The sequence below is a fragment of the Micromonospora sp. CNZ295 genome, from assembly GCF_004217535.1.
Genome location: NZ_SHKZ01000001.1, coordinates 3650327 through 3877821 on the forward strand (window position 1 = coordinate 3650327; position 227495 = coordinate 3877821).

General features: G+C 73.3%; 210 protein-coding genes and 5 pseudogenes (2 of these 215 running past the window's edge). 116 read left to right on the top strand and 99 right to left on the bottom strand.

Annotated elements, in window-relative coordinates; all coding sequences use genetic code 11:
* The 8 genes from EV376_RS17215 to EV376_RS17250 form a co-directional block, all read left to right on the top strand.
* Positions 1-576, top strand: partial view of an RNA polymerase sigma factor gene (locus tag EV376_RS17215; RefSeq protein WP_130324489.1) — the 3' portion only. Its footprint begins 45 nt before the window's first position; 576 of the gene's 621 nt are visible here — the last part of the coding sequence; its start codon lies beyond the left edge, outside the window; the stop codon is at positions 574-576.
* A 16-nt stretch (positions 577-592) separates the two neighbouring features.
* On the top strand, positions 593-1438 hold the full coding sequence (locus EV376_RS17220) for a hypothetical protein (RefSeq protein WP_130324491.1): 846 nt from the start codon (positions 593-595) through the stop codon (positions 1436-1438).
* Positions 1439-1579: 141 nt separating this feature from the next.
* Positions 1580-2815, top strand: a complete 1236-nt coding sequence (gene egtA, locus EV376_RS17225; RefSeq protein WP_130324493.1) for an ergothioneine biosynthesis glutamate--cysteine ligase EgtA — start codon at positions 1580-1582, stop codon at positions 2813-2815.
* The gene (egtB, locus tag EV376_RS17230) at positions 2812-4149 is read left to right on the top strand and encodes an ergothioneine biosynthesis protein EgtB (RefSeq protein WP_130324495.1); all 1338 of its coding nucleotides are present in this window, start codon (positions 2812-2814) and stop codon (positions 4147-4149) included. The genes egtA and egtB overlap by 4 nt, the downstream gene beginning before the upstream one ends.
* A gap of 10 nt (positions 4150-4159) precedes the next feature.
* Positions 4160-4906 (top strand): ergothioneine biosynthesis protein EgtC, encoded by a 747-nt coding sequence (egtC, locus tag EV376_RS17235; RefSeq protein ID WP_130324497.1) that lies wholly within the window; start codon positions 4160-4162, stop codon positions 4904-4906.
* 36 nt (positions 4907-4942) lie between these two features.
* Entirely contained in the window at positions 4943-5908 is a 966-nt protein-coding gene (egtD, locus tag EV376_RS17240; RefSeq protein ID WP_130324499.1) for an L-histidine N(alpha)-methyltransferase, read from the top strand.
* A gap of 217 nt (positions 5909-6125) precedes the next feature.
* Entirely contained in the window at positions 6126-6713 is a 588-nt protein-coding gene (locus EV376_RS17245; protein WP_130324501.1) for a TMEM165/GDT1 family protein, read from the top strand.
* A 203-nt stretch (positions 6714-6916) separates the two neighbouring features.
* Positions 6917-7111 (top strand): hypothetical protein, encoded by a 195-nt coding sequence (locus EV376_RS17250; RefSeq protein ID WP_130324503.1) that lies wholly within the window; start codon positions 6917-6919, stop codon positions 7109-7111.
* A gap of 91 nt (positions 7112-7202) precedes the next feature.
* Here the strand turns inward: EV376_RS17250 and nhaA are convergent, their stop codons facing one another.
* Positions 7203-8513 carry a Na+/H+ antiporter NhaA gene (gene nhaA, locus EV376_RS17255; protein WP_130324505.1) on the bottom strand — a complete coding sequence of 437 codons (1311 nt, stop codon included), beginning with the start codon at positions 8511-8513 and terminating at the stop codon, positions 7203-7205.
* Between the two features lie 296 nt (positions 8514-8809).
* Between nhaA and EV376_RS17265 the strand changes: the two genes are divergently transcribed.
* Entirely contained in the window at positions 8810-10273 is a 1464-nt protein-coding gene (locus EV376_RS17265; RefSeq protein ID WP_130324507.1) for a polysaccharide biosynthesis tyrosine autokinase, read from the top strand.
* On the opposite strand, the gene EV376_RS17270 is transcribed toward EV376_RS17265, so the two are convergent.
* Positions 10254-10805 (bottom strand): arsenate reductase/protein-tyrosine-phosphatase family protein, encoded by a 552-nt coding sequence (locus tag EV376_RS17270; protein WP_130324509.1) that lies wholly within the window; start codon positions 10803-10805, stop codon positions 10254-10256. The genes EV376_RS17265 and EV376_RS17270 overlap by 20 nt on opposite strands.
* Before the next feature lie 147 nt (positions 10806-10952).
* Between EV376_RS17270 and EV376_RS17275 the strand changes: the two genes are divergently transcribed.
* From EV376_RS17275 to EV376_RS17285, 3 genes are all read left to right on the top strand, one after another.
* The gene (locus EV376_RS17275; RefSeq protein ID WP_130324511.1) at positions 10953-12164 is read left to right on the top strand and encodes a glycosyltransferase family 4 protein; all 1212 of its coding nucleotides are present in this window, start codon (positions 10953-10955) and stop codon (positions 12162-12164) included.
* Between the two features lie 119 nt (positions 12165-12283).
* Positions 12284-14068: a DUF4012 domain-containing protein gene (locus tag EV376_RS17280; RefSeq protein WP_130324513.1), complete on the top strand. Its 1785-nt coding sequence runs from the start codon at positions 12284-12286 to the stop codon at positions 14066-14068.
* A 13-nt stretch (positions 14069-14081) separates the two neighbouring features.
* On the top strand, positions 14082-14708 hold the full coding sequence (locus EV376_RS17285) for a hypothetical protein (RefSeq protein ID WP_130324515.1): 627 nt from the start codon (positions 14082-14084) through the stop codon (positions 14706-14708).
* A 113-nt stretch (positions 14709-14821) separates the two neighbouring features.
* Here EV376_RS17285 and EV376_RS17290 read toward each other — a convergent pair whose 3' ends face one another.
* Positions 14822-16189: a hypothetical protein gene (locus tag EV376_RS17290; protein ID WP_130324517.1), complete on the bottom strand. Its 1368-nt coding sequence runs from the start codon at positions 16187-16189 to the stop codon at positions 14822-14824.
* Between the two features lie 129 nt (positions 16190-16318).
* Positions 16319-17656, bottom strand: coding sequence for an NADP-specific glutamate dehydrogenase (gene gdhA / locus EV376_RS17295; RefSeq protein WP_130324519.1), 1338 nt, complete (start codon positions 17654-17656; stop codon positions 16319-16321).
* 448 nt (positions 17657-18104) lie between these two features.
* On the opposite strand from gdhA, the gene EV376_RS17300 reads away from it, so the two are divergent.
* Complete coding sequence (locus EV376_RS17300; RefSeq protein ID WP_486482902.1) at positions 18105-19058, top strand: pirin family protein; 954 nt, start codon at positions 18105-18107, stop codon at positions 19056-19058.
* Between the two features lie 119 nt (positions 19059-19177).
* Positions 19178-19837 (top strand): hypothetical protein, encoded by a 660-nt coding sequence (locus tag EV376_RS17305; RefSeq protein WP_130324523.1) that lies wholly within the window; start codon positions 19178-19180, stop codon positions 19835-19837.
* Positions 19838-20159: 322 nt separating this feature from the next.
* Here the strand turns inward: EV376_RS17305 and EV376_RS17310 are convergent, their stop codons facing one another.
* Entirely contained in the window at positions 20160-20432 is a 273-nt protein-coding gene (locus EV376_RS17310) for a DUF2795 domain-containing protein (protein WP_130324525.1), read from the bottom strand.
* Between the two features lie 223 nt (positions 20433-20655).
* On the opposite strand from EV376_RS17310, the gene EV376_RS17315 reads away from it, so the two are divergent.
* Complete coding sequence (locus tag EV376_RS17315; protein ID WP_130324527.1) at positions 20656-21066, top strand: DUF2267 domain-containing protein; 411 nt, start codon at positions 20656-20658, stop codon at positions 21064-21066.
* Positions 21067-21142: 76 nt separating this feature from the next.
* Here the strand turns inward: EV376_RS17315 and EV376_RS17320 are convergent, their stop codons facing one another.
* Positions 21143-22309 (bottom strand): CaiB/BaiF CoA transferase family protein, encoded by a 1167-nt coding sequence (locus tag EV376_RS17320; protein ID WP_130324529.1) that lies wholly within the window; start codon positions 22307-22309, stop codon positions 21143-21145.
* Positions 22310-22383: 74 nt separating this feature from the next.
* On the opposite strand from EV376_RS17320, the gene EV376_RS17325 reads away from it, so the two are divergent.
* The 7 genes from EV376_RS17325 to EV376_RS17355 all read left to right on the top strand — a co-directional run bounded on the left by EV376_RS17325 (position 22384) and on the right by EV376_RS17355 (position 27437).
* Positions 22384-23556, top strand: coding sequence for a glycosyltransferase family 4 protein (locus EV376_RS17325; protein WP_130324531.1), 1173 nt, complete (start codon positions 22384-22386; stop codon positions 23554-23556).
* Positions 23557-23738: 182 nt separating this feature from the next.
* Complete coding sequence (locus EV376_RS17330) at positions 23739-24746, top strand: TerC/Alx family metal homeostasis membrane protein (protein ID WP_130324533.1); 1008 nt, start codon at positions 23739-23741, stop codon at positions 24744-24746.
* A 93-nt stretch (positions 24747-24839) separates the two neighbouring features.
* On the top strand, positions 24840-25430 hold the full coding sequence (locus EV376_RS17335; protein ID WP_207228565.1) for a sulfite oxidase-like oxidoreductase: 591 nt from the start codon (positions 24840-24842) through the stop codon (positions 25428-25430).
* Positions 25430-26188: a ferredoxin reductase gene (locus tag EV376_RS17340; protein ID WP_130324537.1), complete on the top strand. Its 759-nt coding sequence runs from the start codon at positions 25430-25432 to the stop codon at positions 26186-26188. Before EV376_RS17335 ends, EV376_RS17340 begins: the two co-directional genes overlap by 1 nt.
* Positions 26189-26205: 17 nt before the next feature.
* A complete protein-coding gene (locus tag EV376_RS17345) occupies positions 26206-26499 on the top strand; it encodes a DUF6510 family protein (RefSeq protein ID WP_130324539.1) in 294 nt (97 codons plus the stop codon).
* Positions 26499-26864, top strand: a complete 366-nt coding sequence (locus EV376_RS17350; protein ID WP_130324541.1) for a nuclear transport factor 2 family protein — start codon at positions 26499-26501, stop codon at positions 26862-26864. Before EV376_RS17345 ends, EV376_RS17350 begins: the two co-directional genes overlap by 1 nt.
* A gap of 54 nt (positions 26865-26918) precedes the next feature.
* Positions 26919-27437: a GNAT family N-acetyltransferase gene (locus tag EV376_RS17355; protein WP_486482669.1), complete on the top strand. Its 519-nt coding sequence runs from the start codon at positions 26919-26921 to the stop codon at positions 27435-27437.
* 49 nt (positions 27438-27486) lie between these two features.
* On the opposite strand, the gene EV376_RS30215 is transcribed toward EV376_RS17355, so the two are convergent.
* Complete coding sequence (locus EV376_RS30215; protein WP_165437926.1) at positions 27487-27648, bottom strand: hypothetical protein; 162 nt, start codon at positions 27646-27648, stop codon at positions 27487-27489.
* Between the two features lie 78 nt (positions 27649-27726).
* A complete protein-coding gene (locus EV376_RS17360) occupies positions 27727-28812 on the bottom strand; it encodes a hypothetical protein (protein ID WP_130324545.1) in 1086 nt (361 codons plus the stop codon).
* Between the two features lie 184 nt (positions 28813-28996).
* On the opposite strand from EV376_RS17360, the gene EV376_RS17365 reads away from it, so the two are divergent.
* Together EV376_RS17365 and EV376_RS17370 are read left to right on the top strand one after the other, a co-directional pair.
* Positions 28997-31150: a glycogen debranching N-terminal domain-containing protein gene (locus EV376_RS17365; RefSeq protein WP_130324547.1), complete on the top strand. Its 2154-nt coding sequence runs from the start codon at positions 28997-28999 to the stop codon at positions 31148-31150.
* A gap of 52 nt (positions 31151-31202) precedes the next feature.
* Entirely contained in the window at positions 31203-32501 is a 1299-nt protein-coding gene (locus EV376_RS17370; protein ID WP_130324549.1) for an NAD(P)/FAD-dependent oxidoreductase, read from the top strand.
* A gap of 13 nt (positions 32502-32514) precedes the next feature.
* Here the strand turns inward: EV376_RS17370 and EV376_RS17375 are convergent, their stop codons facing one another.
* Positions 32515-33300, bottom strand: a complete 786-nt coding sequence (locus EV376_RS17375) for a fused MFS/spermidine synthase (protein WP_130324551.1) — start codon at positions 33298-33300, stop codon at positions 32515-32517.
* A 119-nt stretch (positions 33301-33419) separates the two neighbouring features.
* Positions 33420-34391, bottom strand: a complete 972-nt coding sequence (locus EV376_RS17380) for a DUF2267 domain-containing protein (RefSeq protein WP_130324553.1) — start codon at positions 34389-34391, stop codon at positions 33420-33422.
* 237 nt (positions 34392-34628) lie between these two features.
* Here EV376_RS17380 and EV376_RS17385 point away from each other — a divergent pair, with 237 nt between their 5' ends.
* The 5 genes from EV376_RS17385 to EV376_RS17405 all read left to right on the top strand — a co-directional run bounded on the left by EV376_RS17385 (position 34629) and on the right by EV376_RS17405 (position 39205).
* Positions 34629-34943, top strand: a complete 315-nt coding sequence (locus EV376_RS17385; protein ID WP_130324555.1) for a hypothetical protein — start codon at positions 34629-34631, stop codon at positions 34941-34943.
* 198 nt (positions 34944-35141) lie between these two features.
* Positions 35142-36884 (top strand): SpoIIE family protein phosphatase, encoded by a 1743-nt coding sequence (locus EV376_RS17390; protein WP_130324557.1) that lies wholly within the window; start codon positions 35142-35144, stop codon positions 36882-36884.
* Positions 36881-37912, top strand: coding sequence for a cobalamin B12-binding domain-containing protein (locus EV376_RS17395; protein WP_130324559.1), 1032 nt, complete (start codon positions 36881-36883; stop codon positions 37910-37912). The genes EV376_RS17390 and EV376_RS17395 overlap by 4 nt, the downstream gene beginning before the upstream one ends.
* Positions 37913-38080: 168 nt before the next feature.
* Entirely contained in the window at positions 38081-38527 is a 447-nt protein-coding gene (locus EV376_RS17400; RefSeq protein ID WP_130324561.1) for a response regulator, read from the top strand.
* 195 nt (positions 38528-38722) lie between these two features.
* A complete protein-coding gene (locus EV376_RS17405; protein WP_130324563.1) occupies positions 38723-39205 on the top strand; it encodes an ATPase in 483 nt (160 codons plus the stop codon).
* A 13-nt stretch (positions 39206-39218) separates the two neighbouring features.
* On the opposite strand, the gene EV376_RS17410 is transcribed toward EV376_RS17405, so the two are convergent.
* The 3 genes from EV376_RS17410 to EV376_RS17420 form a co-directional block, all read right to left on the bottom strand.
* Positions 39219-40070 (bottom strand): hypothetical protein, encoded by an 852-nt coding sequence (locus EV376_RS17410; protein WP_130324566.1) that lies wholly within the window; start codon positions 40068-40070, stop codon positions 39219-39221.
* Between the two features lie 285 nt (positions 40071-40355).
* Positions 40356-40784, bottom strand: a complete 429-nt coding sequence (locus EV376_RS17415) for an OsmC family protein (RefSeq protein ID WP_130324568.1) — start codon at positions 40782-40784, stop codon at positions 40356-40358.
* 81 nt (positions 40785-40865) lie between these two features.
* Positions 40866-41801: a serine/threonine-protein kinase gene (locus EV376_RS17420; protein WP_130324570.1), complete on the bottom strand. Its 936-nt coding sequence runs from the start codon at positions 41799-41801 to the stop codon at positions 40866-40868.
* 157 nt (positions 41802-41958) lie between these two features.
* Between EV376_RS17420 and EV376_RS17425 the strand changes: the two genes are divergently transcribed.
* Both EV376_RS17425 and EV376_RS17430 read left to right on the top strand, forming a co-directional pair.
* Positions 41959-42192: a hypothetical protein gene (locus tag EV376_RS17425; RefSeq protein ID WP_130324572.1), complete on the top strand. Its 234-nt coding sequence runs from the start codon at positions 41959-41961 to the stop codon at positions 42190-42192.
* A gap of 66 nt (positions 42193-42258) precedes the next feature.
* Positions 42259-42900: pseudogene (locus EV376_RS17430) on the top strand (response regulator transcription factor); the annotation flags it as partial.
* A gap of 16 nt (positions 42901-42916) precedes the next feature.
* Here EV376_RS17430 and EV376_RS30220 read toward each other — a convergent pair.
* Positions 42917-43777, bottom strand: coding sequence for an arginase family protein (locus EV376_RS30220; protein ID WP_165438018.1), 861 nt, complete (start codon positions 43775-43777; stop codon positions 42917-42919).
* A 147-nt stretch (positions 43778-43924) separates the two neighbouring features.
* Between EV376_RS30220 and EV376_RS30225 the strand changes: the two genes are divergently transcribed.
* On the top strand, positions 43925-44725 hold the full coding sequence (locus EV376_RS30225; RefSeq protein ID WP_165438153.1) for a helix-turn-helix domain-containing protein: 801 nt from the start codon (positions 43925-43927) through the stop codon (positions 44723-44725).
* Here EV376_RS30225 and EV376_RS17440 read toward each other — a convergent pair.
* Positions 44722-45117, bottom strand: coding sequence for a VOC family protein (locus tag EV376_RS17440; protein ID WP_130324576.1), 396 nt, complete (start codon positions 45115-45117; stop codon positions 44722-44724). The genes EV376_RS30225 and EV376_RS17440 overlap by 4 nt on opposite strands.
* Before the next feature lie 169 nt (positions 45118-45286).
* Between EV376_RS17440 and EV376_RS30230 the strand changes: the two genes are divergently transcribed.
* The 4 genes from EV376_RS30230 to EV376_RS17455 all read left to right on the top strand — a co-directional run bounded on the left by EV376_RS30230 (position 45287) and on the right by EV376_RS17455 (position 50373).
* Positions 45287-45436, top strand: a complete 150-nt coding sequence (locus EV376_RS30230; RefSeq protein ID WP_165438019.1) for a hypothetical protein — start codon at positions 45287-45289, stop codon at positions 45434-45436.
* 6 nt (positions 45437-45442) lie between these two features.
* Positions 45443-46852 carry a class I SAM-dependent methyltransferase gene (locus EV376_RS17445; RefSeq protein ID WP_130324578.1) on the top strand — a complete coding sequence of 470 codons (1410 nt, stop codon included), beginning with the start codon at positions 45443-45445 and terminating at the stop codon, positions 46850-46852.
* Positions 46845-48866 (top strand): alkaline phosphatase family protein, encoded by a 2022-nt coding sequence (locus EV376_RS17450; RefSeq protein WP_486482670.1) that lies wholly within the window; start codon positions 46845-46847, stop codon positions 48864-48866. The genes EV376_RS17445 and EV376_RS17450 overlap by 8 nt, the downstream gene beginning before the upstream one ends.
* 223 nt (positions 48867-49089) lie before the next feature.
* Complete coding sequence (locus EV376_RS17455; protein ID WP_130324582.1) at positions 49090-50373, top strand: citrate synthase; 1284 nt, start codon at positions 49090-49092, stop codon at positions 50371-50373.
* Positions 50374-50637: 264 nt separating this feature from the next.
* Here the strand turns inward: EV376_RS17455 and EV376_RS17460 are convergent, their stop codons facing one another.
* From EV376_RS17460 to EV376_RS17470, 3 genes are all read right to left on the bottom strand, one after another.
* Positions 50638-51336, bottom strand: coding sequence for a fasciclin domain-containing protein (locus tag EV376_RS17460; protein ID WP_130324584.1), 699 nt, complete (start codon positions 51334-51336; stop codon positions 50638-50640).
* A gap of 152 nt (positions 51337-51488) precedes the next feature.
* Positions 51489-53588 (bottom strand): M14 family zinc carboxypeptidase, encoded by a 2100-nt coding sequence (locus tag EV376_RS17465; RefSeq protein ID WP_130324586.1) that lies wholly within the window; start codon positions 53586-53588, stop codon positions 51489-51491.
* Positions 53589-53697: 109 nt separating this feature from the next.
* Positions 53698-54354, bottom strand: a complete 657-nt coding sequence (locus tag EV376_RS17470) for a response regulator transcription factor (protein ID WP_130324588.1) — start codon at positions 54352-54354, stop codon at positions 53698-53700.
* 313 nt (positions 54355-54667) lie between these two features.
* Between EV376_RS17470 and glgX the strand changes: the two genes are divergently transcribed.
* From glgX to EV376_RS17490, 4 genes and pseudogenes are all read left to right on the top strand, one after another.
* Positions 54668-56785 carry a glycogen debranching protein GlgX gene (gene glgX / locus EV376_RS17475; protein ID WP_130324590.1) on the top strand — a complete coding sequence of 706 codons (2118 nt, stop codon included), beginning with the start codon at positions 54668-54670 and terminating at the stop codon, positions 56783-56785.
* A gap of 2 nt (positions 56786-56787) precedes the next feature.
* On the top strand, positions 56788-59136 hold the full coding sequence (gene treY, locus EV376_RS17480) for a malto-oligosyltrehalose synthase (protein WP_130324592.1): 2349 nt from the start codon (positions 56788-56790) through the stop codon (positions 59134-59136).
* Positions 59133-60866: a malto-oligosyltrehalose trehalohydrolase gene (gene treZ, locus EV376_RS17485; protein ID WP_130324594.1), complete on the top strand. Its 1734-nt coding sequence runs from the start codon at positions 59133-59135 to the stop codon at positions 60864-60866. The genes treY and treZ overlap by 4 nt, the downstream gene beginning before the upstream one ends.
* A 338-nt stretch (positions 60867-61204) precedes the next feature.
* A pseudogene (locus EV376_RS17490) lies at positions 61205-61504 on the top strand (transposase); the annotation flags it as partial.
* A gap of 125 nt (positions 61505-61629) precedes the next feature.
* Here the strand turns inward: EV376_RS17490 and EV376_RS17495 are convergent.
* Genes EV376_RS17495 through EV376_RS17505 form a run of 3 tightly spaced genes read right to left on the bottom strand, consistent with a single transcriptional unit; the run spans position 61630 to position 64759 of the window.
* Positions 61630-62619, bottom strand: coding sequence for a tyrosine-type recombinase/integrase (locus EV376_RS17495; protein ID WP_130324599.1), 990 nt, complete (start codon positions 62617-62619; stop codon positions 61630-61632).
* Positions 62616-63566, bottom strand: coding sequence for a tyrosine-type recombinase/integrase (locus EV376_RS17500; protein WP_130324601.1), 951 nt, complete (start codon positions 63564-63566; stop codon positions 62616-62618). Before EV376_RS17500 ends, EV376_RS17495 begins: the two co-directional genes overlap by 4 nt.
* On the bottom strand, positions 63563-64759 hold the full coding sequence (locus EV376_RS17505; RefSeq protein ID WP_165438021.1) for a site-specific integrase: 1197 nt from the start codon (positions 64757-64759) through the stop codon (positions 63563-63565). Before EV376_RS17505 ends, EV376_RS17500 begins: the two co-directional genes overlap by 4 nt.
* A gap of 195 nt (positions 64760-64954) precedes the next feature.
* On the opposite strand from EV376_RS17505, the pseudogene EV376_RS17510 reads away from it, so the two are divergent.
* Positions 64955-65950 (top strand): annotated as a pseudogene (locus EV376_RS17510) (IS701 family transposase); the annotation flags it as partial.
* Positions 65951-66058: 108 nt separating this feature from the next.
* Here the strand turns inward: EV376_RS17510 and EV376_RS17515 are convergent.
* A complete protein-coding gene (locus EV376_RS17515) occupies positions 66059-68674 on the bottom strand; it encodes an NACHT domain-containing protein (protein ID WP_130324607.1) in 2616 nt (871 codons plus the stop codon).
* A 399-nt stretch (positions 68675-69073) separates the two neighbouring features.
* On the opposite strand from EV376_RS17515, the gene EV376_RS17520 reads away from it, so the two are divergent.
* From EV376_RS17520 to EV376_RS17525, 3 genes are all read left to right on the top strand, one after another.
* Entirely contained in the window at positions 69074-70312 is a 1239-nt protein-coding gene (locus EV376_RS17520; RefSeq protein WP_130324609.1) for a helix-turn-helix domain-containing protein, read from the top strand.
* A 189-nt stretch (positions 70313-70501) separates the two neighbouring features.
* Positions 70502-70663 carry a hypothetical protein gene (locus tag EV376_RS30235; RefSeq protein WP_165438023.1) on the top strand — a complete coding sequence of 54 codons (162 nt, stop codon included), beginning with the start codon at positions 70502-70504 and terminating at the stop codon, positions 70661-70663.
* Positions 70650-71789, top strand: a complete 1140-nt coding sequence (locus tag EV376_RS17525) for a helix-turn-helix domain-containing protein (protein WP_130324611.1) — start codon at positions 70650-70652, stop codon at positions 71787-71789. The genes EV376_RS30235 and EV376_RS17525 overlap by 14 nt, the downstream gene beginning before the upstream one ends.
* A gap of 21 nt (positions 71790-71810) precedes the next feature.
* Here EV376_RS17525 and EV376_RS17530 read toward each other — a convergent pair whose 3' ends face one another.
* The 5 genes from EV376_RS17530 to EV376_RS17550 all read right to left on the bottom strand — a co-directional run bounded on the left by EV376_RS17530 (position 71811) and on the right by EV376_RS17550 (position 76935).
* A complete protein-coding gene (locus EV376_RS17530) occupies positions 71811-72350 on the bottom strand; it encodes a hypothetical protein (RefSeq protein WP_130324613.1) in 540 nt (179 codons plus the stop codon).
* Positions 72351-72488: 138 nt separating this feature from the next.
* Entirely contained in the window at positions 72489-73772 is a 1284-nt protein-coding gene (locus EV376_RS17535) for a hypothetical protein (RefSeq protein WP_486482671.1), read from the bottom strand.
* Positions 73718-74596 carry an inositol monophosphatase family protein gene (locus tag EV376_RS17540; protein WP_130324615.1) on the bottom strand — a complete coding sequence of 293 codons (879 nt, stop codon included), beginning with the start codon at positions 74594-74596 and terminating at the stop codon, positions 73718-73720. Before EV376_RS17540 ends, EV376_RS17535 begins: the two co-directional genes overlap by 55 nt.
* Before the next feature lie 132 nt (positions 74597-74728).
* On the bottom strand, positions 74729-76369 hold the full coding sequence (locus tag EV376_RS17545) for a DnaJ C-terminal domain-containing protein (RefSeq protein ID WP_130324617.1): 1641 nt from the start codon (positions 76367-76369) through the stop codon (positions 74729-74731).
* Positions 76370-76530: 161 nt separating this feature from the next.
* Positions 76531-76935 carry a hypothetical protein gene (locus tag EV376_RS17550; RefSeq protein ID WP_130324619.1) on the bottom strand — a complete coding sequence of 135 codons (405 nt, stop codon included), beginning with the start codon at positions 76933-76935 and terminating at the stop codon, positions 76531-76533.
* A 244-nt stretch (positions 76936-77179) separates the two neighbouring features.
* On the opposite strand from EV376_RS17550, the gene EV376_RS17555 reads away from it, so the two are divergent.
* Positions 77180-78355 carry a VOC family protein gene (locus tag EV376_RS17555; protein WP_130324621.1) on the top strand — a complete coding sequence of 392 codons (1176 nt, stop codon included), beginning with the start codon at positions 77180-77182 and terminating at the stop codon, positions 78353-78355.
* 347 nt (positions 78356-78702) lie between these two features.
* A complete protein-coding gene (locus tag EV376_RS17560) occupies positions 78703-80469 on the top strand; it encodes a cellulose binding domain-containing protein (RefSeq protein WP_165438024.1) in 1767 nt (588 codons plus the stop codon).
* 49 nt (positions 80470-80518) lie between these two features.
* Here the strand turns inward: EV376_RS17560 and EV376_RS17565 are convergent, their stop codons facing one another.
* The 12 genes and pseudogenes from EV376_RS17565 to EV376_RS17620 all read right to left on the bottom strand — a co-directional run.
* Positions 80519-81736, bottom strand: a complete 1218-nt coding sequence (locus EV376_RS17565) for a hypothetical protein (protein ID WP_130324623.1) — start codon at positions 81734-81736, stop codon at positions 80519-80521.
* Between the two features lie 161 nt (positions 81737-81897).
* Positions 81898-82437 carry a GNAT family N-acetyltransferase gene (locus EV376_RS17570; RefSeq protein WP_130324625.1) on the bottom strand — a complete coding sequence of 180 codons (540 nt, stop codon included), beginning with the start codon at positions 82435-82437 and terminating at the stop codon, positions 81898-81900.
* Between the two features lie 29 nt (positions 82438-82466).
* Positions 82467-83021, bottom strand: coding sequence for a GNAT family N-acetyltransferase (locus EV376_RS17575; protein WP_130324627.1), 555 nt, complete (start codon positions 83019-83021; stop codon positions 82467-82469).
* Positions 83022-83030: 9 nt separating this feature from the next.
* Positions 83031-83456, bottom strand: coding sequence for a hypothetical protein (locus tag EV376_RS17580; RefSeq protein WP_486482672.1), 426 nt, complete (start codon positions 83454-83456; stop codon positions 83031-83033).
* A gap of 228 nt (positions 83457-83684) precedes the next feature.
* Entirely contained in the window at positions 83685-84662 is a 978-nt protein-coding gene (locus EV376_RS17585) for an NAD(P)-dependent alcohol dehydrogenase (protein WP_130324631.1), read from the bottom strand.
* A complete protein-coding gene (locus tag EV376_RS17590; protein WP_109903460.1) occupies positions 84659-84886 on the bottom strand; it encodes a helix-turn-helix transcriptional regulator in 228 nt (75 codons plus the stop codon). Before EV376_RS17590 ends, EV376_RS17585 begins: the two co-directional genes overlap by 4 nt.
* Entirely contained in the window at positions 84880-85308 is a 429-nt protein-coding gene (locus EV376_RS17595; protein WP_130324633.1) for a hypothetical protein, read from the bottom strand. The genes EV376_RS17590 and EV376_RS17595 overlap by 7 nt, the downstream gene beginning before the upstream one ends.
* A gap of 127 nt (positions 85309-85435) precedes the next feature.
* Positions 85436-86914 carry a radical SAM protein gene (locus EV376_RS17600; protein ID WP_165438025.1) on the bottom strand — a complete coding sequence of 493 codons (1479 nt, stop codon included), beginning with the start codon at positions 86912-86914 and terminating at the stop codon, positions 85436-85438.
* Positions 86915-87048: 134 nt separating this feature from the next.
* On the bottom strand, positions 87049-87699 hold the full coding sequence (locus EV376_RS17605; RefSeq protein WP_130324637.1) for an HAD family hydrolase: 651 nt from the start codon (positions 87697-87699) through the stop codon (positions 87049-87051).
* A 30-nt stretch (positions 87700-87729) separates the two neighbouring features.
* Positions 87730-89850, bottom strand: a complete 2121-nt coding sequence (locus EV376_RS17610; RefSeq protein ID WP_130324639.1) for an NACHT domain-containing protein — start codon at positions 89848-89850, stop codon at positions 87730-87732.
* Positions 89851-90097: 247 nt separating this feature from the next.
* Complete coding sequence (locus tag EV376_RS17615) at positions 90098-90973, bottom strand: transglutaminase domain-containing protein (protein WP_130324641.1); 876 nt, start codon at positions 90971-90973, stop codon at positions 90098-90100.
* A 33-nt stretch (positions 90974-91006) separates the two neighbouring features.
* Positions 91007-91756: pseudogene (locus EV376_RS17620) on the bottom strand (class I SAM-dependent methyltransferase); the annotation flags it as partial.
* Between the two features lie 103 nt (positions 91757-91859).
* Here EV376_RS17620 and EV376_RS17625 point away from each other — a divergent pair.
* Positions 91860-92564 carry a VOC family protein gene (locus EV376_RS17625; protein WP_130324643.1) on the top strand — a complete coding sequence of 235 codons (705 nt, stop codon included), beginning with the start codon at positions 91860-91862 and terminating at the stop codon, positions 92562-92564.
* Between the two features lie 76 nt (positions 92565-92640).
* Here the strand turns inward: EV376_RS17625 and EV376_RS17630 are convergent, their stop codons facing one another.
* Entirely contained in the window at positions 92641-93603 is a 963-nt protein-coding gene (locus tag EV376_RS17630; RefSeq protein ID WP_130324645.1) for a DMT family transporter, read from the bottom strand.
* 82 nt (positions 93604-93685) lie between these two features.
* Between EV376_RS17630 and EV376_RS17635 the strand changes: the two genes are divergently transcribed.
* A complete protein-coding gene (locus EV376_RS17635) occupies positions 93686-94585 on the top strand; it encodes a LysR family transcriptional regulator (protein ID WP_130324647.1) in 900 nt (299 codons plus the stop codon).
* A gap of 12 nt (positions 94586-94597) precedes the next feature.
* Here the strand turns inward: EV376_RS17635 and EV376_RS17640 are convergent, their stop codons facing one another.
* The 3 genes from EV376_RS17640 to EV376_RS17650 all read right to left on the bottom strand — a co-directional run bounded on the left by EV376_RS17640 (position 94598) and on the right by EV376_RS17650 (position 96928).
* Positions 94598-95392, bottom strand: coding sequence for a class F sortase (locus EV376_RS17640; RefSeq protein ID WP_130324649.1), 795 nt, complete (start codon positions 95390-95392; stop codon positions 94598-94600).
* Positions 95376-96011, bottom strand: a complete 636-nt coding sequence (locus tag EV376_RS17645) for a hypothetical protein (RefSeq protein ID WP_130324651.1) — start codon at positions 96009-96011, stop codon at positions 95376-95378. The genes EV376_RS17640 and EV376_RS17645 overlap by 17 nt, the downstream gene beginning before the upstream one ends.
* 266 nt (positions 96012-96277) lie before the next feature.
* Entirely contained in the window at positions 96278-96928 is a 651-nt protein-coding gene (locus EV376_RS17650) for a carboxymuconolactone decarboxylase family protein (RefSeq protein ID WP_130324653.1), read from the bottom strand.
* Positions 96929-97242: 314 nt separating this feature from the next.
* Here EV376_RS17650 and EV376_RS17655 point away from each other — a divergent pair, with 314 nt between their 5' ends.
* Positions 97243-98253, top strand: a complete 1011-nt coding sequence (locus tag EV376_RS17655; RefSeq protein WP_486482673.1) for a trypsin-like serine peptidase — start codon at positions 97243-97245, stop codon at positions 98251-98253.
* A gap of 219 nt (positions 98254-98472) precedes the next feature.
* Here the strand turns inward: EV376_RS17655 and EV376_RS17660 are convergent, their stop codons facing one another.
* The gene (locus EV376_RS17660) at positions 98473-99144 is read right to left on the bottom strand and encodes a GNAT family N-acetyltransferase (protein ID WP_130324655.1); all 672 of its coding nucleotides are present in this window, start codon (positions 99142-99144) and stop codon (positions 98473-98475) included.
* Between the two features lie 199 nt (positions 99145-99343).
* On the opposite strand from EV376_RS17660, the gene EV376_RS17665 reads away from it, so the two are divergent.
* From EV376_RS17665 to EV376_RS17685, 5 genes are all read left to right on the top strand, one after another.
* Complete coding sequence (locus EV376_RS17665; protein WP_130324657.1) at positions 99344-100291, top strand: alpha/beta fold hydrolase; 948 nt, start codon at positions 99344-99346, stop codon at positions 100289-100291.
* A 72-nt stretch (positions 100292-100363) separates the two neighbouring features.
* The gene (locus tag EV376_RS17670; RefSeq protein WP_130324659.1) at positions 100364-101074 is read left to right on the top strand and encodes a DUF1223 domain-containing protein; all 711 of its coding nucleotides are present in this window, start codon (positions 100364-100366) and stop codon (positions 101072-101074) included.
* On the top strand, positions 101071-101967 hold the full coding sequence (locus EV376_RS17675) for a redoxin family protein (protein WP_130324661.1): 897 nt from the start codon (positions 101071-101073) through the stop codon (positions 101965-101967). Before EV376_RS17670 ends, EV376_RS17675 begins: the two co-directional genes overlap by 4 nt.
* Positions 101968-102004: 37 nt before the next feature.
* Entirely contained in the window at positions 102005-102523 is a 519-nt protein-coding gene (msrA, locus tag EV376_RS17680; RefSeq protein WP_130324663.1) for a peptide-methionine (S)-S-oxide reductase MsrA, read from the top strand.
* A 33-nt stretch (positions 102524-102556) separates the two neighbouring features.
* Positions 102557-103780, top strand: coding sequence for an epoxide hydrolase (locus tag EV376_RS17685; protein WP_486482674.1), 1224 nt, complete (start codon positions 102557-102559; stop codon positions 103778-103780).
* A 30-nt stretch (positions 103781-103810) separates the two neighbouring features.
* On the opposite strand, the gene EV376_RS17690 is transcribed toward EV376_RS17685, so the two are convergent.
* From EV376_RS17690 to EV376_RS17705, 4 genes are all read right to left on the bottom strand, one after another.
* Positions 103811-106009 (bottom strand): hypothetical protein, encoded by a 2199-nt coding sequence (locus EV376_RS17690; RefSeq protein WP_130324665.1) that lies wholly within the window; start codon positions 106007-106009, stop codon positions 103811-103813.
* The gene (katG, locus tag EV376_RS17695) at positions 105996-108194 is read right to left on the bottom strand and encodes a catalase/peroxidase HPI (protein ID WP_130324667.1); all 2199 of its coding nucleotides are present in this window, start codon (positions 108192-108194) and stop codon (positions 105996-105998) included. Before katG ends, EV376_RS17690 begins: the two co-directional genes overlap by 14 nt.
* A 30-nt stretch (positions 108195-108224) precedes the next feature.
* Positions 108225-108632 (bottom strand): Fur family transcriptional regulator, encoded by a 408-nt coding sequence (locus tag EV376_RS17700; RefSeq protein ID WP_486482903.1) that lies wholly within the window; start codon positions 108630-108632, stop codon positions 108225-108227.
* A gap of 102 nt (positions 108633-108734) precedes the next feature.
* Positions 108735-109358, bottom strand: coding sequence for a methyltransferase domain-containing protein (locus EV376_RS17705; protein ID WP_130324671.1), 624 nt, complete (start codon positions 109356-109358; stop codon positions 108735-108737).
* 322 nt (positions 109359-109680) lie between these two features.
* Between EV376_RS17705 and EV376_RS17710 the strand changes: the two genes are divergently transcribed.
* Positions 109681-110628, top strand: coding sequence for an SRPBCC family protein (locus EV376_RS17710; protein ID WP_130324673.1), 948 nt, complete (start codon positions 109681-109683; stop codon positions 110626-110628).
* Between the two features lie 18 nt (positions 110629-110646).
* Complete coding sequence (locus EV376_RS17715) at positions 110647-111819, top strand: zinc-dependent alcohol dehydrogenase (protein ID WP_130324675.1); 1173 nt, start codon at positions 110647-110649, stop codon at positions 111817-111819.
* Positions 111820-111825: 6 nt separating this feature from the next.
* On the opposite strand, the gene EV376_RS17720 is transcribed toward EV376_RS17715, so the two are convergent.
* On the bottom strand, positions 111826-113304 hold the full coding sequence (locus EV376_RS17720; protein ID WP_130324677.1) for a glutamate-cysteine ligase family protein: 1479 nt from the start codon (positions 113302-113304) through the stop codon (positions 111826-111828).
* Between the two features lie 183 nt (positions 113305-113487).
* On the opposite strand from EV376_RS17720, the gene EV376_RS17725 reads away from it, so the two are divergent.
* Positions 113488-113820, top strand: coding sequence for a DUF3817 domain-containing protein (locus EV376_RS17725; protein WP_130328712.1), 333 nt, complete (start codon positions 113488-113490; stop codon positions 113818-113820).
* A 97-nt stretch (positions 113821-113917) separates the two neighbouring features.
* On the opposite strand, the gene EV376_RS17730 is transcribed toward EV376_RS17725, so the two are convergent.
* Both EV376_RS17730 and EV376_RS17735 read right to left on the bottom strand, forming a co-directional pair.
* A complete protein-coding gene (locus EV376_RS17730) occupies positions 113918-114790 on the bottom strand; it encodes an alpha/beta fold hydrolase (protein ID WP_130324679.1) in 873 nt (290 codons plus the stop codon).
* Between the two features lie 106 nt (positions 114791-114896).
* Positions 114897-115445: a hypothetical protein gene (locus tag EV376_RS17735; protein ID WP_130324681.1), complete on the bottom strand. Its 549-nt coding sequence runs from the start codon at positions 115443-115445 to the stop codon at positions 114897-114899.
* 143 nt (positions 115446-115588) lie between these two features.
* On the opposite strand from EV376_RS17735, the gene EV376_RS17740 reads away from it, so the two are divergent.
* From EV376_RS17740 to EV376_RS17750, 3 genes are all read left to right on the top strand, one after another.
* Complete coding sequence (locus EV376_RS17740) at positions 115589-116707, top strand: baeRF2 domain-containing protein (protein ID WP_130324683.1); 1119 nt, start codon at positions 115589-115591, stop codon at positions 116705-116707.
* 242 nt (positions 116708-116949) lie between these two features.
* Entirely contained in the window at positions 116950-118362 is a 1413-nt protein-coding gene (locus tag EV376_RS17745) for a hypothetical protein (protein WP_486482675.1), read from the top strand.
* A 223-nt stretch (positions 118363-118585) separates the two neighbouring features.
* Positions 118586-119722 carry a SigB/SigF/SigG family RNA polymerase sigma factor gene (locus EV376_RS17750; protein ID WP_130324685.1) on the top strand — a complete coding sequence of 379 codons (1137 nt, stop codon included), beginning with the start codon at positions 118586-118588 and terminating at the stop codon, positions 119720-119722.
* A gap of 126 nt (positions 119723-119848) precedes the next feature.
* On the opposite strand, the gene ctaD is transcribed toward EV376_RS17750, so the two are convergent.
* The 5 genes from ctaD to EV376_RS17775 form a co-directional block, all read right to left on the bottom strand.
* Positions 119849-121849: an aa3-type cytochrome oxidase subunit I gene (gene ctaD, locus EV376_RS17755; RefSeq protein ID WP_130324687.1), complete on the bottom strand. Its 2001-nt coding sequence runs from the start codon at positions 121847-121849 to the stop codon at positions 119849-119851.
* 105 nt (positions 121850-121954) lie between these two features.
* The gene (locus tag EV376_RS17760; protein WP_130324689.1) at positions 121955-122683 is read right to left on the bottom strand and encodes an ATP-binding protein; all 729 of its coding nucleotides are present in this window, start codon (positions 122681-122683) and stop codon (positions 121955-121957) included.
* 79 nt (positions 122684-122762) lie between these two features.
* The gene (locus EV376_RS17765; RefSeq protein WP_130324691.1) at positions 122763-123239 is read right to left on the bottom strand and encodes a DUF4383 domain-containing protein; all 477 of its coding nucleotides are present in this window, start codon (positions 123237-123239) and stop codon (positions 122763-122765) included.
* Positions 123240-123312: 73 nt separating this feature from the next.
* Positions 123313-124470, bottom strand: coding sequence for a glycosyltransferase (locus EV376_RS17770; RefSeq protein WP_130324693.1), 1158 nt, complete (start codon positions 124468-124470; stop codon positions 123313-123315).
* Positions 124471-124528: 58 nt separating this feature from the next.
* Positions 124529-125512, bottom strand: a complete 984-nt coding sequence (locus tag EV376_RS17775; protein ID WP_486482904.1) for a glucosyl-3-phosphoglycerate synthase — start codon at positions 125510-125512, stop codon at positions 124529-124531.
* A 224-nt stretch (positions 125513-125736) separates the two neighbouring features.
* Here EV376_RS17775 and EV376_RS17780 point away from each other — a divergent pair, with 224 nt between their 5' ends.
* The 6 genes from EV376_RS17780 (at position 125737) to EV376_RS17805 (ending at position 132608) form a co-directional block, all read left to right on the top strand.
* Positions 125737-126738 carry a Gfo/Idh/MocA family protein gene (locus tag EV376_RS17780; protein ID WP_130324695.1) on the top strand — a complete coding sequence of 334 codons (1002 nt, stop codon included), beginning with the start codon at positions 125737-125739 and terminating at the stop codon, positions 126736-126738.
* Entirely contained in the window at positions 126731-127819 is a 1089-nt protein-coding gene (locus EV376_RS17785) for a zinc-dependent alcohol dehydrogenase (RefSeq protein WP_130324697.1), read from the top strand. Before EV376_RS17780 ends, EV376_RS17785 begins: the two co-directional genes overlap by 8 nt.
* A 144-nt stretch (positions 127820-127963) precedes the next feature.
* Entirely contained in the window at positions 127964-130255 is a 2292-nt protein-coding gene (gene secA2, locus EV376_RS17790; RefSeq protein WP_130324699.1) for an accessory Sec system translocase SecA2, read from the top strand.
* Positions 130256-130437: 182 nt separating this feature from the next.
* Positions 130438-131178 carry a GAF domain-containing protein gene (locus EV376_RS17795; protein WP_130324701.1) on the top strand — a complete coding sequence of 247 codons (741 nt, stop codon included), beginning with the start codon at positions 130438-130440 and terminating at the stop codon, positions 131176-131178.
* A 75-nt stretch (positions 131179-131253) separates the two neighbouring features.
* Positions 131254-131757: a DUF2231 domain-containing protein gene (locus tag EV376_RS17800; protein WP_130324703.1), complete on the top strand. Its 504-nt coding sequence runs from the start codon at positions 131254-131256 to the stop codon at positions 131755-131757.
* An 89-nt stretch (positions 131758-131846) separates the two neighbouring features.
* A complete protein-coding gene (locus tag EV376_RS17805) occupies positions 131847-132608 on the top strand; it encodes a class I SAM-dependent methyltransferase (RefSeq protein ID WP_130324705.1) in 762 nt (253 codons plus the stop codon).
* Positions 132609-132614: 6 nt separating this feature from the next.
* Here the strand turns inward: EV376_RS17805 and EV376_RS17810 are convergent, their stop codons facing one another.
* Positions 132615-133562 carry a DUF3500 domain-containing protein gene (locus EV376_RS17810; RefSeq protein ID WP_130324707.1) on the bottom strand — a complete coding sequence of 316 codons (948 nt, stop codon included), beginning with the start codon at positions 133560-133562 and terminating at the stop codon, positions 132615-132617.
* A gap of 442 nt (positions 133563-134004) precedes the next feature.
* On the opposite strand from EV376_RS17810, the gene EV376_RS17815 reads away from it, so the two are divergent.
* The 5 genes from EV376_RS17815 (at position 134005) to EV376_RS17840 (ending at position 137487) form a co-directional block, all read left to right on the top strand.
* Positions 134005-134616 (top strand): winged helix-turn-helix domain-containing protein, encoded by a 612-nt coding sequence (locus EV376_RS17815; RefSeq protein WP_130324709.1) that lies wholly within the window; start codon positions 134005-134007, stop codon positions 134614-134616.
* A 59-nt stretch (positions 134617-134675) separates the two neighbouring features.
* Positions 134676-135305 (top strand): nucleoside/nucleotide kinase family protein, encoded by a 630-nt coding sequence (locus EV376_RS17820; RefSeq protein WP_130324711.1) that lies wholly within the window; start codon positions 134676-134678, stop codon positions 135303-135305.
* A 145-nt stretch (positions 135306-135450) separates the two neighbouring features.
* Positions 135451-135849 carry a TraR/DksA C4-type zinc finger protein gene (locus EV376_RS17825; protein WP_130324713.1) on the top strand — a complete coding sequence of 133 codons (399 nt, stop codon included), beginning with the start codon at positions 135451-135453 and terminating at the stop codon, positions 135847-135849.
* Between the two features lie 46 nt (positions 135850-135895).
* Positions 135896-136765, top strand: a complete 870-nt coding sequence (locus tag EV376_RS17830) for a DUF72 domain-containing protein (RefSeq protein ID WP_130324715.1) — start codon at positions 135896-135898, stop codon at positions 136763-136765.
* A 293-nt stretch (positions 136766-137058) separates the two neighbouring features.
* Complete coding sequence (locus EV376_RS17840; RefSeq protein ID WP_130324719.1) at positions 137059-137487, top strand: DUF2267 domain-containing protein; 429 nt, start codon at positions 137059-137061, stop codon at positions 137485-137487.
* A 54-nt stretch (positions 137488-137541) separates the two neighbouring features.
* Here EV376_RS17840 and EV376_RS17845 read toward each other — a convergent pair whose 3' ends face one another.
* Positions 137542-138315, bottom strand: coding sequence for a DUF72 domain-containing protein (locus EV376_RS17845; protein WP_130324721.1), 774 nt, complete (start codon positions 138313-138315; stop codon positions 137542-137544).
* 9 nt (positions 138316-138324) lie between these two features.
* Positions 138325-139077, bottom strand: a complete 753-nt coding sequence (locus tag EV376_RS17850) for a PIG-L deacetylase family protein (protein WP_130324723.1) — start codon at positions 139075-139077, stop codon at positions 138325-138327.
* A 218-nt stretch (positions 139078-139295) separates the two neighbouring features.
* Here EV376_RS17850 and EV376_RS17855 point away from each other — a divergent pair, with 218 nt between their 5' ends.
* On the top strand, positions 139296-139583 hold the full coding sequence (locus EV376_RS17855) for a hypothetical protein (protein ID WP_130324725.1): 288 nt from the start codon (positions 139296-139298) through the stop codon (positions 139581-139583).
* A gap of 10 nt (positions 139584-139593) precedes the next feature.
* Positions 139594-140865 (top strand): JmjC domain-containing protein, encoded by a 1272-nt coding sequence (locus tag EV376_RS17860; protein WP_130324727.1) that lies wholly within the window; start codon positions 139594-139596, stop codon positions 140863-140865.
* Here the strand turns inward: EV376_RS17860 and EV376_RS17865 are convergent.
* The 5 genes from EV376_RS17865 to EV376_RS17885 all read right to left on the bottom strand — a co-directional run bounded on the left by EV376_RS17865 (position 140862) and on the right by EV376_RS17885 (position 146108).
* On the bottom strand, positions 140862-141527 hold the full coding sequence (locus tag EV376_RS17865) for a hypothetical protein (protein WP_130324729.1): 666 nt from the start codon (positions 141525-141527) through the stop codon (positions 140862-140864). The genes EV376_RS17860 and EV376_RS17865 overlap by 4 nt on opposite strands.
* Positions 141524-144196 (bottom strand): FtsK/SpoIIIE domain-containing protein, encoded by a 2673-nt coding sequence (locus EV376_RS17870; protein WP_130324731.1) that lies wholly within the window; start codon positions 144194-144196, stop codon positions 141524-141526. The genes EV376_RS17865 and EV376_RS17870 overlap by 4 nt, the downstream gene beginning before the upstream one ends.
* Positions 144189-145310, bottom strand: coding sequence for a hypothetical protein (locus tag EV376_RS17875; RefSeq protein WP_486482676.1), 1122 nt, complete (start codon positions 145308-145310; stop codon positions 144189-144191). Before EV376_RS17875 ends, EV376_RS17870 begins: the two co-directional genes overlap by 8 nt.
* A gap of 8 nt (positions 145311-145318) precedes the next feature.
* Positions 145319-145579 carry a hypothetical protein gene (locus tag EV376_RS17880; RefSeq protein WP_130324733.1) on the bottom strand — a complete coding sequence of 87 codons (261 nt, stop codon included), beginning with the start codon at positions 145577-145579 and terminating at the stop codon, positions 145319-145321.
* A 124-nt stretch (positions 145580-145703) separates the two neighbouring features.
* Complete coding sequence (locus EV376_RS17885; RefSeq protein WP_130324735.1) at positions 145704-146108, bottom strand: PIN domain-containing protein; 405 nt, start codon at positions 146106-146108, stop codon at positions 145704-145706.
* A 127-nt stretch (positions 146109-146235) separates the two neighbouring features.
* Between EV376_RS17885 and EV376_RS17890 the strand changes: the two genes are divergently transcribed.
* From EV376_RS17890 to EV376_RS17895, 3 genes are read left to right on the top strand one after another with little or no spacing between them, the layout of a single operon-like run.
* Positions 146236-148791 (top strand): ATP-dependent Clp protease ATP-binding subunit, encoded by a 2556-nt coding sequence (locus EV376_RS17890; RefSeq protein WP_130324737.1) that lies wholly within the window; start codon positions 146236-146238, stop codon positions 148789-148791.
* Positions 148792-148804: 13 nt separating this feature from the next.
* Complete coding sequence (locus tag EV376_RS30240) at positions 148805-148969, top strand: hypothetical protein (protein ID WP_165438026.1); 165 nt, start codon at positions 148805-148807, stop codon at positions 148967-148969.
* Positions 148969-149319: a DUF3140 domain-containing protein gene (locus EV376_RS17895; protein ID WP_130324739.1), complete on the top strand. Its 351-nt coding sequence runs from the start codon at positions 148969-148971 to the stop codon at positions 149317-149319. Before EV376_RS30240 ends, EV376_RS17895 begins: the two co-directional genes overlap by 1 nt.
* Positions 149320-149421: 102 nt before the next feature.
* Here the strand turns inward: EV376_RS17895 and EV376_RS17900 are convergent, their stop codons facing one another.
* The 3 genes from EV376_RS17900 to EV376_RS17910 all read right to left on the bottom strand — a co-directional run bounded on the left by EV376_RS17900 (position 149422) and on the right by EV376_RS17910 (position 151371).
* Complete coding sequence (locus tag EV376_RS17900) at positions 149422-149664, bottom strand: hypothetical protein (RefSeq protein WP_130324741.1); 243 nt, start codon at positions 149662-149664, stop codon at positions 149422-149424.
* A 19-nt stretch (positions 149665-149683) separates the two neighbouring features.
* On the bottom strand, positions 149684-150685 hold the full coding sequence (locus EV376_RS17905) for a LysR family transcriptional regulator (RefSeq protein WP_130324743.1): 1002 nt from the start codon (positions 150683-150685) through the stop codon (positions 149684-149686).
* A gap of 77 nt (positions 150686-150762) precedes the next feature.
* The gene (locus EV376_RS17910; protein WP_130324745.1) at positions 150763-151371 is read right to left on the bottom strand and encodes a hemerythrin domain-containing protein; all 609 of its coding nucleotides are present in this window, start codon (positions 151369-151371) and stop codon (positions 150763-150765) included.
* A gap of 147 nt (positions 151372-151518) precedes the next feature.
* Between EV376_RS17910 and EV376_RS17915 the strand changes: the two genes are divergently transcribed.
* On the top strand, positions 151519-152841 hold the full coding sequence (locus EV376_RS17915) for a M20/M25/M40 family metallo-hydrolase (protein WP_130324747.1): 1323 nt from the start codon (positions 151519-151521) through the stop codon (positions 152839-152841).
* A 52-nt stretch (positions 152842-152893) separates the two neighbouring features.
* A complete protein-coding gene (locus EV376_RS17920; RefSeq protein ID WP_130324749.1) occupies positions 152894-153550 on the top strand; it encodes a periplasmic substrate-binding domain-containing protein in 657 nt (218 codons plus the stop codon).
* 102 nt (positions 153551-153652) lie between these two features.
* Here the strand turns inward: EV376_RS17920 and EV376_RS17925 are convergent, their stop codons facing one another.
* Together EV376_RS17925 and EV376_RS17930 are read right to left on the bottom strand one after the other, a co-directional pair.
* A complete protein-coding gene (locus tag EV376_RS17925) occupies positions 153653-153844 on the bottom strand; it encodes a DUF5703 family protein (RefSeq protein ID WP_039906151.1) in 192 nt (63 codons plus the stop codon).
* 230 nt (positions 153845-154074) lie between these two features.
* Entirely contained in the window at positions 154075-155046 is a 972-nt protein-coding gene (locus tag EV376_RS17930; RefSeq protein ID WP_130324751.1) for an aldo/keto reductase, read from the bottom strand.
* Between the two features lie 191 nt (positions 155047-155237).
* Between EV376_RS17930 and EV376_RS17935 the strand changes: the two genes are divergently transcribed.
* Together EV376_RS17935 and EV376_RS17940 are read left to right on the top strand one after the other, a co-directional pair.
* Positions 155238-156290, top strand: a complete 1053-nt coding sequence (locus EV376_RS17935) for an LLM class F420-dependent oxidoreductase (protein ID WP_130324753.1) — start codon at positions 155238-155240, stop codon at positions 156288-156290.
* Positions 156287-157123 (top strand): undecaprenyl-diphosphate phosphatase, encoded by an 837-nt coding sequence (locus EV376_RS17940; RefSeq protein WP_130324755.1) that lies wholly within the window; start codon positions 156287-156289, stop codon positions 157121-157123. Before EV376_RS17935 ends, EV376_RS17940 begins: the two co-directional genes overlap by 4 nt.
* Positions 157124-157279: 156 nt before the next feature.
* Here the strand turns inward: EV376_RS17940 and EV376_RS17945 are convergent, their stop codons facing one another.
* Positions 157280-157870, bottom strand: a complete 591-nt coding sequence (locus EV376_RS17945) for a hypothetical protein (protein WP_130324757.1) — start codon at positions 157868-157870, stop codon at positions 157280-157282.
* A gap of 614 nt (positions 157871-158484) precedes the next feature.
* Between EV376_RS17945 and EV376_RS17950 the strand changes: the two genes are divergently transcribed.
* From EV376_RS17950 to mshC, 4 genes are all read left to right on the top strand, one after another.
* Entirely contained in the window at positions 158485-159201 is a 717-nt protein-coding gene (locus tag EV376_RS17950) for an MSMEG_4193 family putative phosphomutase (protein WP_130328715.1), read from the top strand.
* A 97-nt stretch (positions 159202-159298) separates the two neighbouring features.
* Positions 159299-159871, top strand: coding sequence for a DUF3090 domain-containing protein (locus tag EV376_RS17955; protein WP_130324759.1), 573 nt, complete (start codon positions 159299-159301; stop codon positions 159869-159871).
* Positions 159868-160686, top strand: a complete 819-nt coding sequence (locus tag EV376_RS17960) for an SCO1664 family protein (protein ID WP_130324761.1) — start codon at positions 159868-159870, stop codon at positions 160684-160686. The genes EV376_RS17955 and EV376_RS17960 overlap by 4 nt, the downstream gene beginning before the upstream one ends.
* A gap of 66 nt (positions 160687-160752) precedes the next feature.
* Complete coding sequence (gene mshC / locus EV376_RS17965; RefSeq protein ID WP_130324763.1) at positions 160753-161991, top strand: cysteine--1-D-myo-inosityl 2-amino-2-deoxy-alpha-D-glucopyranoside ligase; 1239 nt, start codon at positions 160753-160755, stop codon at positions 161989-161991.
* Between the two features lie 28 nt (positions 161992-162019).
* Here mshC and EV376_RS17970 read toward each other — a convergent pair whose 3' ends face one another.
* From EV376_RS17970 to EV376_RS17980, 3 genes are all read right to left on the bottom strand, one after another.
* Positions 162020-163912 (bottom strand): hypothetical protein, encoded by a 1893-nt coding sequence (locus EV376_RS17970; RefSeq protein ID WP_130324765.1) that lies wholly within the window; start codon positions 163910-163912, stop codon positions 162020-162022.
* Positions 163913-164050: 138 nt separating this feature from the next.
* Positions 164051-164842 carry a GntR family transcriptional regulator gene (locus EV376_RS17975; protein ID WP_130324767.1) on the bottom strand — a complete coding sequence of 264 codons (792 nt, stop codon included), beginning with the start codon at positions 164840-164842 and terminating at the stop codon, positions 164051-164053.
* Positions 164843-164976: 134 nt separating this feature from the next.
* A complete protein-coding gene (locus EV376_RS17980) occupies positions 164977-165846 on the bottom strand; it encodes a PAC2 family protein (protein WP_130324769.1) in 870 nt (289 codons plus the stop codon).
* A gap of 339 nt (positions 165847-166185) precedes the next feature.
* Between EV376_RS17980 and metH the strand changes: the two genes are divergently transcribed.
* Positions 166186-169701 (top strand): methionine synthase, encoded by a 3516-nt coding sequence (metH, locus tag EV376_RS17985; protein WP_207228188.1) that lies wholly within the window; start codon positions 166186-166188, stop codon positions 169699-169701.
* Positions 169702-169821: 120 nt separating this feature from the next.
* Here metH and EV376_RS17990 read toward each other — a convergent pair whose 3' ends face one another.
* The gene (locus EV376_RS17990; RefSeq protein WP_130324771.1) at positions 169822-170328 is read right to left on the bottom strand and encodes a GNAT family N-acetyltransferase; all 507 of its coding nucleotides are present in this window, start codon (positions 170326-170328) and stop codon (positions 169822-169824) included.
* Positions 170325-170672: a metalloregulator ArsR/SmtB family transcription factor gene (locus tag EV376_RS17995; RefSeq protein WP_130324773.1), complete on the bottom strand. Its 348-nt coding sequence runs from the start codon at positions 170670-170672 to the stop codon at positions 170325-170327. The genes EV376_RS17990 and EV376_RS17995 overlap by 4 nt, the downstream gene beginning before the upstream one ends.
* A gap of 131 nt (positions 170673-170803) precedes the next feature.
* Here EV376_RS17995 and EV376_RS18000 point away from each other — a divergent pair, with 131 nt between their 5' ends.
* Positions 170804-171232, top strand: coding sequence for an ArsI/CadI family heavy metal resistance metalloenzyme (locus EV376_RS18000; RefSeq protein ID WP_130324775.1), 429 nt, complete (start codon positions 170804-170806; stop codon positions 171230-171232).
* 79 nt (positions 171233-171311) lie between these two features.
* Here EV376_RS18000 and EV376_RS18005 read toward each other — a convergent pair whose 3' ends face one another.
* A complete protein-coding gene (locus EV376_RS18005) occupies positions 171312-172097 on the bottom strand; it encodes an alpha/beta fold hydrolase (RefSeq protein ID WP_130324777.1) in 786 nt (261 codons plus the stop codon).
* Positions 172098-172140: 43 nt separating this feature from the next.
* Positions 172141-173076: a phosphotransferase gene (locus EV376_RS18010; protein WP_486482905.1), complete on the bottom strand. Its 936-nt coding sequence runs from the start codon at positions 173074-173076 to the stop codon at positions 172141-172143.
* 179 nt (positions 173077-173255) lie between these two features.
* Between EV376_RS18010 and EV376_RS18015 the strand changes: the two genes are divergently transcribed.
* Positions 173256-174350 (top strand): calcium:cation antiporter, encoded by a 1095-nt coding sequence (locus EV376_RS18015; protein ID WP_130324781.1) that lies wholly within the window; start codon positions 173256-173258, stop codon positions 174348-174350.
* A 15-nt stretch (positions 174351-174365) separates the two neighbouring features.
* Here EV376_RS18015 and EV376_RS18020 read toward each other — a convergent pair whose 3' ends face one another.
* Positions 174366-174530, bottom strand: a complete 165-nt coding sequence (locus EV376_RS18020; protein ID WP_207228190.1) for a hypothetical protein — start codon at positions 174528-174530, stop codon at positions 174366-174368.
* Positions 174531-174711: 181 nt separating this feature from the next.
* Between EV376_RS18020 and EV376_RS18025 the strand changes: the two genes are divergently transcribed.
* Together EV376_RS18025 and EV376_RS18030 are read left to right on the top strand one after the other, a co-directional pair.
* Positions 174712-175545 (top strand): neutral zinc metallopeptidase, encoded by an 834-nt coding sequence (locus tag EV376_RS18025; protein ID WP_130324783.1) that lies wholly within the window; start codon positions 174712-174714, stop codon positions 175543-175545.
* Between the two features lie 130 nt (positions 175546-175675).
* Entirely contained in the window at positions 175676-176323 is a 648-nt protein-coding gene (locus tag EV376_RS18030) for an HAD family hydrolase (RefSeq protein WP_130324785.1), read from the top strand.
* Between the two features lie 74 nt (positions 176324-176397).
* On the opposite strand, the gene EV376_RS18035 is transcribed toward EV376_RS18030, so the two are convergent.
* From EV376_RS18035 to EV376_RS18050, 4 genes are all read right to left on the bottom strand, one after another.
* The gene (locus tag EV376_RS18035; protein ID WP_130324787.1) at positions 176398-178947 is read right to left on the bottom strand and encodes an FtsX-like permease family protein; all 2550 of its coding nucleotides are present in this window, start codon (positions 178945-178947) and stop codon (positions 176398-176400) included.
* Positions 178947-179714: an ABC transporter ATP-binding protein gene (locus EV376_RS18040; protein WP_130324789.1), complete on the bottom strand. Its 768-nt coding sequence runs from the start codon at positions 179712-179714 to the stop codon at positions 178947-178949. The genes EV376_RS18035 and EV376_RS18040 overlap by 1 nt, the downstream gene beginning before the upstream one ends.
* A 296-nt stretch (positions 179715-180010) precedes the next feature.
* Positions 180011-180688, bottom strand: a complete 678-nt coding sequence (locus EV376_RS18045; RefSeq protein ID WP_130328717.1) for a response regulator transcription factor — start codon at positions 180686-180688, stop codon at positions 180011-180013.
* Positions 180689-180729: 41 nt separating this feature from the next.
* Positions 180730-181644, bottom strand: coding sequence for a PD-(D/E)XK nuclease family protein (locus EV376_RS18050; RefSeq protein ID WP_130324791.1), 915 nt, complete (start codon positions 181642-181644; stop codon positions 180730-180732).
* 82 nt (positions 181645-181726) lie between these two features.
* Here EV376_RS18050 and EV376_RS18055 point away from each other — a divergent pair, with 82 nt between their 5' ends.
* The 3 genes from EV376_RS18055 (at position 181727) to EV376_RS18065 (ending at position 184521) form a co-directional block, all read left to right on the top strand.
* Positions 181727-182881: a site-2 protease family protein gene (locus EV376_RS18055; RefSeq protein ID WP_130324793.1), complete on the top strand. Its 1155-nt coding sequence runs from the start codon at positions 181727-181729 to the stop codon at positions 182879-182881.
* Entirely contained in the window at positions 182878-183870 is a 993-nt protein-coding gene (locus tag EV376_RS18060; RefSeq protein ID WP_130324795.1) for a tRNA (adenine-N1)-methyltransferase, read from the top strand. The genes EV376_RS18055 and EV376_RS18060 overlap by 4 nt, the downstream gene beginning before the upstream one ends.
* 78 nt (positions 183871-183948) lie before the next feature.
* Positions 183949-184521, top strand: coding sequence for a hypothetical protein (locus EV376_RS18065; RefSeq protein ID WP_130324797.1), 573 nt, complete (start codon positions 183949-183951; stop codon positions 184519-184521).
* Positions 184522-184564: 43 nt separating this feature from the next.
* On the opposite strand, the gene EV376_RS18070 is transcribed toward EV376_RS18065, so the two are convergent.
* Positions 184565-184858 (bottom strand): ferredoxin, encoded by a 294-nt coding sequence (locus EV376_RS18070; protein ID WP_130328718.1) that lies wholly within the window; start codon positions 184856-184858, stop codon positions 184565-184567.
* 179 nt (positions 184859-185037) lie between these two features.
* Between EV376_RS18070 and arc the strand changes: the two genes are divergently transcribed.
* The 8 genes from arc to EV376_RS18110 all read left to right on the top strand — a co-directional run bounded on the left by arc (position 185038) and on the right by EV376_RS18110 (position 192997).
* Positions 185038-186819 carry a proteasome ATPase gene (gene arc, locus EV376_RS18075; protein WP_130324799.1) on the top strand — a complete coding sequence of 594 codons (1782 nt, stop codon included), beginning with the start codon at positions 185038-185040 and terminating at the stop codon, positions 186817-186819.
* A 150-nt stretch (positions 186820-186969) separates the two neighbouring features.
* Positions 186970-188487, top strand: a complete 1518-nt coding sequence (gene dop / locus EV376_RS18080; RefSeq protein ID WP_130324801.1) for a depupylase/deamidase Dop — start codon at positions 186970-186972, stop codon at positions 188485-188487.
* A 113-nt stretch (positions 188488-188600) separates the two neighbouring features.
* Complete coding sequence (locus EV376_RS18085; protein ID WP_111133268.1) at positions 188601-188816, top strand: ubiquitin-like protein Pup; 216 nt, start codon at positions 188601-188603, stop codon at positions 188814-188816.
* 168 nt (positions 188817-188984) lie between these two features.
* Positions 188985-189524 carry an endonuclease VII domain-containing protein gene (locus EV376_RS18090; RefSeq protein ID WP_486482677.1) on the top strand — a complete coding sequence of 180 codons (540 nt, stop codon included), beginning with the start codon at positions 188985-188987 and terminating at the stop codon, positions 189522-189524.
* Positions 189443-190282: a proteasome subunit beta gene (prcB, locus tag EV376_RS18095; protein ID WP_207228192.1), complete on the top strand. Its 840-nt coding sequence runs from the start codon at positions 189443-189445 to the stop codon at positions 190280-190282. The genes EV376_RS18090 and prcB overlap by 82 nt, the downstream gene beginning before the upstream one ends.
* A 57-nt stretch (positions 190283-190339) precedes the next feature.
* The gene (prcA, locus tag EV376_RS18100) at positions 190340-191164 is read left to right on the top strand and encodes a proteasome subunit alpha (protein ID WP_130324807.1); all 825 of its coding nucleotides are present in this window, start codon (positions 190340-190342) and stop codon (positions 191162-191164) included.
* Positions 191165-191383: 219 nt separating this feature from the next.
* Positions 191384-192742, top strand: a complete 1359-nt coding sequence (gene pafA / locus EV376_RS18105) for a Pup--protein ligase (protein ID WP_130324809.1) — start codon at positions 191384-191386, stop codon at positions 192740-192742.
* Positions 192743-192811: 69 nt separating this feature from the next.
* Positions 192812-192997, top strand: a complete 186-nt coding sequence (locus EV376_RS18110) for a hypothetical protein (protein WP_130324811.1) — start codon at positions 192812-192814, stop codon at positions 192995-192997.
* 26 nt (positions 192998-193023) lie between these two features.
* Here EV376_RS18110 and EV376_RS18115 read toward each other — a convergent pair whose 3' ends face one another.
* A complete protein-coding gene (locus tag EV376_RS18115) occupies positions 193024-194109 on the bottom strand; it encodes a DUF3866 family protein (protein ID WP_130324813.1) in 1086 nt (361 codons plus the stop codon).
* A 10-nt stretch (positions 194110-194119) separates the two neighbouring features.
* Entirely contained in the window at positions 194120-195064 is a 945-nt protein-coding gene (locus EV376_RS18120) for a cation diffusion facilitator family transporter (protein WP_130324815.1), read from the bottom strand.
* Positions 195065-195165: 101 nt separating this feature from the next.
* Between EV376_RS18120 and EV376_RS18125 the strand changes: the two genes are divergently transcribed.
* The 5 genes from EV376_RS18125 to tatC all read left to right on the top strand — a co-directional run bounded on the left by EV376_RS18125 (position 195166) and on the right by tatC (position 198913).
* On the top strand, positions 195166-196164 hold the full coding sequence (locus EV376_RS18125; protein WP_130324817.1) for a WYL domain-containing protein: 999 nt from the start codon (positions 195166-195168) through the stop codon (positions 196162-196164).
* Positions 196161-197198 carry a helix-turn-helix transcriptional regulator gene (locus EV376_RS18130; protein ID WP_130324819.1) on the top strand — a complete coding sequence of 346 codons (1038 nt, stop codon included), beginning with the start codon at positions 196161-196163 and terminating at the stop codon, positions 197196-197198. The genes EV376_RS18125 and EV376_RS18130 overlap by 4 nt, the downstream gene beginning before the upstream one ends.
* A gap of 10 nt (positions 197199-197208) precedes the next feature.
* The gene (locus tag EV376_RS18135; protein ID WP_130324821.1) at positions 197209-197457 is read left to right on the top strand and encodes a hypothetical protein; all 249 of its coding nucleotides are present in this window, start codon (positions 197209-197211) and stop codon (positions 197455-197457) included.
* A gap of 208 nt (positions 197458-197665) precedes the next feature.
* Positions 197666-197944, top strand: a complete 279-nt coding sequence (gene tatA / locus EV376_RS18140) for a Sec-independent protein translocase subunit TatA (protein ID WP_130324823.1) — start codon at positions 197666-197668, stop codon at positions 197942-197944.
* Between the two features lie 18 nt (positions 197945-197962).
* Positions 197963-198913 carry a twin-arginine translocase subunit TatC gene (gene tatC / locus EV376_RS18145; RefSeq protein ID WP_130324825.1) on the top strand — a complete coding sequence of 317 codons (951 nt, stop codon included), beginning with the start codon at positions 197963-197965 and terminating at the stop codon, positions 198911-198913.
* A gap of 67 nt (positions 198914-198980) precedes the next feature.
* Here the strand turns inward: tatC and EV376_RS18150 are convergent, their stop codons facing one another.
* Positions 198981-199790 (bottom strand): formate/nitrite transporter family protein, encoded by an 810-nt coding sequence (locus tag EV376_RS18150; RefSeq protein ID WP_130324827.1) that lies wholly within the window; start codon positions 199788-199790, stop codon positions 198981-198983.
* A gap of 128 nt (positions 199791-199918) precedes the next feature.
* On the opposite strand from EV376_RS18150, the gene EV376_RS18155 reads away from it, so the two are divergent.
* Entirely contained in the window at positions 199919-200851 is a 933-nt protein-coding gene (locus tag EV376_RS18155) for a diacylglycerol kinase (RefSeq protein ID WP_486482678.1), read from the top strand.
* Here EV376_RS18155 and EV376_RS18160 read toward each other — a convergent pair.
* Both EV376_RS18160 and EV376_RS18165 read right to left on the bottom strand, forming a co-directional pair.
* Positions 200814-201728, bottom strand: coding sequence for an EamA family transporter (locus EV376_RS18160; RefSeq protein ID WP_207228194.1), 915 nt, complete (start codon positions 201726-201728; stop codon positions 200814-200816). The genes EV376_RS18155 and EV376_RS18160 overlap by 38 nt on opposite strands.
* 33 nt (positions 201729-201761) lie before the next feature.
* A complete protein-coding gene (locus EV376_RS18165) occupies positions 201762-202532 on the bottom strand; it encodes an HAD-IA family hydrolase (protein ID WP_207228196.1) in 771 nt (256 codons plus the stop codon).
* A gap of 88 nt (positions 202533-202620) precedes the next feature.
* On the opposite strand from EV376_RS18165, the gene EV376_RS18170 reads away from it, so the two are divergent.
* The 3 genes from EV376_RS18170 (at position 202621) to EV376_RS18180 (ending at position 207022) form a co-directional block, all read left to right on the top strand.
* On the top strand, positions 202621-205389 hold the full coding sequence (locus EV376_RS18170) for a DEAD/DEAH box helicase (RefSeq protein WP_130324833.1): 2769 nt from the start codon (positions 202621-202623) through the stop codon (positions 205387-205389).
* Positions 205390-205555: 166 nt separating this feature from the next.
* The gene (locus EV376_RS18175; RefSeq protein WP_130324835.1) at positions 205556-206434 is read left to right on the top strand and encodes an MHYT domain-containing protein; all 879 of its coding nucleotides are present in this window, start codon (positions 205556-205558) and stop codon (positions 206432-206434) included.
* Positions 206435-206680: 246 nt separating this feature from the next.
* Positions 206681-207022, top strand: a complete 342-nt coding sequence (locus EV376_RS18180) for a hypothetical protein (RefSeq protein WP_130324837.1) — start codon at positions 206681-206683, stop codon at positions 207020-207022.
* A 265-nt stretch (positions 207023-207287) separates the two neighbouring features.
* On the opposite strand, the gene EV376_RS18185 is transcribed toward EV376_RS18180, so the two are convergent.
* From EV376_RS18185 to EV376_RS18195, 3 genes are all read right to left on the bottom strand, one after another.
* Positions 207288-207647 carry a fluoride efflux transporter FluC gene (locus EV376_RS18185; protein WP_130324839.1) on the bottom strand — a complete coding sequence of 120 codons (360 nt, stop codon included), beginning with the start codon at positions 207645-207647 and terminating at the stop codon, positions 207288-207290.
* Positions 207644-208126, bottom strand: coding sequence for a FluC/FEX family fluoride channel (locus EV376_RS18190; protein WP_130324841.1), 483 nt, complete (start codon positions 208124-208126; stop codon positions 207644-207646). The genes EV376_RS18185 and EV376_RS18190 overlap by 4 nt, the downstream gene beginning before the upstream one ends.
* 106 nt (positions 208127-208232) lie before the next feature.
* Positions 208233-208994, bottom strand: a complete 762-nt coding sequence (locus EV376_RS18195; protein WP_130324843.1) for a class I SAM-dependent methyltransferase — start codon at positions 208992-208994, stop codon at positions 208233-208235.
* Positions 208995-209362: 368 nt separating this feature from the next.
* Between EV376_RS18195 and paaK the strand changes: the two genes are divergently transcribed.
* Both paaK and paaI read left to right on the top strand, forming a co-directional pair.
* Entirely contained in the window at positions 209363-210670 is a 1308-nt protein-coding gene (gene paaK, locus EV376_RS18200; RefSeq protein WP_130324845.1) for a phenylacetate--CoA ligase PaaK, read from the top strand.
* Positions 210671-210698: 28 nt separating this feature from the next.
* Positions 210699-211076, top strand: coding sequence for a hydroxyphenylacetyl-CoA thioesterase PaaI (paaI, locus tag EV376_RS18205; protein ID WP_130328720.1), 378 nt, complete (start codon positions 210699-210701; stop codon positions 211074-211076).
* Between the two features lie 135 nt (positions 211077-211211).
* Here paaI and EV376_RS18210 read toward each other — a convergent pair whose 3' ends face one another.
* On the bottom strand, positions 211212-213431 hold the full coding sequence (locus EV376_RS18210; RefSeq protein WP_486482679.1) for an AAA family ATPase: 2220 nt from the start codon (positions 213429-213431) through the stop codon (positions 211212-211214).
* Between the two features lie 302 nt (positions 213432-213733).
* Between EV376_RS18210 and EV376_RS18215 the strand changes: the two genes are divergently transcribed.
* The 4 genes and pseudogenes from EV376_RS18215 (at position 213734) to EV376_RS18230 (ending at position 220331) form a co-directional block, all read left to right on the top strand.
* Entirely contained in the window at positions 213734-216634 is a 2901-nt protein-coding gene (locus EV376_RS18215) for a LuxR family transcriptional regulator (RefSeq protein WP_130324847.1), read from the top strand.
* A 150-nt stretch (positions 216635-216784) separates the two neighbouring features.
* Positions 216785-217555, top strand: a complete 771-nt coding sequence (locus EV376_RS18220) for a DUF5995 family protein (RefSeq protein ID WP_130324849.1) — start codon at positions 216785-216787, stop codon at positions 217553-217555.
* 464 nt (positions 217556-218019) lie between these two features.
* A pseudogene (locus EV376_RS18225) lies at positions 218020-218523 on the top strand (amino acid transporter); the annotation flags it as partial.
* 224 nt (positions 218524-218747) lie between these two features.
* Complete coding sequence (locus EV376_RS18230) at positions 218748-220331, top strand: right-handed parallel beta-helix repeat-containing protein (protein ID WP_130324851.1); 1584 nt, start codon at positions 218748-218750, stop codon at positions 220329-220331.
* Positions 220332-220385: 54 nt separating this feature from the next.
* Here the strand turns inward: EV376_RS18230 and EV376_RS18235 are convergent, their stop codons facing one another.
* Together EV376_RS18235 and EV376_RS18240 are read right to left on the bottom strand one after the other, a co-directional pair.
* Positions 220386-221345 (bottom strand): TIGR03557 family F420-dependent LLM class oxidoreductase, encoded by a 960-nt coding sequence (locus tag EV376_RS18235; protein ID WP_130324853.1) that lies wholly within the window; start codon positions 221343-221345, stop codon positions 220386-220388.
* Between the two features lie 174 nt (positions 221346-221519).
* Positions 221520-221726, bottom strand: coding sequence for a hypothetical protein (locus tag EV376_RS18240; protein WP_130324855.1), 207 nt, complete (start codon positions 221724-221726; stop codon positions 221520-221522).
* 168 nt (positions 221727-221894) lie between these two features.
* On the opposite strand from EV376_RS18240, the gene EV376_RS18245 reads away from it, so the two are divergent.
* Positions 221895-222722 carry an L-threonylcarbamoyladenylate synthase gene (locus EV376_RS18245; RefSeq protein ID WP_130324857.1) on the top strand — a complete coding sequence of 276 codons (828 nt, stop codon included), beginning with the start codon at positions 221895-221897 and terminating at the stop codon, positions 222720-222722.
* Between the two features lie 43 nt (positions 222723-222765).
* Here EV376_RS18245 and EV376_RS18250 read toward each other — a convergent pair whose 3' ends face one another.
* The 5 genes from EV376_RS18250 to EV376_RS18270 form a co-directional block, all read right to left on the bottom strand.
* The gene (locus EV376_RS18250; RefSeq protein WP_486482680.1) at positions 222766-223896 is read right to left on the bottom strand and encodes a low temperature requirement protein A; all 1131 of its coding nucleotides are present in this window, start codon (positions 223894-223896) and stop codon (positions 222766-222768) included.
* Positions 223897-224117: 221 nt separating this feature from the next.
* Positions 224118-224900: a helix-hairpin-helix domain-containing protein gene (locus tag EV376_RS18255; RefSeq protein ID WP_130324861.1), complete on the bottom strand. Its 783-nt coding sequence runs from the start codon at positions 224898-224900 to the stop codon at positions 224118-224120.
* A 214-nt stretch (positions 224901-225114) separates the two neighbouring features.
* The gene (locus EV376_RS18260; protein ID WP_130324863.1) at positions 225115-226464 is read right to left on the bottom strand and encodes an FAD-dependent monooxygenase; all 1350 of its coding nucleotides are present in this window, start codon (positions 226462-226464) and stop codon (positions 225115-225117) included.
* A gap of 12 nt (positions 226465-226476) precedes the next feature.
* Positions 226477-226824: a TcmI family type II polyketide cyclase gene (locus tag EV376_RS18265; RefSeq protein ID WP_130324865.1), complete on the bottom strand. Its 348-nt coding sequence runs from the start codon at positions 226822-226824 to the stop codon at positions 226477-226479.
* Positions 226825-226934: 110 nt separating this feature from the next.
* On the bottom strand, positions 226935-227495 hold the 3' portion of the coding sequence (locus EV376_RS18270) for a BTAD domain-containing putative transcriptional regulator (protein ID WP_130324868.1). It continues 243 nt past the right edge of the window; only the last 561 of its 804 coding nucleotides appear in the window; the start codon falls outside the window, past its right edge; its stop codon occupies positions 226935-226937.

The window sequence follows — 227495 nt, forward strand, 5'->3', positions numbered from 1 at the left end:
GACGAGGAAGCCTTCCGCTTCCTCTACCGCAGCCTGCAGCCCGGCCTCCTGCGCTACCTGACCGCCCTGGTCGGCGCGGACGCCGAGGACGTCGCCTCCGAGACCTGGCTGCAGGTGGCCCGCGACCTGCCCGGCTTCGCCGGCGGGGAGTTCCGCGCCTGGACCGTCACCATCGCCCGGAACCGGGCGATGGACCATCTGCGCCGCCAGCGGCGACGCCCGTCGCTGCCCGTGCCGGTGCAGGCGTTGGCCGAGCTCGCCGGTGACGCCGACACCGCGGAGCGCGCCGGCGAGACCATCGGCACCGAGGCCGCCCTCGCGTTGATCGCCACCCTCCCGCCGCGGGAGGCGGAGGCGGTCCTGCTCCGGGCCGTGGTCGGGCTGGACGCCGAGACGGCGGGACGGGTGCTCGGGCGTCGCCCGGGTGCGGTCCGCACCGCCGCGCACCGCGGCCTGCGGCGGCTCGCCGCGCTGATGGAACGGCGTGCCACCGCCGGCACCGAGGGCACGACCCCACCCCGACCCCGCGAAGCGCGCCGCCGGGCGGCACCGCACGCCGAGCCGGCGGACGGTTGACGTGAGGGGATTCCGGATGATCTTCCGCCGCGCACGGCACGACGGTGCCGGGCTCGACCGGCTGCTGGACGCCACGACCGGTGCCCCACCGGCCGGGGCCGACCCGCTCGCCCGGCTGCTGTCCGCCGCGGCCGCGCCCGCCCGACCCGACGAACTCGCCGGGGAGGAGTCCGCACTCGCCGCCTTCCGCGCCGCCCGTGCCGCTCCGATCCGCGCCGCCGAACCCCCGCGCCGACGTCGGTCGCTGCGCGCCGGCGCCATGGCGTGGGCCGCCGGCATAACGGTCACCGCGACCGCCGGCGTCGCCTTCGCGGCGGCCGCCATCGACCGTCCGATCCTGCCGACCTCGCCGCGGCCGGTCACGCCCGCCCCGGTCACCAGCGACAGTGAACCCGCCGGCCCCGGCGGTGCCGCGACCTCCGGCGCGCCGAGCGCCGACCCGACCTCCGGCCGCCCGACGCCGACCACCGACGCGCCGACGACCGCCGGCCCGTCCCTGTCGCCCGGCGGGCCGGGCAAGCGGCTGGCGGGGCACTGCAAGGCGTACCTCGCGAAGTCGCCGGCCCAGCGGGAGAAGGCCCTCGACACGCCGGGCTTCGCCGACCTCCTGACCGCTGCCGGCGGTCGCGCCCAGGTCACCGGCTACTGCACCGATCTGGTCGGCGAACCCGCCCCCAAGAAGCCCAAGTCCGCGGGGTCCGCGGGGTCCGCGGGGTCCGGCGAGGGCACCGGCGGGAAGCCCCAGCCGGCGGGGTCCGCGGCGGCCGCCGCGGGCGCCGGCGCGAAGAAGTCCAGGTCGGTGCCGTCCGCGGCGGTCGCCGAGGGATCCGCCGCGACGAAGCCGCAGCCCGCGACCTCCTGAGGGCCGGTCGCGTTCGCGCCGGAGGCGCCGTGCCGATCTGCTAGACAGAAGGAAGGCCGGCCGGACGCGCCCGGCGATGTCGGTGGGTCGCGTTACGGTGGCACGGACCGGACGTCGGCTCGGCGAGGGGGGCGGAAACCTGTGGTGACGTCTCCGGAGGTGGACCGGGGCACGATCCTGACCTCCACCGCCGCCGCCGCGCGCCACCTCGCCCGGATCTGCTTCAAGACCGGCCCACCCCGGCACCTCGGGGTCGAGCTCGAATGGACGGTCCACGACGCCGTCCACCCCGCCCGCCCGGTCGAGGCCGACCGGCTGCGGGCCGCGCTGGGGCCGCACAGCCCCCGCACACTTGACCACGCGAGCCCCGCCCAGCAGCTCCGGCACGGCAGTTCCGTGACCGTCGAGCCGGGCGGGCAGGTGGAGATCTCCACCGCGCCACGCACCTCGATCGCCGCCCTCGTCGCCGCCGCCGACGCCGACCTGGCCCAGCTGACGGGCCTCCTGAGCAGCGCCGGCCTGCTCCTCGGCGATGGCGGCATCGACCCGCACCGCCCGCCGATCCCGGTCGTCGAGACTCCCCGCTACCAGGCGATGCGGCGCGTCTTCGACCGGCGCGGGCCGGCCGGTCGCACGATGATGTACAGCACCGCCGGCCTTCAGATCTGCCTGGACGCGGGCGAGCCGGACCAGTTGACCGACCGGTGGGCCGCGGCGCACGCCGTGGGCCCGTCCCTGCTCGCCGCCTTCGCCAACGCCGGCCGGCACGCCGGGCGGCCGACCGGCTGGGCGTCGGCCCGGATGGCGGCGTGGCTCGCCATCGACCCGGCCCGCACCCGGCCGGTGTGGACGCCGGAGCAGGGCGACGCGGACCCGGTCGCGGGCTGGACGGCGTACGCCCTCGCCGCGCCGCTGCTCTGCCTGCGTGGCGCCGGGCCGGACTGGACGCCCCCGGCCGGCGTCACCTTCGCCGACTGGCTCGCCGGCGCACTGCCCCGGCCGCCCACCACCGACGACCTCGACTACCACGTCAGCACGCTCTTCCCGCCGGTGCGGCCCCGTGGCTACCTGGAGCTGCGCTACCTCGACGCGCAGCCGGCGGGCTCCTGGTCCGTACCGGTGGCGGTGCTCGCCGCGCTGTTCGCCGAGCCGGCCACGACCCGGGCCGCGCGGGCGACAGCCGGCGCCCAGGCCCACCGGTGGACGGCCGCCGCGCGGTACGGCCTGCACGACCGCGGCCTCGCGGCGGCGGCGGCCGACCTGCTCGACCTGGCCCTGGCCGCACTGCCCCGGCTGGGGCTGCCGGCCGCGCTGCACGACGAGATCGACGAAGCCGTACGGCGGCGGCGCGACGCCGCCGGGAGGAGGCAGCCGTGACGGGAACGAGGACCGACCGGCCGGACGGGGAGGCACTGCGCAGCCGGATCGCCGCGGAACTGGACCGCACCCGGGCCCGCACCGCGGCGCTGACCGGAGCGGTCGACGACGTCGACCTGATGCGGCAGCACTCGCCGCTGATGTCGCCGCTGGTGTGGGATCTCGCCCACGTCGGCAACCAGGAGGAGCTGTGGCTGGTACGCGACGTCGGCGGCCGGCCGCCGGTCCGCCAGGACATCGACGACCTGTACGACGCCTTCAAGCAGCCCCGCCGGGACCGTCCCGCACTGCCCCTGCTGCCGCCGCCCGAGGCGCGCGCGTACGTGGCGACGGTGCGCGACAAGGTGTACGACCTGCTTGACCGGGTCGACTTCGGGGACCGGCCGCTGGTCGCCGACGGCTTCGCCTTCGGCATGATCGTCCAGCACGAGCAGCAGCACGACGAGACCATGCTCGCCACCCACCAGCTGCGGTCCGGGCCGGCGGTGCTGGACGCGCCGCCCCCGCCGGAGCCCCGGGCCCGGGTGGGCGGGGAGGTGCTGGTGCCGGCGGGCGAGTTCACCATGGGCACCGACACCGACCCGTGGGCGTTGGACAACGAGCGGCCCGCCCACCGGGTGCGGCTGCCGGCGTACGTCATCGACGCGGCGCCGGTCACCAACGGCGCGTACGCGGTGTTCATCGCCGACGGCGGTTACGACGATCCGCGCTGGTGGAGCGCGGCCGGCTGGGCGCACCGGCAGGAGGCGGGGCTGTCCGCCCCGATGCACTGGCGCCGCGACGGCGACGGCTGGGCGTACCGCCGCTTCGGCCGGTGGGCGCCGGTGCGCGACGACGAGCCGGTGGTGCACGTCTGCTGGTACGAGGCGCAGGCGTACGCGGCCTGGGCCGGCAAGCGGCTGCCGACCGAGGCGGAGTGGGAGAAGGCGGCCCGCTGGGACCCGGCGACCGGCCGGTCCCGCCGCTACCCGTGGGGCGACGGTGACCCGGGCGCCGAGCACGCCAACCTCGACCAGCGGCACCTGTGGCCGGCGCCGGTCGGCGCGTACCCGGCGGGCGCGTCGCCGCTCGGCGTCCACCAGCTCATCGGCGACGTGTGGGAGTGGACCTCGACCACCTTCCGCGGTCACCCCGGCTTCACGGCCTTCCCCTACCGGGAGTACTCCGAGGTCTTCTTCGGCGACGACTACCGGGTGCTGCGCGGCGGGTCGTTCGGCACCGACCGGGCCGCCTGCCGGGGCACGTTCCGCAACTGGGACTTCCCGATCCGGCGGCAGATCTTCAGCGGCTTCCGCTGTGCCCGGGACGCCACCCCGGAGGAGACGCACGCGTGAGGGTCGCCTGATGTGCCGCCACCTGGCGTACCTCGGTCCGCCGGTCACGCTGCGGGAGCTGCTGTTCGACCCACCGTGCTCGCTGGTGCGCCAGTCCTGGGCGCCGCGCGACATGCGCGGCGGCGGGACGATCAACGCGGACGGGTTCGGCGTCGGCTGGTACCCGGGCGACGGCGAGCCCGTCCGCTACCGGCGCGCCCAGCCGATCTGGAGCGACCCGACGATCGCGCAGCTGGCCGGCGTCACGTCCGCCGGCGCGGTTCTCGCGGCGGTGCGGTCCGCGACCGTGGGCATGGCGGTGCTCGACTCGGCCGCCGCGCCGTTCGCCGCGGGCCGCTGGCTGTTCAGCCACAACGGGGTGGTGCGGGGCTGGCCCGACAGCATGGTCCCGCTCGCCGGCGCGTTGCCGGTGCGCGACCTGCTCACCCTCGACGCGGCCACCGACTCGGCGCTGCTGTGGGCGCTGGTCCGGCACCGGCTGCGCGCCGGGATCAGGCCGTCCCGCGCGGTCGCCGAGACGGTGGTGGCGGTGGCCCGGGCCGCGCCCGGGTCGCGACTCAACGTGCTGCTCACCGACGGGCACACCGTGGTGGCGAGCGTCGCCGGGCACGCCCTGTCGGTCCGTACGACGCCGGCCTCGGTGCTGCTGGCGTCCGAGCCGCACGACGACGCGCCCGGCTGGCAGGCGGTGCCGGACGGGCAGCTGGTGGAGGCCACCGCGACCGGGGTGCGGATCCGTGCCCTGGCGGAGGTGTGACCACCGGTCCGTACACCTCGACCAGGAAGGGCAGACATGAGCGCGGAGCCGTTGGAGATCCACCTCGAGGAGCAGGACCTGGGACGCGAGCTGCGGGAGGACGTCCGCACCGGGCTGACCGCCGAGGAGAAGTGGCTGCCGCCGAAGTGGTTCTACGACGCCCGGGGCAGCCAGCTCTTCGAGGAGATCACCCGGCTTCCGGAGTACTACCCGACGCGGGCCGAACGCGCGGTGCTGGTCGAGCGGGCCGCCGAGATCGCGGCGGTGACCGGGGCCAAGACCCTGATCGAGCTGGGCTCGGGCTCCTCGGAGAAGACCCGGCTGCTGCTGGACGCGTTCACCCGCCACGGTGACCTGGGCACCTTCGTGCCGTTGGACGTGTCGGTGAGCGCCCTGCGGCAGTCCACCGCGCAGCTCGCCGCCGACTACCCGGGCCTGCGCGTACGCGGGATCGTCGGGGACTTCACCCGGCACCTCGACCGGCTGCCGGCCGGCGGGCGGCGGCTCGTGCTGTTCCTCGGCGGCACGATCGGCAACCTGCTGCCGGCCGAGCGGCGGGAGTTCCTCGCCGCGATGCGCGCCGTCCTGGAGCCGGGGGACTGGCTGCTCATCGGCACGGACCTGGTCAAGGATCCGGCGGTCGTCGTCCCGGCCTACGACGACGCGGCCGGGGTGACCGCCGAGTTCAACCGCAACGTGCTGCGCGTGATCAACCGGGAGCTGGACGCCGACTTCGATCCCGAGGGTTTCGACCACGTCGCGTGCTGGGATCCGGACCGGGAGTGGATCGAGATGCGGCTGCGCGCGCGGCGGCCGATGCGGGTCCGCGTCCTCGATCTCGACGTGGCCTTCGCCGCCGGGGAGGACCTGCGGACGGAGGTCTCGGCGAAGTTCCGGCCGGAGGGGATCGCGGGCGAGCTCGCGGCCGCCCGGTTCGCCGTCCAGGAGTTCTGGACGGACCCGGCCGGCCTGTTCGGCGTCACCCTCGCCCGGGCCGAGTAGGTGATCCGGCCCACCCGGTGCGTCGGCGGCCGTCGTTGATCAGCTAGGGTGGACGGCGCGAAGGGGAGTAGCCCCCAATGTCGTGGTCGACACACTGGTGCGTTCCGCACCCGGCCACGCGGCCCCGTTCCCGGGGCGGGCGAGACCTTCGACCCAGGCTGTACAGCCGGGTCGAGGGCGCCCTGTACCTCCTCCCGGCCCGATCCGGAAGGATGTCATGGAGGGTTTCCTCGTCGCGCTGGTGGTCAGCTTCGGCGTCATCTTCGTCGCCGAGCTGGGGGACAAGTCCCAGCTGATGGCGCTGACCTTCGCCACCCGCTTCAAGCCGCTGCCGGTGCTGATCGGCATCACGGTTGCCACGGCCGTCGTGCATCTGGCCTCGGTGGCGATCGGCCACGGTCTCGGGGCCGCGTTGCCCACCGAGTGGATCTCACTGCTGGCCGGTGTGGCCTTCCTCGGTTTCGGCGCCTGGACGCTGCGCGGCGACAAGCTCACCGAGGAGGAGCGGCGCAAGGCGGAGAGGTCCAGCAAGTCGGCGGTCGTCGCGGTCGGTGTCGCCTTCTTCCTCGCCGAGCTTGGCGACAAGACCATGCTGGCCACCATCACCCTGGCCACCCAGTACGGCTGGTTCGGCACCTGGATCGGCTCGACCATCGGCATGGTGGCCGCCGACGCCCTGGCCATTCTCGTGGGCCGGTTGCTCGGCCGGAAGCTGCCGGAGAAGGCCGTGAAGTACGGCGCCGCGATCCTGTTCGCGATCTGCGGGCTCTGGCTGATCCTGGAGGCGGTCAGCCAGCTCGCCTGACGCGCCGCGCGCCGTGACGCGCCGCGCGCCGCGCGCCCGGACCCGCCGGGTGCCGTGCGCGCCCGGACCGCCGCGCGGCGCGCCGTGACCGGCGGCGCGGCGCACCCGTGAGCCGGCCGGCGAGTATCCCCACCCCGCCCGGGAAGAACGATCACGACGCCGCCGCTGGGCGGCCGAAGCGGACGTTCCGGGAGGTTGACCCCATGAGCAGGCATGACGAGCCGAACGAGTACGGGTTCGCCGGTGGCGCCACGGCGCCCCAGCCGCCGCCGGGCGGCCGGGCGGACGAGCAGGACCGGGCGGAGGAGGTGGCGGTGCCCGGCGACGACCTCCTGGAGCCGGTCAGCGACGCCCTCGCCGACGAGGAGGAGCGCCGCCGCGCCGACGAGCGAGCGTGAGCACGGTGGCGGGCACCGCGGGCCAGGGCCCCCGGTGCCCGCCGTCGTGTCGTCCCCCGCGCGGCGGGCGCGGGATGGGGCGCCGGCCCGGTCAGCCGTCGCGGCGCTGGTAGACGTCGGGGATCCCGTCCCGGTCGGCGTCCACCCGCTCCGCCGCCGCGATCCGCCGGTAGGCGGCGTTGCGGCGGACCAGGACGGTCGAGGCGAGCAGCGCGGCGATCACCGAGCCGCTGAGCACCGCCGCCTTGACGTTGTCGTCGGCGGCGGTCCCGGTGCCGAAGGCGAGTTCGCCGATCAGCAGCGACACGGTGAAGCCGATGCCGGCCAGCAGGGCGACGCCGAGCAGGTCGGTCCAGGTGATGTCCTCGTCGAGCCGGGCGCGGGTGAACCGGGCCAGCAGGAACGTCGAGCCGAAGATGCCGAGCACCTTGCCGAGCACCAGACCGGCGGTGATGCCGACGACGATCGGGTCGGTGGCCACCGCGCCCAGGTCGGCGCCGCGCAGCGACACCCCGGCGGCGAAGAAGGCGAACACCGGGACGGCGAAGCCGGCGGACACCGGCCGCCACCGGTGTTCGAGGCGCTCGGCGAGGCCGTGCCGGTCACCGTCCCGGCCCCCCAGCACCGGGACGGTGAAGCCGAGCAGCACGCCGGCGATCGTGGCGTGCACGCCGGAGGAGTGCACCAGTGTCCAGGCCACGACGGCCAGTGGGATGAGGGCCCACCACCAGGTCCGGCGGCGCTGGACGAGCAGCCCGAAGAGCGCGATCGGCGCCAGCGCGCCGAGCAGCGGGAGAACGCTGAGGTCGTCGGTGTAGAAGACGGCGATGATCGTGATGGCGAGCAGGTCGTCGACCACGGCGAGGGTGAGCAGGAACGCCCGCAGGCCCTGGGGCAGGTGGGAACCGATGACGGCCAGCACCGCCAGCGCGAAGGCGATGTCGGTGGCGGTCGGGATGGCCCAGCCCCGCAGGTTCCCGCCACCCGCGGCGAGGTTGACGCCGAGGTAGATCAGCGCGGGCATCGCCATACCGCCGGCCGCCGCGATGACCGGCAGCGCGGCGCGGCGGGGGTCGCGCAGGTCACCGGCCACGAATTCGCGCTTGAGCTCCAGCCCGACCACGAAGAAGAAGATCGCCAGCAGGCCGTCCGCGGCCCAGGAGGCGAGGCTCAGGTCCAGGTGCAGCCCGGCGCCCCCGGGCCACGGCACCCATCTGGTCAACGCCGTGTACGTGTCGCCCCAGGGTGAGTTCGCCCAGATCAGCGCCAGGACCGCGCCGAGCAGCAGCAGGCCGCCGCCGACGGTCTCGGTCCGCAGCACATCGGCCAGGAAGCGGGCCTCCGGCCAGGAGGTACGCGAGAAGAGGCGGCGGGCGCGGCCCTGGCGGCTGCGGTCGGTCATGGGCGCGTTCCATCCCGGGGTTCGGAGCAGCAGGAATCGACTGCCGACCAGGCTTCCCGGCACACCGGTCTCCACCCTAACCAGGCGGATGACGCACGGCGAGCGGGAACGACGTGACCTCCCCCGCGCCATTCCGTTTGTCCGTTGGGGAAAACGTGCGCCTGTCTGATCGGTGAAATGACATAAGTCCGGACATAAGACGCATGAACCGCTTTAATGGTTTCACGCGATTAGTCGACCTTGGGGGTTTTCGTGAAGCAGATTGGCGTTACCGGCCTGGTTCGGAGGCCCGCCTGATGGACCTGTTCCGCCACCTCCGCCTCGTGCGCCGGCACTGGTGGATCGTTCTCGTCACGCTCATGGTCGCGCTGGGCGTCACCGCCCTGGTCACCGTCCGGGCCCAGCCCCGGTACGTCGCCTCGGTGACCTTCTTCGTCACCACGCCGAGCCAGGGGGTGACCGACGCCTACCAGGGCGGCCTCTTCCTCCAGCAGCGGGTGAAGTCGTACGCCGAACTGCTGACCAGCGACCGCCTGGCGCAGAGCGTGGTCGCCGACAACCAGGTCGGGCTCACCGCCGAGCAGGTGCAGAGTCGCGTCAGCACCTCCACCGAGAACGGCACCGTCCTGCTGCGCGCCTCGGTCACGGACACCGACCAGACCCGGGCGCTGCGCGTCACCGAGGCCCTGTCGGCGAAGTTCGTGGAGCTCGTGCAGAAGGTCGAGACCACGCCCGACGGCAAGGCCGGCCCGATCAAGATCGAGGTGGTCAGCGGGCCGGCGGTCAGCTCGACGCCGGTCTACCCGCAGCCGGTGCGCAACTTCGCCGTCGGGACGCTGCTCGGCCTGCTCGCCGGCGTCGGCCTGGCGATCCTGCGTGGGCTGGCCGACGTCCGGCTGCGGGACGCCGCCGGCCTCCAGCGCGTCACCGGCAGTCCGCTGCTCGGCGAGATCCCCTTCGAGGCCACCGCGAAGGCGTCGCCGCTGATCGTCGGCGAGGCGGCCTCGTCCGCCCGGGCCGAGGCGGTCCGCAAGCTGCGGACCAACCTGCGCTTCGTCGACGTGCACGAGCCCGCCCGGGTCATCGCGGTCACCAGCGCCCTGCAGGGGGAGGGCAAGACCACGCTCTCCTGCAACCTCGCCATCGCCCTCGCCGAGGCCGGCTGGCGGGTGCTGCTGGTCGACGCCGACCTGCGCCGCCCGAAGGTCGGCGACTACCTGGGACTGGACGACGGCGTCGGGCTCACCGACGTGCTCGTGGGCGACGTGCAGGTCGGCGACGTCGTCCAGCGGTGGGGGGACAAGTCGCTGCTGGTGCTGCCCAGCGGCTCGGCGCCGCCCAACCCGAGCGAACTGCTCGGTTCGAAGGCGATGGCGGACCTGCTGCTCGCGCTGCGCGAGTCGGCCGACATCGTCATCATCGACACCGCGCCGCTGCTCGCGGTCACCGACGGCGTGGTGGTGGCCGTCCAGGCCGACGGCGCGCTGCTGGTCACCCAGCAGGGCCGGACCTCCCGCTCGCAGGTGGCCACGGCCGCCCGGTCGCTGCACTCGGTCTCGGTGCGGATGCTGGGCTGCGTGCTGAACATGGCGAAGGTGCCGAAGGCCGAGGCGTACCAGTACGAGGCCTACCGGGTGGTCACCGCGGCCGAGCCGCCGGCCGTGCCGGCCGAGCGGATGTCGGCCCCACGGCACGCCGCCCCGGCCCAGACGGGCGTGGTCAGCGACCGTACGCAGGAACTCACCCGGCTGTCCCGATGAGCGCGGCGAGGGGTCGCAGCGACCGTTCGATCTCCTCGGCGCAGCGTCGGAAGTCGGCGGCACCGCCGCCGATCGGGTCCCGCAGGTCATCCGCGTCGGGGGCGGCTGGTTGCAGCCGCCCCCGGGCGCGGGCGGCGGCCGCCACCGCGGCCCGCAGCGAATCGTCCGCCGCCGGCGCCGGCTCGGCGGCGGCGGCGAGCCGGCCGAACTGGCGCAGCGTGAACGTCCGGTGCAGCACGGCCGGCGCGAGGGAGCTGCACAGCGAGCGCTGGCGCCGGGTCGCCGTCAGCACGAGCGTCGCGCCGACCAGGTGCTCCCGGAGCAGCCGGCGGCTGCGGAACCCGGCCGGGTCCGCGCCGGCCGAGGCGGCGATCTCCGCCGCGTACGGGTGCATGGCCAGGCCCGCCACGGCGTCGGTGCCGGCGCTGGACACCTCCACCGGCCGGCCGGCCAACAGCCGGCGGGCCAGGTACTCGGCCATCGGGGACCGGCACAGGTTGGCGTGGCAGACGAACAGCACCCGGTCGAGCATCGAAACCCCTCTTGCGTACGCGACTGTCGTCCGGCGTGGACGGCCGGACGTTGGGGCCTGTCGGGCAGACCCGGAGGGGCTGCCGGCATCGTACGCGGACAGCGGCCGGCGCCGGCAGGGCGCCGCGCCGAGCACGGGGGAGCGCGGATGAGGATCGGGATCCTGACCTACCACTTCCCGCCGGAGCCGGCCTTCATCCCCGGCAGCCTCGCCGAGGAGCTGGCCCGCCGGGGCCACGAGGTGCGGGTGCTGACCGGGTTCCCGGACTACCCGGGCGGGCACGTCTACCCGGGCTGGCGCCAGCGCTGGCACCACGAGACCCGCAGCGAGCGGCTGACCGTCCGGCGGGTGCCCCGCTACGCCGGAGGGGACGGCTCGATCCGCGGCCGGATCGCCGGCTACCTCTCCTTCGCCGGCAGCGCGTCCCTGGTCGGCCGGCGGTTCCTGGCCGGCGTCGACGCGCTCTACGTCCACCAGCCGCCGGCCACCGCGTTCGCCGCCGCCAGCCTGCTCCGGCTGCTCGGCAAGGTGCCGACCGTCCTGCACGTGCAGGACGTGTGGGCCGAGGAGGAGCCGGCGGCCGGCGAGCACGGCCGGTGGGCAGCCCGGATCGCCGGCGCGATGGCGCGCAGCTACCGGGCCGCCGACCGGATCGCGGTCGCCGCGCCCTCCCTGCGGGAGCTGGTGGTGGCCGCCGGCGCCGATCCGGAGCGGGTCGAGGTCGTCCTCAACTGGACCGATGAGCGGATCTTCCATCCCGCCCGGCCCAGCCCGGCGGCCCGCCGCCTGGTCCGGCGTGACGACCGCTGTGTGGTCATGCACGCCGGCACCATCGGCGCGCGGCAGGGCCTGGAGACCGCGGTACGGGCGGCGGCCACCCTCGATCGCACGATGGACCTGGTGCTGGTCGGGTCGGGTGAGCAGGAGCGGCGGGTGCGGGGGCTCGCCGCCGAGCTGCGGGCCGACAACGTGCGGTTCGTGGAGCGGCGCTCGCCGCTGGACATGCCGGACCTGTACGCGGCCGCCGACTACCAGCTGGTCATGCTCCGCGACCTGCCTGAGCTGCGCAGCACGCTGCCCGGCAAGCTCCAGGCGGCCCTGTCCTGCGCCGCGCCGGTCATCGCCTCGGCCGGCGGCGACACCGCCGAGGTGGTGGAACGCGCCCGCGCCGGGCTGTCCTGCCCGCCGGAGGACTGGGCGACGCTCGCCGACCGGTTCTGGCTGGCCGCCACCATCCCGTCGTCCGCCCGGGACGACATGGGGCGCCGCGGCCGCGAGGCGTACCTGCGGCAGATGTCGATGCCGGCCGGCGTCGAGCGGATCGAACGACTGCTGTACGACGCCGCCGCCGGTCGCTGAGCCGAGGCCCACTCACAATCGGTCAATCCCGTCATAAACCCACAGCTCCGTCGTTACGGTGTTAGAACGACAGAGATATCGACCCGAGTGTCCGATTTCGGGGAACGGAGTGTGGTGGAGTGGCCGAGAGCGAGACGCCGCGCCGACGGCGCGGTTCGTCCCGCCGGCGTCGGCGTGCCCGACTGCGCCGGGCACTGCTCGCCGCCCTGGTGGCCGGCTCGGTGCTGCTGGTCTCGGCCGGCTGGGTCGGGTTCCGCGGCTGGCAGGCCCGGGCCCACCTGGTCAACGCGGCGGGGCTGGCCCGGGATCTGAGCGCGCAGCTGGTCAGCGGGGACACCGAGCGGGCCCACCGCACCCTCGGCGCGCTCCAGGAGCAGGCCGGCGCGGCCCGCCGGGCAACCGACGACCCGGGCTGGTGGCTCGGCCGGCAGGCCCCGTACGCGGGGGACAACCTGGTGGCCGTCCGGCAGATCGCGGTCGCGATCGACGACCTGGCGCGCGACGCGTTCCCGTCGTTGCTCCGGGCGGACCTGAGCACCCTGCTGCCGCAGGGGGGACGCCTCGACGTGCGGCGGCTGCGTGCCCTCTCGACCGACCTCCGGGCCGTCGACGCCACCGTCCAGCAGGCCCGGGGGAGCCTCGCCGACGTGCCCACCGCCGGTCTCGTGGCGCAGGTCCGCGCGGCCCTCACCGATCTGCGCGGGGAGATCGACCGGCTCGCGGACCTGACCGCCGCCGCCGGCCAGGCGACCCGGCTGCTGCCGCCGCTGCTCGGCGTGGACGGCCCGCGCACCTACCTCCTGGCGTTCCAGAACCCGGCCGAGGTACGTGCCACCGGCGGCATGATCGGCGCGTACGCCCTGCTGCACGCCGAGGGCGGGCGGCTCCGGCTGGGCGGCCAGGGCACGAGCGTCGGACTCCGGCCCTTCCTGCCGCCGCTGAAGATCCCCGACGAGGTCCACGCCCTCTGGGGTGACCTGCCCGGGATCTATCCGGCCGACGTCAACCTCAGCCCGCACTTCCCGACCGCGGCCGCCCTCTACCGGGAGATGGTCCGGCGCAAGACCGGGACCACGGTGGACGGGGTGCTCGCTGTCGATCCGGTGGTGCTGTCGTACCTGCTGAAGGCCACCGGGCCGGTCCCGGTGCCCGGCGGTGCGTCACTGGCGTCCGACACCGTGGTGCGCACCCTGCTCAGCGACGTCTACCTCCGGTTCGACCCGCGCGAGCAGGACGACTACTACGCCGCCGCGGCGGCCGCCGCCTTCGAGGCGCTGTTCACGAAGAAGGTCGACTCGCGGACCATTTTGTCCGTATTCGGTCGTTCTGTTACTGAACGTCGGATATTGTTCTGGAGTGCCCGACCGGAAGAACAACGGACGCTCGGCGACAGCCGGATGGCCGGCGTGCTCCCGGAGACGGACACCGTGCCGACGGTCGGCGTGTTCCTCAACGACGGCAGCGGCACGAAGCTCGGCTACTACCTGCGCAACGCGGCGACGCTGACGGTCGGGGACTGCCAACCCGACGGGACCAGGGAACTGCGCCTGCAGGTCACCCTGCGCTCCACCGCGCCGAAGACGGGCCTCAACAGATCCGTCCTCGGGGCCGGCCGGTCGCCCAACCCGTACGCCATCCGGCCACTGGTGTCGGTGTACAGCCCGGCCGGCGGCGGCGTGGTGGGGGCCCGGCTCGACGGAGCCGCCCTCCCGGTCGCCACCGGCACCGAGCGGAAACGGCAGGTGGCCACCGCGCGCGTGGAGCTCCCACCGGGCGCCTCCCGCACGTTGGAGGTGACCGTGCACACCGCGAAGACCGGGAGCGGAACGGCCGAACTCTGGCTAACCCCCACCGCCACCCCATGGACCACCCAAATAAGTACCGCACCAAGCTGTGACCAGTAGGAGGGAACCAAAAATGCGGCTATCCCGCATCATCATGGCGCTCACGGTCGGACTGGCCGTGGCGGCCGTGCCGACCGCGGCGGGGGCGGCGCAGCCGCAGCCGGCGCCAACAGTGACCACACAACCGCCGGTGTACCCGCCGGGCTCCGGGGTCGAGCTGACCGTGGACGATCCCCGGATCGTCCTCGGGGAGACCGTCACCCTGTTCGGCCGGGGCTGGAACCCCAACGAACGCATCCGGATCGAGGTGTCGTCCCGGCCGCTCGCGAACGCGATGTCCGTACGCGGCAGCACCGGCGACCGGGCGGCGATCGTGCCGGTGGCGTACCGGCCGGCCCGCGACGAGCCGGACATCCGGACCTTCAGCGCCCGGGAGGACGGCACGTTCGAGGTGACCTACAAGCCGCGCCGCACCGGCTACTTCACCTTCCGCGCCATCGGCGACTCGGGCCGGACCGCCACCACGCAGGTGACCGTCCAGGGCCGGCGGGGTGGCGACGGCGGGCTGCCGGTCACCGGTGACAGCACCAGCACGCCGATGAAGATCGGTGGTGGCCTCGTCGCCGCCGGTGCCGTCCTGCTGCTCATGACCTTCGCCTGGCGCCAGCGCCACCGCCTCAACGGACGAGGCGCCCGCTGATCGGAGCCGCCCGCCGGGCAGGGCCCGGAAACCGTGTGACAGGCGCCCGCCGGACGTGCTTCCGGCGGGCGCCCACCCGTGCACGGCGGGGCCGTAGCAGAAAGGGCCCCCTGTCAACAGGCCGGGTAGAGGCGGCGGGTGCCGACACCGGCGGCGTACGCGGCCGGGTCGCTGAACCGGCAGCCGTAGTTCGCGGCGGCCACCACCGCCGGGTCCGTGACGGTGTCGCCGGCCGGGCGGTTGCCGGTGCGTACCCAGGAGACCAGGTCGTCCCAGGCGGCGCCGGCCTCGGCCGGGGTGAACTCGCAGTGCTGCACGGCCCGGATGGCGCGCTGGACGATCAGCCGGCCGCGGCCGTGCTTCGCGGCGTCCCGGGCGTACGCCTGCTCCATCGAGAAGGGGACGAACAGGTCACCCAGGTTGTGCAGGCTGAGCACCGGCACGGTGGGGCGACCGGCGATCCGCGGCACCTCGGTCAGCGTCGGGAGGAGCCGCTGCCGCAGGTTCTCCGGCGCGACCCGCCGCACCGCCGCGTTGACGTCGACCGGGCTGTTCGGCGCGTACCGGGTCAGCAGGTTGGTGGCGAGCTGCCCCGGCCGCTCGGCGGGGGAGTCGCCGCCCTCCGTGGCGCTGATGGCGAAGAGGAAGTCCTTCCAGACCGCGAACGTCGCGTCGGCGCCGGGGCGCGGCCCGCCCGAGCGGTTGATGGTGATGTCCCGAAGCTGGCGGCCTCGCTCGTTGGTGATCTCCGGGCTGGTCGGCGTGACCCCGGTCAGGCCCAGCGCGACCTGGATCCGCGGCACCGCGTTCGTCAGGTAGTCCGGCGGCGTCGGGTACGCCGGCACGCCGGCGAGGGCCTGCGCGACCAGGTTGTAGTCGAGGAAGAAGTCCAGCAACGTCTGGTCGCCGAGCACCCCGCACATCGGCAGTCCGCCCGCGTAGTACCCGGGGTACTGCTCCAGCGAGCGGGCGAGGACGTAACCGCCCATCGACACCCCCGCCAGGTACGTCCGGTGCGGGCGCTTGACGACGCGGCGGAAGTGGTCGGCGAGGTCCTTCGTGCTCAGCACCCCGGCCCGGATGTCGAACCCGTTGCGGTAGTACGACGAGGACGCCCACGCGTACCCCTGCTCCAGCAGGCGTTGCCGCAGCCCGAACGCCGGCGGCTCCGGCGACAGGACCGTGCTCTGCCCCCGGTAGCCGTGGGCCCACATCACCAGGTCGCCGTTCCACTTCTTCGGCACCTCGATGAGGTAGCCGGAGTGGCGGTGCACGCCCTGCCGGACGGTGGTCGGTGCGCCGCCCACCACCAGCGGGTCCAGGGGCGGGTTGCTGATCGTGTAGCCGGGCAGCGGCCCCGCGCCGCCGGCGTGGCGGTCGGTGGCGGTGGCGGGTCCGGCGGCGGCGAGCCCGACCGCGAGGGTCAGGGCGACGCCGGCGCCGAGCAGGCGGCGGAGGGTGCGGACGGTGGAGGACGGCATCGGCGCTCCCGCTCGGGACGGTGGCCGCCCGGTGGTGGGCCGGGCAGGTGGCGGCCTACCGATCGGTAGGGATCTGACCGTAGGCCCGCCGTTCCATCGCCGTCAATGGCCGACTGATCGACCGATCAGTCAGACCAGGCCGTGCGCCAGCATCGCCTCCGCCACCCGACGGAACCCGTTGATGTTCGCCCCGGCCACGTAGTCGCCCGGCAACCCGTACTCCTCGGCGGTCGCCCAACAGCGGGCGTGGATGTCCCGCATGGTCTCCCGCAACCGCTGCTCCGACTGGGCGAACGACCACGAGTCGCGGCTGGCGTTCTGCTGCATCTCCAGGGCGCTCACCGCCACCCCGCCCGCGTTCGCCGCCTTTCCCGGCGCGAACCGGACCCCGGCCCGGCCGAGGATCCGCACCGCCTCCGGCGTCGTCGGCATGTTCGCCCCCTCGACCACGGCGACGCAGCCGCCGGCAACCAGCTCCGCGGCCTCCGCGCCGCCGATCTCGTTCTGCGTGGCGCACGGCAGGGCCACGTCGCAGGGCACCTCCCAGACCGTACGGCCCGACACCGCCACCGCGTGCGGCACGTGGCGAACGTAGTCGTCGAGGCGCCCGCGGCGCTCCTCCTTCAGCTCCCGCAGCAGCTCCAGGTCGATGCCCTTCTCGTCGAGGACATAGCCGGTGGAGTCGGAGCAGGCGACCACCTTGCCGCCCAGCTGGTGGACCTTCTCGATCGCGTAGATCGCCACGTTCCCGGAGCCGGAGACCACCACCCGCTTGCCCTCGATGCTGTCCCCGGTCTGCCGCAGCATCTCCTCGGCGAAGAAGACCGCGCCGTACCCGGTCGCCTCGCGGCGCACCTGCGCGCCCCCGTACGCCAGGCCCTTGCCCGTGATGACCCCGGACTCGTAGCGGTTGGTGATCCGCTTGTACTGCCCGAACAGGTAGCCGATCTCCCGGCCACCCACGCCGATGTCCCCGGCCGGCACGTCGGTGTGCTCGCCGATGTGCCGGTACAGCTCCGTCATGAAACTCTGGCAGAAGCGCATCACCTCACGGTCGGAGCGCCCCTTCGGCTCGAAGTCGGCCCCGCCCTTGCCGCCGCCGATGGGCAACCCGGTCAGCGCGTTCTTGAAGATCTGCTCGAAGCCCAGGAACTTGACGATGCCCAGGTAGACCGACGGGTGGAAGCGCAGCCCGCCCTTGAACGGGCCGAGCGCGCTGTTGAACTCCACCCGGAAACCCCGGTTGACCCGCACCCGGCCGTGGTCGTCCTCCCACGGCACCCGGAAGATGATCTGCCGCTCCGGCTCGCAGATGCGCTCGATGATCCGCGCCTCGACGTACTCCGGGTGCCGGGCCAGGGCCGGTCCGATGCTCTCCAGCACCTCCCGGACCGCCTGGTGGAACTCCGGTTCGCCCGGGTTCCGGGAGACCACGCGAGCGAATATCGTCTCGACCGATTCCGGCATCCGAACACGTCCCTTCGATCGCTCGGCGGCCCCGATGCCGCCGGAGTCGGCGCGCCTGCCGCCGAGCGCTTCCGGATACGGGCGGTGACCCCGGTCCGGTTCACGGTTTCCCGGTGCGGTTGCCGCCGTGCCGTTGGTGTTGCGGTAGTGGGTGACACCCGCCTGCCGGCGGGCGGCGTCCCAACGCGGCCACATCGTCGTGGTCCGGATCTGCCCTGTCTCCCAGCGTAGACCCGCTGCGTGCCGATTCTGGCGGCCCCCGGCGCAGCGGCGGCACCAGGCCCCCGGTATCTCCGATACTGAGAGGAATTCGTTTCCTGTCCGGTCGCCCCGCGGGTGCCGGCCGCCGCCGAAAGCCCGTCCGGTTCCGGGCCGGCTGTCCGGATCCGGTCGCCCGGACCTTCGCGGCCCGGCGGCGTACAGTCGGCTCGTGGAGCTAGCCGAGAAGATGCCGGCGGAGACCCGGCCACCGGGCGTGGCGGCGGTCGACCCGGGCAGCGTCCTGCTGCCGGGCCACGACGTGCCGCTCGGGCGGTACACCACCGTGCGCCGGCTGCTGCCGCAGCGCAAGCGGCGGATGGTCGGCGCGTGGTGCTTCGTCGACCACTTCGGGCCGGACGACGTCGCCGAGCGGCCCGGGATGGAGGTGCCGCCGCACCCGCACACCGGCCTGCAGACGGTGACCTGGCTGCTGGACGGGGAGATCCTGCACCGCGACAGCCTCGGCAACGTGCAGCCCATCCGCCCGGGTCAGCTCAACGTGATGACCTCCGGGCACGGCATCGCCCATTCCGAGCGTTCGCCCGAGGTGCACCCGCCGGTCATGCACGGCGTGCAGCTGTGGGTGGCGCTGCCCGATCCGGCGCGGGCCGGCGCGGCGGACTTCACCCACCATCCCGAGCTGCCCCGGTGGCGCGACGACGATCTCGACGTGACCCTGCTGGCCGGCGAACTGGGCGGGGAGCGGTCGCCGGCCGTCGTGCACACGCCGCTGGTCGGTGCGCACCTCGAGTCGGTCGGTCCGGCGCCGGCGACACTGCCGCTGCGCCCCGACTTCGAGTACGGGCTGCTGGCCATGTCCGGCGCCGCAGACATCGACGGGGTGGCCCTGACGCCGGGCGACCTGCTCTACCTGGGCACCGGGCGGGAGCGGCTCACGCTGCGCGGCGAGCCGGGCAGCCAACTGCTGCTGCTCGGCGGCACGCCGTTCGACGAGCCGCTGGTGATGTGGTGGAACTTCGTCGGGCGATCGCACGAGGAGGTCGCCGCGGCCCGGGACGACTGGATGGCGGGGCGCCGCTTCGGCGCCGTCGCGGACGACCCGGCTCCGCCGCTGCCCGCGCCGGCGCTGCCCACCACCCGGCTGAAGGCCCGCGACCGCAGCGGCGGCGTGCACGGCTGAGCCGGCGCCGAAGCTGTCCACCGGGGCGGGGCCGCTCCCGGGGCGGGGCCGCTCCCCGGACGGGCACGGCCGGGCCGGGCGGGAGGAGTGCCGGCGACGGGGACGGGTAGTCGCCGCCCATGCCGACCATCGCCACGATCGAGGACAAGAAGCGCCTGGTCCGCCGGCTCGCCGGCAGTGGGCGCGGCTTCGCCGAGCAGTACGGCTTCCGCGTCGTCAACAACCCGTCGAGCCTGTTCCAGATCCTCTGCCTCGCCGTGCTGCTGTCTCGGCGGGGCGACTTCCGGCGGGCCGTGGACAGCGCGCACGCCCTGTACGCGCAGGGCTGGGACAGCGCCGCCCGGCTGGCCCGCTCACTGCACGCCGACCGGGTCCGGGTGCTGCGCGACAGCGGGCAACGCGGCGACGTCGATGCGCTCGCCACCACCCTCGGTGACCTGGCGCAGACCGTCGTCGACCGGTACCGGGGTGACCTGCGCCGGCTGCGCGCCGTCGCCCACCACGACCCGGCCCGGGAGCGTGCGCTGCTGACCGAGCTGCCCGGCGTGGACGCCACGGTGGTCGACCTCTTCCTGCGCGAGACGCAGGCGCTGTGGCGTGAGGTCGCGCCGGTCGCGGACCGGCGGGCGCTGACCGCGGCACGGAAGCTCGGGCTCGGGCGGTCCGCCGACGACCTGGCGGGCCTCGCCGGCAGCGGCGAGTCGGAACGCCTGGCGTGGCTGGTGGGTGCCCTCGCCCGGGTGGACCTGGAGGGGCAGTACGCCGAGTTGGCCCGCTGAAGGTGCGTGCGACAGGCCACAATCATCCGAAACTTCTACCCGTTCGGGGGATGTCATGCGTATGATGATCGCGGCAGAGATGCCCGCCCGGTTCGGGCGTTAGGCAGCTGCCCGGTGGGCGCGACCCGGTTCGGGTGCGTGCGCCACCCGGGACAGGTGCGCGTGTGGCGCCCCTGGTCGCGGTTCGCGGCCCGGGGCGCCCGCCTGTCTCCGCCCGATTCCCCCCCGGTCCTGGCCGCGCCCCGCCCGCAGAAGGACGCGCGTGCCGACGCCGCCGCGGCCGGGCGGGTCCCGTGCCGGCGGCGGCGTCCCCGACGTCGCCTCAGATGCTGCGCAGGTGCTGCGACACCCGCTGGTGCCGCTTGTCCCGGGCCTGGGCCGCGCGCTGGGCCGCGCCGACCTCCGGGGCCGCCTCGATGCCCGCCGAGCGGGCCACCTCGTTGCCGTTGGCGTAGTCGACCGGCGGCAGGGCGCGCAGGGCGCGCAGCACGTCCGGCGGGGCGCCCTCCCGTTCGGCCTCGCGTACCACGTCGTCCTTCTCGGCCGGGTAGTCCAGGCTCGACAGGTACTGCAGCACATCGGCGTAGGTCGCCATGATGGTGAGCTCCTCGGGCAGTTGGGGCTCGCGCGGACTGGACTGGCGGCTGCGGCGCCGGTTTGCGCGAGCTCATCCGGTCACGACCGGCGGCGGTTACCCACCGGGGCCGGCCTCACGCGCCCGACCGGCCGGTAACCCGGCCCGTTTCCGCCCCGCTGCAGGCCGGTTTCCCGGCTCCGGGCGCGGGTACCCGGCGGGCCCCGGACCGAGGGAGCCCAGCATGGACTACGACACCTTCGTCGACCAGGTCGCGCAGCGGACCCGGACCACCTCCACCCAGGCGGTGGAGCTGACCAGGGCGACGCTGGAGACCCTCGCCGAGCGGCTGACCGGCGGGGAGGTGCTGGACCTGGCCGCGCAACTGCCCCGGCCGTTGCAGCCGGTGCTGAAGCCGGGACCGGACAACGAGGCCGCCCAGCGGCTCGGGGCGGACGAGTTCGTCACCCGGGTCGCCGCCCGTGCCCACGTGGACGAGCCGAGCGCGCGGGACGCCATCCGGGCGGTCTTCACCACCCTGCGGGAGGCGATCAGCGGGGGCGAGTTCGACGACGTGGTGGTGCAGCTGCCCCGCGAGTACCGCGACATGGTGGAGCCGGCGCTGGCGCCCGGCACGACGCTCCGCCGCGCCTGACGGCCGCCCCCGGCCACCCGCCCGGCCAGGGAATCGGGCGCCCTCCGGTGCTGGCGGGGCGCCCTTCCGGGCACCTTCAGGCGACGGCGCCCGCACCGCGCAGGTCGGCGATCCGGCCGGCGTCGAAGCCCACCTCGCCCAGCACCTCGTCGGTGTGCTCGCCGGGCTGGGGCGGGGGGCGGCGCAGCGCCGTCGGGGTCCCGGAGAACCGGGGGGCGGGCGCCGGCTGGGTCACCCCGTTCCGCTCCACGAACGTGCCACGCGCCGCCAGGTGCGGGTGCCGCGGCGCCTCGGTCCAGTCGAGCACCGGCGCCACGCAGGCGTCCGACCCGCCGAGCAGCGCCGTCCACTCGTCGCGGGTACGGGTGCGGAACAGCCGCGCCCAGGACTCCCGCAGGGCCGGCCAGTTCGCCGGATCGGTGCGGTCGAGCGCCTCGTCGCCGGGCAGCGGGAAGCCCGTCCGCCGGACCAGCTCGTCGTAGAAGCGGGGCTCCAACGCGCCAACCGCCAGGTGCCGGCCGTCCGCACACTCGTACGTGTCGTAGAACGGCGCGCCGCCGTCGAGCAGGTTGACCCCGCGCGGGTCCTGCCACATGCCGATCCGGCGCAGCGCATGGATCTGGGTGCTGAGCACGGCGACACCGTCCACGATGGCGGCGTCGACAACCTGCCCGGGAGCGCCGCCCCGTACCGCGTACAGGGCGCTGACCAGGCCCAGGGCGAGCATCATCCCGCCACCGCCGAAGTCGCCGAGCAGGTTCATCGGCGGCACCGGACGCTCGCCGGCCCGCCCGATGCCGTGCAGCGCCCCGGTCAGCGCGATGTAGTCGATGTCGTGTCCCGCGTACGGGGCGGTCGGGCCGTCCTGCCCCCAACCGGTCATCCGCCCGTACACCAGGCGCGGGTTGACCGCGTGGCAGTCGGCCGGGCCGAGGCCCAGCCGCTCGGTCACGCCCGGGCGGAAACCCTCGATCAGCGCGTCCGCGCCGGCCACCAGCGCGAGCACCACCTCACGCCCACCCGGCGACTTGAGGTCCACGCCGATCGAGCGGCGCCCCCGGTTGAGCAGGTCCGGGTGCGGGCTGCCGAACGCGGACGGGTCCACGTCGGTCACCCGGTCCACCCGCACCACGTCGGCGCCCAGGTCAGCCAGCATCATCGCGGTGAACGGCCCCGGCCCGATCCCGGCCAGCTCGATCACCCGTACGCCGGCCAGGGGGCCGGTCGGCAGGTCGTCGGTCACCGGGCCACCATAGGTGCTGCCGGGTTTGTGCGGTACGGGGCCGGGAACGCCACCGGGGAGCACGGGGAGGTGGCGTGGCCGAGGACCGGATCAGGGTGGCCATGCTGCACGGCTCCGGCCGCCCGGACTCCGACGGGCTCAGCGACTATGTGACCCGTCTGGTCGACGCGCTCGGCGGGGTGGGTGTCGAGGCGACGCCGGTGCCCGTGCGGCCCGACGGCGACCGGTGGGGCCGGGCGACCGCCCGGGCCGCCCGCCGGATCCGCGACCTGGCACCCGACCTGGTGCACGTGCAGTTCGCGCCGTCGGCCCACCGGTTCTCCGGACACACCGGCCTGTTGCCGCTACGACTGCCGCGGCGCCTGCCCCTGGTCACCACGCTGCACGAGTACGGCCGGCGGGCCTGGCCGTCCTGGCTGCCCGGCCGGGTGTGGTCAGCGGTGGAGCGGTCGCGGCGCTGGGACCGCGAGTCGGGGCGGCTGGTACCGGCCAGCGCGGCCGTGATCGTCACCGACGGCGGGCACGCGTCGGTGGTCCGCGAGCGCAGCGGACGCGAACCGGCGCACATCCCGATCGTGCCGACGGTCAGCGACGAGGCCGGCGCGGCCACCGCCGGGCGGCGGCTGCGGGACGAGCTGGGGTTGCCGGAGGGCGCGCCGCTGCTGGTCTTCGTCGGCTCCGGGCACCCGGACAAGGGCGTCCGGTACGTCATCGAGGCGCTGCCACAGCTGTGCCGCGCCCATCCGGAGCTGCACCTGCTGGTGCTGGGTGGGTTCACCTCGCCGGCGCTGCCCGAGCCGGCGGCGCGGGCCCACCGGGCCGAGCTGACCGGCCTCGCCGAACGCTCCGGTCTCGCCGACGCCGTCACCGTCACCGGACCCCTCCCCGCCGACCGGGTGTCCGCCGCCCTGCACGCCGCCGACGTGGCGGTGCTGCCCTTCACCGCCGGGGCGAGCACGAGGAGCGGCGCGCTGCTGGCCGTCCTCGCCCACGGCGTGCCGACGGCGGTGACCCGGCCCGACGCGCCCGACGACGAGTTGCAGCGCAGCGGTGCGGTGGCGGTGATCCCGGCCCGCCGGGACAGCGGAGCCGTCGCCGGCACCGTCGGGCGGCTCCTGACCGACCCGGTGCTGCGCCGACGGCTCGCCGAGCGGGGCCGGGCCTTCGCGGCCGCGTACACCTGGCCCCGGGTGGCCGCCGCGCACCGCGACGTCTACCGGCGGATCCTGGCGGGCGCCCGCGCCTGACGCCGCGGCGCGCCCCGCCTGGCGGGCGCACACGGGCTGACCTAACCTTGTCGCGACGAGGGGAGTACTTCCCACGAACCATTCCGGTCAGTACGGCGGGCCCCGGAGCGCGCCTCGGGTGGTTGCCCACGAAAGGTGGGTGAAGGAGACCTCGAGCATGACACCGTGTTCGAGGAGGCTCCATGACCGAGTTGTACCTTGCCGCCGAGCTGCAGTCGGTCGGCACTCCGACGTTGTGGGGCGTCACCATTCTCGGCGTGCTGGCGCTGCTGGCACTCGACTTCCTGGTGACCCGGCGCCCCCATGAGGTGTCGATCCGGGAGGCGCTGGGCTGGTCGGCGTTCTACATCGCGCTGCCGCTCGCGTTCGGCGCGTGGGTGTGGGCCCGGTTCGGCTCGAAGCAGGGCATCGACTATCTCACCGGTTACCTGGTCGAGAAGTCGCTGTCGGTGGACAACCTCTTCGTGTTCATGCTGCTGCTGGCCGCGTTCGCGGTGCCGTCCGTCCTCGCCCAGCGGGTCCTGCTCTTCGGCATCACCGGCGCGCTCGTGCTGCGGGCGGTCTTCATCGCCCTCGGCGCCGCCGCCCTGCAGACGCTCGACTTCGCGTTCCTGCTCTTCGCCGTCATCCTCCTCGTCACCGCTGTGAAGCTGCTGCGCGACGCGATGTCCGGCCACGAGAAGGAGATCGACATCAGCCGGATGCGCTCGGTGCGGCTGCTGCGCAAGTTCATGCCGGTGACCGACGAGTACCAGGGCACGAAGATGGTCGTCCGCGTCGACGGCCGGCGCACGCTCACCCCGCTCGCCCTGGTCGTGGTCGCGGTGCTCGCCACCGACGTGGTCTTCGCGGTCGACTCGGTGCCCGCCGTGTACGGGATCACCGAGGACCCGTACCTGGTCTTCGCCACCAACGCGTTCGCGCTGCTCGGCCTGCGGGCGCTCTACTTCGTCCTGCACGCCGCGCTGAGCCGTCTGGTGCACCTCAGCTACGGCCTGGCGGTCATCCTCGGCTTCATCGGCGTCAAGCTGGCCCTGCACTGGGCACACGGCATCTGGGACGGCGTGCCGGAGATCCCCACGCCGATCTCCCTCGCGGTGATCGTGGTGGTGCTGGTGGTCGTCACGATCACCAGCCTGCGTGCCACCCGCGCCCAGGTGGGCGGCGAGAAGGAGATCGTCCGCGGGTAGCGAAGGGCCCGTCGACGCCTCCGGTAGCGGACGGCTCCCCGGTTACCACCACGTCGCCCCGCCCCGAGGTGGTACGACTGACGGGTGGGAATCGTGTCACCGGGCTTCCAGGGCCGGCCCCGCTCGGCGGAGCCGGCCCTGCCACCCGGCCAGTACCTGACCGAGGACTTCCCCGTGCTGTCGGCCGGGCCGACGCCGAGGGTGCCGCTGGACACCTGGGAGTTCGTCATCACGAGCGAGGCCGGCGCCGAGTACCGGTGGACGTGGGAGGAGATGATGGCCCTCCCGCAGGAGACGCCCATGGTCGACATCCACTGCGTCACCCGCTGGTCCAAGTTCGGCACCAACTGGCAGGGCGTCTCGCTGGACACGTTCCTCGACGGCGTCGACACCGCCGCCCACTACGCGCTGGCCCACTCGTACGGCGGCTACAGCACCAACCTGCCGCTGGCCGACCTGCGGGGCGGGCGGGCGTGGGTGGTGCACACGTACGACGGTGGGCCGCTGCCCGGCGAGCACGGCGGCCCGGCCCGGCTGCTGGTGCCGCACCTCTACTTCTGGAAGTCGGCCAAGTGGGTGCGCGGCATCCGGCTGGGCACCACCGACCAGCCCGGCTTCTGGGAGACCGCCGGCTACCACGACTACGGTGACCCGTGGCGCGAGCAGCGGTACCAGGGCGACTGATGGCCGCGCCGACCGCCGCCGTCCGTGTCCCCCCGCTCAGCTGGCGGGTCGCCCGCCTGGTGCAGCGCCGGGTGGAGACGCCCACCGCGCAGACCCTGGTCCTGGACGTGCCGGGCTGGCCCGGGCACCTCCCGGGGCAGCACGTCGACGTGCGGCTCACCGCCGAGGACGGCTACCAGGCCGCCCGCTCGTACTCCCTGGCGGCGCCCGCCGACGGGGAGCGGATCGAGCTGACCGTGCAGCGGGTGCCCGACGGGGAGGTGTCCCCGTACCTGGTCGGGACCTACGCCGAGGGCGACCCGGTGGAGGTGCGCGGACCGGTCGGCGGGTGGTTCGTGTGGCGACCGGAGGAGACCGCGCCGGTGCTGCTGGTCGGCGGCGGGTCCGGGGTGGTGCCGCTGATGGCGATGGTGCGGGCCCGGCGCGCCGCCGGCAGCCGCGTGCCGTTCCGGCTGCTCTACTCCGTGCGTACGCCGGCCGACGTCATCTACGCCGACGAGCTGCGCCGCCGGTCCCGCGACGACTTCGGCCTGGACGTGGCCTACGTGTACACCCGGGAGGCGCCGGCGGGTTGGCGCGGTGAGCCGCACCGGATCGGCCTGGCCGACGTCAACACCCACGGCTGGCCGCCGGAGCTGGAGCCACACTGCTACGTCTGCGGGCCGACCGGCTTCGTGGAGACCGTCGCCGACCTGCTGGTCGGCCTGGGGCACCCGACCCGTCGGGTGAAGACCGAACGGTTCGGCCCGACCGGCTGACCCGCCGAGGGGGAAACATGACCGACATGTCCTACCTGGACGGCAACATGCTGGACGGCCCGCTGCGCGAGCTGTTCGCCGTCGACCTGAGCACCGCCACCGGCCGGTGCGCCACCTGCGGCCGGCCCGGCCCGGTCGCCGCGCTCCAGGTCTGGTCGCACGCACCCGGCCTGGTGGCGCGCTGCCCCAACTGCAACGGGGTGATGCTGCGCCTGGTGCGGGCTCCCGACCGCGCCTGGCTGGACCTGCGCGGCGCCATGTACCTCCAGGTGCCGCTGCCGCTGGACCAGCCCCACCCGCGCCCGCTGTGATGGGCGGAGAGCTGCGGGCGCGGTCGGCGCGGGAGGTGTTCGAGGACCACCTGCGCCTGGCCGACGGGCACGACTTCGAGGCGGACATCGCGCGCAACGTCGCGCCCGACGTCGTGGTGCTCGAGCGGCGGGGCGTGTTCCGGGGCCACGACGGCGTACGGGAGCTGGCGCGGTTGCTGGAGGAGGAGCTGCCCGGCGGCCGGTACACGTACACGAACAAGCTGGTGGAGGGCCGGATCGCGTTCCTGGAGTGGACCGCGGAGGGCGGCCCGGCCCGGGTCCGCGACGGCGCCGACTCGTTCGTCATCGAGCAGGGCTGGATCGTCGCCCAGACCATCCACTACACCGTCGAACCGGCCGGGTGACGGCGGCCACCACGGGTGGACAGCGGTGAGCCGGCTCGACGAGAGTGGTCGGCCGTGAGGTACCTGCGCACCGACGGGCGGGTCGGCATCCGGCGGCCCCGGCCCACCGACGAGGCCGAGTTCGTCGCCGCCGCCCGCCGCAGCGGGGAGCTGCACCACCCGTGGCTGTCCGCGCCGGCCGACGGCCCGGCGTACGCGGCCTACCTGGCGAAGCTGCGCCGGCGCGACCACTCCGGCTACCTGATCTGCGACCGGGCCGGTGGTGCGATCGCCGGGTACGCCAACATCAGCGCCATCGTCATGGGCGCGCTGCGCGGCGGGTTCCTCGGGTACGCCGCGTTCCTGCCGTTCAGCGGCACCGGGCACGCCTCGGCCGGCGTCGGCCTCGTCGTGCGGCACGCCTTCACCGCGCTGGGCCTGCACCGGCTGGAGGCCAACATCCAACCGGGCAACGAGCCGTCCCGGCGGCTGGCCCGCAGGTTGGGCTTCCGCCTGGCGGGCTTCTCGCCGGACTACCTGTTCATCGACGGGGCCTGGCGCGACCACGAACGCTGGGCCATCACGGCCCCGTGAACGACGGGCGCGGACCCGGCCGCCCGGCCGGGTCCGCGCCCGTCGGCGCTCAGCGGCCGGGACCGCGCGCCCCGGTGCGCTGACCGCCCAGGCGCTCGATGCGGCCCTGCTTGTGCTCGACCCGCCGCCGCTGCCGGGGCGTGAGCTGCTTCCGGCCGCTCTGCCGCAGGTAGATCGGCTGTCGCTGGTCGTTCGACATCGGCACGCTCATCGGTGCTCCCCCTTTCTCGGTGGGTCCACCCTGCGCCCGCCCCGGGTGAGCCGCCCTCACCCGGGACGGGGGAGGCCGTCAGACCCGCGAGGTGAAGGCGACCAGGAAGCGGTGTGGCGTGATGACTCCCGCGCTGTCGAAGCAGACCACGTCGACGCCGGCGTCGAGCGCGGACGACCACGGCTGGGTGAGGTGGCAGTAGTTCGCGCCGGAGCCGACCGCGACCACCTGCGCGTGCGTCTCCCGGAGCCCGAGCTGGGGGAAGGTCGCGAGGTAGCGCCCGGCGGGGGCGAGCGCCGCCACGCTGTTGGCGCCGACGCCGAGCACCGAGTTGTCGTTGGTCGCGCCGCCCGAGGACGCGTCGAGGTGGCCGAAGCGGGTCGGCGGGGCGACCGAGCCGACCACCGACCGGCGCCGGTGGTACGAGAGGGTGAAGTCGCTGTTCGTCGGCGTACCCGTGTGGTCGAAGCAGGAGACGTACGCGACCACGTCGGTGCCGGCGGCGAACCAGCGGTACACCTTGCACCGGCGCGGCAGCGCGTTCGGCTGCACCGCCGTGACCTGCACGTTCCCGGCCAAGGCGCCGGCCAGCCCGACGCCGGGCAGCTTCACCGAGTAAAGCCCGACGCCGAGCGCGCCGGCCCCGTTGAGCGCGCCGGTCGAGTTGTACGACTGGGCCACCGCGGCACCGGCGGTGACCTGCGCGTACCCGTGTGCGGTGCCGGCCGGCAGCACGCCGCTGCTGGTCGTCCAGAGCACCGTGAACGGGCTGTCCTCCCGCGTGCCGCCGGGCTTGTGGCACTGCACGTCCACGATCTGGTCGGTTGCGGACTGGTACCAGCGGACGGCCTCGCAGTAGTGGCCGGTCCGGTTGACCGGCGTCACGTGCGGCACGCCGCGGGAGCCGGTGCCGATCTGCGGGAAGCGGACCAGGAAGCGGCCGGGGCCGACCTTGGCGCCCTCTGCCCAGGCGGCCGGGAACGCCGTCTTCCAACTGCCCCATTGACGGGTGGTGTCCAGCACCGTCCAGGCCGGCACGGTCGGGTCCTTCACGTACGCGAAGCCCCACCGGTCGGCGGTGGCGGCCGTGGCCGGGGCGGGTGGCGCCAGTGCGCCGGCGGCCAGGACGGCGGCCAGCGCGGCGGCGAGGGATCGGAGTCGCATGCGTCCTCCTGTGGGACGGGAAGGGTTGTCGACGCCGAGCGTGCGGTCCGGGCCGCCGCCGTCACTGTCGGCTACCGAACCGGCACGCTGTCCGGAGTGCGCGCTGTCGGCTCTCCAGCACAGACTGGAAATCACCCGGAGCGGGTGATGACCGGCCGGGGCCGGCATTCCTACGTTGGATGCCATGGCCGCCGCGCGACCGACGCCCGCCGACCCGTTCCCCGGCGTGACCGAGCTGACCCGGGAGCCGGGTAACCAGCGCGCCATGCCGCCGGAGCTCGGCGCGGACTCCATCGCGGTGCTCAGCGGCCCCACCTTCATGTACTCCGCGCCCTCCGGGGACGTGCCGCCGGGCAGCATCGGCGGGCTGGTACACCTGGACACCCGCCTGCTCAGCGGCTGGGTGCTCACCGTCAACGGGGGCCGCCTGCTGGTGCTCCGCTCGGAGACGATCGACCACTACTCGGCCCAGTTCGTGCTCACCAATCCAGCGCTGCCCGGGCTGCCGGCGGACACGCTCGGAGTGCGGCGTCTCCGGTACGTGGGCGACGGCTTCCACGAGCGGATCGAGCTGATGTCGTACCGGACGGAGCCGGTCCGGGTCGAGCTGCGCCTGGCGGTCGCCGCCGACTTCGCCGACCTGTTCGAGGTGAAGTCGGGCGTCCGCGACCGGTCCGAGCACATCCGCCGGCTGCACCAGGCCGACGGCACGCGGCTGTGTTTCCAGTACGCGCGCGACGGCTTCGCCGCCTCCGCCGAGGTGTGCTGTTCCGGCCCCGGGGGCCGGTTGGAGGGCGACGACCTGGTCTGGGACGTCGAGCTGCGCTCCGGCGAGGAGTGGCAGGTCGACCTGCACGTTCCGCTGCCGCCCGGGATGAACGTGACCCAGCAGGTGCACGGCGACATCTCCGACGTGCTGCACCACCGGGTCGAGGACCCCACCCGGCAGTGGATGGCGAGCCGGGCGACGCTGGGCAGCGACAACCCGGTGCTGGAACGCGCGATCGCCCGTTCCCGCGCCGACCTCGCCGCGCTCCGGCTCGACCTCGAGATCCGCGGCGAGCGGGTGATGCTCCCGGGCGCCGGGCTGCCGTGGTTCCTCACCGTCTTCGGCCGGGACACGGTGATCGCCGCGTTCCAGACCGTGTCCGCCGGGCCGACCCTCGCCCAGGGGGCCCTGCTCGCCCTGGCGCGTCTGCAGGGGCAGGGCTGCGACGAGTTCACCGACGAGGAGCCCGGCAAGGTCCTGCACGAGGTCCGCAGCGGCGAGCTGACCCGCAACGGCACGAAGCCGTACGCCCCGTACTACGGCACCGCCGACGCGACCCAGCTCTGGCTGGTCCTGCTGTCCGAGTACTGGCGCTGGACCGGCGACGACGACACCGTGCGCCACCTGCGCGACAACGCCCTCGCGGCGCTGCGCTGGATCGACGACTTCGGCGACCGCGACGGCGACGGGTACGTCGAGTACGCGACCCGCTCGCCGGAGGGTCTGGGCAACCAGTGCTGGCGGGACTCCCCGGACGGCATGCAGTTCCACGACGGCCGCATCCCGATGCTGCCCATCGCCAGCTCGGAGGTCCAGGGCTACACGTACGACGCCAAGCTGCGCCTGGCCGAGCTGTGCGACGGGCCGCTCGCCGACCCGGCGCTGGCGCACCGGCTGCGGGACGACGCGCGGCGGCTCTACGACCGGTTCAACCGGGACTTCTGGATACCGGAGCGCGGCGGCTTCTACGCCGTGGGCCTGGACGGCGACAAGCGCCCGATCGACTCGAAGACGTCGAACATGGGGCACCTGCTGTGGAGCGGCATCGTGCCGCCGGACCGGGCGGCGGCGGTCGCGCGGCAGCTGATGGCCCCGCACATGTTCTCCGGCTGGGGCGTGCGCACCCTGTCGACGGAGGAGGCCGGCTACAACGCCCTCGGCTACCACGTGGGCACGGTCTGGCCGCACGACAACTCGATCGCGGTGCTGGGCCTCGCCCGCTACGGCTTCCGCGCCGAGGCGAACCGGATCATCATGGCGATGCTGGAGGCGGCGGAGCAGTTCGGTTACCGACTGCCCGAGGCGCTCAGCGGCGAGGATCGCACGCGCACGATGTTCGCCGTGCCGTACCCGACGGCGTGCAGCCCGCAGGCGTGGGCGTCCGCTGCTCCGGTGGCCTTCGTCCGGGCGATGCTGGGGCTGCGACCGGAGCAGGGCCGGCTGGTCGTCGACCCGGACGTCCCGCGGGAGCTGGGACGGATCACCGTCGACCGCAACCGCGGGTTCGGTCTCTGCTGGTCGGTCGAGGCGGTGGAGCGGACGGGGTATGTGCGGCTGACACCCGACTGAGACCGCGCGAGCCGCCACGTTTGTCCTGGCCGTTGCGGGGAACGGCCCCGGAATGACGAAGCCTCGTGTGGTGATCGTGGGGGCCGGGTTCGCCGGTTACCACGCGGCGAAGACGCTCAGCCGGCTGGCGAAGGACCGGGCCGAGATCGTCGTCCTGAACGCGACCGACTACTTCCTCTACCTGCCGCTGCTGCCCGAGGTGGCCGCCGGTGTCGTGGAACCCACCCGCATCTCCGTGCCGCTGGCCGGCACGCTCGACGGAGTCCGCATCATCGTCGGCGAGGCCGACCATGTCGACCTGCAGAACCGCTGGGTCGGCTTCACGCAGCCGGAGGGCGAGCGGAACCGGATCGCGTACGACCGTCTCATCCTGGCGGTCGGCAGCGTCAACAAGCTGCTGCCGATCCCCGGCGTCACCGAGTACGCCCACGGCTTCCGCAGCCTGCCCGAGGCCCTCTTCCTGCACGACCACGTCGTGCGGCAGATCGAGCTGGCCGAGCAGGCCACCGACCCGGCCGAGCAGCAGGCCCGCGCCACGTTCGTGGTGGTGGGCGCCGGCTACACCGGCACCGAGGTGGCCGCGCACGGGCAGCTGTTCACCGACCGGCTCATGGCCCAACGGCCCCGCCTGACGATCCGGCCCCGGTGGATGCTGCTCGACGTCGCCCCCCGCGCGCTGCCCGAGCTGGACCGGCGGATGTCCGACACCGCCCACCGGGTCCTCGACCGGCGCGGCGTCGACGTACGGATGGGCACCTCGGTGGCGGTCGCCACGGCCGACGGGGTGAAGCTCACCGACGGCGACTTCATTCCGACCTGCTCGCTCGTCTGGTGCGTCGGGGTCCGTCCGGACCCGTTCGTCGCCCAGCTCGGCCTGCGTACCGAGAAGGGCCGGCTGGTGACCGACGAGTACCTCAACGTCCCCGGCTTCCCCGAGGTGTTCGCCTGTGGCGACGCGGCGGCCGTGCCCGACCTGACCCGGCCCGGCCAGGTCTGCACGATGACCGCCCAGCACGCCCAGCGGCAGGGCAAGCTCGCCGCCCACAACATCGCCGCCTCGTACGGGCAGGGCACCCGCAAGCCGTACAAGCACCACGACCTGGGCTGGGTGGTCGACCTGGGCGGCCGGGACGCGGCGGCCAACCCGCTGAAGGTGCCGCTGGCCGGCCTGCCCGCCAAGGCGGTGACCCGCGGCTACCACCTGCTCGCGTTGCCCGGCAACCGGCCCCGGGTCGCCGCCGACTGGCTGCTCGACGCGACGCTGCCCCGGCCGGCGGTCCAGCTGGGCCTGGTGCCCGCGCACGCGGTACCGCTGGAGAGCAGCTCCCCGGAGGTCCCCGTCCGGGTGTAGGACGGGCACCTCGTCAACGATCGTTCTCGTCGCTGCGCGGCCGGGCGCCGGCGATGAACGTGTCGAGCGCCGGTCCGTGCAGCACCCCGCCGGGCAACGGATCGCGCAACGCCCGCGGCACGAGTCGCGCCACCGGCAGCCGTCGCGGCCGCCGTGCCGCGGCGAGCACCACGTTGCCGTACCGTCGGCCGCGCAGCATCCGCCGGTCGGCGACGACGCACACGTCGGCGAACACCGCCCGCAGGGTGGCCGCCTGCACCCGGGTGACGACCAGGGGCGGCAGGTCGGTGACGTTGACCAGGTAGATGCCGTCCGGCCGCAGCACCCGCGCGACCTCGGCGGCGAACCCCACGGTGGCCACGTGCGGCGGCATCCGCGCGGCTCGGTAGATGTCGGCGAGCACCAGGTCGTACGTGCCGTCGGGGGCGTCCGCGACAGCCCGCCGGGCGTCGGCGACCCGCACCTCGACACCGTCCGGGGTGGCTGGCAGGTCGCGCGCCACCAGCTGGACCACCGCCGGATCCCGCTCGACGACCAGCTGCGCGGAGCCGGGCCGGGCCGCGGCGACGTACCGGGGCAGGGTCAGCGCGCCGCCGCCGAGGTGCAGCACGTCCAGCGGGGCACCGGCCGGCGCGGCGAGATCGGTTACGGCGGCCATCCGGCGCACGTACTCGAAGTGCAGGTACGTCGGGTCGGCGACGTCGACGTAGGACTGCTCGACGCCGCCGGCGAGCAGCGTACGCCCGGTGGGCCGGGCCGGGTCGACGACCAGCTCCAGCCGGTCGTCGGGCGCGTCCATGAGAACGCAGGCTAGCCCACCTGGCCCACCCGCCCCGCTTGCGTACCCACCCGCCGCGGGCTGTTGACAAGGGCCCCTCCTCTGCCGCAGGTGTCAAGAAGGGGCCCCTTTCCGTTGACTCAGCCGCTGTTGATGCCGGCGCCGGCCTCGTCGATCGCGGCGTCCACGTCGTGCGCCAGGTCGACGTCCTGCGCGGTCACCGCGCCCGCCTGGCGGGACCGGACGGTCACCACGGCGGTGGTGGCGTCGGGCCGGCCGATCCGCGGCCCGCGGCCGGTGTCCTGGCGGAGCCGGTCGAGGCGGTCGAGCACCCGTTCGAGGTTGTCCGCCGGGAGTTCCACGGTCCGCGAGAGCCCGTCCCGGTCGCCGGACCAGTACGGCAGGCCGGCCAGTGCCTCCCGCAGCTCGGCGTCACCGAGCGGCGGTGTCGACGTGGTGGCGCCCACCACTCCGCCGCCGGGCTCGGGCGGGGCGAGCAGGTCCCGCAGCCCGTCCGGGACGTGCAGCGACTCGACGAGATCGCCGTCCCGGTCGGCCAGCGCGGCGAGCGTGGCCTCGGCCTGGTAGCGGGCCTGTTCCGGGGTACGGCCGCTGAGCCGGCCCACCTCCGCCAGGAAGCCGGGCAGGTCGGCGTGGCTCTCGACGCCGTCGACCGGGGTGACGTCGTGCAGCGACATCGGTACCGCGGACAGCAGCCGGCGGCGTTCCGCCTCACCGAGCGCCCACGCCAGGGCGAGGACGGTGGCTTCCGCGCCCACCTTGGCCGTGCGGAAGTCGACCCCGGCACGGCGACTCACGTCGCCCACCAGATCCTGGTAGCCCAGGGTGGTCACCCCGGCGGCACCGGGGTCCGGTATCGGCCGGGGATTCTCCGGCAGCCCGGCCGGTGGCGGTGCGGGCCCACCGCGCGTGCTGTCCGGTTTGCGGTGGCCGGCCGGCGGTGGCCCGTGTCGCCGCCCCTGGTCGAGGCTGGTCAACTGCTTGGTGGCGCTCAGGCTCGCGCCGGTCTGGCTGGGCTGCCGGCCGCGTTCCCGGGCCTGGCGGGCGAGCGCCCGGCGGCGCTTGTTGTCGCCCTCCATCTGCTTGCGCATGGTGACACCTCGCTTCCGCTGGTGTTCCCTGGCTTCCGCCGGTCGCCTTCCCGCCGCTACCGACCACGAAACGGCACGCCGCTGACCACGGAACGGCACGTCACGGAGCCGCCGCTGGCGGGCCGCCGGGGCCGGTGGCGAGCTTCATCCGGCCGGGGTGAGGGACGCTCACCCGGCCGGACCAGACGATCGCGATGGACCGGAGGACTTCCGAGGTACGCGGAAGGGAAGGTCGTGATGAAGCAGATCGTCGAGATCGTGCCCGCCCGACCCGGCTGGTACGCCCGCTGGCGCCTCGCGCCGGATGACACCCGCTGCTACCCGGTCAGCCTGTGGGCGCTGCTGGAGGAGGCCGACGGCACCGGCCGCGAGGTGATCGGCGTGGACTGTGTGGGGCAGTGGCCGGGAGCGGACGACAACGAGGCGGGTGGGGAATTCGTCCGCTATCTCTTCCAGACCCCGGACACGGGAGCACCGGAGGACGCGGAGCCGCCCGCCACCGTGCCTGAGCGCGCGACCGGCCCGCGGCTGCAGGCGGTGCCGGCGCCCTGAGGCATCACTCCGGCCCCCGGCCCCTGGTCCCAGGGCCGGGGGCCATCCCCGTCCGGACCGACCGCCACCAGGCGCGGCGTCGACCGGCTGGCGTCGGCGTGGGGTGGCGGTACCGGCGCACCGGCGTAGGGTGGGAGCAGAAATCCGACCACGAGCGCCGCGTCCGGCGCTGTGCCGAGAAGGAGTGGGGCTTAGCTGGTGACTGCCGCCGACGTCAGGGATCAGGACCCGGGCGACGGCCGGTCCACGCCAGGCACCCCGCGGGCTCCGGCCCGGCAGGCCGGCTCCCCGGCCCGCCGCCCGGCGCTCGCGCGCGATTCCGCGCCCGCCGGGCCCGACTGGTCCGAGATCGTCGAACATGTCCGGGAGGGCCTCGTCGTCTGCGACGGCGAGGGCATCGTCCGGCACGTCAGCCCGGTCGCCGAGCGGTTGCTGCCCGAGGTCACCCCCGGCGAGCGGCTGGCCGCCGCGGGCGTGCCGGGGCTGGTCGCCGGAGGCGAGTTCACCCACCACGACCGCCGGCTGCGCTCCCGCCGGCTGGCCCTGTCGTCCGGGCGCACCTGCTGGTACGTGGAGGACGTCACCGAGGTGGTCGCCCGGGCCGACGCGCTGCTGGCCGAACGGGCCCGGTCGGCGTTCCTCGCGGTGGTCGGCGAGAAGCTCGGCAACCCGCTGCACCCCGACCGCGCCGCCGCGGCGGTCGCCCGGCTCGCCGTGCCCACCCTCGCCGACGTGGCGGTGCTCGTGCTGGCGCCCCGCCTCGGGCGGGCCCGCTGGTGGCGGGCCCGCCGGGCCGACGACGAGTTCCCGGCCGTCGACCGGGGCGTGCTCGCCGCCACCGACCTGCCGGCGGCCGTGGCGCAGGCGCTGGACGGCGCCGAGCCGCACGCCGTCGACTGGCTGGTCGAGCAGGCCGCAGAGGCCGGCTGGCTGTCGGGTCCCGGCACGGCCGACGCGTCCGCCCGGGTGGTGCCGCTGCCCGGCCGGGACGCGCCGGCCGGTGCCCTGCTGGTCGCCCGTCGGGATGGCCGCTGGTACGACGAGGCCGACGTCGACCTGCTCCGGGCCTTCGCCGCCCGGGCCGGCGCCGCGCTGACCACGGCGGTGCTCTACCGGGACCAGGCCGAGGTGGCCGACACGCTGCAGGCCAGCCTGCTGCCGGTGGAGCCGACCGAGGCGAGCGGCATGCAGTGGGGCACCGCCTACCGGCCGGCCCAGGGCGGGTTGCGGATCGGCGGCGACTTCTACGGCTCGCACCGGCTGCCCGACGGCGGCTCGCTCTTCTTCCTCGGTGACGTGTCCGGCAAGGGGGTCGAGGCGGCGGTGTTCACCGGGCAGGTGCGGCAGTGCCTGCACGCGCTGCACCGGGTCGAGTCGCACCCGGCGCGGCTGCTCAAGCTGCTCAACGACGCGCTCCTGGAAACCATCCAGGCGCACGACCGCGGGCGGTTCGCCACGATGGTGCTCGGGGTGGCCCGCCCGCACCGCGACGGCGGCCTCACCCTGACGATGGCCGGCGGCGGTCACCTCCCGCCGCTGGTGCTGCGCAACTCGGGCGAGATCGAGCAGGTCACGCTGCGCGGGATGCTGGTCGGCGTCGTCCCGGATCCGCGCATCGGCGAGCAGACGGTCCATCTCGCGCCCGGTGAGACCTGCCTGCTGTACAGCGACGGCGTGACCGAGGCGCGGAGTGGTGGCCGCGGGCACGAGCAGTTCGGCACGGACCGCCTGGTCGGCGCTCTCGCCGGGTGCCACCGCATGCCGGCGCCGGCCCTCGCCGAGCGGGTCGAGCAGGTCACCGCTGACTGGCTGGGCGACGGAGACCACGACGACATCGCCGTGCTGGCGCTGCGGGCCACCGGCCCGGGCGTCCGTACGCCCCGGCACCTGCACGCCGTGCCCGACCCGGCGTCGCCCGACGAGAGGCTGTCCCGACCGTGACCACCCTGACCACCGGGGCCGGTCCGGCCGCCGCCTGGTCCCGTTACCTGCACTGCCTCGCGGAGGCCGACGAGTACGCCGCGATCGACGTGGCGACCGGGCTGCTCGACGCCGGCGTGCCGGCCGAGCGGGTGCTGCTCGACCTGGTCGCCCCCGCCCAGGCGGAGGTGGGGGAGCGCTGGGCCCGCAACGAGTGGAGCGTCGCGCAGGAGCACGCCGCCACCCACATCAGCGAGCGGGTCGTGGCGGCCGTGGCCGCGTACGCCGGCTCGCGCCCGACCGGCGGGCGGGTCGTGGTCGCCTGCCTGGACGGCGAGTGGCACGCCCTGCCGCCGCGGCTGGTCGCCGAGGTGCTGCGGCTGCGCGGCTGGCAGGTCACCTTCCTCGGGGCCAGCGTGCCGGCCGCGCACCTGGTGTCGTACCTGCACCGGCACGACGCGCACGCCGTCGCCCTGGCCTGCGCCCTGCCGATGCGGCTGCCGCACGCCCACCGCATGATCGAGGCGTGCCGCCGCTCGGACGTGCCGGTGGTGGTGGGCGGCCGGGGCTTCGGCGCCGACGGGCGGTGGGCCCGCCGGCTCGGCGTCGCCTGGGCGCCGGACGCGCCGGCCGCGGCGGACCTGGTCGCCGACGAGCGGGCGCTGCGCCGGCCGCCGCCGGCGGACCTGTCCCACCTGACCGACGACGAGTACGCCAGTCTCGTGAAGCGACGCGGTGAGCTGGTCGACTCGGCGTTGGCCGACCTGCGGGAGCGGGTCCCGGCCACCCGTGCCTACACGCCCGCGCAGCTCGACTCGACGATCAGCGACCTCGGGCACATCGTGGACTTCCTGGCCGCCGCGCTCTACGTGGACGACGGCTCGCTGTTCACCGAGTTCGTCGCCTGGCTGGTGGACATCCTCGCCAACCGGAACGTGCCGGCCGCCGCGGTCGGGCTGACCCTCGGGCACTACGCGGAGGCGCTGCGGGACTTCCCGCGCGCCGCCCGGTTCCTGACGGCCGGACGGGCGGTCACGACCGCCGGGTGAGCGGCGGGCGACCGCAGCGCGGCCCTGCTCGGGGCCGCGGGTGGGCGGGCGTCACCACCCGAACGCCGGGGCGGTCCGATGTGACGATCCGCCCCCCGATCAGCTAGATTTCCCCGCCAGCACGGTGACCGCGAGGTCCCGCTCCGTTGACAGCAGAAGCAGGTGACCATGGGTCCGACGAGCCCGAGTCCGGTCCGCATCCTGGTGGTGGACGACGACCCCGGTGACGTGCTGATGATCGAGGAGGCGCTCGCCGACTCCGACGTCGACAAGGTGATCGACGTGGTCGGTGACGGGCAGGAGGCGATGGAGTTCCTGCGCCGTACCGGGCGGCACACCGAAGCCGTGCGGCCGGACGTGATCCTGCTGGACCTGAACATGCCGCGGATGGACGGTCGGCAGGTGCTCGGCGAGGTGAAAGGTGACGTGGAGCTGCGGACCATCCCGATCGTCGTGTTGACGACCTCGAACGCCGACACCGACATCGTCGGCAGCTACACGCTGCAGGCGAACGCGTACGTCACCAAGCCGATCGACCTGGATGACTTCAACGACGTGGTGCGCCGTATCGACGAGTTCTTCGGCCGGGTGGTGGTGCTCCCCAAGCGCCCCTGACCAGCGCGCGGGGCGGAGACCGGGCCGGCTCGGCGCATTGTCCGCGCCGGGCGGCCGGTCGACACCCCGCGACGTCCCGGGCGGGGCCCGCCGCTCGCATGCTGAACAATTTTCCCGAACCCCCTCGGCGATCGTCCCCAGCACCGAAGATCCGAAGGTGGGGATGGAAGTACCAGCTGCCTGGGGGGCGACAGTATGAGGTTCTCCGTCGTTGACATCGGCTACGACCAGCGGCAGGTCGATTCCTGCCTGGACGAGTTCGGTATCCGGTTGAGCCGGCTGGCGGCGCGGGCGGAGCGTCTCGCGGCGGCCGGGCGGGAGTGGGACGAGATCCGCGAGGAGGCGGCGAGCCTCTGCGGGCTGCTCCGGCGGCTCGACCTGGGCGACAGCGACGGGCGCCGATGGTACGCCGCCGGGGCGGAGCGCGACGCGGCCGAGCTGCTCGCCCGGGCGCGGCTGGAGCTCGACGCCGCCCGGGAGGAGGCCCGGCAGGTGCGCGAACGGGTGTACGCCGAGGCCGTGCAGGCCCGCCGGGAGTTCGAGGAGGCGTTGCACGCCCGCCGCCGCCGGGAGGCGCGGGTGGACGAGATCCTCGGCGGGCTGACCGAGCCGGTGCCGGCGGACACGCCGACCGCCGCCGCGGCGGTCACGGCGGGCCGCACCCAGGAGGCCGGCTAGCCGCGGCCGGGGCTCAGACCAGCGCGGCGACGATGGTGGTCGCGCGACCCTCGTGCTGGGCGTACGCGTCGGGGAAGGCCGACACCTGCACGGCCTGGGCGGCCCCGGCGACGCTCATCTCCTGCCAGCCGGGGATCTCCCGCAGCGCCTCGTAGAAGGCCCGCGCGGCGTACGACGGGCGCATCAGCTGGGCCACGGTGCCCCAACCGCTGCTGGGGCGCTGCTGGAACAGGCCGACCGAGTCGTGGTCCCAGCCGACGGCCTGGTGCGGGTAGTTCTGCGACTCGGGTACGCCGCCGTTGGCGTAGTTGAGGAGGGTGCTCTCCTGCATGGCGGTGGCGATGGCGACGACGAGGGCGCGGCGCGGCATCTTCATGTCGAGCCCGACGTCCACGATGATCTTCGCGTTGTCCATCTGCGCCTGGTTCAAGCCGGCCACCGGGCGCGGCCGGGCCGGCTTCTTCGGCTTGGGCTTCTTCGCCGGCTTCTTCTTGGTGGCGGTGGGGGAGGGCTTCACGCTGGGGCTCGGGCTGACCGGGACGGGGGAGGCGGCCCGGTCCAGCGAGCGGGAGGCCCGGTCGTCGGTGCTGGCCCGGTCGGCCAGGGCCTCGGCGACCCGGGTCCGGTCGGTGTCGTCGGGGACGCTGTCCGAGCTGGCGACCGCCACGGCGCCGAGACAGCAGGTCAGTCCGGTGGCGAGCGCGACCCGCGCCGGCATCGACGCCAACCGGGCGCGGCCCCGGCGGCGGGTTGGTTCGGGGGCGCGGTGCCGGCCGATCGTCCTTTCGGTGGAGGCGGCATCGGCGGACCGGCTATCCGGTCGCCTCTTGGTCGTCTTCTGGTCGAAGGTGTCGTCGGGGTGCACCCGCCGAGGCTAGAAAGAGAAGCGGCGCTTGCCATCGGTCCGTTTGGTGGCATGCGCCACATTTCGTGGCAATACCTCGGGTGAAGAGCCTGTGGTGAGGAGCAAAGCCGCTATCCGACGCTGTCCGTCATGACGGAAATAGCAACGGAAAACGGCTTAAAGAGCGCAAATTATTGATCTTGCGACACCGCCGACGCCGGACGTCTGTTCCTCGTCCGGACGGGCGAGCGGCGGTCGGTCGGACGGCCGGGCGTCGGGCCGTCCGGAGGTGCCGGTGGGCCGGCGTCAGTGCCGGCCGTTCTCGGTCGGGGCGACGGTGAGGTGGTGCCGGCTGGCGTCACCGCTGGAGAAGGGCCAGAGCCGGTCGGCGTACTCGACCAGCTCGGCGAGCTGCTCCCGGGACAGCCCGGCCGAGGAGATGGAGGCGTGCACGTCCGCCCGGTACCGGCCGTCGTCGTCGCGGCCGAGCTTCGCCTCGGCGCGTACCTGGACGGTGTGCGCCTCGTCGGTGATCTCCCCGGCCGCCTCCACGGCGGCGTGGTGCAGGCACGAGGCGAAGGCGGCGGCGAGCAGCTGCGACGGGCTGAGCCCGGTGCAGTGCGGCGCCAGCGGGGACGCCAGCGTGGTGGAGAGCCCGCCGTCCTCGGTGCGGACGTGGCCGCCCTCCGCCGTCGCGGTGGCAGTCTCGTTCAGCCAGGAACTGTGCTGCGACATCGCGTTCCTCCCGTCACTCACCCGCCCGGCTACCCGGCGTCCGGCCGGTGAAACCGCGCACGCGGCGGCGGGAGGCGCAGGTCAGGCCCAGTCCGGGACGGCGGCGACCTCGGTCGCCTCGGCCGCCGCCCGCTCGGTCCACGGCGACACCACCGCCCTCGGCCGCGGTGCCGCCGGCTGCCGCATCGGCACGTAGACCCGGGCGTCCACCGCCTCGGCGAGCAGCAGCGCGGCCATCAGGCTCGTCGGCCGTCGGGCCGGGTCGTCGGCCAGGCAGCGGGCGCACAGGTCGGCCACGTCCGGCGGCAGCCCGTCGACCGGCGGCAGCGGGTCGGGCGGCCGGCGGCGCCGGATGCCGAACAGCTCCGTCGTCGTCCCCGCCACGTAGGGCAGGCGGCCGGACAGGCAGTAGTACAGCAGCACGCCCAGGGCGTACATGTCGGCCGCCGGCGTGGCCGGCGCGCGGTCGAGCTGCTCGGGTGCCAGGTACGCCGGGGTGCCCACCACCATGCCGTCGGGCGTCGGGTCGGCGGCGCCGGACGGCGTGGCGATGCCGAAGTCGAGCACCTTGACGCCGGCCGGGGTGAGGATCACGTTCGCCGGCTTGACGTCGCGGTGGACGATGCCGTGCGCGTGCGCCGCCGCCAGCGCCGCGCTCACCTCCGCGCAGACCCGTACGGCGATCCGCCAGTCCAGCAGGCCGTGCCGCAGGTGCGCGGCGAGCGTCTCGCCCTCGGCGAGTTCCATCACGAGGTACGGCACCTCGAGGCCCGCGCCCGTCCCGGCCGTGCCGAAGTCGTGGATGCTGGCCACGTTTGGGTGCACCAGACGGGCGGCCGACCGCGCCTCGGCGCGGATGCGTTCCACCCGGTCGTCCTGCTCGTCCGCGCGGGCCGGCGCGATCAGCTTCACCGCGACCGTGCGGTCCAGCACCTCGTCGTGGGCCGACCAGACCTCCGACATCCCGCCGACGCCGATCCGCTGTTCGAGCCGGTACCGCCCGTCCAGCGTCCTCATCCGTGGCTCCTCGTCCTCGTCCGGTGCTTCCGGTGCCGGTACCCGGGCTCCGATCAGGGCAAACCGTCGGCGCAGCGGCCGGCGCGCGGCGTGGTGCGGTAGCTTGCGAGCCGGGGAGGGCGGCGCACCGTCGGCGTACGCGGGATGCGGAGGCGCGATGAGCGAGGTGACCGTACGCTTCGTCGGCGGGCCGGCCCACGACCTGGTGCGGGCGCTGCCGGCCGACCCGGACGGCGCGCCGCCGGCCCGCTGGGTGCTGCGCCACCCGGACGGCGCGGGCCCCGTGTCGGCCGGCGGGCCGGACCACCTCTACGAGCGCGACCGGCCGGACGGCGGCGGGACCTGGACCATGCGGTTCGTCCACAGCTACCCCGTCGGCGTGTCGGAGTAGCCGCGCACAGCGGGCACATAGGAAGCGCACAAGCTGGGCACAGCGGACCCACCGACGATGGGGGCCATGGTGACCAACGAGCAGACCGCGCCGGTCCGGGTCGAGCTGCGCCGCCCGGACGGCCAGCCGGTGCGCGTGCTGGTGGTCGACGACGAGCCCACCCTGACCGACCTGCTCTCGATGGCCCTGCGCTACGAGGGCTGGTAGGTGCGGACCGCCGGCGACGGCACGGCGGCGCTGAGCGCGGCCCGCCAGTTCGGGCCGGACGCGGTCGTGCTCGACGTGATGCTGCCGGACGTGGACGGCTTCGCGGTGCTGCGGCGCCTGCGTGAGGTGGCGCCCACCGTGCCGGTGCTCTTCCTGACCGCCCGCGACGCGGTCGAGGACCGGGTGGCCGGGCTGACCGTCGGCGGCGACGACTACGTGACCAAGCCGTTCAGCCTGGAGGAGGTGATCGCCCGGCTGCGGGGCCTGCTGCGCCGCTCCGGCTTCGCGGTGGCCGCCCGCGAGGAGGCGGTGCTCACCGTCGGCGACCTCACGCTCGACGAGGACAGCCACGAGGTACGCCGGGCCGGCCAGCCGATCACGCTGACCGCCACCGAGTTCGAGCTGCTGCGTTATCTGATGCGCAACCCGCGACGGGTGCTGAGCAAGGCGCAGATCCTGGACCGGGTCTGGAACTACGACTTCGGCGGCCCGTGCGGGGTGGCCGGGTGAGCCGCGCTCAGGCCGCCAGCACCCCCGCGAGGACCTCGACGACGCGCTCCGCGTGCCGTCCGTCCGGGTCCTCGTCGGGGTTGAAGTCCGTGACGCTCATCCCGAGCAGCCGGCCCGAGCGCACCAGGGGCCCGATCAGGGCGGCGACGTCCGCCCAGTCCAGGCCGCCCGGCTCCGGGTAGGTGACCGCGGGCAGCACCAGCGGGTCGAGCACGTCCAGGTCGAGATGGAGCCAGGCCGGCCCGACGCCGTCGGCGGCGAGGTCGCCGCCCACGGCCGCCGCGGCAGGACCGCGCAGCCGCTCCGCCGGCACCGAGTGGATGGCCGGGTCGAGCCGGGTCGCCTCGACGGCCGATTCCGCGTCGTACGGGGGGCGGCAGCCCAGCAGGTGCACCTGGTCGGGGTCGACCAGCGGCCCTTCCCGGTCGAGCAGCCCGGTGGGGCCGTGCTCGGTCACCACCGACAGGTCCATGTCCGCCGCCTCACCGGTGGGGGAGGTGGCGCCGTCGAAGAAGTCCCGGTGCCCGTCGAGGAACCAGAGCGTCAACCCGGACGGCAGCCCCTGCAGGATGCCGGGCAGGATGGCGCAGTCGCCGCCGACGATCAGGGGGCACCGGCCCGCGTCGACCAGTTCGGTCACCCGGGCGGCGATCGCCCGGCCGGCGCGGCGTACCTGGTCGGCGCCGATCACCCCGGTCTCCGGGTCCCGGACCGGGTCGGTGATCACCGCGTCGACCGCGCCGCCGTCCTCGGCGGCCAGCCGGTCGACCAGCCCGGCGGCGCGCAGCGCGACCGGCGCCCGTCGCTCGCCCCGGCCCCGGCCCCGGCCGGAGGAGTCCAACGGCGCGTCCACCACCGTCCATCGCACAGGACCGAGGCTAGTCGGTCCCGGCCCGGCGCCCGGCGGGCACGCGAAGATCGGATGATGCCCAGCCGGTCGACACGCCGGGGCGCGGACCGGCTGACCATCATCCGTACGGCCGGCATGTCCGACCGGGGTGGCAGGCTGGTCGGCGTGTACCGGGAAACTCCCGCCGGGATCGCCGGCGCCGTGCTCTGGACGGCCAGGACGCCGGCCGGGGTCGGGCCCACCCGGGTGCTGCCCGACGGCTGCGTCGACCTGCTCTGGTCGAGCCGGGCGGGGCTGCTGGTGGCCGGCCCGGACCGCCGGGCGTTCCTGAGCCAGGGCCAGCCGGGGGAGCGTTGGGTGGGGCTGCGCCTGCCGCCGGGCACCGGCCCGGCCGTCCTCGGCGTGCCGGCGGTGGAGTTGCGCGACCGGCGGGTGCCCCTCGCCGCACTCTGGGGCGACCGGCCGGCCGCCGCGCTCGCGGCCCGACTCGAAGACAACCCGGCACGGGCCCGGCAAGGCGACCCGGCCCTGGCCGGGCTCGGCGACCCGGCGCGGGCCCGGGCGGAGGGAGGACCCGGCACTGGCCGGGGACGGGACCTGGTCGGGGACGACGTGGCCCGGGTGCTCGTCGGGGTGGTCGCCAGCCGGCTGCGGGAGGCCGGCGGCCCGGACCCGCTGGCCGCCCGGGTGACCGCCGCGCTGGCGGCCGGCGCCCCGGTGGCCGAGGTCGCCGCCCGGGCCGGGCTCGACCCGCGGGCCCTGCACCGCCGCGCCCGCCACCTCTTCGGGTACGGCCCGAAGACCCTCGCCCGGATCCTGCGCCTGCAGCGGGCGTTGGCCCTGGCCCGGGCGGGCACGCCGCTGGCCGAGGTGGCGGCCCGGGCCGGGTACGCCGACCAGGCCCACCTCACCCGGGACACCCGCGACCTGGCCGGGGTGCCGCCGACGGCGCTGCTCGGCCGCTAGCGCGGCAGCGGGGCGAACAGGTCCACCCCGTTGCCTTCCGGGTCGTGCAGCACCGCGTACCGCTGGCCCCAGAAGGCGTCCCAGGGCTCGCGCTCGCCGTGGTAGCCGGCGCCGGTGAGGTCGGCGTACCAGCGGTCGACCTCGGCCGGGTCGGCGCAGCGGAAGGCGAGGCTGATCCGGGGGCTGCCGGTGGGCGGCGTCCAGTCCGGGTCGAACGAGCGGATCATGTCGAGCGCGTCCCAGGCGAGCCGGACGCCGCCGGGCAGGGTCACCTCGACGTGCGGCTCGGTCTCCGCGCCGTCGGGGATGTCGAGGCCGAGCCGGCGGTAGAAGTCGAGGGTGCGGGCCATGTCGGCGGTGACCGTTCCGATCAGGTCGAACTGAGGCGTCATGCCGGCCACGCTAGGGCCGCTCCGCCGTCGCGTCTTGAACGGATCGGCGCGGGCTGCCCGGTCTCGCCCTCGCCGCGCCGGGATTCCGCGTACTGTGTCGGACAAGTCCGGCGTACCGGTCAAATACGAACGGGTGGCGCCGAGAGGTCGAGACGGGAAGGAGCGGTCGGTGAACCATCTGGCCTACCTGGACGCGGGATCGGGCAGCCTGATCGTGCAGGCGGTGGTCGGCGGGGTGGCCGGCGTCGCGGTGGCCGCCAAGCTCTACTGGCGGCGCCTGGTGGACCGGTTCCGCAAGCAGCCCTCCGACCGGCACTGACCGGCGATGGCACCTCCCGACACCGACCTGCGGGCCGAGCCGGCGTCGTTCCGGGACCCGGCGAACCGCGTCTTCCACCACGGCACCGAGGTGCTGCGCGGGCTGGACGAACGGGCCGCCGCCGATTGGCGGGCGCTCGCCGCCAGCGACTTCTTCCCCGCGCTGCTCGACCAGGGCAAGGTCTGCGGCACGGTCGAGGCCGGCCCGGTCCCGAAGGGGTGGGCCGCCGTGCTGCGCCACGAGCGCATCCCGTTCGTCACGCACCCGTACGAGTGGTCCCACGCCATGCTGCGCGACGCGGCCCTGCTGCACCTGGAGATCCTGCGGGCGGCGCTGCCGGCGGGCTTCACCACCAAGGACGGCTCGGCGTACAACCTGCAGTGGCGCGGCGTGGAGCCGGTCTTCATCGACGTCGGCTCGTTCGAGCCGCTCCGCGAGGGCGAACCCTGGGCCGGCTACCGGCAGTTCTGCCAGACGCTGCTCTACCCGCTGCTGCTCGGCGCCCACCTCGGGCTGGACTTCCAGCCGTGGCTGCGCTCCCGCGTCGACGGCATCGAGGCCGACCAGATGCGCCGGGTCTTCACCGGCCGGCGGCGGCTGCTGCCCGGCGTACTCACCCACGTGCACCTGCACGACGCGATGCAGCGGCGCAACTCCCGGTCCAGCACGGCCGAGGTCCGCACCCAGTTGCGCGCCGCCGGCTACTCCCGGGACCTCGCCGTCGCCACCGTACGCGGGCTGCAACGCCTGGTGAGCCGGCTGGACCGGCCCACCCCGGCCAGCCACTGGATCGACTACCAGCGCACCTGCGGCTACACCGCCGAGGACCGGGCCGTGAAGGAGCGCTTCGTCGCCGCCTCGCTGGCCGCCGGGCCCGCCCGCCTCGCGCTCGACCTGGGCGCCAACGACGGCCGGTACGCCCGCCTCGCCGCCAAGTACGCCGACTACGTCGTCGCCGTCGAGCAGGACCCGGGCGTGGTCGACGGGCTGTACCGGGCGTTGCGGGCCGACCGGGAGCTCCGCGTCCTGCCGCTGGTGATGGACCTGGCCGACCCGTCGCCCGGCGGCGGCTGGCGGGGCGTCGAGCGGGCCGCGTTCGCCCAGCGGGCCCGGGCGGACGTCGTGCTCGCCCTGGCCGTGGTCCACCACCTGGCGATCGGGCGCAGCGTGCCGCTGCCCGAGGTGGTCGACTGGCTGGCCGGCTTCGGCACGCCGGGTGCCCGCCTCGTCGTGGAGTTCGTGCACCCGGAGGACCCGATGGCCCGCCGGCTGCTGGCCAACAAGCCGGAGAACCTCTTCCCCGACTACCGGCGCGACGAGTTCGAGCGGCTGCTCGCCGCCCGCTGCCACGTGGTGGACCGCCTCGAGCTGCCCTCGGGCACCCGGACGCTCTTCCGGGCGGTCATTGGTGGCTGATCCGGCCGGCGCGGGTCGGCCGGACCGGGCGCGGCGCGGCTGGCGGGCGGAGGGGGGCCGGCTGCTGGAGGTCGCCGCCCTGGTCGGGCTCGTGGTCACCCAGCCGTTGCTGGACGTGCTCGGCCGCAGCCCGGACTTCTTCCTGTTCCACCGGGCCGACCGGGGCGAGATCCTGCTGCTGGCGGCGGTGATCGCGATCGTCCCGACGGTCGCGGTGGGCCTGCTCGGCGCGGCGTCGTTGCTGGCCGGGCGGAGCACCCGGGCGGTCACCCACACGGTGCTCGTCGGCCTCCTGCTCGCCGCGCTGGCCGTGCAGGCCGGCCGGCACGTGACGCCGCTGCGGGGCGTACCGCTGCTGGTGCTGGCGGTCGCCGCCGGCGCCGCCGGTGCGGCCGCCCACCGACGCTGGCGCGCCCCGGCGCGGGTGCTCCGGGTGGCCGCGGTCGGGCCGCCGGTGTTCGTGGCGCTGTTCCTGCTCGTGTCGCCGACCTCGGCGGTGGTCCTGCCGCGCTCCGACGGCGGCGCCGCCGGGGCGGCGGGCGCCGGCGGGCACCCGCCGGTGGTCATGCTGATCCTCGACGAGCTGCCGCTGGTCTCCCTGCTCGGCGCGGACGGGCAGCTCGACGCGGCCCGGTTCCCGCACTTCGCGGAGCTGGCCGCCGGCTCGACCTGGTACCGCAACGCCACCGGGGTCAGCGGCTGGACGCCGTACGCGCTGCCGGCGATGCTCACCGGCCGCTACCCGGCGACCGGGGCCGCCCCGCACTACTCGCGGTACCCGGACAACCTCTTCACCGCCTTCGGCGGCCTGTACGACATCCGAGCCGAGGAGAGCATCACCCGGCTCTGCCCGCCCAGCCGCTGCGAGACCCCGGTGCAGCCGGAGCGCGGCACCGGGGTGCTGGTGCGGGAGAGCGCCAAGCTGCTGGGCCGGCTCGCCGCGCCGGTGGACAGCCGGGTCGACCCGGAGGACTCGTACCGGGAGCGGACCGCCGCCGAGGCCGGCATCGACGCCGCCGAGCCGGCCCCGGAGGACCCGAAGTTCCGCTGGGACCGGCTGAACGCCAACCAGCCGGCCCGGTTCACCAGCTTCCTCGCCGGGCTGAGGCCGTCCGCCCGGCCCACGCTGCACTTCCTGCACCTGCTGATGCCGCACTCGCCGTGGGCGTACCTGCCGTCGGGGGTGCGCTACGACGCCCCGGAGGACTTCCCGAACGAGGGGGACGGCTGGGTGGAGCTGGCCCGGCAGCGCCACCTGGCGCAGCTCGGCTACACCGACCGGCTGATCGGCGAGACCCTGCGTACGCTGCGCGCCACCGGCCTGTACGACCAGGCGCTGCTGGTGGTCACCGCCGATCACGGCGTGAGCTTCACCAAGGGCGCGCAGGGCCGGGGGATGGGCGCCATCCGGGTCGCCCCGGACGAGGTCGCCTGGGTGCCGCTGTTCGTGAAGTCCCCCGGCCAGCGGGCCGGCCGGGTCGACGACCGCAACTGGCAGCACGTCGACCTGCTGCCCACCGTCGCCGACGAGGCGGGGATCCGGCTGCCCGGACCGGTCGACGGGCGGTCGGCCCGGCAGGGGCCCCGGGCCGAGGCGGGCAAGGTCTTCTACGACCGGCCGGCCCAGCCGACCCCGATCGCCGGCGGGCCGCCCGCCGCCGCGCCACCCCCGGCGGCGCACCCGCTGGTCGGCACCGCGGTGCCGGCCGGGCCGACCGCCGGAACGGCCCGGGTCGGCAACCTGGCCGCCTTCCGGGACGTGGACCCGGACACCGGCCGGCTGCCCGCCGTGGTCTGGGGCGACCTGCCCGACGCCGTGCCCGACGGCACCCCGCTGGCCGTCGCGCTCAACGGCCGGGTCGCCGCCGTCGTGCCGGTCGTGCCGCGCGACGCCGGCGGCCGCCGGTTCGCCGCCCTGATCGCCGACGACCGGCTCTTCCAGGCCGGGACGAACCGCCTCGACCTGCTCCTTCTCGCCGCCGACGGCACGCTCACCCGCCTCGCGCTCTCCTGACCGCAGCTCACCCGGGTTGCCGGCCGGACCGGCACCACGAGTCCCGGCCCGGTCCGGTCCCGCGCCGCTCACGGCCGCACCGGTGGGTTTCCCAGCCGCCTGGTCGGGAATCGGGTGACGCATACCTCACCGGAGAACCACCGCGGGCAGTGTCCCCGGAACCGCGAATACGGTAGAAGCGAAGGCAATTCAACGAAGATCTGCCGGCGAAGCGAGGAACCACATGACGGAAGTCAAGCTCGATCACCCCGGTGGGCAGCTGTCGATGCCGGTGCACGCCGCGGTCGAGGGCCCCGCCGGCATCGGAGTGGGCAAGCTGCTCAAGGAAACCGGGCTGACGACGTACGACCCCGGTTTCGTCAACACGGCAGCCTGCTCGTCGGCGATCACCTACATCGACGGCGACGCGGGGATCCTGCGCTACCGCGGGTACCCGATCGAGCAGCTGGCCGAGAAATCCTCCTTCCTGGAGGTCTCGTACCTGCTGATCTACGGCGAGCTGCCCACCCAGCAGCAGCTCACCGACTTCACCGAGCGGATCCGGCGGCACTCGCTGCTGCACGAGGAGATGCGCCGGTTCTTCGACGGCTTCCCCCGGGACGCGCACCCGATGGCGGTGCTCTCCTCGGCGGTCAGCGCGATCTCGACCTTCTACCAGGACAGCCTGGACCCGTTCGACGCCACCCACGTGGAGATGTCGATGGTCCGGCTGATGGCGAAGGTGCCGACCATCGCGTCGTACGCCTACAAGAAGTCGATCGGCCAGCCGCTGCTGTACCCGGACAACTCGCTCGGTTACGTGGAGAACTTCCTCCGGATGACCTTCGGCGTGCCGGCCGAGCCGTACGAGGTCGACCCGGTGATCGCCCGGGTGCTGGACATGCTGTTCGTCCTGCACGCCGACCACGAGCAGAACTGCTCCACCTCGACCGTCCGGCTGGTCGGGTCCAGCAACGCCAACCTCTTCGCCTCCGTCTCGGCCGGCGTGAACGCCCTGTTCGGCCCGCTGCACGGCGGCGCCAACCAGGCGGTGCTGGAGATGCTGGAGCGGATCCAGGCCGAGGGTGGCGACGCCCGGTCGTTCGTGCAGAAGGTCAAGGACAAGCAGACCGGCGTCAAGCTGATGGGCTTCGGGCACCGGGTCTACAAGAACTACGACCCGCGCGCCGCGATCGTGAAGAAGGCCGCCCAGGACGTGCTCGGCCGGATGGCCAAGCCGGACCCGCTGCTGGACATCGCGATGCAGCTCGAGGAGATCGCGCTCTCCGACGACTTCTTCGTGTCCCGCAAGCTCTACCCGAACGTGGACTTCTACACCGGCCTGATCTACAAGGCCATGGGCTTCCCGACCAAGATGTTCACGGTGCTGTTCGCGCTGGGCCGGCTGCCCGGCTGGATAGCGCAATGGCGCGAGATGATCAACGACCCGGAGACCAAGATCGGCCGCCCGCGGCAGGTCTACACCGGCGCCGCCCAGCGCGACTACGTCGACTTCGACCAGCGCTGACCGCTGATCCGCGCTGACCGCTGATCCGCGCTGACCGCTGATCCGCGCTGACCGCTGATCCGCGCGAAGGGGCCCCGCCACCGGCGGGGCCCCTTCGCGCAGGTGCCGCCGGACGCCCGTTCGCATGGTCACGCTCGATCGCACAAGTAGTGGCCTGGTGCGCGCCCCGAAGCCACTACTTGTGCGATCGAGCACGATCTTCACGCGCGGGGCCGGGGATGGGCGACATGCGCGGTGGAAAGGGCGCCCGCCGGGTGCGGAAGATCAGTGCGCGGCGTGGTCGTCTTCGCCGGCGGTGGTGGGCAGGTCGCCGAGCACCCCGTTGATGACGTGGATCCGCGCTCTGGCCGCCCGGTAGTCGGCGCACACGGTGTCGGCCTGGTCGGCCAGCCGGACGCCCGCCGGGCCGCCGCGCACCGTGAGCTTGCGGCCGGCGAGGGTGGTGACCTGGCCGGCGTCGGCCAGGTCGGCCAGGGACAGCGACCCGGCGACGAGGTGCTCGCGGAGCAGGCCGCGCAGCGTGTCCTTGTCGGAGAGGAGCAGGCGGTCCAGGTCCGCTCCGGAGAACTTCGCCGCGAAGGCGTCGTCGGTGGGGGCGAGGATGGTGACCTCGGATCCGGCGTGCAGGTCGGCCAGCCCGGCCGCCCGGACCGCCGCCTCGAACGTGGTGAGCACGGGAATCCACTGCAGGGCCACGCTCGCCGGTTGGCTGGCCAGCGCCGCCGGGTTGCCGGGCTCGCTGCCCGACGGCAGCGCGTCGCACAGCGGCCCGGTCACCCGGGAGGACGACGCCGCCCCGGCACCGCCGGTGGGGCCGGCACCGCCGGCTCCGCCGCCGCCCGAGCAGGCGGCGAGAAGCAGGGGCACGACAACCCCGAGTACGGCCAGCCGGCCGGCCCGCCGCCGCGAGCGGTACGAGCGCCGCCGGTGTGGCTCCGGCGAGACGGTGAGGAACGGGTCCACGGCGTTCTCCTGGTCCGGTCGCGAGGTCGAACGATTCGGTTCGTGCCGGCCGGCTCGACGGGTGGGAGCCCGTGGTCGCGCCGGCTCAGCAAGGCAGGTCGTGCCGGCAGGCCCGACGGGGTGGGCCTGCCGGCACGACGTTCAGCGGGTCGCTAGGCGGCGCACTGGCCGTACGTCGGACCCGTCACCGAGTTGCCCAGCTGCAGGTCGTCCGGCGCGGCGGCGTTGCCGCTGCAGCTCAGCGGACCGGTCACGGTGTTGGCGGCGACCAGGGGCGCGCCGCCCCGGGTGCCGGACACCTCGACCGGGCCGGTGATCTTCGCGTCGACGACCACCACCGGACCGTCGGTCTGCCCGATCCGGACCGGGCCGACGACCGTGCTGTCGGTCAGCAGGACGCCGGCGGCGCCGCTGGCCTCCACCGGGCCGGTGATCTGGGAGCCGGTCGCGATCAGGGTCGCGCCGGGCCGCACCCGGACCGGGCCGGTCACCGTGGCGTCCCGGAGGCAGGTGACCCCGGTGACCACGAGCTGGCCGGCGTGCTGGCCGGTCACGGTCGGGTACACCCGCTCGCCGCCGACCAGCTCCTCGACGCCCTGCGCGTCGAGCAGGAGCGGGATCAGGCCGCGCTCGGGCTGGTTCAGCGGTACGACGTACCCGTCGGCGACCTTGACCACCTTCCAGCCGTGCGAGGCGAGCCGCTGCGCGACGGTGGTGCGCTGGCCGACGGGGCCGTCGGTGCGCTCGCCGTGGTACTGCTCCTCGGTGAGCTTGTAGGCGCACGGCGGGTTGTCGAGGATCAGCTCCTCGCGCGGGGCGTCGATCGGCGGCGGCGCCTCACCCGGGTGCGGCGACGGGTACGCCGGGATCTGCCGCGAGCCGCGGAAGACGATCCGGCCGGTGTTCGACACCTGGAACTTGATCGAGTCGGCGCGGGCCGTCTTGATCGCCGACAGGTTGGCCCGGTGGTAGTCGAGGAACTGGTTGAACGTCCAGAGCGCGGAGTACGACTTGCGCCGCCGGTTGTTCGCCGTGTTGCCCTCGTCCGGCCGGGTCTGGCCGCCGGAGCTGCGCAGCTCCAGCAGGGAGTTGACGACGTTCTTGAGGCCCGCCGTGTTGCGCAGGATGGTCTCCTCGCTCAGGCCCACGTTGCCGCCGCCGTTGCACCCGTACGGGCAGGCCCACCAGCCGTCCTTGGCGCCCTGGGCGTACATGTGGCCCTCGATCATCTGCCTCGACTCGTCGAAGATCGACTGGGCGACGTTCTGGTGCCGCGGGGGCAGCATCGGCAGGTCACCGGCGCTGGAGTTGCCGTACTCGTGCCCGTCGTAGCTGGCCACCGGACGGTAGTCCCGCAGCATCCGGACGAACGCGGCGTTCTCCGGCTGGCGGATCAGCGAGTAGTCGCGGTTGAGGTCCTGCCCGGTGGAGTTGCCCCGGGTGTTGGCCGCCCGGCCGTCGCCGTTGATCGTCGGGACGATCAGGACGGTGGTGTTCGACAGCAGGTCGATCGTGCGGGCGTCGGTGCCGAACGCGAGCTGCCGCGCCATGATCAGGCAGGCCTCCCGGTCACCCGGCTCGTTGCCGTGCACGTTGCAGTTGATCAGCAGCGGCGAGGTCTTCGCCACCGCCTCCGGCGTGGCCGGCGGGGTCGGGTAGCCGATGACGAACATGTTGATCGGCCGGTTCAGCACCGTCCGGCCGATCTCGGTGACCCGGACCCGGTCGCTCAGCTCGTCGACCGCCGCGGTGTACGCGTACTCGTTGACGTCGCTGGTGTACTGCGCGCCGAGGGTGGTCTCCCACTGGGTCCGCAGGTTCTGACCCGGCACGTTCGGGTCGCCCCACGGCTCGTTGGTCTTGCCGGCGACCGGCTCGGAGTACGGCTGGGCGGTCGTCCCGACGCGGGCGCGTACCCGCCACTGGAACCGGGCGCCCGGGTTGAACCCGGCGTCGGCGAAGGTCGGCTCGGAGTTGTTGACCTGGCGGTTCGGTCGCCACACGCCGGTGATCACCGAGGGTCCGGTGGCCGTGCCGTCGTCGGCGACCGGGGTCCGTTCGATCTGGTAGTCGGTGGCACCCTCGACCGGAGTCCAGGCGAGGGTGGCGAAGCCGTCGCCCTGCCGGACCGTCAGGCCCTGGACCTGGTTCGGCTCGTCCTGGGCCGCCTGCGCGGGCAGCGGCCCGGTGACCACCGCGAGGCTCGCGGCGAGCAGGACGGCTAGGAGGGCGGTCGTCCGTCTGTCTTTCATGGAAGCTCCCGGAAAGATGGGATGACTCAGTCCGGACAGGACACGCCATCCGCGCCGCCGGCGGGCGGCGGGGCAAGATTTATTGAGGAGGATCTGAGGAACCGGCGCGTCAGGCGGGCCGGAGCCGGTAGCCCACCCCGCGTACGGTCTCCACCATGCCGGCGTCGTCGAGCTTGCCGCGCAGGGCCGCCACGTGGACGTCGAGCGTGTGACCGGACTTCCAGGTGGTCTGCCAGATGTCCATCAGCAGCCGCTCCCGGGGCACCACCGTGCCCGGCTGCCGGGCCAGCGCCATCAAGAGGTCGAACTCCTTGCGGGTCAGCGCCACCTCCCGCCCGGCCAGCCAGACCCGCCGGGCGTTCAGGTCGACGCGCAGGTCACCGACCTCCAGCGTCGACTCGGCCCGGGCCGTACGGGCCGCCCGGCGCATCACCGCCTCGATCCGGGCGTGCAGCTCCGCCATCGAGAACGGCTTGACCACGTAGTCGTCGGCGCCGGCCCGTAACCCGGCCACCCGGTCCTGCTCCTCGGAGCGGGCGGTCACCGCGATCACGGCCACGTCCTCGTCCCGCCGGCGGAGCTGGCGGCACAGTTGCAGGCCGTCCCCGTCCGGCAGGTTGAGGTCGAGCAGGACGAGGTCGACCGGCCCGGCGGCGATCGCCTCGGCGGCGTTGGTGGCCGTGATGACCTGGTAGCTGCGCCGGCGCAGCGCGGTGGCGAGTGCGGACGCCACGCGCAGGTCGTCCTCCACCAGCAACACCCGCACCCGCGTCTCCTCGGACCTCGCCCCACCAGGTCAAAGCGAGTCTGTCTCACCGGACCGGTCATGACCAGCCGCGACGAAAGATCATGACCGCACGACGGACGCGCCTCGGCCGTCCCGACGATTGCGGCCCGGGGGCGTCCCGTCACCGGACGGACGGCTCAACCGGGGACCCTTCCGCTACCGGAGGCGTTAATAAGGGGCCCTTCCTTTCCAATCGGGTGGATTGGCGGCGCAGGCTGTGGGGCAATAGGCGCGTGCGCGCCGCCGCCGGATGGTGCGCTCAGGTGCGTTGCGGGGTGGCCGAGGGAGCGACATGCAGGTCTGGCCGGGTGAGCGGTACCCCCTGGGGGCCACCTACGACGGGATGGGCACCAACTTCGCGATCTTCTCCGAGGTCGCGGAGAAAGTCGAGCTGTGCCTGTTCGACGAGTGGGACGTCGGCACCGAGCGCCGCGTCGAGCTGCGCGAGGTCGACGCGTACGTCTGGCACGCCTACCTCCCGGGGGTCGAGCCGGGCCAGCGGTACGGCTACCGCGTCCACGGGCCGTACGACCCGGCGAACGGGCTGCGCTGCAACCCGCACAAGCTGCTGATCGACCCGTACGCGAAGGCCATCGACGGGGACGTGCGGTGGGACCCGGCGGTCTACGACTACGAGCACGGCGACCCGGAGACGATGAGCACCGCCGACTCGGCGCCGTTCATGCCGAAGTCGGTGGTGGTGAACCCGTACTTCGACTGGGGCAACGACGCGCCGCCGCGCACCCCGTACCACCACTCGGTGATCTACGAGGCGCACGTGCGCGGCCTGACCATGCGCCACCCGGACATCCCGGAGGAGCTGCGCGGCACGTACGCCGGCATCGCCTCCCCGCCGATGATCGAGCACCTGCGGACGCTCGGCGTGACCGCGGTCGAGCTGATGCCGGTGCACCAGTTCGTGCACGACCACCGCCTGGCCGACCTGGGGCTGCGCAACTACTGGGGCTACAACACCATCGGCTTCTTCGCCCCGCACCACGGCTACTCCGCGCTCGGCCGGCTCGGCCAGCAGGTGCAGGAGTTCCGGGGCATGGTCAAGGCGCTGCACGCCGCCGGCATCGAGGTCATCCTCGACGTGGTCTACAACCACACCGCCGAGGGCAACCACCTCGGCCCGACGCTGAGCTTCAAGGGCGTCGACAACCCCAGCTACTACCGGCTGAGCGAGGCGGACCGGCGCTACTACGTCGACTACACCGGCACCGGCAACAGCCTCAACGTGCGCAGCCCGCACTCGCTGCAACTGATCATGGATTCGTTGCGCTACTGGGTGACCGAGATGCACGTCGACGGCTTCCGCTTCGACCTCGCCGCCACTTTGGCGCGGGAGTTCTACGAGGTGGACCGGCTCTCCACGTTCTTCGAGGTGGTGCAGCAGGACCCGGTGGTCAGCCAGGTCAAGCTGATCGCCGAGCCGTGGGACGTCGGCCCCGGCGGCTACCAGGTCGGCAACTTCCCGCCGGTGTGGACGGAGTGGAACGGCAAGTACCGGGACACCGTCCGCGACTTCTGGCGCGGCGAGCCGGCCACGCTCGCCGAGTTCGCCTCCCGGATCTCCGGCTCGGCCGATCTCTACCAGGACGACGGGCGCCGCCCGTTCCACAGCATCAACTTCGTCACCTGCCACGACGGGTTCACGCTCAACGACCTGGTGTCGTACAACGACAAGCACAACGAGGCCAACGGCGAGGAGAACCGCGACGGCGAGAGCCACAACCGGTCGTGGAACTGCGGCGTCGAGGGCGACACCGACGACCCCGGCATCCTCGCCCTGCGCGCCCGCCAGCGCCGCAACTTCCTGGCCACGCTGATGCTGTCGCAGGGCGTGCCGATGATCGGCCACGGCGACGAACTGGGCCGCAGCCAGCGCGGCAACAACAACGCGTACTGCCAGGACAGCGAGCTGGCCTGGATCGACTGGGACCACGCCGACGCCGACCTGCTCGACTTCACCCGCAAGCTGGTCGACTTCCGCCGCCGGCACCAGGTGTTCCGGCGCCGCCGGTTCTTCACCGGCCTGCCGGTGCGCTCCCGGCTGGTCGACGAGCCCCTGCCCGACCTCGCCTGGTACACCCCGGACGGGCGGGAGATGACCGGCGAGGACTGGGGCAACGACTTCGGCCGGTCGGTGGCGCTGTTCGTCAACGGCGAGGGCATCCGCGAGCGCGGCCAGTACGGCCAGCGCCACGTCGACAGCTCCTTCCTGCTCTGCTTCAACGCCCACGACGCGCCGCTGGACTTCACCATGCCGCCGGCCGAGTTCGGCCAGCGGTGGGAGCTGGTGATCAGCACCGCGGACCCGGAACCGGAGAAGACGACAGTGGTCGAGGCCGGCGGCTCGCTGACCGTCCCCGACCGTTCCCTGGTGGTCCTGGAGAGGACGGTCTGAGCATGCCCCCTCCACCCGATCCGGTCCGGGCACTGACCAGGGTGACGACGCCGTCGCCGACCCACCGGGTCGGGGCGACCTACCGGCTCCAGGTCCGCCCCGGCTTCGATCTCGACGCCACCGCCGGGCTCGCCGGCTACCTGGCCGACCTCGGCGTCTCCCACCTCTACAGCGCGCCTCTGCTCACCGCCACCCCGGGCTCCCAGCACGGCTACGACGTGGTCGACCACGGCCGGGTCAACCCGGAGCTGGGTGGCGAGCCCGCCCGGCAGCGCCTGCTGAAGGCGCTGCGCACCGCCGGGCTGGGCCTGGTCGTGGACATCGTGCCCAACCACGCCGGGGTGGCCCGCCCGGAGGCCAACCCGGCCTGGTGGGACGTGCTGCGCCGGGGCCGCGACTCGGCGTACGCCCGATGGTTCGACATCGACTGGGCGCGGGGCCGGCTGCTGCTCCCGGTGCTCGCCGACGACCCGGCCGCGCTCGACGACCTGAAGCTCGTCGACGGCGAGCTGCGTTACCACGAGCGCCGCTTCCCGATCGCCGACGGCACCGGCGACGGCACCCCGCGCGAGGTGCACGACCGGCAGCACTACGAGCTGGTCGACTGGCGGCGCGGCGACGCCGAGCTGACGTACCGCCGGTTCTTTGCCGTCTCCGACCTGGCCGGCCTGCGGGTGGAGGACCCGGAGGTCTTCGCCGCCACCCACGAGCTGATCCTGCGCTGGGCGGAGGCCGGGGAGATCGACGGCATCCGCGTCGACCACCCGGACGGGCTGCGCGACCCCGCCGAATACCTGGCCCGGCTGCGGGCCACCGCCGGGCCCGTCTGGCTCATCGTGGAGAAGATCCTGGAGTACGGGGAGGAGCTGCCGGACTGGCCGGTCGACGGCACCACCGGCTACGAGGCGCTCGCGGCGGTCTCCGGTCTCTTCGTCGACCCGGACGCCGAGGCCGACTTCACCGCCCTGGACACCCGGATCGCCGGCCGGCCCACCTCCTGGCCGGATCTCACCCACGACACCAAACTGGAGGCCGCCACCCGCCTGCTGGCGGCGGAGCTGACCCGGCTCGCCGGGCTCGCCCCGGAGACGGCTCCGCACGCCGTGCGCGCGGCCCTGGCCGAGCTCGCCGCCGCGTACGCCGTCTACCGCGGCTACCCGCCCGAGGGCGCCCGCCATCTCGCCGACGCCCGCGCCGAGGCCGGCCGCCGCCGCCCCGAGCTGGCCGGCGTGCTGGACGCGCTCACCCAGCGACTGCGCGACCCCGACGACGAGCTGGCGAAGCGGTTCCCGCAGTTCACCGGCGCGGTCATGGCCAAGGGCGTCGAGGACACCGCCTTCTACCGGTGGAGCCGCTTCGTCGCGCTCAACGAGGTCGGCGGCAGCCCCGCCCACTTCGGCACCCCGCCGGCCGAGTTCCACCGCTTCGCCGCCGCCCGGCACGTGCGCTGGCCGAAGGCGATGACCACGATCTCCACCCACGACACCAAGCGGTCCGAGGACGTCCGCGCCCGCCTGGCCGTCCTGTCCGAGCTGCCGCTGCGGTGGCGCGGCCTGATCCAGGACTGGATGGCACGGTTCCCGCTGCCCGACCCGGAGTTCGCGCACCTGCTGTGGCAGACCGCCGTCGGCGCCTGGCCCGTCGAGCGCGAGCGCCTCCACGCGTACGCGGAGAAGGCGGCCCGGGAGGCGTCGACCGCGACCAGTTGGGCGGACCCGGACCCGGCCTTCGAGGCGGCGATGCACGACCTGGTCGACGCCATGTACGGCCCGTTGCATGCGGAGCTTTCCGCTTTCGTCGAGTCGATCACCCCGGCCGGCTGGTCCAACTCGCTCGGGCAGAAGCTGGTGCAGCTCGCCATGCCCGGCGTGCCGGACACCTACCAGGGCACCGAGCTGTGGGACAACTCCCTGGTCGACCCGGACAACCGGCGGCCGGTCGACTTCGCCGTACGCCGGGAACTGCTGGCCCGGCTCGACGCCGGCTGGCGGCCCCCGGTGGACGAGTCCGGCGCTGCCAAGCTGCTCGTGGTGTCGCGGACCCTGCGGCTGCGCCGGGACCGGCCGGAGCTGTTCACCGGCTACCGGCCGCTGCCGGCGCGCGGACCCGCCGCCCGGCACGTGATCGCCTTCGACCGGGGCAGCGCGATCGCCGTCGCCACCCGGCTGCCGCTGCGGCTGGCCGCCGCCGGCGGCTGGCGCGATACCACGCTGCCGATTTCCGTTCACGCTGTTACGGACATGTTCACCGGACGGGTCTACAGTGGGTCTGAGCTGCTACTTCATGATCTCTTGCGCACCTATCCCGTCGCCCTCCTCGCTCCCGTCGAAACCGTGGAGGCAGCCGCATGACCGAGTTCAGCGTGTGGGCGCCCGAAGCCGCCCGGGTCCGGCTGCGCCTCTTCGGCGGGGCCGACCACGAGATGCGCGCCGCCGCCGGCGGGTGGTGGCGGGCCGAGATGCCCGGCGCCGGCCCCGGCACCGACTACGCCTTCCTCCTCGACGACGACGATTACGCCCTGCCCGACCCGCGCTCGCTGTGGCAGCCCGCCGGGGTCCACGGCCCGAGCCGGGTCTACTCCCACGCGTCGTTCCCCTGGACCGACACTGCCTGGACCGGCCGGCAGCTGCCCGGCAGCATCCTGTACGAGCTGCACGTCGGCACGTTCACCCCGGAGGGCACCTTCGACGCGGCCGCCGGCAAGCTCGACCACCTGGTCGACCTGGGCGTCGACCTGATCGAGCTGCTGCCGGTCAACGCCTTCAACGGCGAACACAACTGGGGGTACGACGGGGTCTGCTGGTTCGCGCCGCACGAGCCCTACGGCGGGCCGGACGGGCTGAAACGCTTCGTCGACGCCGCCCACGCCAAGGGGCTGGGGGTGATCCTCGACGTCGTCTACAACCATTTCGGGCCCTCCGGGGCCTACGCGCCGATGTTCGCGCCGTACCTCAGCGAGCAGTCGAACCCGTGGGGCCGCACGGTCAACCTGGACGGACCGCACTCCGACGGCGTGCGCCGCTACATCATCGACTCGGTGCTGATGTGGCTGCGGGACTACCACGTCGACGGCCTGCGCCTGGACGCCGTACACGCCATGCCCGACTCCCGGGCGGTGCACCTGCTGGAGGAGATCGCGGTCGAGGTCGAGACCCTGTCGACGCACCTGGGCCGGCCGCTGTCGCTGATCGCCGAGTCCGACCTCAACGACCCGCAGCTGGTCACTCCTCGGGAGGCCGGCGGGTACGGCCTGCACGCCCAGTGGAACGACGACGCCCACCATGCCTTGCACACGCTGCTGACGGGGGAGCGGCAGGGCTACTACGGGGACTTCGGTTCGCTGGAGGCGCTGACCGATGTGCTGACCGGCGGGTTCTTCCACGCCGGCACGTGGTCCTCGTTCCGGCAGCGGCATCACGGGCGGCCGGTGGACCGGCAGCGTCTGCCTGGGCACCGGTTGGTTGCGTATCTGCAGAACCATGACCAGATCGGGAACCGGGCGGTTGGTGATCGGCTTTCTTTCTCGCTGTCGCCTGGGTTGTTGCGGGTGGGGGCGGTGCTGCTGCTGACGGCGCCGTTCACGCCGATGCTGTTCATGGGGGAGGAGTGGGGGGCTTCCACGCCGTGGCAGTTCTTCACTTCTCATCCGGAACCTGAACTTGCCGCTGCTGTCGCCTCCGGGCGGCGGCGGGAGTTCGCTGCGCACGGGTGGGCTTCGGCTGACGTGCCGGATCCGCAGGATCCGGAGACGTTCCTGCGGTCGCGGTTGGACTGGGCGGAGCTGGACAAGCCGGAGCACCGGGAGATGTTGGAGTTCTACCGGCGGTTGATCGCGCTGCGTAAGAGCCGGACGGATCTCTCGGATCCGCGGCTGTCTGCGGTGGACGTGCGGCACGGGGATCAGTTCCTGGTGATGCGGCGGGGGGAGTGCCTGGTGGCGGCGAACCTGGCTGGTCGGGGGCAGGGGATCTCGCTGCCGGGGGTGGTGCGGCGCGTGCTGTTGGCAACCGGGGACGGGGTAACGGTGATGCGTGACCGCATCGAGCTGCCAGCGGAGACAGCGGCCATCGTGGCACTTTGACTGATCACGCGCACCGGAACGTGCGGACCGATGATAACGCTCGTAGTTCTGCGGCGAAGCTGGCCAGAATTATGCGACCAAACTGCTCCAGACGCTTGGGCTTGAGAACGGCGTGGAAATCACGCGCAGGCCAAATAGAGTGCGGACGGAGGCGGTCGGATGTTAGTACGGCAGCCCGGGTTCGTTATGTAGATGACCGGCGATGAGTTCAGCTGGGTCGGGGCTGGTGGGCGTGTCTGCGGGCATGGAGGCGGCCGCCGGTTGATCATGCACTGTTTGTGAGGACAAGTGAAGATCGTGCGGCGGCCGCTGGGCACAGCGTAGATGCCGAGGGATGGCTGGCGGAGTTCGACACCGGGTTCGCGTGGATCGCGGGCCGGTTCTTCCGGGTCGAGCCGCGCCGGCAGGCCAGGTCGTTCCTGCTCGGGTTGTTGTCGGATGTGGACAGACGGTCGTGTTGGCAGTTGGCTGAGCAGGCTGGGGATGCGTCGCCGCATGCGATGCAGCGGCTGTTGGGGGAGGCGGTGTGGGACGCCGACGCGGTCCGTGATGACGTACGGGGCTATGTGATCGACGCGTTGGGCGACCCGGGCGGGGTGCTCATCTTGGATGACACCGGTGACCTGAAGAAGGGTGTGTAATGCCGAACTCGGCATTACACACCTTATGGCGAGCCGGCGGTTATGCCGCGGCCGACGGGAATGTCGTGTGGTTGTTCGGGTCCTCACCGTCGGACGCGGCATAACTGCTGGTGGGGGCCAGGTCAGAGTTGTTTGAGGAAGGCGAGTAGGTCCTCGCTGGCCTGGTAGCGGGCGGGGTCGGTGTTCGGCGGGGTGGTCCGGGCGATGGCTTGTTCCTTGAGGGCCAGGTCGGCGTGTAGGTAGATGCGGGTCGTGGCTGGGGATTTGTGGCCGAGCCAGAGCGCGATGACGGTGATGTCGACGCCGGCGTGGAGCAAGTTCATCGCTGCGGTGTGGCGCAGGGTGTGCGGGGTGACGTTCTTGGCCTGCAGCGATGGGCAGGTGCGAGCTGCGGTGGCAGTGTGTTTGGCGACGAGGCCGGCGACGGCGTCATGGGACAGCCGCGTGCCGCGACGGGTGACGAACAGCGGGTCGGTGCCGGCTGGCCGGTGGGCGGTGAGCCAGGTGGTCAGGACGCTGACGGTGTGCGCGGTCAGCGGGGTGCAGCGGTCCTTGCGGCCTTTGCCGTGGCAGTAGACGTGCGCGCCGACGCCGAGTTGGAGGTCGCTGGCGGTGAGCGCGGTCAGTTCCGCGACGCGTAGTCCGGTCTGTGCGGTCAGTGCGAGAAGGGCGTGATCTCGGCGGCCGTGCCAGGTCGTGGTGTCGGGTGCGGCCAGCAGCGCGTCGAGTTCGGTGGGGTTGAGGAAACTCACGATCGTGGTGGTGGCCCGTTTGGTCTGGATGGCCAGGACCCGGCTGATCAGGTCGGCGTGTTCGGGTGCGTGCAGGCTGGCGTAGCGGAACAGGGAGTGGATCGCGGCCAGCCGGTTGTTGCGGGTGGCGACGGCGTTGCCGCGCTTCGTTTCCAGGTGGTGTAGGAACTCGCCGATGGTGACGGCGTCCAGGTCGGTCAGGTCGAGCTGGGCGGGGAGCCTGCCGGTCCGCTGGTGGATGTGGGTGAGCAGCAGCCGCAGCGTGTCGCGGTAGGAAGCGATGGTGTGTGGGCTGGCGCCGTACTGGGTCATCAGCCGGTCGGTGAAGAACGCCTGCAGCAGCGGGGCGAGCGCGGTCACGGCCCGGTCACCTCGCCTCGCTCGGGTGGCGTGTCCTGGTGGACTGCCGCGTCGAGGCGTTGCGCGGCCAGTGCCAGTAGCTGCGGAGTGGCCTGCAGATACCAGTAGGTGGCTTCCGGGCTGCTGTGGCCGAGGAACGTCGACAGCACCGGAAGCCGGGCCGACACGTCGACACCAGCCTCATACCAGGCGATGAGGACGTCGACCGCGAAGGTATGACGTAAGTCGTGGATGCGGGGGCGGCGGCGTCCGGGCGGAGTGTGGATGTCAGCGGCGGCCAGGAGTCTGGCGAAGATCTGGTGAACACCGCGGTGCTGGACTCGCTGGCCGGTGGCAGTCAGGAAGAACCCGGGCGAGACCGGGGTGGGGCAGAGCCGGTCGCGGCGCGCGGCGTAGCCGGCGAGCATCTGCGCCGTGGTGGGGTGCAGCGGGACCAGGCGGGTCTGATCGTTCTTGCCGGTCACCGTCACCGCCGCCTCGTGCTCGTCAACCTCGCTGCGGTCGAGCGCCAGGGCCTCGCCCACCCGCAGACCGCTGGCGGCCAGCAAGCTGATCAAGGTCTGCATCGTGGCCGCGGGCAGCGGCGCGGCGATCGTTCCCGCGGCGTGCACCAACGCCGCGACCTCCTCAGCCGAGTAGTGGTAAGGAGTCGGCCGATGCGCCCGGCCGGGCAGCAGCCCGGGCGGTGGGACCTGGCAGTCCGGGTCGAATGCCGCCAGGTAGCGGGCGAAGCCGCGCACCACCGCCAGCCGCCGTTGCCGGTGCGCGGTAGTGGTGCCGCTGGGCTCGCTCGCCCATCCCAGCGCCGCGGCAACCGTGACGGTCCTCTGGCCGTTGTGGTCGAGCCGGTCGGCGAACTCCAGCAGCATCCGGCCCTCGCCGCGAAGCTTGAAACCCAGACTGCGGCGCATCGCCAGGTACTGCTGCGCCCAGGTTCGCATCCTCATCGCGGTGCTCCCTGCGGGCAGGGCCTGGCCAACTCGGCCAGCCGGGCCTGGTCCAGCCGGGCATAGATCGCGGTGGTCCGCTGCTGGGCATGACGCAGCAACTGCCCGATCTCCTCCATCGACGCGCCGGCCGCGAGCAGATCGCAGGCCGCCGCGTGCCGCATCCCGTGCGGCCCGAACCGGGACACCCCGGCCCGGCCGCACGCGGCACCGACCAGAACGGTCACCGACGAGGTCGCCAACCCGGTGAACGGCGCCTTCACCGTGATGAACACGTTCCGCGCTGCGGTGGCCGCTCTGCCGTGCAGCAGGTAGTCGGCGATCGCCGCGCCAACATCAGCCGGCAACGGCAGCACATCGACCCGGCCGCCCTTGCCGCGCACGGTCAACTCGCCCGCCCGCCAGTCAATGTCGGCCAACTCCAGTCGGGCCACCTCACCGCCACGCACCGCCAGCCGGGCCAGCATCAACAGGATCGCGTAGTCCCGACGCCCGACCGCGCTGTCCCGATCACAGCCGGCCAGTACCGCCCGGACCTGTTCGCGATCGGCCGCCCGCAGCCGGGCCAGCTTGCGGGGCCGACCCCGCCCAGCCGGGACCGCACCGGCCAACCCGGCCGGAACGCGCCCGGTCAGGTGCAAGAACCGCAGCAGCGACCGCAACGCGGGCAGCGTCACCATGTCCAACGCCGTACTCCGCCGCCGTGTGCTCCAGTCCCGCACGAAGTCGATGACCTGCCCCGCCGACAGCCCCAGCAGCGCCTCCTCCAGCGGCCCGGACAGCCCAGTCAAGAACGTCCGAGCGCATCGCAGGTAGTGCTTCACCGTGCCCGCGGCCAGCCCGCGCTCGTCTTCCAAGTACCGGCGGTACTCGCTCAACAGCACATCCACTGGCGCCACCGCGGCAATCACCGCAGGCGGCGGGACCGCCCCCAGCCGGCGCAGATACCCCAGCACCGGCGCCAACGCCCGTTCACTGGTCCCGGCCCGGACACCAACTGACCGGCGTTCCTGCTGAAACTCCCGCACGACCACGCTGGTCAACTCACCCGTGACCAGACCACGCTCGACCAGCCAGCGGCTCAGATCCGCCAACCGGTGCACATGATCGACGATGGTGTCCGGCGAGAACCCCTGCCCCGCCAAGTCCTCGCGCAGCCCGTCAACGAACGGCGCGAGCGGTCCCTGCACCACGACTCGACGGCGACGCCGTCTCACATCCTCCGCGTCCATGATCCTCTCCTGTCTGTCGATGGACCCATCGACCAGACACGAGAAACCCTCGACCACGACGGACAACCGCTGCGTAATGCCGCGCGACGCCGAAGAATCAGCGCGCTGACCAGCATGGCTCACGAGCAACGCGGCATAACCACCGGCTCGTCATAAGGTGTGCACACCGTCGGGGTGCAGCGGCAGTACACCGGCACGGCGGGGCGGGTGGAGAACGCGCAGGTCGCGGTCTACCTCGCCTACGCCGCGCCGGGCGGTTACACGTTGATCGACCGGGAGGTCTACCTGCCCAAGGCGTGGACCGATGATCCCGATCGGTGCGCCGCCGCCGGCATCCCGGCTGACGTCGGGTTCGCCACCAAGCTCGTCCTGGCCCGGCGGATGCTCACCCGCGCCCTGGAGGCCAACGTGCCGGCGGCGTGGGCCACCGCGGACGAGGCCTACGGCGGTGACCGGCAACTCCGCCGCGACCTGCAAGACCACGGGATCGGCCACGTCCTCGCCGTGGCCCGCAGCCACCGGGTCACCGCCCGTCCGGCCGACGGCCCGCTGCGCGCCGACCGGCTCGCCGCCGACCTACCCGCCCGAGCCTGGAACCGGCTCTCCGCCGGCGCCGGGTCGAAAGGCGCCCGCGACTACGACTGGGCCTGGATCGCCATCACCGCGCCCGCCGACGAGACCACCGGGCAGCACACCCTGCTGATCCGCCGCCGGATCAGCGACGGCGAGCTGGCCTTCTACCGCTGCTGGTCACCCCAACCAGTCCCGCTGCGCGTCCTCGTCCGGGTGGCCGGAACCCGATGGTCCATCGAGACCTGCTTCCAAACCGGCAAGACCATCGGCCTGGACGAACCCCAGGTCCGCCGCTGGCACGCCTGGCACCGCCACGTCACCCTCGTCATGCTCGCCCACGCGATCCTCACCGTGATCGCCGCCCGCGAACACGCTCACCACCGGCCAGCCGACCACCAGTCGATCCCGATGACCCTGCCCGAAATCCGCCGCCTGTTCGCGAAGCTGATCACCAACACCGTCCACCCGATCAGCCACTGGCTGACCTGGTCACACTGGCGACGCCAACACCAAGCACGCGCCCAGACCAGCCACTACCGCCGCCGCGCGCGGCCAATGCATCAACACGCATCTACATAACAAACCCGGGCTGCCGTATTAGGGCGAGAAACCGGCGAGAGAATGGTTGCGTCGTCCTTCATTCTTAGCCCAGAATGGCCCTCTGGAGAGTAACACACAGCAATGCCACTAGTGTTGTAGTGGCTCGGTATTCCGATATTTGCCGACGGCTGATTCAACCAATGAATGTGAGGCTCGTGTCGCAAGCAACTTGCCTGGGCGAAAGAACCAGGGCCCACGGGTAATGAGCCTGACGCGATCAGCTACTCTGTGGTCCTGCAGCATCCCAAGCAAGAACCAGCTGAAGTGAGTTAGTCTTGTCTCGGTATAGACAACAAAATTGTAGAATGCCCAGAATAGTGCTATTACGCCGAAACCTACAAAGTAGAGTGGCTTTTCCTTTGTAACGAACGCAGCTATCATCACGACTGCATAGGCGCCGAGAGCGATAGCTCCAGCGTGCCAGCGGTTTATCCAGAGAAATTTAGAGAAGAGGCACGATCCAGGAGCTTTCAATTTTGCGAGGCGGGAGCATAGCGGAAACTCCGCTGCGTCGATGACGTCGGTAGCATGGGCGTTAGCAACCACGCTCGCCGAGTAGGTTAGCAGATTGAGGTCGAGGTCTCGCCGGGATCCTCCCCTGACGAACCATCGAAATCGGCGAGGGATAGAGCTAGGGGGTGCGAACTTAAGAACCGAGTAGGGTTCCTCGATAAGCGAAAAGGCGGAGAATGGACTGCGCATCGCCGCCTCGCAAACGATCAAAGCATGCTGTAGGTCTGGAACCTCCCGTGTGCTTAGATCGTCGATGACGAGTGAATAGAGAGGCATATTGGCAAGATTCTCCACGATTATCGCGGGATGATCGACGATCATATCTACCTCAAGGGATCGCGCCAGACGGAACGCTGCCTGTGGATCGACCGAGGCGTACGAACCAAGCACCGCGACAAGGCGTCCACGGTCGCCTTGGATGAGCATCTTAAGAAGTTGCTCGTGCGTAACTGTACTGGCGGATCGATTGTATGCATCCCGCCATTCGGCCTCGTCAGCCAGAATGACCGTAAAGAGGTGAAGCCGCTGAAGCCACTCTCCGTCCCACCGGGACTGGGGAGCATTGGCCAGAAAGTCCGCCTCGGAACTGGCGTAGGAACTCCACGTTGGATGGTCGTATGCTTGTGTCTCTAGGAAGACGCGACCCAAGACGCGGGGATCATGTAACCCTGCAATATCGTCTAGCATTCGTGCGCGCATCACGCGTGACATGAGTCCCGCAGCGAAAGGAAGAACCTCGATCAACTTTGTTGAGCTCTGAGCGTCTTTAGAGACGAAATCCGTGTGAATAGAGATCAGTTCCAACCATCCTCGTTCGCGCCCATTAATCGCCTCCTTAGCAGCCAGGAACTCGCAGAAGGTCAGATGTATGAATCGAAGGGTCTCGCCGGCTCTCTCCTCGGACATCAGGCCGGTTTCCTTGCAGACCTCCCGAAGCTTGACAGCAGCAGCAATGCGCGAGGTGCATCCGTATATCTCAGCTGCGACGTCGACCGCGCGCTCCCAGCTGATCAGATTGGCTGGCTGCGACGGATCTGTCAGGTTCTCGAAGGAAAGAATGCCGAATAGACGTTCTCGTTGTTCGCGGATGGTGCTTTTCATGGGCAAGTCCAACTGTCGGTTACGCCTGAACAGAAGAAGCTCGTCTACGACCCGGGAGTAGAACCCAGTGCGGGTGTCAGGCGTTCCAGCATTATTTCCTCCTTGGTCGCTAGCGACATACATGGCTAGCACCAGTGGATTACTGCACATCTCTCGCAAGGTCGGGCGGTCGGTCAATTCGGCGAATATCCTGTTGATGGTTGCCTTGGGCGGGGTGGTATCCAAATATGGCCAGGCTGAGAGGAAGTTGTAGATGTCAGCGGGTGTGAAAGGCTGAACGTGGTATACCGTGGGAAACGCGTCCGAGAACCTTGACCTGATTTGCCGATAGAACTGTGTTCGCATAGTTACGGCGAGCTTGTTATTAGGTCCGGCATTGGCTAGGCGGTCGCTCAGTGAAACAATGGCCTTGGCTACTGCCGGATAGCTATCTGCGGATACCTCATCCAGTCCGTCCAGTAGGACCATGACCCCTCGGCTGGCGATTGACAAATCGAACAGTTTCCCCATCTGGTAGCCCCCTACTGACTCGATCCTTCCCCGCAAGAACCGGATGGCCCAGTCGCCGAGAGCTCGGTCGGAAGTTGTCCGTTTCGGGGGTACGAAGTTCTTAAGGTCAACAACAATAGGTAGGGGTGCCTGCTTTGAGTGTATTGCATCTCGACATGCATCCCTGAAAGTCTTCTTGACTAACGAGGTCTTACCGGAGCCCGGATCGCCGATGATCTGAATTCGGGTTGCATCGTCGGCCCATATTCGTGTAGTGGCTGTGGCCCGCCGGCCAGCGCTTTCAAGTCGGAGGGGAACGAACGTCGAATCAGTCGGCAGGGCGGCTTCAGCCGCTCCTGGCACTTGGAGAAACTTCGTAGCGTCCTTAGCTAGCTCCGCGTGGCAGTACCTCTTCAGGCTCATTCTTGTTGTTATCGATTCAGCTATAAACCTATCTGCCACCCAGAATGCTGCGTCTAGAATTTGCCTGGTATTTGCCTGAATGAACCTTGATACCCTCCGGAGTATAAGAAAAATGATTGGAATAATCAGGGCCGTGGCAATGGCGGTCTTGATGTCGAACTCTAATAATTGCGACATTTCTATCCATTTCTCGTTTTCTTTACTGTGCTGGTGCTGTTTACCCAGGGAGCGGTTGCCTGCCGTGTTAGGAATAGGAGAAAATAGCTACCAGCGGTTGGGTCGACCTGGAAGTGCAGTGTCGGGAATACGACCGCACCGCGGCTGGTGCATGCTCCGCGGCTCTGTTGCGGATGCAATCACCGCGACTTGCCCGGCAAGCCGGTAAAAGACGACAGACCAACGCGAGGACCATTTGGAGCTTCCGACGAGGCTGGTCCGGTCGGCCTACATCAGTTACTCGCCGCCACGAGGCCGGCTCGGGATCCTGCTGTGGCCGGGCTTGGAGTAACGTTCGGAAGTAGGCAGCCCGGCGCTGTCCTCAGGGCGCCACCCAGCTCTACGACTAGGGGAGGCAGCATGACTGCCCTAACCGTCGGCGATCGCCTAGCCGGCATCCGTCGTGAGTCGAAGGTGACGCAGGAGCAACTCGCCGAGCGGTCCGGTGTCAGCGTTGAGGTGATCCGCAAGCTGGAGCAGGGCAGCCGAGGTTCTGCCCGTCTCGACACCCTGCACGCACTCGCCCGTGCACTACAGGTGCCGACGTCCGCGCTCCTCGGCGACGCGTCGCAAGCCGCCGCTCGCGGAGAGCCGGACAGCCGCCCGTTGTCGCTGGCGGAGATCCGTCGCGCGGTTACCCCGATCCGTGGGCTGACCGGCGCTCCACTGGTTGACCCGATGGCCGAGCCGCCAGGGCTCGGCATCCTGCGTGCCAACCTGCACGCTGCTGACCAGGTCTATAACGCCGGCGATTATGCCCACGCACTCAGAGTCGTGCCCTCGCTGCTGCTGAACGCTCGGGCAGCAGTTGGGCTCGCTGAGGATGACCGGAAGGACGAGGCATACGACGTGCTCGCCCGCGCCCAGCATTTGGCGGGAGGGCTCCTCCTTCAACTGAGGGCCGAGGACCTGGCGCAGACCGCTCTCTCGGAGGCGTTGGACGCCGCGCAGCGGTCGGGGGACCGGGTTGTCGCGGCCACCATCATCCGCACATCGTGCTGGCTGTTGATGCGGCAGGGCCGGATTGCGGAGTCGTCTGCACTGGCCGTTGCGACGGCTGACGAGGTGGAACCACGATTTTCACGCGCGACCCCGGCCGAACTTGCCGCGTGGGGCTGGCTGCTCCTCGGCGCAGCCGCCGCGCACGCCCGCGACAACCGGCCGGATGAGGCGGCGGATCTCATCGCCGCGGCCGCTGCGGCGGCCGTGCGCATCGGCGAGCGCGTGCCCGCCGCCGACCACCTGATGCTGGTCGGCGGCTTCGACACCGCAAAGGTGCAGATGCAACGAGCAGAGTCAGCGGCCGTGGCAGGAGAAGCCGGGCGAGTGCTCAAACTCTCGGAGCAGGTCCCGCCGGTCCCGACCATCAGCCGCTCGGCATGGCGTCGGCACCGCCTTGATGTGGCCTGGGCGTACGCGGACCTTCGGAAGTTCGGCAAGGCAACGGCGGTGCTCATCCAGTTGCGGGAAACAGCGCCCACCTGGCTACGCCAGCAGCAGTACGCGAGGGACATCGTGGACCGGATCGCGGCTGGGCGCCGCCGAGCCATGACCGATGAGCTGGCAGAACTCGCCGATCTGATGGGCTGCTCCCGCTGACTGGTACACCGCGTCCGAGTTGCGCTGACCCCTTGCTCACATAGCACCGTCCGCACCTGTGCGGGAACTGTCCGTAACGGCAATCTCCGTCGTGATGATCGGCACCACTTCATAGGGCCGTCATCTACACGTTTACGGCGGTGACCGGCCTTGCCTACGCGTCACCGCCCTCTGTCGACGGAGGTGCCAATGCCGCGTGACGAGTCGGTGAGCCGGGGTGAGCAGGTCGAGGCGGCTGAGCGGGAGGCTGCCAAGCAGCGCCTTCTGGAGCAGGCCGAGGAGGAGCGCGTACCCGTGGAGGACATCACCCGGGCGGTGCCGGACCGGCGGTGGCGGCGTGAGCAGCGATGACCTGCCGATCGGCCGCCGGGTGGCGCGCTGGCGGGTACGGCGGCGGATGACTCAGCAGATGCTCGCCGACCGGCTGGGCCGGTCGAAGAGCTGGGTGGACAAGGTGGAGCGGGGTGTCCGTGCGTTGGACCGGTACCCGGTGATCCAGGAGATCGCCGAGGTGTTGCGCGTCGACCCGATGGCGCTGCTCGGCCAGCACCAGCCGCCGGCACCGGCCGCACCGCAGGCACTGGACGGTGTGGACGGGATCCGGGCCGCCCTCGCCCGCTATGACAACACGCCGCCGAAGCCGACCGGTGAGGTCCGGCGGCACGTCGAGCATGCCTGGTTGACCTACCAGCACGGGCACTACGCGCAGCTCGTGCGGGTGCTGCCGGGGCTGCTCGACGCCACGCAGAGCGCAGAGCCAGGGCTACGCGTGGCGGCGTACCGGATCACCTCGTCGCTGCTGGTGAAGCTCGGCGAGGCCGACCTCGCCTGGCTGGCCGCCGACCGGGCGATGGGCGCGGCGGGCGGCGATCCGGTGCTCTCCGCGGCGGCGGCTGTGTCGGTCGGGGCGGCGTTGCGGGCGCTGGGCCGGCACCGGTTGGCCCTCGCCGCGACGCTGGCCGCCGCGAGCCGCCTCGCGCCGGGGCAGGCGCCGGCCGTGCACGGGACGCTGCTGCTCCAGGCCGCCCTGGCCGCTGCCGGCGGCGGCGAAGCCCGCCGGGCCGGGGAGTTGACCGACCGGGCCGCCGGGATCGCCGCGCGGGTGCGGGCCGGGGACGACCCGCACCGGACCCGCTTCGGTACGGCCGCCGTCGAGCTGGCCCGGGTGGTGGCGGCGGTCGAGTCGGGGGACGCCGGTGTGGCGGTGCACCGGCACGGGAAGCTGACGTTGGGGGAGGGGTGGCGGCGGCTGCCGGCCGAGCACCGGGCCGCGTACCTGGTGGACGTCGCGCGGGCGTACCTGGCGGTCGGTGACCTGCGTGCGGCGGCCCGCGCGCTGGTCGAGGCCGACGCCGTCGCGCCCGCCGAGGTCCGCTGCCGGCCGTTGGCCCGTACGGTTATCGCCGAGGCCGCCCAGGGCCACCCGGCCCCGGCCGGCGTGGCCCGCCTGGCGACGCTGGTCGGCCTCACCCGGTGACCCGCCGGCCCACTTCTGCCGTCAATCTGCCTGCAGCGCTGCCCGTGCGACGGCGACGAACGCGTCTCGGCGCTCGGCCCGGCGCTGAATCGCCGCAAGGTGTTCGGGACGGTAAAGGACGGCCAACCGGTCGGCTTCCTGGGCCACCTCCCGGTGGAGGCGGCGCTGCTGGGCGTACTCATCGTTGACGCTGCGGACGGTGCGCCCGGCGGCCTCGGCCAACCCGTCCGGACCGGCCAACAGCACCAGGTTGTATGCCTCATCAAGTTCGCGCAGCGCCCAGTATCGCTCGTCCTCGCCCTGCTCGGGCTCCGGCCGCCCGACCCACACTGTGTCCAAGGTGCGGTAGGCCCGGTCGCAGGCGGCCAGGAAACTCACGTACGTATCCCGCCGTGCCTGATTCCTGCGGAGCGTACGCTGCTCGGCGCGCTCCTCCCGAGCGGCTGCGAGCTGGTCGGCGGCCTGCCGGCGCACGGTGAACGCGGCGACCAGCCCGGTGAGGCCGGCGGCGGTCAGCGTGGACAGCGACGTGATCAGCGCGACGATGATGGTCTCCCGCATGCGACCATCATCATCGAACCGATCCAGCGGACCCGTAACACCGTTCGGGGTATGAGACGCGTGCCCGGCAGGGAGTTTGGCCATGCCGGACCGCCAGCGAGTAACCCGGCCCCGGCTGGTCGTGGCGATGCAGGCGGGTCAGCGACCGGCGCGTCTCCAGGCCCGGTAGAACTCCTTGTAGAGGAACCGCTGCACCGGCGTGCCCGTGGCCGACACCTGCTTGCCGATCGCCCGTGCCCCGATCCACATGCCGGCGACCTTCGGAACGCCGGGCACCGACTCGGTCACCGATGCCACGCCGTTGACCAGTTCCTGCTCCACCGACGACAGCGCCACCTTGCGTAGGCCCAGCCGCTCCAGCAACTGCCGTTTCGCCCCGCTGATGTCCCGGGCCAAGCGGAGATAGTCCTCGTCGGTGACGCACCGGGCAACGGCGGCGCGCAGGTCGGCGGCCTTCTCGCGGTATTCGCCGACGCGGGCGACGACCAGCTCGATCCACTCGCGGTGCCGGAGCCGGCCGGTCTCCCCGCTGTGCCAGAGTCGCCCGCCAAGGAGCGGAAGCTCAAGTTCGAGAAGCTGTACGCGGTGCGTGTCGCTGTCGTCCGCCGCGGTGACGAGGGATTCGTGGATTCCCCGGATGGCCTTGATGACGTCGAGCACGACTCCCTCGGACGCGCCTTCCGTAGACAGGTCGAAGGTCAGCAGGAAGTCCCGCCGGAGGGGATGCGCCTGGTAGGTCAGCTTGGTGCTGTCCGCTCTCGACCGGTACTTCAGCCCCCGTGCCAGGGTCGCCGCGACGTAGACCTCCTCGCCGGGCGGTGCCATCGATTGCAGCGGCCCGCGCAGCACGATCGAGGCTGCTCTCGCCCAGGCACCGAAAGGATCGTCCTCGACCCCGTCGGAGGTACCGATCCGGTCCGCGTGATGGCCCACGACCCGGACGTGTTCCGCTTGGAAGGCACACCACCCGTGGATGCGCTTCGACAGCGAATTGCGCTCGTTCGGCAGCGCGTCATCACAGGCGACGGCCTGCTCGATGAACTGGGCGAGCACCTGGTTTCCCCGCCAGCTCTGCAGCTCGTGCAGCGCCACCTCCTCGGCCTCCCGCACCCGGCTCATCTCGTCGGAGTCCAACTGGAGTGGATGTAGCAGCCCCGCGTCGGCCAGAGCCCGGAGAAGGTACGGCTTCTCGCCGAAATCCGCCGCCGAGGGGCGGGTGAGTATCGGGTGGGCCACCCACACCCGTTCCATGAAGATCAGGGACTGGATCAGCTCGACGAATGACTGACGGGCGAACGGATCTCCGGGCCGGGTGCCGCTGTTTTGAGCGACGACGAAGTCCTCGGCGCTGATGATCGAGGTGACGTCTACGAGGACTTCCGTGCTCCGGTGCGGGAGTCCCGCGCTAGCTCCACGAACCACTTGACGGCCTCCGGGCGACCCATCACAGTGCTGGCGAAAGTCGGCTCTGGCGCGGCGAGTGTCTCCATGGGCACCGGCAGGGCCCTGCTCGCATTCAAGTTTGTGGACATTAGACCGACGATCTCACCGAGGCACAAGCCCGCCAACCCGTCCCAGACCTTCTGCCGGGGGCGGTAGAAAAGATCGAATCGCGGTGCGTTCTCGGCAGCGCCGGTGAGATCCAGCGCGGTGCGGAGCATGTCCAGCGTCTGTGACGTGGTCCTCGTCTTCACTTCATAACCGGCCTCGACCATGGCGGCTTCATGAGGCGGGGCTTCGGAGCGCGCACTTCGAGTCAGAGATGCGACACGCGTAGGTCCTTCGTTGTACTTCGCCGAGCTGTCGTTGACCGTGATCTTCCGGTCGGTGACGGAGGCTCGCACAACGATCGGTCCGCGATCGGTAGCCAGCTCGGGAGCCACGATGAGGGTGGCGACCGGTACGCGCCGCTCCAGCAGGCAGACGACCGAGCAGAACTCCACGCTCTGCGGGCGGACGAACTCGGCCGTGCCGTCGATCGGGTCGATCACCCAGATCCGTTCGGGCTCCTCGTCCAGGCCGGGCCGCCAGGCGCCGCTTCCGGACTCCTCGGCCAGGATCCGTGCCTCGGGGTCGACGGCGCGGATCCTCTCGATGATCATTTCCTCGATTGCGAGGTCGGCTTCGGTCAAGAGGGTGCGGTCCGCCTTCTCCTGCACATCGAGCTCGGACACCCGGGAGCGGTACGACCGCAGCATGCCGAGGAGTTCGCTCGTCAGGTCAGTCCACAGCAGGTCAAGATTCATCGCCTCGACTCTCCTCGCGGCCGGCTCGGGAACGGCGGTTCATCGACAGACCCCCATCATTCCATTCCTGGTAGGTTCCGCCGGCGCGGTCATCGTGGTGTTGATCGGCGTACGACCCCGAACCTCGGGACGCTAGCGCAGCGTGATGTAGAGGTCGCCGCGTCCGGGTTCGGTCTTCCTGAGATGCGGCACGCCCTGGCCGGCCACCCGGATCCTGGTGCCGGGGTGCGCTCGGGGTGGCACCTGGACCCGGAACGTCGCGCCGTCGAGGCCGACGACCGGCAGGATGCCGCCCGCCGCGAGGTCGATGGCCGAGCCGTCCAGGGTGCAGTGCAGGTCGTCACCGACCCGGGTGAACCGTTCGTGTGGCAGTTGGTTGATCTCGATGTACAGGTCGCCGCAGGTTCCCCCGTAGCGTCCCGCCTCGCCCTGTTGCGCCAGCCGGACCCGCATCCCGTCCTCGATGCCAGCCGGGAACCTGATGGTCAGCGTACGGCGGGTCCGCAGCCGCCCATCGCCTCCGCAGTCGCGGCAGTCGAACAGCGCCGGGAGCTCTCCTCCGCAGCCGCCGCACGTGATGGTCGTGTCCAGCGTGATCGACGCTTCTCGACCGAACGCCGTCTCCTCCAGGCTCATGTCGAATCGGAGGGTCACGTCCGGTCCGCGGCTCTGCCGCAGCGCGGTGGTGGCGATCTGCTCCGCGGCGGCCCGCCGGTCCGGCGACATCTGCTCCCGCGTGGCGCGTTGCACCAGCGCATGCACGCGTACCTCGCTGGCGTCGTCGGTGAGCGCCACCAGGCTGAGCCGCTGCAGGCAGTGCAGCGCGTCGCGGGCGTCGGCCGCGCCGACCTGCGGTCGCACCTGCCGGGACCGCCGCAACGACGCCAGGAAGCCGGTACGGCGGGCGGACCGGCCCCGGCCCTCGTCCAGATATCGCAGCGCGGCCAGGGTGGTGAGAACGCTGGTCGGCACACCGTTGGCGTCCAGGTGGCTGGCCAGCTCCAGCAGCGGCCGGGCCAGCCCGGCCGGGGTCATCGCGTCGGCCAGCTCGATCGACAGCGACCAGGTCGCGGCGACCGTCGCGCCGTGCCCGTCCGGCAGTGCCTGCGGCTCCGGCAGCAGGTCGGCCAGCCGCCGACGCCGGTCCGCGAACCGCCTGCGGTACTCGCCGCAGGTCAGCCCCCGGTCCAGCAGGTACGCGGAGGCCTGGGCGAGGGCCAGCGGCAGGTAGCCCAGGTCGGCGGCGAGTCCCGCCACGTCATCGTCGCGGTCGGCCCGGCCGGCCAGCTTGCCGCGCAGGTATCTCTCGGCCTCGGCCGGCGTGAAGACGCCCACCTCGACCGGGATGCGGCCGGAGCCCAGCAGCGCCGCGTCCCGACGGCGGGTGGTGACGACGGTCCGGCCGTTCGGCGTCGACGGTGGCCACAGCCCGGTCAGGTCGCCCGGTTCGGTGAGGTCGTCCAGGACCACCAGCCAGCGTCGCCGGGTGGTGGCGAGCCACCCGAGGAACCGCTCGGCGGCCCGTTCCGGGTCCTGGTCGTCGGTCCCGCTGAGGTGGTTGCCCACGGAAGCGTACGACGACAGGATGCTCGCCCGGGACGTGGCGGTCGTCCAGACGAGCAGATCCACCGCACCGTCGGCCAGCTCCCGCCGGGCGAGGTGGGCGGCGAGTTGGGTCTTGCCGACGCCGCCGAGGCCCGACAGCACCTGGCACACGACAGCGGTGCTGCCCGGTGCGGTCGCCGCGTCCAGCGTGGCCGCCGCGTCCCGCACCTGGAAGTGGTCGGCGGCCGGTGGAATCGACCCCGACTGGTACGGCCAGTCGACCTGGTTGCGGCCGCCGACCGTGACCGGGCCGTAGAAGGCTCCGACCGGGCCGTACGCGTCGCGTAGCCGGAGGTCAGGCGGATCGGTGGTGCCGGCAGCCGTCGCCTCTACCCGGCTGCCGGCGGTGCTGGGGGGAGCTGCGTCCGCTGGTCGAAACTGACCGGTGCGTGGAAGGAGCCGACCGCCCCGTTGACCGTGTCCACGGTGATGTTCAGCTGCGCGGCGCGAGCGGGGTCGGCCAGGGTGAGCAGCTCCCGAGCGGCCGTCAGGATCTGCTCGTCGGTGACCGCGCCGCTGTCGTGCAGATCCTGACCGATGCGGGCCTGCCACACCCCGGGCTCGGTCTCGTCGGCCGCCAGCTGCTCCAGGGCGGCGGCCCGCCCGGTGAACCGGCGCCGCAGCGACGCCTTCAACAACTGGTAGCCGTCCCGGACGGCTTCGGTGGCGGTGCCGGACACCCCGGCGGTCGCACCGGCCGCGAGCGCCGCCACGATCACATTGATCTCATCCACCGGCGGGGATCCTCCATCAATCTGGCGGCTGACGCGGTCGTGGTGAGGTGCCGGTCGACGATGCCGCGATCGACCCCCACGGAGGCAGGCGACGCGGACGCGGCCGACGGCAGCAACGCAGCCACTGTACGGTTCGCCCGCCAATCAACACCGGCATTGGGGCTGCCCGACCGGGGGTGTCCCGGACCGGAGGCGATCACTGTCCGGAAGGAGACTGTCCGGGACGGGTTCTACAGTGCCGGGCATGACAGAGACCGGAACGGATTGGCGGCTGGTCGACGGCGTCGCGACGGCCTGGTTCGACGCGCCTTCGCTGACCGAGGGGGCGGCGCTGGCCGGGCGTCTCGTGGAGCTGTCGGCCGAGATCGTGGTCGACCTGCGCGCGACGGGCGTACGGGTGCGCCTCGGCGCGGACGAGCACGCCGAGGCGGTGTCGGCGGCCGCGCGGGATCTCGGGCTGGCCGCGAACCCGGCCGTGCTGCAGCACCTGAGCATCGTGTTCGAATCCGCGAACCCGTCGGCGGTGAGGCGGTTCTGGCGGCGCGTGCTCGACTACGCGCCAGACGAGGACGGCGGCTTGGCGGATCCGTTGCGGCGCGACCCCGCGATCCGGGTCCGGCAGTCGACCGAGCCCCGGCCGTTGCGGAACCGCATCCACCTCGACGTGGTACGGCCGGCCACGGCGGTCGAGCAGGCGAGCCCTGGTGAGGCATCGGGACCGTACGGGGTCCGTCACGCCGACCCCGACGGCAACGAGGTCGACCTGGTGCCGGGCGCGGCGCTCGGCGAGCGGCTCGGGACAGCCGACTGGCAGGCGGTGTTCGGCGCGATGGCCTGCTACCGCGTCACCTCCCCGACGCAGCAGCGTGACCTGGCCGCCGCGGCAGCGGCGCTGGCCGACGACGCGGGCTTCCCGCTGCTGGTCGACCTGCGCCCCGGGCTCGTGATCGTCGACAGCGGCAAGGACCAGTGGGAGGACGACGCCCACGGCCTCGACCTCGACTTCACCGACCTCGCCGGCAACCTCCAGACCGTCGCCCGCGAACTCGGGGCCACCGCGGATCCGGGGCTGCCGCGCTTCGCTCAGCTCGTCCTCGACGCCGCCGACGTCGCCGCGCTCCGCGCGTTCTGGGTCGCCGCACTCGGCTACACCCAGGACCGGCGGGCCGGGGTCAGCGACCTCCACGATCCGCGGCGGCTGAACCCGGTGCTGGTGTTCCAGAAGCTCGACGCCGCGGAGACGGAGCGGCGCCGGCAACGCAACCGCATCCACGTCGAACTCGCCGTGCCGTCGGACCTCGCGCGGACGCGCCTCGCCACGATCGTCGCGGCCGGCGGCCGGCTCCTCGACGAGGCGGAGGGTCGCTGGCGGATCGCCGACCCCGAAGGCAACGAACTGCTGATCCTCTGTGAGCCCTGAGCTCGCGGCGTCCGCCGATCAAGGAGTTGTGGTGGCTGGAAAGCCGCTTATCCCGGTAATCCCGGCACCATAAGTCCATGATCGACGGGGGAGGGGCGGGCCGGCAGTCGGTTGCCGGGCGGAGGGTCGGGCTGCGACGATGCTTGTCGATGCGGCGCCCGGGAGTGGCAGCGATGATCACCCGAGCCGAGGGCAACGGCGCGGGAGCGGATCGTTCCTGATCGACTTGTAGCTGGAAGCGACGGCAGGCGGCTGGTCCGCTGCCCGCCCGGCCGCTCGGGCTGACCCGCGCCCAGCTGCGCGAGGTGCCGCCACCTGCATCGCAGCGGCGGTGGAGAGGAAGCCCGATGCGGCTTGCCCAACCCGATGAAGCTCAACCGTCCCGCCGCCGGCGCGGAGCCGTCGCGGTCACCGTGCTCGCCGCCGCGACCTCGCTGGTCACCGTGGCGGGGATCCTGACCGCGCCGCCCCTGCTGGCCGCGACGCCCGACATCACCGTCGACACCGCCGCGACCTACCAGACCATCGACGGCTTCGGCGCCGCGACCCCGATCTGGGGCAGCGACCACTGGACCACCGCCGAGACGCAGACCCTCGTCGGCCTGGGCCCCGGTCAGCTCGGCCTGTCGATCGTACGGACCGGGCTGTCGCCGGAGTCGAGCGAGTGGAGCTACGCCGTCAACAGCCTCCGGACGGCGAAGTCCTACGGCTCCGACGTGAAGATCCTCGCCTCGCCCTGGACGGCGCCGGCCCACTTCAAGACCAACAACAGCCGGACCAACGGCGGCAAGCTCAAGCCCGACTACTACGACGACTATGCCGAGCACCTCAACAGCTACGTGCAGTACATGAAGAGCCAGGGCATCACGATCGACGTGACCTCGGTGCAGAACGAGCCGGACTGGCACCCCGACTACGACTCGATGGACTGGACCGGCACCGAGCTGCGCGACTTCGTCCGTGACCATGGCGCCAAAGTGAAGGACACCAGGCTGATGGTCGCCGAATCACTGCGGTTCAACCGCGCGTACACCGACCCCACGCTGCAGGACGCCGCCGCGCGCACCAACATCGGGTACGTCGGCGGCCACCTGTACGACACCGAGAACAGCGGAAACCTGTCGCCGTACCCGCTCGCCGCCCAGCACGGCAAGAACCAGTGGATGACCGAGTGGAACCTGCACGCGGCCGACGGGAGCGGCTCGGCCATCTGGGGGGACCCCGCCAACACGGCCGTCTGGAACGAGACGCTCGACGACATCATGCGGACCGTGCACAGGTCGATGGAGGCGAACTGGAGCGCCTACATCTGGTGGTACGGCCGCCGCTTCTACTCCTTCATCGGTGACGGCGAGTCGCAGTACGGGACCACGAAGGGCGCCGTCCTCAAGCGCGGCCACGCGTTCGCGCAGTACGCCAAGCACGTCCGCCCCGGTGACCGGCGGGTCGCCGTGTCGAAGAGCACGAGAGCCTCCGCCCTGGAGGTCACCGCCTACCGCGGCCGGGGCAAAGTCGTGCTGGTGCTCCTCAACCGGTCGAACAACGCGGTCGACGACGCCGTCGTCCAGGTGCCGCGCGGCATCACGGCAGCCTCGTACACCGTCACCTCACGGACGCTGAGCGGCCAGTCGCAGCCGGTGACCGTCAGCGGGGGACAGGCAACCGTCGACGTGTCCGCCCGCAGCATCGCCACGATCACCCTGGACGAAGGGTCCGCCTCGCCCACGGCCAGCCCCACCGCCAGCCCGACCGTCAGCCCGACGGCCAGCCCGACCCCGACGGCCAGCCCGACCGCGCCGGCGGGGGCGTGCCGGGTGACCAACGCGGTCAACGCCTGGAACAACGGCCTGGTCGACACCATCACCATCACCAACACCGGCACGAGCGCCGTCAACGGCTGGTCACTGAGATTCACCCTCGCCCCCGGGCAGACCATCACCTCCGGCTGGAGCGCCACGTACGCGCCGACCAGCGGTCAGGTGACCGCGACGAACGTCAGCTACAACGCCGCCATCCCACCCGGCGGCTCGATCACCATCGGATTCCAGGCCAGCCACAGCGGCAACGCCACCCCGCCGAGCGGCTTCACCCTCAACGGCGTCGCCTGCAACTGAGGTCCTCCGGCCGGGCGGGAACACCCCGCCCGGCCGGAACCCGTGCGAATCAGCTGTTGAAGATGTCGTTGGCCGCCAGAATCGCGTCGAGTTTGACCAGGTCGTGGCCCGCCGCCGACCAACCCGCCCGGAACCGGCCGATCGTGCCCGCCTGGCCGTCGTCCATGCGGGCGTCGATGACCTGCATGACGGCGTCATCCATCTCCGCGAGCTGGTCGAACGACTCCAGGGTGCCGGTGTCGACCAGATCCCACAGCGCGGCCGCGACCTTGCCCTCCACCAACTCCCCGGGCACGCCCGGGCAGAACGGCTTGCCATCCGGCAGCGTCGCCGCGGCCAACCAGGATTGCGGGTTGACCCGCTTCACGGCAGCCGCCAGGTAGGTGGCGGCGCCCTCCTGCCAGGCGAACTGCTGGGTCGTCGGGCTGTCGCCACTGACCGGGCAGCCGGTGTGGTCGGCGGCGTCCAACGTGGTGGCGCTGATCTGGTCCAGCACGTGGTGGCCGTACTCGTGCAGGATCAGGCCGTCGCGGAAGGCGGCCAGGTCCGCTCCGCCGATGCCGATCACGACCTCGTCGATGAGGTAGTTGTAGAAACTGTCGTTGGGCGCGTTGATCGCGCTGATGCTCACGTTGACCGGCCCGAGCGGGTCGACGTCGGCTCGCCGGCTGTCGACGTAGCCGCGACCGATGCGCAGCGTCTCCGCCACATTGAAGTGCTGGGCGATCCACCGGTCGCGGAACGTGTGGGAGAAGTCCATGCTGACATTGGCTGCGCCGGCGACGCGCTGGATCGGGCCGCCCTCGCCCTGGCCGGGCTCCCGCCAGAACGGCTCGAACCGTACCGTCTGCTCCGGCCAGACCACGGCGGCGCGGTTCGTGGCGAAGACCCGCACGGCGTAGGTGATGCCCGCAGTCAGGAAGTCCAGTTGCAGCGAGATGCGCCCGGCGGCGTCGGTGGTGGTCTCGGCGTCCTTGCCCCAGCTGACGATGTTCAGTGGCGGCCGGGCGCGCAGCCGCCAGACCTCCACCTTGGCCTGGGCGATCGGCACGTCGACGTTGACCGAGCCGTCGAGGCTGATCCGGTCCTGGTAGTGGAAGGTCCCGGTGACGGTCACCTTCTGCGGTGGTTGCGGGATCGGGTTGTCGGGTGGGTCGTCACAGGTCCGGCAGGGTGCCGCCATTGCCGGAGCGGCCAACGACACCAGGAGCAACGCGGTGGCTGTGGTCAGGATCCGGCGCGGCAGGCGCCAGCGATGATGGGTCAATGCCGTTGCCCTTCTCGGTGTGCGGTGCGCACACCGTACCGACGCACGGCAATGGCCCACTCCCTGCGAAAAGTGCCCCTGAGCTGGGCAGAGATCCCCAGGCGCCGGCCGTGGCGTCGTCATCCCGACAGGCGGGCCCCGCGGCAGTGGCGGGTAGCCGGCTACGGCTTCCAGTCGCGGCGGAGCAGGCCGTAGAGCACCAGGTCGACGAAGTCGTCGCCGTCGTACTCGCGCTCCCGCAGGCTGACCTCGTGCGTGAAGCCGCACGCCTCCGCGGTGCGCCGCATCGCCACGTTGCTGGCCAGCATCTCCAGTTCCAGGCGGCCGAGGTTGCGGTTGCGGAAGCCGTACCGGCAGAGCAGCCGGATCACGTCGGTCCCGTACCCCTGGCCGCGCGCCTCGGGGACCAGCCGGATGCCGAGGTGGCCGTACCGGTTGACGGCGTTGATCCCCCACAGCGTGCCCCGGCCCAGGAACGTGCCGTCCGCCACGGTCTCGGCGACCAGCGTCACCTCGGACCGGCCGTCGGGTGGCTCGGTGACCTGCCGCTCCAACTGGGCCCGGACCTGGCCCTCGTGGCGCGGCACGAACGCCTCCTCGTCGGTGAGCAGGTGCAGCTCGGGATCACTGATCAGGCGGAACAGGTCCGGCGCGTCGTCGGGTGTGGGCGGTCGCAGGCGGACCCGTTCGGTGGCGAACACGGGCCGACGCTAACAGCCGGCAAGCGTTGTCACCGACCCGGTCGATCCGGCTTCCACTCGCGGCGGAGCAGACCGTAGAGCACGAAGTCGGCGAAGCCGTCGCCGTCGTACTCGCGCTCGCGCTGGATGCCCTCGAGCGTGAAGCCGTACGCCTCCGCGGTGCGCCGCATGGCGACGTTGCTGGCCAGCGTCTCCAGTTCCAGGCGGCGGAGGTTGCGGTTGCGGAAGCCGTACCGGCAGAGCAGGTGGATCACCTCGGTCCCGTACCCCTGGCCGCGTGCCTCGGGGACCAGCGTGATGCCGAGGTGGCCGTACCGGTTGAACGCGTTGATGCCCCAGAGCACACCGCAGCCCAGGAACGTGCCGTCGGCCACGGTCTCGGCCAGCAGCACGATCGGCGCCTGGCCGTCCGGCGGCTCGGTGACCTGCTTCTCGTACCGGGCCCGGAGCTGGCCGACGTGATGCGGCACGAACGGCTCGCCGTCGGTGATCAGGTGCAGCTCGGGGTCACTGAACAGGCGGAACATGTTCGGTGCGTCGTCGGGCGTGGGCGGGCGCAGGCGGAGCCGTTCGGTGGCGAACACGGGCCGACGCTAACAGCCGGCACGGTCACGATCGACCGGATAATCCCGGCCTCGCGGCCTGCGCAGCCAGGGCGCCAGGCCGGGCGCCATCGCGATCAGGACGACCGCGAGCGCCGTGATCACCGCTTGCCCGACCCGGCCGGGCGTGATCCCCGGTGCGGTTTCCAGCACGTAGTTGGCGTACCCGTTCGCCGCCGCGTCACTGGCGAACACGGCACAGCCGAGGAGCAGCCCCTCGATCCGGCGCAGCGCCAGCAACAGCGCCGCGAGCGGATCGAACACGGTCAGCGAGGTGAAGTACAGCGTCAGCCAGGTGGGAGTGGACGGACCTGGACCACCCGGCCGGACGCCGAGCAGGTCGCCCAGGTGGACGATCCCGCCGTAGGCGAGGACGCAGACCGCGGCGGTTACGACGCCCCCGACCCACCGTGGCACACCGGCCCACCGCCGAAGCCATGTCCGCCTCGCCGCGCCCACCTGCCCCCCGTCCGGCCGGGCACCGCCAGGATCCCGGTCGCCGGCAACGTTAGTGGACACCGGTGCCCGCCCGCGCACGGAAGCGGCCGGCGATCATGGAGTCGTGGTGCCTGACGAAGGCCATGAACCGGGGTGAACCGGCCACCACAACTCCATGATCGACCTTGAGGGGCAGTGGGAAGGAGGTCAGATTGTGAGGACGACCTTGCCGGCGGGGTGGTTGTGCCGGAGGTGTCGGATCGCGTCGGCCGCCTGCGCCAGGGGATAGGTGCGGTCGACCGACGGGGTCAGCGCGCCGGACTCCATGAGGTTCCGCAGCTCGTCCAGATCCTCGGCCCGCTCCACCGCGCTCACGCTGCGCAGCCGTTGGCCGACGAACAGGGACAGCAGCGGCGCGCGGACCATCTGCCGGTCGTAGCCGCTGAGCACCGGACCCCTGGTGTACGAGCCGCCGACCAGCGCCAGCGTCCCGCGCGGGGTGAGCGCGCGCCGCAGGAGGGCGAACGGCCGGTCACCGCCGGTGTCGATGACCACGTCGTACGCGGGGCCGTCGCGGTCGACCTCCTCGCTGGTGTAGTCGAGGACGTCGTCGGCGCCGAGGGCGCGTACGAAATCGGCCCTGGCCGGCGAGCAGACGGCGGTGACCGTCGCCCCGTACGCCTTGGCGATCTGCACCGCGTGCGACCCGACACCGCCCGACGCGCCGATCACCAGCACCCGGTGCCCCGGGCGCACCTCGCCGCTGTCGCGTACCGCGCGCAGCGCCGTCATCCCGGAGACCGGCGCCGCGGCGGCCGGCGCGAACGACACGTTGGCCGGTTTGTGGGCCAGCCGCCGCTCCGGCGCGCTCGCGAACTCCGCGTACGAGCCGCGCACGGAGGTGCCGAACACCTCGTCGCCGGGCCGGAACCGGGTCACCCGGGCGCCGACCGCGGCCACCACGCCGGCCAGGTCCCGGCCGCGCACCGGCACCCGGGGCCGGCGCACCCCGCTGGCCAGCCGCGCCAGGTAGGGGCGGCCGGTCATGAAGATCCAGACTCCGGGGTCGACGCCGGCCGCGCGGACCTGGACGAGGACGTCCTGGTCGCCGATTGCCGGCCGGTCGACGTCGCGGAGCTGGAGCACGTCAGGTGGGCCGTAGGTGTGCTGGACGATGGCCTTCACGGCGTCGCCTCCTCGGGGTACTGGAACACGTCGTCGAGCCGCGCGCCGAACACGCGGGCGATCCGGAACGCCATCTCCAGCGAGGGCGAGTAACGGCCCTGCTCGATGGCGATGACGGTCTGCCGGGTCACGCCGATCCGCTCGGCGAGCTCGGCCTGGGTCATCTCGTCGTGCGCGAAGCGCAGGGCGCGGATGTTGTTCGTGACCCGGGTCGGCTTCACCACTGCGGGACACCCTTGCGATAGACGATCACCTTCGCCAGGGAGCCGACCACCGCCGACAGGACGAAGCACAGGTAGATGACGTTGGCGATCCAGAACCAGTCCCACTCGGCCAACGCCATGAGCATCGCCGACACCGCGCCGATGATGACGAAGGCCTGCCCGACGTGGTCGCCGAGCCGCCCGATCTCCCGGTCGCGCACGTCCTTGACGCGGGAGGCGCGCGGGTTCACCACGCCCATCCCGATCTCGGCCAGGATGCTCGCGACGATGGCGCCGCCGACCGTCCACAGCAGGACGCCGGCGTAGGGCGTGGCGGCGAGCGGCCCGCCGTCGACCCGGCTCAGGACGACGGCGGCGTAGACGGCGTAACCGACCGCGCTGACGACCAGCATGATCCAGGCGCGTTTCTCCTCGTGCGTCATGACCGCCTCCCGATGTAAAGAATCATTGACACGTCCAGAGTAAGGCGTCTTTGACACCATGTCTAGAAACTTTTACATCTGGGTGCCTCGGCGAACGCCGGGGCTGTCGTCAGACAACGCGCAAGGCTCAGTTCGACACAGCTGGATTCGCCTCACGCGGGACAGTGCTGTCGCGAGATCGCTCCACGCGTTCCAAGGTGCCGGCGAAGCGCGGCCGCCACGTCGGCGCGTCCCAGGCGTAGCTGAACGCCCACGGCGCGACGCCCCGCAGGTGCACGCCAGGTGGTGTTTGGATTGTCATCGGTGCGCCTCGCACCATCTCCAGCATGTTTAGTGAGCAGTCCACCCGGCCCTCTGGTGCTGTGGCCTTCAAACGAAGGAACCAGGCCAGTTGAGCATGGGCGTCCTCCTCGTGTTCCCCGGGAAGCCCGAAGATCAGGTTGGTGACCACGGTAATGCCCTGCTCGGCAAGGGCGAGGATGATCTCTTGAAGCATCCCCGGCTCGGCACGTTTGGCGACGAGGCGCTGACCGCCGGGGTGGATCGTCTCGACGCCGATTTCCAGGGTGGCCAGGCCCGCATCAGCGAGAAGTGGAGCCAGTTGGATGAGGGCTCTGGTGGCCTTCGTGGTGGCGCTCCAGCGGATGGTGGTGGTCGGCCCTCGCAGCAACTCCTGGGCGAAGGCCCGCAGCATCGGTGCGGTGAAGAGCGAATCCTTGAGGGAGAAGCGACGCACCCCATGCTCCCGGACGAGGGTGTCGACGGTCGTCCGAGCCGCGGCCGGCGCGAAGGCGGTGGTCTGCGGCTCGACCAGCGGATAGGTGCAGAACGTGCACCGGCCGTACGAGCAGCCGCGGCTGAACTGGACCGGTAGCGTCAACGCCGGCCGGTGGTAGTGGGCGAGGTGACTTCCGGAGAACGTCGGCAGGTACTCGAATGGACTGCCGGGAGGCCGCTCTGGAAGCAGGGCTGGGTGCACGCGGGACAGGCGGTGTCGGGCCACGACGGAAGTGAACTCGTCTTCGCAGTGGCCGGTGAGCACCAGGTCGGCAACCGACCGCAACCGGGAATCTCGCCGCATCTGCTCACGCAGCAGGGTGACGTGGCTGCCGCCGAGGACGGTCGTCGTGTGCGGCCAGATCTGTTTGGCGAGGCGCAGCACGAGTAGGCCGACGAAGACCTGGGAAGGGCCCATCAACGAGACGCCGACCACCGGGGGGCTGTCGGCGGCGGTGAGCAGGTGCTCCTCGAGCCAGGCCCGCCAGGGCTGGGGATGCTTCGTAGCGGCGTCCACGGCGGCACCGATCGTTTCGACGGAGTAGTGCATGCCGGCGACCGGATCGGCGGTGTCGGGCAGGTGCAGTGGAACGGCGTCCCGCAATCCGGTGGCAGCGAAAAGCCAGCTCGCGGCGGCTGCCACGCCCTTGCGGTCCTTGCCGTGGTCACCCAGCGTCCATCCGGGCGCGGGCTTATCGGTGCGGAATCGCTGGAGCAACAGGATGTTGAGGTCGAGAACGGTGACGCGGTATCCGGCGCGCGCCGCGGTCGTGGCGAGAATCGCCGGTCCAAGCGGTGGATTGGTGTCGGACGGGGACGGCGGAGGCACGACAACCAGTGCGTCGCAGTATGTCTTTGATCTCGCCCCGGCGGTGGACCGGACGGCTCGTGGTGATCCCATGGACGCCTCACACAGGGTCAGTAATTGATTGCCGTCAGTGTAAGGGTGGGGTTGGGGCAGGTCTACACGCGTTCCAGCACGGCTCGTAGATCTCGGATACGGAAGTCGGATGCGCAGTTGCGAAATGCAAACCCCGGGTGGGCGTACAAATAGGTCGTCCCACCCGCCACCTCCGCCAGTCGCATGTCGCTCGCCGAGTCTCCGACGATGACGATCTCAGTGAACCGCGGTTGCTCGCAAAGGTACGCAGCCAGAATGTCGTTCTTGGTGGTCTTCACATCCAGTACATGCTGATCGACGGCGAACGCTCTCCCCGGTCCGAAGTATTCCGCTATCTCCAGCAGTTTCAGGAACATGTCCAGCGTGGGGGGCCGGGTGTTACTGATGACAATCTGCTGGTGCTGCGCGGCGACCGCGTCCAGCACCGCCGTGACGTGGGGCGTCGGCCTCATCCAGCGATACTGCAGCTCGGGCCGCTCCGCAGAGAGTCGGAAGCACGCGTCCTGCAACTTGAGATGAACGTCGTGGGCAGCGTCGGGCAGCAGAAACGCGAAGTACTCGTACCACTTGTGTCCGTACAGGAGACGGCCGTCGTCGTAGCTGAGGCGCTCCTCGTACCCGAAGCTGAACAACACCTCGTTGGAGATGTCCACGACCGCTCGATCATTCCCGTGTTCCAGCACCCCGTGTAGATCCCAAACGAAGAGTTTCACGAGCGCCTCTCTGGTAGCCGCGTCATGTGGTCACCCGACAAACGACGTCGGGTTTGCGTCCGGTATGGGTCGACTAGAGATCGCCTGTAGCATCTCGGACAGTCGCCTTTCCATCGGAGGCCGCAAGCCCTGCCCGGCCAACGCTGCAACGGCATCGCGAAGTATGGAGAGGGCACGGCCACCGATCCTCTCACGACGGACGAGGTAGATGTCCATGAAGGTGTAGAGGTCGACATAGCGACGCTGCGGAGCGATCGCTTCGAACACGGAACTCTCAAACATTGCCAGCACCCGGTTCGAGGTGCGTTCGTGCGGCACGTAGGGTGGGTCGTCGAGGAACGGCGGGCGACCCGTCCTGACATCGCCGTAGTAGTACAGGACGTACCCGCGGCTGCAGGCCCGGAAGAGCGGATCATCCTGCAACAACGAGAAGAACTGGTCGAGCGCGACAGCTGAGCGATGATGACACATTGCCCACAGGATCGAGTTGACCAGGAACTCGTCGTGTTCCTGGTGCAGCAGCTCACCCAGCTGGCGGGGCGCCGCCGCACTGGTGCGGGAGATCAGGTAGACGAGCAGGTTGCAGACGGTGAGTCGGTCGGCCGGATCCAGACCCGGTTCTCCCCGAAGCGAGCAGTAGACCATCGACAGGCGCTCGCCTAGCCGAACGTCGGCGAGTTCGTGGAGTTGGCCGACCAGGTGGTGTCGTATCTCCCGGGTCAGGTCCCTGCGCAGCAGCGCCACCGCATCGCTGGGGGTAACCTCCGACAACAGCTTGTCCCGGATGTACCGGGCCAGCAGGTACTCGTAGAACGAGTAGTGCAGGAACTCCCCGACTTCCGTACCGTGTGCTGTCCGGCGGTCGATCACTTGATCGAGCGCCCGGCTCTCCCCGCCGCGCCGGACCGGACCGGCGACCGCGAGGTGCAGATCCGCCATCGGAATGGCGTCCGCTGGGAGCTCACGAGAGTGGACGAACCAAGCCGCCTCCTGCCACAGGATCAGCGACTGACCGCTCCAGGACGGCTGCGTGCCACGCACCGCGAAGTCCGTGGCCCGGCTGAGCCGGCTCAGGTACTCGCCGTAGAGATTGCTGGCACTGCTGATGCCGGCCGCACCGGAAGCTCCGATGAAGGTGAGCATCCGGGCGTACAACGGCCGTGCCACCAGCCGGGCCAACTGCTCCGACGCCACCACCATCCGGTAAAGATCAGGGTTCGAGATCAATCCGCGACGTTGCAGGCGAGCGAGGTAGTCGGCGAACTCGACCTCGACCGACCAGCCTTCGAGGAGAAAGACCTCGTCGAAACTGATCGAGGCCGTTTCGAAGGCGATCCACTCCTCGTACTCCCGGGCCCGGGAGGTCACGAGAGCCGGCGCGTACTCCAGCAGTTCACGCAGCGCTGTGGTCAGTACGTCGCCATCGGTCAGATCGCTCGCCTCGTCCAGGCCATCGACAAGCACAACCGCTTGGGTCAGCAGCGCCCGGTGGAGCCGAGCCGAACGGACGACGCTAACGGCCTCCACCGCGTCCAGCGCGCGTAGTGGAATCGGGTACAGCCCGTTCTCCTGCAGGGCTAGGGCGACGCCGTACAGCGATAGGCTCTTGCCGGAGCCCGGCTCGCCCAGGAGCAGGACCGACTTCCCGCGTCGAAGCCGCTGCACCAGCTCGACGACAGTCCGTTCACCCAACTCCGTGTCGCCCCCGCGGTAGCCGGTGAGGCGGCTGGGCACGAAGAGACCCATACGGTGAAGCTCGGCCAGACTGAGGTCGAGGGGGTACGCGGTCCGCCGACGTCCGAGACGGCTGACCAACTCGGCGGACAGTCGGGCAAGGCGATCAAGTTGCTCGGTGTACCGGAACTCTTCCGGGGCAGCGGTTTCGAGCGGAGGACCGCTGCTCGGTCCTGCCGCTGTCGGCGGATCGGGCGAGCCTTGGACCTCATGTGCCCCTCCGCTGGAGGGAGCGACCGCCAGAACGACGGTGAGGCCGATCAGGAGCGCCGCCAGGACTCCGAGCGAGTGCCACGGGTGGGAGCGGACCAGCTCAAGCCACCCGGGCCACTGCTGCTGCGCTGAAGCCTCGTTGGTGATAAGGCCCGTCAGCACAGTGGCACCCGACAACACGCCTGCAATCGCGATTATCACCACGGTCCGCGGTCTTCTTACCATCACGTCTCCCGTGGCCTCGGCTCGGCGATCGTGACATCCCGGTAGACGTTGTCAGCACTCGGTCACTGGTGCCTCACCCAATGCTATCGGGTGAGTTCACATTGCCTCCTCCCGTCTAGACGGAAGCGCCACGGCCCCCGGCCCAGCAGCGGCGCTTGACCGACCCTCCGCCGCCCTCGGTCCAGGTGCGAGGCTCGTACCTGTCGTCGGCCGGCCACACCCCACGTCAGCGGCGCAGGTCGACTGCGGTGCGGACGCCGGTGATCGGGGAGACGCTGTGGATCTGGGGGCCGGGCCGCAGGCGGGCGTCGGCGGCGTACCGGTGGGCGAGTTCCTTCTCCGCCGCCCGGTCGCCGCCGTCCGCGGCGAGCAGCAGCGCGGCGATCTCGTCGGCCAGCGCGAGATCGGCGGACGCGAGGTCACCGGTCATGGCGCCGAAGGAGTCCCACAGCAGCAGCTCGTCCTTCTGCCGGTGGGCGAGTTCCTGCAGGACGTAGTCGTAGACGAGCCAGGCGCCGCGGATGGGCAGTCCCTTGTCGACGCCGTAGACGTCGGGGTCGATCGTCCCGGCCCGGTACGCCGACCACACCCGGGCCGCCGAGTCGAACAGCCCGGCCGCCGGGTCGATGTCGTAGCCGTCGAACGGCCACTCGCCGGCCGGGTCGACTTCCGGGTCGGCCCACACCCAGCGCTCGCCGTTCCAGTACTCCACCAGCACATGGTCGTGATGCCACCCGGGCGTGAAGTAGGAGGCGAAGCCGATCCGGCTGCGCGCGGGGATGCCGTGCTGGCGCAGCACGGCGACCGTGAACAGCGTGTGGTCGCGGCAGCAGCCCGCGACGCGGTCGGCGGCTGGGCGGGCCGCGGTCAGCGGCAGCGGGAAGCGGGCCTGGTCGGTGTCGAGGATGCGGTCCAGCCAGCGGTGGTTCACCTCGTCCAGCCGGTCGGCGGGCAGCTGCACGCCACCCGCCCGGTAGTGGACGATGACGTTGCGGGCGGCCGCCGCGGCGCCGGCCAGGTCGGCGGGTACGGCGTCGAGCAGCGCGGCGTGCCGGCGGGGGTCGCTGTAGGGGGAGTGCGTGCGGTAGTCGTCGAGGTCCATCCGGTCAGCCTTCCGCCTGCCACCGTGTCAGGGTCAAGATGTGGCGGGTCCGGCGACGAGCAGGCGGAGGCCGAGTTCCGCCGCGTCGAGACCGACGAGGTCCGGGTTTCGTTCCGCCCACCGGCCCGAGGCGAGGTCGGCGCGGAGGTTCCGCACCGCCCGCCGCTCGGCGTCCGGCCCGACCCGGGTCCAGACCGACACCCCACGCCGGACGTTCTCGTCCAGGTACGCCTCGGGTCGGCGCCAGTACGCCTCGAAGAAGCCGTCCACGCAGTCCCACGGGATGGCCACCGGCTCCACCCGGGCGCCGATCGCGCCGGCCAGCTCGGCCAGCGAGGGCCGGCCGGCAGTGAGGTCCGCGACCTCGGGCAGGTAGTCGCGGGTGAGCCAGAACCGGTGCAGCCAACCGGTGGCACTGGTGTCGTGCGTGAACACCACCACGCGGCGAGCGACGCGCCGCATCTCGCGCAGGCCCGCGATCGCGTCCGGCCAGTGGTGGATGGTGGCGAAGGCCATCGCGGCGTCGAAGGACCGGTCCGCGAACGGCAGGCTCTGCGCGGCGGCGGCCACGCACGGCGCCGCGCCGGCGGGGCGCTGCGCCCGCATGAGCGCCGAGGGTTCCACCGCGACGACGTCGCGGTCGGTGGGCTCGTAGGAGCCCGTGCCGGCCCCGACGTTCAACACCGTCCGCGCGTCGCCCAGCGCGGCCCAGACCTGCGCGGCGATCCGCGGCTCGGTGCGCCGCGTCACGGTGTAGGTGGCTCCGATGGTGTCGTACAGCTGCCTGCTGGACATGCCGCTGCCTCCTGGCTCGTCGACGGGCCGGCCGCTCCCGGTGACCGATTATTGCCTTGTTGGTCCGGTGGCCCGTGTCTACCGTGTGCTGATGCTCTCGCGACTGCTGTCGGTGACCTTCGATGCGCGCGACCCGGCTCGCCTGGCGCGGTTCTGGGCGGGGATGCTCGGCCGGGAGATCGTCGAGGACGCCGGTGGCGTACTGCTGCCCGGCGACGACACCCAGGTCGGCCTCCGGTTCGCCCCGACCGGCGCGGAGCTGGTCCGGCCGAACCGCCTCCACCTGCACCTGACCAGCGCCAGCGGCGACGACCAGGAGCGCATGGTGGCGACGGCGCTGGGGCTCGGCGGCGACCACCTCGACGTCGGGCAGCGCCCCGAGGAGGGGCACGTGGTCCTGGCCGACCCCGAGGGGTACGCGTTCTGCGTGATCGAGCCGGGCAACAACTTCCTCGCCGGGTGCGGCCCGCTCGGGGAGCTGGCCTGCGAGGGCACCCGGGACGTCGGTCTCTTCTGGAGCGCCGCGCTGGGCTGGCCGCTGGTGTGGGACAAGGACGAGGAGACCGCCGTCCAGTCGCCGCACGGCGGCACGAAGGTCGCGTGGGGCGGCCCGCCGGTGGCCCCGAAGGTCGGGCGGAGCCGGCAGCGCTTCGACCTCGCCCCGGTCGGCGGTGATCAGCGGGCCGAGGTCGACCGACTGGTCTCCCTCGGCGCCACCCGGCTCGAGGTCGGCGCGGCCGGCAGCGCCGTGCTGGCCGATCCGGACGGCAACGAGTTCTGCCTGCGTGCGAGCTGACCGGTGTGACGGCGACGGTGCGGGCGGCGATCAACGCGGCGAGGACACGTCGGGGTCACCGGTCCATCATGGGGAGTCAGCGCCGCGTCGCGAGCACCACGCCGCCCAGGCAGAGCGCGCCGCCCAGCAGGGCGAGCGGCGCCGGTACCTCGCCCAGCAGCGTCCACGACAGCAGCACGGTCACCGGTGGCACCAGGTAGGTCGCGGCCGTGGTGCGCCCCGCCGTCCACCGGGACAGGACGTAGCCCCAGGCGAGGAAGCCGACCGCGGTCGGGAAGACGCCCAGGTACAGCATGCCCAGGGTCGCCGACGCCGGTGCCGCGGCGAGCTCGGCGAGGAGTCCGGGCGCGAACGGTGACAGGGCCGCGGTCCCGGCCAACGCGCCCAGCCAGGTCATCGTCACGGCGTCGACCCGCGCCAGCAGGCGCTTCTGAAGCAGTACGCCGAAGGCGTACAGCACGGCGGAGAGCACCGCCAGCGCGACGCCGAGCTTGTCGGCGTGCCCGGTGAAGCCGCTGGCCGCGATCAGGGCGACGCCCGCGAAGGCGATCGCCACCCCGACGCCGAGCCGGCGGGTGAGCCGTTCGCCCAGGACGAGGACCGCGGCCACCGCGACGAGGATCGGCGCGGCCGCCACCAGCAGGGCCGCCGTCCCGGCGTCGACCAGCCGCTCGGCGGCGTTGAGCGCCACGTTGTAGCCGCCGAACCAGGCCACGCCCCAGAGCGCGACCAACCCGAGGGTCCCGCCGCGGGGCCGGACGGCCGTGGCGGTGCGGAGCGGCGTCCGGCGGCGCTGGCGCCCGGCGCTGAGGGCCACGAAGACGCTCAACGCGGCGGACGCCGCCGCCATCCGGCCCAGCGCCATGGCGCCGGGGGAGTAGTCGTGCCCGGCGAAGCGGATCCCGACGAACGCCGACGCCCACAGGAACACCGTCGTGCCGGCGGCGGCGAGGGTCGGCCAGGACCGGGGGTACGCACCGGAAGCGCGGTCGTCGACGGGGGCGGCCGGCCGGTCGGCGGTGAGCTGCGCAAGCGTCATGGGGCCGATTCTCGGGCGCCCGAAGATTCAGCACCAGTAATTGTTTCTTCACAACAGTTCAGTACGGCTTTATGGTTGGGTCGTGCTCGACGTCCACCGCCTCCGGGTCTTCCGCTCCGTCGTGGCCTCCGGGTCCGTCCAGGCGGCCGCCGCCAACCTCGGCTACACCCCCTCCGCCGTCAGCCAGCACCTCACCGCGCTGCAGCGCGAGACCGGCCTCACCCTCCTCGCCCGGGCGGGACGGGGCCTGCGGCCCACCGCCGCCGGCCACGCCCTCGCCGCCGAGGCGGACCGGGTGCTCGCCCGGCTCGGCGCGGCCGAGTCGCTGGTCGCCGACCTGCGCACCGGCCGCACCGGCGCGCTGTCCATCGCGTACTTCGCGTCGGTGGGCGCGGCGTGGATGCCGTCCGTGGTGCGGCGGGTCCTCACCGAGCTTCCCGGTGTCCGCCTCGACCTGGAGCTGCGCGAACACATTCCGGACAGCCGGGAGGAACGCGCCGACATCCAGGTGGTGGTGGCGCGTGCCGACTTCGACCCCGGCCCGGGCTTCACCGCCCGGCACCTCCTCGACGACCCCTACGTCGCGGTGCTGCCCGCCGGGCACCGGCTCGCCGGCCAGGCGGAGGTGGACCTGGCCGACCTCGCCGACGAGCGGTGGATCGACAACGACTTCGCCCGCGGCTGGTGCCGCACCAACCTCATCGAGGCCTGCACCGCCGCCGGTTTCCGCCCGGCCTTCCGGGTCGAGGCGCACGACTACCCGACGGCGCTCGCGTTCGTCGCGGCCGGCATCGGCATCACGGTGCTCCCCGCCCTCGGCGCGGCGCACCTGCCCGACGGCGTGGCCCGGGTCCGGGTGGTCCGCCCGGTGCCGGTCCGGTCGATCCACGCCGTGGTGCACGACGCGGTCGAGCACACACCGGCGGCGCGGACGGCGCTGGCGGCGCTGCGGGAGGCCGCCGGCCCCGCGGACGAGCGGTAGGTCGTCGAGGGCTCAGGCGGCCAGCGTCGCGAACACCACGATGTTGTCCTTGTACGACTTCGCCTTCTTGTCGTACGCGCCCCCGCAGGTGATCAGCCGGAGCTGAGCCTTGCCGGTGTGGCCGTAGACCGGCCCCAGCGGGAGGTTCTTCTTCGGGTAGCGGGCCACCCCGTCGACGGTGAACCGGGCCGTCGTGCCGTCCGTGCGGAGCACCTCGACGGTGTCGCCCGGCTTGAGGGCGCCGAGCCGGTAGAAGACCGCCCGGCCGCTGACGCGGGAGTCGACGTGGCCGACCACCACCGCGGTCCCGATCTCCCCGGGACTCGGACCCAGCTTGAACCACCCGGCCGTCTTCGGCTGGTTCAACGGCGGGACCGCGATCTGCTGGTTGCGGTCCAGCCCGAGGGCGACCGTCGGCGCGTCGATGCCGATCCGCGGGACCTTGATGCGGGTGGGTTGCGATCGCGGCATCCCCACCGTGATCGGGACCGGGGACGGGAGGACCGCGAGCGCCGACTCAGCACCGCGTGCGTCGCCGGGGCTCCCCGAGGTCGACGGCGACGCGCCGGCTCCGCTCGGCGTCGGGTCTGGAGTGGGGGGCGCCGCCGCCAGCGGTGACTGCAGGGCCGGCGGCGCGGCGGCGAGGTCGGGCTGGGGCGGCCCGACCGGCTCGGGGGTCAGCGCCGCGAGCCCGAGCAGACCTGCTCCGGTGAGTGTGACGAGGACGGCCAGGAAGAGGCCAGCGGCGCGCCACGGGAAACCGCGGCGGCCGCTGGCGCTCCTGACCGCCTCAGGCGACCGTGCCATTGGCGGACCGCCGGCGCAGCAGCGCGAGGCCACCGAGCACGCCCACGCCCATCAGGCCGGCACCGGCCGTCCCCAGGGCACCGGTGTCGGTGCCGGCGAGCGAGCCACCGTCACCGGCCGCGACGCCAGCCGTCCTCGGCAGCACCCAGGCGCCCTCCGGACCGGCGTACGCGCCACCCGGCGCCGGGGTGATGCCGGCCCGCTGGCCGACCGCGGCCGGGCCGAGACCGTCCTCGACCATGGTGAGGAGGTCGGTGAGCAGCCTGGTCTTCACGTCCACGTCCACGTCGATGTCCCGGATGCAGACGACGATGTTGCGCTCGGGGGCGGCGGCGGTGTTCGACGCCGCTGCCGACGCGCCCAGGTTGAAGGTGACGACGCTGTGGCTGATGGTGTTGTCCTTGATGATCTGGGTGATGTTCTGCTCGTTGATCTGCGTGGTGGTCGCGCAGGTGACCCCGTTGCCCTGCTTGTCCTTCAGGTTGAACGTCTTCGGGGGCTTGCGGTCCGACTTGGACGGTCCCTCGTCGCTCGCGGCGAGCGCGGTGGCCGGGGCGGCGACCGCCAGGGCGGCGCTGGCCAGCACCACCCCACCGGCGAGCTTGGTCAGGTACCTCATCGACATGTTCCTCTCTCCGTCAGGAATGGCTCAGAAGGCCGAGCCACGTCGAACGCTAGGCGGATTCATGCCGAACAAGAGGAACTTCCGGGTTCCGTAACACCTAAGACGCTTCATGCCTACAAGTAGTTAATTCACGTCTTCTGGGTTGTTGATCCAGCCCTGTCCGATCTGAGCGCGACAGGCCGGGTGTCGGAGCGCGCCGATCACGGGTCCGGAGGGCGGGCCACGTGTGGGTGACCCGCCCGCCGGTCACCGCTGCGCCGTCACGCGGCCCGGCGCGCCGGCACGCCGCTCGGGGACAGCACGCCGCTCGGGGACGGCACGCCGCTGGGGGACGGCGCGCCGGGCCGCTCGGCCAGGGGCGCCAGGCCGCACGTCGCGGCGAACCCGTGGGCCTCGATGCCCAGTGCCACGTTCGTCCGGGCCGTCTGGTTCGCCAGCCCGATCCACGCGCTGAGCTCGACCAGCGCCGGCGCCCCGAGCTGCTTGAGCAGCCGGTCCGCGAGCTCGTCGGTGACCGTCGGCGGCGTCTGCGACATCGCCTCGGCGTACTCCAGGACGTCGCGCTCCAGCGCGGTGAAGACGGTCGACTCGCGCCAGCGCGGCACCTCGCGGGCCTTGGTCACGTCGAGCCCCTCGTTGTGCGCCTGGAAGTAGCCGTAGTCGAGGCAGAACGAGCAGCCGATCAGGGACGCCACCGCCATGTGGGCGTACGACTTCAGGTTCTCGTCGCACTCCTTCCACTTGCTGGCCTTCCGGCCGGCGCCGAAGCCGAACCTGAGCACGGGCTTGTGGTGCCACATCACGCCGAGCGCCTCGGGCACGTCGCCGAAGGTCTTCCTGCTGAACCTCTTCAGGACGGTGCCGAAGACGCCGGTGATCTCGGTGGGTGGGACCCGGGTGTTACCGGCCATGTCTCCTCCTTGGTCGCTGTTTCGGCATGGAGACACCGGCCGGGTCGGATCTGTGACGGCGGCGCTGAGATTCCGGGTGTGACGGGCGACACCTATTGCTTGCCGGCATCGCAATTCCCACTCGTCGACACTTTCTTTTCCGGGCGGGATGAATTCTAGGGTGTCGAGATATGCGAATGATTTTAACGGCCTGTGCCGTTCGTCGCCTACAAGTCAGTGTCAATTACCTGGCATGCCGCCTAATTGCGATCAGAGCAATTCCGTCGATACGTTTCGGTGGCCCGATTGGGGCACGGAGGAAGAGGGGGCAACAGTTGAAACCAATCCTGCGATGGTCGGCAACGGCCAGCCTGGCGCTCGCGCTGGTCGTCACCGGCCCGGTGGTCGCCGAAGCGAAGCCGACCACGGTCGACCGGAACGGCAACACCACGGTCGTCGCCCGCACCAGTGATGGTCGCGCGATCACCAACGAGAAGATCGCCAAGGAGGTCGCCGCGTTCTGGACGCCGGAGCGGATGGCCAGCGCCGTCGACCTGGACATCGCGAAGCCCAAGGGCGTGACCGAGTCCGCAACCGGGGCCGCGGTGCCCAAGGGACCGGCCGGCACGGTCGCGCCGGTGGCACCGAGGGTCGCCAGCACCGACGACAAGAGCATCCAGCTCAACGAGTCGAGGACCGTCGGCAAGGTCTACTTCACGACGCCCGGCGGTGGCACCGCCTCCTGCTCGGCGAGCACCGTGGCCAGCGGCAAGCGGCGACTGGTGATGACCGCCGGCCACTGCGTGCACCAGGGCCGCGGCGGCCAGTGGTACGGCAACTGGCAGTTCGTGCCGCGGTACCGCAGCGGGGCGCGCCCGTTCGGCACCTTCGTCGCCTACCAGCTCACCGCCCGCACCGCGTGGGTCAACAACGGCAGCTACGACGAGGACATGGGCATCGCCATCATGCACAACGGCGGTAGCTGGGGCCTGAAGGTCGTCGACACGGTCGGCGGCAACGGCCTGCGCTGGAACTGGGGCTACAACGTTCCCCTGGTGACGGCTCTCGGCTACCCGTCCAACCTCGGCGGCGGCCAGATCCAGTACTACTGCCAGAGCGGGACCTGGCACGCCGGCGGGCAGCAGATCCGGATGTGGTGCAACATGACGTACGGATCCAGCGGCGGTCCGTGGCTCCAGGAATACAACGACCAGAATGGCCTCGGCTACATCAACAGCGTCGTGAGTCACGGCGACAATCCGGGTAACGGCCAGTTCGACGGCCCGTACTTCGACAACGACATCAAGAGCCTGTACGACTTCGCGGAGGGTCTCTCCCCGGCGTAGGTCGCGTTTCACGCGGGAGCCCCGGCCCGGTGGCCGGGGCTCCTCGCGCTGACCGCCGGAGAGGCGGCGGAGAATGAGTACGCGGTCGAGCGATATGACTGAGCGGAATAGTTGTGACCGCCAGTCATATCGCTCGTACGGACGCCCTGGCCCGGCGCGCGACCCGCCCGGTCGCCGTCAGCACGGGGGCGGGTGGGCGGTGCTGGCCGGCCGCGACGGCTACTGCGACGACCGCACCTGGCCCGGGGTGCCCACGCTGCGCCAGCGCCGCAGGTCCCCCTGATCGCGCAACGCCGTCCACATCGCGCGGGTCATCTCGTACTCGACCTCGCCCTCCTCGGAGCCGGGCAGCGGCTCGTCCCAGGACGTGTGGAACGTGCGGACGTACCGCATCCCGACGGACTCCATCACCCGCCGGGAACCGGTGTTCACCGCCATCGTCTGCGCGATCACCCGTCGCTGCCCCACCGTGTCGAAGGCGTGCCGCAGCAGGACCCGGGAGGCCTCGCTGGCCAGGCCTCGCCGCCAGAACCGGCGGACCAGGCGGTAACCCAACTCGGCGACGGTCGGGTCGTCGGGCTGGTCGGGGCCGTTCGCCGGCGGCAGCATCATCAGCCCGACGAAGTCGCCGGCGTCCTCGGTAGCCGGCGGCGTCGAGCCGGGCGCCCCGCCGTCGGTGCCGAACGCCATCCAGAAGCCCAGGCTGTCCACCTTGCCGGCCAGGCCCGTCCGCCGCGCGTGCGACTCGACCACCTCGTCCCTGGTCCGGGCCCGGCCGTAGAGGTAGCGGAGCACCTCCGGGTCGGAGTCGAGCTCGACCTCCAGTTCCAGGTGCCGGTCGGCGAGCGGGACCAGCAGCAGGCGCTCGGTACGCAGGATCGGTTGGGGCATGCGGGAAACCATGGCACGACGGCCTTCTCGACGCGATCCGTTTTGCCGCCCGGCGGCGCCCGGCGCGGGGCCCGCCGCCGCGGTAACCCGTCAGGGTTCACCTGCGGCGGAAGCCGCTCGCCGGGGCCTCGCCGGCCAGGAGAATCGGCGGTCGCAGGGCCCGCTGACGAGCCCGGTGCCTCCGACGAAAGGAATCGCCATGACCTCGGCCGCCACCCGGTTCCCCGTCGCGGAGGGCCCCGCCTCCGTCACGCGGGCACCGCACCTTCCGGCCGGCTTCGCCGACACGTTCACCAGCCGGTACGTCGACGCCGGTGAGGTGCGCCTGCACGCGGTCATCGGCGGCGAGGGGCCGCCGCTGCTCCTGGTGCACGGCTGGCCGGAGTGCTGGTACGGCTGGCGCCTGCTGATGCCGACCCTGGCGCGGGACTTCGAGGTCATCGCGGTCGACCAGCGCGGCATGGGGATGTCCGACAAGCCCGACAACGGGTACGACACCGGCACCCAGGCCCGCGACCTGATCGCGCTGATGGACGCGCTCGGCCACCACCGGTTCGCCGCCGTCGGTCACGACACCGGGTTGGCGATCACCTACGCGCTCGCCGCGGACCACCCGGACCGGGTGGCCCGCATCGCCGTCGTCGACATCCCGGGGTCCCCGGGGGCGGCCCCGCCACCACCCCTGTTCGTCCCCGGGCCGCTCAACGACCGGCTCTGGCACCTCGGCTTCAACCGGATCGACCGGTTGAACGAACAGCTCGTGACGGGACGGGAGAAGATCTTCTTCCAGTGGGAGTTCGACGCGGCCGGCAAACCGCTGCCCGACGAGGTCATCGACTTCTACGTCGGACTGCTCTCCGACCCGGACTCGCTGCGCGGCAGTTTCGGCTGGTACCGGGCGCTCGACGCGACCATCTCCCAGGACGGGCAGCGCAAGAACACGAAGCTGCCCATGCCAGTCCTGGCGATCGGCGGCGAGAAGAGCTTCGGGCCGAAGGTCGCCGAGGCGATGCGGGTCGTCGCGGACGACGTGCAGAGCCTCGTCGTCCCCGGCGTCGGCCACTTCGTCGCCGAGGAGGCGCCCGACGAGATGCTCGCGGCGCTCGGCGAGTTCCTCGCCCCGTACCGGAGGGAGACCGCGTCCTAGCAGCTCGGGAATGGTCGCGGGCGGAACGGGAAGGCCGGTGACGGCTGCCCGACCGACCGAGGAGGACGCGCCGTGCCGGACACCACGCGCACCGGGTCGAACAGTGCCCACGGCGGTTTCGCCGTCGTCGAGCTGTTCACCTCCCAGGGCTGCAACAGCTGCCCGCCCGCCGAGGACGTGCTGTCCGAGATCGACCGTGACGCCCGCGAACGCGGCCAGCCGGTCTACGCGCTGGGCTTCCACGTCGACTACTGGGACCATCTGGGCTGGGCCGACCCGTACGGGAACGAGGCGCACACACTGCGCCAGGAGGCGTACGCGCGGGCCTTCCAGGCGCGGGGCCTCTACACGCCGCAGATGGTCGTCAACGGCACCGTCGAGTTCGTCGGCTCCGACCGGCGGACCGCGACCGACGCCATCAAGGCCGCCCTCACCGAGCCGGCCGCCACCCCGCTCACCGTGACGGCCGAGCCGGCCGACGGCGGCCACGTGCTGGTGGACTACCACGCCGAGCAGCCACCGGAGCGGGCGGTGCTGAACGTGGCGGTGGTGGAACGCGACCTGGCGAACGACGTCCCCCGCGGGGAGAACGCCGGGCGGCGGCTGCGCCAGGACGCCGTGGTGCGCGCCTTCACCTCGGCCGACCTGAACCTGATGAGCGGGCGCGTCGACCTCGAGGTGCCGCCCGAACTCGATCCACGACGGGCGATGGTGGTCGGCTACGTCCAGGACGACGACGACAAGTCGATCGTCGGCGCCGCCGCCGCCGAGGTGCCGGCGTGACCGCGAACCTGACCGTGCAGCTTCCTCCCATCACCGTCGAGCGGTGGGTGAACTCGCCGCCGCTGACGCCGGACGACCTGCGCGGCCGGGTGGTCCTGATCGACATCTGGGAGTACACCTGCGTGAACTGGATCCGCACCGCCCCGTACGTGAAGGCGCTGCACCGCGACTACGCCGACCTGGGCCTGACCGTCATCGGCGTGCACGCCCCCGAGTTCGAGTTCGGCCGGCGCCCGGAGAACATCGACCGCGCGATCCGCGACCACGGGCTCACCTACCCGATCGCGATCGACAACGACTTCACCTTCTGGCGGGCGCTGCGCAACGACGCGTGGCCGGCGAAGTACCTCTTCGACGCGGACGGCCGGCTCGTCGACCGGTGGGTCGGCGAGGGCGCCTACGAGCGGGTGGAGTCGGAGATCCGCCGGCTCCTGGAGATCCGGACGCCGCGTACCAAGCTGCCGCCGGTCAGCCCCGAGGCGCGGGACTTCGCCACCACCGGGGAGCCGTCCTACTTCGGTGTCACGCCGGAGACGTACCTGGGCGCGGACCGCGGGGTGCCGGGCACGTTCAACCTGGCCGGCGAGTGGGTCAACGGCGGCGAGTACATCGAGCTGACCGGCGACGCCGGCGAGCTGGCCCTGCCGTTCAACGCGGGCGAGGTGAACCTCGTCGCCGACCCGGGACCGGGACCGGCCGAGGTCCAGGTGCTGCTCGACGGGGAACCGATCGGCGGTGAGCGCGGCGCGGACGTCGACCCGGACGGGGTCGCGCGGGTCGACCGGGCCCGGATGGTCCGGCTCGTCGCCGGCGCGTCCCGGGTCGACCACCTGCTGACCCTCGTCGCGTACCGGCCCGGGTTCCGCGCCTACGTCTTCACCTTCGGCCCTTGAGGTCGCGTCCTGCTGGTCGAGCGAGGGGAGTGCAGCGATGACCGACACGACAGAGAAGGCGATCCTGGCCGGCGGCTGTTTCTGGGGGATGCAGGATCTCATCCGGAAACGCCCCGGCGTGGTCAGCACCCGCGTCGGCTACACCGGCGGGGACACGCCGAACGCGACGTACCGCAACCACGGCACCCACGCCGAGGCCATCGAGATCGTCTACGACCCGGGCCAGCTGTCCTACCGGGACCTGCTCGAGTTCTTCTTCCAGGTCCACGACCCGACCACGAAGAACCGGCAGGGCAACGACGTGGGGACCAGCTACCGGTCGGCCATCTTCTACCTCGACGACCAGCAGCGGGAGGTCGCCGAGGACACCATCGCCGACGTCGATGCCTCCGGCCTGTGGCCCGGCAAGGTGGTCACCGAGGTGAGCCCGGCCGGCCCGTTCTGGGAGGCCGAGCCGGAACACCAGGACTACCTGGAGCACCACCCCGGCGGTTACACCTGCCACTTCGTCCGGCCCGAGTGGAAGTTGCCCAGACGCGCCGAGACCCGCTCGTAACGGCAGTCAACCTCGACGAGAAGGAGGCCCGACGTGGCCGTCAACACCATGACCCGCCCGACCACCGACATCCGGCCGTTCCGGATCGAGGTCTCCGAAGCGGACCTCCAGGCGCTGCGGCAGCGCATCGCGGCCACCCGCTGGCCGGACAAGGAGACCGTCAACGACCAGTCGCAGGGCGTGCCGCTGGAGACGAGCCAGGCGCTCGCCCGCTACTGGGAGGAGGAGTACGACTGGCGCAAGGTCGAGGCGCGGCTGAACGACCTGCCGAACTTCATCACCGAGATCGACGGGCTGGACATCCACTTCATCCACGTCCGGTCGAAGCACGAGGACGCGTTGCCGCTCATCGTCACGCACGGGTGGCCCGGTTCCGTGATCGAGCAGCTGAAGATCATCGGGCCGCTCACCGATCCCACCGCGCACGGCGGCGACGCGTCGGACGCCTTCCACCTGGTGATCCCGTCGATGCCCGGCTACGGCTTCTCGGGCAAGCCGACCACCTCGGGCTGGGACGCCCAGCACATCGCCTGCGCCTGGATCGAGCTGATGCGCCGCCTCGGCTACGACCGGTTCGTGGCGCAGGGCGGCGACTGGGGCGCCCTCATCACGGACCTCATCGGGTTGCAGGCGCCGCTGGAACTGCTCGGCATCCACACCAACATGCCGGGTGCCATTCCGCCCGACATCGACGCGCTGATCCAGTCGGACATCACCGGAGCGAACAGCGCCCTCGGCAAGCTGCCGTCCGGCCTCACCGACGAGGAGCGGCGGACCTGCGAGCAGCTCGACTTCTTCTGGAAGCACGCCGCGTACGCCCTGGAGATGGGGACCCGCCCGCAGACGCTGATCGGGCTGGCGGACTCGCCCATGGCCCTGGCGAACTTCATGCTCGACCACGACGCGGCCAGCCTGGACCTGATCTGCCAGGTGTTCGCCGGGCAGCAGGTCGGCCTCACCCGCGACGACGTGCTCGACAACATCACGCTGTTCTGGTTGACGAACACCGGAGTCTCGGCGGCACGCCTGTACGCGGAGAACAAGCTCCCCTTCTTCGCGGCCAAGGGCGTCGAGGTGCCGGTCGCGGTGAGCGTCTTCCCCGACGAGCTGTACGAGACCCCGCGGAGCTGGGCGGAGCAGGCGTACCCCAACCTGATCCACTACAACCGGCTGCCCCGGGGCGGGCACTTCGCGGCCTGGGAGCAGCCGGAGCTGCTCACCGACGAGCTGCGCACCGCCTTCCGGTCGCTGCGCTGACCGCACCGCAGCGCACGGCGGGCCGGCGGCTCAACGCCGGTCCGCAGCGCGCAGCCGCGCGGCCAGCTCGCGCACGGCGGCCGTGAACCGCTCGTCCGACTCGCCCGGCCAGTGTCCGACGACGGGCGGCGGGACCCGGCCACCCGGGGGCGGCAGCACGTCCTCGGGATCGCGCAGGCGGCGATCGACCCCACCGGGCGGCCCGGCGACCGTGGGCGGTTCGCCGGGCCGGTGCCCGGAGAGGACCCAGCCGCCGACGAAGTCGGTGTCCCGCCACAGGTTCAGCCACCGCCAGCCGATCCGGTCGCCCACCTCGCGCAGCACGTCCTCGCCGAGGTACGCGGGGAACAGCCGGGCGTAGAGGCGGGTCAGCGGCGAACCGTGCGTCAGCAGGGCCACCCGCCGGTTCGCCCGCGGGGGCAGCCGCAGCACGGTCATCGCGAGCAGCACCGAACCGTGGCTGTGCCCGGTCAGCACCACCCCGGCGTGGCGCCCGCTGAGGTGGCCGATCCGGTCGGTCAGCTCCGGCACCGCGCGCTCGGCGTAGCTGGGCGGCGCGAAGGGGTGCGCCGCCCGCGGCCAGAACGTCCCGAGGTCCCAGAGCACGCCGACGTACCGGCGGAACCCCGCCGTTCGGTACGCGAACACCGCGCCCACCACCAGCGCCACGACGACGGCCGCGGTGGCGTAGCTGCCGGCGGCCAGCCCGGCGAGCACGACACCGGACGGCAGGCCGAGGTGGCGTTCCGCGAACGGCACCGGTTCCACCCCCGCCGCCCCGAGCACCGCCGCGGCGAGCCCGAACGGGGCCAGGCACGCGTACCCGGCGGCCAGCACGCCGAGCTGCTCGGTGAACCGCGCGCGGGCCACCGCCCGCCGCACCCGCCGGATCCGCCCGGCCGCCCGCGCCGGCGCCGCCGGGAAGTCCCGGGCGACGATGCCCGCCGCCGCCCGCCGCCGCCGTCGCCTGGAGACCAGGGTCGTCGCGCCGCCGATCACCGTCGCGGCGGTCAGCGTGACGACGAAGCTGAGCGCCGCCCACTGGTACGCCGGTGGCGGTGCCATCAGCTCGTCGGGGCGCGCCGGGACGGGGCCGGGCATGAGGACGTACGCGGTCAGGTAGGCCACCTCGGCGGAGAGCGCCGCCCCGAGGCCCACCGCGAGCGCCCCGACGACCGGCGCGCCCAGCCCGCGCCGCAGCACCGGCCGGCGGGCCCGGCCGGCGTGCCCCCACAGCACCAGCGCCCCCAGCGCGACCACCAGCGCCATCTCGGTGAGGAACACCACCGCGACCAGCCGGTCGTACCCCGGCAGGCCCGCCGACCGGGGCCACGGGGTCGGATCCAGCGCGACGGCCGCCAGCGTCGCCACCGTCCCGGCGCCGGCGGCGGCGCAGAGCGCCCGGGTCAACCGGTCGGTCCGCCGGGACGCCGCCTCCAGCGGGGCCGGAGCGCACAGCAGCGCCACACCGGCGACGAGCACCGCACCGGCGAGCGCGAGCAGGGCGGCCGTCGCGGCGGAGTGACCGGGGGCGCCGCGCGCGACGAGCAGGGTCAGGTCCAGCACCGCCAAGCCGGCGGCGACGTGGACCGCCCGCAGCCGGCGCACCACCGGCATCCGGTCCCACCCGGCCAGCGTGTCGAGGCGGTCCCCCGCCGGGTCGGCTGCCGCGGCGGCCTCGTACGGGTGGCGGGTGCGCGTGCTCAGCGACCAGACCAGCCAGATCGCCGCGACCGGGACCGCGGCCAGCACGGCCAGGCGCGGTCCGACCGGGTGGTCGCCCAGCCGGTCGGCACCGGCGAGACAGCCGGACGAGCCCAGGCACGTCCAGGCGAACAGGTCCAGGGCGACGCCGGCGGCCGTCAACACGTACACCAGGGTCAGGTTGAGGGCGAGGAGCCGGCACAGCGCCGTGACGCCCGACCCGCGACCGGGCGGGCGCATCCACACCGCCGTGTTGCTCAACATGAACGGCAGCAGGAACACCAGCGACAGGGTCCGGCCGGCGGTGCCCGAGGGCAGGTCGCCCCACCGGTACGCCTCCGGCACCACCCCGCCCGGCCCCGTCGCCTCCGGGTGCGCCGGGCGGTGGAACCCGGCCCGGCGGTCGCCGGCGACCTGGCGGACCCCCGGACTGCCCAGCAGCCGCGACGGGCCGGCGCCGGCGACACCGTGGACCCGCAGTTCCACGATGTCGCCGGACGCCCCGTCGCCGTCAGGTGAGGTCAAACCGGTCCAGGTTCATCACCTTGACCCACGCGGCCACGAAGTCCTGCAGGAACTTCTCCTGCCCGTCGGCGGCGGCGTACACCTCGGCGATGCCCCGCAGCTGCGAGTTGGCGCCGAAGACGAGATCGACGGCGGTGGCGGTCCACCTGACCTCGCCGGTGGCGCGGTCCCGCCCCTCGTACACGTTCTCGGTCGACGTGGAGACCGTCCACTCGGTGCCGACGTCGAGCAGGTTGCGGAAGAAGTCGGTGGTCAACGTCTCCGGCCGGTCGGTGAGCACGCCGTGCGGCGCCTGCCCCACGTTGGCGTTCAACGCCCGCATGCCGCCGACCAGGACCGTCATCTCGGGTGCGGTCAGCGTGAGCAGGTTGGCCCGGTCCAGCAGCAGCGTCTCCGGGGAGAGCTTCTGCCCGGCCCGCAGGTAGTTGCGGAACCCGTCGGCCCTCGGTTCGAGCACGGTGAACGACTCGACGTCGGTCTGCTCCTGCGCGGCGTCGGTACGCCCCGGCGTGAACGGCACGGTGATCTCGTGCCCGGCGTTGCGGGCCGCCTGCTCGACGGCCGCGCACCCGCCCAGCACGATCAGGTCGGCGAGCGAGATCCGCTTGCCGCCGGACTGGGCGCTGTTGAACTCCTGCTGGACGCGCTCCAGGGTGCCCAGCACCGTGGCGAGCTGGGCCGGCTCGTTGACCTCCCAGTTCCGCTGCGGTTCGAGACGGATCCGGGCCCCGTTGGCCCCGCCGCGCAGGTCGGTGCCGCGGAAGCTCGCCGCCGACGCCCACGCCGTACGCGCCAGCTGGCCGATGGACAGCCCCGAGTCGAGGAGCTGGCGCTTGAGGGCGGTGACGTCCGCGCCGGAGACCAGCTCGTGGTCCACCGCCGGGACCGGGTCCTGCCACAGCTGCGGTTCCGGCACCCACGGCCCCAGATAGCGGGAGGCCGGACCCATGTCGCGGTGCAGCAGCTTGTACCAGGCCCGGGCGAACGCGTCCGCGAACTCGTCCGGGTGCTCCAGGAAGCGTCGGGAGATCGCACCGTAGGTCGGGTCGAACCGGAGCGCGAGGTCCGACGTGAGCATCCGGGGTTCGCGGCGCTTCGTCGGGTCGTGCGCCTCCGGCACCATGTCGGCGCCCGCGCCGTGCTTCGGGCGCCACTGGTGCGCGCCGGCCGGCGACTGGGTCAGTTCCCACTCGTACGCGAAGAGGATGTGGAAGAACTCGTTGTCCCACCGGGTCGGGTGGTAGGTCCAGGTGACCTCGAGACCACTGGTGATCGTGTCGTCGCCCTTGCCGGTGCCGAAGCTGTTCTTCCAGCCCAGGCCCTGGTCCTCGATCGGGGCGGCCTCGGGCTCGGGGCCGACGTACTCGGCCGGGGCGGCGCCGTGGGTCTTGCCGAAGGTGTGGCCGCCGGCGATCAGCGCGACGGTCTCCTCGTCGTTCATCGCCATCCGGCGGAACGTCTCGCGGATGTCCCGGGCGGAGGCGAGCGGGTCCGGGGTGCCGTTGGGCCCCTCCGGGTTCACGTAGATCAGGCCCATCTGCACCGCGCCGAGCGGCCCGGTCAGCTCCCGGTCGTCGCTGTAGCGCTCGTCGCCGAGCCAGGTGTCCTCCGGGCCCCAGAAGATCTCCTCCGGCTCCCAGACGTCCTCGCGGCCGAAGCCGAAGCCGAACGTCTTGAAGCCCATCGACTCCAGCGCGCAGTTGCCGGCGAAGACCAGCAGGTCGGCCCAGGAGAGCCGGCGCCCGTACTTCTGCTTGACCGGCCAGAGCAGCCGGCGGGCCTTGTCCAGGTTGGCGTTGTCGGGCCAGCTGTTCAGCGGCGCGAAGCGCTGGGCGCCGTCGCCGGCACCGCCGCGGCCGTCCTCGATCCGGTACGTGCCGGCGGCGTGCCAGCTCATCCGGATGAACAGCGGCCCGTAGTGCCCGTAGTCGGCGGGCCACCAGTCCTGCGAGGTCGTCATGACCTCGAAGACGTCGCGCCTCAGCTCCTCCACGTCGAGCTTCTTGAACTCCTCCGCGTAGCTGTAGCTCTCGCCCATCGGGTTGGCCCGGGGGGAGTGCTGGTGCAGGACCTGCAGGTTCAGCTGGTTCGGCCACCAGTCCTGGTTGGTCCTCGGGCGCCGGGCCGGTTTCGGGCTCGGGGAGGGGATTGCCGGGTTCTCGCTCTCGCTGCCGTGCTCAGGCACGTCGGTCCTTCCTCACTGCTCATCGTTCGGTCATCGGGTTGCTGGTGCCGTGACACAGCCAGGACAGACACCCCAGTAGGTGACCTCGGCCTCGTCGATCGAGAAGCCCTGGGTCGCGGACGCGCTCAGGCAGGGCGAATCGCCGACGGCGCAGTCGACGTCGGCGATGGCGCCGCACGACCGGCACACGACGTGGTGGTGGTTGTCCCCGACCCGCGCCTCGTAGCGTGCCACCGAGCCGGCCGGCTCGATCCGGCGTAGCAGGTTGGCGGCGGTCAGCGCCGCCAGTACGTCGTACACGGCCTGGTGGGACACCTCGGGAAGCTCCCTGCGCACCGCGCCGAAGATCGAGGCGGTGTCGGCGTGCGGGTGCGCGTGCACCGCGGCGAGCACCGCCAGCCGCGGACGGGTCACCCGCAGCGCGGCGCCCCGCAGCATGTGCTCGTACTCCGGCGTGGTGGCCACGTTGGGCAGTATGCGTCAGTTTCTTCTTGAATGCATCCAGAAGTCCCCACGACTCGCGGCGGGTGGATGGCCGGGTCAGCCGGGCTTGACCGCGTGGATGCGTTCGACCGTGCCCGCCTTGAGCCGTTCGGTCTCCACGATCTCGAGACCGGCCGCCCGGACGAGGGGTAGCTGGCGACGGGTGAAGTGCTCGCCGGCCAGGCGGACGGTCACCCGTTCGAGGAGCCACTGGGCGGCGTAGACCGGTGGCCAGCTGCTTCCGATGTGGTCGAGCAGCAGCAGGCGGCCGCCGGGAACCAGGACGCGGGCCATCTCGCCGACCGCGGCGGCCGGGTCGGGGATGCTGCACAGCGACAGCGCGCACACCACCGTGTCGAACGAGCCGTCCGGGAACGGCAGGCGCTCGGCGTCGCCCTCCCGCAGGTCGACCTCGCGGCCGAGGCCGGCCGCGCGCCGGCGGGCGATCGCGAGCATCGCCGGGCTCAGGTCGATCCCGGTGAGGGTCGCGTCGGCGGGGTAGTGGGGCAGGTCGCGTCCGGTCCCGACGGCGACCTCGAGGACCCGGCCGCGGGCCCGCTCGCCGAGCCATTCCCGCCCGCCGCCGAACTGGATCCGCTCCAGCAAGGCGATCTGCCGGTCGTAGCTGGGGGCGGTCCGGTCCCACACCCGCTTCTGCCTGGCGGTCGGGGTCTCGGTCATGGCGGTGGTCCCTCCAGGCGGCGTCGGGGCGGGCCGCGGCGGCGCGGGCCGGTCGCCGGGCCTGGCCAGCAGCCTACGACCCGCCGGCCAGCCGGTCCGGCCCGCCGGCCGGCGGGTCGGCCGGGCGGGCGCCTGGCCCGGCCCGGCGGGCGCCTGGCCCGGCCCGGCGGCACCGACCGGACTGGCGTTCCGGAAACCGAGAACGGCAAACCTCGCCGGAATCGGGCGCATACGCCGGTTTCTCCGCATACCGTCACGGTGGCGGAACACCGCCGGCCGTCGTCGTACCGACGGCGGCACGCCGACGCGAGGGGGGCGACGCGTGGACGAGGCGGACCGGGCCCTGCTGCCCGAACTCGACGGACCGGAGCCGGTGGCGGCCCTGCCACGTGCCCTGGGGCTGCTCAGCCTCGCCCTCGGGGTCGGCGCGCTCGCCGCGCCCGAGCGCCTCGCCCGCCTGACCGGGGTGGCCGACTCGCCCGCCGCCCGCCTGGTCATCCCCGCCGTGGGCGCCCGCGAACTGGTGCACGCCGCCGGCCTGATCGGCGGCGGTGCCGCCGCCGGCTGGTCGTGGACCCGGGTGGCCGGCGACGCCCTCGACCTGGCTCTGCTCGTCCGGGCACACGCCGGCAGCGGCGGCGAGCGGCGCCGCCGGCTCGCCCTGACCACCGCCGTCGTCGGTGGGATCGCCGCCGTCGACCTGGTCGCCGCCCTGCGCGCGGGGCGCATCCGCCGCGCCCGGAAGCGCGCCATCCGGATGGAGATCGCGGTGACCGTGAACCGGTCGCCGGCCGAGGCGTACCGGTTCTGGCGGGACGTCGAGAACCTGCCGCGGTTCATGACCCACCTGGAGTCGGTCCGCGCCGAGGACCTGCGCCGGTCGCACTGGGTCGTCCACGCGCCGGCCGGCCGGCACGTCGAGTGGGAGGCCGAGATCGTCGACGACCGCCCGAACCGGGCCATCGCCTGGCGGTCGCTCCCCGGCGCGCCGGTACCCAACGCCGGCCGGGTGCGCTTCGTGCCCGCCCCGGGCGACCGGGGCACCGAGGTCCGCGTGCTCCTCCGGTACGCTCCGCCGGCCGGTGCCCTCGGCCGGGCGGTGGCGAAGCTCTTCGGCGAGGAGCCCGAGCAGCAGGTACGCGACGACCTGCGCCGGTTCAAGCAGGTGCTGGAGACCGGCGAGGTGGTCCGGTCCGAGGGCAGCCCGGGCGGCATCTCCGTCCGGCAGCAGGTCACGCAGCGCCCGGCACAGCCGCTGGGCCGACGCTGACCGGGGAGGGGGAATCCGATGAAGGCCACCGCGTGGATGGGCACCGACACCGTCAAGGTCGTCGACGTGCCCGACCCGACCATCCTGAACGCCCGCGACGCGATCGTGCGGGTCACCACCACCGCCATCTGCGGATCCGACCTGCACCTCTACCACGGCTACATCCCGGCGATGCGCAAGGGCGACATCCTCGGGCACGAGTTCATGGGCGAGGTCGTCGAGGTCGGCCCGCAGGTGCGCAACCTGAAGCCCGGCGACCGGGTGGTGGTGCCGTTCCCGATCGCCTGCGGGCACTGCACGTCCTGCCAGCGCGGGCTCTACTCGGTCTGCGAGAACTCCAACCCCAACGCCGGCGTCGCGGAGAAGGTCATGGGGCACTCCCCGGCCGGCATCTTCGGCTACTCCCACCTGCTCGGCGGGTACGCGGGCGGCCAGGCCGAGTACGTCCGCGTCCCGTTCGCCGACGTCGGGCCGGTCAAGGTGCCCGAGGACGTGCCCGACGAACAGGCGGTGATGCTCGCCGACGTGTTCCCGACCGGCTACATGGGCGCGGAGATGTGCGACATCAAGCCCGGCGACGTGGTCGCGGTCTGGGGCGCCGGTCCGGTCGGCCTGCTCGCCGCGGCCAGCGCCCGGCTGCTCGGCGCCGGCCGGATCGTCGTGATCGACCGGTACCCGTACCGGCTGCGGCTGGCCGCCGAGCACGCCGGCGCGGAAACGATCAACTACGACGACACCGACGTGCTGGACGCGCTCAACGAGTTGACCGCCGGCCGGGGCCCGGACGCCTGCATCGACGCGGTCGGCCTGGAAGGGCATCACGGCAACACCGCGGTGTACGCGTACGACCGGGCGAAGCAGGCGGCGCGCCTGGAGACCGAGCGGCCGTTCGCGCTGCGCGAGGCGATCCTGGCCTGCCGCAGCGGCGGCGTCGTGTCGGTGGTCGGCGCGTACGGCGGGTTCGTCGACAAGTTCCCGATGGGGGCGTTCATGAACCGGTCCCTGATCATGCGCACCGGGCAGTGCCACGTGCAGCGCTACACCCGCCCGCTGCTGAACCGCATCCAGCGCGGCGACCTCGACCCCAGCTTCATCGTCAGCCACCGGATGAAGCTGAAGGACGCCCCGAAGGGCTACCGGATCTTCCAGAAGAAGCAGGACGACTGCAGCAAGGTCCTGCTCACCGTCTGACCCGGCTCAGGGCAGCGGCCATTCGTGCACCGGCCGGTTGCTGTGCATGAGGTCCACGTAGTGGCGGACCACCTCGCGGAGCGCCTCCGGCCGGTCGAGCAGGTCGGCGGACTCCAGCCGGTGCAGGGTCGCCACCTGCCAGCTCGCGCCGTTGCGGCCGGTCAGGCAGCGCTGCTCGATGATGCCGAGCAGCCGGTCCCGCTCGTCCGGGTCGACGCCCCACCGCTCCAGCCCGTGGTGGGCCAGCGGCAGCAGCCGCCGCAGCACCAGCTCGGTGACCGGCAGGTAGCCGAGGCCGGGCCAGAAGACCTGCGCGTCGATGCCGTACCGGGCGCACGCGGTGAAGTTCTCCTCGGCCGCGCTGAACGACATCTGCGACCACAGTGGCCGGTCGCTCTCGGCCAGCGCCCGGACCAGCCCGAAGTAGAAGGCGCCGTTGGCGATCGTGTCCACGACGGTGGGCCCGGCCGGCAGCACCCGGTTCTCCACCCGCAGGTGCGGGCGGCCCTTCAGCACGTCGTACACCGGGCGGTTCCAGCGGTAGATGGTGCCGTTGTGCAGCCGCAGCTCGGCGAGTTTCGGCACGCCGCCCGCCGCCAGCTCCTCGGCCGGGTCCTCCGGGTCGCAGACCGGCAGCAGCGCCGGGAAGTAGCGGACGTTCTCCTCGAACAGGTCGAACACCGTGGTGATCCAGCGTTCGCCGAACCACACCCGGGGGCGGACCCCCTGCGCCTTGATCTCCTCCGCGCGGGTGTCGGTCGCCTGCTCGAACAGCGGGATGCGGGTCTCCCGCCACAGTTCCCGCCCGAAGAACAGCGGAGCGTTCGCGCCGAGCGCCACCTGGATGCCGGCGATCGCCTGCGCCGCGTTCCAGTAGTCGGCGAACTGGGCCGGGCTGACCTGCAGGTGGAACTGGGTGCTGGTGCAGGCCGCCTCCGGCGTGATGGTGTCGGCGGTGACCGCCAGCCGCTCCACGCCGTTGATGGCGATCCGCAGGTCCTCGCCGCGGGCGGCGAAGATCTGCTCGTTGAGCAGCTCGTAGCGGGGGTTCGCGGACAGGGTGGCCGCGGTCAGGTGCTCCGGGCGCAGCGTCGGCAGGATCCCGATCATGACCATGTGGGCACCGACGGTCTGGGCCTTGGCCTCGGCGGCGTTGAGGCTGGCGCGTACCTGTTCCTCGAACTCCGCCGTGCCCGTGCCGGCCAGCTTCCGGGGCGGCACGTTGATCTCCACGTTGAACTGGCCCAGCTCGGTCTGGAAGCTCGGGTCGGCCACCGCGGCGAGGACGTCGGCGTTGCGCATCGCGGGCATCGACTCGTCGTCGACGAGGTTCAGCTCGATCTCCAGGCCGGTCATCGGCCGCTCGACGTCGAACCGGGACTCCCGCAGCATCTCGGCGAAGACGTCGAGGCAGCGGCGCACCTTCTCCCGGTACCGGGCCCGGTCCTCACGGCTGAAGGTCCGAACGCCGACATCCTCGCCCATGGTCACCACCCTGTCACCGCTGGTCCCCTAAAGTTCGCACGGCCTGCCGGGTGGGGGAAGACCCGTCGGTCCTCTTCTACCCACCCGAGGTGCGCAGATCCCCGCCGCGCGACGCGAGCGCCCGCGCCGGACGGCCGAGCGGGCCCGGCTACCATGGCCGGGCGAAAGGGGTGGATCGTGTCGATGCGGGAACGGGTGACCCGGCTGTTCGTCGTGTCGGCGATCGCCGAGGCGATCTCCTGGGCGGCCCTGCTGGCCGGCATGGCGGTGAAGTACGGCCCGCCGGCCAACGAGCTGGGCGTGCAGGTCTTCGGCCCGATCCACGGCGGGCTCTTCATGGCGTACGGCGTGCTGGTGCTCGCCGTGGCGCGGCTGCGCCGGTGGAGCCTGCTCGCGACCGGTGCGGCCCTGCTGTGCGCCGTGCCCCCGTTCGCCACCCTGGCGTTCGAGCGCTGGGCCCGCCGTAGCGGCATGCTGACCGACACCCCCACCCGCGAACCCACCCCCGTCGGCTGACCCCGGCCCCTTCTCTCCGCGCCGATCTTGCACTTTCGGCCCTTGAATTGCCCCTTTATGCCGCTTTTATCGGGGCGGAAAGTGCAAGATCGCGGGCTCAGGGGGGCGGGAAGGGGGATAGGAAGGGGGTTAGGGTTTTCGCGAGCTGGGTGGCGGCTTCCTCGGCCATGTGGTGGCCGGACTCGATCGGGGTGGCCCGCACGTCGTCGGCCCAGTCGCGCCAGACCGCCGTCGGGTCGCCGTACAGGTCGACCATGTCGTCCCGGGTGGACCAGCAGAACAGCAGCGGGCAGGCGATCCGCCGGCCGGCGGCCCGGTCGGCGTCGTCGGCCGCCCGGTCCGGGCCGAGCCCCGCGCGGTAGTCCTCGCACATCGCGTGCACCGTCTCCGGGTCGTGGATGGCCCGCCGGTAGTCGGCGTACGCCTCCTCGCCCATCTGCTCGGGCGAGCCGCCGTACCAGGCGTCCGGGTCGGCGTTGATCACCCGCTCGGCGGGCTTCTCGATTTGGCCGAGGAAGAACCAGTGCCACCAGCGGGCGGCGAACCGGGCGTCGGCGCGGGCGAGCGCCGCGCCGATCGGCACCCCGTCGAGGACCGCGAGCCGGTCGACCCGGTCGGGGTGGTCCAGCGCGGTGCGCATCGCCACGTAGGCGCCGCGGTCGTGGCCCACCACGGCCGCCCGCCGATGGCCGAGCCGGTCGAGCAGGCCGATCACGTCACCGGCCATGGCCCGTTTCGAGTACGAGGTGTGGTCGGGTGTGCTCGGTGGCTTCGACGAGCCACCGTAGCCGCGCAGGTCCGGGCAGATCACCGTGTGCCGGTCGGCGAGCAGTGGCGCGACCCGGTGCCAGGTGGCGTGGGTACGCGGGTGCCCGTGCAGGAGCACGACCGGTGGTCCGGACCCGCCGTGGCGCACCCGGAGCCGTACCGGGCCGACGTCGATCTTCTCGAGCGTGAATCCGTCGAACACGCCAGCCTGCGGTGCCCGCCCGCCGGCGGGCTGAAACGTCCGGGCGCGCCGGGTGTCCGGAGGGGGCCCCGGTACAACGCCCGGCGTTGAGAAGGGCCCCTTCCTTTCACGTGAGCGCGGAGCAGGCCGCGAGCGTGGTGAGCAGCACGGCGCCGAGCGCGGCCTGGAGCAGCAGCGGCGGCCCGAGGTGCGACCAGAGCGTGGCCGTACGCGGGGTGAGCAGCTGCCCGGTGGTGAGGTTGACGATCCGCTCGATCTTCGGCGGGAGGTCGGGGTCGCGCTGGCGGCGCAGCGTGACCTGCACGTGGTCGGCCGGGTGCAGGGCGCTCTGCGGCAGGTGCCCGTGCAGCTCGACCTCGCAGAGCCGCCCCGCCGCGTCCCGCAGGCGGACCGGGGTGACCAGGTACTCCGGCCCCTTCTTGAGGTCCTTGAACCGGCGGCGGGTGCCGCCGGACCCGGCGGAGAGGACGGCCCGGACCAGCGCCACCAGTAGCCCGGTCACGCTGGCCGCGACCAGCACCGCCACCAGCACCGGCTGACCCACCCGCACCTCGCGGGGGTAGCCCTCCAGCAGGCGGACGATCCGGCCGGTGACGATATGTGCCGTCGGGTGGATGATCCGTGGGATTTGCAGGTCGCTGTCCATCGCCACCACTCAGAGTCCGGTTCCGTTCACTGATGGTATCGGCCTCATTGGTTGAACGGCGTGAATGAACGCTGGTCACGCGGCGGAGCCGGGTCAGGTGACAAGCCGGGCGGCATGGGTAAGCGCAGGGCCGAGCTGGAAAGGGGTCGAGCATGCAGCTGTCCTTCCTGCGCCCGCTCTACGACCGGCCGGGCCCGTGGTGCTCGGTCTACCTGGACGCCTCCGCCGACACCGAGGACGCCCATCCGGCGCTGGACCTGCGCTGGCGCGCCCTGCGGGACCAACTTCAGCAGCAACGGGCCGACCTGGCGTCGATCGACGCGATCGAGCGGGTGGTGCGCGGGCACGACCCGCTGCCGGGCGACTACGGCATCGCCGTGTTCGCCGGCCACGGTCGGGTGGCGCTGTCGGAGTACCTGTCCGCTCCGCCGCTGCGGGACCTCGCCGCGTACGGCCCGCTGCCCCACGTCATGCCGCTGCTGGCCCAGCGGGGCGAGCAGGTGGCGTGGGTGCGGGTGCTGGCCGACCGGACCGGCGCCGACGCGATGGCGGTCAGCGCGGGCGGTGTGCCCCGCCGCGCCCACGTGACCGGCCGGGAGGACTTCCAACTGCGCCGCGTGCAGCCCGGCGGGTGGTCCCAGTCCCGGTACCAGCGGGCGGCCATGGAGGCGTGGCACCACAACGCCGGCGACGTCGCCGCGGCGACCGCCGAGCTGGCCGAGAAGGTGGGCGCCGACGTGGTGGTGGTGGCCGGGGACGTGCGGGCCACCGGGGTGATCGCGGCGCAGATCCCGGATCGCTGGCAGGACGTGCTGATCCGCACGGACGCGGGCAAGCGCGCCGGCGGCGCGGACCAGACCCTGCTGGACGACCTGACCGTGCAGAGCATCGCCGAGGTGGCCGACCAGCGGATCAGCGCCACCCTGGACCGGTTCGGCATGCAGGAGGACGTCGGGGCCGGGCTGGACGCGGTGGTCTCCGCGCTGCAACGCAACCAGGTCGAAAACATGATCATCGTCGACGACCCGTCGGCGAACGGCGAGCTGTGGATCGGGCCGGAGCCCACCGAGATCGCCACCGAGCCCGGGCAGCTGTCCGCCATGTCGGTACGCGACCCGGAGAAGGTCCGGGCGGACGCCGCCCTCGTGCGGGCGCTGGTCGGCACCGACGCGGAGCTGACCGTACTGGGCCCGGAGGAGGCGCCGGAGCTGACCGACGGGGTGGGCGCGGTCCTGCGCTACGTGGACGCCGCCACCCCGGGGCGTGGTTGAGCGAGGTCGACGCCGCGCGGCGGCGACCACGACAGGCGAGAGCGGTACGCCGGTCCGGCATGAGTCCGCCGGACCGGCGTACCGCGTTCCGGGTGCCGGCGCGCCGTCGGCCGATACCCGCCCCCGACGGCGATCCGCCAGAGATCTTCATATTAATCCCTAGGGTGTGGGATGCCCCGTTTGAACCGCATCGGGACGGGAAGCCCGGCCGCGTGGTGAGCGAACGAGGCAAGTTGGGGCCGGTGCACAAGGTGCGCGAGGGGCTGCCGGGCGACGGTGCCGGGCTGGCCGGCGACCGGGTCGTGGCGGCCGGCAGTGGTGCCCGGATCCTGGTCGCGGCCACGGCCCGGGCCCTGCGCGGCGCCGACTGCGCCGACCTGGGCCACCCGGGCCCGCTGTCGCGCCTCACCGGCGCCCCCGACGCGGTGCGGCGGGCGGCGGCGACCCGGGCCGCCGGCCGGGTCGCGCTGACCGTCGGCCAGACCGCGGAGGTGGACGCCGACGGGGTCGCGAGCTGGTTCGCCGACCAGTACCCGTCCCGCCGCTATCCGGGCGCGCTGCTCGGCTCCCCGCACGGCGCGGCCGCCCATCTGGCGGTGCTGCTCGGCGTGCCCTGGCTGCCCGCCGGCTTCGAGTTGAGCGTGCACTGGCCGCAGGGCGCGGTGGACCGGCCGCAGGCCGCGCTCGACCACGGGGCCGGGCTGGCCGCGCGGCTGCTCGCCGGAAACCCCGACCTGCACGTACGGCAGGTGCACTGCCCGGCCAGCCGCGGCGCGCTGGCCGGCGCGACGGTCTCGCTGGCCGCGCGCTGGCGCCGGCTGCCCACCGCGTACCTCCGGTTCCTGGCCGACCGCCTGGAGCCCGGCGCGCCCGTGCTGGTGCTCGGCGACGCCCGCACCTGGCCGGTGCTGGACTCCGCCCCCGGTCACAGCTTCCAGGTGGGCTGCCCGGGCAGCGGACTGGATCCGGTGGACTTCCACCCGGACAGCCACGCGCTGCGGCAGGTGCTCCGCTCGGCCGGCGGCGACGGGGCGCGGTGGAGCCCGCCGGAGGTGACCGAGCCGCCCCGCGCGGCCGAGCACGGCGTCGAGCCCGGTTTCGACCGGGCTCTCCAGGAATGGGCCAGCGTGCAGCGGCATCCGCTCCGCCGGGTGCTGGTGCCCCATCCGGCGGCGTTGAGCGCGGCCACGGCCGACCTGTACCGGCGCTGGCTGCGGGCGGCCGGAAAGACCGGCAACCGCCTGGTCGTCGAGTGCGGCCGGCTGCTCGACCCGTGGCAGGTGGTGCGGGCGGGCATGGTGCCCTACTGGTGCGAGAACGCCACCCGGCGCAGCGTGGAGGGGGTGGAGTGGTGGCTCGCCGGCAGCGAGCCGTTCAGCTCGGTGGACGTGCTGCCGGAGCCGCCGGGGGTGCGGTCGCCGGCGCTGGCGGGGCTGCCGCAGTGGCTGGCCGTGGCCGGCTTCGGCCGCCGCCGGCGGGCCCTGGACCGGTCGGCGGCCCGGGGGTACCCGGTCGCCTCGGTCCCCACCCGTCGGGCCACCGAGGTGCTGCGGGCGCAGCCGTACGACCTGCCCACGCCGCCGCCGATGACCGTCGCGGCGGCCCTGGAAGCGCTCCGCGACACCGGCTCCCACCAGGGATTACTGGTCTGTTGAGACCGGCACACCGAAACATCCTCGCGAACCCGGGGTCCCGTGATTGAGTACCTACGGAGCGGGAACACCGCTGGCTGCGACGGCCTGATCACGCCGTGCAGCCCGGCGCCGTCGCCCGCTGGCGTCCCAGTCACGTAACCACTTCCGGCCCGGTGCGTGGTGCCACCACGCGCACGACCGGTTTCCCAAATCCGGGCGGGGGACCTTCCTGAGGGAGGCGCGGATGTTCGGACAAACCACCACAGGCACACCGCCACCCACCGATCGGGGCCTCGAAGACCTCGACGCGGCGGCGCTGGCGTACGCGGCGCGGATCGAGGGACTGCCACCCGAGCGGCGGCAGGAGGCACGCGACGACCTGGTCCGCTTCGCGTTGCCGTTCGCCGGGCGGCTGGCCCGCCGGTACCGCGGGCGGGGCGAGCCGCTGGAGGACCTGGAGCAGGTCGCCCGGCTGGGCCTGGTCAACGCCGTGGACCGGTACGACCCGGAGCGCGGCTCGTTCACCGCGTACGCGGCGATCACCATCGTCGGTGAGATCAAGCGGCACTTCCGGGACCGCACCTGGGGCGTGCACGTGCCCCGCCGGCTGCGCGACCTGATCCTCGAGGTGGGCCAGGCCACGGCGGCGCTGACCAGCGAGCTGTCCCGGGCGCCGACGGTGGCGGAGCTGGCCGCGCGGCTGGAGACGCCGGAGGAGGAGATCCTGGCGGCGCTGGAGTCGGCCGCCGGCTACAGCCCGGCGTCGCTGAACGCACCGGTCGGCGGGGAGAGTTCGGCCGAGTTCGGCGACCTGGTGGGCGAGTCGGACAACGCCCTGGAGTCGGTGGACGACCGGGTGACGGTCAGCGGACTGCTGCACCGGCTGCCCTGGCGGGAGCGGCGGATCCTCGCGATGCGCTTCTACGGCAACCAGACCCAGGCGGAGATCGCGGCCCGCTTCGGCATCTCCCAGATGCACGTGTCCCGGCTGCTGTCGCGGGCGCTGACCTGGCTGCGGCAGGCGATGCTCGCCGACGCTCCACCGCCCTGGCAGAACGGCGCCGCCGAGTCGGACACCGCGAAGGTGCGGATCTCGGTGAAGCAGAACGGCGACCGGGTGGTCGTCGAGGTGGGCGGCGACGTCGACCGGGACGGTGCCGACCAGCTGCGCAGGGCGATGCTGGAGGCGGTCACCGGCCAGCCGTCCGAGGTCGTCGTCGACCTGGTCGGCGCGGGTGGCTTCGACGCCGGCGGGATCGCCGCGCTGGTGGCCGGCCGGGAGGCCGCGGCCCGTACGGGCGTGCCGCTGCGGCTGACCCGGGTGCAGCCCGCGGTCCGCCGCTCCCTCACCGCCGCCGGCCTGGCCCCGGTCCGCGACTGAGCCCGCGCCCGCCGATCATGGAGTTGTGCGGCCGGATGAAAGCCACGGGTCGGGACGGACCGGCCACCACAAGTCCATGATCGACCGAACGGTCCGGGGGCCCCGCGTGCGGAGCCCCCGGACCGGTCAGTTTTCGGGTGTGTCGCCGTGGCCGCGCGGGTGGCGCCAGCGGTCGTTCTCCTGCGGGGCGCGCTGGGCGCCGAGGATGGTCTCCTCGGGCTCGTCGGTCTCGTCGAAGCTGGGCCGGCGCACCTCGCCCGGCTCCGGCACCTCCACCGGCCGCGCCCCCGACTGGGGAGCCGGCTCGTACGCCACCGCTTCGCGCGCGCCGGTGGCGCCGTGCTCGCTCGGCGACTCGGGCAGGTGCTTCTCGCGGTGTATCTCGTCGCGGAAGTCCTGCGGCGGCTTCGTGGTGCGCTGGGGCAGGTCCCGCCCCAGGTCGGCGACGAGCGGGCCGTACTTCGCGTCGAAGGCGGGCCGCTCGGAGCGGATCCGGGGCATCCGGTCGAAGTTGCGCAGCGGGGGTGGGCAGGTGGTGGCCCACTCCAGGGAGTTGCCGAAGCCCCACGGGTCGTCGACGGTGACCTGTGCGCCGTACCGCCAGGACTTCCAGGCGTTCCAGATGAAGAAGAGGGTGGACACCCCGAGCACGAACGCGGAGATGCTGGAGAAGGTGTTCAACGCGGTGAACCCGTCGGTGGGCAGGTAGTCGGCGTACCGCCGGGGCATGCCCTCGTTGCCCAGCCAGTGCTGGACGAGGAACGTGCCGTGGAAGCCGAGGAACATCGTCCAGAAGTGGGCCTTGCCCAGCCGCTCGTCCATCAGCCGGCCGGTCATCTTCGGCCACCAGAAGTAGAAGCCGCCGAAGAGCGCGAACACCACGGTGCCGAAGAGGACGTAGTGGAAGTGGGCGACCACGAAGTAGCTGTCGTGGACGTGGAAGTCGACCGGGGGCGCCGCCAGCTGCACGCCGGTCAACCCGCCGAGCAGGAAGGTCACCAGGAAGCCGATGGCGAACAGCATCGGCGTCTCGAAGGTGAGCTGCCCCTTCCACATGGTGCCGATCCAGTTGAAGAACTTCACCCCGGTGGGTACGGCGATCAGATAACTCAGGACGCTGAAGAACGGCAGCAGCACCTGGCCGGTGGCGAACATGTGGTGCGCCCAGACCGCCATGGACAGGATGGTGATCGCGATCGTGGCGAGCACCAAGCCGGTGTAGCCGAAGATCGGCTTGCGGCTGAAGACCGGGATGATCTCGGTGATGATCCCGAAGAACGGCACCGCGATGATGTAGACCTCGGGATGGCCGAAGAACCAGAACAGGTGCTGGTAGACCATCGGCCCGTTGTTCTCCGGCGTGAACACCTGGGCGTTGAGCAGCCGGTCCGCGGCCAGCCCCAGCAGCGCGGCGGCCAGCAGCGGGAAGACCAGGAGGATCAGCACGCTGACGAGGAGCATGTTCCAGGTGAAGATCGGCATCCGGAACATGGTCATCCCGGGCGCGCGCAGGGTCAGCACCGTGGTGATCAGGTTGACCGCGCCGAGGATGGTGCCCAGACCGGAGATCACCAGGCCGAGCACCCACATGTTCGCCCCGACGCCCGGCGAGTGCTCCTGACTGCTCAGCGGGGTGTACGCGGTCCACCCGAAGTCGGCGGAGCCGCCCGGGGTGACGAAGCCGCCGATGACCATGAGCCCGCCGAACAGGAAGAGCCAGTAGGCCAGCGCGTTCAGCCGGGGGAACGCCACGTCCGGTGCGCCGATCTGGATCGGCACGATGAAGTTGGCGAACCCGATCGCCGCCGGGGTGGCGAACAGCAGCAGCATCACCGCCCCGTGCGAGGTGAACAGCTGGTTGTACTGCTCGCTGGAGAGGAACTGCAGGCCGGGCCGGGCGAGCTCGGCCCGCATCAGCATCGCCTGCAGACCCGCCACCAGGAAGAACCCGAACGAGGTGAGCAGGTAGAGCAGCCCGATCTGCTTGTGGTCGGTGGTGGCGAGGAACCGCACCAGCTTGCCGCCGGGCAGCGCCGGCCGCCGTGGTCCAGGGTACCCACCGAAGCGGGCCGGTGCCAGGATCGCCGGACCCCGGTCGCGTGGTTCCGTGGTGACCCGCTTGGGCATGAACAATCACCCCGCCTGACGACAGATGGAACGGGCGTGGCTACCCGTCCCTCCGACCATGAAACCAGGCGAGGGCGGCTATTCAGGCTAGAGCGGTAATTTCGGTCAATTCGCGGGTACGGCCGCCCAAACGACCTTGCCGGCTCCGGCCGGCACGCAGCCCCAGCGCTGCGCCACCTCGCGCACCAGCAGCAGGCCCCGCCCACCCTCGTCCCGCGCGTCCGGCCGGACCTCCCGCACCCGGCCGCTGGTGCCGTCCTCCACCGCGACGTGCAGGTACGGGCGGCGCAGGGTCAGGGTCACGTTCATCGGAGTACGCGCGTGCCGGACCACGTTCCCGACCAGCTCGCTGAGCACCAGCGACGCCGGGCCCGCCGCCTCCGGCACGTTCCACCGCGCGCACGCGTCCCCCACCAGCTCGCGGGCGCGCCGGCAGGCCTCCGCCACCGGCTCCAGGCGGGCCCGCAGCCGGGGAGCCGCGGCTTTCCGGGCGGCCCGGGTCGCCTCCGAGCAGTCCCGCCGCACCGGCAGTACCCGGGCGGCGCCCGACTCGGCCAGCCAGGCCGACGCCTCCGGCGGCGGCGCGCACAGCAGCACCGGAACGGCCGGCCAGTCGGCGGCGCGGCGGGCCGTCGCGGCGAAGACCGACATGGCCAGCTGGTCACGGACGGTGACCTCGGCCAGGTCCACGACCAGCGCGTCGGGCTGCGCGGACAGGCACCGGTCGAGCACCCGCCGCACCGTGCGCATGGTGCCGAGGTCGAGCTCCCCGTGCAGCCGCACCACCGTCACCGGGGCCCAGTCGCGCACCTCACAGGTGATCCGGGTCGACATCTGCGGCCCTCACCTCTCGTCGTCGGGAATCTGCGAACTACCCGCGCCTGAGCAGGGCGAAACCGGACCGAGACGGGTGTCACGGGGCCATCCGCCCACCGCGGGCGCGGCCCGACGTCAGTGCCCCGAGGCCGAGCATTCCGGTGCCGAGCGCGAGGTGCAGCCAGTCGCCGCCGCCGTTCAACGGCAGGAAGTTCGCCCCGCTGCCGTGGTCCACCGCCAGCCCGTACAGCCAGAGCACCAGGTAGGTCGCCCCGCCGCCGACCAGGAACGCCCGCGCCGCGGTGACCCGGCGCGCCGCGACCACTCCCAGGACGCCGAAGGCCAGGTGCAGCAGGTTGTGCAGGACGGAGACCGTGACCACGCCGAACAGCCGGGCCCCGGACTGATGCCCACCGATCCGCAGATCGGCGAAGTTGCTGGTGACGCCCGGGACGAAACCCAGCAGGCCCACGATCAGGAACGTCACGGCCACGGCGAAGGCGGCGCGGCGTACCGGTGGCTGCCCGTCCGCGGGGTTGCGCCGTGCCCGCGCGTGGGCGGGCGGGATGGTCACGCTGCGCGGTACCCCCGACGCCCGGCCCGAAACGTGACCCGGCCGCCCCGGAGCGGGGCGGCCGGGCCCACGCTCAGGCGGCCTGCAGGCTCGGCGCGGAGGCGAGCTGGCGGACCCGGTCGTAGAGGGCCACGTACCGCTCGGCCATCACCGCCGGCGTGAACCGGACGGCCGCCTCGCGGCGGCACTCGCCCTCGTCGAGCAGGCTCGCGGCGAGCAGCAGCCCGCCCAGCTCCTCCTCGTCGGCGGTGAGCAGCCCGGTGCGGCCGTGATCGATCAGCTCCGGCAGGCAGCCCCGGGTGGTCGACACCACCGGGGTGCCGAGGGCGAGGGACTCGACCACCGCCGTACCGCCCGGCTCCTCCCAGCGCAGCGGGAAGAGGGTGGCCCGGGCCCCGGCCACCAGGGCGTCGCGCTCCTGCCCGGCGACCGTCCCGACCCAGCGGACCAGGTCGCCGTCGACGTGCGGGGCGACCTTCTCGAGGAAGAACCGCGCGTCCGGGTTCTGCCGGGCCTCCTCGCCGGCCGCGGCCAGGTCCGCCGGCCGGTGGTACGGCCCGACCGGCCCGGCCAGGACCAGCGGTACGCCCACCCGCTGCGCCACCCGCGCGCCGAGGTCCTGCCCCTTGCCCGGGTTGATCCGGCCCAGGACGACCGCGTAGTCGCCCTTCTCGACGGGGGTGCGCCGGTGCGCGTCCACGGCGAGCGGGGTGGACAGGTGCACGTGCCCGACGGAGTGCCGCCGAAGCGTCTCGGGCGCCCGGGCCAGCTGCGACGCCGAGACCCCGTTGACCCGGACCCGGTCGCCGCCGTCGAGGTTGCCGTACAGCTCGGGGTGCTTGGCGAGGTCCCAGTGCAGGGTGTGCAGCACCGGCGGCGCGTCCGGGCCCATGGCGGTGAGCGTCGCCAGCCCGACCGCCTCGACGTGGTCGTGCACCAGGTCGATGTCGTCGCGCGCGTGCAGCTCCCGCACCACTCCGTTGAGATGCGCCTGGGAGATCCCGCACACCTGGTTGTACGGCCGCTGCAGCGCGGCGAACTGCCCGTCCGGGAAGACCGACAGCCGCTCGTCGACCGGCAGGGTGCTGGTGCCCACCGAGGCGAGCACCACCTTCACGCCGAGCCGGCGTAGCTCCGGCACCAGGGTCGCGATCACGTTCTCGATGCCGCCGTAGCCGGGCGGGGGCACCGACAGCCACGGTCCGGCGTTCATCAGGACGGTACGGCTCATCGCGCACCGCCCGGTCCGCCACGCACGCCGCCGCCCCGCCCGCCGCCCCGTCGGCCGCTCATGCCGCGGCCACCCGGCGGCGGGGCACCCGGTGCCGCAGTTCGGCCAGGGGTGGCCGCTCCTGGACGGAGATGTCGGTGACCACGATCTCGCGTTCCAGGTTCGGCAGCGTGTCCGAGCCGCCGCGCCGGAACTGGGTCAGCAGGGCGGTGGGGAACTCGCCGGGCGCCGCCCAGCCGCGCCGCTGCAGTCGGGACCACGCGGTGAGCATGATCTGCGCCGACATCCGGCCCAGCGCCGCGGTGTCCTGGTGCCGGTGCTTGCGCTCGCCCAGGTCCACCTGGGCCAGCGCGTCCAGGCCGACCAGGTCGAGCAGGTCGATGAGCATGGCCGTCTCCACCCCGTACCCGGAGACGAACGGCACCTGCTCCAGCACGTCGCGGCGGCCCGCGTACTCGCCGGCCAGGGGCTGGACGAAGCCGGCCAGTTCCGGCCAGAACAGGTTCAGCAGCGGGCGGGCCATCAACTCGGTGACCCGGCCGCCCCCGTCGGCCTCGACGCTGGTCGTACCGACCAGCGGGCGGTGGTAGAAGCCCTTGACGAAGTCGACCGACGGGTCGGTCAGCAGCGGGCCGACCAGCCCGGTCACGAAGTGCGGTCGGAACTCCCGCAGGTCGGCGTCGACGAACGCGACCACGTCGCCCTCGGCCGCGGCCAGCCCGGCCCACAGCGCGTCCCCCTTGCCGGTCAGCTGCGGCAGGCCGCGGGTCATCGCGTCCTGGCTGACCACCTCGGCGCCGGCGGCCCGGGCGACCTGGGCGGTCCGGTCGGTGGACCGGGAGTCCACCACGATCAGCTCGTCCACCAGCGGCACCCGGTCCATCAGGTGCTCGCGGATCGTCGACACGATCGCGCCGACGGTGGCCTCCTCGTTGTGAGCGGGCAGCACCACGCTGACCCGGCTACCCCCCTTGGCGCGGACGAGGCGCCGCACCGGCCAATCGGCCGCCGACGTCGTCCGGTAGGTGGCCCACGCCTCCACCACCGGCGAGACCGTCGATTCCGTATTCCGCACAGGCACCCCCTGATCGTGGCGGAAAGACCAGACGTGGTTTTCCCACTACCCAGCACGCGCTAACCGGATCATCCCCGACACTTTGATCACGAGGGTGCCACCGGTGCCCTTCCCGGCGGTGAACGTTTGATTGCGCCCAGCCGGGGGGAGTGCTCACGCCGTACGTGCGACGCGGCGGAGGGGCGGTTGGGATGCGCAGGTGCCGGGTGGGGCTGATCGGGGCCGGCGGGGTGGCACAGCGCCACGCCCGGGTGTTGAGCGGGTTCGACGACGTCGAGCTGGTCGGGGTGACCGACGTGGTCCCGGACGCGGCGCGGGCGCTCGCCGACGCGTACCGGACGGTGGTCTGCGCGGGGGTCGAGGAGCTGCTGGCCGCGGGCCCGGACGCGGTCTACGTGTGCGTGCCGCCGTTCGCCCACGGCCCGGCCGAGGAGGCGGTGGTCGCGGCCGGGTTGCCGCTGTTCGTCGAGAAGCCGGTGGCGGTGGACCTCGCCACCGCGGAACGCATCGCCGGCCTCGTCGCCGAGCGGGGGCTGCGCACCGCGGTCGGGCACCACTGGCGGTACCTGCCGATCGTCGAGCGGGCCCGCGACCTGCTCGACGGCCGTCCGGTGCGGATGGTCTCCGGGGCCTGGCTGGACAAGGTGCCCCCGGTGGCCTGGTGGTCGCGGCGGGACCGGTCCGGCGGGCCGGTCGTCGAGCAGGCCGCCCACGTGCTGGACCTGATCCGCGTCCTGGTCGGCGAGGTCACCGAGGTGACCGCGTACGGGAACGGCACGCCGCCGGCGGTCGACGGCGCCGACATCGACTCGGTGACCACCGCGGCGCTGCGCTTCGCGGGCGGTGCCGTCGGGACGCTCAGCGCCGCCTGCGTGCTCGGCTGGAAGCACCGCGCCGGGCTGGAGATCCTCGCCGACGGGATGGCGCTGTCGCTGACCGAGGAGGGGATGACGGTCTGCGACGCGGACGGCGAGCGGTCCTACCCGGCCGACCCGGAGGCCGCCCGGGTGGCCGTGGACCGGGCGTTCGTCGACGCGGTCCGCGGGGTCGGCGACGACGTCCGGGTCCCGTACGCCGAGGCTCTCGGCACCCACCGGCTCGCCCTCGCGCTGGCCGACTCGGCCCGCACCGGCCGGCCGGTGCGCCTGGCCGCCGCGACCGCCCCGTCGGTGGGGGTGGCCGTCGATGCGTGACCGGATCGTGGCGGTCACCGGGCCCGGCCGGGTGGAGCTGGTCGAGCAGGACGCCGCCCCGCTGACCGCGGGCACCTTCCGGGTCGAGACGCTCTACAGCGGCGTCTCCGCCGGCACCGAGCTGAGCTTCGTCAAGGGCACGAACCCGTACCTGAACGTCACCTGGAACCCGGACCTCGGCCTGTTCCAGCCCGGTGCGGCGAGCACGCCGTACCCGGTCACCCGGCTCGGGTACATGCAGGTCGGCCGGGTGGTGGAGAGCGCCACCCCGGCCGTCGCCGTGGGCGCCGTGGGCGCCATGACGTACGGCCACCGCACCGGCTACCTCGCCGACCCGCTCCGGGAGCGGTTCGTGCCGCTGCCCGACGACCTGGACCCGCTGCTCGGCGTGTACGTGGCGCACATGGGCCCGATCTGCGCCAACGGCATCCTGCACGCCGGCGCCGACCTGTACGGCGGCGACGTCCGGTCGCTCGGCGACGGGGTCCGCGGGCGCCGGGTCGCGGTCATCGGCAGCGGGGTGGTGGCGCTGTTGACGGCGCTGTTCGCCCAGCGGCACGGCGCCGCCTCGGTGGTGGTGCTGGACCCCACCCCGCAGCGCCGGGCGGTCGCCGAGGCGGTGGGCCTGGAGACCCTCGACCCGGAGGCGGACGACCCGGCGGTGGTGCTCAAGACCCGGTGGGCGCACGCGGCGGGGGACCGGGGCGCCGACGTGGTGTTCCAGTGCCGCGGGCAGGCGTGGGCCATGCACCTGGCGCTGCGCCTGCTGCGCCCCCAGGGCACGGTGATCGATCTCGCCTTCTACCAGGCCGGGGCGGACGCCGTCCGGTTCGGGGAGGAGTTCCACCACAACGGGTTGTCGGTGCGCTGCGCGCAGATCGGCCGCGTGCCCCGCGGGCTCGCCCCGGCCTGGGACCGGGAACGGCTGAGCGCCGAGACGATCGACCTGCTCCGTGGGTACGGCGAGGTGATCCAAAAGCACCTGATCACGGCCGTGGTTCCGCTGGAGGAGGCCCCGACCCTGCTGACCGACCTGGCCGCCCGCCGCCGCCAGGAACTCCAGGTGGTCCTGACCCCCTGACCGCCACAGCCGCGATGTTGCACTTTCGGCCCTCGTTCTGGGGCATTTAGACGCTTTTGGCGGGGCAGAAGGTGCAAGATCGCGGGGGACGGGCGGGGTGGGTGGGACGGTCAAGATCGGTCCGGTCGCGTACCGTTGCCGCTCATGGGTGTGTCGCAACGGTTGAAGACGAGGTTCCGGCGGTTTCTGCAGCGCCCGGGCACGACGGTGGACCTCGCGCCGCTGGAGAAACTGCTGCCCGCCATCGAGGCGCGCGAGGAGGAGCTGCGGGCGCTCGACGACGCCGAGCTGACCGAGGCCGCCGGCCGGGCCGAGGGCTACCCGGAGATCTGCGCGATCGGCCGTGAGGCCGCGCGCCGCGGCCTCGACCAGCGGCCGTACGACGTGCAGCTGCTCGGCGCGATGGCGCTGCTCTCCGGCAAGGTCGCCGAGATGGCCACCGGTGAGGGCAAGACGCTGACCGCGACGATCGCCGCGTACGGGCACGTCCGGGTCGGCAACGGCCCGGTGCACGTGCTCACCGTCAACGACTACCTGGCCCGGCGCGACGCCCAGTGGATGGAGCCGGTCTACACCCTGCTCGGCCTGACCGTGGGCTGGGTCAACGAGGCTTCCACCCCGCAGGAGCGGCGGGCGGCCTACGCCTGCGACGTCACCTACGTCTCGGTCAGCGAGGCCGGTTTCGACTACCTGCGCGACCAACTGGTCACCGACATCGCCGACCGGGTGCAGCCGGCGCTGCGCACCGCGATCGTCGACGAGGCCGACTCGATCCTCATCGACGAGGCGCGGGTGCCGATGGTCCTCGCCGGCGCGGTGCCCGGCGAGCAGGACCCGGTGCACACCGCCGCCGCGCTGGTCCGGGGCCTGCGCAAGGGCAAGCACTACACCGTCGCCGAGGACGGCCGCAGCGTCGCCTTCACCGCGGCCGGCCTCGCCGCCGTCGAGGCCAAGCTCGGCATCGACCTGTACGACGAGGAGAACGTCGCCCAGCTCTCCGCGGTGAACGTGGCGCTGCACGCCCACGCCCTGCTGCACCGCGACGTGGACTACATCGTCCGCGACGGCACGGTCGAGCTGATCGACGAGATGCGCGGCCGGGTGGCGCAGCGACGCCGCTGGCCGGACGGCCTCCAGGCGGCGGTCGAGGCGAAGGAGGGCCTGGACGCGACCGCCGAGGGCGAGGTGCTCGGCACGATCGCGGTGCAGGCGTACATCGCCCTCTACCCGACGGTGTGCGGCATGACCGCCACCGCGGTGCTCGTCGGCGACCAGCTGCGGGAGTTCTTCGATCTCGAGGTGGCGGTGATCCCGCCGAACACGCCGTGCATCCGCGAGGACGAGCCGGACCGCATCTACGCCACCCGGGCGGAGAAGGAGGAGGCGCTGGTCGACGAGATCAAGCGCAACCACGAGCGTGGCCGGCCGGTGCTCGTCGGCACCCTCGACGTCAAGGAGTCCGAGGGGCTGGCCGCCGCCCTCAACGCCGCCGGGGTGCCGTGCGTCGTGCTCAACGCCAAGAACGACGACGAGGAGGCGGCGATCATCGCCGAGGCCGGCGCGTACGGCGCGGTGACCGTCTCCACCCAGATGGCCGGCCGGGGCGTCGACATCCGCCTCGGCGGCAGCGACCAGGCCGACCGGGACCGGGTGGCCGCCCTCGACGGCCTGTACGTCATCGGCAGCGGCCGGCACGACAGCCGGCGGGTCGACGACCAGCTGCGCGGGCGGGCCGGCCGGCAGGGCGACCCGGGTGGCTCGGTCTTCTTCGTCAGCCTGGAGGACGACCTGGTCGTCCGGCACGCCGGGGACGCCGTGCCCGCGTCGCCGAGGATGAACGCCGACGGCCTCGTGACCGACCCGCAGGTGGACTACGCCGTGGAGCACGCCCAGCGGGTCGCCGAGGGCGTGAACCACGAGATCCACCGCAACACCTGGCGCTACAGCGTGGTGATCGAGCAGCAGCGCAAGGCGCTCGCGGAACGCCGCGAGCGGCTCCTGACCAGCGACGTCGCCGCCCTGATGCTGCTGGACAAGATGCCCGACAAGGCCGGCGAGATGGACGAGGACCTGCTGGCCCGGGTCGCCCGGTCGATCGCCCTGTTCCACCTCGACCGGCTCTGGGCCGAGCACCTCGCCGAGCTGTCCGAGGTCCGCGAGGGTGTGCACCTGCGGGCGCTGGGCCGGCTGGACCCGCTCGACGAGTTCCACCGGGCCGCGGTGCCGGCGTTCAACAACCTGGTCCCGGAGATCGAGCGGCGCACCATCGAGACCTTCACCGAGACCGAGTTCGACGAGACCTGGGAGCCGGACGAGGCCAAGCTGATCCGGCCGAGCGCCACCTGGACGTACCTGGTCCACGACAACCCGTTCGGGTCGGAGCTGGACCGGCTGATCGCCTCGGTGGGCCGGCGGCTCAGCTCCGGCTCCCGCTGACCCGTACGCGGGCCCCTTCCGGTACCTTCGGCACCGGAAGGGGCCCCATTTTGTGCCGTTTCGACCCCTCTTCGTGCGGGTAGTAGCCCGGGTCGCGGAGAGTCGGGAGAGATCAGGACCATGGAACAGGGAACGGGCCCGGTGGGGCGCGCGGCGTCGCGCGCAGCGAAGGTGGAGCACCGGTGAACCTGGAGATGCGGGAGCCCGTGGCGGAGACGCTCGGCGTCCTGGAGACCGCCGCGCTGCTGCGGGAACTGACCGCCGGGCTGATCGGCGTGACGGACTTCGACGAGGCGCTGGCCGCGCTGGTCCGGATCGCCCGCGGCGCGGTGGCCGGAGTCCGCTGGTGCGGGTTCACCTCGCTGCGCGCCGGGGAGCCGGCCGGCGTGGTGGCCTCCGACGCCCGGCTCGCCGGCCTCGACGACCTGCGGCACGGTCCGGACTCACCGGCCATGGAGGCGATCCGGCGGCGGGAGATGGTGGTCGCCGAGCGGCTGAGCGGCGAGACCCGCTGGCCGGCGTGGACGCCGCGGGCCCGCGAACTCGGCGTACGCGGCGTGATCTCGGCGCCGGTCGACGTCGACGAGCAGGCGATCGGCGCGCTCAACCTCTATGCCGGCGCCGCCGACGCGCTCACCCCCCGGCACCAGCTCACCGCGATGCTGGTCGCCGAGCACGCCGGCCTGCTGCTCGCCGCCGTACGCGACCGCGCCCGGTCGGCGGCGCAGGCGGGTGAGGTCGACGCCGCCCTGCTCGGGGGCGGTGTCGTCGGACAGGCGGTGGGCGTCATCATGACCCAGCGCGGCTGCCGGGCCGAGGAGGCGCTGGAGGTGCTGCGCAGCGCCGCGGCCTCGCTGGCCATCCCGCTGCGCGAGGTCGCCGAGCGGCTGGTCCGCACGGTCGCCCGTCCCCGCGACAGCTGATCTGTTCCGTTTCGCCCCGCATGCGCCCGGGTAGCACCCAGGACTGGTGACCGGACGCGACCTGGGGGAGAAGCGATGCAGAGCCGGCTGCGGGTGCAGGGGCATCCCATCCAACCGATGCTGGTGACGTTCCCGTTCGGGCTGTTCGTGAGCGCCGTGGTGTTCGACCTGACCGACGTGCTCGGCGGCCCGGCGTTCCTCGGCGAGGTGGGGTACTGGACCGCGGTGGCGGCCCTGGTCGCCGCGGCGCTCGCCACCGTCGCCGGGATGATCGACCTGTGGGACGTGCCGGCCGGCGGCACGCGGCACACGGCGGTGACGTTCAACCTCGTCAACGCGGCGATGGCCGGCCTGTTCCTGGTCTCCTGCCTGATCCGGGCCGACGCGCCGCAGCAGGGGGCCACCGTGGTGCTGCTCCTCGTCGAACTGGTGGCGCTGGGCGCCGGCGGGTACGGCGTGGCCCTGGGTGCCCGGCTGATGCGCCAGTTCGACCCGGTGGCCCGCGCCGAGCCGACGAGTCTGGACGCCCTCGGTGGCGTGGACGGCGTCACGGTGGAGATCGTCCGCCCGCGCCCGTGACAGGTCCGGGTCCGGGACCTTTGCCGGGCCGGCCGCGTACCGGGGAAACTCTGTTGCTCCGCGGCGAACCGGTCGGACAGGCTGTCCGGATGGGATCCGACCGGAGGTTCGAGGAACTGGTCGCCGAGGGCGCGGCTGCGCCGGTCGACGGCTGGGGTTTCGACTGGCTCACCGGCCGGGCCACGGAGGAGCGCCCGCCCTGGGGCTACGCCCGCCTCGTGGCCGCCCGGATGGCCGGCGTCGGGGCGGCGCTGGACGTGGACACCGGCGGGGGCGAGGTCCTCGCCGAGGTGCCCGTCCCGCCGCGGGTGCTGGTCGCCACCGAGGGCTGGCCGCCGAACGTGCCGGTGGCCGCCCGCAACCTGCGCCGGCTCGGCGCCACGGTCGTCGCGGTGACGCCGGGTGCCGCGCTGCCGTTCCGCGACGCGTCCTTCGACCTGGTGGTCAGCCGGCACCCGGTCCGGACCGACTGGGCGGAGACCGCCCGGGTGCTGCGGCCGGGCGGCACGTTCCTGTCCCAGCAGATCGGCCCCGGCACCGTACGCGAGTTGAGCGAAGCGATCCTCGGCCCGCTGCCACCACCGGCCGCGCGCCACCCGGAGCGGGCGGTGGCCGAGGCCGCGGCCGCCGGCGTGCGGGTCGTGGACCTGCGCGAGGCGACCCTGCGGACCGTGTTCCACGACGTCGGCGCGGTGGTCTGGTTCCTGCGCAAGGTGGTCTGGACCGTGCCGGGGTTCACCGTGGACCGGCACCGGCCCGCACTGGCGCGGCTGCACCGGCGGATCGAGGCCGAGGGGCCGTTCGTCGCCCACGCGCGCCGCTTCCTCGTCGAGGCGACGAAGCCGGTGTGAGCGGGGTCAGTGGGCGTCGCGGTGGTGCGCGGCCAGGACGTCCGCGCCGAAGTCGCTGGCCGGGCGGCGGAGCACGGTGTGGGCGTGGTTGCCGTCGTCGGTGGTGTTGTCGTACTCGATCAGCAGGTCGTCGCCCTGCACCCGGTAGTAGTGGCGCTGCCCGGGGCGGGTCGGGCCGGCCCACGCGAAGTGCAGCGGCGACCCGGCGAGCCGGCGGGCCTCCCGGATCGCCAGCTCCGGTGGGAGCCGGTCCAGGTAGAGGGCGACGAGTTGGTCCAGCAGGGCCCGGCCGGTCGGGCCGAGCCGGTCGGCCGGCACACCGAGCGGCTCCACCGGCGCGTCGACCCGGGGCCGGGTGCCGCTGACGATGTCCGTGGGCGCCTCGTCGGCCACGATCGCCGCCGCCCGGCCGGCGGGGCCGATCGCGTCGAGCAGCGCCCGGCCGAGGTCCTCCTCGGGACCGAGCGGACGGGAGACCGGGCGGCCGGCCCACCGGACGGCGGCCGGGTTGGCGCCGAAGAAGAGCGGGGCGGGGGAGACCTGGTCGGCGACCACGGTCATGCTGACCGACAGGTGGTGCCCCTCGACCCGCCACGCCCACGCGTCGTCGCGGGCCGGGTCGCCGAACACCGCCACCCAGTAGTCGCCGCTGTGCCGGCCGCGGCGCCACCCCTCGGCCCGGTCCAGCACCTCCTCGAGCGCGACGATCGCCATCGCCTGCGCGTACGCCGGCGGGCTCAGCGCGGTCGCCAGCAGCCGGTGGGTGGCCTTGCGGGCGGCGCGGTCCAGGTCGGCGAGGCAGACGCCGGGCCGGGGTCGCGGGCGGTACTCGAGCCACTGCCTCGCCCCGAGGTCGTCGAACCGGTGGGTCGCCCGGGCGCGTCGGGGCTCGTCCAGGGCGGCGAGCAGCGCCGTGGCGGCGGCGCGCATCTGCTCGGGCAGCGGATCGTCCACCGCCCCTGTATACCCGGCGCGGTCGCGCCGTGCTGGCCGTCGGCCGCGACAACTGATCTGTACGGAAACCTTCCCGGCCGTGGCGCGCCGGACCGGGCGCGTCGCGGCCGTTGCCATTGTCACACGGCCGATACGTTCGGTGTCCACATGGGAGCGTGACCAGGTCGCTGACCTCCACGTGAATCACGCTCGCCAACCACGCTGCGTATGCGCCCCGGGCGAATGTGAACCGGGCAGGCACCCCCCCGTATCGGGTCATCTCGGCGGCTCTGCTGTAATCATCAGGCCTCGTACGCAGAGCGAGCATTTGGCTCCGATGTGTTCGTCAATTGTCACATTCATGCAACGCAGCCGCCCCTTGACCCCCGCACGGGCGCCGGGAAGCATCGATGAAGCGGCGTCCCGGGCCGTGGGGAGATACCCGGACCAGCCAAGGAGGACCATGTCGGTCAGCCCCGCTTCGTCGCGCGCCGGATGGCATACGTCCCAGCCCGCTGTTCCCGGTCGACCCCCGGGCGGCCAGCGCCGTCCCGCGAACACCGCCGCTCCCGTACTCACGGTGACCCTGTCGATCCCGCTGGCCAACGAGGAGGCCCTCACGCCGCCGGCCCGCCGGCTGCTGGAGGCCGCCCGCGAGCTGCTCGAGCGCGGTGAGGGCACGATCACCACGGCCGGCAACGGCGCCGTGGAGCGGCGGCCGGATCCGGTCCCGGCCGGCCGCGCACCGTCCCGGCCGCTCGCCCCGACCCTCCCCACCCTGCACATCCTCGCCTCCTCCCGGTCCGTGCTGCGCGACGGCGAGCCGCTGCCGCTGACCCGCCTGGAGTTCGACCTGCTGCTGCACCTGGTGGCCCACCCCCGGCGGGTCTTCACCCGGCTGCAACTGCTCAACGCGGTCTGGGGCTACGAGCACGCCGGGGTGCGCACGGTGGACGTGCACGTCCGCCGGCTACGCGGCAAGGTCGGTGTGGACGTTCCCCTGGTCACCACCGTCTACGGGGTGGGCTACCGGCTGGCCGACGACGCCCGGGTCACGATCGACCGCAGCGGCTGACCGGCCCCCCCCCACGGCTCCGGGCCACCCGCCCCGGCGCACCGGGCACCATGGCCGACATGCACGTCCGTCCGATCTCGCCCGAGCGTCTCGTCACCGAGCTGGCCGACCGGCTCGCCGGCGCCCCGGCCGGCGGCCGGCTGCGGGTGGCCGTGGACGGCCCGCCCGCGGCCGGCCCCGACGCCCTGGCCGCCGCGCTGGTCGACCCGCTGCGCGCCCGGGGGCGCCCGGTGCTGCACGTCCGCGCGGCGGACTTCCTCCGCCCCGCCTCGGTCCGGCTCGAACAGGGCCGCACCAACCCGGACGCCTACTACGAGAGCTGGGTCGACGAGGCGGGGCTGCGCCGGGAGGTGCTCGACCCGGCCGGGCCGGGCGGCACGGGGCGGGTGCTGCCGTCGCTGTGGGACGCCGCCGTCGACCGCGCCAGCCGGGCCGCGTACGTGCAACTGCCCGACCACGCGGTGCTGCTGGTCAGCGGGGCGCTGCTGCTCGGCGGCGGGCTCCCCTTCGACCGCACCGTGCACCTGGTGCTCTCCCCGGCCGCGCTGCACCGGCGCACGGGCCCGGACGAGCGCTGGACGCTGCCGGCCTTCGCGCGCTACGCGGACGAGGTCGATCCGGCGTCCTTCGCCGATGTGGTGGTCCGGGCGGACGACCCGCGCCACCCGGCGCTGGTCGAGCCCGGCTGAGGGAGCGCGGAAAATCGGCGGTTTGATCCGCCGGAGCGCGGGGTATTCGCCCGGCTCACAGAGCACGGGTGATCCCGCGCAGCGACGACCAGCACCGGGGCCACGGCCCCGGTGGACCGTGAGGCCCTCAGAAAGGCAGGCAGCGATGCTCGTCCACGACCCGGTCGGCACGGCCCGATCCCAGGCGGAGGTCGACCAGATCCGGCAGTCCCTGCAGGCCCGCTACGACGAGCTCTCCGCGGAGTACGAGCAGGCCGTGTTGCAGAGCCAGGTGTTGCGTCTGGTGGAGGTGGGGGACACCGCCGGCGACGACCAGGCCGACAGCGGCACCAAGACCGCGGAGCGGGACACCGCGCAGTCCCTGCTGCGTACGATCCTCGACCGCCGGGCGCAGTTCGAGCACGCGCTGACCCGGCTGGAGGAGGGCACGTACGGCTTCTGCGAGGGGTGCGGCGCGGCCATCCCGGTCGAGCGGCTGGAGATCTTCCCGTCGGCGACGACCTGCGTGACGTGCAAGCAGACCCGGGAGCGCCGGGCGGCCTGAGAGCGAGCGGTTGCCGGTCGGTCCGGAGCGCGGTGAACTCGTCCACATGGGTGACATCAAGGTGGGCACCGCGTCCTGGACCGACCGTACGCTGCTCGACTCGGGCTGGTACCCGCAGACCGCGGACACGCCGGAGAAGCGCCTGGCGTACTACGCCCGGCAGTTCCCCCTGGTCGAGGTCGACGCCACCTACTACGCACCGCCGGCCGAACGCACCGCCCGGCTGTGGGCCGAGCGCACCCCGGCCGGGTTCACCTTCAACGTCAAGGCGTTCAGCCTGCTCACCGGGCACCCGACGAAGGTCAGCTCGCTCTACAAGGACCTGCGACCGCAGACCGACAAGCGCAACGTCTACCCGGACGACCTCACCCCGCAGGCGTACGAGGAGGTCTGGACCCGCTTCCTCAGCGCGCTGGACCCGCTGGTCGAGGCGGGCAAACTCGGCGCGCTGCTGTTCCAGTTCCCGCCGTGGTTCACCATCAAACGGGACAACAAGCAGTACCTCCGGGAGGTCGCGGCGCGCTGCGCCCCGCTGCGGCCGGTGTTCGAGTTCCGGCACGCCTCCTGGTTCGACGGTGCGAACGCCGATGAGACGCTCGCCTTCCTGCGCCAACACCGCCTCCCGTTCGTCTGCGTGGACATGCCGCAGGGGCACCGCTCGTCGGTGCCCCCGGTGCTGGCCGCCACGGCCGACCTCGCGGTGGTCCGCTTCCACGGCCACAGCGACAAGTGGACCAGCCCCGACATCCACGAGAAGTTCGGCTACCGCTACTCGGACCGGGAGCTGAAGGACTGGGCGCCGAAGCTGCGCGAGCTGGCCGGCGAGGCCGAGCGGACGCACGTGCTGATGAACAACTGCTACCGGGACTACGCGCAGACCAACGCGGCCACCCTCGCCCGGCTCCTCGACGCCTGAATCATCCGCACCGGGTGAGCCGGCCTCACCCCGCGCGGCGGAAGCATGGGGGGTGCCTCGTGGTCGTCGATCAGGGCGACCGCGGATCCGACACGGAGGTGGCTTCATGACCACACGGGTGGTACCGGACCGGCGACGTGGGGCCGTCCTGCACGTGGTCGGTGCGACCGGCGACACCCGGCGTCCGCCGCGGTCCGGCCGGAGCAGCCCGGTCCGGCAGTGGCGGGGCCCGGCGGGGCCGCCACGGCGGGACGACGACCGACGGTGGGATACCGACATACGGGGGTGGAGAGATGGCTGAGCAGCTGCAATCCGCGATCGAGTCCTCGATGCAGAAGACCAACGAGATGCTGCGCGACATCGAGCAGGCCTACGGCTGGCCGAAGGCGCAGCGCAACCAGTCCTATTGCGCGCTGCGCACCGTGCTGCACCTGCTGCGCGACCGGATGCCGGTGCAGGAGAGCGTGGAGTTCGCCGCGCAGTTGCCGGTGGTGGTGCGCGGGATCTACTTCGACGGCTGGAAGCCGATGGACGTGCCGGTCAAGCTGAACCGGGACGACTTCCTCCTCGAGGTCCGGCAGCGCTTCCCGTACGACGTCGAGGGCGGCCCGCAGCGGGTCGTGCAGGTCGTGCTGGACACCTTGCGCCGGCATGTGACCCAGGGCGAATGGGATGACGTCAAGGACACCATGCCCAAGGACCTGGCCCGGATGATGCCCTGACCGGTGCCCCGATGACGGCTCGCTCCAGGCGCTGGGGCGGGCCGCCTCGTGTGTTCAGGCGCCGGCCGCCCCCGCCGCCGTGGGGACCCGGGTCACCGGCCGACCGGCCCGGGCGGCCAGGCCGGCGAAGGCGACCGCGTCGACCACGGCCGCCCCGCCGGGGTCGTTGTTGAAGTACACGTACGCCGGCTCGTGGTCGCCGAAGGCGTCGGCCAGCCGGCGCACCCAGGCCGCGAGGGCGGCGTGCCCGTAGCGGGGCCAGGGCCGCGCCCGCCCCTCGTGCAGCCGCAGGTAGCCGAAGTCGGCGGTGCGCCACAGCGGGGTCACCGGCCGGCTGAGCCGGTCGGCCCAGACCAGCGCCGCCCGCCGCCGCTCCAGCACGGTACGCGTGGCGGCGCTCCACCACGACCGGTGCCGCGGCTCGACGGCGACCCGCACCTCGGCGGGGAACCGGCGCAGCGTCGCGTCCAGCGCGTCCGGGTCGGCCGGCAGGGTCGGCGGCAGCTGGAGCAGCACCGGCCCGAGGCGGTCGCCGAGCGCGGTGGCCCGGCCGAGGAACCGGGCGACCGGCTCGGCCGGGTCGCGCAGCCGCTTGATGTGGGTCAGGTAGCGGCTCATCTTCACCGCGACGCAGAAGTCGTCCGGCGTCCGCGCCCGCCAGGCGGCGAAGGTGTCCCGCTCGGGCAGCCGGTAGAAGGCGTTGTTCACCTCGACCGTGGCGAAGCGCGCGGCGAAGTGCTCCAGCCACCGCCGCTGCGGCAGCCCGCTGGGGTAGAGGCGGCCGCGCCAGTCCCGGTACTGCCAGCCGGAGGTGCCGACCAGGATCATCGGCGACTCCTACCAGAGGTCGAAGCGGAACACCTCGAACGCGGCCCCGTACCGGACGCCGAGCCGGGTGCCGGTCGGGCGGCTCAGCCCTTCCAGGAACTCCTCGGCGTCGAAGCTGCCGTCGCCCAGCCCGTCGAGGTACGCCGCGTGGGCCTCGAGCGACGCGACGCCCCGCTCGAAGGTGTCGGTGACGTCGACCCCGTGCGTGGCCAGCGGCGAGGAGGCGGCCCACACCTGCCGTACCCCGTTCCACGGCCGGACCCCGTCGGTCAGCTGCTCGGGGAAGACCCACCGGTTCCCGGCGTCCCGCACGGCGTCCAGCACCGCCCGCCCGGTCGCGATGTGGTCGGCCTGGTTCAGCGCGTACGCGCCGTCCCAGGTGTCGCGGAAGTTGGTGGTGAGGACGATCTCGGGACGGTGGCGGCGGATCACCCTCGCCAGTTCCCGGCGCAGCGGCACCCCGTACTGGAGGATGCCGTCGGGCAGGCCGAGGAACTCCACGGTGTCCACCCCGACCACGGCGGCGGACTGCCGCTGCTCCTCCTCGCGGACCACCCGGGCCTGCTCGGGCGGCATCCCGTCGATGCCGGCCTCGCCGCTGGTGACCAGGCAGTAGACGATCCGCTTGCCCTGGCCGGTCCACCGCGCCACCGCCGCGGCGGCACCGAACTCCAGGTCGTCGGGGTGGGCCACGATCGCCAGCGCCCGCTCCCACTGTTCGTCGAGCGGCTCCAGCGCCGGGACGCCGGTCGGGTCGGACATCGGCACCTCCTCGGGTCACGTCCCGCCCATCCTGTCACCGTCCACGGCGGTGCGCCGCTCCCGGCGCGGCCGCCGGGCGGGCCGGGCTGACGGGCGAACCGCCCGTGCCGGACGCCCCGGCCGTCTAGCGTGTGGTTAGAGAAGATCGGGCATGGGGTACCACCCGCTGCACGACGGACCCCGGCGTACGGCGGGGCGGCACATCCGAGGGAGCACGCATGGCACTCAACGACGACGACATGACGACCACCGGTGGCGGCGGCCTCGAGGGCCCGGCCGACGGTGGCGCCACTCCCGGCCAGCAGGACGGTGGCGCCGACGGTGCCGCCGACCGCGGCGTCGAGCGCGGCGCCGACCAGGGCGCCGACGCGGGCGCCGAAGGTCCGGCCGACGGCGGTGCGACCCCGGGCCAGCACGACGGCGGCGCGGACGGCAGCGCGGAGGGCCCGGCCGACGGCGGCGCCACCCCCGGCCAGCACGACGGCGGCGCCGACGGCAGCGCCTGAGCGGTACGCCATGACGCACACCGACCCGCCGGGCGGCCACGGCCGCCCGGCGGTTCCGTCCACCGCCGCCCTGGCCCGCTGCGTCTCGGTCGAGCCGGCGAAGTTCGCCGCCGCCCACTGGGGACGCACGCCGCTGCTGTCCCGCGCCGACGAGCTGCCCAACCCGAACGGCTTCACCGACCTGCTCAGCCCCGCCGACGCCGACGAACTGCTCAGCCGGCGCGGTCTGCGTACCCCGTTCCTGCGGGTGGCCAGGGACGGCGCGCTGGTGCCGGCGGCGCGGTACACCGGCGGCGGCGGCGCGGGCGCCGAGATCGGCGACCAGGTTCTCGACGAGAAGGTCCTCGACCTGTACGCCGGCGGCGCCACCCTGGTGCTGCAGGGCCTGCACCGCACCTGGCCGGCGCTTGTCGAGTTCACCCGTGACCTCGGCCTGGCCGTGGGGCAGCCGTTGCAGGTCAACGCCTACCTGACGCCCGCCGGCAGCCAGGGCTTCGCCACCCACTACGACACCCACGACGTGTTCGTCCTGCAGGTCGACGGCCGTAAACACTGGCGGATCCACCCGCCGGTGCTGCCCGACCCGCTGGAGCGGCAGCCGTGGGGCGGCCGGGCCGACGAGGTGTCCGCCTCCGCGGAGGGCGCACCCGCGCTGGACGTGGTGCTCGCCCCGGGCGACGCGCTCTACCTGCCGCGCGGCTGGCTGCACAGCGCCCAGGCGCAGGAGTCCAGCTCGCTGCACCTGACCGTGGGCGTCCGGGCGCTGACCCGGTACGCGCTGGTCGAGGAGCTGCTCGCCCTGGCCGCCGAGGACCAGCGGCTGCGGGCCACGCTGCCGTTCGGGGTCGACGTGTCCGACCCGGACGCGATCGAGCCCGAGCTGACCGAGACCGTGGAGGCGCTGCGGGACTGGCTGCTGCGTGCCGAGCCGGCGGCGGTGGCCGACCGGCTGCGCCGGCGGGCCTGGCCGGCCGCCCGGCCCGCCCCGATCCGGCCCCTGGCCCAGGCCGCGGCGCTCGCCGCGCTCGGCCCGGACGACCGGGTCACCCCGCGCCCCGGCCTGCGCTGGCAGCTCGGTGCCGCCGGGGAGAAGGTGGCGTTGCGGATCTTCGACCGCACGGTCACGTTCCCCGGCACCTGCGAGCCGGCGCTGCGGGCGCTGCTGTCCGGCGAGGTCACCCGGGTCGGCGACCTGCCCGGCCTGGACGACGACGCCGACCGCGTCACCCTCGCCCGCCGCCTGCTCCGCGAGGCGGTGCTGGTCCCCGCCGGAGCGGCCTAGCGGGGCACGATCAGCAGCAGGACGGTGGTCGCCAGGCCGGTGGCCACCACGATCGCGGCGGGGCGGGGGGCGAGGACCGCGTGCCGGCGGTCGGCGAGGAACTTCGCGGGCACCAGGCCGACCAGCGGGCCGAGCAGCGTCACCACCAACGCCAGCACCGGCAGCCCGACCGCCAGGTCGCCGCCGTACCGGTCGCCCGCCGTCCGGGCCGCGGTGCCCAGGGCGTACGCGACCGTGGCGCCGAGCACGCCGCACAGCGCCAGCAGCGGATTCACCGAACCAGGCAGCTCTCCCGGCTGGCCGGTGCGGGCCAGCAGGCCCCGCACCGCGGCCAGCATCGGCAGCGGATCCCCGGTGGCGCCCGCGACCGGGCCCGGTGGCCCGCCCGCCCGGCGTCCCGCCGCGCCGAGCCGGCCCCGCAGCTCCTGCCACAACAGCCGGACCTCGGCCTCGACCCGCTCCTGCACCTCGCGCGCCGCCGCCAGCTCCCGCTCGGTCCGGCGCACCTGGTCCTCGGCGTCGGCCACCGCCCGGCGGGCGGCCGCGCACTGCTGGTCGTACCAGGTGTGCGCCTCGGCGCGCTGCGCGGACACGCGCTCGGTCAGGTCGGCCAGCCGTCGCACCTGCGCCGCGTACGACTCGCTCGTCACCGGTTGGTTCACCGCTCCGGCCCGTAGGGAATGATCGTCTGCCCGGTGCGGTGCACCGCCCGGTCGAAGAAGAGGCCCCGCCACGGGCGGGGGTACCAGTCCGGCCCGCCGGTGCCCGGGTACAGCGACGAGCCCAGCTCCCCGCCGTGCGTGTCCAGTGCCACCCACGCCCCGATCTGGTCGGTCCGCGCCGCCGGCCCGCCCAGGTCGGCGCGCATCCGTGCCACGCCCCGCCACCAGGCCAGCACGTGCGTGCGCCGTTCCGGTCCGTCGTGCAGGACGCGGCGCAGCTGCTCCAGCCCGGTACGCCCGCCGATCCGGGCGGCGAGGGCGCCGGCCGCCGCGTCGACCGCGAACAGCAGCAGGTAGTGCGGGCTTCCGGCGCCCGGGCCGCCCAGCCCGGCGGCGGTCTCGGCCATCAGTTCGGTCACGCTCTCCTCGTCGTACCAGGCGGCGTCGTCGGCCAGGTCCTCGTAGAGGGCCCGGGCGGCGGGGTCGGCGTCCGGGTCGAGACAGGCGATGGAGAACCGCGCGGTGCCCGGGCGGTGCTGCCGCGCCAGCGACCGGGCGGCGGCGTCGAGCACGGCGCACGCCTCGTCCACGCGGGTGCCCAGCACGGCGAGGTTGCGCCCGGGCGCGCGGGGCAGCCGCAGCGCGGCCGAGCGGGCCTGCACGTCGATGATCTCGCCGAGCAGCGCCACCGGCGCCCGCAGCGTCCCGGTCTCCGGGGCGGACAGTGCCCGGAAATCCGGGGCGTCGGCCAGCCGGGGGATCGCGTCGCCGTCGAACAGCCGCGCCGGGGCGGCCTCCGGCGGGCGCATCCGCCACAGCCGGTTCTGCAACTCGCTCCAGGTCTCCCAGTCGCTCGCCGCCGGTATCCGGGCGATCTCGTTCCCCTCGACCAGGCCCGACTCGGCGTTGACGACGGCGTGGTGGCGGGGCAGCGACTGCGCGGCGTCGTTGCGCTCGGCGAGGATCCGCAACGCCTTCGGCAGGGCGATCCGCAGGGTGAACTGGGCGACCAGGGCCGGCCGGCCCCACAGCGCCTCGATGCCGCGGACGTCCTGCGACGCGAGCACCAGGTGGATGCCCTGCGAGCGCCCCCGCCGGGCCAGGTCCTCGAGCAGGTCGGCGGCCTCCCGGGCGACCGCGTCCCGGCCGGCGAGCAGCATCTGGAACTCGTCGACCACCGCGACGATCCGCGGCCAGTGCCCGGTCGGGTCGACCGCACGCAGCTCGGCGAGCTTGGTGACCTCGTGCCTCTTCGCCGCGTCGGCCCGCCGGCGCAGCTCGTCGGCCAGGAACCGCAGCAGCGCGAGGCCGAACTCCCGGTCGGTGTTGACGTTGATGCCGACCAGCCGCATGTGCGGCAGCCAGCTCGGGTCGCGGCGGCCCTGCGCGAACCGCGCGAAGGACACGCCCTCCTTGAAGTCCAGCAGGTAGAACTCCAGCTCGGCAGGGGAGTAGCGGGCGGCGAGCGCGCCGATCCAGGCGAAGATCAGGTTGGTCTTGCCGGTGCCGGACGGGCCGCCGATCAGGGCGTGCGGCGGGTAGTCGCCGAGGGTGAGCAGCACCGGCCGCCCGTGCGGGCCCTCGCCGATCGGCGCGGTCAGGCCGGTGGACGAGTCCTCCCGCCACATCTGCTCCGGCGGGGGCAGCAGGTCGGTGAACGGCGTCGGCGTCGGGCCGGCGTTGACCCGGGCGGCCAGGTCGCGGCAGGTCTCGGTGACCAGGGCCGCCGGGGGCGGCGGATCCAGGTCGACCGGCGGTGCCCCGGCCAACCGGGCGCGGCCCGGCTCGACCCGGATGCGGGTGACGGTGGGATGGTCGGGCAGCTCCAGCCCGCGTACCACCAGGTGCACCCCGCACGCCGCGCCGGTGCGGACGACCCGGTCGAGCTGACCGCGCTCGTGTCGGGACGGCTCCTCGCCGCCGAGCAGCACCGCCACCCGCCACGGCTCGGGGCGGCGGCCGGTCGCGGCGGCCAGCTCGCGTAGGGACCCGTGCTCGCCGGCGAGGACCGTGGAGTTGATCCGCCGGATCTGCTCCACCAGCTCGTCGAGCAGCCGGCCGAGCCCGCCCGGCCCGACGGACGTCAACAGCCCGGCGGTGCCCAGCGGCGCGAAGCCGGCCAGGCCGCCGCCCAACTGCTCCGGGTCGTACCCGGTCAGCCGGACCGCGCCCGGGTCGGCGCGGCCCACCGCGCGCAGCAGCAGCGCGGACACCACCGCCTCGCCCGCCGGCCGGTCGGCGCCGGTCAGCTCCACGTGCCCGGCGTCGAGCAGCGGCACCAGGGCCGGCACCGCGTCCGCGCCCGGCACCGCGAGCGTCCCGATCCGCAGCGCGCCCGGCGGCTCCCCCCGCCCGGCCGGGGTGGCGCGCCAGCCCGACCACTCCGCCGAGGCGGCGCCCGGCGCCTCCCGCCGGGCCGCCTCGGCGGCCCGCCGGGACAGCTCGGCGATCCGGGCGGCGTGCCGCTCGTCGATCTCGGCGAGCCGGCGGTCCCGTTCCGCCCCGACCCGCGCGGGCACGCCCCCGGCGGCCCGCCGGACCCGGTCCAGCCGGTCCCGCTCGGCGGCCAGTTCGGTCCGCGCGGCGGCGACCCGGGTGCGGGTCGCGCCGAGCGCCTCGCCGAGGGTGCGGCGCACCCGGGCCGCGAGCTGCGCCCGCCGGTCAGCCATCGGCGTCCCGCCGGTACGGCGTCCGCCACGCCGGGCTGCTCCCCGCCCGGGGTGCCCGGGCGTCGCCGGGCGGCGCGCCGCGGCGCAGCTCGGCCGAGCGCCGCTGGGCGGCGGCCACCCGGGCCCGGGCGGCGTCCGCCTCCCGGCGGGCCGCCGCGGCGCGGCGCTCCCACTCCGCGTCGGCGGTCCGGTTCCGCTCCGCGGCGGCCCGCTGCCGCTCCTCGGCCCCGGCCCGTGCCGCCCGGTCCTCGGCGGTCCGGCGTTCCCGCTCCTCGGCGGTCGGCAGCTCCCGCCCGAGCCGGTCGAGCAGCACGCCGGCCAGCACGCCGGCCGCCACCGCGGGGTCGGCGGGGTGCGGCCGAGCGGCGTCGTCGCGCCGTGGCGGCGGCATCCGGCAGACCCGGGAGAGAAGGGTCTCCAGCACCGGCGCCGGCAGGCCCGGCAGCAGGTCGCGGACGCGCCCGTCCAGGTCGCGGCGCAGCCGGGGCAGGTCGTCGGCGCGCGGCGGGTGCCCGAGCAGGTCGCCGACCAGCTCCCGCAGCAGGGGCGGCGCCAGCGCGGCCAGCCCCAACCCCACGTCGGCGTGCGCGCGGCCCAGCTCGGCGCGCAGCCGGTCGCGGTCGCCGGAGCGGACCTCGCGGACCACGCGGCGCAGCAGCTCGCCGGCGTCGGCGACGGTCCCGTCCGGGCGTGCCGGCGCCGTCCCGCCGCCGGTCAGCTCGGCGACCCGCACCGCCCACCAGCGGGGTGCGGGGGAGTCGTCGGCCGGGTCCGGCGCGCCGGTCACCGCGGGGGCCGGGCGGGGCGCGTCGTGCGCCGGCCGCCGGTCCGGGGCGGTACGCGGGGTGGGCGCGCCGTCGGCGGCCAGCCCGATCGCGGCCAGGTACGCCGACAGCTGCTCCTGGGCGACGCGCAGCGCGTACCCGGCGGTCTCGGCGTGCTCGACGGCGCTGGACAGCTCCGGGACCCCCATCGGGTCGGCGGACTCCTGGCGTACCCAGCGCAGCCGCTCGGCGGCCAGCCCGAAGCGCTCCAGCGCCAGGGCGAGCTGGCCCAGCGGCAGGTCATCGGCGACGGCGCGCACCTGGGCGCCGAGATCCTCGACGATGGACACGACGGCGCTCAGAGGGTCGCGACGTACAGCTGAGCCTGTTCGACCGCGAGGAGGGTCGCGGCGAGGCACTCCTCCAGCTCCTGGCTGGCCTGGGTCAACGAGGCCTGCGCGGCCTCCACGGTCTCGTGCCCGCTGCCCTCCAGGGCGCCGGCGAGGGTCTGCTGCGCCTCGGCCAGTTTCTCACCGGCCGCCTGCACGGCGCTCTGGCCGTCGCCGATCTGTTGGAGCGCGACATCGATGGCTGCCTTGAGCTCGGCGACGCTCGCCACGGCGGAACCTCCTGGGGGCGGGGGAGGTCTCCATTAGAGCCTATCGCCAGCGGGGAGAGAACATCCGCCCTGTCAGTATTCTGCCTTACTGACCGGTTGCCGCCCGGAAGCTCCGGGAGTCCGATTAATGGGACTCCCGCGGGTGGGCCTCCCGCCCGGTCAACCACCGCGGTCCGTACACCTCGGCGCCCCGCCGCGTGACGCGTTCGCGCAGCTCACGGTCGGCGGTGACGACCAGCCGGCGGCGGTGCGCGGCGGCGGCGACCAGGTCGACGATCGCGTCGTCACCGGACCGCTCGGCCGCCACCACCCGGATCCCCGGCACCGGGGCCACGTCCCGGGCGGCCCCCTCGACCACCAGCACCACCTCCACCGGCGGTGCCAGCTCCGGCGGCACCCCGCCGGAGGCCAGCGGTGCGAGGGCGTCCCGCAGCCGCGCCGTCGCACCGGCCCGGTCCCGCCACCAGCCGTCCGGCCGGGACCCGACCACGTTGGCGGCGTCCACGATGAGCAGCGGTGTCGCGTCCATGCCGCCAGCCTGCCACCCGGGCCGCCCCGGGCCGCGCACCCCCGGGCGTGGCGCCCGGTGGCGTTTGTCCGGGCGACCGCCGGGTAGCCCCTGGCGACCGTGCCGCGCCGAGGAGCGGAGGACAGTGATGATGGGACCCGGCGACTTCGGCTCCGACCCGTGGGACGAGTTCCTGGCCCGGTACTTCGGCCGCGGCGAGGGCGGGCGCCGCCCGGCGCACCGGGTCGACATCACCCGGCTGATGACCGCCGACGCCCGGGAGATGCTCGCCGACGCGGCCCGCCGGGCGGCCCAGAAACGCAGCAACGACCTGGACACCGACCACCTGCTCTGGGCGGCCCTGCAACGCGAGCAGTTGCGCGACCTGGTCCGGCGGGCCGGCGCCGACCCGGACACCCTGCTCAACGCGCTCGGCGGGCGCGGCGACGGCGCCCCCGGCGGCGAGGTGCCGCCGAACCTGTCGCTCACCCCCGCGGCCAAGCGGGCGTTGCTGGACGCCCATCAGCTCTCCCGGGCCATGGGGGCGAACTACATCGGGCCCGAGCACATCCTCATGGCGCTGCCGCTGAACCCGGAGTCGCCGGCCGGGCGGATGCTCGCCGCCGGACGCATCCAACCGGAGTCGCTGCAGGCGGCCAACGCCGAGCGGGGGCCGATGGCCGGCCCGAAGCCCGACCGCGGCACCCCCACCCTCGACCAGTACGGGCAGGACCTGACCGACCTCGCCCGCAACGACCAGATCGACCCGGTGATCGGCCGGGCCGACGAGATCGAGCAGGCGGTCGAGATCCTGTCCCGCCGGACCAAGAACAACCCGGTGCTGATCGGCGAGGCCGGGGTCGGCAAGACCGCCATCGTGGAGGGCCTGGCGGAGCGGATCTGCGACGGCGACGTGCCGCAGACGCTGCTCGGCAAGCGCGTGATCCAGCTCGACCTCGCCGGCCTGGTCGCCGGCACCCGCTACCGGGGCGACTTCGAGGAGCGGCTGAAGAAGGTCATCGACGAGATCCGCTCCCACCGGGAGGAGCTGATCGTCTTCCTCGACGAGATCCACACCCTGGTCGGCGCCGGCGGCGCCGGCAGCGAGGGCGGCATGGACGCGTCCAACATGCTCAAGCCGGCGCTGGCCCGCGGCGAGCTGCGCGTGATCGGCGCGACCACCCTGGACGAGTTCCGCAAGAGCATCGAGAAGGACGCCGCGCTGGCCCGCCGCTTCCAGCCGGTCTTCGTGCCGGAGCCCAGCGTCGAGGACACCGTCGCCATCCTGCGCGGGCTGCGGGACCGCTACGAGGCCCACCACCAGGTCCGCTTCACCGACGAGGCCCTGGTCGCCGCTGCCGAGCTGTCCGACCGGTACGTCACCGACCGCTTCCTGCCGGACAAGGCCATCGACCTCATCGACCAGGCCGGCGCCCGGGTCCGGCTGCGCACCCGCACCCCTGCGGCCGACGTGCGGGAGCTGGAGCAGCAGCTCGACGAGGTACGCCGGGACAAGGAGCAGGCCGTCGCCGACGAGCAGTACGAGAAGGCGTCCACGTTGCGCGACCGGATCGCCGAGCTGGAGGAGCAGATCCGGCGCGCCCGCGGCGACGAGGGGACCACCGGCAACGTGCCCGAGGTCGGGCCGCAGGAGATCGCCGAGGTGGTGTCCCGGGCCACCGGCATCCCCGTCCAACAGCTCACCGAGGAGGAGCGGGACCGGCTGCTGCGGCTGGAGGGGCACCTCCACGAGAAGGTCGTCGGCCAGGACGACGCGGTCAGCGCCGTCGCCGAGGCGGTGCGCCGCTCGCGGACCGGCCTGGCCGACCCGGACCGGCCGATGGGCAGCTTCCTGTTCCTCGGCCCGACCGGCGTCGGCAAGACCGAGCTGGCCCGGGCGCTGGCCGAGGCGCTGTTCGGCGAGGCCGACCGGATGGTCCGGGTGGACATGAGCGAGTTCCAGGAACGGCACACCGTCAGCCGGTTGGTCGGCGCCCCGCCCGGCTACGTCGGCTACGAGGAGGCCGGGCAGCTCACCGAGGCCGTCCGGCGGCGCCCGTACGCGGTGGTGCTGCTCGACGAGATCGAGAAGGCGCACCCGGACGTGTTCAACATCCTGCTCCAGGTGCTCGACGACGGTCGGCTCACCGACAGTCAGGGCCGTACGGTGAACTTCAAGAACACCGTACTGATCATGACGAGCAACCTCGGCTCGGAGCTGATCACCGGCACCCAGCGCGCGGTGGGCTTCGGCGCCGGTGAACCCGGAGCGGCCGGGGAGGCCGACGAACTGCGCGAGCGGCTGATGCGCCGGCTCCAGGAGAACTTCCGGCCGGAGTTCCTCAACCGCATCGACGAGGTCATCATCTTCCGCCGGCTGGAGGCCGAGCAGCTGCGCCAGATCACCGAGCTGATGCTCGAGGAGACCCGGCGGCGGCTGCACGCCCAGCACATCGACGTGGACTTCACCACCGCCGGCATCGACTGGCTCGCCGAGCACGGGTACCAGCCGGAGTTCGGCGCCCGACCGCTGCGCCGGGTGATCCAGCGGGAGGTGGACAACCGCCTGTCGCGGATGCTGCTCGAGTCGTCGGTGTCGCCCGGCCAGAAGGTCACCGTGGACGCCCGCGACGGGCAGTTGGCCTTCGACGTCACCGAGGGCGAGCGCGGCTACACGGCCGCCGCGACCACGCACCCCCGATGACCGGGAGGCCGGGATGAGCGAACCCGAGGAGACCCAGGAGAACGCGGAACGGACCGAACCGATCGTGGCGCCGCCGACGGCGAACCCCGCCCGGGTGCAGGTGCCGCCGGAGGGCCTGGGTCAGCAGACCGACGAGCCGGACCCGGCGGCGGCCAACCGCCGGCGAGAGGAGGGCTGATGGTACGCGAGCAGCGGCTCGACCCCGAGGTGGAGGTGCTCTGGGACGACTTCCACGCGCAGGTCAACGTGCCGTCCGAGCAGCTGCGGCAGTGGCTGCTCACCCGGGGCTCCGGCGAGGAGTCGTTCGGGCCGAACCCCGACCTCGACCTGCCCGAGCCGGGCCGGCACATCCTGCGGGTGCTCACCAAGCGCAAGGTGGACCTCACCCCGGAGGACATCGATGTGATGCGGGAGGCGGTCGACCGGATCCAGTCCCTGATGGAGGCCAAGCCGCCGCGCGGCAACGCCGACGACGAGTGGCGGCACTCCCTGCTGGACCTCGGGCACGACGTGCTGGTGGAGCGCTGAGGATCCCTCGGCGGCGCCCGGGTCGCCGGGCGCCGCCGCGGCGTGCTCAGCCCGGGTTGCCGGGCGGGGCGGGCTCAGCCCGGGTTGCCGGGCGGGGCGGGCTCAGCCCTGGTCGGACTCCAGGCTGGCGATGGTCAGACCGGCGGCGTCGGCCGCCGCCTCCCGGTCGGCCCGGGTCTGCTGCTCCCGGGTGAGCAGGTTGGCGTACTCGGTGACGACGGCCGGGTCCGGCACCTCCGGCAGGCGCCGCAGGAAGGCCTCCACGTCCCGGACGGCGGCGGTGTGCGCGGCGGCCGCCTGCCGCAGGATCTCGCGGTCGTCGGCGGCGGGGTACAGATCGGTCATGCCCGCCTGATACCCGGCATCACGCCGTTCGCACCCCGTGGACCGGTCCGGCCGCGCTCGGCCCGCCCCGCGCCCCGAACCCCGGGTTGCGCAGCAGCCAGGCCAGGTACGCCGGGTGCGCGGCCAGCGAGTCGGTGTACGCGGCCAGCGCCGTCTCCAGCACCCGCTCGGCGACCCGCGCGGCGGGCGCGTCGGGGTGCCAGCCCAGCATCAGCCGCCACCGCAGCGGGATCCCGGCCAGCCGCCGGGTCACCAGGCCGGCGATCGGCCGGAAGGTGGCCTGGCACAGCGCGATCGCCTCGCCCGCGTCCACCAGGTCCAGGCAGCCGCGCACGTCCGCCTCGTACACCTTCCGCGGGGTGAAGCCGGCACGCGCGCAGGCGGCCGCGAAGCAGTCGCCGAAGCAACCGTCGCCCGGGGCCGCCACCCACTGCTCGTGCCGCAGGTCCGCCAGCCGGACCTCGTCCCGGTCGGCCAGTGGATGGGTCTCCGGCAGCAGCACGTGCACCGGATCCATCGACACCTCTCGCCAGCACAGCCCGAACTCGCCGGTCGGACTCGAGTCGCCGCAGAGGCCGCTGAGCGCGAAGTCCAGCCGGCCGCCGGCGACGAGCTGGGCCAGCTCGTCCGCCGACCAGGACGCGTACGTGGTGATCTGCGCGTGCGGCTGCTCGGCGGCGAGCCGGTGCACCATCCGCCCGAGGATGGGGCTGTTCACCCCGCCGAACCGGTAGCGGCGGGGTGCGTCCCCGGCGCCGGCCAGCCGGGCCGCCTCGTCCTGCAGGCCCTTCATGGCGGGCAACAGCACGCGGGCGCGGGCGAGCACCAGCTCGCCCAGGGCGGTGGGGCGGGCACCGCGCCGGTCGCGCTCGAACAGCGGGCCACCGAGGGTGCGTTCGATGCGCTGGAGCTGGGCGGTGAGCGCCGGCTGGGCCAGGCCCAGGGTCGAGGCCGCCTTGGTCACGCTGCCCGTCTCGGCGATCGCGCAGACCACCCGGAGGTGGCGGAGCTCCAGGTTCATGTACCGACGGTAGGGCCGTGCGGCGGCCGGGGGAAGGGTTCCGACGGATCAACGATTGACGATGTGTCCGGGACCACTCAGCCGGGTGGCGGTTCGGCCAGATCGGCCAGGCGGGTCGGCCGTCCGGCGACCGCGTCGCGCAGCTTGTCGACGACGCCGACCGCCGGCTCGACGATCTTGTTCCAGGGTGGGGTGGCCGGGGTGCCCGGGTGCGGCCGGGTCGGCGCCGCCTCCTCGGCGATCTCCAGGCGGTTGCCCAGCCGGATCAGCTCCTCGGCGGTGGCCACCGCCCGCAGGTCGCGTACCAGGTCGCCGACCTCCGTCACATGCCGACGGACCCGCCGCCCGACGTCGGGCAGCCGGTCCCGGGTCAGCTCGGTCAGGGCGGTCAGCAGGTCCCGGTCCGCCGCCAGCACCCGGTCGACCCGGCCGGCGTCCTCCGGGCGGGCGGCCCGCACCGCCGGCAGCAGATACTGCTCCTCGGCGGACAGGTGCCGCGAGAGCGCCGCGACGAGCACCGCCAGGCCGCCCTCCGGAGCCGGTCGGGGATCCGCTCCGGCCAGCCGGTCGACCAGCCCGCACAGCTGGCGGTGCTCGGCGTCGACGATGTCGGCGACGCTGCGCCCGCCCGGCCGGTAGTGCTCGTCCTCGCCGGTGGGCGGCAGCGGGGGCAGCGGAACGGTCATGGCGCCCTCCCGGGGGTGCGGACGGCGGGGCCCGTGGGTGGGCGTCCGCGGTGTCGCGACCGCCGGTACCCGAACCCGCGCCCGACGAAACCGCGCCCGGGCCGGACGGGGTGCCGGTCCGGGCCGCGCGGCTGGTATGAAGGGCCAATGACGAGCGACGCCGCCCACCCCGCGCCCACCGACGAGGTCGTCGACCTGTGCCGTGACCTGCTGCGCATCGACACCACCAACACCGGCGACAACGACACCAGCGCCGGTGAGCGCCGCGCCGCCGAGTACGTGGCGGAGAAGCTCGCCGAGGTCGGCGTCGAGTCGGCGATCCACGAGTCGGCGCCCGGCCGGGCCAACGTGGTCGCCCGGATCGCCGGCACCGACCCGGCGCGACCCGCCCTGCTCGTGCACGGCCACCTCGACGTGGTGCCCGCCGACGCCGACGAGTGGTCGGTGCACCCGTTCTCCGGCGAGCTGCGCGACGGCTACCTGTGGGGCCGGGGTGCGATCGACATGAAGGACTTCGACGCGATGGTGCTCGCCGTGGTGCGGCACTGGCAGCGCACCGGCGTCCGCCCGCCCCGCGACATCGTGCTCGCGTACACGGCCGACGAGGAGGCCGGCAGCGACTACGGCGCGCACCACCTGGTCAAGCGGCACCCCGACCTCTTCGACGGCTGCACCGAGGCGATCGGCGAGGTGGGCGGCTTCTCCTACTCGGTCGACGACAACCGGCGGCTCTACCTCATCGAGACCGCCCAGAAGGGCATCGACTGGCTGCGCCTGCACGCCAAGGGCCGACCCGGCCACGGGTCGTTCCTGCACGACGACAACGCCGTCACCGCCCTCGCCGAGGCGGTCGCCCGGATCGGCCGGCACCGGTTCCCGGTCACCGTCACCGCGACCGTGCGGGCCTTCCTCGAGGAGGTCTCCGAGGTGCTCGGCGTCGAGATCGACCCGGACGACCCGGAGACGGCCATCGCCAAGCTCGGCCCGATCGCCAACATCGTCGGCGCGACCATCCGCAGCACCGCCAACCCGACCCGGTTGGCCGCCGGTTACAAGGACAACGTCATCCCGAGCCGGGCCACCGCCACCATCGACTGCCGCAGCCTGCCCGGCCAGTCCGAGATGCTCGAGGCGCAGGTGCGCGAGCTGGTCGGCCCGGACATCGCCATCGAGTACGTCCAGCGCCAGCCCGCCCTCGAGACCACCTTCGACGGCGACCTGGTCGCGGCGATGTCCGCCGCGCTGCGCGCCGAGGACCCGGGCGCCCGGCCGGTGCCGTACATGCTCTCCGGCGGCACCGACGCGAAGGCCTTCTCCCAGCTCGGCATCCGCTGCTTCGGCTTCGCGCCGCTGCGGCTGCCCGCCGACCTGAACTTCGCGGCGCTGTTCCACGGCATCGACGAGCGGGTTCCGGTGGACGGACTACAGTTCGGCGTGCGGGTGCTCGACCGTTTCCTCCGCACCTGCTGAGCCGCGTCCGGTTCCCGGCGTGGCACTCCCGAACACCGAAGGGACGCCGCACATGACCGACCAGCACGGTGAGCTGGACGCCGCCCTCGAACGCGTGATCGAGGCGGCCCGCCACCACCTGGCCGCCGTACGCGCCGCGCAGGGCCGCATCGACGACGACGACGTCTGGCAGGCGTACGTGACGTTGAACAACGCCTCGTACGCCTACGACGAGCAACTGATGGACGCCTTCGGCGAGGTCACCCCCTGGGACGTGCAGGCGATCGACCCGGACGAGGCCGACCGGCGCTTCGGCGGCCTCGACGAGGTGGAGGCGACCGATCCGCACCCGCAGGTGATCTCGGTGCGGCAGCGGCGCGACTACCGGGTGCCGAGCGTCGGGGCGCTCATCCGCGCCGCCGAGGCGGCCCGCCGCGAGGGCACCCCCGGCGAACACGAGCCGGCACCCGTCGAGGGGGTCGGCGAGGCGGTGCTGGAGCTGCTGCAGTGCGGCGACGGCTCGCTCGCCGCGCTGGACGTACCGGAGCTCGAACCGCTCGACGGCGTCGTCATGGTCAGCGAGGTCGGCACCCCGGTCGACCTGGAGTCCTTCGACGACGACGACCCGGTCGGCCCGTTCCAGCCGGCCCCCGACGACCGGCTGGTCGGCCGGCTCGACGAGCACCCGTTCCTCGAACTCGAGGACGAGGAGCACGACCACGCCCACTAGGGCTCGTCGCCGACCCGCGGCCGGTGCGATCGACCGCGGGTCCGAAGCAGGAGGCTTCCCGGGGCCGACCAGGCCGGTCGGCCCCGGGAACGCCGGCCTTCGTCAGTACGACAGCCCGGGCTGGGGCTGGTTGACCCGGCGCCGGCGCAACATCACCTGTCGCGTCCCGTCCCGGAACAACCGGACCCGGGCCAACTCCCACCCGGAGAACTCCGCCTGGATCGCCAGCTGCGCCGCGGCGGTCAACCGGTCGACATTCGGCGGCAACCGCAGCGGCGCGTATTCGTAGTCCATGGGCCCTATGCTGCCCAGCCCAGCGGCCCCGGCGCCACCCCCGCGGCCGTGACCCGGGGTACCCCGGCTCGTCCGGCCGCCGGCCCGGCCCCGGTCGGTCCGGCCCGGCCCTCGCCGGCCCGGCCCGACCCCCGCCGGGCCGGTGAACGCCGGCACCGCACCGGGTGACCCCGGGCCGTCGCAGGCTGCCTCGCAACCCGGCGGCCGGCCTCAGCCGTCGCGGCCCGGCTTCAGCCGTCGCGCTCCGGGTAGCCGACCGGGACCGCGGAGACGTCGTCCAGTGCCGTGGTGATCTCCTCCGGCAGCGTCATCCGCTCCACCTGGAGCGCCCCGAGCAGCTGCCCCACCGTCCGCGCGCCGAGGATCGGCGCCACGACGCCCGGCCGGTCGCGGACCCAGGCCAGCGCGACCTCCAGCGGCGAGACGCCGAGCCCGCCCGCGGCGGTGGCGACCGCCTCGACGATGGCCGAGCAGCGCGGATCAAGGTAGGTGGCGACGAACCGCTCGAAGTGCGGCGACGCCGCCCGGGAGTCGGCGGGACGGCCGTGCCGGTACTTGCCGGTGAGCACCCCCCGCCCGAGCGGCGACCACGGCAGCACACCCAGCCCGAGGGCATCGCAGGCGGGCAGCACCTCCCGCTCGATGCCGCGCTCCAGCAACGAGTACTCCACCTGGGCGGCCACCACCGGAGCCCGGCCCGGCCAGGCCGTCTGCCAGGCCGCCGCGCGGGCCGTCTGCCAGCCGGAGAAGTTCGACACGCCGACGTAGCGGACCCGGCCACTGGCCACCGCGTGGTCCAGCGCCGCCAGGGTCTCCTCCAACGGGGTGTCCGGGTCGTACCCGTGCACCTGGAACAGGTCGACGTGATCGGTGCCGAGGCGGCGGAGCGAGGCGTCCAGCGTACGCAGCAGGTGCCCCCGCGAGCCGTCGCGGCGCCGGCCGCTGCCCGGACGCAACCCCGCCTTCGTGGCGATCAGCAACTCGTCGCGCGGGACCAGGGTGCCCAGCAGGGACCCGATCACGGACTCGGCGTCGCCGTCGCCGTAGACGTCGGCGGTGTCGATCAGATTGCCGCCCGCGTCCAGGAAACTCTTCAACTGGGCCGCCGCGTCGTCGGCGTCGGTGTCCCGACCCCAGGTCATGGTGCCGAGCGCGAGCCGCGAAACCGCCAGCCCGCTTCGGCCGAGCGGTCGCTGTTGCATGGCTGAACCTTATTTCCAACGTGGGCCGCACCGATATCCTCGCTCCCGCCAAGTCTGCCGGCCAGCCCGTGGATCCGCTCGCCCGGGTCACGCCGTCCCGCTCCGGCCGGTTTTGCGTGAGCCGGTGATCGGCTCCGGCGGCGGCATTGCGTAACCTGATGCGACCTGTGCTGCGAATGGGGGAGGACCTAGTGCGACTCGGGCTCAGCCTCGGATACCAGACGGCGTGGAGCACGCCGTCCGACCACCTGGCCCTCGCCCAGGAGGCCGACCGGCTCGGCTACTCGGTGGTGTGGGCGGCGGAGGCGTACGGCTCCGACTCGCCGAGCATGCTCGCCTGGATGGCCGGCCAGACCGAGCGCATCGACCTGGGCAGCGCGGTGATGCAGATCCCCGGCCGCACCCCGGCGATGACCGCGATGACCGCCGCGACCATCGACGCGCTCTCCGGCGGCCGGTTCCGGCTCGGCCTCGGCGTGTCCGGCCCGCAGGTCTCCGAGGGCTGGCACGGCGTACGGTTCGGCAAGCCCCTCGCCCGGACCCGCGAGTTCGTCGACATCGTGAAGTTGGCGATCGCCCGCAAGGAGGTCAGCTACGACGGCGAGTTCTACACGCTGCCGCTGCCCGACGGGCCGGGCAAGGCGCTGCGCCTCGGCTTCCACCCCCCGCGGGAGCACATCCCGATCTACCTCGCCGCCGTCGGCCCGAAGAACCTGGAACTCGCCGGCGAGATCGCCGACGGCTGGCTGGCCGTCTTCTACGCCCCTGAGTTCGCCGAGGAGCAGCTCGCCAGCGTCCGCGCCGGCCGGGCCCGGATCGGCAAGGACCTCGCCGGGTTCGACGTGGTGCCGTCGGTGCCGGTCGTCGTCGGCGACGACATCGACACCTGCGCCGAGCTGGTCCGCTGGTACGCGGCCCTCTACGTGGGCGGCATGGGCAGCCGCCAGCAGAACTTCTACAACCAGCTCGCCACCCGCATGGGTTACGGCGACGCCGCCCGCGAGGTGCAGGACCTCTACCTTGCCAAGCGGCAGCGCGACGCGGCCGCCGCGGTGCCGATGGAGTTCATCGACCGCACCTCGCTGCTCGGCCCGAAGGAGCGCATCGCCGAGCGGATGCGGGAGTATGCCGCCGCCGGCGTCACCACCCTGTCGGTGACGCTGTTCGCCGCCGACCGGGACAGCGGGGTGCAGACCCTGCGCACCGTCGCCGAGGCCCTGGACCTCTCGGGAGTCGGGGAGTGACCTGGGTCGAAGCCATCGTCCTGGGCATCGTGCAGGGGCTCACCGAGTTCCTGCCGATCAGCTCCTCCGGACACCTGCGGATCACCTCGGCGATCTTCTTCGACCGGGACGCCGGGGCCTCCTTCACCGCCGTCACGCAGCTCGGCACCGAGGCGGCGGTGCTGCTCTACTTCGCCAAGGACATCTGGCGGATCACCCGTACCTGGATCGTCGGCATCTGGGACCGCTCGGTACGCAGCAGCCTCGACTACCGGATGGGCTGGTACGTCATCATCGGCTCGATCCCGATCGGCCTGTTCGGGTTCCTGTTCAAGGACCAGATCCGGGAGACCGCCCGCAACCTGTGGCTGGTCGCCACCACCCTGATCGTGTTCGCGTTCGTCCTGGCGTTCGCCGAGTACTGGGGCCGGCAGACCCGCACCCTGGAGAACTTCCGGATGAAGGACGGCATCGTCATGGGCTTCGCCCAGGCGATGGCGCTGATCCCCGGGGTGTCCCGCTCCGGCGGCACGCTCACCGCCGGCCTGCTGCTCAACCTGACCCGGGAGACGGCGGCCCGGTACTCGTTCCTGCTGGCCATCCCCGCCGTGGTCATGTCCGGCATCTTCAGCATCGGCGACGTCTTCGAACCGGCCGCGCCGGGCACGTCGGTCCCGAGCGGCGCGCAGATGGTCGTGGCGACGATCATCGCGTTCGCCGTCGGGTACGCCGCCATCGCCTGGCTGCTGCGCTACGTCGCCCACCACACCCTGTACGTCTTCGTGCTGTACCGGGTGGCCCTCGGCACGCTGGTGCTCGCTCTGCTGATGACCGGCACGATCACCGCCACCTGACGGTCCGGCACCCGCCTGGGGTGCGTCCGGCTCGCGTTGGCTGCGGTCGCCGGCGGGGCCGGTCGGTCGGTGGAGATGCCGCTGGCCGGCACCCGGGTGTCGGGTGCCGGCCAGCGGCTTGTTTCCCCCTGTGAGGAAGGTCTGCGGTTGTGTGGGTCAGTTCCAGTGCTTGGCGACCAGGTCGGCGGCCTGCTGTTCCCACTGGGCGTAGTGGTCCGGGTAGGCCGAGACCTGCACGGTCTGGGCGGCCTTGGTCAGCGGCATGTCCTGCCAGCCGTCGACCTGCTGGAGGCCCTTGAGGAACGCCATGGTCGAGTACTCGGGGTCGGTGATCTGCTCCACCGTGCCCCACCCGCTGGACGGGCGCTGCTGGAACAGGCCCTGCGAGTCATGGTCGTTGCGCTCACCCAGGTGACCCAGGTTCTCCAGCTTCGACTCCTGCAGCGCGGTCGCGATCGCGACCACGGCGGCCCGCTCGTCCATGCCGGACTTCTTCGTCGCCGCGATGATCGCCTTCACATTGCCGGTCTGCTCATCGGACAGGTCGATGCGCGACTGCTTGCCCTGCACACCGTGCGGGACCAGCTTGCCCGCATCAGGCTTGTCGGCCTGCACCGCGGCGACCGGAGCCCCGGTCACCGGCGCGGTCGTGCTGGCGGTGTCGTGGTTCAGCGGACCAGCGGCCAGACCACCAGCGAACGCCAGACCAACGATACCCAGAACGCTCTTACGCATGATCGTGTTCATGATGAAGCTCCATTCGGGGGTCGGCACCACCAGCCCAAAGGGGGGGCGTAGGCGGTGCAAGCACCATCCGAGGCGCTCAAAAGACTCGGGGAAAGACCACCGGCATCCGAGGGCGGGGGGATGGCCCTTCACGGTGCCGGGTCCAGGTGTAACGACCGACCGGCCGCCAACATTCCGGCGACCACCAACCCGTCGAAGACCCGGGCTCCTGCTCGATCGTCCAGTGGATGTAACGCCCCCACCCCGCCCACGATTCCGCCCCCACGATGCCCCCGGTCACACCCCCAAACCCGACACCCGGCCCCAGACGGGCACACCAGATCCGGACACCCGGCACACACAGCACAGCCCGCGACGCCGACCCCCGGAAGACCCCCGACCCCCATCGGGGCGTTACCGGTCAGATCCCGCCACGAGACAGCTCCCAAGCCCTCGCCAGCGGGCGGACCCGGCCCACGTCAGGGGTGTGGCCCGCCGGGACCGGCGCACGGATCAAGCCTGCCCGGAAGCCGGGCACGGCGGGCCACACCCCCCAACCGCAACCAACGATCAGCCAACGGACAAGACCGGACACGGCCAGGCCACACCCAACCGGGACCACCCGCACGCCTACCCTGGTCACCGTGGCGACCCTTCTGCTTCTGCGACACGGCCGGACGACCGCGAACGCGGACGGAGGGCTGGCCGGCCGGCAGCCGGTCGAGTTGGACGAGACCGGTCGCGCCCAGGCGGTCTCGGTCGGCGAGCGGCTGAAGCCGGTGCCCCTCGCCGTGGTGGTGACCAGTCCGCTGATCCGCTGCCGGCAGACGCTGGATCTGGCGGTGCCGGAGGCCGACCCGGTGGTGGAGGAGGGGCTCATCGAGTGCGGGTACGGCAGCTGGGAGGGGCAGCCGCTGAAGCGGCTGGCGAAGGAGCCACTCTGGCCGGTCGTGCAGCAGCACCCGAGCGCCGCCGTCTTCCCGGGCGGGGAGGCGATGGCCGCCATGGCGGCGCGGGCGGTGGCGGCGGTGCGTACCTGGGATGCCCGGGTGACCGCCGAGCACGGCCCGGAGGCGGTGTGGCTGGCCTGCACGCACGGCGACGTGATCAAGGCGATCGTGGCCGACGCGCTCGGCGTACACCTGGATCTTTTTCAGCGCATCGTCGCGGACCCGGCGTCGGTCACGGCGATCCGCTACACGTCGCTGCGGCCGTTCCTGGTGCGGCTCAACGACACCGGCGGTGACCTGGCGGCGCTGGTCCCGCCCCCGCCGAAGCGGCGCCGGCGGTCGGCCCGCGCGGCCGACTCGGACGCGGCGGTCGGCGGCGGCGCCGGAGCGGCGGCCCGGTGAGGCCGGGCCGACGCGGGACGCGTGGCCGCTGTGCCGGAAGCGGCGATTCGGGTCGGTGGGGTGCGCGCTGTGTGGGTACGCCGGATAGGGTCGTGGTATGACCCACCAGGTGCACGCCTTCGAGCCGCCGGAGCGGTTCGTCGCCGGGACCGTCGGGCCGCCGGGGGATCGCACGTTCTTCCTCCAGGCGCGCGGCGGCGGCCGGCTGGTCAGCGTCGCGCTGGAGAAGGTCCAGGTCTCGCTGCTGGCGGAGAAGCTGGAGGAGCTGCTCGCCGAGGCGCAGCGCCGGTTCGGGGTGAAGGTGCCCGAGGCGGGCGCGGCCGTCGGCGACAACGACCCGCTGGACACGCCGGTCGACGAGGAGTTCCGGGTCGGCACGCTGGGGCTGGCCTTCGACGTCGACACCGAGACGGTCGTGATCGAAGCGATCGCCGTCGGTGAGGCGGAGGTCGAGGCCGAGCTGGGCGAGCCGGACGACGAGGAGCCCGACGAGGAGCCGGACGAGGACCTGGACCGGCTCCGGGTGCGGCTGACGCCGGAGGCGACCCGGCAGTTCATCGAGCGCGCCCGGCGGGTGGTCAACGCCGGCCGTCCGCCGTGCCCGCTGTGCGGCCAGCCGCTGGACCCGGCCGGTCACCTCTGTCCGCGCCACAACGGCTACCACCGGTGACCTCGTCGGACCTGCAACCCCGCCAGGACGGCGACGCGGCGCTCCGGCTGCTCCGGGACGGCGCGCTGGACCTGGAGGGGCGGCTGGTGGACGCCTCCAACACCACGCTGCGGGGCGTGCTGACCCTGGACGGCGTGACCGCCCGGTGCGTCTACAAGCCGGTCCGGGGGGAGCGACCGCTGTGGGACTTCCCGGAGGGCACGCTCGCCGGGCGGGAGGTCGCCGCGTACCTGGTGTCCCGGGCCACCGGGTGGGATCTGGTGCCGCCGACGGTGCTGCGGGACGGGCCGTTCGGGCCGGGTTCCTGCCAGCTCTGGATCGACGAGCCGGCCGAGGCGGAGCCGCTGGTCGGGTTCGTGCCGGCCGAGGCGCTGCCGCCGCGGTGGTTCCCGATCGCCGCGGCCCGGGACGACGACGGTACCCCGTACGCGCTCGCGCACGCCGACGACCCGCGGCTGGCCCGTCTCGCGGTGCTCGACGCCGTCATCAACAACGCCGACCGCAAGGGCGGGCACGTGCTGGTCGGCCCGGACGACCGGATCTACGGCGTGGACCACGGCGTGAGCTTCCACGTGGAGGAGAAGCTGCGCACGGTCCTGTGGGGCTGGGCGGGCCGGGAGCTGCCGCCGGATGCGATGGAGATGCTCGACGCCCTCGCCGGGCAGGTCGCCGGGGAGCTCGGCGAGGAGCTGGCGGATCATCTGACCCTCGGCGAGATCGCCGAGCTGGCCGCCCGGGTGGAGCGGCTGCGGGGCGGCGGGCGGTTTCCGCTGCCCCCGCAGGAGTGGCCGGCGGTGCCCTGGCCGCCCATGTGAGGGCTGTCGCGTTGATCACCTGTGGCGCGCCCCGGAGGCGCCCGTCGGCTGGTTAGGCTGGCGGTCATGGAGTCTTGGGCGGGACACGAGGTGCCGCGGCTGCCGGGCCGGGGCGGGCCGCTGGTGTTGTTCGACTCGGCGCGGCAGGGCACGGTGCCGAGCACGCCGGCCGGCGCGGGCACGATGTACGTCTGCGGCATCACGCCGTACGACGCCACCCACCTCGGGCACGCCGCCACGATGATCACGTTCGACCTGGTGCAGCGGGTGTGGCGGGACGCCGGGCTGGACGTGGCGTACGTGCAGAACGTCACCGACATCGACGATCCGCTGCTGGAGCGCGCCGCCCGCGACGGCGAGGACTGGAAGGTCCTGGCGATGCGGGAGACCGCGCTGTTCCGGGAGGACATGGAGGCGCTGCGGATCATCCCGCCGGCGCACTACGTCGGCGCGGTGGAGTCGATCCCGGACATCGCCGAGAAGGTCCTCGTGCTGCTGAAGGACGGTGCCGCGTACCGGCTGGACGACGGCACCGGTGACATCTACTTCGACATCTCGGCCGCGCCGCGCTTCGGGTACGAGTCGAACCTCACCCGGGAGCAGATGCTGGAGATCTTCCCGGAGCGCGGCGGCGACCCGGACCGGGCCGGCAAGCGGGACCCGCTCGACCCGCTGCTGTGGCGGGGCGCCCGCGCGGACGAGCCGTCCTGGCCGGGCGGGGATCTGGGCCCGGGCCGGCCGGGCTGGCACATCGAGTGCGCGGTCATCGCGCTGAACCTGCTGGGCGACCGTATCGACGTGCAGGGCGGCGGCAACGACCTGATCTACCCGCACCACGAGTGCTCCGCGGCGCACGCCGAGCGGCTCACCGGCCAGGCGCCGTTCGCCGGCCACTACGTGCACGCCGGCATGATCGGCCTGGACGGCGAGAAGATGTCGAAGTCCCGGGGGAACCTGGTCTTCGTGTCCCGGCTGCGGGCCGACCGGGTGGACCCGATGGCGGTCCGGCTGGCCCTGATGAGCGGGCACTACCGCAGCGACCGCTCGTGGACCGACGAGCTGCTGGCGACCGCGCAGGAGCGGCTGGGCCGCTGGCGGCGGGCCGCCGCCGCCCCGGCCGGGCCGTCCGGGGCGGAGCTCCTCGCCGGGGTGCGCGCCCGGCTGGCCGACGACCTCGACACCCCCGGCGCCCTGGCGGTGGTCGACGCCTGGGTCGACCGCGCCCTCGCCGGCGTCGCCGACGACCCCGCCGCCCCGAAGCTCTTCGCCGACACGGTCGACGCACTCCTCGGCATCCGTCTCTGACCCGCGGCGCGGCGCCCGCCGCTCCGGCTCAGCCCGGGCGGCGGGCCTGCGCCTGCCGGCGCGCCACGTCCCAGAGCCGGCGACCCAGCCGGCTCTTCTTGATCCACTGCGTCCGGCTCACCAGCTTCGACCTGGCACTGGGCGCCTTCGGCGGTGCGGTGACCCGGCGGTAGGTGGCCGAGGTGGCGGGCCGGACGGTGGCCGGTTCGAGCTGGTTGGAGGCCATCGCCAGGCAGGCGAAGTGCTGCAGGATGCGCTCGTCGGCCAGGGTGGCCTGGTCCCGCACCGCTCTGGTCAGCGAGCGCACCACGATGTCGCGCCGAAGGAACTGCGTGACCGGGCCGTGCGCGGTGTCGACCAGCTCGGCGATCGCCTCGATGCCGTCGCCCTGCCACACCTTCGCCGCGGTCGACTTGAGGGAGTAGGCGGTGGCGAAGGGAACGTCGGACCACTCGGGTACCAGCCGCTCGATCAGCCCGGTGTGCACCAGGCGGTCGCGTTTCTGCTGCGGCGTCAGCGCGAAGGTGGCGGTGACGAAGCCGGGGGTGAGGAACGGCGTGACCATGCCGACCGTGTAGGCGGAGCTGTACCAGCGGCGTACCCGCTCGACCAGGTAGAGGTAGTCGGCGAGGTGCAGGTCGTGCACCCCGATGTCCTTCGCGTGCTCGAGGATCGCGTCGATCCGAGCGCGCTCGGCCTCGATCACGCCCTCGCCGGCCGCGCTCGCCGGGACGGCGCTGAGCAGGTTCGCGGCCGCCGAATCCTCCGGGGTGCGGTCCTGGTCGGCCGGGGGATACCAGTAGCCGACGGCGAGCTCGCCGCCGGCTCCGCTGAACGTCGCCGGGCCGATGGTGTCGGGCAGTCGCTCCGCGACGGCCTGGCGCGGCAGGTACGTGGACGGGTACTGGTAGTCGAACCGGTGCTGCATCCGCCGGACGCGTTCCTGAACGCCGATCCTGACGACCTGCGCGGGGATGCTCTTCAGCCGGAGGTCGTGGATCGGGGCGAGCCCCCGCTTCTCCCGCAGCAGCCGCAGCAGCTCGGTGGCGACATCGGCCTCGGCCTGGATGTCCCGGTTGGTGAAGAACCGGGGCAGCCGGCCGGCGGCGACGAGCGAGGCCGCGATCAGGCGGGAGTCCTTGCCGCCGGAGAGCCCCAGGTCGACCTCGGCGTCGTAGAGACCGTGGAAGCTGCTCGTGGTGTGGGTGATCGCCTCGGCCGCCAGGTCCAGCGCCTCGGCCGTCCGTCCCTGGGCGTCGAAGCCGGCCATCACGATGTCGTCGACGCCGTAGCGCACCTCGGCCTTGACCGACCAGCCGCCGCCGTCGCGGCGCTGGCCCGTCATTCGCTCCCCGGCCCGCAGCAGCCGCGCGCCGCGCACGGGGGACAGCTCGGCGCCGAAGTGGCTGCAGATGGTGTACGACCGCCAGCCGTCGAGGTCCGGCTCGGCCCGGCCGTGCAGGAAGGCGGCCACCAGGCTCGGCCGGCTGGACAGCACGGTGATGCCGTCGGCGGCACCGGTGAAGAGCCGGCACATGCCGAGCCAGTCCTGCTGTACGGCGAAGCGGCGGTCCGCGTCGAGCGCGAGGAGGCCGAACGGGGGAACCACGGTCCGGTGGACGTCCTCGCCGGCGAGCAGCCGGCGGGCGAGCGCGGTGGGGCCGCCGGCCGGGTCCGCCCCGACCGGAATCCCGAGCGACACGGCCGTGACCGGGCCGTCCGTGGCGACCGTGGGCCAGCGGTAGGGGGCCTGGTCGGCGGTGTGCAGCACGGTCACGCCCCAGTCGTCGCCGCCGACCTCGTGCCGTACGTAGCTGTCCGGCACGATGGTGGCCAGCGCCGCCTCGACCCGGTCCCGCGCGGCCAGTCGCGCCTCCGGCGAAACGAGCCGCCCACCGAACCACGCAACGACCACGTACATTCCCGCCGCCTGCCTAACATGAACGATCCACGGACTTCTCGCCCGGGCAAGCTAGCAGTAGGAACGGGGGCGGCGGTGCCCCGAACGCCTTCCCTTCGGGCAGACAAGCCTGCCGGTTCGGCGCCGGTGGGCGGCCACTCAGCCGAGGACCAGCCCCGGGTCGGGATCCTGCTCCGGCGCGGGGGCGGGGATCTTGTACTCCTCGGTCAGCGTGGTCACCGGGCCGGGCCAGGTGGCCTGGGCGACCTCGATCGGCTTGCGGTGGGCGTCGTACGCGATGTGCAGCAGGTGCAGCACCGGTGTGTCGGGGCGGATCTGGAGGAGTTCCGCCTCCTCCCGGCTGGGCTGCCGGGCGCTGATCGTGTCGGTCGCGGTGACGTACCGCCGGCCGGTGGCCTCCTCGGCCTCCTGGTAGAGCGGGCGACCGAACGCCTCGGCGCGCTCCAGCGACGTGCCGGCGGTGTCGGCGGGCAGGAACCACGAGGCGCCCACCTCGACCGGTGAGTCCTCGGTGCGGACCAGGTGCCGGCGGCAGAGCAGGTCGGTGCCGTCGGGTACGCCGAACGCGTCGGCGACCTCGGGTGGGGCGGGGGCGGGCCCGACCGAGACCAACTGCTGCCGGTACCGGGCGGCGAGGTCGGTGTGGTAGCCGCGGAAGCCGCCGTACCGGCCCCGGGAGAGGCGGTTGAGGCGGCGCCGGGTGCCGCGGACGTACGTACCGGAGCCGGGTTTGGTGATCAGGATGCCCTCGACCCGCAGCTGGTCGACGGCGCGCTGCACGGTCTGCTTGGCGACCCCGAACATCTCGGCGATGGCCGGGATGGACGGCAGTCGCTCGCCCGGCCCCCAGTCGCCGCGGCGCACCTGGGCCTTGAGCTGCGCGGCGATCTGGCGGTGCGGGAACTCGGCCGCGCCGGGGTTGATCTGCATGCCCGCCTCCTCCTCGATGACAGCTAGGTTCCTAGGATGCCTTAGAGGGTGTGACCGTCCACGCCCGACACGCGGGGAGGCAGGCGGAAACCAGGCCCCGGACGCGGATCCGCGGCCCGGTCAGCGAGCGGAATTCACCAGGAGCCGGCGGTGGGGCCGGCGGAGCCGCCCCGGCGGCGCAGGTACTTCTCGAACTCCTGGGCGATCTCGTCCCCGGTCAGCGGGGTGATGCCGGCGTCGCCGACCCGCTCCTCGAGCTCCCGGACGTACTCGCCGAGCTCCGCGTCCTGCTCGGCGGCGCTGCGCACCCGCTGTTCCCACTCGGCGGCCTCCTCGGCGAGGTCGGCCATCGGCACCGGCAGGTCGAGCACCTCCTCGACGCGGTGCAGCAGGGCCAGGGTCGCCTTGGGGCAGGGCGGGTTGTTGGCGTAGTGCGGCACGTGCACCCAGAACGACACGGCGTCCACCTCGGCCCGGCTGCAGGCGTCGTGCAGCACCCCGACGATGCCGGTGGGGCCGTCGTACCGGGTGGGGGTGAGCTGGTAGCGCTGCGCCGCGTCCTTGTCGGAGGCGCTGCCGCTGATCGGCAGCGGCCGGGTGTACGGCACGTCGGCCAGCAGCGCGCCGAGCAGCACCACCCGGTCGACCTCCAGGCTGTGGCAGATCTCCAGGACCTGCTCGCAGAAGGTCCGCCAGCGCATGCTCGGCTCGATGCCGCGGATCAGCACCACGTCCCGCTCGGTGCCGGCCGGGCTGGCCACCATGAAGCGGGTGGTCGGCCACTCGACCCGGCGGGTCTCCCCGTCGGACATGGTGATCGTGGGACGGCTGACCTGGAAGTCGTAGAAGTCCTCCGGGTCCAGCTCGGTGACCGGCCGGGCCTGCCACACCTGCTCGAGGTGCTCGACGGCGGCGGTCGACGCGTCGGCGGCGTCGTTCCAGCCCTCGAAGGCGGCGATGGCCACCGGGGACCGCAGCACCGGGAGTCCGTCGAACTCGGTCACGCCGCCACCTCGCTCCGCTCGGCGGCGGCGCGCCGCGCCCCGGTGCTGAGCTCGATGGTTCGCTCGACAAGCTCGCTCACGCCGCCACCTCGCTCCGGTTCGGGACGGCGCCGGGGCTGTCCCCGACCGACCGCCCGCCGTGCACCGCGGTGTCGCTGTAGTCCCTCACGTCCGCCAGCCTACGTGCCGGGGCGGGGCGCGGCCCGTCGGCCGCGCCGGTCGCGCCACGGGCCGGCCGGTCATACGATAGCGAACCGGACAGGGTGATCCGGGTGACAGAATGTGGGATCCGCCAGCCGGTGTCGACCGGGTCGCGAGCGACCGCACTAACCTGAAGCCGTGGAGATCTCTGTGCTCGACGCTCTGGCGGCCCGGATCCTCATCGCCGACGGGGCGATGGGGACCATGCTCCAAGCGGCCGACCTGACCCTCGACGACTTCGACGGTCTCGAGGGCTGCAACGAGATACTCAACGTGACCCGGCCGGACGTGGTCCGCGGGGTGCACGAGGCGTACCTGGCGGCGGGCGCGGACTGCGTCGAGACCAACACGTTCGGCGCGAACCTGCCCAACCTCGCCGAGTACGGCATCGAGGGGCGCATCCGCGAGCTGTCCGAGGCGGGCGCCCGGCTGGCCCGCGAGGCCGCCGACGCGCACGCGACACCGGAGCAGCCGCGCTTCGTCCTCGGCTCGATCGGGCCGGGCACCAAGCTGCCCACCCTCGGCCACGCGTCGTACGCCGCGCTGCGGGACGCGTACCGGGAGAACGCCGCGGGCCTGATCGCCGGTGGGTCGGACGCCCTGATCGTCGAGACCTGCCAGGACCTGCTCCAGGTCAAGGCCGCGGTGATCGGGTCGAAGCGGGCGATGGTCGAGCTGGGCCGGCAGGTGCCGATCATCTGCCACGTGGCGGTGGAGACCACCGGCACCATGCTGCTCGGCAGCGAGATCGGCGCCGCGCTGACCGCGATCGAGCCGCTCGGCGTCGACCTGATCGGGTTGAACTGCTCGACCGGCCCGGCCGAGATGGGCGAGCACCTGCGCTACCTGGCCCAGCACTCGCGGATCCCGCTGTCGGTCATGCCGAACGCCGGCCTGCCGGTGCTGACCTCCGAGGGGGCGTACTTCCCGCTGACGCCGGCCGAGATGGCCGACGCACTGGAGCAGTTCGTCACCGACTACGGCGTCTCGCTGGTCGGCGGCTGCTGCGGCAGCACGCCGGAGCACATCCGGGTGCTGGTGGAGCGGCTGCGCGGCCGTACGCCGGTGGCGCGCGAGCCCCGGCCGGAGCCGGGGGTCTCGTCGATCTACCACCACGTGCCGTTCGCGCAGGACGCGAGCGTCCTGATGGTGGGGGAGCGGACCAACGCCAACGGCTCCAAGGCGTTCCGCGAGGCCATGATCGCCGGGGACTGGCAGGCGTGCGTGGAGATCGCCCGCGGCCAGGCCCGGGACGGCTCGCACCTGCTGGACCTGTGCGTGGACTACGTGGGCCGCGACGGCACGCAGGACATGCGCGAGCTGGCCGGCCGGTTCGCCACCGCCTCCACGCTGCCGATCATGCTGGACTCGACCGAGCCGGCCGTCGTCGAGGCCGGCCTGGAGATGCTGGGCGGCCGGTGCGTGGTCAACTCGGTCAACTTCGAGGACGGCGACGGCCCCGACTCCCGCTACGCGCGGGTGATGCCGGTGGTCAAGGAACACGGCGCCGCGGTGGTCGCCCTGCTCATCGACGAGGAGGGCCAGGCCCGCACCAAGGACTGGAAGGTACGCGTCGCCGGCCGGCTGATCGAGGACCTGACCGGCCGCTGGGGGATGTCCCGGTCGGACATCCTCATCGACGCGCTGACCTTCCCGATCGCCACCGGGCAGGAGGAGACCCGCCGCGACGGTCTCGAGACCATCGAGGCGATCCGGGAGATCGCCGCCCGCTACCCGGGGGTCAACTTCACGCTGGGCGTCTCGAACGTGTCGTTCGGTCTCAACCCGGCGGCCCGACAGGTGCTCAACTCGGTGTTCCTGCACGAGTGCGTGCAGGCCGGGCTCACCTCGGCGATCGTGCACGCCAGCAAGATTCTGCCGATGTCGAAGATCCCGGCGGAGCAGCGGGAGGTCGCGCTCGACCTGGTCTACGACCGGCGCCGGGAGGGCTACGACCCGGTGCAGCGGTTCATCGAGCTGTTCGAGGGGGTCGACGCGGCGTCGGCGCGCGCCGGCCGGGCCGAGGAGCTGGCGGCGCTGCCCCTCGAGGAGCGGCTCAAGCGCCGGATCATCGACGGCGAGCGCAACGGCCTGGAGGCCGACCTGGACGCGGCGATGGCGGCCGGGACGGCGCCGCTGGCGATCATCAACGACATCCTGCTGGACGGCATGAAGGTGGTCGGGGAGCTGTTCGGCTCCGGCCAGATGCAGTTGCCGTTCGTGCTCCAGTCCGCCGAGGTGATGAAGACGGCGGTGGCGTACCTGGAACCGCACATGGAGAAGGCCGACGACGGCGGCAAGGGCCGCATCGTGCTCGCCACCGTGAAGGGCGACGTGCACGACATCGGCAAGAACCTGGTCGACATCATCCTGTCGAACAACGGCTACGAGGTGGTCAACATCGGCATCAAGCAGCCGATCAACGCCATCCTGGACGCCGCCGAGCAGCACCGCGCCGACGCGATCGGTATGTCCGGGCTGCTGGTCAAGAGCACCGTCATCATGAAGGAGAACCTGGCCGAGATGGCCTCGCGCGGGGTCGCGGAGCGCTGGCCGGTCCTGCTCGGCGGCGCGGCACTGACCCGGGCGTACGTCGAGGACGACCTGCGGTCGATGTTCCCCGGGCAGGTGCACTACGCGCGGGACGCCTTCGAGGGTCTGTCCCTGATGGACCGGGTGATGACCGCCAAGCGCGGTGGTGCCCCGGTCGTCGACGCGCAGCGGGAGGCCGCTCTGGCCGCCCGGCGGGCGCGTCGGGAGCGGCAGCGGGCCGTCGTCACCGAGTCCCTGCCGGAGCTGCACGACGCGTCGGTGCGCTCCGACGTGGCCACCGACGTGGACGTGCCCGCCCCGCCGTTCTTCGGCACCCGGGTGGTCAAGGGCGTGCCGCTGGCGGACTATGCGGCGCTGCTCGACGAGCGGGCCACGTTCCTCGGGCAGTGGGGCCTGCGCGGCGTCCGGGGCGGCAAGGGCCCGACGTACGAGGAGCTGGTGGAGAGCGAGGGCCGGCCGCGACTGCGCTACTGGCTGGACCGGCTCATCGCCGACCAGGTCCTCGAAGCGGCCGTCGTGTACGGGTACTTCCCGGCGTACTCGGAGGGCAACGACCTGGTGGTGCTCGACGAGAACGGCCACGCCGAGCGGGCCCGCTTCTCGTTCCCCCGGCAGCGCCAGGAGCGGCGGCTCTGCCTGGCCGACTTCTTCCGCCCCCGCGGCGAGGAGCTGGACGTGGTGGCGTTGCAGCTGGTGACGGTCGGCCAGCCGATCAGCGAGTACACGGCGAAGCTGTTCGCCCGCAACGAGTACCGCGACTACCTGGAGGTGCACGGCCTGTCCGTGCAGCTCACCGAGGCGCTGGCGGAGTACTGGCACAGGCGGATCCGCGCCGAGCTGAGCCTGCCCGGTGGCCGTACGCTGGCCGACGACGATCCGGCCGACCTGGCGGGGCTGCTGCGCACCGACTACCGGGGCTGTCGGTACGCCTTCGGCTACCCGGCCTGCCCGGACCTGGAGGACCGGGCGAAGATCGTGCAGCTGCTGGGGGCGGAGCGGATCGGCGTGCAGCTGTCCGAGGAGTTCCAGCTGGTCCCGGAACAGGCCACCGACGCGATCGTCGTCCACCACCCGGAGGCGAGCTACTTCAACGCCAAGTGACCGGCATAGGCGTCCAGGTCCGGCTGCTGGCGGATCCCTCGCTCAGGCTGCGGAGGAGACGGCGTGCGTCGCCGTCCCGCTAGGTCTCCACGTGGGCCGGCGGAGACTCGCGGATTCCGGTCAGTCGATCGTGGGGCTGCGGCGTTCGATCAGGATGACGTCGCGCCAGGCGCCGTGGTGGCGGCCGAGACGCTGGCGCGTGCCGACGGTGCGGAAGCCGCAGGCGGTGTGCAGGGCGAGGCTGGCGGTGTTCTCGGGGAAGACGCCGGACTGGATGGTCCAGATGCCGGCCTGCTCGGTGGAGGCGATCAGGGCGTCGAGCAGGACTCGGCCGACTCCTCGGCCGCGGGCGTCCGGGTGGACGTATACGGAGTGCTCGACGACGCCGGCGTAGACGCACCGGTCGGACACGGCGGAGCAGGCGATCCAGCCGAGGACGCGGCCGGTGGCGTCGACGGCGACCCAGCGGTGGCCGGGTAGCCGGCTGGCGGTGAACTGCGCCCAGGTGGGCGGTTCGGTTTCGAACGTGGCGTGGCCGGTGGCGATACCGAGCCGGTAGATCTCCAGTACGGCGTCGGCGTGCTGCTCGCCCATCGCGGTGACGGCGAGGCCGGTTGGAGCGGTCATCGGATGTCCAGCAGCGCGCCGAGCTGGCGGAGCGCGTCCGGCCTGACCCGGTACCAGACCCAGGTGCCGCGCCGCTCGGAGTCGACCAGGCCGGCCTCCCGTAGCACCTTGAGGTGGTGGGAGATGGTCGGCCCGGCCAGGTCGAACGCCGGCGTCAGGTCACAGACGCACATCTCCGGCACCGACGCGATCATCGACATCAACCGCAGCCGGACCGGGTCGCCGAGCGCCTTGAACATCGGCGCGACCACGGCCGCCTGATCGGCGGCCATCGGGCGGGCCGTGATCGGCGGGCAGCAGGCGACCGCGTCGAGGTCCACCACCGGCAGCGACTGTTTCGACATACATCTAGCTTGACAGATGTCGAGATAGGGTGCAACGTGGGCCTTGCTTCGAAAAGCATCTAGTCAAGGCGTGCTGGTCAGGCCCCACCCGCCTGTTCAAGCCGCCGACCACCGCCACCAGGAGGAGTGCCATGTCCCGTGTCCAGCTCGCCCTGCGCGTGCCCGACCTCGAAGGCTCCGTCGCCTTCTACTCGAAGCTGTTCGGCGTGGAGCCGACCAAGCGCCGTCCCGGCTATGCCAACTTCGCCGTGGAGAACCCGCCGCTGAAGCTCGTCCTCCTCGAGGGCGAGGCCGGCCAGCCCACCGTCATGGACCACCTGGGCGTCGAGGTGTTCAGCACCGACGAGGTCGGCGCCGCCACGAGGCGCCTCGCCGACGCCGGCCTGGCCACGCTGGCGGAGAACGACACCGAGTGCTGCTACGCGCTCCAGGACAAGGTCTGGGTACGCGGCCCCGGCAACGAGCCGTGGGAGGTCTACACCGTCAAGGCCGACTCCCCGCAGTTGACGACGGCCACCGGAGCCGCCTGCTGCACCCGGGCCGCCGCCGCGGCGTCTTGACCCTTCCCGTGACGTCAGTCCCCCGGCGCCGACGGGATGAGCGAGCCCACCCCGCCGCGATCGACCGGACGATCTGCCATCAGGAGCCCGACCAGAGGTCGGCAAGCAAAGCGTTGACGGTGCCGGGCTGCTCGCGGTGTGGCTCGTGGGCAGCCCCCGGCACGCGCACCAGCCGGGCGTCGAGGCGCTCGGCGACCCGCGCGCAGACCGCGCGCATCACGTCCGCCATGCCCGGCCGGTACCCGGGTGGGACGGCTTCCCAGCCGCCGAGGATCACGAGCTTCGGAAAGTCCGCCTTCGCCAGCGGCCCGGTCGCCAGGTCGGCGAGCCAGCAGGGGCGCTCGTGCAGCGCGGTCCGCGCGGCGCGCAACAGCCGGTCCGCCGGTTCCGGCCGGCGGCGGTCGCCGTACGCCAGGTCGACGTACTCCTCCGGCGTGCCGCGGCGCGCGCCGGCCATGAACCGGCGGCCGTCCTCGATGGCTCGGGCGACGACGGGATCGTCGGACGCCACGGTGTGCGCGCACGGCTCGATGAGCGTCAGTGAGCGGACCAGCTCGGGGTGAGCGACGGCGGCGAGCATCGCGACCGTGCCACCGTAGGAGTGACCGACCAGGTGGGCGCCGCCTGCCATCAGTCCCGCGATGTCCTCGGCGTCGATGGTGTAGTCGCTGGTCACGGCGTCGTCGTCGAGGTCCGGGCTGGCGCCGAAGCCGCGCCGGTCCGGCAGCAGGACACGGCGGTGCCGGGCCAGCGACCGCTGGTGCTCGAACGCCAGGGTGGCCCAGGTGAACGTGCCGTGGATGAGGATCGCCGGGGCCGGTCCCACCGGCCCGTCCCACACGGAGACGTTGATCGGTTGCCGCATGCGCTCACACCATACGATCCGACCCGCGCCGCCGGGGCGAGCGTCAATCGGGTGCGGATTCGAGGTAGCCGGCGAGGTAGGTCAGCGCGGCGGCGTCGTCCGCACCGTCGCCGTGCGGCCGGCGGAGGTCGTTGACGAAGGCGGCGACGTCGGCCAGCGGCCACCACCGCCGGTAGCGGGCGACACCGGCCGGCGTCACGGCCCGTCCGCCGGCGCGCCGGTAGTGGCGCAGCACCTGGGCGTCGGTGCCGGCCGGATCCGCACCGAGCATGCCGGCGAACGCGTCGGTGAGCATCCACAGGTCCCGCTCCGGTGGCGCGATCTGCACGGTCGCCCAGTCGATGAGCCGGGCCCCGGACGGCGTGCGGATGACATTGCCGGGATGTGGCTCGCCGTGGGTGACCACCCAGTCGGTGCCGCTCCGGCGTACCTCGTCGACGAGCCGGTCGAAGTCGTCGAGCCACGCTCGGACCCGCCCCTCGTGCACGGTCAGCAGCTTGCGGGCCGACTCGGCGTACGGGCCGGTGGTCCAGGGTCGCTGCAGATCGGCGAGCGCCCCGTTGAGCCCGTCGCGGCCGGGCAGCAGCAGGTCGGCGCGGGGAGCGAGGTGGGCGACGGCGGGGGTGGCGCGGTGCAGCCGGGCCAGGAGGTCGGTGAGCTCGGCGAGATCCTCGGGTCGGTGCGGCCCGAACTCTCCGGCCGTGCCGGCGACCAGCGGGAACACCGACAGGGCGTAGCGCGGGGAGAGCCGCCGCACCGGTGCGTCGTCCGCCGCCGGGACCGGAGCCAGGACGAACTCCAGCCCGGCGTCGCGGTGCAGCGTCAGCGCGGTCCGCATCGAGCGCCGCAGCCGGTCGAACTCGTCCGGCCGCCCCGGCCGGTGGAAGCCGAGGTCGTCCACCTTGACGAACCAACTCCTCCCGTCCCGCCCGGTCGCCGACCAGTGGTAGCTGCCGAAGCCGACCGGGAGGTACTCCAGCGAGCCGGCGTCGACCGCCCAGCCGTCGGTCAGCGCCGCCCGAAGGTCGCTCTCGGCCAGGCCAACCGGTCGGTCCCGCATGCCCGGCATCCTCTCAGGTGTGGCGCCGGTGCCGGGGCGCCCGGTGGGTCCACCGACACCCACGTCCTGCTCATGATCAATCTGGCAGGGTTAGGGGCATGACCGCCCTGCGTTCCCGCCTGACCGACTGGACCGTCGTCGTGCCGCTGCTCGCCATCGTGGTGCTGGGCATGACCTGGAACCAGGTCCTGTCGGGGCCGATGGTGCTGCTGCTCAGCGTGCTGCTGGCCGGCGCGGTCCTCGCCGCCGTGCACCACGCCGAGGTGGTCGCCCACAAGGTGGGGGAGCCGTTGGGGTCGCTGGTCCTCGCGGTCGCCGTGACCGTGATCGAGGTCGCGCTCATCGTGACACTGATGATCAACGGTGGGGAGAAGACCCAGACGCTGGCCCGGGACACGGTCTTCGCCGCTGCCATGATCACCTGCAACGGTATCCTCGGCCTGTCGCTGCTCATCGGCGCCCTGCGCCGGCGGGTGGCGGTGTTCAACTCGGAGGGCACCGGCGGGGCCCTGGCCACCGTGGCGACGCTCGCCGTCCTGAGCCTGGTGGTCCCGAACTTCACCGCCCGGCCCGGCCCGCAGTTCAGCTCGGCCCAGCTGGCGTTCGCGGCCGGGGCGTCGCTGTCGCTGTACGCGCTGTTCGTGCTGGTGCAGACCGGCCGCCACCGCGACTACTTCCAGCCGGTGACCGCCGAGGGGCGGCCGGTCGACTCCGAGGAGCACGCCGAACCGCCCTCCACGTGCACCGCCCTGATCAGCCTCGCCCTGCTGCTGGTCGCCCTGGTCGCCGTGGTCGGCGACGCCAAGACCGTGTCGCCGACCATCGAGGCCGTCGTCGCCCGGGTCAACCTGCCGCCCTCCTTCGTCGGCGTCGTCATCGCCCTGCTGGTGCTGCTGCCCGAGACCCTCGCGGCCGCCCGCGCCGCCCGCCTGGACCGGGTGCAGATCAGCCTCAACCTGGCCCTCGGCTCGGCGATGGCGAGCATCGGCCTGACCATCCCGGTCATCGCGATCGCCTCGATCTGGCTGGACGGGCCGTTGCTGCTCGGTCTCGGCGGCACCCAGATGACGCTGCTCGCGCTCACCGTGGTGACCGCCGTGCTGACCGTCGTGCCCGGCCGGGCCACCGTCCTGCAGGGCGGTGTGCACCTGGTGCTGCTCGCGGCGTTCGTGTTCCTCGCCGCCAGCCCCTGAGTACCCGGCCGGCGGTCAGGGCACCAGGCGGGCCGCGCGGGCGTGCAGGTAGCGTTGCCGCGCCAGGTTCGTCGACCGGGCCGCCGCCGTCAGGTACGCCGCCCGCGCGCCCTCGTCGTCGCCGAGCCGCTCCAGCAGGTGCGCCCGGACGGCCGGCAGCCGCGGGTCGCCCGCCAGCACCCCCGCCCGGCGAGGCCGTCCACCAGGGACAGACCCTCCGGTACTCCGCCGCTCGGCGCCGCTCACCCGGGACGTCGAAGCCGCCGGCGCGCTCCGGACGTCCTCCCGGTGTCCTCGCCGGCCGCCGTACGGCGATCCGCGTGTCGCGCCGACCGCCGGCCCGGGTGGCACGGCTGAACCGCTGGCGGGTGGGCGGCGTAGATACCTCCGGTCGGCATGGCGCGCGTACCGTCGGGGTACTGCACGCCGCAGCGCCGACGGCCGGGAGGGCACAGTGACGAGGCGGGTGGGACGACGGCCGGGCGGCACCCTGGTCGGCCTGGCGGTCGCGCTCGTGGTGGCGGCCGGCTGCGTGGTCGGGGGAGCGTCCGACCCCGGCGGAGCGCCGGCTCCCGACCAGCCGCGCTCGGCCCCGGGCACGGCGACGACCCGCGCCGACGGCACCGACACCGTCGAGGAGTTCCAGCAGGACGTCGCCGACGCGCGCAGCATCGCCGAGCGGTACTGGGGGGAGCAGTTCCGCGCCTCCGGGCAGCGGTTCCAGCCGATCCGCCGGGTGTTCGCGTACCAGCGCGACGGCGAGGTCAGGTGCGGCGGCGAGCCGATCCCCCGCAACAACGCGGTCTACTGCTCCGCTGGCGACTTCATCGCGTACGACATCCGCTGGTCGTTCGGCGCGTTCCGGCAGATCGGGGACGCGTTCGTGTTCTACCTGCTCGGCCACGAGTACGCCCACGGCATCCAGACCCGGCTCGGCATCCGCTACTCCTTCACCATCCAGCAGGAGCTGCAGGCCGACTGCATGGCCGGCGCGTACCTCGGCGACTCGGTCCGCGCCGGGACGCTCCGCATCGACGACGGTGATCTGGAAGAGTTCCGCGAGGGGCTGCTCGCCGTCGGCGACGCGCCCGACCAGCCGTGGTTCGCGGAGGGCTCGCACGGCAGCCCGGAGCAGCGCGCCGAGGCGTTCTTCCGCGGTTACGAGCAGTCCCTGGCCGCCTGCGACCTGACCTAGTGCGTCGCGCCGTGGGCGGTGCAGGTCACTGTCGGCGGGGAGTCCTGCGGAGGCGGGCCTGGGGGCTGGCAGGATCGGTGGTTACGCCGACTGAGGAGGGTTTGCGCTGAGCAGCCGTCACCCCGCCGCCGTGCTCTTCGACATGGACGGCACGCTGGTCGACAGCGAGAAGCTGTGGGACGTCGCGCTACGCGAGCTGGCCGCCGAGTACGGCGGCGTGCTGTCGACGACCGCGCGCCGCGCGGTGATCGGCACCAGCATGGCGGACTCGATGCGGATCGTGCACGAGGACCTGGGCCAACCGGAACGCGACCCGGCCGTGAGCGCCGCGTGGATCAACGCGCGGATCCTGGAGCTGTTCCGCTCCGGGCTGCGGTGGCGGCCGGGCGCGCTGGCGCTGCTGCGGGCCGTCCGTGCCGCCGGCATCCCGACGGCGCTGGTCACCTCGAGCGGTCGGGCGCTGGTCGAGGTCGCCCTCGAGACGCTGGGACGGGACAGCTTCGACGCGGTGGTGTGCGGTGACGAGGTGGACGCGGCCAAGCCGCACCCGGAGCCGTACCTGACCGCTGCCCGGCTGCTCGGGGTGCCGATCGCCCGGTGCGTGGCGATCGAGGACTCCCCGACCGGCGTGGCCAGCGCCCTCGCCGCCGGAGCGGCGGTGCTCGCGGTGCCGGCCGAGGTGCCGCTGGAGCCGCGCGACGGCGTCCACCAGGTGGCGAGCCTGACGGCGGCGGACCTGGAGCTGCTCGCGGCGCTGCTCGGCGAACCGCCGGCCTGACGCCGACCCGTCCAGGACGTCGAACGGGCCCCCGGTACGACGCCTGGCGTCGTACCGGGGGCCCGTCCGTTCACTCAGTCGTGGGCGATGGCGCCCAGGACGTTGATGCGGGCGGCACGGATCGCCGGCAGGACGGCCGCGACCACCCCCACGACGGCCCCGAGGGCGACCATCACCCCCATGTCGGCCCAGGGCAGCACGAGGTCGCTGATGCCCTCGTCGCGCAGCGCCTCGACCACCGCGGCGCCCAGCCCGCTGCCGACGGCGATGCCCAGCAGCGCGCCGAACACCGAGATGACCACTGCCTCCACGACGATCATCCGCATGGTCTGGGCCCGGCGCAGGCCGATCGCCCGCAGCAGACCCAGCTCGCGGGTCCGTTCGAGCACCGACAGCGCGAGCGTGTTGACGATGCCCAGGACGGCGATCACGATCGCCAGCGCCAGCAGGATCTGGATCATCGTGAGCAGGCCGTCGAGCTGGCCGGTCTGCTGGTCGATGAACGACTGCTGGTCGGTCACCGACACCTCCGGGCTGTCCGCCAGCAGCGTCTCCACCTGCGGCTGCACGTCGGCGGCCCGGGTGCCCTCGGCGAGCTGGATGAAGCCCATGATCGGCTGCGGGACGGTGAACTCCCGGGTCGCCTCGACCGGCAGCGTGATCGGGTCGAGGAACTCGGAGCTCTCGTAGATGCCGCTCACCGTGTACGTCTTCGGCTCACCACGGGCGAGCTGCACCGGCACGGTGGACCCGACGGTGAGGTTGCGCGACTCGGCCACGTCGGAGCTGACGAGCATCTGGTCCGGCCCGAGCCGGCTGATGTCACCGGCGGTGGCCTTCGCGCCGAAGATCGACCCCAGCGCCGCGACGTCGCTGTTCGCCCCCACCCAGCTGCGCCGGTCGCCGACCTGCGCCATGTCGCCGTAGGCGCCGTCGACGACGCGCACCCCCGGCAGCGCGGCGACCTTCTCCAGCACCGCCGGGTCGAAGCTCGGCGGACGCGGGCCGCTCTGCGCCCCGGCGATCACCAGCTCCGCCTTGATCGTGTCCCGGGCGAGGCCGCCGATGCTGCTCTTGGCCGAGTCCAGGATGACCGTGACACCGGTGACCAGGGCGATGCCGACCATCAGGGCCGCCGCCGTGATCGCGGTGCGGCGCGGGTTGCGCCCCGAGTTCAGCCGGCCCAGCTTGCCCGGCACCGACCACGAGAAGATCGCGCCGAGCAGGCTCACCACCGGCCGGCTGATCAGCGGGGTCAGCAGCGCCACGCCGATGAACGCGAACAGCACGCCACCGAGGATGGTGACCAGGGTGTTGTCGCCGGCGTGCCCGCCCAGACCGAGGAACAGCAGCGTGGCGCCGATCGCGGTGACCGCCGCGCCGGCCACGGTGATCTTCGTCAGCGGCCGGTCCGGCGTCGCCACGTCCTGCATGGCGGCGATCGGCGGGATCCGCGACGCCCGCAGCGCCGGCAGCAGCGCCGCCACCACGGTGATGACCAGGCCGACGGCGAACGAACCGATCACCGCCGCCGCCGGCACCCCGACGCCGGCGAGGGCGAGACCACCGGCGAGGTTGCCGAACAGGTACGCCAGCAGCGCGCCGACACCGACGCCGGCGGCCAGGCCGAGCACCGAGGCGAGCAGGCCCACGGCCACCGCCTCCAGCACCACCGAGCCGATGATCTGGCGGCGGCCGGCGCCGATGGCCCGCATCAGCGCCAGCTCACGGGTGCGCTGGGCCACGATGATCGAGAACGTGTTGAGGATCAGGAACGTGCCGACCAGCAGCGCGACGGCGGCGAAGCCGAGCAGGATCCGGTTGAAGAAGGACAGGCCCTCCTTCAGGCCGGCCGACGCGTCGGCGGACAGCTGCGCACCGGTCTTCACCTCGAAGCCGTCGCCGAGGGCGGCCGCGAGGTCGTCGCGGAGCCGCTCGTCGGACACGCCGTCGGCGGCGGTGACCGTGACGTTGGTGAACACGTCGCGCTCGCCGAGCATCAGCTGCTGCGCCATCGGCGTGGTGAAGAAGATCTCGTTGGCGCCGCCGATGGAGTCGCGGCCCCCGCTGTAGCCGAAGATCCCGACGAGGGTGAATTCCTTCTTCGGCTCCAGCGTCAGCACACCCACCCGGTCCCCGACGGAGACCCGGCCGGTCTTGGCCAGGGCCGCGTTGACGACGATCTCGTCGTCCGCGCGCGGCTCCCGGCCCTCGCGCAGCTGCACCAGGTCGCTCTCGCCCACCCAGTTCTCGCCGAGCTGCGGCGGCCCGAACGAGGTGACGACCTTGCCGTTGCTGCCGATCAGCCGGGCGCCGTCGGCGGCCACCACACCGGTGGCCTCGGCCACCCCGGGGACCGCCCGGACCCGCTCGACCGTCGACGCCGGCACCGGCGCCGCCACCTGCTCGCCCTCGAACTCGCTCACCGCCACCTTCGGCTTCGCGGCGACGTTGACATCCACCCCCTCGTACGCGTCGGCGAAGACCGCGTCGAAGGACCGGCCGAGGGTGTCGGTGAGCACGAACGCGCCCGAGACGAACATGACGCCGAGCACCACCGCCAACCCGGACAGGATCAGCCGGAGCTTGCGCGCGAGCAAACTCTTGAGGGTCGCCCGGAACATCAGCTGCCCACCTCGGCCGGGGTGTCGAGCTTCTTCATCGTGTCCAGCACCGTCTCGGCGGTCGGCTCGATCAGCTCCGAGACGATCTGCCCGTCGGCGAGGAAGATCACCCGGTCGGCGTACGCCGCGGCGGTCGGGTCGTGGGTGACCATGACGATGGTCTGCCCGTGCTCCCGCACCGAGTCGCGCAGGAAGTTGAGCACCTCCGCGCCGGAGCGCGAGTCCAGGTTGCCGGTCGGCTCGTCGGCGAAGATCACCTCGGGACGGCTGACCAGCGCCCGGGCGCACGCCACCCGCTGCTGCTGCCCGCCGGACAGCTGCGCGGGCCGGTGACCCAGCCGGTCCCGCAGGCCGACCGTGTCGATCACGGTGTCGTACCAAGCCGGGTCGGGCTTGCGGCCGGCGATCGACAGCGGCAGCAGGATGTTCTCCTGAGCGGTCAGCGTCGGCAGCAGGTTGAACTGCTGGAAGATGAACCCGACCTTGTCGCGGCGCAGCTTCGTCAGCCCGGCGTCACCGAGCCCGGTGACCGTGGTGTCGCCGATCGACACCGTGCCCCGGGTCACCGAGTCCAGCCCGGCGAGGCAGTGCATCAGCGTGGACTTGCCCGAGCCGGACGGGCCCATGATCGCCGTGAAGCGGCCCCGCTCGAACTCGCAGGTGACGCCGCGTAGCGCGAGCACCTGCGCCTCCCCGCTGCCGTACACCTTCCACACGTCGCTCGCGCGGGCCGCGGCCTGCGCCTGACGGCCTACCGTCGCGGTCACGTCATCTTCCTCTCGTCGTCCGATCACGCCGCCCCCCTGGTCCGGCGCGGTAGTCCCATCCTTGACGCCCGGCGCGGGAGATCCGTCCGACTCCGGGTGGAGCCGCGGCGGATTTCCTGCTGCGGGTGCCCCCGACCGCCACTCAGGGTTGCCCCTGACCCAGCGCCGGTCGAGCCGGTTTCCCGGCCGTCGGGACCGATCCTGAACAGTGACGCCGCGTGAGAGTCAACCTCGGCGCGCCGTCCATGGTCACGGTAGGTGAGCGACGCAACAGCACACCCGCCCCCCGACCGCCGTCAGCCGCGGGGCCGGACCAGGCCCGACTCGTACGCCAGCACGACCGCCTGCACCCGGTCGCGCAGACCGAGCTTGGTCAGCACGTGACCGACGTGCGTCTTCACCGTGGTCTCGCTGACCGACAACGCCTGCGCGATCTCCGCGTTCGACAGGCCGCGGGCGACGTGCACCAGCACCTCCCGTTCCCGGTCGGTCAGGACGTCGAGCAGTCGCGGCGGGGCCGCCGCCGGATCGGGCAGCAGGTCGGCGAAACGGTCGAGCAGCCGGTTGAGGATCCGCGGGGTCACCACCGCGTCCCCGGCGGCGACGGTGCGGATCGCGGCCACCAGGTCCTCCGCCGGCACGTCCTTCGCCAGGAAGCCGCGGGCCCCGGCCCGCAGCGCGCCCACCACGTACTCGTCGAGCTCGAACGTGGTGAGGATCAACACCCGCACCGGCAGCCGGGACTCGACGATGGCGCGGGTCGCCGCCACCCCGTCCAGCCGGGGCATCCGCACGTCCATCAGCACCACGTCGGGCAGCAGCCGGCGGGCCAGCTCCACCGCCTCGACACCGTCGCCGGCCTCGGCGACCACGTCGAGATCGGCCTCGGCGCCGAGCACCATCCGGAAGCCGGTGCGCAGCAGCGGCTGGTCGTCGACGATCAGGACGCGCACCGGTCGCCGAGCCGCCGCCACCGGCCGGCGCGGGCCGGTGCCCGGCCCCGGCTCGCCCCCGGTCACTCGTCCGCGCCCGGCGGCGCCGGGCGGGAGCGCGCGTCGCGCAGCGGGTCAGCGGCGGCCGGCTGCGCCGGGAACGGTGGGGGAGTGCCGCCGAAGCTGGGGCACAGCGCCTGGTGGCTGCACCAGTCGCAGAGCCGGCTGGGCCGGGGGCGGAAGTCCCGCGCGGCGGTGGCCGCCTCGATGGCCCGCCACAGGGCCACCACGGTGCGCTCGAAGCGCACCAGCTCGTCGGCGTCCGGCGCGTAGTCGCACACCTCCGCGTCCTTCAGATAGAGCAGCCGCAGCACGCGCGGCACCACGCCCCGGGTGCGCCACAGCACCAGCGCGTAGAACTTCAGCTGGAACAGCGCCCGTGCCTCGAACGCCTCCCGCGGCGCCCCGCCGGTCTTGTAGTCGACCACCCGCAGCGCGCCGTCCGGCGCCACGTCGAGCCGGTCCAGGTAGCCCCGGATCAGCAGCTCCTCGTCGACCACGGCCGAGATGAGGGCCTCCCGCTCGGCCGGCTCCAGCCGGCGCGGATCCTCCACCGCGAAGTAACCCTCGAGCAGCCCGGCCGCCGAGCGCAGGAACGCCGACCGGGCGGCCTCGTCGCCGTCGGCGAACAGCCCGGCCAGCTCCGGCTGCTCGGCGACCAGCCGCTCCCACTGCGGAGCCACCAGGTCACCGGCGGCCGCCGGGGTGCGCCCCGTCGCCGGCAGGTCGAACAGGCGCTCCAGGACGGCGTGGACCAGGGTGCCGCGGGCCTGCTCCACGCTGGGCCGCTCGGGCAGCCGGTCGATGCTGCGGAACCGGTAGAGCAGCGGACAGGTCTTGAAATCCGCCGCCCGCGACGGGGACAGCGAGGCCCGCACCGTCGCCGGCACCTCGGCCGGGAGCGTGGGCTGCTGGGTCGTCACCGGTTCCGCCGTCATGTCCGGAAAGGGTAGGGCACCGGTGTGACAGCCCCGCCCTCGCCGCTCCGGCGCATGATCCGCGCCGCGTAGCATCGGGGCGATGGAGCAGACCAGGCCCGCGCCGCGCCGGCCCCACCGGCGCACCGCCCTGACCGTCGGGCGGGTGTTCGGGGTGCCGCTGCACCTCAACGGGTCGATGCTGCTGCTCGCCGGCGTGGTCACCGTGATCTACGCCAACTTCGCCCGCGACCAGCTGGAGCTGTCGCGGCTCGGTGGTTACCTCATCGGGCTCGGCTTCGTCGTGTCCCTGCTCGGGTCGGTGCTGCTGCACGAGCTCGGTCACGCCCTCACCGCCCGCCGGTACGGCATCGGCGTCCGCGGCATCACCCTGGAACTGCTCGGCGGCTACACGGAGATGGAACGCGACGCCCCGTCGCCCCGCGTCGACCTGCTCGTCTCCCTCGCCGGGCCGGCCGTGTCCGCCGTGCTCGGCGCGGCGGCCGTCGCCGCCACCCTCGCGCTGCCCGACCACACCCTGGTCCGGCAGCTCGCGTTCCAGCTCGCGGTGAGCAACGTGATCGTCGCGGTGTTCAACGCCCTGCCCGGGCTGCCGCTGGACGGCGGCCGGGCGCTGCGGGCCGCGGTGTGGGCGGTGACCGGTGACCGGCACCGGGCCACCGAGGTGGCCGGCTGGGTCGGCCGGGCCGTCGCCGTCGGCACCCTCGCCCTGGTCACCGCCCTCACCCTCACCCGTCACCTGGCGCCGCTGGCGCTGCCGCTGATGCTGCTGGTGGCGTTCACCCTCTGGCGCGGCGCCGGGCAGTCCATCCGGGTGGCCCGGGTGAGCCGGCGCTTCCCGCTGATCGACCTGTCCCGGCTCGCCCGCCCGGTCCTCACCGTCCCCAGCGGCACCCCCCTCGCCGAGGCGCAGCGCCGCCGCGACGCCGGCGTCGACCCGCGGGCCGCGCTGCTCGTCACCGACACCGCCGGCCGCCCGCTCGCCCTGGTCGACCCGGCCGACGCGGAGGCCGTACCCGTGGAGCGCCGCCCCTGGCTGGCGGTCGACACGGTGTCCCGGTCCCTGGCCGGCCTGCCCGCCTTGCCGGTCGGACTCGACGGGGACGCGGTGATGGAGACCGTCCAGCACCACCCGGGCGCACAGTACGTGGTGACGGCAGGCGAAGATGTCGTCGGCATCCTGCACATCGCGGATCTGGCTCAGCTGCTCGAACCTCACCGGAAGATGAACACGTGACCGCAACTCCCCCCGCCGGCCCCACCGATCAGCACCCCCCGGCGCCGCCCCCCGTGCACCGCGGGCCGTTCCGGCCCGGCGACCGGGTACAGCTGACCGACCCCAAAGGGCGGATGCACACGGTCACCCTGGAGCCGGGCAAGGAGTTCCACACCCACCGCGGCATCCTCAACCACGACGCCCTGATCGGCCAGCCGGACGGCAGCGTCGTCACCACCGCCGGCGGCGGCACCCCGTTCCTCGCCCTGCGACCCCTGCTCGCCGACTACGTGCTGTCCATGCCGCGCGGCGCCCAGGTGATCTACCCGAAGGACGCCGCCCAGATCGTCGCCATGGGCGACATCTTCCCCGGCGCGAAGGTCCTCGAGGCCGGCGCCGGTTCCGGCGCGTTGAGCTGCTCGCTGCTGCGCGCCGTCGGCCCCACCGGCGAGCTGCACTCCTGGGAGCTGCGCGACGACTTCGCCCAGATCGCCCGGCGCAACGTCGAGGCGTTCTTCAACGGCCCGCACCCGGCGTGGCGGTTGCGGGTCGGCGACGTCGCGACCAACCAGGAGACCGGGTTCGACCGGATCATCCTGGACATGCTCACCCCCTGGGAGACCCTCGACATGGTCGAGCGGGCCATCGTCCCCGGCGGCGTGTTCATCGGGTACGTCGCCACCACCCCGCAGCTGTCCGAGCTGGTGGAGGCGCTGCGGGAGCGCGGCGGGTGGACCGAGCCGCGGGCCTGGGAGTCGCTGGTGCGCGACTGGCACGCCGAAGGGCTGGCCGTCCGCCCCGACCACCGCATGATCGCCCACACCGCGTTCCTGGTGTCCGCGCGCAAGCTCGCCCCCGGGGTCACCGCCCCGCCCCGGCGCCGCAAGCCCAGCAAGGGCACCGAGGCGTACGCCGCGCGCCGGGCGGCGCTGCGCGAGGCGGAGGCCGCCCGGCAGGCCGCGGCCGCCGGAGCCGAACCCGAACCGGCGGGGGAGGCGGAGCGGCCGTGACGGCGCGACGGGGCGGCCGGCAATGACGCGACGGAGGACGGCCGGCGCGGGCCGGCGGCACGAACGCGGGGAGGCGGGATGAACCGACCCGGCTTCGGCGGCGGCGAGCTGCCGGCGGTGTTCCCGGACTGGTCGCCGTACCAGGACCTCGAGTCGGCGGCGCGGGCCTACCTGCGCGACCCCGACGTGGCCCTCGACGCGCTCGGCGGGGTGCTGCGCGGCGCGTCCGTGCTCGGCTTCACCCTGGAGCGCTTCGTCAACGAGGTGAACGGCGTCTGGCAGGAGGTCGTCGTCTGCGACGGCAGCCGGCTGATCCTCTGGCACGGCGAGGACGTCCCGCCCGGCGAGGGCCCACCCGGGTCGATGACCTCGTCGCTGCGCGTGGTGCCGGTCTCCACCGTCACCGAGGTCGGCTGCCGGCGGCGGCTCACCCGCGACGACGACGGCGCCATCCGGGTCGACAGCATCGACGTCTACCTGCTGCTGACCTCGCTCGACGAGGCGCCGCCCGGCGAGGAGGCGACCGGCGCGCCGCGGCACGACGCGCTGCGCTTCGGCAAGACCCTCGACGACGGCGGCGCCGGTCAGATCGCCCGGCTGGAGGAGTTCGCCCGGCTGGTCGCCTCGGTGGTCGGCCGCCCGATGCTCTGAGGCGTAGCGGCCGGCGGCCGGCGCGGCGCGCCGCCGGCCGGGCTCAGTCCTCGGCCTCCGGGCCGGCGACCTCCACGCCGTCGCTGCCGCGGACCACGTGGATGCACTCGCCCGGGCACTCCTTCGCGGAGTCGATCACCTCGAGACGCAGGTGCTCCGGAACGTCGACCCGGCCGCCCGGGGACTGCACCAGCTCGCCGTCCGGACCCTTCACGTAGGCAAGGCCGTCGATGTCGAACTCGAAGACCTCCGGCGCGTACTGGACGCACAGCCCGTCGCCCGTGCACAGGTCCTGATCGATCCAGACCTGCAGCTGGTCCGTCGCGACCTCGGCCACCGCCGCACCCCCCATGTTCTCCCGTCCCACGGCTCGACGGTACCCGAACGTCCGGACCGGTCCCCGGCGCCCACCCTTGGCGATCAAGGTTCGGTGACGAGGGCGTTGCGTGGGACCGAATCGGCCTCATAGCGGCTAGTGTTAGGGCAGAACGTTCAAGCCCCCCGGGGAGGTGGGACGTGGCACGCAGCGACGACGCGGACTCGCGCGCCGCACGGTGGGAGAAGGAGGCCCACGATCTCTCCACGCAGGTCGCGTTCCTTCAAGAGGAACTCGCCCTGGTGCGGCGCAAGTTGACCGAAAGCCCCCGACACGTCCGGCAGCTCGAGGAGCGGCTGGCGGCCACCCAGGCGCAGTTGGCGCGGCTGACCGAGAACAACGACCGGCTCGTGAGCACCCTCAAGGAGGCTCGCGCGCAGATCGTGACGCTCAAGGAGGAGATCGACCGCCTCGCCCAGCCGCCGAGCGGCTACGGCGTCTTCCTGGCCCGGCACGACGACGGCACGGTGGACGTGTTCACCGGCGGCCGCAAGCTCCGGGTGGCCGTCTCACCGTCCCTCGACGTGAACGAGCTGAGCCGTGGGCAGGAGGTCCTGCTCAACGACGCCCTGAACATCGTCGACGCGTTCGGCTACGAGCGGGTCGGCGAGGTCGTGATGCTCAAGGAGGTGCTCGCCGGTCCCGGCGGCGCCCCCGGCGACCGCGCCCTCGTCGTCTCCCACTCCGACGAGGAGCGCATCGTGCACCTCGCGGAGACGCTGATCGGCACCCCGATCCGGGCCGGCGACTCGCTCATGATCGAGCCCCGCTCGGCGTACGCCTACGAGCGGATCCCCAAGAGCGAGGTCGAGGAACTGGTCCTCGAGGAGGTGCCGGACGTCGACTACACCGACATCGGCGGCCTCCACACGCAGATCGAGCAGATCCGCGACGCGGTGGAGCTGCCGTTCCTGCACGCCGACCTGTTCCGCGAGCACCAGCTCCGGCCGCCGAAGGGCATCCTGCTCTACGGCCCGCCCGGCTGCGGCAAGACGCTCATCGCCAAGGCGGTGGCCAACTCGCTGGCCAAGAAGATCGCCGAGCGCCGGGGCGAGGAGAAGCACACCAGCTTCTTCCTCAACATCAAGGGCCCGGAGCTGCTCAACAAGTACGTCGGCGAGACCGAGCGGCACATCCGGCTGATCTTCCAGCGGGCCCGGGAGAAGGCCGGCGAGGGCACGCCGGTCATCGTGTTCTTCGACGAGATGGACTCGGTGTTCCGCACCCGCGGCTCCGGCGTCTCCTCCGACGTGGAGAACACGATCGTCCCGCAGCTGCTCAGCGAGATCGACGGTGTCGAGGGCCTGGAGAACGTCATCGTCATCGGCGCCTCCAACCGCGAGGACATGATCGACCCGGCGATCCTGCGCCCGGGCCGGCTCGACGTGAAGATCAAGATCGAGCGGCCGGACGCCGAGGCGGCCAAGGACATCTTCTCCAAGTACATCCTGCCCGGGCTGCCGCTGCACCCGGACGACCTCGCCGAGCACGGCGGCGACCCTCAGGCCACCGTGGCGGCGATGATCGACGCCGTCGTCCTGCGGATGTACTCGGAGACCGAGGAGAACCGCTTCCTCGAGGTCACCTACGCCAACGGCGACAAGGAGGTCCTCTACTTCAAGGACTTCAACTCCGGCGCGATGATCCAGAACATCGTCGACCGCGGCAAGAAGATGGCCATCAAGGAGTTCCTCACCTCCGGCCGCAAGGGCCTGCGCCTGCAGCACCTCCTCGACGCCTGCGTCGACGAGTTCCGCGAGAACGAGGACCTGCCCAACACCACCAACCCCGACGACTGGGCGCGCATCTCCGGCAAGAAGGGCGAACGGATCGTCTACATCCGCACGCTCGTCTCCGGCGGCAAGGGCGCCGAGGCCGGCCGGTCCATCGAGACCGCCAGCAACACGGGACAGTACCTCTGACGACGGCACGACGGGGGCCCGGGCCGCACCAGCGACCCGGGCCCCCGGCCGTCACCGGGCGCCGCGCTCCGGACGGCCGCGTCACCATCGGTCGCGGCGCCGACTACGCTCGACTGCGGGACCGGTCGGGCGAGCGAAGCGAGTAGGTCGATGAGCGTTAGACGGATCATGGGCACCGAGGTCGAGTACGGCATCTCCGTGCCCGGCCAGGCCGGAGCCAACCCGATGGTCACCTCCTCCCAGGTGGTCAACGCCTACGGGGCGCGCCCGGAACTCAACCGCGGCGGCCGGGCCCGCTGGGACTACGAAGAGGAGTCGCCGCTGCGCGACGCCCGCGGCTTCACCTACTCCGGCGCCGCGTACGACCCCGCCGAGGCCCTCGCCGACGAGGACCTGGGCCTCGCCAACGTGATACTCACCAACGGGGCGCGCCTGTACGTCGACCACGCGCACCCCGAGTACTCCACCCCCGAGGTCACCAACCCCCGCGACCTGGTGCGCTGGGACAAGGCGGGGGAGCGGGTGATGGCCGAGGCCGCGCGGCGCGCCGCCACCATCCCCGGCACGCACCCCATCCACCTGTACAAGAACAACACCGACAACAAGGGCGCCAGCTACGGCGCCCACGAGAACTACCTGATGCGGCGGCAGACCCCGTTCGCCGACATCGTCGCGTACCTGACGCCGTTCTTCGTCACCCGGCAGATCGTCTGCGGCGCCGGCCGGGTCGGCATCGGTCAGGACGGCGGGCAGAGCGGCTTCCAGATCTCCCAGCGCGCCGACTTCTTCGAGGTCGAGGTGGGCCTGGAGACCACGCTCAAGCGGCCCATCATCAACACCCGCGACGAGCCGCACGCCGACGCCGACAAGTACCGGCGGCTGCACGTCATCATCGGCGACGCCAACCTGTCGGAGATCTCGACCTACCTCAAGGTCGGCACGACCGCGCTGATCCTCACCATGATCGAGGAGAAGGCACTCGGCCCGGACCTGGGCATCGCCGACCCGGTCAGCGAGCTGCGCGCGATCAGCCACGACCCGTCGCTCAACCACCTCATGCGGCTGCGCGACGGCCGCCGGCTCACCGCCCTCGACGTGCAGTGGGCCTACTACGAGCGGGTGAGCTCCTTCGTGGACGACCGGTACGGCAGGGACGTCGACGAGCAGACCGCCGACGTGCTCGACCGCTGGGAGAGCGTGCTGGACCGGCTGGGCCGGGACGTCATGCTCTGCGCCGACGAACTGGACTGGGTGGCCAAGCTGCGGCTGCTGGAGGGCTACCGGGAGCGGGAGAAGCTCGGCTGGGGCTCGCACAAACTGCAACTGGTCGATCTCCAGTACTCCGACGTCCGCCCGGAGAAGGGGCTCTACCACCGGCTGGTGTCGCGGGGGGCGATGAAGACCCTGCTGCCGGACGAGGAGACCCGCAGCGCGATGACCGAACCGCCGGAGGACACCCGGGCCTACTTCCGGGGCCGCTGCCTCGCCCAGTACGCCTCGGAGGTGGTCGCCGCGAGCTGGGACTCGGTCATCTTCGACGTCGGCCGCGAGTCGCTGGTGCGGGTGCCGATGATGGAGCCCGAGCGCGGCACCCGCAAGCACGTGGGTGAGCTCTTCGACCGCTGCGAGAGCGCCAAGGACCTGCTGGAGACGCTGACCGGCGGCTGAGTTCGGCCGGCCTTCGGGAAAAGGCCCGTCGGGTGCCGCGAGCCGGCGCGCGACGGGCCTTTCGTCGCTCGCGCGAGGTAAGTTCGTCGCAGACGATCGTGGAGGAGGCAGCCATGGCCACTCGTGACAGCGGCGGGCAGTCGCAGACCGGCAAGTCCCGGCAGGGCGAAGAGATCGAGGACGTCACCACCGAGGCGAACCCGGAGGTCGCCGAGCGGCACGCCGAGATCACCGAGGACGTAGACGACCTGCTCGACGAGATCGACTCCGTCCTGGAGGAGAACGCAGAAGAGTTCGTCCGTGGATATGTACAGAAAGGGGGTGAATAGGGCATATAGGGAAGATCGGACATGCCCCTTCGGCCTGACGATCAGAACGGACACCGCCGGTGCCGCGACTGTGGCGAGTGGAAGCCGCTCGCCGAGTTCTGCGCCAACAGTCGGCGCCCTGACGGGCGCGGAAGCTACTGCAAGCCGTGTTTCGACCTGCGCTCGAAGGTGAGCTACGCCAAGCGTCTGAAGGAGAAGGCCGGGCGCGAGGTGCGTCGACTCCCCGCCGTGCCCGAAGGGCATCGCCGTTGCCCTGACTGCGGCCAGGCCAAGCCGGTGGAGGATTTCCCTCGTAACCGCTCGGCGAGAGGCGGTTACGGTCGATACTGCAAGCCTTGCCATAACCGCAAGGGCACCGAGAGCCGCCTTCGGCTCTACGGTGGCGGCCGGGAGTACCACCTGCGGCGGCGCTACGGCGTCGGGCAGAAGGAGTTCGACGAGCTGCTCGCGGAGCAGGGCGGGGTCTGCGCCCTCTGTGGCGTGGAAGATCCGCAACACCTGGACCACGATCATCGCACCGGATGGGTGCGCGGGATACTCTGCTTCAACTGCAATCGCGGTCTTGGTCAGTTCCGGGACAGTCCGGAGAGGCTGACCAGGGCGATCACGTACCTGAGAGGAACCACGTGGCAGCGGGTTTTGATCCATCCGGGCGTCTTCCAGATGTGTTCACCAACGCGGGGACGTCCTCCTTCACTGCGTTCCTGAGCAAGGTGGCCCCGGAGATGCTGCCCGGCCGGCGGCCGCTGCCGCCGGGTATGGCCGCCGACCTGGCCCCGCACGCCACCACCATCGTGGCGATCTCCGCCGTCGGTGGCGTGGTGATGGCCGGTGACCGCCGGGCCACGATGGGGAACCTGATCGCCCAGCGGGACATCGAGAAGGTGCACCCGGCTGACGCGTACTCGCTGGTCGGCATCGCGGGCACCGCGGGCATCGGCATCGAGCTGATGCGGCTGTTCCAGGTGGAGCTGGAGCACTACGAGAAGATCGAGGGCGCGATGCTCTCGCTCGACGGCAAGGCCAACCGGCTGGCCTCGATGATCCGGGGCAACCTCGGTGCGGCGATGCAGGGCCTCGCCGTGATCCCGCTGTTCGCCGGCTTCGACCTGGCGGCGAAGGACCCGGCGCGGGCCGGCCGCATCTTCAGCTTCGACGTGACCGGCGGCCCCTACGAGGAGACCGGCTACGACGCGATCGGCTCCGGTTCGCTGTTCGCGAAGTCGGCCCTGAAGAAGCGGTACCGGGCCGGGCTGTCCATGGACGACGCCGTCCGTCTGGCCGTCGAGGCGCTGTACGACGCGGCCGACGACGACACGGCGACCGGCGGGCCGGACCTGACCCGGCGCATCTACCCGGTGCTGATGACCGCGACGGCGGAGGGCACGCACCGGCTCACCGACGCGGAGGCGGCGGCGATCGCCGAGAGCGTCGTCTCCGGCCGGATGGAGAACCCGGGCGGCTGAGGCCACCCACCCGACAGCAGTCCCCAGCACAGCGCCGTCGTAAGGAGAACCGCCGCCGTGGCCATGCAGTTCTACGCCTCGCCCGAGCAGATCATGCGCGACCGCTCCGAGCTGGCCCGTAAGGGCATCGCCCGGGGGCGCAGCGCGGTGGTCCTGAGTTACGCCGGCGGGGTGCTCTTCGTCGCGGAGAACCTGTCCAGCGCCCTGCACAAGGTCAGTGAGATCTACGACCGGATCGGCTTCGCCGCGGTGGGCCGGTACAACGAGTTCGAGAACCTGCGGCGCGCGGGTGTGCGGATGGCCGATCTGAACGGTCTGAGCTACGACCGGCGGGACGTGACCGGTCGCGGGCTCGCCAACGCCTTCGCCCAGACCCTGGGGGCCATCTTCACCGAGCAGTCCAAGCCGTTCGAGGTGGAGATCTGCGTGGCGCAGGTGGGCGCGACGCCGGAGGACGACGAGCTGTACCGGCTGACGTACGACGGGTCGGTCAACGACGAGCCGGGCCGGATGGCGATGGGCGGTCAGGCCGAGTCGATCACCGGAGTGTTGAAGTCCGACCACCAGGCCGACATGTCGCTGGGCGATGCGGTGAAGGTGGCGGTCAAGGCGTTGAGCAGCGTCGGTGGCGAGGGCGGGGCGGCCCGCACGATCGCGGCGGACCAGCTCGAGGTGGCCATCCTGGACCGTGCCCGGGTGGGGCGGACCTTCCGGCGGATCACCGGTGCCGCGTTGACCGCCCTGCTCGACGGGGGGAAGGCCGAGGAGGCCGCCGCGCGGCCGGAGACGCCGACGGTGCCGACGGAGGAGGCGCACAAGCCGACCACGTCGGCGGGTTCGGCGGATCTGGAGGGCCAGGAGCCGGAGCGCCCGGAGTCCTGAGTCGCGGCGGTGCCGGCCCGGGCTTGACGAGTGGCCCGCACCGGAGCGGTTGTCCGCGGTACCGGCCGGTCGCCGGCGTCGAGTTCGTCGGTGGGAGCGGCCGGTGGTGGTGTCGCCGCTGCCCTCGGCGCCGGCGTGGCGATGGGGTGGACGGTGACCGCGTGGGACGGGCGTGGCGAGCGCTGCCCATCTGTCGTCCCGGGCGGCTAGTGTCTCACCATGGAGCGGCGAATCTTCGGCCTCGAGACCGAGTACGGCGTCACCTGCACCTATCGCGGGCAGCGCCGGTTGTCCCCCGATGAGGTCGCGCGGTACCTGTTCCGGCGGGTGGTGTCGTGGGGTCGGTCGAGCAACGTGTTCCTTCGCAACGGGGCCCGGCTGTACCTGGACGTCGGGTCGCACCCGGAGTACGCGACGCCGGAGTGCGATTCGGTGGTGGATCTGGTCGCGCACGACCGGGCCGGTGAGCGGATCCTGGAGGGGCTGCTCGTCGACGCCGAGAAGCGGTTGCACGACGAGGGCATCGCGGGTGAGATCTACCTGTTCAAGAACAACACCGACTCGGCCGGCAACTCGTACGGCTGCCACGAGAACTACCTGGTCTCCCGGCACGGCGAGTTCGGCCGGCTGGCCGACGTGCTGATTCCGTTCCTGGTCACCCGGCAGTTGATCTGCGGTGCGGGCAAGGTGCTGCAGACGCCGCGCGGCGCGGTCTACTGCCTGTCGCAGCGGGCGGAGCACATCTGGGAGGGCGTCTCGTCGGCGACCACCCGCAGCCGTCCGATCATCAACACGCGGGACGAGCCGCACGCGGACGCCGAGCGGTACCGCCGGCTGCACGTGATCGTGGGCGACTCCAACATGAACGAGGTCACCACGCTGCTGAAGGTCGGCTCGGCGGACATCGTGCTGCGGATGATCGAGGCCGGCGTGGTGATGCGGGACCTGACGCTGGAGAACCCGATCCGGGCGATCCGCGAGGTGTCACACGACATCACCGGGCGGCGGAAGGTGCGGCTGGCCTCCGGCAAGGAGGTCAGCGCGTTGGAGATCCAGCAGGAGTACCTGGCGAAGGCGACGGAGTTCGTCGAGCGGCGCGGCGGCGACCAGACGGCGAAGCGGGTGGTGGAGCTGTGGGGCCGGGTGCTGCGGGCGGTGGAGACCGGTGACCTGGAGCCGGTGGCCCGGGAGATCGACTGGGTGACGAAGCTGCGGCTGATCGAGCGCTACCAGCGCAAGCACGACCTGCCGCTGTCGCATCCGCGGGTGGCGCAGATGGATCTCGCGTACCACGATCTGCGCCGGGGTCGGGGCCTGTACGGGCTGCTGGAGCGGCGGGGTGAGGTGGACCGGGTGGCGACCGACCCGGAGATCTTCGAGGCGAAGGAGACGCCGCCGCAGACCACGCGGGCGCGGCTGCGGGGGGAGTTCATCCGGCACGCCCAGGAGAAGCGGCGGGACTTCACCGTGGACTGGGTGCACCTGAAGCTGAACGACCAGGCGCAGCGCACGGTGCTGTGCAAGGACCCGTTCCGGGCGTACGACGAGCGGGTGGAGCGGCTGATCGCCAGCATGTGACCGCGCTGCTCGGCCGGTGGGTGGTGTGCGTCGTCGCACCGGTCGGTCGACCGGTAGGCTGGCGGCGCCATGATGCCTACCGAACCGGCCGGTCGCGGCTCCGAGAAGCAGAACTGGATGGAGCGCCGCCGCCAGAAGATCCGTGACGAGATCGAGCGCAACCGTCGTGGCGAGTACACGGTGCCCACCTGGGTGCTGGCGCTCGCCCTGGTCCTGATCGTGGGCGCCTGGGCGGCCGTGGTGATCTTCGCCTGATTCGTCCTGCGCCCCACGCCCGGGTCTCAGCCGGCGAGCCGCGCGGCGTGCCGGCCGGCCGCCGCGGCGGCGAGGAAGTAGGCGTGGTCGGCGTTCAGGCCGCGACCCATCGTCGACAGCGGCACCGGGCTGGCGCGCAGCGCGGCGTCGAGGCCGTCGACCGGCACCCGGACCAGGTCGTGCCGGGCCGCGAGGGGCGCCAGCGCCGCGTCGACCGCGGCCGCGAGGGCCGGGTCGAGCCCGTCGGGCACCACCAGCTCCGCGCGGGCCAGGGCCACCCGGCCGTACGCGGTGAGGCTGTGGTGGGACACGCCGCGGTGCCGGGGTCGGGGGTCGGCGGCGGAGATGCGCAGCGACCCGACCGGCCGTCCGCCCAGCGTGGCGACCGCGTTGACCGCCTCGCCGACCGCCACTCCGGAGAAGCCCCAGCGGGTGCCGGTGCCCAGGTTGCCGGGGCCTTGGGCGACGATCGCGACGTCGGCGCGCAGCACGTGCCGGGCGGCGAGCAGGCCGGTGTGCAGGGTGCTGGCCTCCAGGTCACCGCCGAAGGCCTGACCGACGCTCACCGTGCCGACGAGGTGCTCCCGCAGGCCGGCGAGGGTGCGGGAGAACCAGGCGGGCAGCGCGCCGCCGTCGGTGAGCAGGTACGCGACCCGGATGCCGGGGGCGTCGGCGCGGATCCCGGCGAGGACCGCCGGCAGCGCGGAGTGCAGGTCGGCGGTGACGACCGGCAGGCCGGCCAGGTCGTCGGCGTCGGCGAGGACCGCCCGGTGCGGGGCGGCCTCCTCGTCGACGCCGAGCAGGATCGGCTGTAGCGGGGTGTAGCGGGCCTTGACCAGGTGACCCGCGTCGCGGTTGTCGGCCGGCGCGGGCGGGTCCGGCGGCAGCCGGTCGGGCAGGGCCACCACCAGGGCGTACCCGCCGGTGCCGAGGCCCATCAGCAGGGCGCCGGCGTTGAGCAGCACCCGGTCGCCGGCGCGCGGGCGGCCGACCAGCTCGGGGTACGCGAGCGCGCGCAGCACCGTGCCGTCGCCGAGCGTGACGTCCAGCTCGACCGCGCCGGTCCATTCGCGCCGTACCGCCGTCACGGTTCCCGACCGCCATCGCACCATGCGGTCGACGCTAACGGCCGGGGTGGTGGTGCCCGGCGCCCGGGGTGGTGGGGTCGAGGAAGACGTACCGGATCTCCGGGTAGCGGGCGGTGAGCCGCCGCGCGGCCTCGTCGGCGGCGGCCTCGATGGTCGCGCCGGACGCGTCGTCGTCGAAGTCGACCGTGGCGGCGACCAGGATGTTCGCCGGGCCGAGCTGCATGGTGAGCAGCGTCTCGATGCCCCGGACCGCGGGCAGGGCGGCCACCTCGTCGGCGATCTCCCGGCGCAGCCGCGCCGGGACCGCCCGGCCGACCAGCAGGCTGATGTTGCTGTACGCGAGGGTGCTCGCCACCACCAGCAGCAGGACGCCGATGAGGACCGAGGCGATCCCGTCGTAGAGCTCCTCGCCGGTCAGCTCGGACAGGGCGACCCCGGCGGCGGCCAGCAGCAGCCCGATCAGCGCGGCGCTGTCCTCCAGGAACACCGCCTTGACGGTGGTGTCGGAGGTGACGCGCAGGAACCGGCGGGGAGTGGTGCGCCACCGGCGGGACGCCCTGCGCACCTGGCGGGCCGCCCGGGCGAACGAGATCGACTCGATGGTGAACGAGACGGCCAGGACGACGTACGAGACGAGGTAGTCGCCGCTGTGCTCGTGCACCAGGATCGTGGTGACGCCGTGGGTGATCGCGAAGCCCGCCCCGGCGACGAAGGTGAACAGGGCGGCGAGGAACGCCCAGACGTAGCTCTCCTTGCCGTACCCGAAGGGGTGCCGGACGTCCGCGGGCCGTGCGCCCCGGCGCAGCGCCAGGTAGAGCAGCACCTCGTTGGTGGTGTCGGCCACCGAGTGGACGGCCTCGGAGAGCATCGCCGCGGAGCCAGAGATCAGCCCGGCGACGAGCTTCGCGACCGCGATGGCGAGGTTGGCCGCGCCCGCGACCACCACGGTGCCGACGCTCTCGGCCCTGCCCTCGGTCACCCGGTCACCCTACGGCCGGCCATGGTCGCACGCGGCGTGACCGCCGCGACGCGCGGCGCGTGGGTACACCTGTTCGGGCCGGCGGCTGCTAGCGTCGTACCGTGTCGCGGACCCGCACCGAACGCCTGGTCAACCTGGTGATCTGCCTGCTGTCCACGCGACGGTTCCTGACCGCCGCGCAGATCGCCGCGACCGTGCCCGGTTACGAGCACGATCCGCACGACGCGCGTGACCACGAGGCGTTCCAGCGCAAGTTCGAGCGGGACAAGGCCGAGCTGCGCGAGCTCGGCGTCCCGCTGGAGACGGGCACGGCCAGCGCCTTCGACGTCGAGCCCGGCTACCGGATCGCCCGGCGGGAGTACGCGCTGCCCGAGATCCCCCTCGAACCGGACGAGGCCGCCGCGGTGGGCATCGCCGCCCGGCTGTGGCAGCACGCCGGCCTGGCCGCCGCCGCCTCCTCCGGGCTGGCCAAGCTGCGCGCCGCCGGCGTGGACGTCGACCCGCAGGCCACCCTCGGGCTGGAGCCGATGGTCACCGTCGACCCGGCCTTCGCGCCGCTGACCGCCGCCGCCCGGGACCGGCGCGAGGTGACCTTCGACTACCGGGTGCCGGACCGGGACGAGCCGTCCCGCCGCCGGCTGCAGCCGTGGGGCGTCGTCTGCTGGCGCGGCCGGTGGTACGTGGTCGGTCACGACCTGGACCGGGCGGCGACCCGCTGCTTCCGCCTGTCCCGGGTGGTGGGGGCGGTCCGGGTGATCGGCCGGCCGGGCGCGTACGAGCCGCCCGTCGGGGTGGATCTGATCAGCCACGTGGCCCGCTGGTCCGGCCCGGTGGAGCGCACCGGGCGGGCGACGGTGCTCGCCGTCCCCGGCCGGGCCGCCGGGCTGCGCCGCTGGGCGGTGGAGACCAGCGCCGGGCCGGACGGCGACCGGCTCGTCCTGCCGTACGCCGATCCGGAGTCGCTCGCCGGCCAACTCGTCGGGTACGGCCCGGACGTGCGGGTGCTCGACCCGCCGGAGGTGCGGGAGGCGGTCATCCAGCGGCTCAAGGAGATCGCCGCCCGCCACGACGAGCTGGCCGTCGCCGGGGGTGCGCGGTGAGCCGGCCCGCCGTCCGCGGTGGCTCGCGGACCTCCGCCGACCGGCTGGCCCGGCTGCTCAACCTGGTGCCCTACCTGCTGGCCCGGCCCGGGATCGAGATCGCCGAGGCGGCCGCCGACCTGGGCGTCACCGAGCGGCAGCTCCGGGAGGACCTGGAGCTGCTGTGGGTGTGCGGGCTGCCCGGGTACGGGCCGGGCGACCTGATCGACATGGCCTTCGACGGCGACCGGGTGACGATCACCTACGACGCCGGCATCGACCGGCCGCTGCGGCTCACCCCGGACGAGGCCCTCGCCCTGGTGGTGGCGCTGCGGATGCTGGCCGAGACGCCGGGGGTGGCCAACCGGGAGGCCGTGGAACGGGCCCTGGCGAAGATCGAGAACGCGGCGGGTGACCTGCTGGGCGCCCCGGTCGAGGTGCGCCTGCCGGCGGACACCCGCCGGGTGGCCGAGCTGCGGACGGCGGTGGAGAGCGGCCGGGCGCTGCGGATCACCTACTACACCGCCGCCCGGGACGAGACCACCGAGCGGGTCGTCGACCCGCTGCGGATGCTGATGGTCGGCGGCCGGGCGTACGTGGAGGCGTGGTGCCGGCGGGCCGAGGGGATGCGACTGTTCCGGGCCGACCGGATCGACGCGGTGACGCCGCTGGACGAGCCGGCGCGGGTGCCCCCGCAGGCCGTGCCGCACGACCTGAGCGCGGGCGTGTTCCGGCCGTCGCCGGACCTGCCGCTGGTCACCCTGCGGGTCGGGCGCGGCGAGCGGTGGATCACCGAGTACTACCCGTGCGAGCGGGTCGAGGAGGGCGACGGCGACCAGTGGCTGGTCTCGCTGCGGGTCACCGACCTGGGCTGGGCACGTCGGTTCGTGCTGGGCCTGGGCCCGGACGTGACCGTGGTCGCCCCGGCCGAGCTGGCCGCGCAGGTGCACGCGGCGGCGGTCGCGGCCCTCGACGCGTACGCGACGCCGCCGCCCCCGCGCGCCGCGGCCGACCCGCCGGTGGCGGACCCGGCGGCGGTGCCGTCCAGCCAGTAGGCTGACCGCCGTGGTGACGTGGATCGTGGTCGCGCTGGTGGTCGTCCCGCTCGTGGCGCTCGGGCTGGCCGTCCGGCCGGTGCTGGCGCGGCTGCCGCGGCTGCGCCGCGCCGCGCTGGCGCTGCAGCGGCGGGCCGGCGAGGCGGCGGCGCTCCAGGCGGCGGCGCAGGCGCTCCAGGCGCGCGCCGAGGGGCTGCAGGAGCGGCTGGAGACCGCGCAGCAGCGGGTCGCCGTGATCCAGGCGAAGCGCGGCCGCTGATCGATCCTTGTCGCGCCGGTGCGCGATCGGGGCCGGATTCGCGCAATCAACGGCACCGGCGGGTGGTTGACGGGACATCGGGGATTGGTCAAGACTTCACCGGCCGGGGACGATCTGCCCGCCCTCCCGGCGGGTGGCAACGACCCGGGACGCACGTACGATGGGCTGCGGACCACCCCTGCCCGACACAGAGCGACTGGAGCTTCCCATGAGTGCCCTCAAGCCGTGGCACATCGCCGTACTCGTGGTCGTGCTGATCCTGCTGTTCGGCGCGAAGCGGCTCCCCGACGCGGCCCGCTCGCTGGGCCGTTCGCTGCGGATCATCAAGGCCGAGACCAAGAGCCTCGCCGACGACGACCGTGACCTGGCCGAGAAGGCCGACGCGCAGGCCGGCTACCAGCCGCTGCCGCCGCAGCAGGCGCCCTACCAGGCCCCGCCGCAGCAGCAGCCGGTCGTCGACCCGGTGCAGCGCTCGCGCGACAACTGACCGAAGGGCCCGAGCACCGTGGCCTTCGCCCTGCGCAAGCGCGGCCCGAGCAACTTCGAGCGGGCCGCCGACGGCTCGATGACCCTGATCGAGCACTTCCGTGAGCTGCGCACCCGGCTGTTCCGCGCCTCCCTGGCGATCCTGGTCGGGCTGATCGGCGGTTTTCTGCTCGCCCAGCCGGCGTTCGAGCTGCTGAGTCAGCCGTACTGCCGGCTACCGGGCTCGATGGTCGACGGCGAGTGTCAGAAGTTCCTGATGCTGGCGCCCGCGGACGGCTTCATCCTCAAGCTCAAGCTGGCGCTCTGGATCGGGTTGATCCTCGGTGGCCCGGTCTGGCTCTACCAGCTGTGGGCGTTCATCGCCCCCGGCCTGCACCGGCACGAGCGCAAGTGGGCGTACGTCTTCGTCACGATCGCGGCGCCGCTGTTCGCCGCCGGCGCGGTGCTCGCCTACCTGGTCGTCGACAAGGGCCTGGCGTTCCTGCTGGAGGCCGGCGTCACCGGCACCGACTCGCAGCTGGAGGTCACCCGGTACATCTCCTTCGTCACCACGATGATCCTGCTCTTCGGGGTGGCGTTCGAGTTCCCGCTGACGCTGCTGATGCTCAACTTCACCGGGGTGGTGAGCGCCCGGCGGCTGCTCAGCTGGTGGCGGGTCGTCGTGTTCATCTGCTTCGCGTTCGCGGCGGTGGCCACCCCGGATCCGGGCCCGTTCGGGATGACGCTGCTGGCGCTCTGTCTGTGCCTGCTGTATTTCATCGCGGTCGGGGTGGCGTTCCTCAACGACCGGCGCAAGGGGCGCGGCAAGGAGGTCTACGCCGGCCTCGCCGACGACGAGGTGTCGCCGCTGGAGTTCGACAACCAGCCGGTCGAAGCCGGGGCGCCGGTCGAGGCGTCCGCGCCGGTCGCCGCGCCCGAGCCGGTCGCGGCGCCCGCCCCGATCGACCGCCGCTACGACGAGATGACCTGACCGGTTCGACGTCGACCCGGGGAGCCGCCCCGCCGCGGGTGGTTCCCCGGGTTCCTGCCCGGCCGGGTCAGGTGGGTCGGGCACGTTCCTCGGCCAGCCGGTGCGGCACCCGGATCACCCGCAGCATGGCGACCAGCCCGACCCCACCGATCACGTTCCCGGCGGCGGACCACGCCAGCGCGCCCAGCCAGTCGAGGTAGCCGAAGGGCGCGTCACCGGCGGTCAGCGCGGCGAACATGAAGATCGAGTCGAGCACGCTGTGAAAGAGCTGGCCCGCGGCGAGGAGCGCGCCGAACAGGACCGCCGCCACCAGCCGCAGGCCGAGCGCTTCGGTGGCGTACTGGGTCCGGGTCATCAGGGTGATCACCATGCCGGCGAGCACGGCGAGGACGAACGACCGCGCGTTGACGCCGAGGTCGGCGTAGTGGGTGCCCACGGCGGTGGCGGTGGCCCGCAGCTCGGGGTAGGCGCGGGTGATCAGCCACGCCACGAGCCACCCGCCGGCCAGGTTGCCGGTGAGCGTGACCGCCCAGAGCCGGGCCAGCGCCCGCAACCGGGCCCGGCGGGCGGCGACCGCCGTCACCGGCACCAGGAAGTTCTCGGTGAACAGCTCGCTGCGGGCCAGCAGCAGAGCCACGAAACCGATGCTGAAGGCGAGTCCGGCCAGCAGGGGCTGACCGGTGGAGTGTTCGACCAGGAGGTACGCCAGCACGCCGGTCCCGACGTCGATTCCGCCGAGGGTTCCGGTGGCCGTCAGGGAGAGCCACGGGCGGGCCAGCCGTACGGCGCCCTCCTGGAGGAGCCGGTCGAAGGCCTCCTCGATCTCCGGTTCCGGTTGCCGGGGGCGCGGGAAGTCTTGGCCGGAACGCGCGGGCATGCCGCGGTGTCCCCGCTGCGCCGGCCGCTATGCCCGCGGGGCCGCCACCGGACGTGCCGTGCGGCGCCGTCCGCCGAGCGCGCCCAGGACGGGCGGGGGATGCCCGGCGTGCCGGCCCGCCCGGTACGGTGCTCGCCGTGACCGCAGACGATCACCTTCCCGCGGCCGACCGTCCGGTGGCCGTCCTGGCGAACCCCACCGCCGGTCGGGGCCGCCACCGGGGGCTGCTGCCCCGGCTGCTGGACCGCCTCGCCGAGGGCGGGCGCCCGGTGCGGGTGCTGGACGCGCGTACCCCGGTGCAGGCCCAGGCGGCCTGCCACGAGGCCGTGGCGGACGGCGCGGCCGCCCTGGTGGCGGTCGGCGGTGACGGCACGGTCCACCTGGCCCTGCAGGCGGTGGCCGGCACGTCGGTGCCGTTCGGCGCGGTGCCGGCGGGGACCGGCAACGACTTCGCCGTCGACACCGGCTTCCCGGACGACCCCCTGGCCGCTGTCGACGCGCTCGTCGCGGCCCTGCGCGAGGGCCGGTCCCGCCCGGTCGACCTGGCCCGGATCACCGCGGCCGACGGCACGCACCGCTGGTACGGGGCGGTGCTCGCGGCCGGCTTCGACGCGATCGTCAACGAGCGGGCCAACCGGATGCGCTGGCCGCGCGGTCCGCGCCGCTACGACCTGGCGATCCTGGTGGAGCTGGCCCGGCTGCGTGCCCGCCGCTACACGCTGCGCCTCGACGGGGAGACCCACGAGACCGACGCCGTGCTGGTGGCCGTCGGCAACTGCCCGTCCTATGGCGGCGGCATGCGGATCTGCCCGGCCGCCGACCCGACCGACGGGCTGCTCGACGTGGTGGTGGGCGGGCGGTTCGACCGGCGCACTCTGATCCGGGTGAAGCCGCGCATCTACCGGGGCACGCACGTTGAGCATCCGCTCGTGCGCAGCTACCGGGCGCGGACGGTGGAGATCGCCGCGGAGGGCATCACCACGTACGCCGACGGCGAGCGGGCGATCGACCTGCCGGTGACGATCAGCGCGGTCCCGGGGGCGGTGCGGCTGCTGCGCTGACCCGGACCGCCCCGACACTCGCGGCGATGACCAGCCCGATCGCGAGCACCTCCACGGCGGTCAGGGCCTGGCGCAGCACCAGCCAGCCGGCGAGGGCGGCGATGGCCGGGCCGAGGCTCATCAGCACCGCGAAGGTGCCGGTGGGCAGCCGGCGCAGCGCCAGCAGCTCCATGGTGTAGGGGGCCACCGAGGACAGCACGGCGACCGCGCCGCCCAGCGCCAGCACGCCCGGGTCCAGCAGCGCGGTACCACCGCTGGCCAGGCCGGCCGGCAGGGTGAGCAGCGCGGCGATGACCAGGGCCAGGGCGAGGCCGTCGGCTCCCGGGAAGCAGCGGCCGACCCGGGCGCTGGTCACGATGTACGCCGCCCACATCGCTCCCGCGGCGAGGGCGAGCGCGGCACCGGCCGGGTTGAGCCGGTCGAACCCGCCCTGGCCGAGCAGGGCCACGCCGGCGAGCGCGAGCGCGGCGCACAACCAGCTGGCCGCCCGGCGGGCGGCCAGCACCGACAGCGTCAGCGGGCCGAGCACCTCGAGGGTGACCGCCGGGCCGAGCGGGATGCGCTCGATGGCCTGGTAGAACAGCGAGTTCATGCCGGCCAGCGCGATGCCGAACGCGGCGGCGGCCACCCAGTCGGCCCGGCGGTACCCGCGCAGCCGGGGCCGGCACACCGCCAGCAGCAGGACGGCGGCGACGGTCAGCCGCAGGGTCACCGCCCCGGCGACCCCGGACCGCGGGAAGAGCAGGGCGGCGACGGCCGACCCGAACTGCACCGACAGCGCCCCGCCGAGCACGAGCCCGACCGGACCGATACGGCCGAGCGGTCGGCGGGCCGGCGGGTCGGGCGCCGGCCGGTCGGGCACCAGGGTGTCGGTCACGATCTCGACCCTAGGTGCCCCGCCGCCGGTGGGTCAGCCCGGGAGGGCCAGGTCCAGCACCGCACCCAGGCCGCTCGGACGGCCGGCGTCGGCGGCCGGGAGCACCAGCGCCGCGCAGCCGGCCGTCACCGCCGCCGCGTCGGCCGGGGTGTCGCCGACCATCAGCGCGCGCTCCGGGTCGACGGCCAGCATCCCGCAGGCGCGCAGGAAGATGCCCGGGTCGGGCTTGCAGCGGCCCACCTCGTACGACAGCACGAACGTGTCGACCAGGTCGGCCAGCCCCCAGGCGGCGAACAGCGGCCGGATGTCGAACCCGATGTTGCTGACCACGCCCACCCGCACGCCGGCGGTGCGCAGTGCGGCGAGGGTGGGAGCGGTGTCCGGGTACGGCACCCAGCCGTCGGGCACCAGCAGCCGCTCGTAGAGCGCGTCGGCGAGACCGTCGATGCCGGCGTCGACCGTCGCCGCCAGGCCGGTGTACGCGCCGCGGTGGGCGTGCGGGTAGAGGTCCCGGTCGGCCCACAGCTCGGCCAGGGCGGGCGGCACCCGGGCCGGCAGCGGTCCGCCGGCCCGGCCGGCGGTGAGCAGCCGGTCGGCGAGCGCGGTGGCGCGCATCCGGTCCAGCGTGACCCCGCAGGCGGCGGCCGCCGCGGTCACCCACGCGGTGGCCTCCTCCACCTGGGCGAGGGTGCCGTGGAAGTCGAAGAGCACCGCCTCCACGGGCCGGCGGGAGGCGGCCGGGCCGGCGGGCGCGTCGGCGTTGCCCGGGGCGGGCGTCTGGGCGGGTTCGGTACGGTCCGGCACGCCGTGCACCCTACCGATCGCCCCGGACCGGCCCGGACGGGACGGCCTTGTGGGGTGTCCCGGGGCGGCACGCACTAATCTTGGTCACATGTCGAGCCCCGCCGAGCGGTACGCCGCGGCGCGCCGCCGGGCCGCGCAGGCCTCCCAGTTCCCGGCGCTGGACGAGTTCGCCCTCGACCTGGGGTTCGACCTCGACGACTTCCAACGCGAGGCGTGCCAGGCCCTGGAGCGGGGCAGCGGCGTCCTGGTGTGCGCCCCGACCGGTGCCGGCAAGACGGTGGTCGGCGAGTTCGCCGTCCACCTGGCGCTGCGCGGCGGCGCGGACGGCGGCCGGCGCAAGTGTTTCTACACCACGCCGATCAAGGCGCTGTCGAACCAGAAGTACCACGACCTGGTCGACCGCTACGGCGCCGAGCAGGTCGGCCTGCTCACCGGCGACAATGCGATCAACGGGGACGCGCCGGTGGTCGTGATGACCACCGAGGTGCTGCGCAACATGCTCTACGCCGGCTCGGCCACCCTCGAGGGGCTGGCGTACGTGGTGATGGACGAGGTGCACTATCTCGCCGACCGGTTCCGCGGCGGCGTGTGGGAAGAGGTGATCATCCACCTGCCCGCGTCGGTCACGCTGGTCTCGCTGTCGGCGACGGTGTCCAACGCGGAGGAGTTCGCCGACTGGCTGGTCACCGTGCGCGGCGAGACCGCCGTGGTGGTCAGCGAGCACCGGCCGGTGCCGCTGTGGCAGCACATGCTGGTCGGCCGGCGGATGTTCGACCTGTTCCACGACGCCGACGCCGCGCGCAAGCACGACGTGCACCCGGAGCTGCTGCGCTACACCCGCGACACGATGCGCCGCCTGGAGCTGGGGGAGGGGCGCAGCGCCGGCCCCGGCGGCGGGCGGCGCGGGCCGCGCTGGCGGGGGCCGATGCGCCCGGACATCGTCGACCGGCTGGACCGGGAGGGGCTGCTGCCGGCGATCCTGTTCGTCTTCAGCCGGGCCGGCTGCGACGCGGCGGTGCAGCAGTGCCTCGCGGCCGGGCTGCGGCTGACCAACCCGGAGGAGCGGGCGGAGATCCGCCGGGTGGTCGAGAGCCGGGTGACCGCGATCCCCGGTGAGGACCTGTCGGTGCTGGGCTACTGGGAGTGGCTCGACGGGCTGGAGCGGGGTCTCGCCGCGCACCACGCGGGCATGCTGCCCGCGTTCAAGGAGGTCGTCGAGGAGCTGTTCGTCCGGGGCCTGGTCAAGGCCGTGTTCGCCACCGAGACGCTGGCGCTGGGCATCAACATGCCGGCCCGCTGCGTGGTCCTGGAGCGCCTCGTGAAGTACAACGGCGAGGCGCACGTGGACCTGACGCCGGGGGAGTACACGCAGCTCACCGGGCGTGCCGGCCGCCGCGGCATCGACGTGGAGGGGCACGCCGTGGTGGTGTGGTCCCCGGAGACGGACCCGCGGCACGTGGCCGGTCTCGCCTCGACCCGCACCTACCCGCTGCGCTCCAGCTTCCGGCCGTCGTACAACATGGCGGTCAACCTGGTCGGCACGGTCGGCGCGGAGCCCGCCCGGGCGCTGCTGGAGTCCTCGTTCGCGCAGTTCCAGGCGGACCGGTCGGTGGTCGGCCTGGCGCGGCAGGTGCAGCGCAACACCGAGACGATCGAGGCGTACGGCGCGGACGCGGCCTGCCACCACGGCGACTTCGACGAGTACTTCGCGCTGCGGGTGGCGATCGCCGACCGGGAGCGGGCCATCGCCCGGCAGGGGCAGACCCAGCGCAAGGCGGCGGCGATCGCCTCGCTGGAGCGGCTGCGGGTGGGTGACGTGATCCGGGTGCCGTCCGGGCGGCGGGCCGGCCTCGCGGTCGTGCTGGACCCGGCGACGGGCGGCTTCGGGGAGCCGCGCCCGCTGGTGCTCACCCAGGACCGGTGGGCCGGGCGGGTCAGCCCGGGTGACTTCACCACACCCGCCGAGGTGCTCGCCCGGATCCGGGTCCCCAAGCACTTCAACCACCGTTCGCCGGCCGCCCGGCGGGACCTGGCCGCCGAGGTCAGCGGCACCGGCCTGGACCGGCACGGCGGCCGGCGGGGCGGCCGGTCCCGGCAGGCGGCGGGGGAGGACCACCGGCTGAGCCAGCTCCGCACCGAGTTGCGCCGCCACCCCTGTCACGCCTGCCCGGACCGGGAGGAGCACGCCCGCTGGGCGGAGCGCCGCCGCCGGCTGGAGAAGGACACCGAGGAGCTGCGTCAGCGGGTGGCCGGGCGCACCGGGTCGCTGGCGCGGACGTTCGACCGGATCGTGGCGCTGCTGACCGCCCGCGGCTACCTGTCACCGGACGGGACGGTCACCGACGCCGGGCGGATGCTGGGCCGGATCTGGACCGAGGCGGACCTGCTGGTCGCGGAGTGCCTGCGCCGTGGCGTCTGGGACGGGCTCAGCCCGGCCGAGCTGGCGTCGGCGGTGTCGGTGGTGGTCTTCGAGGCCCGCCGGGACGTCGACGAGCGGGCGTCGCTGCCGCGGGGCGCGGTGGCCGAGGCGGTCGACGAGACGTTGAAGCTCTGGGGCGAGATCGAGGCCGACGAGGCGGCCCGGGGCCTGGCGGTCACGCGCGAGCCGGATCTGGGCTTCGCCTGGCCGGTCTACCGCTGGGCGCGCGGTGAGGCCCTCGCGAAGGTGCTCGCCAGCGGGCACGAGATCGACGGCGAGATGCCGGCGGGGGACTTCGTCCGGTGGGCGCGGCAGGTCGTCGACCTGCTGGGCCAGCTGGCCGACTCCGGGGGCGCCTCGGCCGAGCTGCGGAGCACCGCCCGGCAGGCCATCGCCGCCGTCAACCGGGGCGTGCTCGCGTACCAGGCGACCGCCTGACAGTCACGCATCGTAGTTGCCGGTCGGCAATCGACGCATCTCTTGGTCACTGCCCCGGCACGGTCCGAAGTGTCAGAAAGACGCTGTTGCGGCAGGTGGGACGGTCCCCGATCATTGCTGGGGCGCAAAGTTACGCGCCAGTATCTTGTCTGGGGGGAATACCGCTGTGGCGGAGATAAATCACTTCGAGTACGGGTGGATCACACCCGCGCTGAGCTACGCGCTGTCCGTGCTCGGCTCCTTTCTCGGGCTCGTCTGCGTCGGCCGGATCCGCCGCGCCGGGACCGGGCGGCAGCGGGCGTGGTGGGGGACGCTCGCCGCGCTCGCGATCGGCGGCACGGCCATCTGGACGATGCACTTCATGGCGATGCTCGGCTTCGCGGTCGAGGGGACCCGCATCCGGTACGACGTGCCGATCACCGCGGCCAGCGCGGTCTTCGCCGTGGTGGCCGTCGGCATCGGGCTGGCTGTCGCCGGCACCGGCCGGCTCTCGGTGCCGCGGATCCTCGCCGGCGGCCTGCTCACCGGCGCCGGGGTGGCGGCGATGCACTACACCGGCATGGCGGCGATGCGGCTCGGCGGGGACCTCCGGTACGACCGGACCCGTGTGATCGCCTCGGTGGTCATCGCGGTGGTCGCGGCCACCGTCGCGCTGTGGCTCGCCGTGACGGTGCGCCGCGTCCTGGCCGTCGCCGGGTCCGCGCTGGTGATGGGCGTCGCGGTCAACGGCATGCACTTCACCGGGATGAGTGCCCTGTCGGTGCACCTGCACGACACGCAGCGCGAGATCACCGGCGCCGAGGTGAGCACCCTGCTGGTGCCGATCGTCCTGGCGGTGATCCTGGTCGTCGTGGGCCTCGTGTACGCGCTGCTCGCCGCCCCGACCGACGAGGACCGGGCGGCGGCCGCGTACCTGGACGCCCGCCGGCTGCCCGAGCCGGCCCCGGCGGCGGCGACGGCCGACCCGGTCGGCCTGCGGGCGCGCACGACGCTTGGGCGGGGCGGCACGCCGTTCCCGTCCCGCCGGGACCACACGCCCCGCTGACCCCGCACCGCGTCCGGGTACCAGGTCGGCGACCGGTGGGGCACCGACCAGGCGTCGTCGTCGGTCACCCCGATCAGGCCGTGCGTGCGGCACACCAGGTCGCACCAGCCGGCGTTGTCCCGTACCGCGTCGATCGTCGTCTCGTGCACCCGCGCACCCTAGCGGCACCGGGTCAGCAGGTGGCGTACAGGAGACTGCCAGGAACAGGTGCTGCACTGGAGGCCGGGCCGAGGAGAGGAGGTCGCCATGGGCTGGTTCAGCCGGCGGTCGCGGACCCGGGGATCCGACGGGGTCCCGACGAAGCTCGACCGGGAGGGGACGCGCGAGGACCTGGCGGCTCTGGAGGCGTTCGTGGCCAGCCGCAGCGGCGTGGAGTTCTACCTGGAGCCGGAGACCACCGCGACCGACACGACGGTGGTGGCGATCGCCCACGACGGCGAGTGGATCCGCCGCCGCACCGGGTCGCCGCGGATCGCGGCGGCACTCGCGAACCGGCTGGCCCTGCCGCTGTACGAGGCGGCGAAGACGGGCTACCCGGAGCGGATGCGCGCCTGGAATCGGGCCCACCCGGAGCGCCGCGCCCGCTGAACGACCGCCTGCCGCGCCGTCAGGCGACCGCCGCCCGCGCCTCGGCCAGGGACATCGGCGGGCTGTGGCTGGAGACGTACCACGCCACGGAGTCGTCCAGCAGGCGGCGGACCAGGGGCAGGCACGCTGCCGCGCTCGTCGGCGACGAGCGCGACGGACGGCCGCACCCAGGCCGGGTCCGGGTCGAACGGGGTGAGCCAGACCCGGCCGGCGGCCATCCGGCCGATCCTAGCTGGAGCGACGGCAGGGCCGGTCGACCCGGCCCTCACGGCAGCGCGGCGGCCACGCCGTAGCCCAGGCTGGCCGCCCCGACCGTGACGGTGACGCTGAGCAGCGCGTTGGCCAGTGCGGCTCGGGCCCGGCCCGTGCTCGCCAGGCGCAGGGTCTCGTAGCCGAATGTCGAGTACGTGGTCAGCGCCCCGCACAGACCGGTGCCGAGCAGCGCGGCTGCGGCCGGCGGGACCGGGAGGCCGACCAGGAACCCGAGCAGCAGGGAGCCGGCCACGTTGACGACAAGCGTGCCCCAGGGGAACGCCGTACCGAGGCGGGCCTGGACCGCCCGGTCGGTCAGGTAGCGCAGCGGCGCACCGACCGCCGCGCCCAGCGCGATGAGCAGCGCGGTCACCGCTCGCCCCCGACCCGCTCCCGGCGGGTCAGCCGGCCGGCGGCCGAATGCCCGGCCCAGACGGCGAGCAGCGCGCCGGCCAGGGTCACCGCCAGGTAGGCCAGGGCGGTCGCCGGGGCGCCGGCGACGACGAGCTGCTGCGCCTCGACGGCGTAGGTGGAGAACGTGGTGTAGCCGCCGAGCACCCCGACGCCGAGGAACGGTCGCGCCAGCGCCGGCCCGGCGTACCGGGCGAGGACCGCCATCAGCGCGCCGATCAGCAGGCAGCCGCTCAGGTTCACCGCGAAGGTCGCCCAGGGGAAGCCCGCCGGTCCGGGCGGGAACGCGTGCCCGAGGCCGGCCCGGGCCAGCGCGCCGAGTGCGCCCCCGGCCGCGACGGCGCCGAGCACCGCGGCGGGACGGGCGGGCAGCTCCGCCCGGTCGGCGGGGACCCGCAGGTCGACGTCGGGGTCGACGCGGCGCTGCTCCGGTCCCGACACCCGCCCGCTCCTTCCGCGCCGTCCGGCGACCGGGCCACCCTATCGGCGGGTACGCCGGCCAGCGCCGGAACCCGCGGGACGCCCCGGCGCGCCGTCGGTGCCGCGGTCAGCGGACGCCGGCCACCGCGGCGTCGGCGCCACCCCGCCACACGGTGCCGACCTCGGTGAACCCGGCCTCGCCGAGCGCCGCCAGGTGCCAGGAGACGGGCGGGTTCCACTCCGGACTGTGCCCGGTCGGGTAGATCCGGTGCCGCTCCGCGACGGCGGGCGCGAGGGCTGGGTCCGCGCCCGCCCGCTCCCACCACTCCGACCAGGAGAGGACGGCGCCGGCCGCGTACCGGGCCTCCCGGCGGGTGCGGGCCCGGTCGAGCAGGCGCTTGGTCAGGTCGGGCAGTGTGTCGTCGGGCATGTGGTCGGCGTTGAGCAGCACGCCGCCGGGCCGCAGCAGGTCGCGCACTTCGGCGTAGAGGCCGGTGAGGCGGTCCGCCGGAAGCCAGTGCAGTGCGGTGGCGGTGAGGACGGCGTCGTACTCCCGGTGGGGGAGCGCGTCGAGCCAGTCCGGCCGGCCGAGGTCGGCGGTGGCGATGGTGACCCGGTCGCCGAGCGCGGCCCGGGCGAGGGCGAGCAGTGCCGGGTCGAGGTCGACCAGGGTGATCCGCGCGTCGGGGAAGCGCCGCAGCGCGCGGGCCGAGATGCTGCCGGTGCCCCCGGCCAGATCCAGTAGGCGCAACGGGCGGTCGGCGTCGTGGACGGCGTCGACCACGTCCAGCATGGCGGTGAACCGGTGCTCCCGGTCCGGCAGGTACGCCTCCTGCTGGCGGTCCCAGCTCTCCTGCCAGGCCGCCGCATCCGAGATGTAAGGAGTCATACGCCTCAGGCTAGTTACGCCGGACGCGTCGTGTCCAGACCTTCTTGCCATTAGTTTGCAACTGCGACAGCAAGGCGATTCCCGGATCGGTCCGTCCGCCGGGCCACCTTCGAGAACTGGCAGTCGGAGTTCCTCCAGCCCGTCTGGCAGGCCGCCGGCTCGCCCTCTTCTACTACTGGGGCTCGTCGCAGTCCCGCGAGTCCGACCAGCGGATCGAGGCCAAGCTCGACGCCCTGCTGCGGGAGCGGAACCTGGACCCGGGCAGCCCGTAACCCCCTCGTGCGGTGGTGCCCGGCCGGCAACGGGGCGTACCGTACGCAAGATCGGCGGAGTTGCTCCCTCCGCCCGGCGCCGTGAGGAGGGAAGCGATGGAGGACCGCACGCCCCGCCCGGAGGAGCTGGAGCCGATCGAGCGGGCGGGCGTCGACGAACTTCGGGCCGTGCAGCTGGAGCGGCTGCGCCGGTCGCTGCGGCACGCGTACGACAACGTGCCCCGCTACCGCCGCGCCTTCACCGACGCGGGCACGCATCCGGACGACTGCCGCGACCTCGCCGACCTGGCCCGCTTCCCGTTCACCACCAAGGCGGACCTGCGCGAGAACTACCCGTACGGGATGTTCGCCGTGCCGCGCGAGCGGGTGGCCCGGCTGCACGCCTCGTCGGGCACCACCGGACGGCCCACCGTCGTCGGCCACACCGCCGAGGACGTGCGCACCTGGGCGCGGCTGATGGCCCGCTCGATCCGCGCCGCCGGCGGCCGGCCGGGCGACCGGGTGCACGTCGCGTACGGGTACGGGCTGTTCACCGGCGGGCTGGGCGCGCACTACGGCGCCGAGGAACTGGGCTGCACCGTCATCCCGGTCTCCGGCGGGATGACCGAGCGGCAGGTGCTGCTGATCCGCGACCTGGAACCCGACGTCATCATGGTCACCCCCAGCTACCTGCTGGCCGTGGTCGACGAGATGGAACGCCAGGGCGTCGACCCGAGGTCCACCTCCCTGCGGGTCGGCATCCTCGGCGCCGAGCCGTGGACCGAGGACATGCGCCGCGAGATCGAGGCCCGCCTCGACATGCACGCCGTCGACATCTACGGCCTGTCCGAGGTGATGGGCCCCGGCGTCGCGATGGAGTGCGTGGAGACCAAGGACGGCCTGCACCTGTGGGAGGACCACTTCTACCCGGAGATCATCGACCCGGTCACCGGTGCGGTGCTGCCCGACGGCGAGCGCGGCGAGCTGGTGCTGACCTCGCTCACCCGCGAGGCGATGCCGGTGATCCGCTACCGCACCCGTGACCTCACCCGGCTGCTGCCGGGCACCGCGCGGCCGATGCGGCGGATCGAGAAGATCACCGGCCGGACGGACGACATGATGATCGTGCGCGGGGTGAACGTCTTTCCGACCCAGATCGAGGAGCTGATCCTGCGTGCGCCGCAGCTGTCCCCGCACTTCCAGTGCGTCCTCGACCGGCAGGGGCGGATGGACACCCTCACCGTGAAGGTGGAGCGGCGGGCCGGCGCGGACCCGGCGGCGGCCGACCGGGCCGGCGCCGAGCTGGTCGGCCTGGTCAAGAACACCATCGGGGTGAGCGTGACGGTCGAGGTGCTCGCCCCGGACGGGGTGGAGCGGTCGATGGGCAAGATGCGTCGGATCGTCGACCAGCGGCGGGGCGGGTGACGTGGGGGAACGCAACGCCGCGTACGACATGTTCGACGCCGACGTCGCCTCGCGCGCGCTCGGCATCGAGCTGGTCGAGGCCGGAGCCGGGACGGCGGTGGCCCGGATGCGGGTGACCGCGGCGATGGTCAACGGGCACGCCATCGCCCACGGCGGCTACGTGTTCCTGCTCGCCGACACCGCGTTCGCCCTGGCCTGCAACAGCCACGGCCCGGTGACCGTCGCGGCCGGGGGCGACATCACGTTCGTCCGGCCGGCGCGCGAGGGCGATCTGCTGGTCGCGCAAGCCACCGAGCGCACCCGGTACGGCCGCAGCGGCATCTACGACGTGACCGTCACCCGGGACGCGGACGGCGAGGTGGTCGCCGAGTTCCGCGGCCGCAGCCGCACCTTGAACGGGGCGTGAGCGGCGCGGCCGGGCACCGGCCGCACGACGGTGAGCGAATACGTCGCGGCGGCACGACACGCCGGACGGATCGCCGCTCGGACGTGTCCGATCAGGTGGCGGCCCGCTCGCCGTCGCCCGCGGCGCGGCCCGGCCTCAGGCCGCCGGTGCGGTGACGCGGCGCTGCGGGTCGGGTAAGTCCGGCCGGAGCCCCGCCAGGCCGTGCCGCCCGGGGGCGGTGGGCCGCCGGTCGACGACGTCGGGGTTGCGGCGGGCCACGCGGCCGGCGGAGCGGGCCGGCGCGGCGGCGGAGCGGGACTGCGGGGCGTCGACGCGGGCCGGCGCGGCGGGGGAGCGGGACGCTGCGGTGGCGCCGGCCGGGTGGACGCTGCCGCGGCCGGACCGGACGGACGCCGAACCCGTACCCCGGTGTCCCACCGGCCCGGTCGTACCGGCCACCGGCCGCCGGACGGCACCCCCGGGCCCGGTGCCGGCGCCGGGTGCCGGTGCCCCGCTCGGCGGCGAGACCACGGCCCGCAGCGGTGCTGCGGTCGGCGAGCCGGGACCGGGTCGAACCGGGGTGGCGGCGGGCATCGGGTGGGCGGGGGTGCCGGCGGCGGCGCCCGTCCGCACCCGCACCGCCCGTTGTGCGGGCGGCGCCATGTCGGCGCCGGTGCACAGGTGCGCGCGGACCGGGAGGCCGGCGCGGGCGAGCAGGTCGGCGCGGATCGCCCGGGTCAGGCGGGCGGCGGCGACGGCGGCGACCACCGGGTCCGCCACCGCGTGACCTTTGGGCCGGGGCGCCAGCAGCTCCCGCGCGGTCAGCTCGCGCAACGCCGCCACCGCCCGGCCGGGGGACCAGCCGAGCGCGCGGTCCACCGTCGCGGCGTCGACCGGCACGCCGACGAGGGCGGCGACCATGAGCACCGCCCGCTGCGGGCCGTCGAGCCGGTCCAGCCGGGCGTCCAGGGCGCGGCGTACCGGGTCGGGCACCGGAAGCCGAGTTGTTCCGGGTGCGCCGGCGGCGAGCGACGCCACGTACGCGGCGGCCCGCCCGGGATTCCCATGGATGAGCGGCAGCAGGGTGGCGGCGAGCGGGGCGGGCCGTCCGGCCCGGTGCAGCAGGTTCCGCAGCAGCCGTCCCGACTCCAGCGTGGACAGTGGGGGCAGCGGCACCCGGCACCGCCGGTCGCCGTCGACCGGCCGGATGTCCGCCCACTCCGGAGCGTGCAGCGCCACCACCGCCAGCGGGAGGGCGCGGATCCGGGCCGCGGCGAGCAGCCGGCGCAGGAACTGGCTCAGCTCGGCGGCGCCCCGGTCCAGGTCGTCGACCGCCACCACCACCGGCTGCCGCTCGGCGAGGCCGAGCAGGCACTCCTGCCAGACCGCCGCCCCCCGACGCGCGTCGGCGTCGGCGTCCGGCGCGGACAGCAGCCCCTCCAGCGCGTACGCCGCCTCGGCACGGCGTGCTGCCGGCACCAGGTCGGACAGCGCGGCGGTGAGGCGGGCCCGGACCACCGGAGGCGGGTCCTGGGCGCCGAGCCCGGCGAACGCGCGCACCTGGTCCGCCACCGGCTCCAGCGGCCACACCGGGTGCGGCGGGCAGGCCGCCACGCACCAGCGGACCGGGACGCCGTCCACGGCCGGCACCGTGCGGACCAGCTCGTGCAGCAGTCGGCTGCGCCCGCTGCCCGCCGGGCCGGTCACCGCCACCCACCGGGGCCGGCGGTCACGGACCGCCCGCACGATCTGGTCCCGGACGGTGGCGAGCTCCCGCCGCCGCCCGATCAGCGGTCCGGTGTGCCGGGCGGGCGGACGCCGGGCGACGCCGGCGGCGTGCCACACGTCCAGGGGCAGCGCCTTGCCGGCGACCGCGACCGGCGGCACCGGACGCTGGTCGATCAGCCCACCGGTGGCCCGGTGGGTGGCGGCGCACAGGGCCACCCCGCCCGGTGGCGCGTACTCCTGCAGCCGCGCGGCGAGGGTGATGACCGCGCCGCTCGCGGTGCCGTGCGCGCCGTCGCGGGTGGCGGCCAGGTCGACCACCGCCTCGCCGGTCGCCACCCCGACCCGGACCCGCAACGTCGGCCCCCCGAGCAGCGACCGCCGGTCCAGCGAGTGCTGGATCTCCAGGCCGGCCCGCACCGCGCGGTACGCGTCGAAGCCGTCGGACTCCGTCGCGCCGAACAGCGCCATCACCGCGTCACCGATGTACTTCTCCACCACGCCGTGCCAGCGGCCGACGACCCCGGCGACGGCGTCGAAGTAGGCCCGCTGCAGCGCCCGCACGTCCTCCGGGTCCAGCCGGTCGACCAGTCCCGTCGAACCGACGATGTCGGCGAACAGGACGCTGACCGTACGTCTCTCCTCCGGCACCGGCCACCGGCCCGGTGGACCGCCGTCGCGCCTCATGGGACGCGTCGGGACCGTGCTGCTCGACCGGCCGACGACCTGCCCCGGACCAGCGGCGATGGTGAACATGGGCATCGCACCTGCCCTTTTCTCCCCCGTTGGTGGCTGACGACGATCGGAGACTGTCACCCCGGGGCCGAGCGGGGATCTGCCGAACGACGTATGTCTGCCGACCGCAACCTTTGGTCGCAATGCCGACGTGATGAGTACCAGGGGGCCGAAAGGCCTGTAGAACGGTCCGGGGACCTGTGACTAGGCTGCGTGCCATGGCCAGCGATGTGGACGGTGCACCGCTCGTCGGCCGGGCCGACCTGGTCAAGGCGGTACGGTCCGCGCTGCTCGGGACCGTCGCCCAGGGGAACACCGCCGCGGTCTTCCTGACCGGCGAGAGCGGGGTGGGCAAGAGCCGGCTGCTGCGCGAGGTGGGGGCCGGGCTGCGCGACGCGGGTGCCCTCGTGCTCACCGGCGCCTGCCTGGACATCGGCGACGCCTCCCCGCTGCATCCGCTGCTGCAGGCGCTGCGTCGCTTCGACGCCGAGCTGACCACCGCGCACGCCCGCACGTCGTCCGCGGTCCGGGGGCTGCTCGGGATGTTCGCCGAGGAGACCGCCGGCCCCGACGGCGCGGGAGCGCTGCTGGAGCGGGTCGCGCGCGGCCTGCACCTGATCGCCGAGGGGCGGCCGCTGGTGCTCGTCCTCGACGACCTGCAGTGGGTCGACCGCAGCACCCGGCAGCTCCTGCTCTACCTGCTCGCCGGCCTGGGCGACCTGCAACTGTCGGTCCTGGCCGCGGTCCGCGCCGAGTCCCTGCAGGGCGCGCACCCGCTGCGCCGGGTGCTCACCGAGCTGCGCCGCCTGCGGACCGTGCAGGTGCTCGACCTGGCCCCGCTGGACCGGCCCGCCACCGAGCAGCTCGCCGCGGCGGTGGTCGGCCGGCCGCTGCCGCCCGACGCCGCCGACCAGGTGTGGCAACGCAGCGGCGGCAACCCGTTCGTCGTGGAGGAGCTGGCCCGCGACCTGCGCGACGGCCGGGACGGGCTCTCCGACACACTGCGGGAGATCTTCCTGTCCCGGGTGGACGCGCTGCCGCAGCACGCGCACACGGTGGTGCACGCGGTCGCCGCCGGCGTGGAACCGGTGGAGCACTGGCTGCTCGCCAAGGTGGTGCGGCTCCCGGAGGACGAGCTGATCGAGGCCGTCCGGGCGGCGGTCGCGCACCGGCTGCTGGTCGGCGCCGACGAGGGCTACCGGCTGCGGCACCGGCTGGTCGCCGAGGTGCTGGAGCACGAGCTGCTGCCGGCCGAGCGGGCCGCCCTGCACCGGCGCTACGCGGAGGCGCTGACCGCCGCGCCCGCCGAGCTGCACCAGGCCCGGCTGGCGCACCACTGGCGGCTGGCGGGCGAGCCGGCCCGCGCGCTGCCGGCCGCGGTGGCCGCCGCCGAGGAGGCCGAGCGGCTGCACGGGTACGCCGAGGCGCACCGGCACTGGTCGGTCGCCCTGCAACTGGCTGAGGCGCCCGGCGTCGGGCCGGACGTCGACCGCGTCACGCTGCTGGAGCGGGCCGCCGAGGCGGCGCACCACTGCGGCGAGCACGCCCGGGCCCTGACCCTGCTGGAGGAGCTGGCCGGCTCCGACGCCGGCCGGTCGGCGTGCGGCCTGCACATCCGCCGCGCCCGCTACCTGGCCGCCGCCGGGCGCTCCGCCCTCGCCGAGGCGGAGTACCAGCACGCCCTCGACGCCGCCGACTGCACGCCCCGCGAGCGCGCCACCGCCGCGGCCCACCTCGCCGAGCTGCTGCTGCACCTGGGCCGGTACGCCGATGCCGGCCGGCAGGCCAAGGAGGCGCTGGAGCTGTCCGCAGCGGTGGAGGGCTCGATCTCGGAGGTGGTGCTGGCCAGCGCGGCGCTGGGCTTCTCGGCCGCCTACCTGGAGGATCCGGACGCGGGTCTGGCCGTCATGCGCAGGGCGTTGGAGACCGCCGAACGGGCCGGCCGCCCGGAGGACGTGGCCTGTGCGTACCTGCACCTGGCCGAGCTGCTCACCGGCCCGCTGAACATCCTGGAAGAGGGGGTGGTGGTCGCCCGCCGGGGTGCCGAGCGCGTCGCCGAGCTGGGGCTCGGCCGGACGTACGAGACGCGGCTGCTCGCCATCGCCATCAACGGGCTGTTCCGGGTCGGCCAGTGGGCCGAGGCGGAGAAGGTGGTGGCGACCGCGCTGCGGCACCGGCCGTCCGGCGCGGACGCCGTCGAGCTGCTGCTGGCCCGCTGCCGCCTCTCCGTCGGGTACGGCGACATCGAGGCCGCCGGCCGGGACCTCGACGCGGTGGCCACGCTGTGCGCCGGCGGCGGGGCGCGGCACGTGATCCCGCTGCTCACCCTGCGCGCCGGGCTGGCGATGTGGGAGGGCCGGCACGACCTGGCCCGGCAGGCCGTGCAGCGCGGTCTCATCGAGAGCCGCTCCGACGACCTGGTGATCCTCGCCGCGCTGATCTGGCACGGCCTGCGCGCGGAGGCCGAGGCGCGGGGCAGCCGTACGATCCCGGTCGACGAGACGGCGGTGCGACGGCTCCGCGACGCCGCCGACCGGGTGGCCCGCAAGACCGCCTCGGCGGCCCGCCCGGTGGGCAGCGTGGTCGATGCGTTCCTGGCGCTCTGCGCCGGCGAGGTGAGCCGGCTCGACGGCAACGACCCGGCGGTGTGGGCCCGGTCGGTGGCCGAGTGGGACCGGCGCAACCATCCGTACCCGGCGGCGTACTCGCGGCTTCGGCAGGCGGAGGCGTTGCTCGCCCGCCGCAGCCGCAGCGCGGCGGCGGCCAAGCTGCTGCGGCAGGCGTACCAGGTCGCGCAGGGGCTCGGCGCCGTGCCACTCACCTCGGAGATCCGGACGGTGGCCGGGCGGGCCCGGGTGCCGCTGGAGGACCGGGACGCGGCCTCGGGGTCGGCGGCGACCGCCACCGTGCCGGGCGGCGACGAGCTGTCGGTGCTCACCGCCCGCGAGCGGGAGGTGCTCGCGGCCGTGGCCGAAGGGCTGACCAACAAGGAGATCGGCCAGCGGCTGTTCATCAGCGAGCGCACCATCGGCGTGCACGTGTCGCACATCTTCGACAAGCTGCACGTCCGCACCCGGGTCCAGGCGAGCGCGATCTTCCTGCGCAACCGCCCGGCCTGACGGCCGTCCCCGGCCTCCGGCGCCGAGGGCCGGAACGCCCGTCGCGTACGTACGTATACGTCGTTCTACTGATCCGGCCGACCGCCGTCGGCTGGAAGGCTGTGCAGCGTCACCGGCACCGGTGACGAGTGGGGAGCAGGTGGAGGAGAGATGACCGATCCGGTTTGGGGGCCCGTGCACCGGGACATCGTCGACCTGCTCGCCGACCATCCGGCCGACGTGCCGGCGGTGGTGGACCACCTGACCAAGCTGCAGGACATGCTGGTCCGGCTCCCGCCCCTGATGGACAGCTGCCCACTGGCCGACTTCAACAAGCTCTACCTGGTCATCACCGAGAGCGTGCTGAACGGGCTCTACGACGACTGGTTCGCCGACCCGGTCTTCCTGTCCCGGCTGGACGTCGAGTTCGCCGCCCGGTACTTCGACGCGCTGCGGCTGTGGACCGACTCCAGCCCGAGCTGCCCGAAGGCCTGGTCGTGCCTGTTCGAGCGGATGCGCGGCCCGGACGCCCGCCCGTTGCCGTCGGCGGCCGCCGGTGTCAACGCGCACATCAACTACGATCTGCCGTTCGCGCTGGTGACGACGTTCGACAGCCTGGAGTCGGAGCCGGTGGACGGCACCGACCAGCACCGCGACTACCTCAAGATCAATGACATCTTCGCGGACAAGATCCCCGGTCTGCGGCGCGGCTACCTCGACCGGTGGCAGCTGCTCATCGACATGCTCAACGGCGACATCGACGACTGGTACCAGGGGGAGCTGGTCGAGTACACCCGCGATGTCGCCTGGCGCAATGCGCAGAAGATCTGGCGGTGCCGGCACGATCCCACCGCCCACGAGTGCGAGCGGGCGCGGCTGGATGAGACCTCCGCGCTGCTCGGCCGGCTGCTGCTGTCGCCCCTCGGGGCGTTCCTGCAGTAGCCGGGACGGGGGGTCCCCGCGCTCCGCGGCAGCGTGGAGCGCGGGGACGCGTACGGCACACCCGCCGAGGGCGGGTGGCAGGTCCGGCCGACCGGGGGGCGGCCGACCGACGGGGTGCCCGTCGGGCCGCTCGGGAGGGGAGCGGCCCGGCGGTGGCGGGGCACCCGGTCCGGCCGCCTGGGGGAGCGGCCGGTGGGCCGGCCGGCCCGGGGGGTGTCGGCCGGCCCGCACCGGGTACGCGCGCGCCATGACGTGCCCGGCCCGGCGGCCCGCCGCCCGACCCCGCCCCCGACCCGCCGTCCGACCGCGTCCCGTCCGGCCCGGCGACACCCGCCGCTCCGGCCGGGACGGCCGCCGGTGAACGGCGCGCTCGCGCGCCTTCCGCTCGGCCCGATCCGCCCGGCTGCCGCCGTCCGCCCGCCTGCCGTCGAACCCGGAGAATGACGGCGGATGGGTGACGGGCAAGGGCAGCGCGGCCACCGGCCGACGAAGCGCCGGCGCGGCGGTTCGTGGCCGAGTCGGTCGCGCACGACGGCCGGTTGCACCTGATCGCGCACCGGCCCTCCCGGGTGGCGGTCAAGGAGTACACGGTCAAGGAGCGGGCGCAGCGCGCGATGAACCCGGTGCCGGGTGAGGGGGACGTGCTCTTCCTGGAGATCGACGTGGTCGACCCGTCGACGTTCAGCGACGTGCTGCGCGTACGTGGCGTGGAGGTGGGTGGCTTCCGGGTGCTGCGGGCCAGCAGCCCGGCGGTGCCGAACGCCATCGCCGCGATCCTGCTGGCGCTGCGGGACGCGACGGGCGTCCGCCCGCACGCCCATTTCGAATGGTCGGAGGGCAACCCGATCGCGCACCTGCTGCGATACCTCATCCTCGGTCGGGGCGACACCCCGCCGGTGGTCCGGGAGATCCTCCGCGAGAGCGAGCCGGACCCGACCCGCCGCCCCGGCATCCACGTCGGCGGCTGACCGCCGGCGCTCGGGGGCGCCGGCAGCGTCCCGACCCGGTCGCCGAGCAGGCCCAGCGGCCCGGATTCGCAACGTGAAGGCGAATGGGTGAATCGTTCGCTTATTGCGTGTTTGCCCGTTTCGTGCCCGTAACGTGATGTTCGGTGCCGGCCGAGAGGTCGATGCCCCGTCGCCCGGATCGGTGCGGTCGGGTCACGCACGAGGGAGAGGCAGGGAAGCTTCGAATGTCCACGTATCACGACACCCGGCGACCGTCGCGGGCGCGCCGACGGTCCCGGCGACTGCTCGCCAGCGGGCTGCTGGCCAGCGGCATCGTAGCCGGAGCGGCGGGACTGGTCGGCATGGCCGGCCCGGCCGCGGCACACGACCTCCCGCACAGCGGGGAGAGCGCGTCCGCCGTGCCGGACGACCGTGACCGGCAGGAGGCCGGGGGGGACGGGCCCGACCGGCGGTATGGGCCGGAGCACGCGGAGGCCGGCGGGCACGGCCCGGAGCGCCCGGAGACCGGCGGGGACGGGCCGGAGCGCCCGGAGGCCGGCCCGGACGGCCGGGACGAGGGGGAACGGCCGGCACGGGGGGCGCTCGTCCCCTGCGACGCGGGCAAGCTGATCGCCGCGCTGGTGCGGGTCAACGCCGAGGGCGGCGGTGCCCTGCGGCTCTCGCCCAAGTGCACGTACACCTTGACCGACGCGTTCCAGCAGCCCGACGAGTACGACGGCGGCATCCGCGACGCGCGCGAGGCGGCGGACACCGCCGAGAACCCGGGCGACGCCGAGGCCCCGCCCCGCAACCCCGCCGACGACAAGGCCGGACTGCCGGTCATCTACCACCCGGTCACCATCGAGGGTGCGGGCGCGACGATCGAGCGGGCCGGGGACGCCGAGGCGTTCCGGTTCTTCACGGTCCGCGACGGCGGTGAGCTGGCCCTGCGCGACGTCGTGCTCGTGGGCGGACGCTCGGCCGCCGAGGGCGGCGCCGTCCACGTCGTGCACGGAGCGTCGGCGCTGATCGAGCGGGTCACGGTGGTGCGCAGCACCTCCCTCTCGGCCGAGGGCGGCGGTGGCGGTCTCTTCAACGACGGCAACATGGTGGTCCGGGACAGCACGTTCATCGACAACCACGCGGCCGGCCGGGCGGGCAAGGGCGGGGGCCTGCTCAACGGCGGCGTGCTGACCCTGCACTCCTCGACCTTCAAGGGCAACACCGCCGCGGCGTACGGCGGCGGGCTGGGCAACTACCGCGGGGCGGCGGAGGTGCACGACAGCACCTTCGCGTACAACCGGGCGGCGCAGGGCGGTGGGCTGGCCAGCTTCTCGGCCCGTACCCGGGTCGCCGACAGCGCGGTGGTCGGCAACAGCGCGCAGACCGGCGGCGGCATCGCGAACTCGGACGCCCTGATCTTCCTGCGCGGGATGGAGATCCGGAACAACACCGCGGCCGGTAACGGCGGCGGCATCCACGCCTTCCAGGGGCTCGTGCCGCTGGACCGGAGCGTGGTGCTCGGGAACACCGCCCACGGCAACGGGGGCGGCATCCACGCCGAGAAGTCGAACCTGGTGGTCCGGGACAGCGCCGTGCGGGGCAACCACGCCGTCGAGTCGGCCTCGAAGGGCGGTGGCATCTCCGCCGTGCTGGGCCGGGTCGCCCTCTTCCGCAGCACCGTCGTCGGCAACCGGGCGTCGCAGCCGGCCGGCGGCCTGCACGTGGACCGCGCCCAGGCCCGGCTGGACCCGGCGTCGGTGGTCATGGAGAACGAGCCCACCAACTGCGTGGGTACCCGGGTGCCGGTGGCCCACTGCTTCCGGTAGTGCCGGTCGGTTCCGCGCCGGGGACGGTTCCTCCGCTCCCGGCGCGGAGCCGCGTCAGCCCAGCGCCCGCAGCCGGTCGCTCAGCTCGTTGGCGAAGAAGTCCAGGAAGCCGTCCGGGTCGGGGCCGGCGTTCTGCAGGACGATGTGGTCGTACCCGGCCTCGACGTAGCGGCGGACGGCTGCCACGTGCACCTCCGGGTCGGGTCCGACCGAGAAGAGCTCCCGCACGTGGTGCTCCTCCACGTGGCTGCTGGCCGCGTCGAAGTTCACCGGGTTGGGCAGCTCGCTCATCACCTTCCAGCCGGTCACCAGCCACCGGCTGGTCTCCAGCGCCGCCCGCACGGCGGCCGCGTCGTCGGGTGCCCACGCCAGCGGCACCTCGGCGTAGCGGGGACCGCTGCCGCCGGCCGACCGGTAGTGGTCCAGGATGGAGGCCTTCGGCTCGGTGGCGAACAGCCCGTCGCCGAGTTCGGCGGCCAGTGCGGCCGACTCCGGCCCGCTCGCCGCCACCGCGATGGGCGGCGGCGGGTCCGGCAGGTCGAACAGGCGGGCGTCCTCGAGCCGCAGGTGCCGGCCGCCGTACGACTGCCAACCGCCCTGGAACAGCAGCCGGATGATCTCCAGCGCCTCGCGCAGCCGGTCGTGCCGTTCGCGCACCCCCGGGAAGCCCTGTCCGACGACGTGCTCGTTGAGCCGTTCCCCGGCACCCACGCCCAGCGTGAACCGCCCCTCGGAGATCAGGGCCAGGGTGGCGGCGGCCTGCGCGACGATCGCCGGGTGGTAGCGGACGGTCGGGCAGGTGACGCCGGTGGCCAGCCGGAGCGTGCTGGTCCGCGCGGCGATCGCGCCGAGGACGCTCCAGACGAAGGAGGAATGGCCCTGCGTCTCCAGCCAGGGGTGGAAGTGGTCGCTCATCTCGACGAAGTCGAAGCCGACCTGCTCGGCCCGGAGCGCCTGGTCGATCATCTGTCGCGGCCCGTACCCCTCGGCGGCCAGCTTGTAGCCGATCTGCATGCCGCGCCCTTCCCACCCGCTCCGGCCACAAACCCACCCAGCCCCCTAGGACGCTTTACGGGCTGTGACAACCGCCCACGAGACGACGATGAGGTTGGCGGCGGGTGGAGGAGATCCACCCGCCGCCAACCTCATGATCGGGCGCGTGCCGGACCGGGCCGGGCAGGATCTGTCCTACTGGGACGGCTGGGGGAGTTCGCAGTCGACCTTCGGGTTGGCGCCGATGTAGTTCAGCGGCCCCGCCACGATGGTCACCAGGATGGTGCCGGCCTCGGCGCAGTTGGTGTCGTCGCCCGAGTAGTAGCCCCGCTGGCCGGCGGCGATCGCGCCGATCAGCAGCCAGATGACGACGAGGACTCCGAATATCGACGTGCCACGCATGGTGTGCCTCCGGGGGTGGTGGTTTCGAGGTGCAGCCCTTGTACCCATTCGCCTTCCGCGGCTAACGGCGCCGCCGGGCGGGCTCCGCTATCGGATCGACGACCGAGCGGGTCCACGGGCCCGCGGACCGGCGTAGAACCTGCTACACGGCACCTCGCTGGAGGATTCATGGACGTCCCGACACCTCACCTGCAACTGGACCGCCCCGAGGACGTCGACGCCGCGGCCCGGGCCGTGGCCGGTGGCGCGGTCGTCGCGACCGGCTTCGGCAACTTCTATGCCATCGTGACCCGGCCCGAGGCGGTCGCCGTGCGCCGGGCCAACCTCGCCAAGGGGCGCCCGCCGGACCAGGTCGGCAGCCTCACCGCCCCGGCCGAGCGCATCCCGGCCCTGTTCGACTGGTCGCGGCTGCCGCACCGGCTGCCGGTGGGCCGGATCCGGCAGCTGATGGACACGCTGTGGGCCACCGGGCCGTTCGGCTTCCGCGGCCCGGCCGCCGACCGCCTGCCCGCGCATCTCACCCGGTACGACCGGGGGATCCGCACGGTCCAGGTGATCGCGCCCGGGGCCCGCTGCCCGTCGAACGCCTTCCTGCGGCGGGCCGCCGCCGAGGCCGGCACCGACCATCTCCACATCACGTCGGCGAACCGGTCCCGGCACCGCACGGGCGCCGTGGACGAGCCGGCGCACTGGAAGGCCAGCGGCGTCGCCGCCGACTTCGCCCACCTGCCCGACCTGGTGGTGCTCGCCCACCTGGACGAGGCCGCGGCGCGGGCCGCGTACCCCCGGCACCTGCCGGGCTCGGTGACCCTGCTGTCGTTCCACGCTCCGGAGGGCGACCCGGAGGAGCCGCCGGTGCTCATCGTGGACCGGCACGGCTCCCTGCACGTCGACGACGTGCGGCGGGCCGCCGCGCCGCTCGGACTGCAGGTCCGGCTCGGTCCGGCGGCGGGCCGCCGGCTACCGGTCCGGGGGTACGCCGCGGCGCTGGTGTGACCGGCCGGGCCATCAGCGGCGAGCGTCCGACGCGGCGAACCGGTCAGTGCGGTGGCGCCGGCGCCTCGGGCGGGCGGCCGCGGCTGCGCCGGGCGTCGGCGACCGCCACTCCGGCGAGGACCAGCATGGCCACGGTCGAGGCGAACAGCGTGGGCAGGAACAGCACGGCCGGCGACAGGGTGAGCAGGGCGAGCAGCCCACCGGGGCGGGACAGCGACACGCGGCTGAACACCTCGTACTCGAAGATGGAGCGGCCGACCAGGAACAGCGCCGGACCGCCGAGGATGAGCGCCGCCCAGGCCGGCGGCGTGCGGCCGTCGGGCTCGTGCAGCACCAGGTCGAAGCCGGAGGCGGTGACCACCACCCCCGCCACCATGAGCAGATGGGTGTACGGGGCGGTGTAGAGGAACCGGCTCGGGTTCCGCGCCGTGGCGATCGCCAGCGGCAGCAGCTCGCCGGACTTGTGCACGTAGATCCGCCAGAGCAGCAGCGTGGTGCCGAACGCGACGGAGAAGGCCGCGATGTTCTCCGCCTCGCGGCGTTCCAGGCTGAACATGGTCCCGATGGTCAGGATCGCGTCGCCGAGGGCGATGATGAAGAACTGCTGGTAGCGCTCGGCGAGGTGCTCGGCGGTGACGTTGCGCTGGGTGTCCGGCACCGCGCCGAGCCCCGGCACCGGGTACGCCAGCCGGAAGCCGAGGTAGTCGATGGCGAGGGCGAGGGCCCAGAGGACCAGGCGCGCGTTGCCGGAGACGAACGCGCCCACGATCCACGGGACCGCCGAGACCGCGAACCAGATGAAGATGCGGGCGGCGCGCTTCTGGGTCTGGCGGTGATGTCGGACGGCCGGCATCAGGAACAGGCCCCGGCCGAGGTGGATGGCGACGTACGTGCCGGCGAAGACGAGGCCCCGCGCGCCGAAGGCCTCCGGGATGGCGGTGGTCATCAGCAGCGCGCCGAACATGACCGCCGCGATCAGCAGCTTGATCTCCGGGCGTTCCGGGTCGTACATGTCGGTGACCAGGGTGGTGATCGCCCAGGTCCACCAGACGGCGGCGAGGATGACGAGCCCCTGGCCGGCGGCGAGCCAGTCGATCTCTTCGACCAGCGTGCGGGAGATGAGGGCGAGCGCGACCACGTAGACGAGGTCGAAGAAGAGTTCGAGCAGGGTCACCCGGCGGGGTGACTCCTGGTCCCGTGTCGGTGGCCGGCCCCGGCGGGGGACCGGCCCCGGCGAGGCGGACTGCACGGACGAACTCCTGCACCTGGATCGGCGCGGCCGGCCGGCCGCCTCAGCCGACGGTAGCGAGGCCCGTGCGGATGTACGCCCGGTATAGGCGAAATGCCCTGCGGGAATGCCCCCGCCGGCCGGCGGGGGCATCGCCGAGGCCGCCGTCAGGCGTCCGCGCCGCTCCCGCCGGGCAGGACGGTCGCCTCCGCGGCGCCGGCCAGCACCTTCGCCTGCTGGGGCCAGGTCGCCAGGCCCGGCGCGGCCCGCAGGCCGGCGGCCCGGATCGTCTCCCGCAGCGCCGGCTCGTCCAGCTCGGCGAGCTGCCGGTAGGTGCGGATGCCGGCCGCGTGCAGCGCCGCCGCCATCTTCGGCCCGACCCCCTGGATCCGGCGGAAGTCGTCGGTCGCGGCGGCGTCGGCCGTCGGTCGTACCGGCGGGGTGGCCACCGGCCCGCGGGCCGCCGGCACGGTCACCGGCTCGGGCTCCGCGGCGGCCGGCGCTGCGGCTACCGGCGCGGGCTCGGGCTCGGCGACCGGCTCGGGCTCGGCGACCGGCTCGGGCTCGACAGCGGCGACCGGCTCGGCCGCCGCGCCGTCGGTACCGGCCGGCGTGGCCTGCTCGGCCGCCGGCACCGGGTCACCGGTGAGCGCGATGTCGGCGTGGTCCACCGGGTCCGGGGCGGTGGTCACGGTGGCGTCGGCACCGCCCTCCGCGACGGTGACCGGATCGGCGACCGCGGTGGGCGCCGGGTCGACGGTCGCCTCCGGGCGTCCGTCGTCGGTGGTGGCGGCGGGAGCGGGCTCGCTCACCACCGCGGTGCCGGCCGGCTCAGCGTCCACGCTGGTCGCCGCCGGCGCACCGTCCCGCCGGCGCCGGACCACCCACCCGGCGACGGCGCCAACGAGCAGCAGAGCCACGGCAAGCAACAGCCAGTCCGACCATGCCACGGCAGACCTCCCTATCGGTTCGCGAGACAGTCGAGGAAAACTCGCCGCAGCTTGCCACATGGCCGGTGCGGTAGGACAGCACGGGCCGAGGACCGGTCCCGCAGGTGGGACGGGTTGCACCGGGGGTGCTGGCGACGCGACGGTCCGTCGCCGAACCGGCCACCGACGCGGGTGGACCCCCGGCGTCGCCACCGGGGGTCCACATCGGCGTTGCTCAGTCCTCCTCGCCCCGGTAGGTGTAGAAGTCGTCGACGAACCGGCGGGCCAGCCGCGGCACCCGGCTGGTCACGCCGAAGTAGCCGCGGGCGCCGAGCAGTGCGAGCCGACCGACGACCGGCTTGTACATCCGGTCGTCGCCGCTGGTGCCGCTGCGGTTGAGGGAGTCGGCGACCCGCGCGAACCCGTACGGGACCATGACCGCCTCGTAGTCGGCGACCGCCTGGAGCAGCGTCTTCTCCCCGGCGGCGGCCAGGCGTAGCTGCCGGCACAGCAGGGCGGCGTCCCGCAGGGCGGTGTTCGCGCCCACCCCGCGGCCCGGTGTCATGGTGTGGATGGCGTCGCCGAGCAGGGTGACCGTGCTGCTCTTCCACGGCGCGACGGGTTCGCTGGTGGCCACCTTGATCGGCAACGCGCTGGCCGGGTCGGCGCGGGCCAGCAGCTCGCGCAGGTGCGGGTGCCAGTTGCGGGTCAGGTCCAGCGCGACGCGGATCAGGTCCGCGCCGCGGCGGTGCAGGACGTCCGGCGGGAACCGTCGGGCCGTGCTCCAGACGACCAGGTTCACGTTGTCGCGGGTGCTGTCGTGGGCCCGGCCCGGCCACTGCTCCAGCAGCACCGCGTCGGCCGGGTCGAGGCCCGGCTTGAGCGTGCCGTCGCGGGCCCAGGGGAACTCCATGACGTGCAGGACGCCCATCACGCCGCCGGTGCCGAAGATGAGGGAGATGCCGGTCCCGACCCGCTCCGGCAGCAGGGCCCGGACCTCGTCGGTCAGCGGGATCCGGGTGGCGACGTTGATGGTGCCCGCGTCCCGGGTGACGGCGTGCGGCAGGTACTGGCGGCGTACCGCGGAGTGGGTGCCGTCGGCGGCCACCAACAGGTCGCCGGTGACGCTGTCGCCGTCGGCGAAGTACGCGGTGACGGTGCCGTCGTCGCGCTGCTCGTACCGGGTGAGGGTCCGGTCGAAGTGGACCACGTCCTCCAGCCCGGTGAGCAGGACCTGGCGCAGCGTCATCCGGGCCACGGACCGTTCGGTGTTCACCGGGTCGGTGTCCGGGCGGAGCGGGAACGACGCGGTCTGGCGCAGCCGCTGGGTGATGACGTTGAAGTACCGGGGGGAGCGGGCGCAGGTGGCCAGGTAGGTGCGGAACAGTTCCGGGGGCAGGCACTCGCGCAGCGCCCGGCTGCCGGTCGGCCCGATGCCGACGCGGTAGCCGAGCAGGCCCTCGCCGCGCGTGCGGTACCGTTCGTGGACGGTCACCCCGATCCCGGCCCGGCGCAGCCCCTGCGCCAGGCAGAGCCCGCCGGTGCCGGCGCCGATGACCAGGACGTGCGGTCGGCTGGCGGACACGCCGTCGTCGCCTCAGCCGGCCGGGCGCGGCGCGGCGGCGTCCGCGGCGTCCCAGCGGTAGAAGCAGCCGGCGATGGCGTCGCGCGGCGAGCGCCAGGTCGGCAGGTAGGGCGAGGTGTGCGCGGAGAGCCGCTCGTTGACCTGCCGGTACAGCGGGTGGTTGCGGGCGCCGGCGAGGGCGTCCGGGTCCACGTCGGCGGTCTCCATCAGGTGTACGCACAGGTCGTGGAGGCAGTACAGGGACCGGTGCGTCACGCCGGTGAGGCCGGGCAGCTCGGTGGCGTCGGACTCGGCGAAGATCTGCGCGACCCGGCCCTCCGCGCCCGGGACGATCCTGCTGACGATCAGAAGACGGCTCATGGGACTCCTTCCGCCGGGGCGCCCCGGACCGCCGGGGCCGTGCGGCTTCACGCTGCCCGGGTGGCTGTCACCTGGTCGTCACGCCCGTCGCCCGGTCGGTGACGCGCGGCTCAGCGGGCGCGTTGCGCGGCGCGTGGGACCGCCGGCCGTCGGGCCACCGGGTCGCGGCTGGCCTGCCGGATCGGGCCGAGCGTGTCGTCGAGCAGGGTGGTCATCGCGGTCGACGGCTCCAGTCGCAGTTCCCGGCGCAGCAGGTCCCGGTAGACGTAGAAGGCGTGGACGGCCTCGAAGGCGTTGCCCTCGGCCAGGTGGATGCGGACCACCAGGCGGTGCGGTGTCTCGCGGAGCGGCTCGGCGGCCATCGCCTCCAGGGCCGCCTCCAGGGCCTCCCCGTGCCGGCCCGCCGCGAGGTAGTGGTCGGCCAGCCCTTCGAGCATGTGCAGGCGCAGCTGCCGCAGCCGTTCCCGCTCGGCCAGCACCCAGTCGTCGTACCAGCCGGGGAGCAGGTCGTGGCGGCCGGCGGCGAGCGCGGCGGCGGTGCAGGGGTCGTCGCCGTCGCGGACCCGGGCCGCCGTGCCGACCAGCGCGTCGACGTCGACCCGGACCACCGGGGCCAGCCGGATCGTGTCGCCGCTGGTGCAGAGCGGGCAGCACGGGTCCTGCCGGAGCCG

Excerpts from the sequence above, each read along its gene's own strand:
- tatA (WP_130324823.1), top strand. The coding sequence starts at position 197,666 with ATGAGTGCCCTCAAGCCGTGGCACATCGCCGTACTCGTGGTCGTGCTG.
- EV376_RS17385 (WP_130324555.1), top strand. The coding sequence starts at position 34,629 with ATGAAGCAGATCGTCGAGATCGTGCCCGCCCGACCCGGCTGGTACGCC.
- EV376_RS17885 (WP_130324735.1), bottom strand. The coding sequence starts at position 146,108 with ATGGACGCGACACCGCTGCTCATCGTGGACGCCGCCAACGTGGTCGGG.
- EV376_RS17805 (WP_130324705.1), top strand. The coding sequence starts at position 131,847 with ATGGGATCCGACCGGAGGTTCGAGGAACTGGTCGCCGAGGGCGCGGCT.
- EV376_RS17930 (WP_130324751.1), bottom strand. The coding sequence starts at position 155,046 with ATGCAACAGCGACCGCTCGGCCGAAGCGGGCTGGCGGTTTCGCGGCTC.
- EV376_RS17290 (WP_130324517.1), bottom strand. The coding sequence starts at position 16,189 with ATGCCGTCCTCCACCGTCCGCACCCTCCGCCGCCTGCTCGGCGCCGGC.
- EV376_RS17285 (WP_130324515.1), top strand. The coding sequence starts at position 14,082 with ATGCGGCTATCCCGCATCATCATGGCGCTCACGGTCGGACTGGCCGTG.
- EV376_RS18015 (WP_130324781.1), top strand. The coding sequence starts at position 173,256 with ATGACCGCCCTGCGTTCCCGCCTGACCGACTGGACCGTCGTCGTGCCG.
- EV376_RS30240 (WP_165438026.1), top strand. The coding sequence starts at position 148,805 with ATGAGCGAACCCGAGGAGACCCAGGAGAACGCGGAACGGACCGAACCG.
- egtC (WP_130324497.1), top strand. The coding sequence starts at position 4,160 with ATGTGCCGCCACCTGGCGTACCTCGGTCCGCCGGTCACGCTGCGGGAG.
- EV376_RS18235 (WP_130324853.1), bottom strand. The coding sequence starts at position 221,345 with ATGCAGATCGGCTACAAGCTGGCCGCCGAGGGGTACGGGCCGCGACAG.
- paaK (WP_130324845.1), top strand. The coding sequence starts at position 209,363 with ATGGAGGACCGCACGCCCCGCCCGGAGGAGCTGGAGCCGATCGAGCGG.
- EV376_RS17440 (WP_130324576.1), bottom strand. The coding sequence starts at position 45,117 with ATGACGCCTCAGTTCGACCTGATCGGAACGGTCACCGCCGACATGGCC.
- EV376_RS17890 (WP_130324737.1), top strand. The coding sequence starts at position 146,236 with ATGATGGGACCCGGCGACTTCGGCTCCGACCCGTGGGACGAGTTCCTG.
- EV376_RS17315 (WP_130324527.1), top strand. The coding sequence starts at position 20,656 with ATGGACTACGACACCTTCGTCGACCAGGTCGCGCAGCGGACCCGGACC.
- EV376_RS17455 (WP_130324582.1), top strand. The coding sequence starts at position 49,090 with ATGACGGAAGTCAAGCTCGATCACCCCGGTGGGCAGCTGTCGATGCCG.
- EV376_RS18115 (WP_130324813.1), bottom strand. The coding sequence starts at position 194,109 with ATGGTGCGATGGCGGTCGGGAACCGTGACGGCGGTACGGCGCGAATGG.
- EV376_RS18110 (WP_130324811.1), top strand. The coding sequence starts at position 192,812 with ATGATGCCTACCGAACCGGCCGGTCGCGGCTCCGAGAAGCAGAACTGG.
- EV376_RS18265 (WP_130324865.1), bottom strand. The coding sequence starts at position 226,824 with ATGAGCCGTCTTCTGATCGTCAGCAGGATCGTCCCGGGCGCGGAGGGC.
- EV376_RS17830 (WP_130324715.1), top strand. The coding sequence starts at position 135,896 with ATGGGTGACATCAAGGTGGGCACCGCGTCCTGGACCGACCGTACGCTG.
- EV376_RS17380 (WP_130324553.1), bottom strand. The coding sequence starts at position 34,391 with ATGCGCAAGCAGATGGAGGGCGACAACAAGCGCCGCCGGGCGCTCGCC.
- EV376_RS17310 (WP_130324525.1), bottom strand. The coding sequence starts at position 20,432 with ATGGCGACCTACGCCGATGTGCTGCAGTACCTGTCGAGCCTGGACTAC.
- EV376_RS17895 (WP_130324739.1), top strand. The coding sequence starts at position 148,969 with ATGGTACGCGAGCAGCGGCTCGACCCCGAGGTGGAGGTGCTCTGGGAC.
- egtD (WP_130324499.1), top strand. The coding sequence starts at position 4,943 with ATGAGCGCGGAGCCGTTGGAGATCCACCTCGAGGAGCAGGACCTGGGA.
- EV376_RS17405 (WP_130324563.1), top strand. The coding sequence starts at position 38,723 with ATGAGGTTCTCCGTCGTTGACATCGGCTACGACCAGCGGCAGGTCGAT.
- EV376_RS18245 (WP_130324857.1), top strand. The coding sequence starts at position 221,895 with ATGGACGTCCCGACACCTCACCTGCAACTGGACCGCCCCGAGGACGTC.
- EV376_RS18035 (WP_130324787.1), bottom strand. The coding sequence starts at position 178,947 with ATGTTCCGGGCGACCCTCAAGAGTTTGCTCGCGCGCAAGCTCCGGCTG.
- EV376_RS17360 (WP_130324545.1), bottom strand. The coding sequence starts at position 28,812 with ATGCGACTCCGATCCCTCGCCGCCGCGCTGGCCGCCGTCCTGGCCGCC.
- treY (WP_130324592.1), top strand. The coding sequence starts at position 56,788 with ATGCCCCCTCCACCCGATCCGGTCCGGGCACTGACCAGGGTGACGACG.
- EV376_RS17715 (WP_130324675.1), top strand. The coding sequence starts at position 110,647 with ATGAAGGCCACCGCGTGGATGGGCACCGACACCGTCAAGGTCGTCGAC.
- EV376_RS17445 (WP_130324578.1), top strand. The coding sequence starts at position 45,443 with ATGGCACCTCCCGACACCGACCTGCGGGCCGAGCCGGCGTCGTTCCGG.
- EV376_RS17705 (WP_130324671.1), bottom strand. The coding sequence starts at position 109,358 with ATGACCGAGACCCCGACCGCCAGGCAGAAGCGGGTGTGGGACCGGACC.
- EV376_RS17840 (WP_130324719.1), top strand. The coding sequence starts at position 137,059 with ATGGCTGAGCAGCTGCAATCCGCGATCGAGTCCTCGATGCAGAAGACC.
- EV376_RS17275 (WP_130324511.1), top strand. The coding sequence starts at position 10,953 with ATGAGGATCGGGATCCTGACCTACCACTTCCCGCCGGAGCCGGCCTTC.
- dop (WP_130324801.1), top strand. The coding sequence starts at position 186,970 with ATGAGCGTTAGACGGATCATGGGCACCGAGGTCGAGTACGGCATCTCC.
- EV376_RS17945 (WP_130324757.1), bottom strand. The coding sequence starts at position 157,870 with ATGAACACGATCATGCGTAAGAGCGTTCTGGGTATCGTTGGTCTGGCG.
- EV376_RS17265 (WP_130324507.1), top strand. The coding sequence starts at position 8,810 with ATGGACCTGTTCCGCCACCTCCGCCTCGTGCGCCGGCACTGGTGGATC.
- EV376_RS18230 (WP_130324851.1), top strand. The coding sequence starts at position 218,748 with ATGTCCACGTATCACGACACCCGGCGACCGTCGCGGGCGCGCCGACGG.
- EV376_RS18180 (WP_130324837.1), top strand. The coding sequence starts at position 206,681 with ATGGGCTGGTTCAGCCGGCGGTCGCGGACCCGGGGATCCGACGGGGTC.
- EV376_RS17770 (WP_130324693.1), bottom strand. The coding sequence starts at position 124,470 with ATGAGCCGTACCGTCCTGATGAACGCCGGACCGTGGCTGTCGGTGCCC.
- EV376_RS17345 (WP_130324539.1), top strand. The coding sequence starts at position 26,206 with ATGACCGACATGTCCTACCTGGACGGCAACATGCTGGACGGCCCGCTG.
- EV376_RS17270 (WP_130324509.1), bottom strand. The coding sequence starts at position 10,805 with ATGCTCGACCGGGTGCTGTTCGTCTGCCACGCCAACCTGTGCCGGTCC.
- EV376_RS17870 (WP_130324731.1), bottom strand. The coding sequence starts at position 144,196 with ATGGCTGACCGGCGGGCGCAGCTCGCGGCCCGGGTGCGCCGCACCCTC.
- EV376_RS17645 (WP_130324651.1), bottom strand. The coding sequence starts at position 96,011 with ATGAGGTACCTGACCAAGCTCGCCGGTGGGGTGGTGCTGGCCAGCGCC.
- EV376_RS18240 (WP_130324855.1), bottom strand. The coding sequence starts at position 221,726 with ATGCGTGGCACGTCGATATTCGGAGTCCTCGTCGTCATCTGGCTGCTG.
- EV376_RS17500 (WP_130324601.1), bottom strand. The coding sequence starts at position 63,566 with ATGAGGATGCGAACCTGGGCGCAGCAGTACCTGGCGATGCGCCGCAGT.
- mshC (WP_130324763.1), top strand. The coding sequence starts at position 160,753 with ATGGAGTCTTGGGCGGGACACGAGGTGCCGCGGCTGCCGGGCCGGGGC.
- EV376_RS17720 (WP_130324677.1), bottom strand. The coding sequence starts at position 113,304 with ATGGGCGAGGATGTCGGCGTTCGGACCTTCAGCCGTGAGGACCGGGCC.
- EV376_RS17785 (WP_130324697.1), top strand. The coding sequence starts at position 126,731 with ATGCGTGACCGGATCGTGGCGGTCACCGGGCCCGGCCGGGTGGAGCTG.
- EV376_RS18220 (WP_130324849.1), top strand. The coding sequence starts at position 216,785 with ATGACCGATCCGGTTTGGGGGCCCGTGCACCGGGACATCGTCGACCTG.
- EV376_RS17915 (WP_130324747.1), top strand. The coding sequence starts at position 151,519 with ATGACGAGCGACGCCGCCCACCCCGCGCCCACCGACGAGGTCGTCGAC.
- EV376_RS17425 (WP_130324572.1), top strand. The coding sequence starts at position 41,959 with ATGAGCGAGGTGACCGTACGCTTCGTCGGCGGGCCGGCCCACGACCTG.
- EV376_RS17955 (WP_130324759.1), top strand. The coding sequence starts at position 159,299 with ATGACCCACCAGGTGCACGCCTTCGAGCCGCCGGAGCGGTTCGTCGCC.
- EV376_RS17900 (WP_130324741.1), bottom strand. The coding sequence starts at position 149,664 with ATGACCGATCTGTACCCCGCCGCCGACGACCGCGAGATCCTGCGGCAG.
- treZ (WP_130324594.1), top strand. The coding sequence starts at position 59,133 with ATGACCGAGTTCAGCGTGTGGGCGCCCGAAGCCGCCCGGGTCCGGCTG.
- EV376_RS17400 (WP_130324561.1), top strand. The coding sequence starts at position 38,081 with ATGGGTCCGACGAGCCCGAGTCCGGTCCGCATCCTGGTGGTGGACGAC.
- EV376_RS30215 (WP_165437926.1), bottom strand. The coding sequence starts at position 27,648 with ATGAGCGTGCCGATGTCGAACGACCAGCGACAGCCGATCTACCTGCGG.
- EV376_RS18085 (WP_111133268.1), top strand. The coding sequence starts at position 188,601 with ATGGCCACTCGTGACAGCGGCGGGCAGTCGCAGACCGGCAAGTCCCGG.
- EV376_RS17615 (WP_130324641.1), bottom strand. The coding sequence starts at position 90,973 with ATGGACCTCGACGACTACCGCACGCACTCCCCCTACAGCGACCCCCGC.
- EV376_RS17760 (WP_130324689.1), bottom strand. The coding sequence starts at position 122,683 with ATGTCGACCCGGATCACCTGTGAGGTGCGCGACTGGGCCCCGGTGACG.
- nhaA (WP_130324505.1), bottom strand. The coding sequence starts at position 8,513 with ATGACCGACCGCAGCCGCCAGGGCCGCGCCCGCCGCCTCTTCTCGCGT.
- EV376_RS18050 (WP_130324791.1), bottom strand. The coding sequence starts at position 181,644 with ATGACGGCGGAACCGGTGACGACCCAGCAGCCCACGCTCCCGGCCGAG.
- EV376_RS17725 (WP_130328712.1), top strand. The coding sequence starts at position 113,488 with ATGCGGGAACGGGTGACCCGGCTGTTCGTCGTGTCGGCGATCGCCGAG.
- EV376_RS18055 (WP_130324793.1), top strand. The coding sequence starts at position 181,727 with ATGGAGCAGACCAGGCCCGCGCCGCGCCGGCCCCACCGGCGCACCGCC.
- EV376_RS17330 (WP_130324533.1), top strand. The coding sequence starts at position 23,739 with ATGACCGAGTTGTACCTTGCCGCCGAGCTGCAGTCGGTCGGCACTCCG.
- EV376_RS17415 (WP_130324568.1), bottom strand. The coding sequence starts at position 40,784 with ATGTCGCAGCACAGTTCCTGGCTGAACGAGACTGCCACCGCGACGGCG.
- EV376_RS17250 (WP_130324503.1), top strand. The coding sequence starts at position 6,917 with ATGAGCAGGCATGACGAGCCGAACGAGTACGGGTTCGCCGGTGGCGCC.
- EV376_RS17650 (WP_130324653.1), bottom strand. The coding sequence starts at position 96,928 with ATGGCCGGTAACACCCGGGTCCCACCCACCGAGATCACCGGCGTCTTC.
- EV376_RS17920 (WP_130324749.1), top strand. The coding sequence starts at position 152,894 with ATGACCGACCAGCACGGTGAGCTGGACGCCGCCCTCGAACGCGTGATC.
- EV376_RS17990 (WP_130324771.1), bottom strand. The coding sequence starts at position 170,328 with ATGACCGCTCCAACCGGCCTCGCCGTCACCGCGATGGGCGAGCAGCAC.
- EV376_RS17640 (WP_130324649.1), bottom strand. The coding sequence starts at position 95,392 with ATGGCACGGTCGCCTGAGGCGGTCAGGAGCGCCAGCGGCCGCCGCGGT.
- EV376_RS17815 (WP_130324709.1), top strand. The coding sequence starts at position 134,005 with ATGTCGGTCAGCCCCGCTTCGTCGCGCGCCGGATGGCATACGTCCCAG.
- EV376_RS17520 (WP_130324609.1), top strand. The coding sequence starts at position 69,074 with ATGACTGCCCTAACCGTCGGCGATCGCCTAGCCGGCATCCGTCGTGAG.
- EV376_RS17625 (WP_130324643.1), top strand. The coding sequence starts at position 91,860 with ATGCTCTCGCGACTGCTGTCGGTGACCTTCGATGCGCGCGACCCGGCT.
- paaI (WP_130328720.1), top strand. The coding sequence starts at position 210,699 with ATGTTCGACGCCGACGTCGCCTCGCGCGCGCTCGGCATCGAGCTGGTC.
- EV376_RS17860 (WP_130324727.1), top strand. The coding sequence starts at position 139,594 with ATGACGCACACCGACCCGCCGGGCGGCCACGGCCGCCCGGCGGTTCCG.
- EV376_RS17540 (WP_130324615.1), bottom strand. The coding sequence starts at position 74,596 with ATGAATCTTGACCTGCTGTGGACTGACCTGACGAGCGAACTCCTCGGC.
- EV376_RS17970 (WP_130324765.1), bottom strand. The coding sequence starts at position 163,912 with ATGTACGTGGTCGTTGCGTGGTTCGGTGGGCGGCTCGTTTCGCCGGAG.
- EV376_RS17220 (WP_130324491.1), top strand. The coding sequence starts at position 593 with ATGATCTTCCGCCGCGCACGGCACGACGGTGCCGGGCTCGACCGGCTG.
- EV376_RS17660 (WP_130324655.1), bottom strand. The coding sequence starts at position 99,144 with ATGCCCCAACCGATCCTGCGTACCGAGCGCCTGCTGCTGGTCCCGCTC.
- EV376_RS17925 (WP_039906151.1), bottom strand. The coding sequence starts at position 153,844 with ATGGACTACGAATACGCGCCGCTGCGGTTGCCGCCGAATGTCGACCGG.
- EV376_RS17515 (WP_130324607.1), bottom strand. The coding sequence starts at position 68,674 with ATGTCGCAATTATTAGAGTTCGACATCAAGACCGCCATTGCCACGGCC.
- EV376_RS17595 (WP_130324633.1), bottom strand. The coding sequence starts at position 85,308 with ATGACGCACGAGGAGAAACGCGCCTGGATCATGCTGGTCGTCAGCGCG.
- EV376_RS17750 (WP_130324685.1), top strand. The coding sequence starts at position 118,586 with ATGTTCGGACAAACCACCACAGGCACACCGCCACCCACCGATCGGGGC.
- EV376_RS18150 (WP_130324827.1), bottom strand. The coding sequence starts at position 199,790 with ATGCCCGCGCGTTCCGGCCAAGACTTCCCGCGCCCCCGGCAACCGGAA.
- EV376_RS17245 (WP_130324501.1), top strand. The coding sequence starts at position 6,126 with ATGGAGGGTTTCCTCGTCGCGCTGGTGGTCAGCTTCGGCGTCATCTTC.
- EV376_RS17375 (WP_130324551.1), bottom strand. The coding sequence starts at position 33,300 with ATGGACGCGCCCGACGACCGGCTGGAGCTGGTCGTCGACCCGGCCCGG.
- ctaD (WP_130324687.1), bottom strand. The coding sequence starts at position 121,849 with ATGCCCAAGCGGGTCACCACGGAACCACGCGACCGGGGTCCGGCGATC.
- EV376_RS17300 (WP_486482902.1), top strand. The coding sequence starts at position 18,105 with ATGCCGGCGGAGACCCGGCCACCGGGCGTGGCGGCGGTCGACCCGGGC.
- EV376_RS17420 (WP_130324570.1), bottom strand. The coding sequence starts at position 41,801 with ATGAGGACGCTGGACGGGCGGTACCGGCTCGAACAGCGGATCGGCGTC.
- EV376_RS17910 (WP_130324745.1), bottom strand. The coding sequence starts at position 151,371 with ATGACCGTTCCGCTGCCCCCGCTGCCGCCCACCGGCGAGGACGAGCAC.
- EV376_RS18215 (WP_130324847.1), top strand. The coding sequence starts at position 213,734 with ATGGCCAGCGATGTGGACGGTGCACCGCTCGTCGGCCGGGCCGACCTG.
- EV376_RS17825 (WP_130324713.1), top strand. The coding sequence starts at position 135,451 with ATGCTCGTCCACGACCCGGTCGGCACGGCCCGATCCCAGGCGGAGGTC.
- EV376_RS17630 (WP_130324645.1), bottom strand. The coding sequence starts at position 93,603 with ATGACGCTTGCGCAGCTCACCGCCGACCGGCCGGCCGCCCCCGTCGAC.
- EV376_RS17995 (WP_130324773.1), bottom strand. The coding sequence starts at position 170,672 with ATGTCGAAACAGTCGCTGCCGGTGGTGGACCTCGACGCGGTCGCCTGC.
- EV376_RS18000 (WP_130324775.1), top strand. The coding sequence starts at position 170,804 with ATGTCCCGTGTCCAGCTCGCCCTGCGCGTGCCCGACCTCGAAGGCTCC.
- EV376_RS18195 (WP_130324843.1), bottom strand. The coding sequence starts at position 208,994 with ATGACTCCTTACATCTCGGATGCGGCGGCCTGGCAGGAGAGCTGGGAC.
- EV376_RS17740 (WP_130324683.1), top strand. The coding sequence starts at position 115,589 with ATGCAGCTGTCCTTCCTGCGCCCGCTCTACGACCGGCCGGGCCCGTGG.
- pafA (WP_130324809.1), top strand. The coding sequence starts at position 191,384 with ATGGAGCGGCGAATCTTCGGCCTCGAGACCGAGTACGGCGTCACCTGC.
- msrA (WP_130324663.1), top strand. The coding sequence starts at position 102,005 with ATGACCGACACGACAGAGAAGGCGATCCTGGCCGGCGGCTGTTTCTGG.
- EV376_RS17560 (WP_165438024.1), top strand. The coding sequence starts at position 78,703 with ATGCGGCTTGCCCAACCCGATGAAGCTCAACCGTCCCGCCGCCGGCGC.
- EV376_RS17845 (WP_130324721.1), bottom strand. The coding sequence starts at position 138,315 with ATGATCCTGGTCGGCACCTCCGGCTGGCAGTACCGGGACTGGCGCGGC.
- EV376_RS17555 (WP_130324621.1), top strand. The coding sequence starts at position 77,180 with ATGACAGAGACCGGAACGGATTGGCGGCTGGTCGACGGCGTCGCGACG.
- EV376_RS17780 (WP_130324695.1), top strand. The coding sequence starts at position 125,737 with ATGCGCAGGTGCCGGGTGGGGCTGATCGGGGCCGGCGGGGTGGCACAG.
- EV376_RS17975 (WP_130324767.1), bottom strand. The coding sequence starts at position 164,842 with ATGCAGATCAACCCCGGCGCGGCCGAGTTCCCGCACCGCCAGATCGCC.
- EV376_RS30235 (WP_165438023.1), top strand. The coding sequence starts at position 70,502 with ATGCCGCGTGACGAGTCGGTGAGCCGGGGTGAGCAGGTCGAGGCGGCT.
- EV376_RS17340 (WP_130324537.1), top strand. The coding sequence starts at position 25,430 with ATGGCCGCGCCGACCGCCGCCGTCCGTGTCCCCCCGCTCAGCTGGCGG.
- EV376_RS18170 (WP_130324833.1), top strand. The coding sequence starts at position 202,621 with ATGTCGAGCCCCGCCGAGCGGTACGCCGCGGCGCGCCGCCGGGCCGCG.
- EV376_RS17905 (WP_130324743.1), bottom strand. The coding sequence starts at position 150,685 with ATGAACCTGGAGCTCCGCCACCTCCGGGTGGTCTGCGCGATCGCCGAG.
- EV376_RS17665 (WP_130324657.1), top strand. The coding sequence starts at position 99,344 with ATGACCTCGGCCGCCACCCGGTTCCCCGTCGCGGAGGGCCCCGCCTCC.
- EV376_RS17305 (WP_130324523.1), top strand. The coding sequence starts at position 19,178 with ATGCCGACCATCGCCACGATCGAGGACAAGAAGCGCCTGGTCCGCCGG.
- EV376_RS17820 (WP_130324711.1), top strand. The coding sequence starts at position 134,676 with ATGCACGTCCGTCCGATCTCGCCCGAGCGTCTCGTCACCGAGCTGGCC.
- gdhA (WP_130324519.1), bottom strand. The coding sequence starts at position 17,656 with ATGCCGGAATCGGTCGAGACGATATTCGCTCGCGTGGTCTCCCGGAAC.
- EV376_RS18065 (WP_130324797.1), top strand. The coding sequence starts at position 183,949 with ATGAACCGACCCGGCTTCGGCGGCGGCGAGCTGCCGGCGGTGTTCCCG.
- glgX (WP_130324590.1), top strand. The coding sequence starts at position 54,668 with ATGCAGGTCTGGCCGGGTGAGCGGTACCCCCTGGGGGCCACCTACGAC.
- EV376_RS17700 (WP_486482903.1), bottom strand. The coding sequence starts at position 108,632 with ATGCTGCGGGGCGCCGCGCTGCGGGTGACCCGTCCGCGGCTGGCGGTG.
- EV376_RS17365 (WP_130324547.1), top strand. The coding sequence starts at position 28,997 with ATGGCCGCCGCGCGACCGACGCCCGCCGACCCGTTCCCCGGCGTGACC.
- EV376_RS17370 (WP_130324549.1), top strand. The coding sequence starts at position 31,203 with ATGACGAAGCCTCGTGTGGTGATCGTGGGGGCCGGGTTCGCCGGTTAC.
- EV376_RS17350 (WP_130324541.1), top strand. The coding sequence starts at position 26,499 with ATGGGCGGAGAGCTGCGGGCGCGGTCGGCGCGGGAGGTGTTCGAGGAC.
- EV376_RS17850 (WP_130324723.1), bottom strand. The coding sequence starts at position 139,077 with ATGTCCGACCCGACCGGCGTCCCGGCGCTGGAGCCGCTCGACGAACAG.
- EV376_RS17465 (WP_130324586.1), bottom strand. The coding sequence starts at position 53,588 with ATGAAAGACAGACGGACGACCGCCCTCCTAGCCGTCCTGCTCGCCGCG.
- EV376_RS18005 (WP_130324777.1), bottom strand. The coding sequence starts at position 172,097 with ATGCGGCAACCGATCAACGTCTCCGTGTGGGACGGGCCGGTGGGACCG.
- EV376_RS17800 (WP_130324703.1), top strand. The coding sequence starts at position 131,254 with ATGCAGAGCCGGCTGCGGGTGCAGGGGCATCCCATCCAACCGATGCTG.
- EV376_RS17530 (WP_130324613.1), bottom strand. The coding sequence starts at position 72,350 with ATGCGGGAGACCATCATCGTCGCGCTGATCACGTCGCTGTCCACGCTG.
- EV376_RS17855 (WP_130324725.1), top strand. The coding sequence starts at position 139,296 with ATGGCACTCAACGACGACGACATGACGACCACCGGTGGCGGCGGCCTC.
- secA2 (WP_130324699.1), top strand. The coding sequence starts at position 127,964 with ATGGGTGTGTCGCAACGGTTGAAGACGAGGTTCCGGCGGTTTCTGCAG.